This window comes from Streptomyces sp. NPDC004284, assembly GCF_042874035.1.
Taxonomy (GTDB): domain Bacteria; phylum Actinomycetota; class Actinomycetes; order Streptomycetales; family Streptomycetaceae; genus Streptomyces.
On the sequence record NZ_JBIAMJ010000007.1, the window covers coordinates 1 to 224,303 of the forward strand.

Here is a 224,303-nt window from a genome sequence, read left to right on the forward strand (position 1 = left end):
CGCTTCCTTCGTTTCCGACTCTATCAGATCTTTCCGATCCGATTTCCTCGGTGCTTTCCGGTCCCTTTCGCTTTCGCTCCGGGCCCTTCCGGCGTGTTCACTACGTTAGCTGATTTCTTCGGCGACTCATAATCGAGTCAATCGAATTCGAATTCAGGCACGACGAAATAAGCCCCTGCTGGGGATCATCTTCTCGTAGTGGGTGGCCGCTACGGGGTGCTTGAACAAGCAGACCGTTTCCTGCGGCTCGGGCTACGTTACGAGGTCGGGCGGCCCGAGTCAAGGCGGCGCTTCCGGGGGGCGTGGGGGCGGTAGGGGCTGACCGTCGGGTCCTCGGTGATCCAGAAGCGCCAGGGGTGGGGGGCGCCGTCGCCGCCGACGCCCGTGCGGGGACCGTTGCTGATGCGGTCCGGGGTGGGGGGTGTGCCGGCGAGGAGGGCCAGGGGGGCGTCCTGGCCTGCGCAGGTGTCCGTGCCGTTGAGGGGGAGGGCGACGTCGAGGGCGGTGGCCAGGCGGGCCGGGCCCTTGGCCAGCTCGTGGTCGGAGCGGGCCGAGCGGCGGCGGGGGCGGGCCTGGTCGGCGCCCTCGATGAATTCACCCGCGCGGAGCAGGACGCCGCTCGCGTGGCCCTCGGGGCCGCACACCAGGTTGAGGCAGTGCCACATGCCGTAGGTGAAGTAGACGTATGCGTGTCCGGGTGGGCCGAACATGACGGCGTTGCGTGCCGTGCGCCCCCGGAAGGCGTGTGAGCCGGGGTCGATCGCGCCGGCGTACGCCTCCACCTCCGTGAGGCGCAGTTCCATCCGGCCCTCGGCCGTGTTGCGGACGAGCGTGCGGCCCAGGAGATCGGGGGCCACCTCCAGGACGGGGCGGTCGAAGAAGGCCCTCGGGATCGGCGTACGGTCGGGGCTCTCGCTCATGGCGTCCGAGGGTAGCGGGGAGCGGTGGGGAACCGGCTACGGTCGTGGCGCGTATGTAGGGGTCAGGACCAGAAGGAGTGGAAGTCATGGGTTTCAAGAAGCTGCTCGCGAGCCTGGGCGCCGGCGGGGCGACCGTGGAGACGGTGCTCACCGAGGAGAACGTCGTCCCGGGTGGGGTCGTCCAGGGTGAGGTGCGGATCCAGGGCGGTTCGGTCGCGCAGCAGATCGAGGGGCTGTCCGTCGGTCTGCAGGCGCGGGTCGAGGTCGAGGGCGGCGACCAGGAGTACAAGCAGGACGTCGAGTTCGTGAAGGTGCGTCTGGGCGGGGCCTTCGAGGTGCAGGCCGGGGCGGTGCACGTGGTGCCGTTCGGTCTGGAGATCCCGTGGGAGACGCCGGTGACGACCATCGCCGGGCAGCAGCTGCGCGGGATGAACATCGGGGTGACGACCGAGCTGGAGATCGCCCGGGCCGTGGACTCCGGTGACCTGGACCCGATCCACGTGCACCCGCTGCCGGCGCAGCAGGCGATCCTGGACGCCTTCATCCAGCTGGGCTTCCGCTTCAAGAGCGCGGACATGGAGCGCGGGCACATCCGGGGGACGCGGCAGAGGCTGCCCTTCTACCAGGAGATCGAGTTCTTCGCGCCGCAGCAGTACCGGGGCCTGAACCAGGTCGAGGTCAGCTTCGTCGCGGACCACCAGGAGATGGACGTCGTCCTGGAGATGGACAAGAAGCCGGGTCTGTTCACCGAGGGCAGCGACTCGTTCCGCGCGTTCAAGGTGGGGCTGCACGACTTCCACACCACCGACTGGGCGGCTTACCTGAACCAGTGGCTCGCCGAGGTCGGCGGCCGTCGCAACTGGCTCTAGGCTCGGCACCGTCAGTGTTGACGGACGATTCGGAGGTACTCGACGTGTCCCAGGGCAAGAGGCCGCTCCCCCACGACTTCCACCCGCCGGTGGCGGCGTTCACCGTGGTGAGCGACGACGTCGCGCCGGGTGGGGTCCTGAAGGACGCTCAGGTGCACGCGGCGGGGAACACCTCGCCGCAGCTGAGCTGGGAGGGGTTCCCGGCGGAGACGAAGAGCTTCGCCGTCACCTGCTTCGACCCGGACGCCCCGACGGGCAGCGGGTTCTGGCACTGGGTGCTGTTCGACATCCCGGTGTCGGTGACGGAGCTGCCGGCCGGTGCCGGGTCCGGGTCGTTCGCGGGGCTGCCGGCGGGTGCCGTGCACGCGCGGAACGACTACGGGTCGAAGGACTTCGGCGGCGCCGCCCCGCCGAAGGGCGACGGGCCGCACCGGTACGTCTTCACGGTGTACGCGGTGGATCAGGAGAAGCTCGGTCCGGACGCCGACGCCTCGCCGGCCGCGGTCGGGTTCAACCTGCGGTTCCACACGCTGGGGCGTGCCCAGCTCGTGGGTGAGTACGAGAATCCCGCGTAAGGCTGATCGTTCGTCAGTTGTTTGCCCGCTTCTGGTCTTGGAGAGATCAGAAGCGGGCACTTTTTGTTGCGCAGGAAATTGCGTTGTCCGACCCGGCCGGCCCGGCCATCGTTGATCCAAGCCCGAAGACCCCTTCCGGGGCTGGGGCCGGTACACGGGAGGTGGGCAACATGCGGGACACGCTGGTACTGAACGCGAGCTTCGAGCCGCTGTCGACGGTCACACTCAACCGCGCGGTGGTGCTTGTCCTCCAGGACAAGGCCGTCGTCGAGCAGGCCCATCCCGAGCTGAGGGTGCGGGGTGCCGCCGTCGATCTCCCGGTGCCGCGGGTGATCAGGCTCTGCCGGTACGTACGGGTGCCGTTCCGAAGACAGGCTCCGTGGTCGAGGAGGGGGGTGCTGGTCCGGGACCAGCACCGGTGCGCGTACTGCGGAAGACGGGCGACGACGGTCGACCACGTCGTGCCACGGGCCCAGGGCGGTGGGGACAGCTGGCTGAATACGGTCGCTTCCTGCGCCGAGGACAACCACCGCAAGGCCGACCGGACGCCGGAGCAGGCGGGGATGCCGCTGTTGCACCAGCCGTTCGAGCCGACGCCGGCGGACGCGATGCTGCTCGCGATGCGGGCGAGCGACCGGTCCGAGCTGCCGGAGTGGCTGGCCGACTCGGCGGCGTAGGCAGGTGGTCCGCGACGACGCGGAAGGGCCCGTCTCCCCGGTGGGGAGGCGGGCCCCGTCGTTCTCGGGGGCTAGCCGAGGGTCAGCTGGAGGATCGCCACGATGCCGACGGCGATGATCACCCCGCGCAGGACCGTGGGGGGCAGCTTGCGACCGACCTTGGCGCCGAGCTGGCCGCCGAGGGTGGAGCCGACGGCGATGAGGAGGACGGCCGTCCAGTCGAAGTCGGCGACGAAGAGGAAGAAGACGGCGGCGACTCCGTTGACCAGTGCGCCGAGGATGTTCTTGACGGCGTTGATGCGCTGGAGGTCGTCGTGGAGCAGCAGGCCCATGAGGGAGAGGTAGAGGACTCCCTGGGCGGCGCCGAAGTATCCGCCGTACATGCTGGCGAGGAAGAGGCCGGCGAGGAGGACGGGGCCGCCGTCGGGGTGGGCCTCGGTGCCGGTCTGTTCGCGGCGGCGCTTGACGGCGGCGGCGATGCGGGGCTGGAGCAGGACCAGGACGAGCGCGAGGCCGATGAGGACGGGGACGATCGCGTCGAAGGCCTGGGACGGCAGGGCCAGGAGCAGGACGGCGCCGACGAGGCCGCCGAGGAGGGCCACGGTGCCGAGGCGCAGGACGCGGTTCTTCTGGCCCTTGAGTTCGCGGCGGTAGCCGATGGCCCCGCTGATGGAGCCGGGGACGAGGCCGAGGGCGTTGGAGACGTTCGCGGTGATCGGGGGGAGTCCGGTCGCGAGGAGGACCGGGAACGTGATGAGCGTTCCCGATCCGACGATGGTGTTGATGGTGCCGGCGCCGATGCCGGCGGCGAGGACTGCCAGGGCTTCCCAGATGGACAACGCCATCTCCTTACATGGTCAGTGAGTCGCCTCCCCGCCCTGACGTCGTCGGGGTCGAGGGGCTCGCACCGATCATGCACGAGGGTTACGTGTACGCGTCAGTCAACCGTCGGTTCGTCTCGCCGTGCGGACGGTACGTCCTTGATGTTGAATCCGGGGGTGCCGCTGCCGACGTTGCCGAAGGCGCCGGAGAGGCCCTTGAGGGCGTCGCCGATCTCGCTGGGCACGATCCAGAGCTTGTTGGCGTCGCCCTCGGCGATCTTCGGGAGCATCTGGAGGTACTGGTACGAGAGGAGCTTCTGGTCCGGGTCGCCGGCGTGGATGGCCTCGAAGACGGTGCGGACGGCCTGGGCCTCGCCCTCGGCCTTGAGCGCGGCGGCCTTGGCCTCGCCCTCGGCGCGGAGGATCGCGGACTGCTTCTCGCCCTCGGCGGTGAGGATGGCGGACTGGCGGGTTCCCTCGGCGGTGAGGATCGCGGCGCGCTTGTCGCGCTCGGCGCGCATCTGCTTCTCCATCGAGTCCTGGATGGAGGTCGGCGGCTCGATGGCCTTGAGCTCGACGCGGTTGACGCGGATGCCCCACTTGCCGGTGGCCTCGTCGAGGACGCCGCGCAGGGCCGCGTTGATCTCCTCGCGGGAGGTGAGGGTCCGCTCCAGGTCCATGCCGCCGATGATGTTGCGCAGGGTGGTGACGGTGAGCTGCTCGATCGCCTGGATGTAGCTGGCGACCTCGTAGGTCGCGGCGCGGGCGTCGGTGACCTGGTAGTAGATGACCGTGTCGATGTTGACGACCAGGTTGTCCTGGGTGATCACCGGCTGCGGCGGGAACGGGACGACCTGTTCGCGGAGGTCGATCCTGTTGCGGATCGAGTCGATGAACGGGACCACGATGTTCAGTCCGGCGTTGAGCGTGCGGGTGTAGCGGCCGAAGCGCTCCACGATCGCCGCGCTCGCCTGCGGGATGACCTGGATCGTCTTGATCAGGGCGATGAAGACGAGCACCACCAGAATGATCAGGACGATGATGACTGCTGACATCGTGTTCCCCGTGCCCTTCGCTGCCGGTTGTCTGCCGGGTTGCTTTCGATGATCGAGTTTCCCAGACGGCGGAGCGTCATGGGCGAGGTTCGGTCACATGACCACGGCGGTCGCCCCGTCGATGTCGACGACGTCGACCTGTTCGCCCGGTTCGAAGGCCTGTCCGCCGTCGAGCGTGCGGGCGGACCAGACCTCTCCCGCGAGTTTGATGCGGCCTCCGTTGCCGTCGACCCGTTCCAGGACGACGGCCTGACGGCCCTTCAGCGCGTCGACGCCGGTGGCGAGTCCGGGACCGCCCGCGCGGTGGCGGGCGGCGATCGGGCGTACCACCGCGATGAGCGCCACGGAGACGACGACGAAGACGAGCACCTGGGGGACGACGCCGAAGCCGAGGGCGGCGGTCACCGCCCCGGCGACCGCTCCGACGGAGAACATGCCGAACTCCGGCATCGCGGTCAGGACCAGCGGAATGCCGAGCCCCACCGCGCCGATCAGCCACCAGACCCACGCGTCGATGTCCACGTGGTCATGGTAGGGCGGTGGGGTCCTTCCGGGACAGGGCGCGGGCGGCTGTGCGGGACGCCGGTGCCCCGGCCGGTCACTTCAGGGGCAGGCCGTGGGCGGTCCAGCGGTCGCCGACGCGCTCGACGACGAGCGGCAGGCCGAAGCAGTGCGAGAGGTTGCGGGAGGTGAGCTCGGTCTCCACGGGTCCTGCGGCGAGGACCTTGCCCTGGCGGATCATCAGGACGTGGGTGAAGCCGGGGGCGATCTCCTCGACATGGTGGGTGACCATGATCATGGAGGGGGCGTACGGGTCGCGGGCGAGGCGGCCGAGGCGGCGGACCAGGTCCTCGCGGCCACCGAGGTCGAGGCCGGCGGCGGGCTCGTCGAGGAGGAGGAGCTCCGGGTCGGTCATCATCGCGCGGGCGATGAGGGTGCGCTTGCGCTCGCCCTCGGAGAGGGTGCCGAACTTGCGGTCCAGGTAGTCGTTCATCCCGAGCCGGTCGAGGAAGGCCTTGGCGCGCTCCTCGTCGACCGGGTCGTAGTCCTCGTGCCAGGTGGCGGTCATGCCGTACGCGGCGGTGAGGACGGTCTGCAGGACGGTCTGGCGCTTGGGGAGCTTCTCCGCCATCGCGATGCCGGCCATGCCGATGCGGGGGCGGAGCTCGAAGACGTCGGTGCCGACGCCGCCGAGCTGCTCGCCCAGGATGTGGGCGGTGCCCTTGGTGGGGAAGAGGTAGCTGGAGGCGACGTTCAGAAGGGTGGTCTTGCCGGCGCCGTTGGGTCCGAGGATCACCCAGCGCTCGCCCTCCTTGACCGACCAGGAGACCTCGTCCACCAGAGCCCGTCCGTCGCGGACCACGGATACGTCCACCAGCTCCAGTACATCGCTCATGAGCGCGTTGTCTCCCCTTGCGGTCGAGTCTTGTCGTCGCCTTGCGCCGGTGGGCGCGGCGTCCAGGGGAAAACCTACGTTATCGACGGAGCGGACCGGTCCGTAGGGCTTCCTTTGAGTCCTTAGTCTGGGGGGATGCTTTCGGAACCACGCTCAGGACGTCTGGCCGCCTGGGGCAATGCCCTGCTGGCCGGGGCGGTGTCGCCCGACGAGGCGGCGATGGCGATCGTCGGGGAGGACGCGGTGCACCGCGTCGAGGGGCTGCCGGGTGAGGCGGGGCCGGTGGGGCTGACGCTCGCGCTGGGCCGGCTGCGGCGGCTCGGGGTGACCGGGTGGCGGGTCGCGTTGCCCGCGCCGGGTCATCCGCTGGGGCTGTCCGGGCCGCCGGACTTCAACGCGCGCGCGTTGGAGGCGGAGGAGGCGGTGGTGGGCTTCGGCGCGCCGTACGGCCTGGTGCCGGAGGTCTCCGAGGCGGGGCCGGCGGGTGATGTGCACGTGGAGGTGGTCTGGCGCTGTCTGGCGGTACGGGACGCCCCGCCGGCGGACGTGCCGTCCCTCGGCGAGGCCGAGCGCGAGCTGGCGGAGGCGCTGCGCGACGCGACGACGGTGCTGACCCGCCTCGACGTGGCGGCCTCGGGTCCCGCGGCGGACGTGGCCCGCGAGGCGTACCGGGCGCGGTCGGAGGTGGGCCGCGAGGTCCTGGCCCCCGGCTATCCGCCGCGCGCGGTACGGGTCCTGGAGCTGGCCCAGCGGATCGCCCTGCTCGTGAACCTGGCGTACGACCACGGTCACGGGGGTGCGGTGAGCGCTTCGGAGATGGCGGCTCGGGGGGAGGCGCTGCGGCCGGTGGAGCGGGTGGCGCGGCGGGCGCAGGTCGCCGCGTACAACGCGTACGTGGAGGAGAGGGAGCGGGAGCGGGGGTTCTGAGCGCTGCGCCTCGGGCTCCGGGTGCGGGTTCGGGCGCGGAAGCCTCTGGCGTCGGCAGGGGCGCCGTCCGTCGTGCCCACCCTCCCCCGAGCTCTCGGACGAAGTCCGGGGGAGGAACGGGTACCCACAACGAGGTCGGCCCCCGGGGATCGTCCGGGGGCCGGATCCAGAGGCGGTCAGCCGTTGAAGGCGCCGTTGCCGAAGGCCGGGTTGAGCAGGCCGATCACGTTGACCGTGTTGCCGGAGACGTTCACGGGGACGTGGACCGGGACCTGCACCAGGTTGCCGGAGGCGACGCCCGGCGAGTTGAGGGCCTTGCCGGTGGCCTCGGCGCCGGTGTGGGCGGAGGCGACACCCGCGCCGGCGGCGACGATGCCACCGGCGACCATGGTGAGGGCGGCGGCCTTCTTGAGGTTCTTCACTTGTGTACTTCCTCCTGGTGATCGCTGCGGCCGGTCCGCCGCAGCACGCCATGGAGAACGCCGCGGCCCCCGCCGGGTTGCGCCGAACGGGGGATATACACACGACGGTATGACCTATTGAACGGTCGTGCGCCCGGCGCGTACGGGGGGCGCGTCAGTTGGTGAGGCCGTGTCTCACCGCCCAGAGCGCCGCCTGGGTGCGGTCCGCGAGGTCGAGCTTCATCAAGATGTTCGAGACGTGCGTCTTGACCGTCTTCTCGGAGAGGACGAGGGCGCGGGCGATCTCCCGGTTGGACCGGCCGTCCGCGATCAGGCCGAGGACCTCGCGCTCCCGCTCCGTGAGGGACGGGCCCCGCCCCGTGCCCCCGGGGGAGTCGTCCTGGGCGAGGAGCGCGCCGGCGACCTCGGGCTGGAGCAGGACGTGCCCGGCGTGGACGGAGCGGATCGCGCCGGCGAGGGCGTCGGGGGCGATGTCCTTGTAGACGTATCCGAAGGCTCCGGCGCGGAGCGCGGGGACGACCGTCCGCTGCTCGGTGAAGCTGGTGACGATCAGGACCCTGGTCGGGTTGGCGAGCTCGCGGAGCCGCTTGAGCGCCTCGATGCCGTCCGTGCCCGGCATCTTCACGTCCATGAGGACCACGTCGGGGCGGAGCTCCTCGGCCCTGGCGACTCCTTCGGCGCCGTCGGAGGCCTCCCCCACGACCTCGATGTCGTCCTGCACCTCCAGGAAGGTGCGCAGGCCGCGGCGGACGACCTGGTGGTCGTCGACCAGCAGGACACGGATCGGCTTGTCAGCCACCGGGAACCTCCATCTCGATCGTGGTGCCCTCGCCCGGGGCCGAGGTCACGGTGAGCCGCCCGCCGACGCCGCCCGCCCGGTCCCGCATGGAGACCAGGCCGAGGTGGCGTCCGGCGCTGCGGACGGTACGCGGGTCGAAGCCCTTGCCGTCGTCGGTGACGGTGAGCAGCGCGCCCTGGCCGCTGCGGGTGAGGGAGACCGTGACGCGCTTCGCGTCGGCGTGCCGCAGGGCGTTGTGCAGGGCCTCCTGGGCGACCCGGAGGACGGCCTCCTCCTGGGCGGCCGGCAGGGCCCGGGTCCCCTGGCTCTCGAAGGTGACCCGGGCGGAGTGGGCCCGGTCGAGGACCTGGATCTGGGCGCGGAGCGTGTGGACGAGGCCGTCCTCGTCGAGGGCGGCGGGCCGGAGCTCGACGACGGCGGCGCGCAGCTCGTCGGCGGCCTCGGCGGCGAGCGCGGCGACCTGCTGGAGCTCGCCCTTGGCGCGGGCCGGGTCGCGGTCGACGAGGGCGGCGGCGGCCTGGGCGGTCAGCCGGAGCGAGAACAGTTTCTGGCTGACGGCGTCGTGCAGCTCGTGGGCGAGGCGGGAGCGCTCCTCGGCGATGGTGAGCTCACGGCTGCGCTCGTACAGGCGGGCGTTGGTGAGGGCGATCGCCGCGTGCTGGGCGAGGATCGAGAGGAGGGCCTCGTCGTCGGCGGTGAAGCCGCAGCCGCCGTCGGGCTTGGGGCAGCGCTTGTTGGCGAGGAAGAGGGCGGCGAGGATCTCGTCGCCGTCCCTGACGGGCAGGCCGAGGAAGTCGGACATCTCGGGGTGGGCGTCCGGCCAGCCCTCGAAGCGGGGATCCAGGCGGACGTCGGCGAGCCGTTCGGGCTCGGCCTTGTGGAGCATCGAGGCGAGGATGCCGTGCTGGCGGGGCAGCGGGCCGATCGCCTTCCACTGCTCGTCGCTGACGCCGTCGACCACGAACTGCGCGAAACCGCCGTGGTCGTCGGGGACGCCCAGGGCCGCGTACTCGGCGTCGAGCAGTTCGCGGGCGGAGGCCACGATCGTCTTGAGGACGTCGCGGACCTCCAGGTGGCGGCTCATCGCCAGCAGGGCGGTGCTCACGGCGGCCAGGCCGGAGCTCGGTCGATGGCTCATGTGTTCACCGTACCGGCGGGGTGTGACGGTCCGTATCCGCCCGGGGACGAGGGCGGGGCAGGTCCCGGGACCTAGGTCGAAGTGCCCTCGGAGGTCCGGGCCCGGGGACGAGGCGGCGGGCGGGGGTGCGGCCGGAGGCTTGAGCCGTTCACAGGGAGAAGGGGATGGACGTCATGGCTGTCGCGATCATCACGGGGGCGTCGAAGGGGCTGGGGCGGGCGCTGGCGCAGGCGCTGGCGGGGCGGGGCTGGGACCTGGTGCTCGACGCCCGTACGGCGGGAGCACTGGAGGAGAGCGCGGAGGAGGCACGCACGCGTGGCGTACGGGTGGTGGCCGTGGCCGGGGACGTGACGGACGCGGCGCACCGGCGGGAGCTGGTGGCGGCGGCGCGGGAGCTCGGTGGGCTCGATCTGCTGGTGAACAACGCGGGGATCCTGGGTGCCGAGCCGCTCGTACCGCTCGACAGCCACTCGCTCGACGGGTTCCGGGCCGCCCTGGAGGTCAACGTGGTGGCTCCGCTGGGGCTGCTGCAGGAGGTGCTGCCGCTGCTGCGTGCGGCACCCGCCGGTGCGGTGATCAACCTGAGCTCGGACGCGGCGGCGGAGGCGTACCGGACCTGGGGCGCGTACGGGGCGACGAAGGCGGCGCTCGACCAGCTGTCGGCGGTGCTCGCGGTGGAGGAGCCGGGGCTGCGGGTCTGGTGGGTGGACCCGGGCGGGATGCGGACGGACATGCTGGCCGCGGCGGAGCCCGACGAGGACCTGTCGGGGACGCCGGCCCCGGCCGAGGTCGCCCCCGTCTTCCTGCGGCTGCTCGACGAGCGGCCGGCGAGCGGCCGGTACTCCGCGCCGGCCTTCCTGGAGGCGGTCCGGTGACCGTGCTGTCCGACGCGCTGGAGGAGCTGCGGGTGCCGGCGGAGCTGTCGGCACGGGTGCCGGCCGAGCAGCGGGGGCCCGGGCGGGGCCGGGACGACGTGCGGCTGCTCGTGTCCCGGGGCGAGGCCGTGTCGCACCACTCCTTCCGGGAGCTGCCCGCGCTGCTGCGGGCCGGGGACGTGCTCGTCGTCAACACGTCGACGACGCTGGCGGCGGCCGTGGACGGGCTCCTGGCGCCCAACGGGGAGCCGGTGGTGGTGCACTTCTCGACCCGCGGGGACGACGGGCGGTGGGCGGTGGAGCTGCGGACGCCGGACGGATCGGGCAGTACGCGCCCGCGTGGGGGCGGTCCGGCGGGGGCGGTCGTCCGACTGCCGGGAGGGGCCCGGCTCGTGCTCGCGGGGCCGCTGGCGCCCGGGAGCGGACGGCTGTGGTGGGCGAGGGTGGACACGGACGTGCCGGGGCTGCTCGGTCGGTACGGGCGGGCCATCCGCTACGGGTACACGGAGCGGGACCAGCCCCTGTCGGCGTACCGGACCGTCTTCGCGCTCCCCTCCCCCGACGGCGCGGGCTCGGCGGAGATGCCGAGCGCCGGGCGGCCCTTCACGGCCCGGCTGGTGGCGGAGCTGGTCGACCGGGGCGTACGCATCGCTCCCCTCTCCCTTCATACGGGGGTGGCGTCGGCGGAGGCGCACGAGCCGCCGTACCCGGAGCCCTTCGAGGTCCCTGCGGCGACGGCGGCCCTGGTGAACGCGGCCCGCGCCGAGGGCGGGCGGGTGATCGCGGTGGGGACGACGGTGGTGCGGGCGCTGGAATCGGCGGCGGTCGGCGGGGTGGTGCGTGCCCGTGCCGGGTGGACCGATCTGGTGGTGACGCCCGCGCGGGGGGTGCGGGTGGTGGACGGGCTGCTCACCGGGCTGCACGAGCCGGAGGCCTCGCATCTGCTGATGCTGGAGGCGGTCTCCGGGCGGCCCGCGCTGCGGAGCGCGTACGCCGCCGCGGTGCGGGAGCGCTACCTCTGGCACGAGTTCGGCGACGTCCATCTCCTCCTTCCGGAGGAGGAGCCTCACGGTGCGCATTGCTGACGCAACGCGTGGTGAGTTCTTCGTGTGCCTGATGTGAGGCCGCGCATAGGACGCAGGTCACTTACGAAGCCCCCTAGTGGACGTCCGAATGCCCGATATGGGCGGACGAAACGGGCCACAGGGGGCTTTCTGTGGCCCGTGCACGGGCCCCTGATCCACTACCCGCGATCGTACGTCACACCTTTGCCACGCGATTTTGCTGCCGCTAAGAATTGCCCCCGTCGCCGCCGAGCAGGCGCAGCGCCGCCCCGGCCGAGCGACCCCCAGCGATTCGAAGAGGTAGCCCAGCATGTCTGCGAACACCCCTGGCCACAGTCGTGGTCTGAAGAAGACCCACAAGGCCACGATCGCCGGCGTCGCCGCTCTGGGCGCCGCAGCCCTCACGCTCTCCCTCGTCCCCGGCAACCACGGCGGCACCGAGACCGAGCCGCAGGCTCTGGCCGGCACCCAGCAGGTCGCCTGGGCGTACGACGCGAACAGCCCGCAGGCGAAGGCGCTGGCCGCCAGCGTCAACGAGCAGCAGACCACCATCGGCCTGAAGGCGAAGCAGGAGGCCGAGGCGAAGGCCGAGGCCGCCGCGAAGGCCAAGGCCGAGGCGAAGAAGAAGGCCGACGCCCAGGCGAAGGCGAAGGCGAAGGCCGAGGCCGAGGCGAAGGCCAAGGCCGCCGCGAAGAAGCGCGCCGCGGAGAAGGCGGCCGCGAACCGCTCCGTCACCCGCACCCCGGTCTTCGCGAACAACCTCGACGGCTGGATCCGCGAGGCGCTCTACATCATGGACAAGCACGACATCCCGGGCACCTACAACGGTCTGCACCGGAACATCATGCGCGAGTCCAGCGGCAACCCGTACGCCATCAACAACTGGGACATCAACGCCCAGAACGGCATCCCGTCCAAGGGTCTGCTCCAGGTGATCTACCCGACCTTCAAGACCTACCACGTGGCGGGCACCAAGTTCGACCAGTACGACCCGGTCGCCAACATCGTCGCCGCCGCCAACTACGCGGCCGACCGCTACGGCTCGATCGACAACGTCAACAGCGCGTACTGAGTCGCCCGAGACACGCCGAAGGGCGGCACCCCGTGCGGGGTGCCGCCCTTCGGGGCTTGTCTCGCTACTTGCGCATGACCTCGGGCTCGTGGCGGCGCAGCAGCCGCGCCACGAGGACGCAGCAGACGGTCGCCATGAGCAGCTGGATGCCGAGGTCCAGGCTCCACTGGCCGACCGTGTGCTCCCACAGCGGGTCGGTGTTCGTGGGGTCCTTGTGGTCCCACGGCGGCATCAGGTGCGCCAGGTCCAGGGTGGTGCCGGCGCCGGCGATGCCCCAGCGGGAGGGCATGAGCCAGGCGAACTGCTCCAGGCCGGGCGAGCCGTACACCTGGAAGAGGATGCCGGTGAACACGACCTGGATGATCGCGAACATGACGAGCAGCGGCATGGTCTTCTCGGCGGTCTTCACCAGCGCGGAGATGACCAGGCCGACCATCATCGAGGTCAGGCCGAGCGCGATGACCTGGACGCACAGCTCGACGGCCGGCGGCATGAACAGGCCCTCTTCGGGGAGCGCGCGCGTGGAGAAGCCGATGCCGCAGATGATCACGCCCTGGAAGGCCGTGATCACGCCGAGGACGATGACCTTGGACATCAGGTACGCGGAGCGGGACAGGCCGACGGCGCGCTCCCGCTCGTAGATGACCCGTTCCTTGATGAGCTCTCGGACGGAGTTCGCCGCGCCGGAGAAGCACATGCCGACCGCGAGGATCAGCATGATCGTGCCGGCGTCGCCGTTGAAGCGGGACGGCGGTGTGGGCTTGCCGAGGCCGAAGTCGGCGGGGATGACGACGGACACCGCGCCGAGGACGGCCGGCAGGATCACCATCAGGGCCATGAAGCCCTTGTCGGAGGCGATCACCGACACGTAGCGGCGGATCAGGGTCCACAGCTGCGAGCCCCAGCCCTGCGGCTTCGGCGGGCGGGCCATGGCCTGCTGCGGCATCTGGACGGGCTGGGCGGCGACGGCGTCGATGTCCGCGGCGTACATCTGGTAGTGCTGCGAGCCCTTCCAGCGGCCCGCCCAGTCGTAGTCGCGGTAGTTCTCGAAGGCGGAGAAGACGTCGGCCCAGGTGGAGTAGCCGAAGAAGTTCAGCGCCTCCTCCGGCGGACCGAAGTACGCCACGGAGCCGCCGGGCGCCATGACGAGCAGCTTGTCGCAGAGGCCCAGCTCGGCCACCGAGTGGGTGACGACGAGGACCGTGCGGCCGTCGTCCGCGAGGCCGCGGAGCAGCTGCATGACGTCGCGGTCCATGCCCGGGTCGAGGCCGGAGGTCGGCTCGTCCAGGAAGATCAGCGAGGGCTTGGTGAGGAGCTCCAGGGCGACGGAGACGCGCTTGCGCTGGCCACCGGAGAGGGAGGTGACCTTCTTCTCCTTGTGGATGTCGAGCTTGAGCTCGCGCAGCACCTCGTCGATGCGGGCCTCGCGCTCGGCCGCGGCGGTGTCGCCGGGGAAGCGGAGCTTGGCCGCGTAGCGCAGCGCCTTCACGACCGTCAGTTCCTTGTGCAGGATGTCGTCCTGCGGGACCAGACCGATGCGCTGGCGCAGCTCGGCGAACTGCTTGTAGAGGCTGCGGTTGTCGTAGAGGACGTCGCCCTCGTTGGCCGGGCGGTAGCCGGTCAGCGCCTTGAGCAGGGTGGACTTGCCGGAGCCGGACGGGCCGATGACGCCGATCAGCGACTTCTCCGGGACGCCGAAGGTGACGTCCTTGAGGATCTGCTTGCCGCCGTCGACCGTGACCGTGAGGTGGCGGGCCGAGAAGGAGACCGAACCGGTGTCGACGAACTCCTCGAGCTGGCCGCCGACGATGCGGAACGTCGAGTGGCCGACGCCGACGATGTCCTGCGGGCCGAGGAGGGCCGAGCCGCCCTTGGGGATCGGCTGACCGTTGACGTAGGTGCCGTTGTGCGAGCCGAGGTCGCGGATCTCGAAGCGGCCGTCGGGCGTCGCGTGGAACTCGGCGTGGTGCCGCGAGACCTGGAGGTCGGAGACGACCAGTTCGTTCTCGAGGGCACGGCCGATGCGCATCACGCGGCCGAGGTCCAGCTGGTGGAAGGTGGTGGGGCTGCGGTCGGCGTAGGCCGACGACGCCCCCGCGGCGACGCCGGGGTGACCCTGCCCGTGCCCCTGCTGGTGCGGGACCTGCTGGGCGGGCGGCTGCTGGGCCTGCTGCTGCCAGCCCTGCTGCGGCGCCTGCTGCTGCGGGGGCGCCTGGTGCGTGGCCCAGTCGGCCTGGGCGGCGGACGCGGCGGCGGCCTGGTGGGCGGGAGCCTGCTGGGCCGGGGCCTGCTGCTGCGGGACCTGCTGCTGAGGTGCGGCCGCCGCGCCGGACGCGACGAGATTCAGCCGCGGGCCGTCGGTCGCGTTGCCCAGGTGGACGGCCGAACCGGGGCCGATCTCCACCTGGTGGACCCGCTGGCCCTGCACGAAGGTGCCGTTCGTGGAGCCGTGGTCCTCGATGACCCAGCTCCGGCCGCCCCAGCTGACGGTGGCGTGGCGCCACGAGACCCTGGCGTCGTCGATGACCAGGTCGCCCTGGGGGTCCCTGCCCAGGGTGTACGACCGGGACGGATCGAGCGTCCAGGTCCTGCCGTTCAATTCCAGTACGAGTTCTGGCACTCCATGCCCCACTACTTGTCCCCCGATGTACCCCCGTCTACGGGAGTCCAGGGATGGCGAATCATCCTGGGGAACTATTTCAGGCCCGGTCCCGTCTCGGAAAGTCGGGCCGCGTGAAGACCTTCGGGTCGTCCACTGGACCGCTCGGGTGTCCGCAGGGCGGGACGGGGGGTCGGACGGCACACGGTGCCCGATACGGTGGAACCACCATGAGCGCATCGCACACCTCAGACGTTCCCACTCTTCTCGTCAAGATCTTCGGGAAGGACCGTCCCGGGATCACCGCGGGACTCTTCGACACCCTCGCCGCCTACTCCGTCGACGTCGTGGACATCGAACAGGTGGTCTCCCGCGGCCGCCTCGTCCTGTGCGCGCTCGTCACCGAGCCGACCGTCGCCTCGGCGGGCGAACTCAGGGCCACCGTGCACAGCTGGGCCGAGTCGCTGAAGCTCCAGGCCGAGATCATCTCCGGCACGGGCGACAACCGGCCGCGCGGCGAGGGACGCTCGCACGTCACCGTGCTCGGCCACCCGCTCACCGCGGAGCAGACGGCGGCCATAGCGGCCAGGATCGCGGAGACCGGCGGCAACATCGACCGCATCTTCCGCCTCGCGAAGTACCCGGTGACGGCGGTCGAGTTCGCCGTCTCGGGCTGCGGGACCGAGTCGCTGCGGACCGCCCTCGCCACCGAGGCGCACAGCATCGGGGTCGACGTGGCCGTCGTCTCCGCGGGTCTGCACCGGCGGGCCCAGCGGCTCGTGGTCATGGACGTCGACTCGACCCTGATCCAGGACGAGGTGATCGAGCTCTTCGCCGCGCACGCGGGCTGCGAGGACAAGGTCGCCGAGGTGACGGCGGCGGCGATGCGCGGCGAGCTGGACTTCGAGCAGTCGCTCCACGCGCGCGTGGAGCTGCTGGCCGGCCTGGACGCCTCGGTGGTCGACAAGGTCCGCGCCGAGGTGCGGCTGACGCCCGGGGCCCGGACCCTGATCCGTACGCTCAAGCGGCTCGGCTACCAGGTGGGCGTCGTCTCCGGTGGGTTCACGCAGGTCACCGACGACCTGAAGGAGCGGCTCGGCCTCGACTTCGCCTCCGCCAACACGCTGGAGATCGTGGACGGGAAGCTCACCGGCCGGGTCACCGGCGACATCGTCGACCGGGCGGGCAAGGCGCGGCTGCTGCGCCGGTTCGCGGCGGAGGCGGGGGTGCCGCTGGCGCAGACCGTGGCGATCGGCGACGGGGCGAACGACCTGGACATGCTGAACGCGGCCGGGCTCGGGGTGGCGTTCAACGCGAAGCCGGTGGTCCGTCAGGCGGCGCACACGGCGGTGAACGTGCCGTTCCTGGACACCGTGCTGTACCTGCTCGGCATCACGCGCGAGGAGGTCGAGGCCGCGGACTTCGGCGAGGAGGACCTGCCGCACTGAGCGGCGGGGATACGGAGAGGGGCCCGGGCGTCGGACGACGCCCGGGCCCCTCTCCGTACGGGTACGGGGTCAGGAGTGCGGGGCCCAGAACTCGACGAGCTTGCCGACGCCGTGCTCCACGGACTTCCAGGAGCCGTCGAAGGTGACGACGGCGAAGGCGGAGGTCGGGAAGCCGCTGCGGTTCATCCGGGAGAGGGTGTCGCCCTCGGCCCCGCCCGCGAGGGCGTCGGCCAGGGCGTGCATGCCGGGGTTGTGGCCGATGAGCAGGAGGTGGTTCACGGCGTCCGGGGTCTCGTTGACCAGGGCGATGAGCTCGCCGAGGGAGGCCTCGTACATCCGCTCCTCGTACACCGTCTTCGGGCGCTGCGGGAGCTCCTGGACGGCCAGCTTCCAGGTCTCGCGGGTGCGGAGGGCGGTCGAGCAGAGGGCCAGGTCGAAGGCGATGCCGGTCTCGGCGAGCCGTCGGCCGGCCACCGGGGCGTCCGTGCGGCCCCGGTCGGCGAGGGGTCGCTCGTGGTCGGACTCGTCGTTCCAGTCTGCCTTCGCGTGCCGGAGGAGCACGATGCTGCGGGGTGTATCGACGCTCATGGTCCACAGCTTCGCACGAAACGGGCCACCACGACTCAGAGAGACAGCGTTTGCCAGAGGTGCTCGAGAACTCTGCCGAACGCCGGGTCTCCGGTGGCCGCCTGGGCCTCACCCGACCCGGTCATGAGCACCAGGAGGGCGAGGAAGGCGGCGGCCGGGAGGGCGAGGGCCCACCAGGGCAGCCGGGTGTCGACGCCCGTGGTCGTGGTCCGGATGCCGGGGTGCGTGGGGGCCGACATGGCCGCCTCCGTGGGTGAGTTCCGTGCTTTCGCCGTTGTCACCAACGTACGGATCGCACGTCCTCCGGCCCATCGGGCGATCCACCCACTTCACCCTGACACTCACCCCCTAGGGGATACGGGGGTCAGCCCCACCTCCCCGTCACCTCACGGGGAGGCGAACGAGGCGATGACGGCGATGACGACCGTGATGCCGAGCATCGCGCCGAGCACGAGGAGCAGCTTCTTCTGGCCGTTCTGGGGATTGGGTTCGAGGACTGGCATGGGAACAGTCTCGCATCTCAGCATTCGTCCTCGACCGTCCGGTCCCGGCCGGCCAGGGTTCCGACGATCATCTGCGGCACCATCAGTCCGCCCATGAGCGCGATGGGCAGTCCCCAGCCGCCGCTGTGCTGGTAGAGCACGCCGACGAGGAGGGGCCCGGGGATGGAGATGAGGTAGCCGACGCTCTGCGCGAAGGCGGAGAGCCGGACGACGCCCGCGCCGGTGCGCGAGCGCATGCCGATCATCGTGAGGGCGAGCGGGAAGGCGCAGTTGGAGACGCCGAGGAGCACCGCCCAGACCCAGGCTCCGGCGGCGGGGGCGAGGAGGAGGCCGGTGTATCCGGTGAGCCCGCACAGGCCGAGGGCGACGACGATCGGGCCCTGGTTCTTCATGCGGGTCGCGAGGCGGGGGATGACGAAGGCGAGCGGGACGCCCATGACCATGGTGACGGCGAGGAGCACGCCCGCGGTGGCGGCGGGGACGCCGGCGTCGCGGAAGATCTGCGGCATCCAGCCCATGGTGATGTAGGCGCCGGTGGCCTGGAGGCCGAAGAAGACGCCGAGCGCCCAGGCGGTGCGGCTGCGGGTGATGCGCGGTGCGGGGGCCTGCGGTGCCGCTTCGCGGGCGGTGGCCGCCGGGGGCGCCGTGTCCGCGCCCCGGTCGCGCAGGAGCGGGAGCCAGGGCAGGACGGCGACCGCGGCGAGGACCGCCCAGACGCCGAGGCCGAGGCGCCAGTCGCCGCCGAGGGCGTCGGTCATGGGGACGGTCGCGGCCGCGGCGACGGAGGTGCCGAGGGCGAGCGCCATGGAGTAGAGGCCGGTCATGCTGCCGACGCGGTCGGGGAAGTACCGCTTGACGATGACGGGCATCAGGACGTTGCTGACGGCGATGCCCATGAGGGCGAGGGCGCTGGCGGCGAGGAAGGCGGCGGTGCCGGTCGCGAAGGGCCGCAGGACGAGGCCGGTGAAGATCGCGGCCATGCCCGCGCAGACGACGGCGGCGGGGCCGAAGCGGCGGGCGAGGCGGGGGGCGGTGATGCCGAAGACCGCGAAGCAGAGCGGGGGCACGGAGGTGAGGACGCCGGCGACGCTGCCGCTCATGTGGAGGTCCGCGCTGACCTCTTCGAGGAGGGCGCCGAGGCTGGTGATGGCGGGGCGCAGGTTGAGGGCGGCCAGGACGAGTCCGACGGCGACGAGGCCGAGGAGCCCGCGGCGAGGCGGGGCGGCACGGCCCGGTGCGGGAGAATCCCCGGCCGTGGTGGCCGTGGCCGTCCGTGCGGTGGTCTCCGCCGCTGTCACGGCGGGGTCGAGGGTCTTCGGCTCGTCAGACATGAGGCCATCATAGAATCATGGGATGATTGGTTGTCCAATCTCGAACAGTCCAGCCTCGAATGAATGGGAAGGCGTTCCATGGCCCTCGGTCACCCCCGGCGCACCGGTCTCTCCGATCAGGTGATCGCCGAGCTGCGGAACCAGATCACCTCCGGCGAGTGGCCGGTGGGTTCGCGCATCCCGACCGAACCCGAACTGGTCGAGCAGCTGGGCGTCGCCCGCAACACGGTGCGCGAGGCGGTCCGCGCGCTCGCGCACAACGGCCTGCTCGACATCCGCCAGGGCTCGGGGACGTACGTCGTCGCCACCAGCGAGCTGGCGGGCGTCATGCACCGGCGCTTCGCCGGCTCCGACCCCCGGCACGTCGCCGAGCTGCGCTCGACGCTGGAGTCCGCGGCGGCCCGGTTCGCGGCCGAGCGGCGCTCGGAGCGGGACCTGAAGCAGCTGGACGCCCTGCTCGGGCGCCGTGAGGAGGCGTGGGAGTCCGGGGACGCGGAGCGGTTCGTGACGGTCGACGCGGCCTTCCACCACGCGGTGGTCGCCGCCTCGGGCAACGAGGTGCTGACGGAGCTCTACGCGGACCTGGGCGATCTGCTGCGGGACTGGCTGCGCGACGACATCGGGCAGGTGCTGCGGCCGGAGAACCACATGGACCACGCGCGCCTGGTGGACGCGATCCGCGCGGGCGACGCCGAGCGGGCCGGCACGGAGGCGGCCGGCTACCCCTTCATGTGCCTCAGGAGCCCCGTACCGGAAGAGAACCCGGAGCGGGAGCCGGATCCGCGGGCTGGTGCGTGACCCAGGCGGACCGGACCTCCTTCCAGCAGCGGCCGGTGACCTGGGCGTAGTCGGCGGGTCCGACCTCCACGGGGGCGCTGTCGGTGTCGACGTCCCACCAGCGGTCGCACTCGACGTGGAGGCGGACGCGGTCGGTGCGGGGGTACGGATTGCTGCAGTGGGCGGTGACGCGGGAGCCCTCGACGAGGGTCCGGCAGGAGGCTCCGAAGTTCTCCGGCTCCTCGGTCGCCGGGGCGGTGACGGGGAGCTCCTCGGTGGGGGCGGGAACGGCCCGTACCTCGGCGGCCACTCCGGTCCCGGTGATCAGAACGGCGACGGAGGCGATCGCCCCGAAGCCGTGACGTATCGCGCGCATGCCCGTACCTCCTCCCCGTCAGCAGCAGAACATCACGCTCTGCCCCAGTCTGGGGTCGTTCGGGCTACTTTTCGACCCGTGCAGGGGTTGCGGAACGCCGAGGGCCGTGTGTCCGTCCCGGAGGACGGGCACACGGCCCTCGGCTCGCTGTGCGGAGCGGTTACGCGCCCATGGCGTGCACGCCGCCGTCCACGTGGATGATCTCGCCCGTGGTCATCGGGAACCAGTCCGAGAGCAGCGCGACGATGCCGCGGCCGGCCGGCTCCGGGTCCGCGAGGTCCCAGGCCAGCGGGGAGCGGCTGTCCCACACGGAGGCCAGACCGTCGAAGCCCGGGATGGACTTGGCGGCCATGGAGCCGAGCGGGCCCGCCGAGATCAGGTTGCAGCGGATGTTCTGCTTGCCGAGGTCGCGCGCCATGTAGCGGCTGGTGGCCTCCAGGGCGGCCTTGGCCGGGCCCATCCAGTCGTACTGCGGCCAGGCGAACTGCGCGTCGAAGGTCAGGCCGACGACGGAACCGCCCTCGGACATCAGCGGCAGCAGCGCCATCGTCAGCGACTTCAGGGAGAAGGCGGAGACGTGCATGGCGGTGGCCACGGACTCGAACGGCGTGTTCAGGAAGTTGCCGCCGAGCGCGTCCTGCGGCGCGAAGCCGATGGAGTGCACGATGCCGTCGAGGCGGTCGCCCAGCTGCTCGCGGACCTGGCCCTCCAGGCGGGCGAGGTGCTCGTCGTTGGAGACGTCGAGCTCCAGGACCTTGACCTTCTCGGGCTTGGGGAGCTTCTTGGCGATGCGCTCGGTCAGCGTCGGCCGGGGCCAGGCGGTGAGGATGATCTCCGCACCCTGCTCCTGGGCCAGCTTCGCGGCGTGGAAGGCGATGGAGGACTCCATCAGCACACCGGTGATGAGGATGCGCTTGCCCTCGAGAATTCCGCTCATGGTGATCAGTGACCCATGCCCAATCCGCCGTCAACCGGGATGACGGCTCCAGTGATGTACGAGGCGTCGTCGGAGGCGAGGAACTTCACCGCGGCGGCGATCTCCTCCGGCTGCGCGTAGCGGCCCAGCGGCACCTGGGACACGATGCCCGCGCGCTGCTCGTCGGTGAGCACGGCGGTCATGTCGGTGTCGACGAAGCCGGGGGCGACGACGTTGAAGGTGATGTTGCGCGAGCCCAGCTCACGCGCGAGGGAGCGGGCGAAGCCGACCAGGCCGGCCTTGGAGGCGGCGTAGTTGGCCTGGCCCGCGGAACCCAGCAGACCGACGACCGAGGAGATCAGGACGACGCGGCCCTTCTTGGCGCGCAGCATCCCGCGGTTGGCACGCTTGACGACCCGGAACGTGCCGGTGAGGTTGGTGTCGAGGACGGACGTGAAGTCCTCCTCGGTCATGCGCATGAGGAGCTGGTCCTTCGTCACGCCGGCGTTGGCCACGAGGACCTCCACCGGACCGTGCTTCTCCTCGATCTCCTTGTAGGCCGTCTCCACCTGCTCCGCGTCGGTGATGTCGCACTTGACGGGGAGGCAGCCGAGCTCGACCAGGGCGGCCGGGGGCTCGCCGGAGCGGTACGTGATCGCGACCTTGTCGCCGGCCTCGGCGAACGCGCGGGCGATGGCGAGGCCGATGCCCCGGTTTCCTCCGGTGACGAGAACCGAGCGGCTCAACGGATCACCCTTTCGATAGCGGTCTGGTAGCCGAAAACCTATCGGTATCGCTCCCGACATGGGGAATCGACCTCCCACAGTGGCGTAGGGGTGTCACTGTCGGGTCCCTACAGCTCGGGGCCGGTACGAACCGGTCGGCGGGTTCGCCCGGGGCGCACTCCAATGCGCGGACTCGGGCGCCCGTCCCGTGATTGACTTCCGGTTTCAGACCGCTGTCTTCCGATCGCCGAGAGCGAGGCCGCTCGTGGTCCATCAGATCGACCCTTCGTTCGTCGCGCTGCCGTTGCGGGCGCTCGCCGACGCCGCGCTCGCCCGGGCGCGCGCGCTGGGCGCCGAGCACGCGGACTTCCGCCTGGAGCGGGTGCGCAGCGCCTCCTGGCGGCTGCGCGACGCCAAACCGTCCGGGTCCTCGGACACCACGGACCTCGGCTACGCGGTGCGGGTGGTGCACGGCGGGGCCTGGGGCTTCGCCTCCGGCGTGGACCTGACGATGGACGGGGCGGCGCGGGTCGCCTCGCAGGCGGTCGCCATGGCCAAGCTGTCGGCGAAGGTGATCGCGGCGGCGGGCTCCGACGAGCGCGTGGAGCTGGCCGAGGAGCCGGTGCACGCCGAGAAGACGTGGATCTCCTCGTACGAGATCGACCCGTTCTCCGTGCCCGCCGAGGAGAAGAGCGCGCTGCTCGCCGACTGGAGCGCCCGGCTGCTCGGGGCGGAGGGCGTGGCGCACGTGGACGCCTCGCTGCTCACCGTCCACGAGAACAAGTTCTACGCGGACACGGCCGGCACCGTGACCACGCAGCAGCGCGTCCGGCTGCACCCGCAGCTCACGGCGGTCGCCGTGGACGGGACGACCGGCGAGTTCGACTCGATGCGGACGATCGCTCCGCCGGTCGGGCGGGGCTGGGAGTACCTGACCGGGACCGGCTGGGACTGGGACAAGGAGCTCGACGAGATCCCGGGGCTGCTCGCCGAGAAGATGCGCGCGCCGAGCGTGGAGGCCGGGCGGTACGACCTGGTCGTGGACCCGTCGAACCTGTGGCTGACGATCCACGAGTCCATCGGGCACGCCACCGAGCTGGACCGGGCGCTCGGCTACGAGGCGGCGTACGCGGGCACCTCCTTCGCCACCTTCGACCAGCTGGGCAAGCTGGCGTACGGCTCCTCGGTCATGAACGTGACGGGTGACCGGACCGCGGAGCACGGTCTCGCCACCGTCGGCTTCGACGACGAGGGCGTCGAGGCGCAGTCCTGGGACCTGGTGAAGGACGGCACGCTCGTCGGCTACCAGCTGGACCGGCGGATCGCGAAGCTCACGGGCCTCGGCCGGTCGAACGGCTGCGCCTTCGCCGACTCCCCCGCGCACGTCCCGGTGCAGCGGATGGCGAACGTCTCGCTCCAGCCGGACCCGGGCGGTCTGTCGACGGAGGACCTGATCGGGGGCGTGGAGCGCGGCATCTACGTGGTCGGCGACCGGTCCTGGTCGATCGACATGCAGCGCTACAACTTCCAGTTCACCGGCCAGCGCTTCTTCCGCATCGAGAACGGCCGGCTCGCCGGGCAGCTGCGGGACGTGGCGTACCAGGCGACGACCACCGACTTCTGGGGCTCGATGGAGCAGGTCGGCGGCCCGCAGACGTACGTCCTCGGTGGCGCCTTCAACTGCGGCAAGGCCCAGCCGGGCCAGGTCGCCGCCGTCTCGCACGGCTGCCCGTCCGCCCTCTTCCGGGGCGTCAACATCCTCAATACGACGCAGGAGGCCGGTCGATGAACTCCCGCCACGACCTTTGCCGGGGGTCCGGGGGTCGCCCCCCGGGCAAGCACAGTCTGAACACCACGCAGGAGGCCGGTCGATGAGCCGCGTCAGCAAGCCGTACGAGATCGTCGAGCGGGCCCTCGAGCTGTCCCGCGCCGACGGGTGTGTCGTCATCGCCGACGAGGAGTCCTCGGCCAATCTGCGCTGGGCGGGCAACGCGCTCACCACGAACGGCGTGACCCGGGGCCGCACCCTCACCGTGATCGCGACCGTCGACGGCGCGCAGGGCACCGCCTCCGGTGTCGTCTCGCGGTCCGCCGTGACCGCGGACGACCTGGAGCCCCTGGTGCGGGCCGCCGAGGCCGCCGCCCGCGCCGCCGGGCCCGCCGAGGACGCCCAGCCGCTGGTGGAGGGCGTGCCCGCCTCGCCCGACTTCACGGACGCCCCGGCGGAGACCTCCTCCGCCGTCTTCACCGACTTCGCCCCGGCGCTCGGCGAGGCCTTCGCACGCGCGCGTGCGGGCGGCCGCGAGTTGTACGGCTTCGCCAACCACGAGCTGACCTCCACCTACCTGGGCACGTCCACGGGGCTGCGGCTCCGCCACGACCAGCCCAACGGGACCCTGGAGCTCAACGCCAAGTCCCCCGACCGCTCGCGTTCCGCGTGGGCCGGGCGCTCGACCCGGGACTTCAAGGACGTCGACCCGGGCGCGCTCGACGCCGAGCTGGCGACCCGCCTCGGCTGGGCGGAGCGGAGGATCGAGCTGCCCGCCGGCCGGTACGAGACGCTGCTGCCGCCGACCGCCGTGGCCGACCTGATGATCTACCAGCTGTGGTCCTCGGCCGCCCGGGACGCGGTGGAGGGCCGTACGGTCTTCTCCAAGCCCGGCGGCGGCACCCGGCTCGGCGAGCAGCTCTCCCCGCTGCCGCTGACGCTGCGCAGCGACCCGAACGAGCCGGGCCTGGAGTCCTCGCCGTTCGTGATCGCGCACTCCTCCGGCGACGACTCCTCCGTCTTCGACAACGGTCTGCCGGTCGGCCCGGTCGACTGGGTGAAGGCCGGCGCGCTGGCGCATCTGGTCACCACCCGGCACACGGCGGGCCTTACTCGGTTGCCCGTGGCGCCGGGAGCGGGGAACCTGATCCTGGACGGCGGCGGCGTGCGCTCCCTGGAGGAGATGGTGGCCTCGACGGAGCGCGGCCTGCTGCTGACCTGCCTCTGGTACATCCGCGAGGTCGACCCGGCGACGCTGCTGCTGACCGGGCTGACCCGGGACGGCGTCTACCTCGTCGAGAACGGCGAGGTGGTCGGCGAGGTGAACAACTTCCGGTTCAACGAGTCGCCGGTGGACCTGCTGTCGCGGGCCTCGGAGGCGGGTCGTACGGAGAAGACGCTGCCGCGCGAGTGGAGCGACTGGTTCACCCGGGCCGCGATGCCCGCCCTGCGGGTGCCGGACTTCAACATGAGCTCGGTCAGCAAGGGGGTCTGACCCGCCTAGACTGGGCCGACGTACCACTGACGACTTTCTGAGGAGACGGACGATCGTGACGGACATCGTCGACGAGCTGAAGTGGCGTGGGCTCTTCGCCCAGTCCACCGATGAGGACGCACTGCGCAAGGCTCTCGCGGACGGTCCCGTCACGTTCTATTGCGGTTTCGACCCGACCGCGGCCAGTCTCCACGTCGGCCACCTGGTCCAGGTCCTCACCGTCCGCCGGCTCCAGCAGGCCGGGCACCGGCCGCTGGCGCTGGTCGGCGGGGCCACCGGGCAGATCGGTGACCCGCGGCCGACGGCCGAGCGCACCCTGAACGACCCCGAGACGGTCGCGAACTGGGTGAACCGGCTGCGCTCGCAGATCGAGCCCTTCCTCTCCTTCGAGGGGGAGAACGCGGCGGTCATGGTGAACAACCTGGACTGGACCGCCGGGATGTCGGCGATCGAGTTCCTGCGGGACATCGGCAAGCACTTCCGGGTCAACAAGATGCTGACCAAGGACTCCGTCGCCCGGCGCCTGGAGTCCGAGCAGGGCATCAGCTACACCGAGTTCAGCTACCAGCTGCTCCAGGGCATGGACTTCCTGGAGCTGTACCGCCGCTACGGCTGCACGCTCCAGCAGGGCGGCTCGGACCAGTGGGGCAACCTGGTGGCCGGCCTCGACCTGATCCACCGCCTGGAGCCGGGCGCCGAGGCGCACGCGCTCGCGACCCCGCTGATGGTCAAGGCGGACGGCACCAAGTTCGGCAAGACCGAGGGCGGGGCCGTCTGGCTGGACCCGGAGATGACCACGCCGTACGCGTTCTACCAGTTCTGGCTGAACGTGGACGACCGGGACATCTCGACGTACATGCGGATCCTGTCCTTCAAGTCCCGCGAGGAGCTGGAGGAGCTGGAGGCGCAGACCGCCGAGCGGCCGCAGGCGCGCGCCGCGCAGCGGGCGCTCGCCGAGGAGCTCACCACCCTGGTGCACGGCGCCGAGCAGTGCGCGGCCGTCATCGGCGCCTCCAAGGCGCTGTTCGGGCAGGGCGACCTGGCCGAGCTGGACGAGCCGACGCTCGCCGCCGCGCTGTCCGAGCTGCCGCACGCGCGCGTGTCCGAGCTGGGCCAGGTCGTGGACCTGTTCGCCGAGGTCGGTCTCGTGGCGAGCAAGTCGGCGGCGCGCCGCACGGTGAAGGAGGGCGGTGCCTACGTGAACAACGTGAAGGTGACCGCCGAGGACGCCGAGGTGTCGGCGGACGAGCTGCTGCACGGCCGCTGGCTGGTGCTGCGGCGCGGCAAGAAGAACCTCGCGGCGATCGAGTTCGCCGGCGAGTAGGGATCACGGAAGGAGGCCCGGTACGCGCGCGGTGCGCCGTACCGGGCCTCCTTCCGTCTCTCAGGCGTGCCGTCTGCCGCCCTTGACCGAGACCCACAGCATGTCGCCCACGCCGACCACCGCGATGGCGCCGATCAGCTGGAGCAGGTGCCGGGTCCAGTCGATGCCCCGGGTCTCCCCGACTCCGATCCAGCCCGCGACCGCGTTGCCGAGCACGCTGCCGAGGATGCCGAACACGGTCGTCAGCCACAGCGGGATCTGCTGCTTCCCCGGCAGGATCGCCTTCGCGAGCAGACCGAGGACGAATCCCACGATGATCGCCCACAACCAACCCATCGCCGCCTCCTAGTGCGCGTGTGCGCCCAGTCTCGACCCATCGGCCATACGGCGCATGTCGGACAGCGCCGTACGTGCCCCGGTCTCGTGGACCGTGGAGGGCGGGCGTACCGTGGAATCAGGTCCGGACCGGGGAGGGTCCGGCACGACCCGTGGGCGGTGAACAGCGATGCCGAAGCATGGCGGGACCGAGGTCTTCCGGATCACGGGGGCCCGGCAGGGGCTCGCCGAGGACGTGCGGGGGCGGCAGCGGCGCTACGTCATCTCGATGACGGTGCGGACGCTCTCCGTGATCGCCGCGACGGTGCTGTGGAACGTGGAGCGGCACATCGCCTTCGTGGCGCTGGGCCTGGGCCTCCTGCTCCCCTACATCGCCGTGGTGATCGCCAACGCGGGACGCGAGAGGGCTCCGTCCCTTCCCTCCACCTTCGTCCCGACTCCGGTGCGCCCGGAGCTCGACGCCTCGAACCTCAATAAAAGCTCAGATCAATCATGACGATCCCGTGCACCGCACCCCATGTGCCGTGACATACTGCCTACGCGCTCCGCATCCCCCGTCGGAGCGACGGACCGATGCCGGGCAGCTCCCCCCGTGGCTGCCCGGCATCGCTGTTGCTGGACAATGATCGGGTGAGCGAAGAGAAGCCGATCTGTTCCGCCAAGGGGTGCCGCGTCGACGCCGTCTGGGTCCTCGCGTGGAACAACCCCAAGCTGCACACGCCCGAGCGTCGCAAGACCTGGCTCGCGTGCGAGGAGCACCGCGAACACCTCTCCCAGTTCCTGGGTGTGCGGGGCTTCCTGAAGGACGTCGTCCCGCTGGCCGACTGGGACTCAGCCGCCGATGGCTGACATCGGGCGGTCGGGCTGGAGGAAGCTCGGGTCGTCGAGGCCGGAGCCGGCCTTCTTGCCCCACATGGCCTTCCGCCAGATCTCCGCGACCGTGCCGTCCGGGGCGTCCGAGCGCAGCGCGGCCCGCAGGTCCGTCTCCTCGGTGGCGAAGAGGCAGGTGCGCACCTGACCGTCGGCGGTGAGCCGGGTGCGGTCGCAGGCCCGGCAGAACGGGCGGGTGACGGAGGCGATGACGCCGACCGTGTGCGGTCCGTCGTCGACCTTCCAGCGCTCCGCGGGCGCCGATCCGCGCTCCTCGGAGCCCTCCGGCGTCAGGGTGAAGCGGGTGCGCAGCGACTCCAGGATGTCCCCGGCGGTGATCATGCCGTCGCGCTTCCAGCCGTGCTGGGCGTCCAGGGGCATCTGCTCGATGAAGCGGAGCTCGTAGCCCTCCCGTATCGCCCAGGCGAGGAGGTCGGGGGCCTCGTCGGCGTTGAGCCCGGGCATCAGGACGGCGTTGACCTTGACCGGGGCGAGGCCGGCCTCGCGGGCGGCGGCCATGCCGTCGAGGACGTCCTGGTGGCGGTCGCGCCGGGTGAGGGTCTTGAAGACCTCGGGGCGCAGGGTGTCGAGGGAGACGTTGACCCGGTCGAGGCCGGCGGCCTTGAGGGCGGCGGCGGTGCGCTTGAGTCCGATGCCGTTGGTGGTGAGGGACATCCTGGGGCGGGGCTCCAGGGCGGCGCAGCGCTCGACGATCCCGACGAGGCCGGGGCGGAGCAGCGGCTCGCCCCCGGTGAAGCGGACCTCGGTGACGCCGAGGTCGGTGACCGCGATGCGGATGAGCCGGACGATCTCGTCGTCGGTGAGGAGGTCCGGCTTGGCGAGCCACTGGAGGCCCTCTTCCGGCATGCAGTACGTGCAGCGCAGATTGCACCGGTCGGTGAGCGAGACGCGCAGGTCGGTGGCCACACGGCCGTATGTGTCGATGAGCACTGTGGGCCCCCTCCCGGTCTTCCGGATGCGTGTGTTCCGAGCCTACGCGAGCACGCGGACAACGAGCAGGGCAGATTGTCACGAGGACCGACGAGGCCGCGTCGTAGAACTCTACGACGCGGCCGTCCGGCGGTGGCGGAGCGTGTACGTTTCAGTGCGCTCCGACTCCGGTGAGGGACTTGACCTCCAGCTCCGCGTACTTGCCCTTGTCCGGCTCCTCCTTGGAGAGGATCGAGCCGAGCCAGCCGAGCAGGAAGCCGAGCGGGATGGAGACGATGCCGGGGTTCTCCAGCGGGAACCAGTAGAAGTCCGCCGTCTTGAACATCGAGGTGGGCTTGCCGGAGACGACCGGGGAGAACAGGACGAGGACGACCGCCGAGACCAGGCCGCCGTAGATCGACCACAGGGCACCCCGGGTGGTGAACCGCTTCCAGAAGAGCGAGTAGAGGATCGTCGGCAGGTTGGCCGAGGCGGCGACCGCGAAGGCGAGGGCGACGAGACCGGCGACGTTGAGGTCGCGGGCGAGGGCGCCGAGCGCGATGGAGACGATGCCGATGAGGACGGTCGCCCAGCGGGCGGCCTTCACCTCCTCCTGCTCGGTGGCCTTCCCGCGCCGGATGACGTTGGCGTAGATGTCGTGCGCGAAGGACGAGGAGGAGGCCAGGGTCAGGCCGGCGACGACGGCGAGGATGGTCGCGAAGGCGACGGCGGAGATGACGGCGAGGAGGATCGCGCCGCCGGTGGAGCCGGCTCCGCCGCCGATCTCCAGGGCCGCGAGCGGGGCGGCCGTGTTGCCGGCCTTGTTGGAGGCGATGATGTCGGTGTTCTTGAGGAGCGCGGCGGCGCCGAAGCCGAGGACGATCGTCATCAGGTAGAAGGCGCCGATGATGCCGATGGCCCAGTTGACGGACTTACGGGCGGCCTTGGCGCTCGGCACCGTGTAGAAGCGGATCAGGATGTGGGGCAGGCCGGCGGTGCCGAGGACGAGGGCGATGCCGAGCGAGAGGAAGTCCAGCTTGGAGGTGGCGGTGGCGCCGTACTTGAGGCCGGGCTGCAGGAAGGCGTCGCCCTTGCCGCTGTTGGTGGCGGCCGCGCCGAGCAGCTCCGAGATGTTGAAGTGGAACTTGAGGAGGATGAGGAAGGTGATCAGGAGGGTGCCCGCGATGAGCAGGACCGCCTTGACCATCTGCACCCAGGTGGTGCCCTTCATGCCGCCGATCGTCACGTACACGATCATCAGGAGGCCGACCAGGGCGACGATCGCGATCTTGCCGCCGTCGCTGGTGATGCCGAGCAGCAGCGAGACGAGGACGCCCGCGCCCGCCATCTGGGCGAGCAGGTAGAAGATCGAGACGACGATCGTCGAGGTGCCGGCGGCGGTGCGGACGGGCCGCTGGCGCATCCGGTAGGCGAGGACGTCGCCCATGGTGAACCGGCCGGAGTTGCGCAGCGGTTCGGCGACCAGGAGCAGGGCGACGAGCCAGGCGACGAGGAAGCCGATCGAGTAGAGGAAGCCGTCGTAGCCGAAGAGGGCGATGGCTCCGGCGATGCCGAGGAAGGACGCGGCGGACATGTAGTCGCCGGAGATCGCCAGGCCGTTCTGGAAGCCGGTGAACTGGCGTCCACCGGCGTAGAAGTCGGCGGCGCTGCGGGTCTGGCGGCCGGCCCAGACGGTGATGACGAGGGTGGCGAGGACGAAGGCCCCGAACAGGGCGATGATCAGGGGCCGGTGCTCGGTGGTGGCGTTGCCGGCCGCGAGCAGGACGGGGGTGCTCATGCGTCGCCCTCCATACGGGTTCTGATGGCCTCGGCCTTGGGGTCGAGCCGGTTCGCCGCGTGCCGCGAGTAGAGCCAGGCGATGAGGAACGTGGTGAGGAACTGGCCGAGGCCGAGGACGAGGGCCACGTTGATGTTGCCGAAGAGCTTGGTGCCCATGAAGTCGCCCGCGTAGTTGGAGAGCAGCACGTACAGCAGGTACCAGGCGATGAAGGCGAGGGTGAGGGGGAAGGCGAAGGAGCGGTACGTGCGGCGCAGTTCGCCGAACTCCGCGCCTTCCTGGACCTCGACGAACTGTTCCGTGGTGGGCGACGCGGGACCGCGGTCGGTCTCCGTGCCGTTTCTGGGCGGTGGCAGTGCTTCGGTGGCCACGGAATCTCCTCGGGACGCGGGGACGGACGGCTTGGTCAAGGGGGCCTCACCAGGGGTGTGGGAAGCGGGGCTCCCAGCGGAGCTCCTCCCCTGACCAACGGCACGGAGCGGGAAGCGAAGCGGTTCACCCGGAAGATTTCCTTGAACATATCTTCATGAAGTCTTCTCAACTCATTGAAGGTTCGGGAAGATCAGCGATAGCTTCACTCGTCATGCACCTGCCCGCACGCAAACCCGCGCGCGGGCAGTACATACGGATGATGTGGAGAACCCATGGCTCATCTGGGATCGAGGCGCGGCCGAGCTCTCGCTCTGCCGGTTGGTCTCGCGCTCACGGCCTCGCTCGGCTTCCTTGCCCCCGGCGCCGCCTCCGCCGCGGAACTGAGCGACGCTCCGGCCGCCGTGGCCGCTTTCAGCGGCCCGAAGCTCTCGTACGTCGTCAACGTCGAGGGCGGCCGCTGGACCGCCGACTCCGTGCGGAAGTCGATCGCCGCCGCGGGCGGCGAGGTGGTCATCTCGTACGACCAGATAGGCGTGATAGTCGTCCACTCGCAGAACCCCGAGTTCGCGAAGACGATCCGTCAGGCGCGTGGTGTGGTGTCCGCCGGCGCGACCCGCACCGCTCCGCTCTCCGTCCAGTCCGACGACTCCGTCGACGAGGGCGCGCAGACGCTGTCCGCCGCCGAGGCCAAGGCCGCCGCGGCCGCCGCCACGGACGGTCAGGACCCGCTGGAGCCCCTGCAGTGGGACCTCCCGGCGATCAAGGCCGACAAGGCGCACGAGAAGACCCTCGGCAGCAGCCGGGTCACCGTCGGCATCATCGACACCGGTGTCGACGACACCCACCCGGACCTGGCGCCGAACTTCGACGCCTCCGCCTCCGCCAACTGCGTGTCCGGCAAGCCGAACACGACCCCCGGCTCGTGGCGTCCGAACAAGGGCGAGAGCGACCACGGCACGCACGTCGCGGGCACCATCGGCGCCGCCAAGAACGGCATCGGCATCACCGGTGTCGCGCCGGGCGTGAAGCTCGCCGGCATCAAGGTGTCCACCCCGGACGGCTTCTTCTACACCGAGGCCGTGGTCTGCGGCTTCGTGTGGGCGGCCGAGCACGGCATCGACGTCACGAACAACAGCTACTACACCGACCCGTGGATGTTCGCCTGCAAGGACGACGAGGACCAGAAGGCCCTCATCGAGGCGGTCACCCGCGCGACCCGGTACGCGGAGAAGAAGGGCACGGTCAACGTCGCCGCGGCCGGCAACTCCAAGTTCGACCTGGCGGCCGACAAGATCACGGACACGTCCAGCCCGAACGACACCACGGCCGTCCCCCGTGACGTCGACCCGTCGGAGTGCTTCGACTACCCGTCCATGCTGCCGGGTGTCGTGACGGTCTCCGCGACCGGCGCCAAGGGCCTCAAGGCGTCCTACTCCAACTACGGTCTCGGCGTCATCGACATCGCCGCCCCCGGCGGTGACCGCACCGAGTACCAGACCCCGGACGCCCCGGCGGTCAACGGCCGCATCCTGTCGACCACGGTCGACGGCGGCTACAACTACAAGGCCGGCACGTCGATGGCGTCCCCGCACGCCGCCGGTGTGCTCGCGCTGCTGAAGTCGACGCACCCGCACGCCAGCCCGGCGGCGCTGAAGGCGCTGCTGTACGCGCAGGCCGACGAGCAGACGTGCACCAACCCGTACGACATCGACGGAGACGGCAAGATCGACGCCGTCTGCGAGGGCGGCAAGAACAAGAACGGCTTCTACGGAGCCGGTCTGATCGACGCGCTGGCCGCCGTGAAGTAAGCGGCATCCGCGTGAGGGCCCTGGTGTGCTGTGCCACACCAGGGCCCTTTGCATGGCACTGAGTGCCACACTGCGGTCATGGACAACACAGTGCGTACGGGTACGGAGTTGTTGTGGGCGGCCCTGGGCGGCGATCCCGCCCTCGTCAACCGCGTGGAGTACGGCGGGGTCTCGGGGCTGCTGCCCGCACGGCTGCCGGTGATGGACCTGGCGCGGGGCGCGGTCGCGGTCTGCTCGCTCGCCGCGGTGGAGCACGCGGGGCTCCCGGGGCCGGTGCAGGTGGACGACGGGGCCGTCGCCACGGCCTTCGTGAGCGAGCGTCACCTGCGGGTCGACGGGCGCGCGCCGGTGAACTTCGCGCCCCTCTCGCGGTTCTGGCGGGCGGCCGACGGCTGGGTCCGTACGCACGCCAACTACCCGCACCACAGGGCGGCGTTGCTCGCGGCGCTGGGTGCGGCCGACTCCGTGGAGGCCGTCGCGGCGGCGATCGGGGAGCGGAAGGCCGTCGAGGTCGAGACGGCGGTGTACGCGGCCGGGGGCCTGGCCGTCGCCCTGCGCACACCCGAGGAGTGGGCGGCGGGCGAGCAGGGCCGGGAGGTGGCGGCGCGGCCGCTGCTGACCCGGGAGCGGCTCGACGAGGCGGCGCCCCGGGCCGTGGGCGGGCGCCCGCTGCGGGTCCTGGATCTGACCCGGGTGATCGCCGGGCCCGTCGCGACCCGGACCCTCGCGCTGCTCGGCGCGGACGTGCTGCGGATCGACCCGCCGGGCAATCCGGAGCTGCCGGACCAGCACGCGGACACGGGCGTCGGCAAGCGGACGTCCGCGCTGGACCTGGACCGGCCGTCGGACCGGCGGACCTTCGACGAACTCCTCGACGCGGCCGACGTGCTGGTGACCGGCTTCCGGCCGGGCGCGCTCGACCGCTTCGACCTGGACCGGCCGGGTCTGGTGACGGCCCGGCTCTCCGCCTGGGGCGACTACGGGCCGTGGGGCGGGCGGCGCGGCTTCGACTCCCTGGTGCAGGTGGCGACGGGCATCGCGGCGGTGGAGGGTTCGGCGGAGGAGCCGGGCGCGCTGCCGGCCCAGGCGCTGGACCACGGCACGGGCTATCTGCTCGCGGCGGCGGTGCTGCGGTCCCTGACCGAGCAGCGTACGGAGGGCGGCAGTCGGCTCGTCCGCGTGGCCCTCGCCCAGACGGGCCACTGGCTGACCGGCACGCTGCCGCGGTACGAGCCGGAGCGGTACCTCGCGGAGTCGGAGGGGCCGCTGGGGCGGTTGCGGCACGCGCTGTCGCCGGTGGCGTACGAGGGCGGGCCCCGCTCCTGGTCCCGCCCGCCGGGCCTCGCGGGGGCGGACGCGCCGGTGTGGGGCGGGGCCTGAGGGTCCCCGCCCCGGGGCGCGCTACGGCTTGACCAGGACCTTCAGGGCCGTGCGCTCGTCCATGGCCTTGTAGCCGGCCGGGACGCCGGCCAGGTCGACGGTGAGGTCGAAGACCGGGGAGGGGTCGATGGCGCCGGAGAGGACGTCGGGGAGGAGTTCCGGGATGTACGCGCGCACGGGGGCGACGCCGCCGCGCAGCGCGATGTTGCGGTCGAACATGACGGAGAGGTCGAGTCCGGTGCCGCTGCCGTGCGGGACGCCGACGTAGCCGATGGAGCCGCCGTCGCGGGCGATCGCGACGGCGGTGCGCATGGACTGCTCGGTGCCGACGGCCTCGATGACGCCGTGGGCGCCCTGGCCGCCGGTGAGCTCGCGGACGGCGGCCTCGGCGGCCTCGCCGCGCTCGGCGACGACGTCGGTGGCGCCGAAGGCGCGGGCGATGTCGGTGCGGGCGGTGTGCCGGCCGAGCGCGATGATCCGCTCGGCGCCGAGCCGCTTGGCGGCCAGGACGCCGCAGAGGCCGACCGCGCCGTCGCCGACGACGGCGACCGTGGAGCCCTTCGTGACGCCCGCGCCGAGGGCCGCGTGGTGGCCCGTGCCCAGGACGTCGGAGAGGGCGAGCAGCGCGGTGAGGAGGCGGTCGTCCCCGGCCGCCTCGGCGGGGAGCTTCACCAGGGTGCCGTCGGCGAAGGGGACGCGGACGGCCTCGCCCTGGCCGCCGTCGGAGCCGACCGAGCCCCAGAAGCCGCCGCGCGGGCAGGAGGTCTGGAGGCCCTCGGCGCAGTACTCGCAGGTGCCGTCGGACCAGACGAAGGGGGCGACGACGAGGTCGCCGGCGGCGAAGCCGGTGACCTCGGAGCCTGCCGCCTCGACGACGCCCAGGAACTCGTGGCCGATGCGCTGGCCGGGCTGCCGGGCGGACTCGCCGCGGTAGGCCCACAGGTCGCTGCCGCAGATGCAGGCGCGCAGGACCCGCAGGACGACGTCCGTGGGCTCCTGGATCACCGGGTCGGGCACGTCCTCCACGCGCATGTCGAACGGGGCGTGGATGGTGGTGGCGCGCATGGGGGGCGGTCCTTGCTGTCAGACGGTTGTACGACGTTCACCGTACATCGCGCGGAGCGTTCCCGCCGTCAGCAGGTACTGCGCCGCGATGTAGGTCAGCATGACCCAGAAGTCGGGCGCCGGCAGCTGGGGCCAGCCGGCGACGCCGGTGGCGATGAGGGTGTCGGACAGCAGGAAGAGGGCGCCGCCGAGGCCGGCCAGGAGCCCGAAGGCGCTGGAGCGGTAGGCCATGGCCGTGAGCAGCAGCGAGTATCCGGCGACGGGGACGCGCAGGTCGGCGGGGAGGTCGGGCCAGAGGAGCACGACGGTGCCGACGAGGGCGACGGCGTAGAGGGCGCCCAGGAGCGGGGACGTGCGCCGGCGTCCGAAGAGGACCAGGTAGCAGACGTGTCCGGCGGCGAAGGAGCCCATGCCGACGAGGAAGGCCCAGTCGGCGTCGGAGAGCAGGAAGACGTCGCCGCCCCAGCCGAGGAGGAGCGCGGCGGTGAGCAGCCGGGGTGCGCCGCGGGTGGCGGCGTACGCGGCGAGCAGGGGCATCAGGAGCGGCTTGGCGATCTGGTGGCCGAGCTCCGCGCCGGCGAGCAGGGAGATCAGGTCGACGGCGGCCGCGAGCCCGAAGGCGGCGAGCAGGGCACGGGAGGAGGTCTTCACGCGGCGGTCTCCGGGGCGGCGGTGGTGGTCGTCGGGGCCGTGGGCGCCGGCTGCCAGCCGGGGCCGCGGAAGACGCGTCCGGCCCGTTCGCGCCAGCCGTGGGCGGCGCGCAGGTCGCGGGCGATGGCGGCGTACTCGTGGGTGGCGACGCGCAGCGGGTTGTAGGTCTCGATGTTCTTGGTGAGCCCGTAGACGGGCCGCTCGGTCTCGCCGACCCAGGAGCCGAACATCCGGTCCCAGACGATGAGGATGCCGCCGAAGTTCCGGTCCAGGTAGCCGCCCTGGGAGGCGTGGTGGACGCGGTGGTGCGAGGGGGTGTTGAGGACGTACTCGAAGGGCCGCGGCAGCTTGTCGATGCGCTCGGTGTGGATCCAGAACTGGTAGACGAGGTTGACCGAGTAGCAGAGGGCGAGGACCGCCGGGTGGACGCCGAGGGCGATCAGCGGCAGGTAGAACGGCCAGCCCGTCACGTTGGTCCACGGCTGGCGCAGGGCGGTGCTGAGGTTGAACTTCCGGCTGCTGTGGTGGACGACGTGGCAGGCCCACAGGATGCGGACGACGTGGTGGCCGCGGTGCTGCCAGTAGTAGAGGAAGTCCTGCGCGAGCAGCATGAGCGGGACCGTCCACCAGAGGACGGGGACGCGGAGCGGGGTCAGCTCGTAGACGGCCGTGTAGATCCCGACGACCGGGATCTTCCACAGCGCGTCGACGACGAGGCTTCCCAGGCCCATGCCGATGCTGGTGGCGGCGTCCCTGGCCTCGTACCCGGCGGCGTCCTCGTCGGGGTGGATCCGGTGGAGGACCATCTCCAGGACCGTGAGCAGGACGAACGCCGGTATGGACCAGAGCACGACGTCGGGCGGGTTGGGCGGCATGCCGACGACGGTAGAGGCGGAGACGGGGCGCGGCTAGATGTGATTACTTACAAGTAAGTAAGAACACTTGTCAGCAAGCTTTGGAAACTTCCCACAAGGCGTCGCTAGACCCCCGCCGCCCCGAGCAGCGACCCCGCCGCGTAGGTGACCGCCATCGCGAGGGCGCCGCCCACCGTGTTGCGCAGGATCGCGGGGCCCGTGGGGGCGCTGCCGAGGCGGGCGCTCCACCAGCCGGTGAGGGCGAGGGCGGCGAGGACGGAGACGACCGTGACCCACAGGCGGGCGGAGGCCGGCGGGAGGACGATCGCGAGCAGCGGGAGCAGGGCGCCGACGGTGAAGGCGAGGAAGCTGGCGCCGGCCGCGTGCCAGGGGTTGGTGAGGTCGTCGGGGTCGATGCCGAGCTCCACGCGCGCGTGGGCGCGCAGCGCGTCACGGGCGGTGAGCTGTTCGGCGGCCTCGCGGGCCACCGCCGGGGAGAGGCCGCGGGCGGCGAGCAGACCGGTCAGTTCCGCCAGTTCCGCTTCCGGCTCTTCGCGCAGTTCGCGTTTCTCCTGGGCCAGCGCCGCCTTCTCCGAGTCGCGCTGGGTGGAGACGGAGACGTACTCCCCCGCCGCCATCGACATCGAGCCGGCGAGCAGTCCCGCCAGGCCGGCCGTGAGCAGGGCCGCCTGGGACTCGGTGGCGCCGGCGACGCCGACGACGAGGCCGGCGGTGGAGACGACGCCGTCGTTGGCTCCGAGCACGGCGGCCCGGAGCCAGTTGAGACGGGAGCCGAGGCCGCCACCGTGGGCCTCGTCGTGTGCGGGGGCTTCGGTCACCCCTGGAGGGTCGCACCCGGTGGGTCACCAGACCCGGACCGACCCGCCCTTCGCGAAGGCCGGGCTGGTGGCGCCCGCCGGGACCTCTTCCAGGGGTCGGGCGATCTCCTCGACGGTCGGACCGTGTTCGGCGGCGAGGCGGTCGAGGAGGGCGAGGTCGAAGCCGTAGACGCGGGCGGCGTTCCCGCCGACCATGGCGGCGACCTCCTCCCTCGGGAGTCCCGCGTAGGCGATGCGGAGGCCTTCGCGGGAGTACGGGGTGGTGCCCTCGTCGTGCGGGTAGTCGCTGCCCCACATGATCTTGTCGAGGCCGATCCGGTCGCGCAGCGGCACCTCGTGGGGGCGCATGAAGCTCGCGCCGACGAAGCAGTTGTCCCGCCAGACCTCCTTGGGCCCCTTGCCCATGGACTCCGCGAGGCCGGCGCCGAACTTGGACTCGGCGGTGGCGGCCCGCGTCGCGGCCGACACCAGGCGCCCGTGGTAGTAGTCCAGCATGTCGAGGACGCCCGGGATCCAGCCCGAGCCCTGCTCGGTCAGGACCAGCTTGAGCCCCGGGTGGCGCCGGAAGGCGCCGCCGAAGATCAGGTGCCACAGCGCCCGGTGGGAGAACCAGGTGGTCTCCACCATGAACACCGCCCGGGCGGCCGGTTCGTCGCCGAGCGGCGGGGACGCGGAGCCTCCGTGGTGGTTGACCGGGACGTCGAGCTCGGCGCAGACGGCCCAGATCGGGTCGTACGCCTCCGCGTACAGCTCGGGGACGGACGAGCCCGGCGGGACACCGGGCAGCAGGATGCCGCCGGTGAGCCCGGCCTCGCGGGTGCGGCGGATCTCCGCGACCGCCGCGTCCACGTCGTTGAGGAGGATCTGCGCCACACCCGCCCTGCGTCCCGGGGCGTCCGCGCAGAAGTCGGCCAGCCAGCGGTTGTGCGCCTGGAGCCCGGCCCAGCGCTGCTCGTACTCGGCGCGGGTGGGCGGCTGGGCCATCAGGGAGGCCTTGGGGAAGAACGGCGGGATCGTGTTGGGGAAGACGACCTCGGCGACGATCCCGTCCGCCTCCAGCTCGCGCAGCCTGCGCCGCGAGTTCCAGTTGCGGTCGGCGGTGTCGGCGAGGAGGTCCTCGTACGGATTGACGTAGGTCGCCGCCCACGCGTCGAAGTCGTCGTGGTGCTTCTTCTCCAGGTACGGCTTGTAGTCGAGGAGGTCGGCGCCGGCGTGGCAGTCGGCGGAGACGACGGTGTAGCGGTCCGTCACGGGTTCACCCCCAGGACCGGGAACTCGTGGTCGGTGAGCCAGTGCCGGCCGACCTCGCGGGAGCGGGCCCAGGAGGCTTCGACGGCGGCCTGGTCGGCGGGCTGGCCGAGGTCGGCGGGGGTGGGGCCGATCCGACGGGCTATCGGATCCAATATTTGGATATCGAATCCAAAGACCTCGGCGGCGGCGAGACCGAGCATCCGCCGGGTCTCCGCGACCGGGATGTCGTGGAAGGTCTTCCGCAGCCACGCGCGCGTGTCGGGCCAGGTGCCCTCCGGGTGCGGGAAGTCCGAGCCCCACAGGATGTTGTCGACGCCGATCTCGTACCGCTGCGCGAGCTCGCGCCGCTTGGTGTTGGTGGCGCAGACGAAGACCTGCCGGTCGAGGTACTCGCTCGGCGGCCGCTTCAGCTCCGCGAACGGGGACAGCTTCTTGCCGCCGTGCGCGCCCAGGTAGAGCCGGTCCATGAACCAGAGCAGGTTCGGCAGCCACCAGCAGCCGGACTCGGCGACCCCGAACCGCAGGCCCGGGTGGCGCTCGAAGACGCCCGACCAGAGCAGGAACCACAGCGGCCTGGCCGGCCACCAGGTGACCTCGGAGACGTAGATCCCGAGGTGGTCGCCGTACTCCTCGCGCGGCGCCGCCCCGGAGTGGGTGACGACCGGCATCCCGGTCTCGGCCGCCGCCGCCCACACCGGGTCGTAACGCCGGTCGTGGTAGGGGGCCTTGTCCACCCACATGGAGGGGATCATGAGCGCGCCGAGCCCGGACTCCTTGGCCCGGTGGATCTCGGCGACGACCTCGCGGACGTCGGCGGTGACGGGGAGGAGGGCGACCCCGCAGTGCCGGGCCGGGTTCGCGGAGACGAAGTCGGCGAGCCAGCGGTTGTGCGCCCGCGCGCCCGCCATGCCGAGCTCCGGGTCCTGGTCGCCGGAGAGCCCGAGGCCGACGCCGAAGGGCGCGGCGGTCTGGCTGTCGACGGCGTCCGCGTCGGGGAAGACGACCTCGGCGGCCACTCCGTCGCCGTCGAGCTCCTTGATCCGCTGGGCGGGGTCCCAACCGCCCCGCAGGCCTTCCTCGTTGTCGTGGAACCACTTGTCGGCGAAGGCCTCGTTGCGCACCCCGAGCCGGGTCATGGCCTCCCGGCGGGCCTCGCGTCCCGCCAGGAAGTCGTCGAAATCCCGGTGGAAGCGGGGGTCGAGATAGGGCCGGTACTCCTCGGTGGGCAGTCCGGCGTGGCAGTCGGAGGAGATGATCAGGTACGGGTCCTCATGGCGTTCGTTGCTCATGGCGAAAGCCCCTCAGTCGGCGAAGCCCCTCAGTCGAGGATGAAGTTCTCCAGGTACGACGGGTTGGCGCGGTCGAGCATGGACCGCGAGCGCGCCTTGATCTGGCGGTCGCTGTGCTCGCTCTCCGGCAGCATCCAGAAGCGGTCGGCGCGGATGCCGTCGACGACGTGCTCGGCGACCTCCTCCACCGGTGTGAAGGCCACCTCGCGCCCGGCCTCCTTCATCGCCGCCTCGAACTGGTCGAGGCTGCGGTACGGGGTCCTGCGCGGCTTCTCCTTGGCGTACCGCTCGGGCCGGTTGCGGTGCGACTCCCACAGCCCGGTGCGCAGCATGTGCGGGCCGGGGAAGAGGACGGAGGCGCCCACGCGCGCGTGCTCCGCCTTGAGGTGGGCGTAGAGGGACTCGGTCATGGTGACGACGGCCGCCTTGGTGACCGCGTACACGGAGGCGGTGGGCAGCGGGGCGATGCCGCCGTCGCCGGAGGAGGTGTTCACGACGTGGCCGGGTTCGCCGCCCGCGATCATGCGGGGGACGAAGGCCTGGATGCCGTGGAAGACGCCCCAGATGTTGACGGAGAAGGCCCACTTCCAGTCGTTGGGCTCGTGCTCCCACATGCGGCCCTCGGCGCCGGAGCCGACGCCCGCGTTGTTGCAGAGGACGTGGACGGCGCCGAAGGCGTCGTACGCGGCGTCCGCGAGCGCCCGCACCTCGTCGGGGTCGGAGACGTCGACCGTCCGGGCGAGGACCTGCGCCCCGCCGGCCATCAGCTCGTCGGCGGCCGCTTCGAGGGCGCCGCGCTCGACGTCGCCGAGGACGACGGCGAGGCCCTCGGCGGCGAAGCGGCGGGCCATCGCGAGGCCGATGCCGCTCGCCGCGCCCGTGACGACGGCGACCTGTCCCGCGCGCAGCTCCATCAGGCACTTCCTTCCGGGGGTCCGTCGAGGATCTGGAGCGGGTCGTCGTACCGCTGGTGGACGAAGGGCAGCAGGGCCCGGGCGGACACCCGCTCGGCGACCGTGCCCTTCTGGTCGGTGGTCTTCTCGCCGATCGTGATCTCGACGATCCGGCGGACCGGGAGGTCGGCGACCGGGTCGTACATGGACTCGCGCAGGACCACGTCGCCGGTGATCCGCTCCAGCTTCCGCACCTTCTCGTTGCGGACGCAGTGGACGAGGACGGGGTCGGCGTCGAAGCCGGTGCCTTCCACGCCCGGCAGGAACTTGAAGTAGAAGTCGGTCTTCTCGACCGGCTCCGGCAGCGGCAGCGGTTCCGAGACGGCGCCGCGCACCTCCACGAACGCGATGCCGTGCCGGGCGAGGGCGGCGCGCACCACGAGCCCCTCGCGCTCGACCGTGACCTCGCCGAGCTTCTTCGGCTCGCCGAAGACCTCGCGCCCGCCGATCAGGGCCCGCTCGTGGGTCATCGGCATGACCAGCGGGTACCAGCCCTCCCGGTCGCCGTGGGCGGCGGCCACGGCCACCGAGCCGGCGCCGAGCGGATAACCGGGCAGGTCGACCTTGCTGATGTTGGCGCGCACGAGGGCGCGCGCGGTGGGCTTCAGCGGGGGCGGCAGGACCGCCGCCACGACGTCCGGGTCGGTCTCCCAGACGGCGACCACACCGGTGGACCAGATGTCGGGGAGCTTGGCGGACCGCTCGCGGGCCGCCGCCGCCTCCGCGTCGCTGCGTGCCCCGTACCGTACTCGTGCCATGACGTACCACCCTTCGGGATCGTCGGCCTGTAACACAGTTACACCGCGACCACCGAAGGGTAAAGAGGTCTGCACGCAGAGGAGTTGGGGGAATCGATGGCACGCTCCGCGCTGACCCGCGACGAGGTCCTGGACACCGCGGCCGCCCTGGTGAGGGAGCACGGCCCGGACGCGCTCACGATGCGCCGGCTCGCCGCCGAGCTGGGCACCGCGGTCACCTCGATCTACTGGCACGTCGGCAACCGCGAGTCGCTGCTCGACGCGCTCGTCGCCCGCACCGTCTCCGACCTGGGCACGATCCGCCCCCGGGGCGCGACCCCGGCCGAGCGGATCGTCTCGGTCGCCCGCGCGCTGCGCCGCGCCCTGCGCGAGCGCCCGCACCTGGTGGCGATGGTCCACGAGCGGGGTCTCACGGAGCGCATGTTCCTGCCGGCCCAGCGCGCCCTGGTCCACGAGGCGCACGCGGCCGGGCTGCGCGGGGCGCACGCCGCCCGGGCCGTGCGCGCCGTGCAGTTCCAGGTCGTCGGCTACGTCCTGGTGGAGCGCAACCGCGAGCGGGCCCCCGCCCAGTCCCCCGCCGAGGAGGAGCTGTGGCGCGGGGAGGACGCCGAGGCCGACGGGCCCCTCGCGCGCGCCCTGGCCGCGCCGATCGACACCGAGCGGCTCTTCACCGATTCCGTACGGGCCCTGGTGGAGGGCCTGCTCGCGGACGCCTCCGGGGAGACCGGGAAAGAGGCCGGGAAGGAGACCGGGAAAGAGGCCGGAAAGGACACCGGGGACGGGATTGTCGGCCGCGGGCCGTATTCTCAATGACCGTGCTTGACGACCGTACGACAGCAGCGATGTGGCCGGCCGCCTACCCGCAGGGGTACGCGGTCGTCGACGTGGAGACCACCGGACTCGCCCGCGACGACCGGATAGTGTCGGCTGCCGTCTACCGGCTGGACGCCCAGGGGAACGTCGAGGACCACTGGTACACGCTCGTGAACCCCGAGCGCGACCCCGGCCCGGTCTGGATCCACGGGCTGACCAGCGACGTCCTGGAGGGCGCGCCGCTCTTCCCGGAGATCGCGGCGGAGTTCGCGGAGCGGCTCGACGGCCGGGTGCTCGTCGCGCACAACGCGATGTTCGACTGGCAGATGATCGCCCGGGAGTACGCGCGCGCGGAGTCCGTCGCGCCCGTGCGCCAGCGGCTGTGCACGATCGCGCTCGCCAAGGAGCTGTCGCTGCCGCTGCCCAACCACAAGCTGGAGTCGCTCGCCGCGCACTTCGGTGTCGTGCAGCAGCGCGCGCACAACGCGCTCGACGACGCGCGGGTGCTCGCCGAGGCGTTCCGGCCGAGCCTGCACGCGGCGGCCGAGCGGAACGTGCGGCTGCCGCTCCTGGAGTGCCGGCCGCTGACCGAGTGGGCCTCGGCGCCCGCGCAGCCGCGGATCGGCCAGCAGTCCTCCTACCGGGCGGGCAGCTGGCGCCCCTCGCGCAAGCGCCCGCCGTGCCCGTACCCCAACCCCGGACGGTACGAGACGGACAAGCCGCTCAAGCAGGGCATGCGGGTGGCCTTCTCCGGCGACACCTCCATCGACCGCGAGCTCCTGGAGGACCGCACCGTCGAGGCCGGCCTCCACGTCGCCACCAGCGTCTCCCGGCTGACCAGCCTGCTCGTCACCAACGATCCGGACTCCGTCACCTCCAAGACCGCCAAGGCCCGGTCCTTCGGCACCCCGGTCGTCGACGAGGCCGCCTACACCCAGCTGCTGCGGGACGTGACCCCGGCAGACGGGTGACGCCCCCGGCCCTGCGGGCGTGCCGAGCTGCGCGCGCCCGCCGGGCGCTCCACCCTGTGGCGCATGGCACGTTGTGAGGTCTGCGGAAACGATTACGGCATGTCCTTCGAGGTTCATGCACAGGGCGCGATTCATGTCTTCGACTGCTTCGCCTGCGCCATCCACCGCATGGCGCCCATCTGCGAGCACTGCCGGGTCCAGATCATCGGACAGGGCGTCGAGGTCGAGGGCAGCTGGTACTGCGGCGGCCACTGCGCCCGCGCCGAGGGAAAGGTGGGCATCGTCGACAGGGTGTGAGGAAACGATCCCGGTCGGTCGGGCGAACCGACCCGAACCCCCCGTGCGAGCACCCCGCGACCCGCGCTGTACGGTCGTGGGGTGTACCGCTTCCTGTTGTCCCGGCAGTGGGTGATCCTCACCCTCGTCGCCCTCGTCCTCATCCCCACGATGATCGAGCTGGGCTTCTGGCAGTTCCACCGGCACCAGAGCCGGGTCGCCCAGAACGCCCTGATCGCGGACAACCTCCAGGCGAAGCCGCTCCCGGTCGAGGAGCTCACCTCCCCCGGCCACACCGTCCCGCGCGCCGACTACTGGCGGCAGGTCACCGCCACCGGCACCTTCGACACCGCCCACGAGGTGGTCGTCCGCCGCCGCACCTCCTCCGACGACCAGGTCGGCGTGCACGTCCTGACCCCGCTGGTCCTGCGCGACGGCAAGGTCGTCCTGGTCAACCGCGGCTGGGTCCCGGCCGCCGCCGACCAGCACTCCTACCCGCCGGTGCCGCCCGCGCCCAAGGGCGAGGTGACCGTCACCGGCCGGCTCGAGGCGGACGAGACGACGGGCGCCAGCGGCATCAAGGACCTCAAGGGCCTGCCGGACCGGCAGGTCATGCTCATCAGCAGCAAGCAGCAGGCCGAACTCATCGGCCGCGAGGTGCTCGGCGGCTACCTGGAGCTGACCGCGCCCGAGCCGGCCGGCGACAGCCCCGAGATGATCCCCGAGCCCGACCACGACTCGATCGGCCCCCACATGGCGTACGCGGTGCAGTGGTGGCTCTTCGCCGCCGGGGTGCCCGTCGGCTGGGTGATCCTGGTGCGCCGGGAGAAGCGCGACCGGGAGGCCCAGGCCGCCTCCGACGCCTCCGGATCCCCGGAGCCGGACACGACCGGGGCGCAGGCCACCGCGTCCCGCTGATTGACCGTCGCCGCTTCCGGGAACAGCCCAAAGCGTGACGCAACGTATCGACGACTACGCCCTCGTCGGCGATCTCCAGACCGCCGCGCTCATCGGCCGCGACGGGTCGGTCGACTGGCTGTGTCTGCCCCGCTTCGACTCCGCCGCCTGCTTCGCCGCCCTCCTCGGCGACGAGGAGAACGGCCACTGGCGGATCGCCCCCAAGGGCGCCACGACCTGCGCCACCCGCCGCTACGCCGAGGACTCCCTCGTCCTGGAGACCTACTGGGAGACCCGCACGGGCACCGTCAAGGTCGTCGACTTCATGCCGCAGCGGGACAAGGCCCCCGACCTGATGCGGATCGTGGAGGGGATCAGCGGCAGCGTCGAGATGACCTCGGTGCTGCGGCTCCGCTTCGACTACGGCTCGATCGTCCCCTGGGTGCGCAGGGCCGACGGCCACCGGGTCGCGATCGCCGGGCCGGACTCGGTCTGGCTGCGCAGCGAACCGCACGTGAAGACCTGGGGCCAGCAGTTCTCCACCCAGTCGGCCTTCACCGTCGCCGCCGGCGAGAAGGTGGCCTTCGTGCTGACCTGGCACCCCTCGCACGAGCCGCGCCCGGACCTCGTCGACCCCTTCGAGGCCCTGGAGCAGTGCCTCGCGGACTGGCGGGAGTGGGCCGCCCGCTGCACCTACCGGGGTCCGTACCGGGAGCCGGTGCTGCGCTCCCTGATCACCCTCAAGGCGCTCACGTACGCCCCCACCGGCGGGATCGTCGCCGCCCCCACCACCTCCCTGCCGGAGGAGCTCGGCGGCGTGCGGAACTGGGACTACCGCGCCTGCTGGCTGCGCGACTCCTCCCTCACGCTCGGCGCCCTCCTCGCCGCCGGGTACGAGGAGGAGGCGGCCGCCTGGCGGGACTGGCTGCTGCGCGCGGTCGCGGGCGACCCCGCCGACCTCCAGATCATGTACGGCCCCGCCGGGGAACGCCGGCTGCCCGAGACGAGCCTGCCGTGGCTGCGCGGCTACGCCGACTCGGCGCCCGTGCGGACCGGGAACGCGGCGGTGGACCAGTTCCAGCTCGACGTGTACGGCGAGGTCATGGACTCCCTCCACCGCGCACGTGAGGCCGGGATCCCGCCGGAGCGACACGCCTGGAACCTCCAGCTGAGCCTGCTCGGCTTCCTGGAGTCCACCTGGCGGGAGCCCGACGAGGGCCTGTGGGAGGTCCGCGGGCCCCGCCGCCACTTCACCCACTCGAAGGTGATGGCCTGGGCCGCCGCCGACCGCGCGGTCCGCACCCTGGAGTCCGACCCCTCGCTGCCGGGGGACGCGGGGCGCTGGCGGGCGATGCGGGACGAGATCCACGCCCAGGTGTGCGAGCGGGCGTACGACCCCGTGCGGAACACCTTCACCCAGGCGTACGGCTCCTCCGAGCTCGACGCCGCCACCCTCCTCATCCCGCAGGTCGGCTTCCTGCCGCCGGACGACCCCCGGGTGGTGGGGACCGTGGAGGCCGTACGGGCCGAGCTCATGCACGGCGGCTTCCTGCGCCGCTACAGCCCCGACTCCACGGCCCTGGACGGGCTGCCGGGGCAGGAGGGGACCTTCCTGGTCTGCTCGTTCTGGCTGGCGGACGCGCTGCGGCTGACCGGGCGCGCGGAGGAGGCGCGCGAGCTCTTCGAGCGGCTCCTCACGCTCACCAACGACGTGGGGCTCCTCGCGGAGGAGTACGACCCGGTGACGCGGCGTCAGCTGGGGAACTTCCCGCAGGCGTTCAGCCACATCGGCCTGGTCGGGACCGCCTTGGCGCTCGCCGCCGACGAGACGGCAGGATAGGGCCCATGGATCTGGGACTGAAGGACCGTGTGTACGTGGTGACCGGTGCGACGCGGGGGCTCGGCCGGGCCTCGGCCGAGGCGCTGCTCGCGGAGGGCGCGAAGGTGCTGGTCACCGGGCGCGAGGAGAAGACGGTCGCCGACGCGGTGGCCGAGCTGGGCGAGGGCGCGGCCGGGATCGCCGCCGACAACGCCGACCCGGGGACCCCGGCCCGGCTGATCGCCGAGGCGCGGGCCCGGTTCGGCGGCTTCGACGGCATCCTGATCAGCGTCGGCGGCCCGGCGCCGGGCTTCGCGGCGGACAACACCGACGAGGAGTGGGCGGCCGCCTTCGACACCGTCTTCCTGGGGGCCGTACGGCTCGCCCGCGCGGCCGCCGAGACGCTCCCCGAGGGCGGGGTCATCGGCTTCGTCCTGTCCGGCTCCGTCCACGAGCCGATCCCGGGCCTGACCATCTCCAACGGGCTGCGCCCGGGGCTCGCCGGCTTCGCCAAGTCCCTCGCCAACGACCTGGGCCCGCGCGGGATCCGGGTCGTCGGCCTGCTGCCGAGCCGGATCGACACGGACCGGGTCCGCTCCCTGGACGCGCTCTCCGGCGACGCGGACGCGGCCCGCGCGGCGAACGAGCTCACGATCCCGCTGCGCCGCTACGGCACCCCGGAGGAGTTCGGGACCACGGCGGCCTTCCTGCTCTCGCCGGCCGCCTCGTACCTGACGGGCCTGATGCTGCCGGTGGACGGCGGGGCGCGCGTCGGGTTCTGACCGTCGGGCGCTTCCCTCAGGTGACCCTGCGCGCCCGGTGCTTCACCGCGCGCAGGCGCGCCTCGGTGGGCAGCGCGGGCAGGCCCGTCGACGTGCGGGCGTGGGCGAGGGCCTCGGTGCTGAGGGCGGTCAGGGCGTCGCCCGGGGAGGCGTGCGGCTCCAGGAGGAGCGCGATCCTGGTCCGGGGGGCGCCGCGGCGGCCCGTGAGGGAGACCTTGGCGCGGGCCACGCCGTCCTGCGCGGTGGCGTCCGCCTCCAGGACGCCCTCCAGGGCCCGGCCGCGCAGCACCGCCGCCTCGCCGTCGCCGGTGTCGACGAGGACCTCGGCGAGCCGGGCCCGCCGGAACTGGACGAGCAGCCACCACAGGGCGAGCAGGACGACGAGCCCGAGGACGGCGATGACCGTCGGCCACCACCAGCTCTCGTCCCGCCAGCGCTGCCGCTGCGCGGTGGTGAGCAACACGTCGTCGGGGCCCGACCAGGGCCACCAGGACGGTACGGACAGGTCGAGGGCGGCCGCGAGGACGGCTCCGCCGACGAGGACGAGGAGCAGCCCGGCGAGCCCGAGCAGGACGCGGTTGACGCGCCGGAGGACGACGGTCACGTGGCCTTCCCTTCCTTCCGGGGCGGCCGGGCCACCCGTACCGTCAGCGCGGGCGGGCGGGCGAGGCCGAGCTCGTCGACGCCGGCGGCGAGGACCGTCTCCACGTCGGCGCGGACCTCGTCGAGGGGCCGGAAGTGGGACACGGCCCGGACGGCGACCTTGGCGCGTCCCATGCGCACGCGTACGGACTGCACCCCGGAGACCTCCATGACGCGGTCCCGCAGGGTGAGGGCGGCCGCCTCCCGGTCGAGTCCCGCCCGTACGTCGGTGTGCTCGCGGCGCATCGGGAGGACCGCGCGCAGCCCGGGGGTGGCGGCCAGGACGAGGAGCCAGACGCCGAGCAGGACGGCGACGGCGGCGCCGACGACGACCGCCGTGGAGTCGAGCGGCTTGGTCGCGAGGCCGTCGGCGAGCTCGCGCCGCCAGGACATCGCGGAGCGGTCGGCCCGGACGGCGGCGACGTCGTAGAGGAGCAGTCCGGCGCCGCCGAGGACGACGGCCGCGAGCAGGGCGGCGGGGATGCGGCGGACGGCCCAGAAGCGGCGGGCGGGGAGCGCGGGCGCGTCGGGCGCGGCGTCCGGCTCGGGGGTGGCGTCCGGCTCGGGGGTGGTGGTCATGCGAGGCGGCCCCTCGGCGTGGCGTGGCGGGTGTGCGCGGAGTGGAGGTGCTCGACGTGGACGGTCACCTCGTGGACCTCCAGGCCGACGAGGTGCTCCACGCGCGTGCGTACCCGGCTGCGGACGGCGCCGCACTGACGGCCGATGTCGGAGGGATAGTCGAGGTCGAGGCTCACCGAGACGCGGGCCACCTCCCGGTGGACGACCACCGAGGCATGCGGCTTCGAGCCCCCTTCGGGGACGGCGTCGAGGGCCTCTCGGGCCGCTTGGGCGGCGACCTTCGCGACGACCCGGTCGGCGATGGTGGTCGCCCCCCGGCGCCGCACCCCGTCCCCTCGCGCCCGTCCCCGTACCGGATCGTCCTCCGGGTCGTCCACCGAGCCGCCCTCCGAGTCGTCTGCCGGGTCCGTCACCACCCCGGGTCACCGCCGCCGGTCGCCGCGCTCGCGTCCCCGGAACAGATCCCCGGCTTCGAGGTCTCCGTCGAGGAAGCGACCGGCCACGAAACCGATCGCCCCGAGGGCTGCGACCAGCAGAAACGCTCCGAAGCCGCCGAAGTATCCGGCGAAGCCGAGAGCCATGCCGGCCACCAGGCCGACCACCGCCATGCTCATTACGAGCCCCTTTCGTGGCACCTACTGGAGTCGGGGCTCCGGCTCCTCTTCCTCTTCTTCGGGCAGCTTCACGTCGCTGACCGCGATGTTGACCTCGACGACCTCCAGGCCGGTCATCCGCTCCACGGCGGCGATGACGTTCTCCCTGACGTCGCCGGCGACGTCGGCGATGGAGACGCCGTAGTCGACGACGATCTCCAGGTCGAGCGCGGTCTGCACCTCGCCGACCTCGGCCTTCACGCCTCGGGTGACGCTCGCCTTGCCTCCGCCCGCGCCCGGGACCCGGTCGCGGACCGCGCCGAAGGTGCGGGAGAGACCGCTGCCCATGGCGTGGACGCCGACGACGTCGCGCGCGGCGAGGCCGGCGATCTTCTCGACGACACCGTCGGCGATCGTCGTCCGGCCCCGGGAGGCCGCCGCCCCGCCGCCGCGTTTGGTCACGGCGGTACGGCGCGGCTCGTCTGCGGAGACTTCGGAATGAGTGGTGTCCGTCATGAGACCTAGCCCCTTCTGTCATATTTCGGGGTTCTTCGCCCACATTAAGGGCGCTTGCCCGGATTCGCTCCGGGAATGCGGCAGGCTGGGGGAATGACGAGCGCTGAGGGTTGGACGGCCGCGGTACGGGATCGCTCGGCGCCGGGCAGGCTGCTGCCGCTCGGGGCGGCCGGGGACGGCGCCTGGATCACCGAGCGCGCGGCGCGGAGCGTCCTCGGCCCGGCCGCCGCGGCGGTACGGGGAGTGGTGCCGGGCGGGCTGCGGATCGGGCCCGACCCGCTGACCGAGGAGGACGGGGAGGCGTCGGCCGGGTCGCTTCCGGTGCCGCCCAGCGGGCTCGGGCCGGGGGCGCTGCGGATCACCGCGGACTTCGCGGCGGTGGCGGGCCGCCCGCTGCCGGATCTGGCCGAGGAGCTGCGGGCGGTGCTGCTCGGCGCGGCGCGCGAGGGCCTCGGGCTGCGGGTGACCACCGTGGACCTGCGGGTGACGGAACTGCTCGACACGGAGCCGCCGTCGCCGGAGCCGACCGCTCCCCCGCCGGGGCGGCCCGCTCCGGCGACGGACGATCCGGTGGCCCTGGCGGTCCTGCGGGTCGGGGGCGTGGCGGGCGTGACGGACCTGTGGGGGCCGCCGGTGCACCGGGGCCCGGATCAGGTGCGGGTCGAGCTGGCCGTCACGACCGGCCACCGCCCGCTGGACGTGGCCCGCGCCGCCCGGAGCGCCGCGACCGCGGCCGCCGAGGGGGCGACCGCGGTCACGGTACTGGTGTCGGAACTGCGCTGAACGCGCTCGCGCCGGCCCGGACCGGCCGCAGGCGCCGGACCGGCCGCACGCGCGCGTACGTCACGCGCGTGCGTCAGCCGTCAGCACGCGCACGCACGTCGGCGCGCGTGCGTCAGTCGCCGATCCCCGCGAGGTCGCGCAGGCGGCGGGCCTGGGCGGCGCGTTCGGCGGCGCGCTGGTCCTCGTAGGAGCGGCCGGAGGCGCCCTGGAGCAGCGCCTTGGTCTCGGTGACCGCGTCGCGGGGCGCCGCGAGCAGGGCGGCGGCGAGGTCCCGTACGGCCGCGTCGAGCTCGTCGGCGGGGACGGACAGGTTGGCGAGACCGATGCGCTCGGCCTCCTCCGCGTGCACGAAGCGGCCGGTGGCGCAGATCTCCAGCGCGCGGGCGTAGCCGACGAGCGAGACGAGCGGGTGCGTCCCGGTCAGGTCCGGGACGAGACCCAGGCTGGTCTCGCGCATGGCGAACTGCACGTCCTCGGCGACGACCCGCAGGTCGCAGGCGAGGGCGAGCTGGAAGCCCGCACCGATGGCGTGGCCCTGGACGGCCGCGATCGACACGAGGTCGCTGCGGCGCCACCAGGTGAACGCCTCCTGGTACTCGGCGATGAGCGCGTCGAGGTCCTCCTCGGACCCGCGCGCCATCTCCAGGAAGGACGGCTCGCCGTCGAAGCCCTCGGGCGTGAACGCCTGCCGGTCGAGTCCGGCGGAGAAGGACTTGCCCTCGCCGCGCAGAACGACGACCCGCACGCTGCCGGGCAACGACCGGCCGGCTTCCGTCAACGCCCGCCACAGAGCGGGAGACTGGGCGTTGCGCTTCGCCGGGTTGGTCAGGGTCACCGTGGCAACGGCGTCCTCGACGGTGAGCCGTACACCGTCCTTGTCGAATACGAGCTCAGAGTCGTCGAGCGTAGTCATGGGGGCGCCTCCGGTTCCGGTGCAGCACTGCATTCGAGATGCTAAGTGACTGCACAGTAACCACCTGGCCGACCGCAGGGTCGACCGGGTGCCCACCGGGAGGTCCCGGTGGACCGGTCGAGCCGCCCCGGTGTCAGGCCGAGGCCGCCTTCTTGCCCCGTGTCGCCCCGCCGCGTCCACGCAGCGTGACTCCGGACTCGCTCAGCATCCGGTGGACGAATCCGTAGGAGCGGCCGGTTTCCTCGGCCAGCGCCCGGATGCTCGCACCGGAGTCGTACTTCTTCTTCAGGTCTGCCGCGAGCTTGTCGCGCGCGGCGCCGGTCACCCGGCTGCCCTTCTTCAGAGTCTCGGCCACCCGTGCCTCCTCATGGGAAGTGCGCTCTGGACTTCTCATGATCACCCCTCCCGTCCGTCCTGGCCACCCATTCGACAAGGTCCGTGCCGCCGGGTTTGTCGACGAGTACGCCGTCATCACGAACGGAACCCTGGATTCCGGGGAGTCGGGAACACACCTTCGGACCGTCCGGTACGGGAAGCAGCAGGTCAGCACGGTAAGGGGAACACGCGTACGGCGCGGGTCTGCCGGAAGGATTCGGCAGAGCACCGCGCCGGAGGTATGAGACATCCTCACTCAGATGACGGATCACCCATGAGCCGAATGATCCAGCCCGGGATGATCACCCGGGGGCACGAGGCCCCCTCCGGGGTCAGGCGAGGGCCACCAGGTCCGCGTAGTCCGCGCCCCACAGGTCCTCGACGCCGTCCGGGAGCAGGATGATCCGCTCCGGGTCGAGCGCCTCCACGGCGCCCTCGTCGTGGGTGACGAGGACGACGGCGCCCTTGTACGTGCGCAGCGCGCCGAGGATCTCCTCGCGGCTGGCCGGGTCCAGGTTGTTGGTGGGCTCGTCGAGGAGCAGCACGTTCGCCGAGGAGACGACCAGGGTCGCGAGCGCGAGCCGGGTCTTCTCGCCGCCGGAGAGCACGCCCGCCGGCTTGTCGACGTCGTCGCCGGAGAAGAGGAAGGAGCCGAGCGTCTTGCGCACGTCGACGAGGTCGAGGTCGGGCGCGGCCGAGCGCATGTTCTCCAGGACGGTCCGCTCGGGGTCGAGCGTCTCGTGCTCCTGGGCGTAGTAGCCGAGCTTCAGGCCGTGGCCCGGGGTGACCTCGCCGGTGTCGGGCTTCTCGACGCCGCCGAGGAGACGCAGCAGGGTCGTCTTGCCCGCGCCGTTGAGGCCGAGGATGACGACGCGCGAGCCCTTGTCGATGGCGAGGCTGACGTCGGTGAAGATCTCCAGGGAGCCGTAGGACTTGGAGAGCCCCTCGGCCGTCAGCGGGGTCTTGCCGCAGGGCGCCGGCTCGGGGAAGCGGAGCTTGGCGACCTTGTCGGAGGCGCGCACCGCCTCCAGGCCGGAGAGCAGCCGCTCGGCGCGCTTGGCCATGTTCTGCGCGGCGACGGTCTTGGTGGCCTTGGCGCGCATCTTGTCGGCCTGCGAGTTGAGCGCGGCGGCCTTCTTCTCGGCGTTCTGGCGCTCGCGCTTGCGGCGCTTCTCGTCGGCCTCGCGCTGCTGCTGGTAGAGCTTCCAGCCCATGTTGTAGACGTCGATCGTGGAGCGGTTGGCGTCCAGGTAGAAGACCTTGTTCACCACGGTCTCGACGAGGTCGACGTCGTGGGAGATGACGATGAAGCCGCCGCGGTAGGTCTTCAGGTAGTCGCGCAGCCAGACGATGGAGTCGGCGTCGAGGTGGTTCGTGGGCTCGTCGAGGAGCAGGGTGTCGGCGTCGGAGAAGAGGATCCGGGCGAGCTCGACGCGGCGGCGCTGACCACCGGAGAGGGTGTGCAGCGGCTGGCCCATGACCCGGTCGGGCAGGCCGAGGGCGGCGGCGATGGTGGAGGCCTCGGCCTCGGCCGCGTACCCGCCCTTGGTCAGGAACTCGGTCTCCTGGCGCTCGTACTGCCGCATCGCCTTGTCGCGGGTGGCGCCCGTGCCGTTGGCGATGCGCTCCTCGTTCATCCGCATCTTCTTGATGAGCGCGTCGAGGCCGCGGGCGGAGAGGACGCGGTCGCGGGCCAGGACGTCGAGGTCGCCGGTGCGCGGGTCCTGCGGGAGGTAGCCGACCTCGCCGGAGCGGGCGATGGTGCCGCCGGCGGGCTGGCCCTCGCCGGCGAGGCACTTGGTGAGGGTGGTCTTGCCCGCTCCGTTGCGGCCGACGAGGCCGATGCGGTCGCCCTTGGCGACGCGGAAGGAAGCGGATTCGATGAGGACGCGGGCGCCGGCGCGCAGCTCGATGCCGGAAGCGGTGATCACGGACAGACTCCAGGGCGGTGGGAAACGGCGGAAGAGACGACTGGTGGCAGGCTTCGACGCCGCTAATGCACCCAGGGAAGAATGTCCCAGGGGCTCAGATCCCAGGGGAGAATGTCCATACGGCCAGTCTAACGGGCGTCTGCAACTGGTTTTCGGCCACGCGGGCCACGGGGACGCTTTCGAATCTTTCTCACATTCCCGCCGTCGCCTCTCAAAAGGGGCGAAAAGCGCCGTATCGCCTGATACTCGGCGCAGGGCGGCGGCCACCGCCGCGACAGCGACGCGGAGGGTGGTGGACCGTGCAGTTCGACGACGACGCCGACCTGGACACCTCGGAGGTGCGGGATGTCCGCGGCAGCCGCGTCCCGGGCGGCAGGGCGACCGTCGGCGGCGGCATCATCGGCCTCATCGCGCTGGTCCTGGGCGTGCTCTTCGGGGTGGGCCCCGACCAGCTCGGGCTCTCCTCCGGCGGGGACGAACCGGTCGCGTCCTCCTCGTCCGCGGCCCAGGTGGACCAGAGCTGCAAGAAGGGCTCGGACGCCAACGCGCGCCAGGACTGCCGGATCGTCGCCGTCGTCAACAGCGTCCAGGACTACTGGCGGAGCGAGTACCCGCGCCGGGGCGGCACCTACGGGAACGCCGCCACCGTGATGTTCAGCCGGCAGGTCGGCACCGCGTGCGGCTCGGCGACCTCGGCGGTGGGGCCCTTCTACTGCCCCGGCGACCGGCAGGTCTATCTGGACCTGGGCTTCTTCGACGAGCTGCGGACCACGTTCGGGTCGAGCGGCGGGCCCTTCGCCCAGGCGTACGTGGTGGCGCACGAGTACGGCCATCACATCCAGAACCTGATGGGGACCCTGAGCCGCGCCCAGGACGGGCGGACCGGCGCGGACTCCAACGCCGTGCGGGTCGAGCTCCAGGCCGACTGCTACGCCGGGGTCTGGGCGCGGCACGCGACGACCACCCCCGACGAGAAGACGGGCCGGCTGCTGCTGACCAGGTTCACGGACGAGGACATCCGGGACGGCCTGGACGCGGCGGCGGCCGTGGGCGACGACCGGATCCAGGAGAGGTTCCAGGGCCGGGTGACGCCGGAGAGCTGGACGCACGGCTCGGCGGCGCAGCGGCAGCAGTGGTTCCACGAGGGCTACCGGACCGGCGACATGGCCCGGTGCAACACCTTCCGGTGAGTTGTCAGTGGCGGCTGCCAGACTGAGATCCAGGTCACATCGGGGCTCATCGAGAGGGAGTGATCGGGATGGCTGGGACGCCCGACATCTGTCCGGCACTGCGCTACCAGGACGCGAAGGCCGCGATCAAGCAGCTCACGGAGGGCTTCGGCTTCTCCGAGCACGCCGTGTACGAGGGCGAGGACGGCCGCGTGATGCACGCCGAACTCATCTGCGGGAACGGCATGGTGATGCTCGGCAGCAAGGGCAGCGGCACGGCGTTCGACGCGCTCATGGCCGAGGGCGGGCCGACCGCGGTCTACGTGCGCGTGGACGACGTCGACGCGCACCACGACCGGGCGGTGGCGGCCGGCGTCGAGATCGTGATGCCGCCGACGGACCAGGAGTACGGCTCGCGGGACTACACGGCCCGGGACGCCGAGGGCAACGTGTGGAGCTTCGGTACGTACGCCCCCGGCGCCGCCGGGTAGTTCCGGGGCGGACGGGCCCTGGCGCTCAGGCCCCGCCGTTGTGGACCTGGAAGGCGGCCCGGCGGACCGCCTTGGCCAGGGCCGGGTCCGGGTGGGCCGCGGCCAGGGCGACCAGGACCTGGACGGTGCGGGGGTGGCCGATCGCGCGGACCTCGTCGAGCAGCGCCGGGACGGTGCCCTGCACGGCGGAGTCGAGGTGGCGGACGAGCAGCTCGCTCTCGCCGTGGTCGGCGACGGCCGCCGCGGTGTCGACCCAGAGCCAGGTCGACTCCTCGCGGGTCAGCACCTCCTGGGCGTCGTCGGGGTCGGCCCCCTCGTACTCGGCGAGCCAGAGCAGCGCGTACGGGCGCAGCGGGGGCTCGGCGACGGTGGCGCGCACCTCGGCCTCGGCGGGCGCGCCGACGACGCGGAGCGCCTCGAAGGCGAGCCCCCGCAGGAGGGCGTCCTCGCCGCGGGCGACGGCGAGGAGTTCGCCGACGGCGCTGGAGAGCGTGCGGGCCGCGAGCCAGGCGCGGTACTCGTCGCGGGCCGGGCCCGGGGTGAGCCGGGCGCAGCCGCGGAGCATGTCCTCGGCGGACTGCTCGATGTTGCCCGCGGGGCTCTGCGCGGCGACGCAGATCTGCTCCAGCTTGACCCAGACCGCCCAGTTGCCGAGCGGGGTCAGGGTGGCGTGGCGCTCGTCGGTGCCGGGGTCCAGGGTGAGCGCGCCGACGGCGGCCAGGCCCTCCAGGGCCCAGTCGAGGAGGGCGGGCAGGCCGTCGACGGCCGGGGTGTCCGCGGCCTCGGGGGCCTGCTCGGCCGCGGGGACCTCGCAGCGCTCCTCGCGGAGCTCCTCGACGCGCTGGCCGAGGAGGTCGAGGAGGGCGGGGACCAGGACCGGGCCCTGGGAGAGCTGGAGCAGCGAGAGGACCTGCGGGACGGCCTCGACGACCTCGGCGACGGCCGCCGCGGCGACCCTCTCGGGGGCCGGGTGCACCAGGGACCAGGCGTCGAAGAGGGCGACCCAGCCGCGCAGGACGGCGGAGTCGTCGCGGTCCCAGGCGTGCAGCCGCCAGCCGGGGCGGGCGGTGTCGCCGTGCAGTTCGACGAGTCCGGCGAGCCGGGCGCGGTCCCAGCCGGCCCGGACCTGGCCGGGCGTCAGGTCCAGTGCGGCCGCGGCCCGTTCCTGGGCGGGGCCGGTACGGGGTGCCGTGTCGGCGCCGCGCTCGACGGCGGCCCAGCGGGCGATCCGTACGGCGTCGGCGAGGACACGCCGGGCCTGCCGGGCGAGCTCCGCCCGGGGCGGAGTCCCCTCGGGCGGCCGCGGCGCCGGCCGGGTGCGCCGGGTCGTCACGGCCCGTCGGGCGGTGGCCAGCGCCTGCGGGCGGACGAGTCGGAGTCTGGAGTTGCGCGCCAATGGTTCATCGGGCTTTCGAGACGTCACGGGGGCAGTCTTCCCGCTGACGGCCCGAAAGCCCAATCGGAATCGGACGCCCCGTCGGAACGGGCGCCGCGAGGGCCCGGGAGCGGCCTCAGAACAGGGGGGTGAGGAAGCGGCGCAGGGACTCCTCGTAGGGGACCGGGTCGGCGTTCCACATCGAGGCGTGCGGGGCGTGCCGCACGGTCTTGAGGCTGACCTGGCCGGGGCGGCGGGCGGCGAGCTCGACGGAGGGTTCCCAGGGGGCGATGGTGTCGTCGGGGCCGTGGAAGAGGAGGACGGGGACGCGCAGGGCGTCCGGTTCCGAGGCGATCCGGAGGAGGTCCGGGTGCGGGCCGGTCCTGCCCTGGGCGGCGCGGACGGCGAGCGGGAGCAGGGGGGCGGGGACGTGGGAGGCCGCCGCGAGGTTGCGGAGGGTGGCCTCCCAGTCGAGGACCGGGGAGTCGAGGACGAGGCCGCTGATCCGGTCGCGCACGCCCGACTCGGCGGCGGCGCGCAGGGCCATCGAGGCGCCGGTCCCCCAGCCGTGCAGGACGACCTTCCGCGCGCCCCGGCGGACGGCGTAGCGGATGGCGGCGTCGACGTCGCGCCACTCGGAGTCGCCGAGGTGGGCGAGGCCGTCCGGGGAGGCGGGCGCCCCTTCGTCGCCCCGGTAGGCGGGGACGAGGACGGGGATCTTGCGGCGGTTGAAGAAGGGGACGAGGTTCAGCGGGTGCTCGCGGGTGGTGCCGAGGCCGTGCAGGGCGATCACCCAGGTGGTGCGGGGGCCGGCCACGAGCCAGGCGGGCAGCGGGCCGAGCTCGCCGGGGATCTCGACGTCCTCGTGGGCGAGCCCGAGGGCGCTGAGCGGGGTGCCCCGGTGCAGCTGGGGGGTGAGCCGGACGCGGGCCCCCGGTCCGAGGACGCCGAGTTCGACGCGCTCCAGGCGGCGGACGACGGTGTCGGCGGTGTGGGGGACCCGGTCGAGGACGGGGCCGAGGACGGCGTGCAGTCCGGGGGCCTCCATCCCGTACGTGCCGGGGCGCAGCGAGGCGAGGCTGCGGGTGAGGGTGACCCGCTCGGGTTCCGTGGCGTGCACGGTGAGCCTGGGGTCTCCGGGCAGTGGTCGTTCGGACGGTGTCCTGAGGGCGACATCGCTGGCGTACCGGCCGGCCGCCACCACGGCCGCGCCGACACCGATCAGGGTGGTGACGGCCGCTGCCGTCGCTGTAGCCGGGCGCACGCTCCCAGTCTCGGCAGGACGGCCCGGGCCTGCCACCGGACGGACCCGGGCGGGGGGGGAACCGGAGGGTTCGCCCCGGGGAGTGACATGAGTCTCGTCGAGGGGGTCCCCCGGTCGGATGGTCCTGTCCAGGGAGCGGAACCGGGCGGACGGGGAGGAGACGGGGTGGGTCGCACGGGCCCGGCGAGGAGCGGGATTACCCGTGGTTCCGGGGTGACCGCATCGTGGACACCGGTCACGCCGGAGGGCTAAGCGGAATCTCTTGACACCGGTTAGGGACACCACGTCGCCCGCCCCAGTTCATCTTCCGTTCACCCAGGTTGCCTACGTTCGACGAGCCACTGACGTCAAACGATTGCCTGGGTAAATGGAACACATCACGCTGCTGCTCGCCATTGTGGTCGTGACAGCTCTCGTGTTCGATTTCACGAACGGTTTCCACGACACCGCCAACGCGATGGCCACGACCATCTCGACCGGTGCTCTCAAGCCCAAGACGGCGGTGGCCATGTCCGCCGTGCTGAACCTCGTCGGCGCCTTCCTGTCCGTGGAGGTCGCCAAGACGATCTCCGGCGGGATCATCAACGAAGAGGGCATTCGCACAGAAGTGATCTTCGCGGCGCTCGTGGGCGCCATCCTGTGGAACCTGCTGACCTGGCTGCTCGGACTGCCGTCCAGCTCGTCCCACGCCCTCTTCGGCGGCCTCATCGGCGCCGCGGTCATGTCGGCCGGCTGGTCCGCCGTGAACGCCCCGACCATCGTCACCAAGGTCCTCATCCCGGCCGTCGCCGCCCCGATCGTCGCGGGTCTCGCCGCGACGCTCGCCACCCGGCTGACGTACAAGATCGGCGCGAAGACCGACGAGAAGCACACCGCCAAGGGCTACCGGGCCGGCCAGATCGCCTCCGCCGGTCTCGTCTCCCTCGCCCACGGCACCAACGACGCCCAGAAGACGATGGGCATCATCACCCTCGCCCTGGTCACCCAGGGTGTCGTCGCCCCCGGCTCGAACCCGCCCCTGTGGGTCATCGTCTCCGCCGGCATGGCGATCGCGCTCGGCACCTACCTCGGCGGCTGGCGCATCATCCGCACCATGGGCAAGGGCCTCACCGACCTCCGGCCGCAGCAGGGCTTCGCCGCCCAGACCAGTGCCGCCACGGTCATCCTCGCCTCCTCGCACCTCGGCTTCTCCCTCTCCACCACCCAGTCCTGCTCGGGTGCCGTGATGGGCGCCGGTCTCGGCCGCAAGGGCGGTGTCGTCCGCTGGTCGACCGCGACCCGGATGTTCGTCGCCTGGGGCCTGACGCTGCCCGCCGCCGCCGTGGTCGGCGCCGGTGCCGAGTTCCTCACCAAGCAGGGCACCTGGGGCATCGTCGCCGTCGCGGTCCTCCTCGTCGCCGGCTCGGGCGTCATCTGGTCGCTGTCCCGCCGCAAGCCGGTCGACCGGCACAACGTCACGGACGACGACATCGACGGCGACGCCGAGCCCGCGGGTGTCGTGACCACCGCGATCGCGGCCGTCACCCCGCCGCCGGCCGGTTCCGTCGCCGCCGTCGCGGACGAGGACCTGAAGACCACCATCCCCGCGCCGGTCCCCACGGACCCGGCCGCTCCCCCGGCCACCGCCGCGGTCTAAGGAACTGGAACCAAGCATGAAGATCGACTGGGCAGCCCTCGGCTCCGTCTTCGGAGTCAGCCTCGTGACGACCGTCGCCCTCGTGGGCCTCTTCACCCTCGGTGTCGTCGGCCTCTCCAAGCAGGAGCAGGCCGCCGCCCAGGGAGGCTCCGCCGCCCTGGCCCGCACCGGCGCCTACGCCTGCTTCGCCCTGTGCCTGGCGGCCGTGGCGTACGGCATCTACCTGATCGTCGCCTGACGGTCCCCGGTACCCCCGGCCGGGCGGTCCGCACCTCGTGTGCGGGCCGCCCGGCCGTCGTGTTTGTGGTGCTTCGCACAGTGACGCGATGCAGGTCAAGGGTGAGTTGACGGCTGTTCTCGGGCCGTGGTGGACTGCCGGGGCCATACGGCGGCAGGAGAGGAAGTCCGGTGCGATTCCGGCGCGGTCCCGCCACTGTGACCGGATCCCGAGGGGTCCGGGAGTCAGGAACTCTCGCCGCCGGTCACGTCGATCCAGGGCGCGGACCCTGAGTGAGGACACAGCGCCATGCCCGGCCGCAGCCCCACCCCGTCCAGAACCACCGGTGTCTTCGCGTACGGCGCGGCCGCCGGTCTCGCCGTCGATCTGCTCGTCGGCGACCCCCGCCGCGGCCATCCCGTCGCCGCCTTCGGCCGGGCCGCGGGCCGGGTCGAGAAGGCCCTGTGGCACGACCACCGCGGCTGGGGCGCCCTGCACACCGCCGTCTGCGCCGGCGCCACCGTCGCGGCCGGCGCCCTCGCCGCCCGTACGGTACGGGGCAGCCGCGCGGCCTCCGTCGCCCTCACCGCCGCCTCGGTCTGGGCCGTCGTCGGCGGTACGACCCTGGGCCGCGAGGCCCGCGCGATCGGCGGCGCCCTCGCCGCCGGGGACCTGGAGGTGGCCCGGGAACGGCTGCCGCACCTGTGCGGGCGCGACCCGCAGTCCCTCGACGGCCCCGCGATGGCCCGCGCGGTCGTCGAGTCCGTCGCCGAGAACACCTCCGACGCGGTCGTCGGCGCCCTCTTCTGGGGAGCGGTCGCGGGCGTGCCGGGCCTGGTCGGCTTCCGCGCGGTGAACACCCTCGACGCGATGGTCGGCCACAAGTCCCCCCGCCACCGGCGCTACGGCTGGGCCTCGGCCCGCCTCGACGACCTGGCCGGCTGGCCCGGGGCCCGGCTGACCGCCGTCCTCGCCACCGTCGCCGGCGGCGATCCGCGCGGGGCCGCACGGGCCTGGCGCGAGGACGCGGCCAAGCATCCGAGCCCCAACGCGGGACCCGTCGAGGCCTCCTTCGCGGGCGCCCTCGGCGTACGGCTCGGGGGGACCCTCTCGTACGCCGGGCGGGTCGAGCACCGGCCCGTGCTCAACGGGGAGGGGCGGCCCGTCGAGGTCGCCGACATCGACCGCGCGGTCCGGCTCTCCCGCCGGGTCACCGCACTGACCCTGGCCGCCTGCGTGGGCGGCCGCATGATCGCGAGCGCACTGAAGCGGAGGAACGCATGAGGGGTGGGGGGCTGCTCGTCGCCGGGACCACGTCCGACGCGGGCAAGAGCGTCGTCACGGCCGGCATCTGCCGCTGGCTGGTCCGGCAGGGGATCAAGGTCGCGCCGTTCAAGGGACAGAACATGTCCCTGAACTCCTTCGTCACCCGGGAGGGCGCCGAGATCGGCCGCGCGCAGGCCATGCAGGCGCAGGCGGCCCGGGTCGAGCCGACCGCCCTGATGAACCCGGTGCTGCTCAAGCCCGGCAGCGACCGCTCCAGCCAGGTCGTCCTCATGGGCAAGCCGGTCGGCGAGATGAGCGCCCGCGGCTACCACGGAGGGCGGCAGAAGACCCTCTTCGAGCCGGTGATGGCGTGCCTGGAGGAGCTCCGGGGCACGTATGACGCCGTGATCTGCGAGGGGGCGGGCAGTCCGGCCGAGATCAACCTGCGGCGCACGGACATCGTGAACATGGGCATCGCGCGCGCCGCGAAGCTGCCCGTCGTCGTGGTCGGGGACATCGACCGGGGCGGGGTCTTCGCCCAGTTCTTCGGGACGACGGCGCTGCTCGCGCCCGAGGACCAGGCGCTCGTGGCGGGCTACCTGGTCAACAAGTTCCGCGGCGACGTGACGCTGCTGGAGCCCGGACTCGACATGCTGCACGGCCTCACCGGACGCCGGACCTTCGGTGTCCTGCCGTACGCGCACGGGCTCGGCATCGACGAGGAGGACGGCCTGCGGGTCTCCCTGCGGGGCACCGTCCGCGAGTCCGTCGTCGCGCCGCCGGTCGGCGCGGACGTGCTGCGGGTCGCCGTCTGCGCCGTACCGCTGATGTCCAACTTCACCGACGTCGACGCGCTCGCCGCCGAACCGGGCGTCGTCGTCCGGTTCGTCGACCGGCCCGAGGAGCTCGTCGACGCCGACCTCGTCGTCGTGCCGGGCACCCGGGGCACGGTCAGGGCGCTGGCCTGGCTGCGCGAGCGCGGCCTCGCCGACGCCCTCGTCCGGCGCGCGGCCGAGGGCCGGCCGGTCCTCGGCATCTGCGGCGGCTTCCAGGCCCTGGGCGAGCGCATCGAGGACGAGGTCGAGTCGAAGGCCGGGGTCGTCGACGGGCTCGGGCTGCTGCCCGTACGGGTGCGGTTCGGGGTCGAGAAGACCCTCGCCCGGCCGGTCGGCGAGGCGCTCGGCGAGCGGGTCGAGGGGTACGAGATCCACCACGGCGTCGCCTCCGTGGAGGGCGGGGAGCCGTTCCTCGACGGCTGCCGCGCCGGCTCCGTCTGGGGCACCCACTGGCACGGCTCCCTGGAGAGCGACGGCTTCCGCCGGGCCTTCCTGCGGGAGGTCGCCGCGGCGGCGGGCCGGCGGTTCGTGCCCGCGCCCGACACCTCGTTCGGCGCGCTGCGCGAGGAGCAGCTCGACCGGCTCGGCGACCTGATCGAGGAACACGCGGACACGGACGCGCTGCTGCGGCTGATCGAGGGCGGGGCGCCGGAGGGGCTGCCGTTCGTGCCGCCGGGGGCGCCGTGACGCCGGGCCGTCCTTCGGGACATCAGCGAACCGAACTCGATGGAAGGAACACCCGATGAGCACCCGGTATCCGTTCACCGCCGTCGTCGGCATGGCCGATCTGCGGCTCGCGCTGCTGCTCAACGCCGTCAGCCCGGCCGTGGGCGGGGTGCTCGTGCGGGGCGAGAAGGGGACCGCGAAGTCCACCGCCGTGCGCGCGCTCGCCGAGCTGCTGCCGGAGGTCTCGGTGGTCGCGGGGTGCCGGTTCAGCTGTGACCCGGCCTCGCCCGACCCGGGCTGCCCCGACGGGCCGCACGGCGACGCGCCGGGGACCGCACGTGCCGCGCGGATGGTCGAGCTGCCCGTCGGCGCCTCCGAGGACCGGCTCGTCGGCTCGCTCGACATCGAGAAGGCGCTCGCCGAGGGCGTGAAGGCCTTCGAGCCGGGGCTTCTCGCCGCCGCGCACCGGGGGATCCTGTACGTCGACGAGGTCAACCTGCTGAGCGACCACCTCATCGACCATCTGCTCGACGCGGCCGCCATGGGCGCCTCCCACGTCGAGCGCGAAGGCGTCTCCGTACGGCATGCCGCCCGCTTCCTGCTCGTCGGGACCATGAACCCCGAGGAGGGTGAGCTGCGGCCGCAGCTCCTCGACCGGTTCGGGCTCACCGTGGAGGTCGCCGCCTCGCGGGACCCCGAGCAGCGGGTCGAGGTCGTCCGGCGGCGGCTCGCCTTCGAGGACGATCCGGCCGCGTTCGCCGCGCGCTGGGCCGGCGAGGAGGCCGCGCTGCGCGAGCGGATCGTCGCCGCGCGGGAGCTGCTGTCCCGGGTGACCCTCGGCGACGCCGTGCTGCTCCAGATCGCCGCGACCTGTGCCGCGTTCGAGGTGGACGGCATGCGCGCCGACATCGTGATGGCCCGCACCGCGACCGCGCTCGCCGCCTGGGCGGGGCGGACCGGGGTGACCTCGGAGGACGTGCGGCAGGCCGCGCTCCTGGCCCTCCCCCACCGCCGCCGGCGCTCGCCCTTCGACGCGCCCGGCCTCGACGAGGACAAGCTCGACGAGACCCTGGAGCAGTTCAAGGGGGACGAGCCGGACGACGATCCCGAGCCGGACGGGCCGGGTGACGGTGGCCCCGGTGGCGGTGGGGGCGTTCCGCCTCAGGGCGAGGGGCCCGACGGTCCCGCGCCCGAGTCCGCCGAGGCCCCGGAGAGCGCGCCCGCCCCGCAGGAGGCCCCGCAGCAGGCCCCGCAGGGCTCCGGTGCCGGTGAGCGCGCCGCCGTCAAGGCCGGTGAGCCCTTCCGCACGAAGGTGCTCAGCGTGCCCGGTCTCGGCCAGGGCGCGGCCGGGCGCCGCTCCCGGGCCCGCACCGAGCACGGCCGTACCACGGGATCCACCCGGCCCCGGGGCGCGCTGACCAAGCTGCACCTGGCCGCGACCGTGCAGGCCGCCGCCCCGCACCAGCGGGCACGCGGCCGGTCCGGGCCCGGACTCGTCGTCCGGCGGGACGACCTGCGGCAGGCGACCCGGGAGGGGCGCGAGGGGAACCTCGTGCTCTTCGCCGTGGACGCCTCCGGGTCGATGGCCGCCCGGCAGCGGATGAGCGCCGTCAAGGGCGCGGTGCTCTCGCTGCTCCTCGACGCCTACCAGCGGCGCGACAAGGTCGGTCTCGTCACCTTCCGGGGCCGGGACGCCGAGGTCGCGCTGCCGCCGACCTCGTCCGTGGACGCGGCCGCCGCCCGCCTGGAGAAGCTGCCGACCGGAGGCCGTACGCCGCTCTCCGCCGGGCTGCTCAAGGCCCACGACGTACTGCGGGTCGAACGGCTGCGGGACCCCTCGCGCCGCCCGCTGCTCGTCGTCGTGACCGACGGCCGGGCGACCGGCGGCCGGGCCGCCGGCGATCCGGTGGCGCTCGCCGCCCGGGCCGCGCGGCTGCACGCCGCCGACGGCACGGCGAGCGTGGTCGTCGACTGCGAGACCGGGCCGGTGCGGCTCGGGCTCGCGGGGAACCTGGCGCGCGAACTCGGCGGCACCGCCGTGACCTTGGACGAGCTGCGCGCCGACTCGATCGCCGGCCTCGTCAGAGACGTACAGGCAGCAGGACATTCAACGAGGAGGGCCGCTTAATGCCGCAGGGACAGCCGACCGTCGTGCCCGACGACGGTCTCACCACCCGTCAGCGCCGCAACCGGGCACTGGTGATGGTGCACACCGGCGTCGGCAAGGGGAAGTCGACCGCCGCGTTCGGCATGGCGCTGCGCGCCTGGAACCAGGGCTGGCCGATCGGGGTGTTCCAGTTCGTCAAGTCCGCCAAGTGGAAGGTCGGCGAGGAGAACGCCCTGAAGGCGCTCGGCGAGACCGGCAAGGGCGGCACGGTCACCTGGAACAAGATGGGCGAGGGCTGGTCCTGGATCCAGCGCGAGGTCGCCGAGGGCGAGCTCTCGCACGAGGAGAAGGCGCGGCAGGGCTGGGAGCAGGTCAAGCGGGACCTCGCCGCGGAGACGTACAAGTTCTACGTCCTCGACGAGTTCGCCTACCTGCTGCACTGGGGCTGGATCGACGTCAAGGAGGTCGTCGAGGTGCTGCGCGACCGTCCCGGGCAGCAGCACGTCGTCATCACCGGCCGCAACGCGCCGCAGGAGCTGATGGACTTCGCCGATCTCGTCACCGACATGTCCAAGGTCAAGCACCCGATGGACGCCGGTCAGAAGGGCCAGCGGGGCATCGAGTGGTAGCACGTCTCGTCATCGCCGCGCCGTCGTCCGGCGCGGGCAAGACCACGGTCGCGACCGGCCTGATGGCCGCGTTCGCCGGCCGTGGCCTGGCCGTCTCCCCGCACAAGGTCGGCCCCGACTACATCGACCCCGGCTACCACGCGCTCGCGACCGGCCGCCCGGGCCGCAACCTCGACGCGTACATGTGCGGTACGGGGCTGATCGCGCCGCTCTTCCTGCACGGCTCGCGCGGCTGCGACCTGGCCGTGGTCGAGGGCGTCATGGGCCTCTACGACGGGGCCGCCGACCAGGGCGAACTGGCCTCCACCGCGCAGGTGGCGAAGCTCCTCAAGGCGCCGGTGGTGCTCGTCGTCGACGCGTCCTCCCAGTCGCGGTCGGTGGCGGCGCTCGTGCACGGCTTCGCGTCCTGGGACCCGGAGGTGCGGATCGGGGGCGTGATCCTCAACAAGGTCGCGTCGGACCGCCACGAGCATCTGCTGCGGGAGGCGCTCGGGGAGTCGGGGGTGCCGGTGCTCGGCGTCCTGCGTCGGGCCCCTGCCGTCGCCACGCCGTCGCGGCACCTCGGTCTCGTGCCGGTCGCCGAGCGGCAGGCCCAGGCGGTGGAGGCGGTCGCCGCGCAGGCGGAGCAGGTGCTTGCCGGGTGCGACATGGAGGCGCTGCTTGCGCTTGCGCGGTCAGCGCCGACGTTGGACGCCATGCCGTGGGTGGCTGAGGTCGGGGAGCGGCTGCACGCCGGTGGTTCCGTGGTGCCCAGCCGTTCCGCCCTGCGGAACGATTGCCCACCACGGCCGGTCGTCGCCGTCGCCGGCGGGGCCGCGTTCACCTTCTCGTACGCCGAGCACACGGAGCTCCTGCGGGCCGCCGGCGCCGAGGTCGTCACCTTCGACCCGCTCCGGGACGAGCGCCTCCCCGAGGGGACGAGCGGGCTCGTCATCGGTGGCGGCTTCCCCGAGATGTACGGGGAGCAGCTGTCCGCCAACGAGCCGCTCCGGAAGGCGGTCGCGGAGCTCGCGGCATCGGGCGCGCCGGTCGCCGCCGAGTGCGCCGGGCTCCTGTACCTGGCGCGGTCTCTGGACGGGCACCCGATGTGCGGCGTGCTCGACGCCGACGCCCGGATGTCGGAGCGGCTCACGCTCGGCTACCGGGACGCCGTCGCCGTGAGCGACAGCGTCCTCGCGCCGGCCGGGGCCCGGATGCGCGGGCACGAGTTCCACCGCACCGTGATCGAGCCGGGCGCGGGGCCGCTGGCGGCCTGGGGGCTGCGGCAGCCGGAGCGGCGCGTGGAGGGCTTCGTGCAGGGCGGGGTGCACGCCAGTTATGTGCACACCCACTGGGCGGGGTCCCCGGAGGTCGCCGCGCGGTTCGTGGAGCACTGCGCGTGAGTTCAGCCGCCGGAGACGCCCACCACGAGCCAGATGAAGGCCACGCCCGCCACCGTGCACAGCAGGGTGGAGCGGGCCGGGTGCGTGTGGTGGGCCTCCGGCAGGATCTCGGTGGCGGCGAGGTAGAGCAGAGCGCCGCCGAAGAAGCCGAGATAGCAGCCGAGCAGTTCCTCCGGAAGGGTGAAGAAGGTGGCGAGTCCGGCGCCGACGACCGGGGCGACGGCGTCCGCGACGAGCATCGCGAGGGCCCTGTGGCGGGCGTTCCCGTAGAGGCTCGTGATCGTGTACGTGTTGAAGCCGTCGGCGAAGTCGTGGGTGATGACGGCGAGGGCGACGGTGGCGCCCATGCCGCCGCCGACCTGGAAGGCGGCGCCGAGGGCGACGCCGTCCATGAGGCTGTGCAGGACCATCGCGGCGGCAGCCGTCAGACCGACCTGGGGGACCCGCCCGCCCGTCTCCCGACCACCGCCCCTCATCGAAGCGCTCTGCGCTGCCCCCCAGTCCGCACCGACGCCGTGGGCGGCCCTGCGGACGGCGAGGAGCCGTTCGACGACGTGGGCGAAGAGGAAGCCGCCGACGAAGAGCAGCAGGGCCTCGGGGACGCCGAAGACCTTCTTCCCCGCGGCGTCCAGGGCCTCCGGCAGGAGGTCGAGTCCGACGACGCCGAGCATCAGTCCGCCGGCGAGGCCGAGGACGAGGTGGCGGCGGTCGGTGACGCGCCCGGCGACCCAGCCGCCGAAGAGCGTCATGAGGAACGCGCCGAACGCGACGACTACAGCCATGGACCTTTGCTATCCGATGGTCCCGAGTCCGCGCACCTCGGTGTCGGGGCCCGGTCCGGCGCGCCGGCGGACGAGGTCCTCGCGCTCGTCGACGCGGTCCTGCGGGAGGCGGGCCTGACGCGGGCGGACGTCCGCTCGCTCGCCACGCTCGACGCGCGGGCGGCCGAGCCGGGGATCGTGGCGGCCGCCGCGGCGCTCGGGGTGCCGGTGCGCGGGTTCACCTCCGGGGAGCTGGCGGCCGTACCCGTACCGCATCCCTCGGCGCTGCCGCTGGCCGCGACGGGCACGGCGTCCGTGGCGGAGGCGGCGGCGCTGCTGGCGGCGGGTGCGGGCGCGGAGCCGGGAGGGGACCCCGACACGCACGCGGGTGCGGGCGCGGAGCCGGGTACGGACCCCGGCACGCACGCGGGTGCGGGCGCGGAACCAGGTATAGACCCCGGCACGCGCGCGGGTGCCGAGCCGGGCGGAGGCCGTGGCACGCGCGCGGGTGCGGGACGTCGGGCCGGGCCCGTCGTGCGGTTCGCCGGTCGGGGCGGGGCCGTGCTGCTCGTACCGAAGCGGAAAACCCGGTCCGTAACGTGCGCGCTTGCCACTTCTGTCATGTTTCGCCCGAACGAAGTCGCCCCAGGCGCACGGTTGTTGCCCTTGACCCACGGGTACATCGCTGGCGAGCCTGGCTCACCCCCCACCATCCCCACCCCCCACACGACGGCGGCCATGGACACGCACACGCATACCGACACCCACGACCTGCGCCACCACGGTGACGTCGAGGTCAGGGACGAGAAACTGATCGATCTGGCGGTCAACGTCCGGACGGACACCCCGCCGGACTGGCTGCGGGAGCGGATCGCCGACTCGCTGACCGGTCTCGCGGCCTATCCGGACGGCCGGGCCGCGCGGGCGGCGGTCGCCGAGCGGCACGATCTGCCGTCGAACCGGGTGCTGCTCACGGCCGGCGCGGCGGAGGCGTTCGTGCTGCTCGCGCGGGCGCTGCCGGTGCGGCGGCCGGTCGTGGTGCACCCCCAGTTCACCGAGCCGGAGGCGGCGCTGCGGGACGCCGGGCACGAGGTGGGCCGGGTGCTGCTGCGCGAGGAGGACGGTTTCCGGCTCGATCCGGCGGCCGTTCCGGAGGACGCGGACCTGGTGATGATCGGGAACCCCACGAACCCGACCTCCGTGCTGCATCCGGCCGCCTCGATCGCCGCGCTGGCCCGCCCGGGGCGGGTCCTGGTGGTGGACGAGGCGTTCATGGACGCGGTGCCGGGCGAGCGGGAGTCGCTGGCCGGGCGGACCGACGTGCCGGGGCTCGTGGTGCTGCGGAGCCTCACCAAGACCTGGGGGCTCGCCGGGCTGCGGATCGGGTACGTGCTGGCCGAGCCGGAGACGATCGCGGCCCTGGAGCGGACGCAGCCGCTGTGGCCGGTGTCGACGCCGGCCCTGGTGGCGGCGGAAGCGTGCATGTCGCGGGCGGCGCTCGCGGAGGCGGAGCACGTGGCGCACCGGATCGGTGTGGAGCGGGCCCATCTGCTCGCCGGGCTCGCGGAGTTCGACGAGGTGCGGACGGTGGCGGGGTCGGAGGGCCCCTTCGTGCTGCTGCGGATCGACGGGGCGGACGCGGTACGGGAGCGGCTGCGGTCGCTCGGTTTCGCGGCCCGCCGGGGCGACACGTTCCCGGGGCTCGACCGGAACTGGCTGCGGCTCGCGGTGCGGGACCGGGCGACGACGAACCGTTTCCTCCAGGCGCTCGACCAGGCGCTGCTGATCGGCGGCTGAGGGGCTTCCGCCGAGGGGTCCCTCACGTGGAAGGGTCCGGGGAGGGCGGTGTCGTCACCACCGCCCTCCCCGGACCCTCGCTTCCCTCCCGGCGCCCCCCGGCGCTTCCCCCTCGGGCCGTCAGCCGCGGTTGCGGGCGCGCGAGCGGGTCACGGCGAGGGCGCCGCCGCCCGCGACGAGGAGGGCCAGCGCTCCGGCCGCGATGTACGGGGTGGTGGAGCTGGAGCCGGTCTCGGCGAGGTTCTCGGTGGGCGTGGTGCCGCCGTTGTTCGTCTTGATGCCGCCGCCGGCGTCGCTCGGCTCGACCGAGGGCTGCTGGGTGGGCTGCCCGCTGGGCCGGTGGGTGGGCTGACCGGTCGGGTTGTCGGTCGGCCGGTCGGTGGGGTTCTCGGTGGGCTTCTGCGTCGGGGCCGTGCCCTTGGGCGTCTCGCAGGTGGCCTCGGCGAGGGTCACCGTGCCGTCGACCTTGGCGACGCCGAGCTTCAGCGGGTCGACCTCCACCTTGAGTTCGAGGGCCGTGGCGGCGGCGGTGCGGGAGGTCGTGGAGGTCCGGGAGAGGTCCAGGGTGACCTGGCCGATGCCCGGCACGCCGACCTGGGTCCGGCCGGCGGCGGACAGGGTGGTCTTCTTGCCGAACACGGTGACGTGGCCGAGGACGTTGGACTGGGCGACCGGCCGCTTCCCCACCTCGCACAGCGCCTTGGACGTCACCTTCTCGACCTCGATGAGGGAGAGCAGCGGGATGCCGGGCACGTGGACCCGGGCCTTGACGAGGTTGACGTGCCCCTCGGCCTTCTTCTCGTCCACGGTCGCGTCGGCGGTGGCGACGTCGGCCTTGAGGAGGTCGATCGGCTCCCCGCCCTCGGCTCCCTGCACCTTCACGGAGAGCGCGGTCTCGTTCTCGCTCTCCGGCGCCTTGACCTCGTTGAGGGAGGCCCGCACCGGCACGTTCACGGTCTCGCCGAGGAGGGAGACGTCGAGGCCCGCCCTCAGCACGGCGGCGGTGGCGCGCCCTTCGCCGCCCGTGGCGTGCGCCGCCGGGGCCGCGAGGAGCACGGGGCCGACGGCCAGGGCGGCGACGGTCGCGGCGGCGGCGGAGCGGCGTACGGGCATGCGGAAGGTGTTGCTGTTCAAGATGGTGGAACCCCCACAGGAGACATGGCGTCGCCGGCCGCTCACCACGGGGACGGTGGGTCGGCGCGGCCTCGGCGACTTGAGACACCGGAATCTTTACGCACGGAGAGTGAACTGGCAGTCGCCTGAGGTGAGTTCACTCCAAAGGGGGGTTTCCGTGTTCATTTTCGATTTTTCTCGACACAACCGTTCCCGGTTTCCCCGCGTGTTTCGTACGGGGAGGTGTGCGCGGAATCGGTGAGAACGAGTCGCGGCGCCTCCGGGTCACGGATCGTCAACCCGGCGCACCGACCCCCTCCAGGACTCCTGTAGATTAATTTAGGCCAGCCTAACCTAAGAAGCTGGCGCGAACGGGAACGGACGGGATCGGGGTCGGCGTGAGCATCGAGGTCTACCGGGACGCCTGGGGCGTCCCTCATCTGCGCGCCGCCGACCCGGACGAACTCTCCTTCGCCCAGGGCCGGGTCACCGCCCTCGACCGCGCCTGGCAGCTGGAGGTCGAACGGCACCGGGCCCGGGGCACCACGGCCGCCTTCCTCGGTGCCGCCGAGGCCGGCTGGGACGCCTTCGCCCGGCGGGCCCGGCTCGCCGACACCGCCCGCCGCTGCTTCGAGCGGCTCGAAGAGACCGACGCGCCGACGGCCGCGTGGGTGCGCGCGTACGTGGACGGGGTCAACGACGGCCTCGCCGAAGGCGCCGCCCGCGCCCCCGAATTCGCGGAGACCGGCCTCGCGCCCGGCCGGTGGGAGCCGTGGACCCCGCTCGCCGTCTGGCTCTCCGCCCACGTCCTCTTCGCCGGCTTCCCCACCAAGCTGTGGCGGGACGAGGTCGCCCGGCGGCTCGGCGAGCGGTGGACGGAGCTGTTCGCGACCGACGGCCCCGGCACCGCCGGCTCCAACGGCTGGGTCGTGGCCGGCGGACGGACCGCGAGCGGCGCGGCCCTCGTCGCCGGCGACCCGCACCGGTTCATCGAGGCGCCGGGCGTCTACCAGCAGATCCGGCTCGCCTGTCCCGCGTACGACGTGGTGGGCCTCGCCGTCCCCGGCGTCCCCGGCCTCGCCCACTTCGGCCACACCGGCCCCGTGGCCTGGGCCATCACCAACGCCATGGCCGACTACCAGGACCTCTACCGCGAACGGCTGCGACGGCTCCCCGACGGCACCGTCGAGGCCCTCGGCCCGCACGGCTGGGCCCCCGCCGCCGCACACCCGGAGACGATCGAGGTCGCCGGCGCGGAACCGGTGGTGATCGAGGTGATCGAGACGGCCCGGGGGCCGGTGATCATCGACCCGGCCGGGGAGCCCGGGGCGGGCACCCCGGCGATGGGCGACGAACCCCCGGCCGGCACGCCGGTGGACGGCGAGCCCGGGGCAGGTACCTCGACAGGGACCGACGCCTCGACGCCGGACGGCGAGCCCCAGGGCGGCTCCCCCGTGTGGGAGGCCGTCGCCCTGCGGTACCCGCCCCGGGTCACCGGGGAGCTCGGCTTCGGGGTGCTGCCCGCGCTGCTGCGCGCCCGGACCGTCGCCGATGTGGACGCCGCCCTCGACGGCTGGGTCGAGCCGGTGAACGTCGTCCAGGCCGCGGACACCCGGGGCGGCCTCCTGCACCGGGTCGCCGGCCACGTGCCCGTACGGGACCGGGTCAACTCCCTGCGCGTCGTGCCCGCCTGGGACCCCGCGCACGCCTGGGCCGACGCCCCGGCGTCCCTGCCCCGCGCCGAGGTCCGCGGCCACGCCGTCATGGCCAACGCCCGGGGCCTGGCCGCGCCCCTGGGCGTCGAGTTCGCCCCGCCGCACCGGGCGGCCCGGATCGGCGCGCTGCTCGGCGCCTCGGCGTCCTGGACCCCGGAGTCGACCGCCGCGATCCACACGGACACCGACAACCCCTCGGCGGCCCGCCTCCTGGAGGCGGTGCGACGCGCGGGTGACGCCCCCGGGCGGCCCGGGGCGGACGCGCCGCACGAGTCGCACGGGCCCCGTGCGAGCGCGCCCCGCGGCACACCCCGTGGGTCCGACACGGGCGGCGCCGGCGGCGGCCCGGCCCCGCTCCTCTCCCCCGCCGGGGCCCGTGTCCGGGAGCAACTGCTCGGCTGGGACCGGCGGATGGACGCCGACAGCGCCGACGCGGGGCTGTACGCGGCCGTGCGCGGGGCCGTCGTGCGGCGGCTCGCCGGGCACGAGGCCTTCGCGGGGCTGCGTGAACCCGCCCCGTACCCCGAGCTGTTCCGGCCGTGGCTCGCGCTCGGGCCGCGTGTGGCCTTCGCGCTGGAGACCCTGCTCGTGACCGGGCCCGTGCCCGTGGGGGAGGTCGACCGGATCGTGCGGGAGGCGCTCGACGAGGTCGGCGAGGGCGAGCCGCCCGCCGCCTGGGGCGTGACGCACCGGCTCGCGCCCTGGCAGGCGCTGCCCGATCCGGACGACGAGCGGTGGCCGGGGCTCGGCGGGGACCACGACTGTGTGCTCTCCACGTCCAGCGTGCCCGGGTGGACCGACCGCAGCGCCCGCGCTTCCGCCGCCCGGTACGTCTGGGACCTGGCCGACCGGGAGCGGAGCCGCTGGATCGTGCCGTTCGGCGCGTCCGGGGTCCCCGGCGACCCGCACCACCGCGACCAACTCCCCCTGTGGCTGCGGGGCGAGCTCGCCCCGGTCACCACCGACTGGAACCGCCTCACCAAGGAGCAGGGATGACCGGCCCCGAACACGTCCACGTCCAGACCGTCGAGGGCTTCGGGACCGTCACGGTCCGGCCCGTCGACCCCGACGGGGACGCGCCGCTCCTGCACGGCTGGGTCAACGAGGAGCGGGCCCGTTTCTGGGGGATGGTCGGGACGACCGTGGAGCAGGTGCGGGAGGTCTACGCGCACCTCGACTCGCTCGACACCCACCACGGCTTCCTGATCGCCCGGGACGGCGAGCCGGTGGCCCTCTTCCAGACGTACGACCCCGGGGCCGACCGCGTGAGCGAGTGCTACGAGGTGCGGCCCGGGGACATCGGCGTGCATCTGTTCGTCGCGCCCGGTCTCGCCCCGGAGCCCGGGTTCACGGGCCGGCTGCTGACCGCGCTGATCGCCTTCTCCCTGAAGGAGCACGCGCGGATCGTGGTCGAGCCGGACGCCGCCAACGAGAAGGCGATCGCCCGGCTCGTGCGGGCCGGTTTCGTGCTGGGGCCCGAGGTCGTGCTGCCGGAGGTGGACCTGCCGGAGGTGTTCATCCCCGAGAAGCGGGCCCGGCTCGCCTTCCTGAGCCGCTGAACGCCCGAACGCCCGAACGCCCGGACGCCCGAACGCCCCCGGCGTCAGGCCAGGACCCGCCCGTTGACGACGACCCGGCGCGGCGCCGCCAGGACGCGGACGTCCGCGCGCGGGTCCTCGCCGTAGACGACGAGGTCGGCGGGGGCGCCCTCCTCCAGGGAGGGGCGGCCCAGCCAGGCCCTGGCCCCCCAGGCGGTGGCCGCGAGCGCGTCGACCGGCGGGATCCCGGCCTTGGTGAGCTCCTCGACCTCCTCGGCGACCAGGCCGTGGGCGAGGGAGCCGCCCGCGTCGGTGCCGACGAAGACGGGCACGCCCGCGTCGAAGGCGGCGCGGACGGTGTCGTACCGGCGCTCGTGGAGCCGGCGCATATGGGCCGACCAGCGGGGGAACTTCGCCTCGCCGCCGTCGGCGAGGTGCGGGAAGGTCGCGATGTTGACGAGGGTGGGGACGATGGCGACGCCGCGCTCCGCGAAGAGCGGGATCGTCTCCTCGGTGAGCCCGGTGGCGTGCTCGATGCAGTCGATGCCCGCCTCGACGAGGTCCCGGAGCGAGTCCTCGGCGAAGCAGTGCGCGGTGACCCGGGCGCCGAGCCGGTGCGCCTCGGCGATGGCCGCCTCGACCTCGGCGCGCGGCCAGCAGGCCGTGAGGTCGCCCGCCTCGCGGTCGATCCAGTCGCCGACGAGCTTGACCCAGCCGTCGCCGCGGCGGGCCTCCCGGCCGACGTACGCGACGAGGTCGGCGGGCTCGATCTCGTGGGCGTAGTTACGGATGTACCGGCGGGTGCGGGCGATGTGCCGGCCCGCCCGGACGATCTTCGGGAGGTCCTCGCGGTCGTCGATCCAGCGGGTGTCGGAGGGCGAGCCCGCGTCCCGGATGAGCAGGGTGCCGGCGTCCCGGTCGGTGAGGGCCTGCTTCTCGCTGGTGGCCTCGTCGACGGGGCCGTGCCGGTCGAGGCCGACGTGGCAGTGGGCGTCGACGAGTCCGGGGAGCACCCAGCCCTCGACGGTCACGGCCTCGGCGGCGGGCCGCTCGAAGGTGATCCGCCCGTCGACGCACCACAGTTCGTCGCGGACGTCCTCCGGGCCGACGAGCACCCGCCCCTTCACGTGCAGCACCTCGTGATCGCTCATACCGGCACTCTACGAGCCGTGTCGAGGGCGCGGGTCACGGGCGCCAGTCGGCCTCCAGGTCGTGCGAGCCGATCTTGGTGAGCTGGGTCAGTCCGGTGCCGTCGGCCCTGACCCGGAAGAGGTGCTCGGGGTCGGCGTCGTCGGTGCCGCCCCGGGTGAAGACCAGGAGTCTGCCGTCCGTGGACCAGGAGGGGAACTTGTCGTTGGCCTGCCCCGAGGTGAGGGGGGTGATCCCCGAGCCGTCGGGGCGGACGGAGTAGAGGTGGGTGAAGCCGGTGCCGTCCGCCCTGCTGAAGACGATCCGGTCGCCGCGCGACCAGTCGGGCGTCCAGTCCTGGGAGAAGGACAGGGTGATCGGCGTCTGGACCAGGGTGGACAGCTCGATCCGCAGCAGTCGGCTGTGTCCGGCCGCGTCCGCGCGGCTGTACGCCAGGTTCTTGCCGTCCGGGGACCACGTCGGGTGGAACTCGTCCTCCGGGGTGTCGGTGAGCCGGGTGGCGGGGGTGCCGTCGACGTCGGCCACGTAGATCTCGCGCTGGCCGTCGACCGGCTTGGAGTAGGCGATCTTCTTCCCGTCCGGGGACCATGCCGGGTCGGAGGCGTCCGTGGTGCCGGGCACGGCCTTCAGGTCGCCGCCCGTGTTGTTCATCGTCCAGATGCCGTTGATCGCGCCCCCGGAGCCGTACCGCACGAACGCCACCCGCTTGCCGTCCGGGGACCAGCTGGGCATCACGTCGCTGATGTCGGGGGTGTGGGTGAGCTTGACGAGCGCGCCGCCGGTCGGGGACATCGCGTACAGGTCCTCGACGGGTGCCGCCGTGTCGTAGCGGGCGAAGACGATCGGGCGGTACACGGCCGACGGCAGCGCCGTCGCCGTCCCGCTCGAAGCCGCCGCTCCCGCGTCCCCCGCGGCACCGAGGGTCAGCGGTGCGGCGACGGCCAGCGCGGCGGCGGCCACCGCCGCCCGGCGCAGCCGCCCCGTTCCCACGCTTCCGCCGTCCCTGCCGGCTCTTCGCACCATGGTGTCCTTCCCGTTCCTCCCGGCGGCCTCCTGCGGCACCGCTCCGGCCCGCACCATCCCACCGGCGGGGCCCCGGGGGAAGCTCCCGGGACCGGCGGTACGGGCCCTGTGACAGGTTCCGCACACCGTCGTGACGGCGCACGGTCTCCCGTTCGGGAGGCGGTGCCGCGCGGGCGGGGCCCGAGGGGCGCTTAGGCTGGCCCGAGCCTCATTCCGATGTATGCGACACGCATGCGACACCGAAGAAGGAACCCTCCGTGACCGTGACACATCCGCTGCTGGATCTGGCCCCGCTGACCGCCGCGCACTTCGCGTCCATCGAGCGCCGGGTGGCCGCCCTGCTCTCCACGGAGCAGGACGTGGTGATCACCCAGGGCGAGGCGCTGCTGCCCCTGGAGGGATGCATCCGCAGCGGCGCGCGGGCCGGTTCGACGGCGCTGAACGTCGTCACCGGTCCGTACGGGCAGACCTTCGGGAACTGGCTGCGGGACTGCGGGGCGACCGTGGTCGACCTGGAGGTGCCGTTCCACACGGCGGTGACGGCGGAGCAGGTGGAGCGGGCGCTCGCGGAGCACCCGGAGATCGACTTCGTGTCGCTGGTGCACGCGGAGGCGGCGACCGGGAACACCAATCCGGTGGCGGAGATCGGCGAGGTCGTGCGGGCGCACGGCGCGCTGTTCTACCTGGACGCGGTGGCGTCGATCGGCGCCGAGCCGGTGCTGCCGGACGCCTGGGGCGTGGACATGTGCATCATCGGCGCGCAGAAGGCGATGGGCGGTCCCGCGGGCGTGTCGGCGGTGTCGGTGAGCGCACGGGCCTGGGAGCGGTTCGCCGCCAACCCGGCCGCGCCGCGCCGCTCGTACCTCTCCCTCCTGGACTGGAAGGAGCGCTGGATCGACGGCGGCCGCAAGGCCCTGCTGCACGCTCCGGCGCAGCTGGAGATGCTGGCCCTGGAGGCCTGCCTGGAGCGGATCGAGACCGAGGGCCTGGACGCGCTGATGGCCCGGCACGCCTCGGCGGCGGCCGCGACCCGTGCGGGCGCGCTGGCCCTGGGCGGCGGTCTGGAGCCGTACGTGCACGAGGCGAAGGACGCGGCGCCGGTGGCGACGACGCTGCGGGCGCCGACGGGTCTGGACGCCTCTGAGCTGGTGGCGAAGGCCCTCGCGGCCGATCCGTCGCTGCCGCTGGTCGCGGGCGGCGGGGCGCTCGCCAAGGAGATGATCCGGGTCAACCACTACGGGGTGGACGCGACGCCGGGGGCCGTGCAGTCCTCGCTCGCGGCCCTGGGCGCGGCGCTCGGCGAGTCGGGCCGCGCGGTGGACCTGGAGGGCGCGCGCCGGGCGGTCACCGGGGCCTGGGTGTAGTCCCGTACGGCCGAAGGGCGGGGTCCGGTGCCGGATCCCGCCCTTTCGCACGCCCGGGAGGGTGCTACAGCGCGGGGTAGTCGGTGTATCCGCGGTGGTCGCCGCCGAAGAAGGTCGCGCGGTCCGGGGTGTTGTACGGGCCGCCGGCCCGCAGCCGGGCGGGCAGGTCGGGGTTGGCGAGGAACAGCGCGCCGTACGCGATGAGGTCGGCGGTGCCGTCCTCGATCAGGGCCAGGGCGTCGGGGCCGGTCGGTTCCTCGGTGGCCGGGTTGAGGACGAGGGTGCCGGAGAACCGCTTGCGCAGGTCGAGGGTCAGTCCGCGGACCTCGGCCGTGGGCTCCGTGATGTGCAGGTAGGCGATGCCGACCGGCTCGATCGCGTCGACGAGGGCGGTGTAGGTCTCCTCGGTGTCGCTCTCGGAGATGTCGTTGTACACGTTGGCCGGGGAGATGCGCAGGCCTGTGCGCTCGGGGCCGATCTCGGCCGCGACGGCCTTGACGGTCTCGACGGCGAAGCGGATGCGGTTCTCGACCGGGCCGCCCCACTCGTCGGTGCGCCGGTTGGAGCCGGTGGCGAGGAACTGCTGGACGAGGTAGCCGTTGGCGCCGTGGATCTCGACGCCGTCGAAGCCGGCCTCGATGGCGTTGCGGGCGGCGGAGGCGAAGCCGGCGATCGCCTCGCGCACCTGGTCGCCGGTGAGTTCGCGCGGGGTGACGTAGTCCTTGGGGCCCTCGTGGGTGTAGACCTGGCCGGCGGCGGCGATCGGCGAGGGGCCGACGGGGTGGAGGTCGCCGTCGAGGAGGTCGGGGTGGCCGATCCGTCCGGTGTGCATGAGCTGGGCGAAGATCCGCCCGCCGCGCTCGTGGACGGCGGCGGTGACCTCGCGCCAGGCGGCGATCTGCGCGCGGCTGTGCAGTCCGGGGGTGTCGGGATAGCCCTGCCCCTCGGGGACGGGCTGGGTCCCCTCGGTGATGATGAGGCCGGCGGAGGCGCGCTGGGCGTAGTACTCGACGGTGGCCGCGGTGGGGGTGCCGTCCTGACCGTTGGCGCGGCTGCGGGTCATCGGGGCCATCGCGATGCGGTTGGCGAGGCGGGTTCCGGCGAGGTCGACGGGGTCGAAGGCAGTGGTCACGGCAAGTCCCTCACATGAATATGTGGTCGGCCAACTAATCGGGCCGCTGCCACTGTAACCCCCATTCATTGGCCAGCCAAGGTAATCTTGCGGAAGAGCCGTCCCGAGGAGCCCGCATGCCTGGAACCGACCCCGTCTGTACCGCCCCGTCCGGCGGCCCGCAGCCCTCCGCCGCGTGCGCCGGGACCGTCAGCGAGACCCTGGCGCGGGTCGCGCGGCTCCACCGGATCGCCATGGGACGGCGACTGAAGGACCTCGGCCTCTACCCGGGCCAGGAACTGATGATGATGCGCCTGTGGGACTGCGGGGCGGCCCGCCAGTCGGAGCTCATCCAGTCCCTCGGCCTCGACCCCTCCACGGTGACCAAGATGCTCCAGCGCATGGAGCAGTGCGGGTACGTCCGCCGCAGCCCGGACCCGGCCGACCGGCGCGCGGTCCTCGTCGAGGCGACGGAACAGGGCCTGGCCCTGCGCGCCGGGGTCGAGGGCGCCTGGGCCGACCTGGAGGAGAGCACCCTGGCCGGGCTCGCCCCGGCCGACCGGGCGGAGCTCGCCCGCCTGCTCGGCCTCCTGGGCGAGAACCTGAGCGAGGAGGAGGGCGACTGCCCGCCCGGACCGGGTGCCGTCTGCTGACTCACCGAACCGCGGTGCGGGGCCTGGACCGCGGCGCGGCGGGCGCTCAGCCCGCCAGGACCTCCAGGACGCGGTCCACGTCCGCCGCCGTGTTGTACAGGTGGAAGGAGGCCCGCAGATTGCCCGCGCGGGCCGAGAGCAGGACACCGGCCTCGCGCAGGGCGTCCGCCCGGTCGCCGAGGCCCGGGACGGCGACGACCGTCGAGTCGTCCATGACCGGCGCGTGCCCGAGGGCGAGGAGCCCGGAGCGGAAGCGGGCCGCCAGCCCCTTGTCGTGGGCCTCGATGCGCTCGATGCCGATCTCCTCCAGGAGGGCGAGCGAACGGGCCGCCCCGTGGTACGAGAGGAAGGCCGCCGGCTCGTCGAACCGGCGGGCGGAGCGGGCCAGTTCACGGACCGGGCCGTAGCTGTTCACCCACAGCTCCTCGCCCGTGACCCAGCCCGCGTGGATGGCGAGCAGCGAGTCCTGCGCCTCCTCGGTGACGGTGAGGAAGGACGCCCCGCGCGGGCAGAGCAGGTACTTGTAGCCGCCGGCGACCGTGTAGTCCCACTCCCCCGCGCGCAGCGGCAGCCAGCCCGCCGACTGGGTGGCGTCCAGGAGGGTGCGCGCGCCGTGGGCGGCCGCGGCCTCCCGTATCGCCGCGAAGTCGGCCGTACGCCCGTCCGCCGACTGCACGGCCGAGAAGGCGACGAGCGCGGTCCCGGGCCGCACGGACTCGGCGAACCGCTCCAGGGGCGCGAAGCGGACCTTGAGGTCGCCGCGGATCGTGAAGGGGGTGACGACGGAGGAGAACTCGCCCTCGGGGAAGAGGACCTCGGACCCGGCGGGCAGCGACTGGGCGATCATCCCGCAGTGCACCGCGACCGAGCTGCCCACGGCGACGCGCTCGGGGGAGACCCCGGCGATCCGGCCGAAGGCGGCGCGGGCCTCGTCCACGATGTCGAAGCTGCCGGCGCCGCCGGGGCGGCCGTCGGCGGTCTCCTCGGCGAGGAGGGTGATCGCCTCGATGGTCCGGCGGGGCAGCAGCCCGCAGGCGGAGGTGTTCAGATAGGTCTTCTTGGGCGCGAATTCGGCGCCGCCGAGCGGCTGTTCCAGGGAATCCATGCCCCCACCCTGGGTCCCCCCGCGATCACCCGTCAATGGCGATCCGATCGCGGGGAGACCCCAAGCCGCTCTTGTCTCCGCAGGTCGGCAGCGGTGCGGTCAGGCCTGCGGGACCTCGCAGGCGCCGTCCGGGCCGCAGACCTCCGCGTCGGCGCCGACCGGCTGCAGGGCGCGGCCCTGCCAGGCCTGCTCCAGGGCCTGGGTGAAGACCTCGGCGGGCTGGCCGCCGGAGACGCCGTACGTGCGGTCGAGGACGAAGAACGGCACGCCGTTGGCGCCGAGTTCGGCGGCCTCGCGCTCGTCCGCCCGTACGGCGTCGGCGTACGCGGTCTCGTCGGCGAGGACGGCCCGGACCTCGGCCTCGTCGAGACCGGCCTCCACGCCGAGGGTCACCAGGGTCTCGGCGTCGAAGACGGAGCGCTCCTCGGCGAAGTTGGCCCGGTAGGCCAGGTCCAGGAGCTCGCCCTGGCGGCCGCGCTCCTTGGCGAGGTGGAGGAGCCGGTGGATGTCGAAGGTGTTGCCGTGGTCGCGGCCCTCGACGCGGTAGTCGAGACCCTCGGAGCGCGCGTTCGACGCGACGTGCGCCTCCATGGCGCGGGCCTCGGCGAGCGTCCGGCCGTACTTCTTCGCCAGCATCTCCAGGACCGGGCCCCGGTCGCCCTTGGCGCGGTTCGGGTCGAGCTCGAAGGAGCGGTGCACGACCTCGACGTCGTCGCGGTGGGCGAAGGCCGCGAGCCCCTTCTCGAAGCGGGCCTTGCCGATGTAGCACCAGGGGCAGGCGATGTCGCTCCAGATCTCGACGCGCATGTGACTTCTCTCCGATGGATTGCCGGTGGGGTGTACCGCAGGGGGAACGCGCGCGGCGGTCCGGTTCATTCCGTTTCCGGCCCCGGTGTGAGGCGCGGCACCATGCGGTCGAAGGAGGCCCGGTAGGCGCTCGGGGTGAGGCCGGTGCGGCGCAGGAGGTGCTGCCGGAGGGAGTCCGCCGTGCCGAGTCCGCTCGCGCGGGCCAGCCGGTCCATGGGGAGGGAGGTGGTCTCCAGGAGCTCCTTCGCCCGCTCGACGCGCTGGTGGAGCAGCCACTGGAGCGGGCTGACGCCGGTCTCCGCGTGGAAGCGGCGGGAGAGGGTGCGGACGGAGACCCCGGCGTGCCGGGCGAGGTCGCCGAGGCCGAGGGGTTCGTCGAGGTGTTCCATCGCCCACGCGCGCGTGTCGGCGAAGGAGACCCCGCGCTCGGGCGGCAGCGGGGTCTGGGTGAACTGGGTCTGGCCGCCGGGCCGGACGGGCGCGACGAGGGCGAGCCGGGCCACGGCGTTGGCGACGGCTGCGCCGTGGTCGGTGCGGATGACGTGCAGGCAGAGGTCGATGCCCGCCGCGTACCCGGAGGAGGTGAGCACGGGGCCGTCCTGGACGAACAGGACGTCGTCCTGGAGGTCCACGGCCGGATGCCGGGACGCGAGCAGCGGGCGGTACGCCCAGTACGTCGTCGCCGCCCGGCCGTCGAGCAGCCCGGCCTCGGCGAGCGCGAAGGCGCCGGTGCAGATGGAGGCGATCCGCTTGCCCCCGTCGGCGGACGCGCGCAGGACGTCGAGGACGCGCGGGTCGGGGTCCTCGTAGGCGCCGCTGCCCGCGAGGATCACGGTGTCGGCCCCCTCGACGGCTTCGAGTCCGCGCGGGACGACCAGGTCGAGGCCGCCGGTGGTGGTGACGGGCCCGGGGTCGGGGGCGCAGATGACCGTCTCGTACCCGGGCCGGCCGTCGATCTCGACCTTGCCGAAGAGCATCTCCGGGATGGCCAGGTTGAACATCGAGACGGGCGGGGCCGCGATCACGGCGACGCGCCGGACCCGGGAAGCGGGGGACGCGCCGGACCCGGCGGGCCCACCGGACGTGCCGGGCGCGGCGGACCCGCCGGGCGGGGCGGGCGGGGTCGGCATCGGCGGCGGCGTCGGCATGGCCAGAACCTCCGGTCGTATGGCATTCCAGCCACTACTGTACGGGCGCGCGGCTCACGAAGCTGGGCGCATGTCCTCAACAGCCCTCGCCAAGGCCCCCGTTGTCCGCCGTGACGTCCCCGGCTCCTCCCCCGGCCCGGCCCTCGCCGCCGCCATGCTCGGTTTCGCCCTCATCACCCTCGACACCTCCGTCGTGAACGTCGCCCTGCCGGCGATCGGCGCCGACCTGCGGGCCGGGATGACGGGCCTGCAATGGGTGGTCGACGCGTACACGCTGGCCTTCGCCGCGCTGCTGCTCTCCAGCGGGGCGCTCGCCGACCGGGTCGGGGCGAGCAGGGCGTACGGGGCGGGGGTCGTCGTCTTCACCCTCGCCTCGGCCGCCTGCGGACTGGCCCCCGGCCTCCCCGGGCTCCTGGCGGCCCGGACGGTGCAGGGCGCGGCGGCGGCCGTGATGCTGCCGGCCTCGCTCGCCCTCGTACGGGAGGCGTACGGCGATCCCGGGCGGCGGGCCCGCGCGGTGTCGCTGTGGGCGGCGGGCGGCACGGTCGCGGTGGCGCTCGGCCCGGTCGCGGGCGGGGCGCTGACCACGGCCTGGAGCTGGCGCGGGATCTTCTTCATCAACCTGCCCCTCGGGCTCCTCGCGCTCGCCCTGCTGACCCGGGTCGCGCGTTCGGAGCGCCGGGCGGCCCCGCTGGACCTGCCGGGGCAGCTGACCGCGATGGCGGCACTCGGGGCGCTGACCTTCGCCGCGATCGAGGGCGGCACGGAGGCCTGGTGGGCCCTGGGGGTCGCGGTGGTGTCCTTCGCCGCGTTCCTGCTGATCGAGGCGCGGCGGCGGCATCCGATGGTGCCGCTCGGGCTGTTCCGGAACACGACGGTGGCGGTGGCGGTGGCGGCCGGTTCGGCGAACAGCGTGGCCTTCTACGGGATGGTCTTCGTGTTCGGCCTCTTCTTCCAGCAGGTGCTCGGGCTCTCGGCGCTCGGCGCGGGGCTGATGTTCCTGCCGATGACGGGGCTGCTCGCCGGGGTGAACATCCTGTCGGCGAGGGTGGCCGCGCGGTACGGGGCGCGGCTGCCGATCGTCCTGGGCCAGACCGTCGCCGTGGCCGGGCTCCTCGGCCTGCTCACCGTGGACGCGGACTCCTCGCGGGCGGCGCAGGCCCTGCTCCTCGTGCCGCTCGCGCTCGGGGCCGGTTTCTCCCTGCCGCCGCTGATCGCGGCGATGATGGAGGCCGTCCCGGCGGAGCGGGCGGGCACGGCGGCGGGCCTCCTGAACGCGATCCGGCAGACGGCGGGCGCCCTCGCCATCGCGGTCTTCGGCTCCCTCGCCGCCCAGGACATGGCGACGGCCCTGCGCACGAGCCTCCTGATCAGCGCCGGCCTGCTGGCCCTGACGACCCTGGTCTCGCTGCGGCTGCCGCGCCGCCGCAGGGCCCGCTAGGCGCCCTTGCGGTACTGGCCGGGCGCCACCCCGTACTCGCGCTTGAAGGCCTTGGCGAAGGCGAACTCCGAGGAGTAGCCGGAGCGTTCGGCGACCGCGCGGAGGGGGAGGTCGTCGGAGCGCAGGAGGCGGCCCGCCGTGGTCATGCGCCACCAGGTGAGGTACGCGAGGGGCGGACGTCCGACGAGGGCGGTGAAGCGGCGGGCGAAGGCGGCGCGGGAGAGGCCTCCGAGCGCGCCCAGCTCCTCGACGGTCCACGCCCGGGCGGGGTCGCCGTGCAGGGCGCGCAGGGCGCCCGCGACGGCCGGGTCGCTCAGGGCGGCCGACCAGCCGGTGGAGCGGTCGGCGCGTTCGGTGAGCCACCAGGTGCGCAGCAGGTACAGGAGCAGGGTGTCGAGGAGGGCGGGGACGATGGCGTCGGATCCCGGCTGGGGTTCGGCGAGTTCGGCGCCGAGGAGGTCGACGGCGGCGCGCAGCCGGGGGTGGGATCCGGCCCTCGCGGGGACGTGGACGAACGGCGGCAGGTCGGTGAGCAGGGGGTGGGCGCGGGCCCGGCTGAGCCGGTAGGCGCCGCAGAGCATCACGATCTCCTCGGTGCCGACGGGTCCCCGGTCCGGCCGGGTGGGCCAGGAGCCGTCGGGGGCGGGCAGGACGTCGACGAGCGGGGTGTCGGGACGGTCGGCGATGCCGTGGCCGGTGCCGTGGGCGAAGAGGACGACGTCGCCGGGGCCGAGCCGGACGGGGGTGCCGTCGTCCGGGGGCAGCAGCCAGGCCGTGCCCTGGAGGACGGCGTGGAATCCGGCGCTGTCGCTCGACGGGTAGCGGACGCCCCAGGGGGCGAGGCGGACGGTGCGGGAGGAGTGCGGGAGCCCGGTGCGCATGGCGGCGATGGCATCGCTCAGTACGTCCATGCCCCGAACCGTAGCGCGCGAGACGATCGGACATGGCGGGGAGCCGGGGAGACATGGATCGTCTCGCTCGCCGCTCCTAACGTCGAGGTCATGACGACAACAGGCATGACGACGAAGGCGGTTCTGTTCCACGAGCTCGGCGGCCCCGAGGTGCTGCGGGTCGAGGAGGTGCCGCTGCCGGCGCCCGGTCCCGGGGAGGTCCTCGTCCGGGTCGAGGCGATCGGACTCAACCGCGCCGAGGCGCTGTTCCGCGCCGGCACCTACTACTACCCGGCGACGCTGCCGGGTTCGCGGCTCGGCTACGAGGCGGCGGGCGTGGTCGAGGCGGTCGGCGCGAGCGTCACGGCGTACGCCCCGGGCGATCCGGTGATGGCGGCGGCCAACTTCGACTTCGGGAGGTACGGGGTGCACGCGGAGCGGGTGGTGCTCCCGGAGGAGTACGTGGTGGCCCGGCCCGAGGGGCTGGACGCGGTGACGGCGGCGGCGGTGTGGCTGGGCTACTCCACCGCGTACGGCGGGATGGTGGTGACCGGCGGGCTGCGCCCCGGCGACCACGTGGTGATCACGGGCGCGTCGAGCGGGGTGGGGACGGCCGCGCTCCAGACGGCGCTGCGGATCGGGGCCGTACCGATCGCCACCACCCGCGGCGAGGAGAAGCGGAAGCGCCTCCTGGAGCTGGGAGCCGCGCACGTGGTGACCACGGCTACGGAAGACCTGGTCGAGGAGGTGCGGCGGATCACCGGCGGCACGGGCGCCGACCTGGCCTTCGACGCGATCGGCGGGCCCGGCTTCGCCCGGCTCGGCGACGCGCTGCGGACCGGTGGCACCGCCGTCCTCTACGGCTGGATGGACCCGCGGCCGGTCGAGCTGTCGACGAACTGGCCGCTGACCACGCACACGTACGCGAACGGGGCGCTCGCCAGGACGGCGGAGGGCCGCCGGCGCGCGGCCGGGTTCATCGGGTCGGGACTGCGGGACGGCTCCCTGGCGCCGGTGATCGCCGAGACCTTCGACGGTCTGGAGCGGATCGCCGACGCCCATCGGCTGATGGAGTCGAACACGCACCTCGGGAAGATCGTGGTGCGGGTCGAGCACTGACCGTCAGCGCCTCGGGAGTCCCAGCGGGTTGCCGTCGCGGAGTTCCGGCGGGAGGAGGTGGTCGGGCGTCGACTGGTACGTGACCGGGCGCAGCCAGCGCTCGATCGCGGTCGCGCCGACCGAGGTGGAGGTGGAGGTGGTGGCCGGGTAGGGGCCGCCGTGGTGCTGGGCGGGGGCGACGGCGACGCCGGTGGGCCAGCCGTTGACGAGGACGCGGCCGGCCAGGGGCGTGAGTTCGGCGAGCAGCGGGGCGGCGTCGGGATCCCCGGCGGAGTTCTCGGCGATGTGCAGGGTGGCGGTGAGGTTGCCGGGGAGCAGGCCGAGGGCGGCGGTCGCCTCCTCCCGCGTGGCGTAGCGGGCGACGACGGTGACCGGTCCGAAGCACTCCTCCAGGAGGAGGTGGTGGCCGCCTCCGGTGAGCAGGGCCGCGTCGACGGCGAGGATGCCGGCGCTGACGGTGTGGGGGCTGCCGGCGCCGGGGGTGACCGGGGTGTCCACTCCGGCGAGCGCGGCGCGCTCGGCGACCCCGGCGACGAAGGCGTCCCGCATCCGGTGGTCGAGCATGACGGCCGGTTCGGTGTCGCTGACGGCGGCGGTGAGGGCGTCGAGGAAGCGGTCGCCGTCCGCCCCTCGGGGGGCGAGGACGAAGCCGGGCTTGGTGCAGAACTGGCCGGCGCCCTGGGTCATGGAGGCGGCGAGCCCCGCGCCGATCTCCTCGGCGCGCTCCGCTGCGGCGGCCTCGGTGACCACGACCGGGTTGAGGGAGCCGAGTTCGCCGTGGAAGGGGATGGGGACGGGCCGGGTGACGGCCGCGTCGAAGAGGGCCCGGCCGCCGCGGACCGAGCCGGTGAAGCCCGCCGCCGCGACGAGCGGGTGGCGGACGAGCTCCACGCCCGCGTCGAAGCCGTGGACGAGGACGACGACGTCCTCGGGGAGTCCGGCCTTGGCGGCGGCCCGGCGCAGCAGGGAGGCGCAGAGCTCGGAGGTGGCCGGGTGGTCGGGGTGGGCCTTGATCACCACGGGGCAGCCGGCCGCGAGGGCGCTCGCGGTGTCGCCGCCGGGCACGGAGAAGGCGAGCGGGAAGTTGCTGGCCGCGTAGACGGCGACGACGCCGAGCGGGATCTTCCAGCGGCGCAGGTCGCACCGGGGCGGGGTGGTCGTGGGGTCGGGCAGGTCGATCCGGACGTCGAGGAAGGAGCCCTCCTCGACGACCTCGGCGAAGGCCCTCAACTGGGCGGTGGTGCGGGCGAGTTCGCCGGTGAGCCGGACGGGCCCGAGGGCGGTCTCGGCGTCGGCCGCCTCGACGACGTGCTCACCGGAGGCGTCGAGGAGGTCGGCGGCGGTACGGAGGAAGGCGGCCCGCAGCGCCCGGTCGGCGAGGGCCCCGCGGACGGCGTGCGCGGCCCTGACGGCGCGGTCGACCTCCTCGGTGGTGGCCTCCACCGCGACCTCCTCGCGCGGCTTCCCCGTCCGGGGGTCCACACTCCACACTGATTCCGCCGCCACCGTCACGCCCCTGTTCGCTACTCTGAACGCGGTTCCCGTAGATGAACGCGTTCCGGAGGGGACTCTATTGACGGCCCGGCCGTCTCCACAAGGCGCCCCGTCCGGCCGGGGCGCCGGTGGGCTGCCGGACAACGGAAAAGGGGGGCTGGGCGTGGGGACTGCCGACGCGGGCGGGGCACAGGTGAAGTCCGCGGTGCGGACCGTGGAGCTGCTGGAGTTCTTCGCCGGACGCCCCGGGACGCACTCGCTCGCCGCCGTCCAGGAGGCCGTCGGCTATCCCAAGTCCAGCCTGTACATGCTGCTGCGCACCCTGGTCGAGCTGGGCTGGGTGGAGACGGACGCGACGGGCACGCGGTACGGGATCGGGGTGCGGGCGCTGCTCGTCGGCACCTCCTACCTCGACGGCGACGAGGTGGTGGCCGCCGCCCGGCCCACCCTCGACCGGCTCTCCGACGACACCACCGAGACCATCCATCTGGCGCGGCTCGACGGCACCGACGTGGTCTATCTGGCGATCCGCCAGTCCCAGCACTATCTGCGGCCGTTCACCCGGGTGGGGCGCCGGCTGCCCGCGCACGCGACCGCGCTGGGCAAGGCGCTGCTCGCCACCCACAGCGACGAGCAGGTCCGCGGGCTGCTCCCGGAGACGCTCCCGGCGCTGACCGAGCACACCGTCACCGACCGCGAGCGGCTCATCGAGGAGCTGCACGTCGTCCGCGAGCGGGGCTACGCGGTGGACCGCGAGGAGAACACGCTGGGGCTGCGCTGCTTCGGCGTCGCGATCCCCTACCGGACCCCGGCGCGGGACGCGATCAGCTGCTCGGTGCCGGTGGCGCGGCTCACCCCGGACCAGGAGCGGACGATCAGGGACACGCTGTTCGACGCGCGGGACCGGATGACGCTGGCGACCCGCCGCCTCTGACGCACGGGGTCACGCACGGTCGGCGAGGGCCTTCTGCCACACCGGGCTCTCGACGTAGTGGTTGTCGTACTGCTCCGAGGAGGCCTTGATCTCCTCGAAGCCCGCCTCGCCCCGCATGACGCGGCCCAGGAGGCGCAGGTAGTCGAAGCGGGCCATGCCGGGGGTGAAGACGAAGAGGACGTCGGCCTCGGCGCCGGGCGCCGCCGCGAAGGCGTGCGGGGTGTGCGGCGGGACGAGGAGGAAGTCGCCCTGCTCCAGGACGGTCAGCTCCTCGCCGACCAGGACCTGGAGCGAGCCGCCGAGCACGAAGAACATCTCGGAGGCCTTGGTGTGGAAGTGCGCCGGGGCGCCGACCGCGCCCTTCGCGAACGAGGAGCGGTAGCTGGTGAGCCGTCCGCCGGTGGTGTCGGAGTCGGCGAGGAGGGTCATCACGCTGCTCGGGTCGGCGGTGGTCTCGGCGGCGGCGGCGCGGGTGAGGAGCGGGGCGAAGGGCGCGGTCTCGTTCATGAGCACCACCCTAGGGAGCCATTGACCCTTGCCCAGGGTGCAATCAGCCTCTGGATTTCCGGGTCAATCCGGTCCGGTGCGGGTACGGGTCGGAGGCCCCCCTCCCCCGTGCGGCGGAGGCGGTTCACCGCCCGGCAGGAGGTGGCGGGGCGGGCCCGCGCGGGAGCGTGGAGCCATGACACAGACCGCGCACCTCCCCGCCCCGGCGCCCGCCGCCGGCCACCGTCCGAGCGCCGTCCGCAGGGTGCTGCGCGTCCTCGCGATCCTCGCCTGCCTCCCGTACATCTCGCTCAAGGTCGTCTGGGTGGCGGGCGGCAGGCTCGGCATCCCGGACGGCAGCGTGCTCCTGGAGCACCCGCAGATGATGGTGATCGCCAACGCGGTCTCGGTCGTCGCCGACGTCCTCGTCGTCGTCCTGGCCCTGCTGCTCACCCAGGCCTGGGGCCGGCGGTTCCCCGCCTGGCTGCTCGCCCTCCCCATGTGGGCGGCGACCGGACTGCTCGCCCCGATCATGACCGGATATCCGACGCAGCTCGCGGTCGCCCTCGTCACGGGCGACGAGAAGGCCGCCGCGCCCGCCGAACCCTTCCTGGACGAGTGGGTCTTCGGCGTCGTCTACGGCGGGTTCATCCTCCAGGGCCTCGCCCTCGGCACCCTCTTCGCCCTGTACGCCCGGGACCGCTGGGGCCACCTCTGGCAGGGCAGGCTCGGCGAGCTGTCCGCCCGCACCCCCGGGCGCGACTCGCGGGCCCTCGCCGTCGCCGGCGCGGTCGTCGCCCTGGTGCCCGCCGCGCTCCACCTGCTGTGGGCCACCGGCTCGACCACGGGCCTGTCCGCCCGGCTGATCGCCGAACGCGACTCCGACGACTACGTCCTGGAGGCCGACCGGTTCGTCTTCATCGCCGTCGCCGTCGTCCTGACCCTCTTCCTGGTGCTGCGCCGGCCCGCCCGCCTCCGGGTCCGCACCACGCTGGCCCTGGCCTGGACGGCCTCGGGTGCCGTGGGCTGCTGGGGCGCCTACCTGTCGCTCGTCGCCCTCCTGCCGGACCCGGATCCCTCGAAGCACGTCCCCGGGCTCGTACAGCTGTCCTACGCTGGCGACATGATCACCGGGTTCCTGCTCGCCGCGTGCGTGGCGCTCTTCCTGCGGCGCCGGAGCGCCGAGGCGTGAGACCGGCGCGGGCCCTGTTCGGGCAGCGGGCCAGGCTGCGCTGGCTCCATCTGATCCTGGGCGGCGCGCTGTTCATGCCCTTCTGGATGGTCGGCTCGCTGGCCGCGGGGCCGCTGCTCGGAGGCGGCGGCCTGTTCACCGGCGACCTCGGCGTGCAGTTCCTGGCCTACGCCCTGGGGCTGCCGATCGCCGCCGTCACGGCGCTCTTCCCGCTGGCCCGGCCGATGTCGGTGGCGGCGGCGCGGGCGCTGTGCGGGGTGGACGCCGACCGGTTCGCGGACGGCCCGGCGCACGGCCGGGAGGCCAGGGGCCGGACGGCCGGCTGGTTCACCCTGCACCTGGGCGTCGGGGCGCTGATCAGCGGGGCGACGCTCGCCCTGCCGCCGTTCGCGGTCGCGGTCATGGCGCTGCCGTTCTCGCCGGACCTCCGGGAGTCCGAACTCGGCCGGTTCTGGGGGCTCGACGGGCCCTGGTGGGTCTGGGCGGCGCTCCCCGCCGGGCTCCTGATGCTGCTGGCGCTCGCCGCCGTCGCCGCCGCCACCGGCGCCCTGCTCGCCCGGCAGGCGCCCCGGCTGCTCGGGCCCAGCCCGGCGGACCGGCTCGCGGCGGCCGAACGGCGCGCCGCCGAGGCCGAGTCCCGCAACCGGCTCGCCCGCGAGCTGCACGACTCGGTCGGCCACGCCCTGAGCGCGGTCACCCTCCAGGCGGGCGCGGCCCGCCGGGTCCTGGACGGCGACCGGGCCGACCTGGAGTTCGTGCGGGAGGCGTTGACCGCGATCGAGGAGACCACCCGGCGCACGGTCGGCGAACTGGACTGGGTCCTCGGCCTGTTGAGGAACGACGGCGCACCGGAGCAGGGTCCCGGTCCGGGGCTCGACGCCCTGGAGGCCCTGGTGCGGGGCGCCGGGCCGCGGGTGGCGCTGACCGTCGGCGGGGCCCTGGGCTCCGTACCGGAGGCGCTGTCCCGGGAGGCGTACCGGATCGTCCAGGAAGGGCTGACGAACGCGGCCCGGCACGCGGGCGGCGCGCCCGTCACCGTACGGCTCGACGCCCGCACCGAGGAGTTGGAGATCACCATGGAGAACCCCCTGCCCGACCGTCCCCCGGTCACCCGGCCCGACGGCGGGCGCGGCCTGCGCGGGGTCGCCGAGCGGGCCCGGCTGCTCGGCGGCACCGCCGAGGCGGGCCCGGCGGACGGCGTCTGGCGCCTCGCGGTCAGGATCCCCCGGTGACCGCCCCGATCAGGGTCGTCCTCGCCGACGACGAGCGGATGGTCCGGACGGCCCTGCGGGTCATCCTCGACGCGGAGCCCGGCCTGGAGGTCGTCGGCGAGGCGTCCACGGGCGCCGAGGCCGTCTCGGTGGTGCGGGCGGAGCGGCCGGACGTCGTCCTCATGGACGTGCGGATGCCGGAGATCGACGGGATCCGGGCCACCGAGCAGATCCTCGCCTCGATGGCGGAGCCGCCGCGGATCGTGGTGGTCACGACCTTCGAGAACGACTCCTACGTGTACGACGCCCTGCGCGTCGGCGCCGCCGGCTTCCTGCTGAAGCGGGCCGCGGCGGAGGACCTCGTGAGCGCGGTCCGCCTCGTCGCCCGCAGCGACTCCCTCCTCTACCCGGCGGCCGTCCGGGGCCTGGCCGCCGAACACGCCCGCCGCCGCCCATCGGCCGCACCGTCCTGGGCCGCGCGCCTCACCGAACGCGAGGCGGAGGTGCTGCGCCTGATCGCGACGGGCCTCACGAACGCCGAGATCGCCGACCGGATCGGCATCGGCCCCGCCACGGTCAAGACCCACGTGGCCGCGCTCCTGTCGAAGCTGGGCGCCCGCGACCGCACCCAGGCGGTGATCCTGGCGTACGAGTCGGGGTTCGTGGGGACGGGCCAGGGCCTGTCCGGCGGATCAGGGCCGGACAGGCCCTAGGACCGCGTGGCCGTGCCGCAGCGGCCGCCGCCGTCGGTGATCGGTCCCCTGCGGTCGTACGGGTCGACCGCCTCGCCGTCCGGGTCGGCGCCCGTCCCTCCCCCGCCGAACTCCGGACGGAAGGAACCGGTGTCGTTGTCGCAGCCGCCGTTCGTCATGTCGGTCTTGTACGACAGGAGGCTGAAGGTGCCCTTCTCGGTGACCACCTTCGACGGGTCGTCCCAGCTCACCACGGTCTCCCGCCGCACGATCACGCGCACGACCTCGTCGCCGCCGCCGGCCGGCGCGACCGGGTACACGTACGTGACGTCGGCGGTCACCTCCAGGGCCCCGAGCCGCCCCTCCCGGTAGCTCATCCGGCCGCGGGTCTTCACCACGTCCCCGGCCGGGCGCGCCTGCGCCGGGTCGAAGCGGCTGAAGAGCAGCAGCGGGTCGTGGTCCTTGCCCGGGGTGCGCAGCGAGGTCGTCACGAAGGTCCGGACGTCCTTCTGGTGCGGGTTCATCAGGGCGATCGCCCTGTCCGGGCGCCCGCCGCGCAGGACCGCCGGGTCCAGGTTGGACGCGGCGAGGAAGTCGCGGGTCCGCGCGAGCGCGCGCCCGACCTCCGCCTTCGTCATCCAGCCGGTCGCCCCGGCCGGGGGCACGGTGATGCCGGCCGCGCCGTCCGCCCAGCGGACCGCCGGGGAGCCCCGGAAGGGCTCGTCGAGGGTGGGCCGCCCGCCGGGCTCGGCCGGCGGCGCCTCCGAGGGCCGCTCCGACTCCTGCGCGAGGGGCTTCCCGGCCGTGTCCCCGCCGCCGGACCAGCCGACGAGTCCTCCCGGGTCCAGGGCCACGACGAGCAGCGCCAGCGCGGCCACGAACCCCGCCACGTACCGGCCCGTGCGCCGCCGGGCCCGTGCGGGCGGGTGCGCGCGCCACGGCACCGGCTCCGCGGGCCCGGCCCGCAGCCGGCCCGCGGCCTCGCGGTCCCGCGCGGACGGCTCCTTCGGCGCGTCCCCGGCGCCCTCGGCGGAGCTCCGCAGGAACTCCGCCCACACCTCGTCCGGCACGGACGAACCGTCCCGCTCGCCGTTCCTGCTCACGCCTGCTCCCCACCGTGCGCTTCTCCGGCCCCTCCCCAGGGCCTTCGCATGATCGCACGGCCCCCGGACATGAAGGTTCGCTGAGAAACGGGCCACATCCGGAACGTCCCGCACCGGCCCGTTCGTCCCCACCAGTGCGATGAACAAGACGATCAGGCACACGTCGGTCTTCGTCCTCGTCCTGGTGCTCGCCCTCCTCGGGCGGGCCACCTGGGTGCAGGCGTACGAAGGCAAGGCGCTCGCGGACGACTCGAAGAACCGGCGGAAGACCATCGCGCAGTACGCGCAGCCGCTCGGGAACATCGTCGTGGCCGGTTCCCCGGTCACCGGCTCGAAGAGGACGGAGGGATCGGACCTCGCGTACAAGCGCACCTACACGGACGGCGAGCTGTACGCGGCGGTCACGGGCTTCAGCTCGCAGGCGTACGGCGCCACCCAGCTGGAGGGCATCTACTCCAAGGTCCTCGACGGCACCGACGACCGGCTGAAGAACCCCGTGGACGCCGTCACCCGCAAGCAGCAGCAGCCGGGCACCGTCGTCACCACGATCGACCCGGCCGTGCAGAAGGCCGCCTACCGGGCGCTCGGGAGCAAGAAGGGCGCGGCCGTCGCGATCGACCCGGCGACCGGCCGGATCCTGGCCATGGTCTCCACCCCGTCCTACGACCCGTCGAAGATCTCCGGGTCGAACGACGGCGACGCCTGGAAGGAGCTCTCCGCCGACCCGGACAAGCCGCTGGTGAACCGCGCGCTCCGGCAGCCGCTCCCGCCCGGCTCCACCTTCAAGCTGGTCGTCGCGGCCGCCGCCCTGGAGGACGGCCTGTACGGCTCCGTGGACACGGCGACCGAGAGCCCCGACCCGTACACCCTGCCGGGCACCCGGACCGTCCTGAGGAACGAGAACGCCTCCGCGCCCTGCGAGAACGCCACGATCCGCACCGCGCTCCAGTACTCCTGCAACAACGTCTTCGCCAAGATGGCCGTCGACCTGGGGCAGGACAAGGTGAAGGCGATGGCCGAGAAGTTCGGCTTCAACGACACCGAGCTGGACGTCCCGGTCCGCGCCTACGCGAGCGGGTACCCCTCCGGCATGGACAAGGCGCAGACGGCGCTGACCGGCATCGGCCAGTTCGACGTGACCGCCACCCCGCTCCAGATGGCCATGGTGTCGGCCGCGATCGCCAACGACGGCCTGCTCGCCGCCCCGCACATGGTCTCGGAGGTCGTCGACTCCGACGGCGACGCGCTGACCTCGTACAAGGACGGGGACACCGAGCGGGTCGTCTCCTCCTCGACGGCCGAGCAGCTGCGCAGCGCGATGGTGACCGTGGTCGAGAAGGGCACCGGCACCAACGCGGCCGTCGACGGCGCCGAGGTCGGCGGCAAGACCGGCACCGCGCAGCACGGCGAGAACAACAGCAAGACGCCGTACGCCTGGTTCACCTCCTACGCCAAGGACCCCTCGACCGGGAAGCAGGTCGCCGTCGCGGTGATGATCGAGGACTCGGGCGCGGCCCGCTCCGAGGTCAGCGGCAACGGCCTGGCGGCCCCGGTGGCGCAGAAGATGATGGAAGCGGCGCTGAAGTGAAGTGACAGGGGACGGGGGCCGATTGGCCGTGGGCCCCCGTCGCACGATATGCAGGGGCACACCCCATGATCCGCTTGCGCATTCGAATCATGGGGCGTGTCCCTGCTCTCGTCCCACGGAGGACCGCCGTGCGTCTGCCCCGTTCCCTGTCCGGCTGGACCATGGCGGTCTTCGGCGTGCTCGCCGCCGCCCTGGGAGTGGTGGGCCTGATCGCCCCGGACGCCCTGCTCACCGTCATGGGCTTCGAACCGGTGCCCGCGGGCGGACGCGCGGACGGGGACCACACCCTGGTCTTCCTGACGTCCTCCTCGATGGCCGCGCTCAACATGGGCGTCTACTACGTCCTGGCCGCCCTCGCCGACTGGAAGGCCTTCTTCCGCTGGACGGTCCCCTTCCGGCTGCTCACCTGCACCGTCTTCACCCTCGCGGTCGTCACCGGCCGCGCCCCGGCCGGCTTCCTCGGCGTGGGCCTGTGGGAAGGGCTCGGCGCGGTGGTGACGGGGCTCGCGCTGCGGTACGAGAAGCGGGCGGCCGTACGGACGGAGGCGCGGGCGTGAGCGAGCGGCCGCTTCCGCCCGGCGGGGACGAGCGGCCTTCGGGCGGGGGCGACCCGCTCGCCGGGCTCGACGCCGTCGGCTGGGCGTCCCTGCGGCACGCGTACGGGTCCGCGGCCGACGTCCCGGGGCTGATCCGCGCCCTGTACCGGCCGGAGGAGGCCGCCGAAGCGGCCGACACGCTCTTCGCGAACGTGCACCACCAGGGCGGCTGCGTCGAGTCGGCCGCCCCGGCCGCCCTCCCGTTCCTCGTCCGCGCCGCCGTCGCCCCCGCCGTCGGGACGCTGGTACGGAGGGACCTGATCGAGCTGATCGCCTGCGTCGCCGCCGAGGGCAACCGGGTCGAGCCCCGCTGGGTCGCACGGGGCTGGGCCGAGGCCTGGGGCCTGGCGGTCCCCGGTCTGCTGCCTCTGCTCCACGACCCCGAGCCGGTGGTACGGACGGCGGTCGCCGACGCCCTCGGCGAGGCCCGCGGGCGGGCCGACGAGGTCCTCGCCGCCCTGTGGGCGCGGCATGCCCGGGAGGCCGTGCCGGAGGTCCTGGGCACACTCGTGGACGCGGCGGGCGCGCTGGCCGTCCACGCGGACCGGGAGCGGGAACCGGCGCTCGCCCGGCTGCGGGCGCTGACGGCCCCGGACGTGGCCCCCGGGGAGCGGCTGCGGGCCGTGGCCGCCCTGCGGACCGCCGCCCCCGGGACCGGCGACGGGAGCCACGCGCGCGTGGTGGGCGAGGTGCTGGAGGGCGGCGACCTCGGCGGGTACCGGGTCGCCCAGGCGGTGCGGCTGCTCGGCGGGACCCTGGCGGAGCGGGCCGGTCACCTCGTCCGGCTGCTCGGGCACCCGGCCGCGTCGACCCGGCGCGAGGCCCTGGAGGCGGTGGCCGGGGAGCTGAGCCGCCGGCGCTCGGCCGTCCCGCCGCTGCTGCCGGCGGTGGCAGAGCTCCTCGACGACCCCGAGCCCGACGACCGGCTCTTCGCGGCCCGGGTCCTCGGCATGTGCGGGACCGCCGCCCTGCCGTGGGCGGACCGGCTGGCCGCCCTGACCGACGACGAGGGCGAGCCGTACCTGCCCGCCCAGGACCACGCCCTGTGGGCGCTCTCGCGGACCGGGGACCCGCGCTGCGCCGCCCCGCTGGCCCGGCGCCTCGCCGGGGAGCGGCTGGGCTTCGGGTACTTCTCGGTGCACGCCGAGGGCTGGTGGACGCACGAGCTGAGCCTGAGCGAGACCCTCGGCCCGCTGGCCGCCCACGCGGAGGTGCTGCTTCCGCCGCTGCGGGCCCGGCTGCGGGCGGTGCGGTCGGTGGACGAGGCGCGGGCGCTGTGCCAGTCCCTGACGGAGTGGGGTCCGGCGGCCGCGCCCGCCGTCCCCGAGCTGTGCGCCCTCCTGGAGACGGCCGCCGCCGTGTGGGCGGCGGAGGCGCTCGCCGCGATCGGCCCGGCGGCGGCCGCGGCCGTGGACCGGGACCGGCTGCGGGCCCTGATCGACGCCCCGCCCGAGGGGCAGCCCTTCGCGGCGCGGTCCCTGGCCCTGGCGTACGGGCGGCTCACCGGCGACCGCGAGCCCGCGCTCGCCCTGTACCTGCCCCGGCTCGGCGAGCCGTACGGGAACGACAACCCGGCGATCCTGCTCGGCGAACTGGGCCCGGCGGGCGCCCCGCACGCCGACCGGCTGCGCGAACTGCTCACCACGGACACCACGGGCTGGCTGCCGCTGCGGGTCGGCGAGGCGCTGTGGCGGATCACCGGCCGGGCCGAGGAGGTGGTGCCGGCCCTGGTGGCGGCGATCGAGCCGTACACCGGCGGGGGCGTCACCCGCGCGGTGACCGAGACGGTCCGGCTGCTCGGCGAGATCGGTCCGGCGGCCGCGCCCGCCGTGCCCGCGCTCCGCGCGTTCCTGGACGCGGACGAGCGTCCGGTGGAGCACGGCAGCTGGCGGTCCGTACCGGACGACGACGCGCTGTGTACGGCGGTCCTTACGGCGCTGACCAGCGTTTCCGGGGGAACGGACCCGGTCGGTTAGGGCATCTGACCGATCCGCGGGGCCCGCCTCAGACGCCAGCCTTCGGCCATGCGTTGGTATCTGACAGGTGTCGTCGTGTCCGGATTCGGCACGACGGCGATGTGGCTGGTTTCCGGTATCTGGGTCAAGTCCCTCACGGGGTCGGACAGTCTGGCGGCCCTGGCCTCCTTCGCCCTCTGGGCGCCCGTGCTCCTGGGGCCGCTGCTCGGCACGCTCGCCGACCGGGTGCGGCGCAGGCCGCTGCTCGTCGTCCTGAACCTGGCGATGGCGTGCCTGCTGCCGTTCCTGCTGTGGGTGGAGTCGGCGGACCGGGTGTGGCTGCTCTTCGCGGTCCTCGTGCTGTACGGGGCGCAGGGCACCGTCCACGACGCGGCGGAGCAGGCGCTGATCGCGACCGCCTTCGACGAGAAGCGGCTCGGCACCTTCAACGGGCTGCGGATGACCGCGAACGAGTCCGTGAAGCTGATCGCCCCGCTCGTCGCGGCGGGCCTCTTCGCCGCGTACGGGGGCGGGCCCGTCGCCCTGGTCGACGCGGCGAGCTTCGCGGTCGCGGCCGGCGTCTTCGCGCTGATGCCGGTCCGCGAGGCGCCGCCCGTCCGGCCGGATTCCTCAAACTGGTGGCGCGAGACCGCCGAGGGCGTGCGGCTGCTGCGGGAGTCGCGGATGCTGCCGCCGCTCGTGGCGACGGGCGCGTTCACGATGCTGCTCGCCGGGGTGAACGGCGCCGCGATCTACACCGTGGTGGACCGCGGGCTCGGGCACGCGCCCGCGTACGCCGGCGTCCTCTACGCCGTCCAGGGCGTGGGCTCGGTCCTCGCCGGCCTGCTCACGGGCCCCCTCCTCGACCGGATCTCGGAGCGGGCCCTCGCCGTCACCGGCCTCGCGCTGTTCGCGGTGGCCATCGGGGTACGGGGAGCACTGCCGTACGACGCGACGGCCCTGGCCGCGAGCGCGGTCATCGGCCTGGGACTCCCGTGGGTCGTGATCGCCGTGATGACCGCGGTCCAGAAGGAAGCCCCGCCGGAGGCCGTCGGCCGCGTCGCCGCCACGGCGAACACCCTCGTCATGGCCCCCAACGCGCTCGCCATCGCCCTCGGCGCCGGCCTCGTCGCCCTCGCCGACTTCCGCGTCCTGCTCCCGCTGCTCGCGGTCGCGGGGCTCGCCTGGGTGGCGGCGCTCCTGCCCGGCGCGTACCGCCGCGGCCTCCTGGCCCGCAGCGACTGACCTCCGGGACCGCTCCCCGCCCGTCCCCGGGCTCGCGGTGCGGGCCCGGGGACGGGCGGGGAGCATGGAGGGGAGGCGCGGGCGCGGCGGGAGGAGGGCAGCGTGACCGCTGGATCCTTCCCCGGCACGGGGACGACGGGGCGGGTGGGGGTGCCCCTGGACGGCAAGGGGCTCCTCGACGTGCTCGGCGTCGCGGCCGTCGTCGTGGACGCACGCGGCCGGATCGTGCTGTGGAGCCCGCAGGCGGAGGCCCTCTTCGGATTCCGGGCCGACGAGGCGCTCGGCCGCTACGTGGCCCGGCTGATCGTCGGCGAGGAGCACCGCGAGGAGGCGATGCGCCTCTTCGGCGAGGTGCTGCGCGGCGGCACGGCCTGGGCGGGCACCTTTCCCGTACGGCACAAGGACGGCTCCATCCGCCGGGTGGAGTTCCGGAACATGCGGCTCACCGACGACCTGGGCGACCTGTACGCCCTGGGGATCGCCGCCGACGGCACCGCCGTCGAGCGGATCGAGACCGAGCTGGCGCTCTCCGACCGGCTGGTCTCCCAGTCGCCGATCGGCCTCGCCGTCCTCGACACCGAACTGCGCTACGTCCTGGTGAACCAGGCCCTGGAACGGATCAACGGCATCCCCGCCCGGGAGCACCTCGGGCGGCGGATCGGCGACATGCTGCCGATGCTCGACACGGTGGCCCTCGACGCCGCGCTGCACACGGTGCTCACGACGGGGGAGCCGCTGCTGGACCGCCCCATGGTGGGGCGGACGCCCGCGGACCCGGACCACGACCACGCCTGGTCGGTCTCCCTGTTCCGCCTGGAGGGCTCCGAGGGCCGGATCCTGGGCGTCGCGGCCTCGGTGATCGACGTGACCGAGCGGCACCGGGCGGACGCGGACGCCGACCGGTCCCGGCGGCGGCTCGCGCTCATCGCGGACGCCTCGACCCGGGTGGGCACCACCCTGGAGGTGGAGCGGACGGCCGACGAGCTGGCCTCGGTGGTGGTGCCGGTGCTCGCGGACATCGCCGCCGTCGACGTCCTCGACTCCGTCCTCGCGCTGCGCAGGCCGGGGGCGCCCGAGGAGGGTCCGGAGCTGTTCCGCGCGCTCGCGGTGAAGGCCGAGGGCCCCACGGAGGCGCTGCCGGCGGCGGATCCGCCCGGGGAGGTCGCGATGTACGGCGCGGACCGGCTGGTCACCCGGTGCGTGCACACCGGTCTGCCGGTCCTGGTGGAGCACGTCGGCCCGGGCGACCTGGCGCGGATCGCGCGGAGCCCCGAGGCCGCCGAGCTGCTCGCACGGGCCGGGGTCCACTCGTACCTGGCGGTGCCGCTGATCGCGCGCGGCGAGGTGCTGGGCGCGCTGGACCTCAAGCGGGACCGCAACGCGCTGCCGTTCGACGGGGACGACGTGCTCCTCGCGACGGAGCTCGCGGCGCGCGCGGCCGTCAGCATCGACAACGCGCGCTGGTACCAGAGCGTGCGGAACTCGGCGGTGACGCTCCAGCGGAGTCTGCTGCCGGCCGCGCCGCCGGACCGGGCGGGCCTGGAGGTCGCCGCCCGCTATCAGCCGGCGTACGCGTCGAGCGAGGTCGGCGGGGACTGGTACGACGTGATCGCGCTGCCCGACGGCAAGACGGCGCTGGTCGTCGGGGACGTGATGGGCAGCGGGATCGACGCGGCGGCGACGATGGGCCGGCTGCGGACGGCGACCTGCGCGTTCGCGGACCTCGATCTGTCCCCCGCGCAGGTCCTGCGGCATCTGGACCGGATCACGGCGGGTCTGGAGCACTACATCGCGACCTGTCTGTTCGCGGTGCACGATCCGGTGCGGCAGCGGTGCCGGATCGCGAACGCGGGCCATCTGCCGCCCGTCCGGGTCCCGGCGGACGGGCCGGCGGAGCTGGTGCGGCTCTCCACGGGGGTGCCGCTGGGGGTCGGCGGCGGCGTGTTCCGGACGGCCCGGGTGCCGTTCCGGCCGGGTGATCTCCTCGTGCTGTACACGGACGGCCTGATCGAGACCCGTACGGAGGGGATCGACGAACGGCTGGCCCTGCTCGTACGCCTCCTCGACGAGGACCGCGGCCCCCTGGAGGAGACCTGCGACCGGCTCCTGAAGGCGCTGCGCCGGCCGGGCGCGCCGGACGACGTGGCGCTCCTGATCGCCCGGAGCACGGGATGACGGCCGGGGACCGGGGAGCGGGGCGGGGGAAGGGGAAGGGCCGGGGCACGGGACTGCGGAGCGTCGCCGGGCAGGTGTTCGCGCTCGAGGCGCTGATCGCGCTCCTGGTGATCCTGGCGGCGGTGTTCGTGACGCTGCACCAGGCGCGCAGCGACACCGAGCGGGACGCCCGGATCCGTTCGCTCGCGGTCGCGGAGGGCTTCGCGAACGCGCCGGGCATCGACGCGGCGCTGATCTCGCCCGATCCGACGGGGCAGCTCCAGGGCCGGGCGGAGGCGACCCGGAAGGCGACGGGGGTGGACTTCATCGCGGTCCTGAGCCCGACCGGGGTGCGCTACACGGACTCGGACCCTGCGCTGATCGGCCGGAAGGCGACCGGGGACCTCTCGCGGGCGGCGGTGAACGGCGAGGCGTTCACGGAGCTGTTCCACGGCGCGCCGAACGACGCGGTACGGGCCGTGGTGCCGGTGTTCGACGCGCGGGGCCGGGTCGTCGGCATGGTCAGCAGCGGCATCGAGGTGGAGAGCATCTCGCACGCGGCGCGGGGGCGGCTGCCGCTGCTCGTCGGGGCGGCGGGCGGTGCCCTGGCGGTGGCGGTGGGCGGGGCGGCGCTGGTGAGTCGGCGGCTGCGGCGGCAGACGCACGGCCTCGGGCCGGCGGAGATGACCCGGATGAAGGAGCACCACGAGGCGGTGCTGCACGCGGTGCGGGAAGGGGTCCTGATCATGGACGCCGACCACCGGCTGCTGCTCGCCAACGACGAGGCGCGCCGGCTGCTCGGCCTGACGGCGGAGGCGGAGCGGCGGCACGTCTCGGAGCTCGGTCTCGATCCCCGTACGGTCGAGCTCCTGGAGTCGGGGCGGGCGGCGACGGACGAGGTGCACCGGGCGGGCGACCGGCTGCTCGCGGTGAGCGTGCGGCCCACCCTGACGCACGGCTCGGAGTCCGGGTGCGTGATGACGATGCGGGACACCACCGAGCTGGCGGCCGTGACCGGCCGGGCGGCGGTGGCGCGCGGCCGGCTGCAGCTGCTGTACGAGGCGGGGGTGCGGATCGGGACGACGCTGGAGGTCGTACGGACGGCGGAGGAGCTGGCGGAGGTGGCGGTGCCCCGGTTCGCGGACTTCGCGACGGTGGAGCTGCTGGAGCCGGTGCTGCGCGGGGAGGAGCCTCCGGCGACGGCGGCCGCGGCCACGGAGATGCGGCGGACGGCGCTGAGCGGGCTGCGGCCGGACCAGCCTCTGCAGCCGGTCGGGGACACGGTCCACTTCGACGTCCGGAACACCCCGATGGCGAAGGCCCTGGGCGCGGGGCACGCGGTGGTGGAGCCGGAGCTGGCCGCGGCGGAGGGCTGGCGGGCGCAGGATCCGGAGGGGGCGGCGCAGGCCCTCGCGTACGGGATGCACTCGCTGCTGACGGTGCCGCTGCTCGCCCGTGGGGTGGTCCTCGGGATGGCGAACTTCTGGCGGGCGGACACCCCGGAGCCGTTCGGGGAGGAGGACCTGTCGTTCGCGGAGGAGCTGGCGGCGCGGGCGGCGGTCGCGATCGACAACGCGCGCCGGTTCACCCGGGAGCACGCGATGGCGGTGACGCTCCAGCGGAGCCTGCTGCCCCGGGTGCTGCCCGAGCAGAGCGCGGTGGAGGTGGCGTACCGCTACCTCCCGGCGAAGGCGGGGGTGGGCGGCGACTGGTTCGACGTGATCCCGCTGCCGGGGGCGCGGGTGGCGCTCGTGGTGGGGGACGTGGTGGGGCACGGGCTGCACGCGGCGGCGACGATGGGGCGGCTGCGGACGGCGGTGCACAACTTCTCGACCCTGGACGTGCCGCCGGACGAGCTGCTCGGGCACCTCGACGAGCTGACGGGGCGGATCGACGACCGGGAGTCGGAGGGGACGGACGGCGAGGCGCGGCGGCGGGACGGGGGGATCATGGGCGCGACCTGTCTGTACGCGATCTACGATCCGGCGTCCGGGCTCTGTCAGGTGGCGAGCGCGGGGCATCCGGGCCCGGCGCTCGTGGGTCCCGACGGGCGGGTGGAGTTCCCCGAGCTGTCGCCGGGGCTGCCGCTGGGGCTCGGCCTGGGCGATGTGCCGTTCGAGTCGACGGAGCTGTGGCTGCCGGAGGGCAGCAAGCTGGTGCTGTTCACGGACGGGCTCCTGGAGGACCACGGGCGGGACCTGGACACGGGGCTCGGGCTGCTGCGGTCGACGCTCTCGCAGCCGGACCGGAGCCCGGAGCAGACCTGTGCGGACGTGCTCGCGACGCTGCTCTCGCCGGCGCCGCGCGACGACATCGCGCTGCTCGTGGCGCAGACGCGGCTGCTCGACCGGGACCGGATCGCCGAGTGGGAGGTGCCCCGGGATCCGTCGGCGGTGTCGCCGGTACGGAACGCGGCGGCGGCGAAGCTGTCGGAGTGGGGGCTCGACGGGCTCGCGTTCACGGCGGAGCTGATCCTGAGCGAGCTGATCACGAACGCGGTCCGGTACGGGGCCGATCCCGTGCGCGTACGGCTCCTCCACGACCGGACCCTGATCTGCGAGGTCTCGGACGGCAGCAGCACCTCGCCGCACCTGCGGCACGCGGCGGCGACGGACGAGGGCGGGCGCGGGCTGTATCTGGTCGCCCAGTACGCGGAGCGCTGGGGCACGCGCTACGCCCGGCGGGGCAAGACGATCTGGGCGGAGCTGCGGGTGGGCGCGGACGGCTCGGAACCCGCGCCGATGGCGGTGCCGGACCTGGACGCGCTGGAGGACCTGGCGTGGTGAACGTTGTGGGCGATCGTTCCGCGGGGCGGAACGGGTGGGCGCAACGGACCCGCGCCCTGCCGGCACCAGAGGCTTGTGCTCCCCGACCCGCACCCCGCCGCACATGGTATACCAAATGGAGCGTCAGTCGATCTCGCCCCGAGGAGCCCCCGTGACCCGCACCGCCACCCTCTTCCACGACGTACGGCCCTTCGGCGGCCCGGCCCGGGACCTGGTCGCCGTGGACGGCGAACTCGTGGCGGAGGTCCCGGAAGGCGCCGAGGTCGAGCGGGTCGACGGCGGCGGCCGGCTGGCGCTGCCGACGCTGGTCGACGCGCACATCCACCCGGACAAGACCTCCTGGGGCGAGCCCTGGCACAGCCGCCGGCCCGCGCACGGCATCGCCGAGTACGTCGCCGGTGACGTGGGGCTGGCCCGCGCGCTGGAGACGCCGGTGGCCGAGCGGGCGCTGCGCCTCATGTCGCACGCCGCCGCCCAGGGCACCCGGGCGATGCGGGCCCACGCGGACGTGGCCCCGGCGTACGGGCTCTCCGGGATCGAGGGGATCGCCGAGGCGGCCGGGAAGCTCGCCGGGATCGTCGACGTGGAGCTGGTCGCCTTCCCGCAGCACGGGGTGGTCCGGACGCCGGGAGTGGCCGAGCTCCTGGCGGAGGCCGCCGCGAGCGGGCTCGTCACCCACGTCGGCGGCATCGACCCGGCCGGCTTCGACGCGGAGGGCGGCCGGGAGGGCGACCAGCTGGGCACGGTCTTCGGGCTCGCCGAGAAGCACGGCCTCGGGCTCGACATCCACCTCCACGACCGGGGCGAGCAGGGCCTCGCGCCGCTGCGGGACATCGCCGCCCGCACCCGGGCCCTCGGACTCCGGGGCCGGGTGAACGTGGGACACGCCTTCGCGGTGGCCGCCCTGTCCGGCCGGGAGCTCGACGAGACGGCGGACCTGCTCGCGGAGGCGGGAATCTCGCTCACCACGGTCGCGCTGTCCGAGACCACGATCCTGCCGTTCCGGCGGCTCGCCGAGCGCGGGGTGACGGTGGGCCTCGGTTCGGACGGGGTACGGGACAGCTGGAGCCCCTTCGGCGACGGGGACATGCTGCACCGCGCCTGGCTCGCCGCCTGGGCCCTGGACGCCCGGCTCGACGAGGACCTCGAGGGCTGCTTCCGGCTCGCCGCCGACGGGGGCGCGGAGCTGCTCGGCCTTCCGAAGGCGGACCTGCGGCCGGGTTCCCCCGCCGACTTCATGCTCGTCGACGGGGAGTGCCTGCCGCAGGCGGTGGTGGACCTGCCCCGCCGTGACCTCGTGGTCCGCGCGGGCCGGGTGGTGGCGCGGGACGGCCGCCTGGTGTGACGGCCCACGGGGCGGGGGCAGGCCCCCGCCCCCTACCCGCGATCAGTCCCGCTCCACGTCCACCGTGGTGAGCGAGGCGTACCGCTCGGGGTCCGTGCGCCGGATGCGCAGGGCCACGAGCAGGCCGGCGGCCAGGACCACGGGCAGCGGCACCAGGAGGGCCGTGTTCACGGCGCCGGTGCGGCCGGTGAGCAGGTCGAAGTGGACCACGGCGAGCACGGTGAGCAGGGCGAGTCCGGCGCAGGAGAGCAACGGCGCCCAGACGACCCGGGCGGCCGGGAGGCCCCTCCGGTCGCGCCGGAAGTAGGCCCAGACGGCGAGCGCGGCGAGGGCCTGCATGCCCATGATGCCGAGGACGCCGACGCTGTTGGTCCACAGGAAGACCTCGCCGTACGGGTCGGCGGCGAGGAGCGCCCCGGCGCCGACGACGGCCAGGTTGAAGCCGGTCTGGGCGATGACGGCGCCGCCGGGCGAGCCGTGCTTCCCGGAGACCGTGCCGAGGCGGCGGGGCAGCAGGCCCTCGCGCCCGAGGGCGTACAGGTAGCGGGCTCCGGCGTTGTGGAAGGCGAGCGTGGCGGCGAAGGCGCTGACGACGATGAGCCCGTGCATGGCGTCCGCCAGCCACGCGCCCGCGTACAGCTCGGCGGCCTTGAAGGTGAGTTCGGGTCCGTCGGCCGCGCGGGCGAGCTCCACGGACCTGTCGGTGCCGAAGGCGCCCATGATCAGCCAGCAGCCGAGGGAGTAGAAGACGGCGAGGAAGCCGATCGCGATGAAGGTGGCGCGGGGCACGGTCCTGCGGGGGTCGCGCACCTCCTCGGCGAAGATCGCGGTGGCCTCGAAGCCGGTGAAGGCGCCGATGACCAGGACGAACATGCCCGCGACGCCGCCGGCGGCGAGGGTGGAGGGGGCGAAGGAGGCGGTGTCGAGGGCGGCGGTGCCGCGCTCGCCGAGGATGCCGCCGTCCATGACGACGAGCGAGAGGACCTCCAGGACCAGGGCGATGCCGAGGACCTTGGCGCTGAGCGTGACCTTCAGCCAGCCGAGCACGCCGACGGCGAGGACGCAGAGCCCGGAGAGCAGCCACCAGGGCACGTCGGCACCGGTGGCGTCCCGTACGGATCCGGCGGCGAAGTAGCCGAAGGCGGCGGCGACCCCGGGGGTGACGAGGTTGTACGAGACGACGGCGACGTAGGCGGTGCCGACGCCGAGGGTGCGGCCGAGGCCTCGGGCGACGTACGCGTAGAAGGCCCCGGCGTTGCGGACGTGCAGGCTCATCGCGGTGAACCCGGCGGCGAAGAGGGCGAGCAGGACGCCGGAGACGAGGTACGCGAGCGGGGCGCCGGGGCCGCCGATGCCGATGGCGAAGGGGGCGACGCCGGCGAGGACGGTGAGCGGCGCGGCGGCGGCCACGACGAAGAAGACGAGGTCGAAGGTGCCGATCCGGCCGGAGGCGAGCCGGCCCGCCTCCGCCGGGGCCGTGCGGGAGGTGGTGTCCGTGGTGGTCACGCGGCCCCTCCCGAGGACGGGACGAGCTCGGGGTAGGCGTCGTCCGCGAAGGGGCCGACGACCCGTCCGGCGTGCAGCACGAGCAGCCGGCGGGGGTGGGCGGCGACGGCCTCGGGGACGGAACCGGCGGCGACCACGACGAGGTCGGCGCGGGCGCCGGGGGCGGTGCCGTAGTCGTCGAGGCCCAGCGCGGCGGCGGCCTCGCCGGTGACGAGGGAGGCGGCGACGGACAGCTCGGGGTCGGTCATGAGCCCGGTCCTGAGGCCGATGATCGTGGCGCGTTCGAGCATGTCGGCGGTGCCGTAGGGCCACCAGGTGTCGCGGATGTTGTCGGAGCCGGCGAAGACCCGGACGCCGTGCTCGCGCAACCGCAGGACGGGCGGCACGTGGCCGCTCGGGCCGTTGGTCATGATCGCGACCCCGGCGGCGGCGAGGGCGGTGGCGGTGCGGTCGAGTTCGGCGGCGTCGACGCCGCCGAGGGCGTAGGCGTGGCTGACGGCGACCTTGCCGCCGAGGCCGAGGGCGGCGGTGCGGGCCGCGATGTCCCGCAGCTGGGCGGTGCCGGTCTCGCCGCCGTCGTGGAGGTGCAGGTCGATGCCCTTGCCGTGGCGTTCGGCGAGGCCGAAGACGATGTCGAGCTGGCCGTCGGGGTCGCCGTCGAAGCCCACCGGGTCGAGGCCGCCGACGAGGTCGGCGCCGTCGGCGAGGGCGGCGTCGAGGAGGTCGGCGACGCCGGGCGCGGAGACGACCCCGGACTGCGGGAAGGCGACGAGCTGGATGCCGAGCCGGTCGCGGAACCCCTCCCGGACCTCCAGGAGGGCGTGCAGGTGGTCGAGGCCGGTGTCGGGGTCGACGTCGACGTGGGAGCGGACGTGTCCGGTGCCGAGGGAGACCATCCGGCGGGCCAGGGCGGCGGCCCGTTCGGCGACGGGCACCTCCTCGGCGCGGCGGGACTCCCGCTCGGATGCGATCTGCTCCTGGAGGGTGGCGGTGGCCCGGTGCGGGCGCCAGGGGGCGCCGAGGAGGGTCTTGTCCAGGTGGGCGTGGCCGTCGACGAGGGCGGGCAGCAGGAGCGCGCCACCGAGGTCGAGCGCGCCGGGCGGGGTGGGGCGGCCCGGGACGTGCTCCCGCACGGCGCTCACCCGGCCGTCCTCGAGGTGGACGTCGGCGGTGCGGCCGTCGGGGAGGGTGGCCCCGAGGAGGGCGGTGGGACCGGGCGGGGCGGAGGCCTCGCTCATGGTGTCTCCTTCGCGAGATGACGGACGAGGGGCGGGGGCGCGCGTCGGGATCCCCCTGGTGACCGCGGTGCGGCGCAAACGTAGCTGGTATACCGAATACCAGGCAATGGCTTGAGGGCCCTCGGTTCGGAACCCGCGCGAACCGGTCTGCGAAGATCGGGGAACACCGCCGCCCCCTCCCGGCCGAACGACTGGAGCCCTCCCGATGACCACCCCCCGTCCCGCCGCCCGCACCACCGCCGTCGGGGACACCCACATGTCCCTGCGGGAGCGGGTGTACGTGGAGCTGCGCGAGCGGATCATCGAGGGCGACTACCCGGCGGGGCTGCGCCTCGTGGAGCGGGAGATCGCCGACGACCTGCGGGTCTCCCGGGTGCCGGTGCGCGAGGCGATGCAGCGCCTGGAGTCGGAGGGCTTCCTCACGGTGCAGCCGCGCCGGGGATCGGTGGTGGCGGAGTTCGGCCCCGAGGACGCCGCGTACCTCTTCGACGTACGGGAGAACCTGGAGGGCCTGGCCGCGCGGCTCGCCGCCCGGAACGCGACCCCCGCCCCGCTGCGGGACCTGGAGCGGCTCCTGGCCCGGGCGCGGAAGGCGGCGGAGTCCGGGCGGCTCCGCGAGGCCGTCTCGCTCAACGCCGACTTCCACCGCCGGATCGTCGAACTCTCCGGCAACCCGCTCCTGGCGGACCTGATGGCCCCGCTCGACTCCCGGCTGCGCCGCCTCTTCCGGCTCACCTCCGCCCAGTCGGACGGCGAGCCGATGTGCGGGGCGCACGAGCGGCTCTACGAGGCGGTCCGCGACCACGACGAGGAGGGCGCGGAGGCCCTGGCCCGCGCCCACGTCGCCGACACCCGCGCCTCGACCCTGCGCCTGCTCACGGCGCTGCCGGACACCCCGTAGGGGGTACGCAGGACCCGGCCGGACTGATACGGGGGAGCCGGCCGGGACCCGGGCCACGGTGCGCGCCTGCGCACCCGACCCGCCCACCGTAGGCCCGCCCGAAGATCATCGCGATCCGCGGAACGCGACACCTGTCCGGATTGCGCGGCGGGTCGATGCACACCCGGGAGCGCACCATGCGCCCCCCGGTGGTGGGCTCGCGCCCCGTCCCCGATCGGGCGCCCGCTTTCTGCCGTGGGTCAAGCGCTCCGCTCCCGATCGGGCGCCCGCTTTCTGCCGTCGGTCAAGTGCCCCGACCCCGGTCACGCGCTCGCCCGGAGCGTCCGGGACGGTGACTCGCCGAACCTCTCCCGGTAGCGGGCCGCGAACCGGCCCTGGTGGGCGAAGCCCCAGCGCCAGGCCACCTCGCTCACGCTCACCTCGTCCGGCGCGGCCGCCCGCAGCTCCTCGCGGACCCGGTCGAGCCGGACCTCCCGCACGTACGCCATCGGCGACATCCCGACGTACTCCCGGAAGGACTCCTGGAGGCGGCGCACGCTCACCCGCGCCAGGACGGCGAGCTCGGTGCTCGTGAACGGGTGCTCGGGACGCTCCCGCACCGCGTCCATCGCGCGCTTGACCGGGGCCGGGCGCCGCACCTCCCCCGGGTGGGCGAGGACCTCGCGCCAGGGGTGCTCGGCGGCCAGCAGCAGCCCGTTGAGCAGCGCCTCCTGGAGGGGCCGGGCGACCAGCTCGTGCGTGGCGAGCCCCTCCCCGGCGAGCGCCTCGGCGGCGACCTGGCGGGCGAAGCGCACCCAGCTCAGGCCGGGGCCGCGCGTGATGTCCAGGTGGGGCGCGAAGACGAGCGGGCCGCGCGGCGCACGGCCCGTCAGCTGTTCGAGGCGGTCGCGCAGTTCGGCCGCGCCGACCTTCACGGACAGGGCCCGGCAGTCCCCGCTCCAGCGGTCGAGGAAGGTGTCCCCGGCCGGGTCGAGCAGCAGGGCCTCGGCGGGCGTCGCGACGATCGGGGAGCGACCGCCCTGGCGTATCTCCATCGTCCCGCTCATCGGCGCGTTCAGGTGGTACGCGCCGAGCTCGCCGAAGCTCATCCGCACGTCGGCGCCGCAGCTGAGGTCGCCGATGACCAGCGGCCCGAGCGCCACGGTGTCGAAGCGGGCCGCGAAGGGGCGCCGCTCCCCGTCGACGACGGCCATGCGGTTCGCGTAGTAGCGCACGTCGAGCTCCTCGCGCGCCTCGTCCACGTCCCCCGTCCGGAACGAGCTCCGGTCCACAGCCCCCTCGCCGCTCACGGCCCCCACAGCTCCCATGGACCGAAAGAATATTCTTATGACGGATTGCCCGGTAACGGCGGGTTGCGCGGTGGGCCTGAAGGGAACCCCGTGCGTCACCGGACCGGCCGAACCGGAAGGAGGTAAGGGAACGGCAAAGGGGGCCTGATCGTTACCCCTGGCATGACCGCTATGACCCCCGGCTCGAACATTCCTCTCACCGCCGCGCGCGTGGCGGTGGACGTCGCCGCCCCCGTGCGGCTCGACGTCTCGGGCCTGCTGCTCGGCGCCGACGGCAAGGTGCGCTCGGACGACGACTTCATCTTCTACAACCAGCCGGCCGGGCCCGGCGTCACCTACCGCTCCGGCGGCGGGGCCGCGCCCGACGCGATCCTGGTGGACACCGGCGCCCTCCCGGCCGGCATCGAGAGGATCGTCGTCACGGCCAGCCCGGACGCCGCCGGCCAGACCTTCCAGGGCATCGAGCCCACGGCCACGATCCGGAACGCGGACGACGGCACCGTGATCGCCACGTTCACGCCGCCGCGGCTGGCCACCGAGACGGCGCTCGTGGTCGTCGAGATCTATCTGCGCAACGGCGCGTGGAAGGCCCGCGCGGTCGGCCAGGGGTACGCGAACGGGCTCGCCGGCATCGCGACCGACTTCGGCGTCTCGGTGGACGACGAGCCCGCCGCCGCACCGGCTGCGGCGCCCGTCGCCCCCGTGCCGCCCGCCCCGCCGGTGCCGCCCGCGCCGCCCGCCGCCCCGGTGGACCCGCGCATCGCGGCCCCGGTGCCCCCGGCCCCGCCCGCTCCCCCGGCGCCCCCGGCCCCCGCCGCCCCCGTCTCCACCGGCAAGATCAACCTCGACAAGGGCCGGGTCAGCCTCCAGAAGAACCAGACGGTGTCCCTGGTCAAGGGCGGCCGCCCGCTGCTCTCCCAGGTCAAGATGGGCCTCGGCTGGGAGCCCGCCTTCCGGGGCAAGGACATCGACCTGGACGCCTCCGTCATCGCGTACGGTCCGCAGCGCAACCACCTGGACAGCTGCTACTTCGGCAAGCTGTCCATCCTGAACGGCTCGATCAAGCACTCCGGCGACAACCTCACCGGCGAGGGCGCGGGCGACGACGAGGTGATCGTCGTCGACCTCGGCCGCCTCCCGGCCGACGCCACCGGACTGGTCTTCACGGTCAACTCCTTCTCCGGCCAGAAGTTCACCGAGGTCGCCAAGGCCTACTGCCGGCTGATCGACGCGGCGACGGGCGAGGAGCTGGTCCGCTTCGACCTGACCACCGCCGAGCCGCAGACCGGCGTGATGATGGCCAAGCTGATCAAGCAGTTCTCCGGCGAGTGGGAGATGACGGCGATGGGCGAGTTCGTGAAGTCGCGGACCGTCCGGGGCATGGTGAAGCCGGCCGCCCAGGCGCTCTGAGCGGCCGGAACCTCTCAGAACAGGGCGCTGTAGGCGTTGAGGGCGGGCTGGCCGCCGAGGTGGGCGTAGAGCACGGTCGAGTCCCGGCCGATCTCCCCCCGGTCCACCAGGTCGATCAGACCCGCCATCGACTTCCCCTCGTAGACGGGGTCGGTGACCATGCCCTCGGTGCGGGCGGCGAGCCGCATCGCGTCGAGGGTGGCCTCGTCGGGGATGCCGTACACCCCGGCGTGGTAGCGCTCGTCCAGCTCGACGTCGGCCGCCGTCACCGCGCGCTCGACGCCGATGAGGGCGGCGGTGTCCCGGGCGATCCGGGTGATCTGCTCGTGCGTCGGGACGGGCTTCGCGGAGGCGTCGATCCCGATGATCCGGCGGGCCGGGCCGCCCTCCTCGGCGAGCGCGGCGAAGCCCGCGACCATGCCGGCCTGGGTGGAGCCGGTCACCGAGCAGACGACGACCGTGTCGAAGAAGACGCCGAGCTCCCGCTCCTGCTCGGCCACCTCGTACGCCCAGTTCGCGAAGCCGAAGCCGCCGAGCCGGTGGTCGGAGGCGCCGGCGGGGATCGCGTACGGCTTCCCGCCGCCCTCCTCGACCTCCCGCAGGGCCTGCTCCCAGCTCTCCTTGAAGCCGATGCCGAAGCCGGCCTTCACCAGGCGCACATCGGCGCCCGCGAGGCGGCTGATGAGGATGTTGCCGACCTTGTCGTAGACGGAGTCGGGCCAGTCGACCCAGCTCTCCTGGACGAGGACGCAACCGAGGCCGGCGCGGGCGGCGACGGCGGCGACCTGGCGGGTGTGGTTGGACTGGACCCCGCCGATGGAGACGAGGGTGTCGCAGCCCTGGGCGAGGGCGTCGGCGACCAGGTACTCCAGCTTGCGGGTCTTGTTCCCGCCGTACGCGACACCGGAGTTGCAGTCCTCGCGCTTGGCCCAGAGGGTGGCGCCGCCGAGGTGGTGGGTGAGCCGTTCGAGCGGATGGACCGGGGAGGGCCCGAAGAGGAGCGGGTAGCGGTCGAAGTCGGTGATCGGCAAAACGGCTCCCGGTGGGTGGCGGCGACGGGTCGACGGTCCTGGACGCGCTACGGCCGCTCGGGCGGAGCCACGGGCGCGGCGATGCCGGTGACCTCGGCCACCTCGATGGCGTCGTCCGCGAGTTGCTCCAGGGCGGCCCAGATCTCGGTGGTGACCCGTACCGCCTCCTCCGCGTCCCCCGCCGCGCACGCCTCGATGAGCCGGGCGTGCAGTTCGGCCGATCCGCAGCTCCCGGCGTCGCCGAAGAGGCGCCGCTCGACGCGGCGGATCAGGGGGGTGTAGCGCGCGATCGTGGCGGCGGCGGCGTGGTTTCCGCTGGCGACGACGAGGACCTGGTGGAGTTCGTCGTCGGCGGCCAGCGCGGCCTCCACGTCGGAGGCGCGGACGGCCGCCGCGAAGCGTTCGTTGGCCTCGCGCATGGTCCGGATGCCCTCGGGGCCGAGCAGCGGCACGCCGGTCCTGGCGGCGAGCTCGTGCATCACCCGGACCACCGAGGCGGCGTCCCGGACGACCCGGCTGACCGGCCGGGTGACCCGGGTGTAGCTCTGCGGCTTGGACTCGACGAGCCCCTCGTCGCCGAGCCGGGCCAGGGCCTCGCGCACGGGTGCGCGCGAGAGCCCGAGCCGGTCGGCGATGTCGGCGTCCTTCAGCGAGGCGCCGGGGGCGAGTTCGCCGCGCACGATGGCCTCGCGCAGCGCCTCGTAGGCCCGGTCACGCAGCAGGGTCCGGCCCACGGGCCGCAGTGCGTCCATGGACTGACATGTTAGATGTCAGTCCATGGACCTGACCAGAGATCAGTTTCGGCCTCAACGACCTCAGCGGCGGGGCTGGCGGCGCCAGGGGCCGGTGATCGCGACCATGATGCCCGGGTCCTGGATGTTGGCGAACAACGTGTCGCCGTCGGGCGAGAAGGTCACTCCGGTGAACTCGCTGTCGTTGAGGTCGTTGCGGGCGATCGGGTAGGTGCGGCCCGAGTCGGTCGCGCCGAAGAGGTGCTGGACGCCCTCGCCGTCCTCGGCGATGACGAGCCCGCCGTACGGGGAGACGGTGATGTTGTCGGGGCCGTCGAAGGCGCCGTCCTCGTCCGGGGTCGCGTTCACCCCGAGGAGCACCTTGAGGGTGAGGGTGCGGCGCTTCGGGTCGTAGAACCAGACCTGGCCGTCGTGCGCGGCGCCGGGGCTCTCCTCGCGCGCGTAGGAGGAGACGATGTACGCGCCGCCGTCGCCCCACCACATGCCCTCCAGCTTGCGGGCGCGGGTGACCTGACCGTCCGTGAACTGCTTGCGGACGGAGGTGGTGCGGGCGTCGCGGTCGGGGACGTCGATCCAGTCGACGCCGTAGACGGTGCCGATCCGGGTGGCGCGGGAGAGGTCGTCGACGAAGCTGCCCGAGGAGTCGATGCACCGGAAGGCCTGGAGCGCGCCGGCGTCGTCGGCGAGGGTGCGGAGCTGACCGCGGCCGTGCTCGAAGTCCTGCGGCGGCACCCAGCGGAAGAGCAGCCCGTTGGGGCCGGAGGCGTCCTCGGTGAGGTAGGCGTGGCCGCGCTTGGGGTCGAGGACGACGGCCTCGTGGGCGTAGCGGCCGAAGGCCTTGATCGGCTTCGGGGCGAGGTTGGCGCGGACGTCGTGCGGGTCGACCTCGAAGATGTAGCCGTGGTCCTTGGTCATGCCGTTCTTGCCGGCGAGGTCCTCGGTCTCCTCGCCGGTCAGCCAGGTGCCCCAGGCGGTGCGGCCGCCGGCGCAGTTGGTGGAGGTGCCGGCGAGGCCGACCCACTCGGCGACGGTGCCGTCGCGGTGGACCTCGACGACGGTGCAGCCGCCGGCCGCGGCCGGGTCGTAGACGAGGCCCTCGGTGAGCGGGACGGGGTGCGTCCACTTGGAGCGCGGGCCCTTGAGCTCGTGGTTGTTGACGAGGTACGTGGTGCCGCGCGGCCCGGCGAAGGCGGCGGTGCCGTCGTGGTTGGAGGGCGTGAACTCGCCGGACTCCAGACGGGTCACGCCGCTGTGGGTGACGACGCGGTACGAGAAGCCCTCGGGCAGCGCGAGCATGCCGTCGGGGTCGGCGACCAGCGGCCCGTACCCGAGGTCGTGGCCGTGGCCGCGACCCGCCCCGTACGTCTCCGGCTCGTCGGAGGCGAGCGCCTCGGGGGCCGTGGCGAGAGCTCCGACGACGCCGGTGAGGGCGAGGCCCGCACCGGCGACGGCGGACTGCTGGGTGAACTCTCTGCGGTTCAGCGGCATGGTGGTGGGGTCTCCCTGTGATGGCCGGGTCTCGCGGGCCACCCTCCCGCGCCCCCGAGAACACCGCCTGAACGCCACGGGAACACCACCGGGCATCCCGTACGGGGCGTCAGGACCCCGAAGCCCCCTGCCGGGAGCGGGCCTTGAAGGCCGCCTTGCGGGCCTCCTTCGCCGCCGCCTTGTCCCGGTGCAGACGGCCCATCGCCTCCAGGACCTCGGCCGTCGCCGGGTGCTCCACCCGCCAGGCCGCCTCGAAGAAGCCGCTGTGGCGGCCGCTGAGGCCCTCGACCAGCTCCTGGAGTTCCGCCAGGTCGCCGTCCGAGTCGAGCTGGGCCGCGATCGTGTCGATCGCCAGCCAGAAGATCATGGACTCCGGCGGCGCGGGGACGTCCGCCGCGCCGCGCTCGGCGAGCCAGACCCGGGCGAGCCCGCCGAGTTCGGCGTCGTCCAGGACCTCCCGCACGGCGGGCTCCGCCTCGGCGCCGACCAGGGAGAGGGTCTGCTGGCAGTGGAGGCGGCGGAGCGGGGAGCCGGCGTCGGCGCCCCGGGCGGCGTGCAGCAGTTCGCGGGCCGCGTCGAGCGCGTCGCGGCCGGCCAGCCACGCGGCGGTCTCCTCGCGGGCCGCGGCCTGGGGGTAGCCGGCGATCCCGTCGAGGAGGGCGTCGGCGCCCTTGTCCGCCAGGTCGCCGACGGCGGGCGCGTCGACGCCGGCCTCCAGCATCCGGGCGCGGACGCCGTAGAGCCCGAGCGGGGTGAGCCGGACCATGCCGTAGCGGGTGACGTCCTCGTCGTCGAGGGGCGGCGCGGGCTCCTCGCCCTCCTCGGCCATCAGGGCCTCGTCGACGGGCTGGTACTCGACGAGCCCGATCGGTTCGAGCAGCCGGAACTGCTCGTCGAGCCGCATCATCGCGTCGGAGACCTGCTCCAGGACGTCGTCGGTGGGCTCGCCCATGTCGTCGGGGACGACCATCGACGCGGCGAGCGCGGGCAGCGGCACGGGGCCCTCGCCGGCGCCGCCCTCGCTGACGGTCAGCAGGTAGAGGTTGCCGAGGACGCCCTCCAGGAAGTCGGCCTCGACCTCGGGGTCCCAGTCGAGGGCGTCGAAGTCGATCTCTCCGTCCTCGCCGACGACGGCGTCCAGGTCGTCGAGGACGGGGGCGACGGCGTCGGCGAAGACGGCGTCGAAGCCGTCCAGCCAGAGGCCGAGGACGTCCTGCGGCGAACCGCCCGTGACCAGCGCGAGGTTCTCGCCGGGACCGGCCCGCCCGGGGAGGTCGCCCTCCTCGCGCTCCTCCCCGTCCTCGACGGCGACGAGTCCGGTGTCGACGGCGAGCCGCCAGGCGTCGCCGGCCCAGGTCTCGCCGTCCTCGTCGTCGGCGAGGCCGAGGACCTCGGCGGCCTCGGGCAGCTGCTCGTCGACGAGTTCGCCGCCCGCGTCGACGCGGGTGTCGGGCCCGGCCCAGCGGGCGAGCCGCACCGCCTGGGCGAGGAGGGGGGCGGCCAGGGCGTCCCGCGCCAGCTCCGCGTCCGCACGCAGCCGAACGGGGGGAAGGGTGGGGTGCTCCGACATCTGGGGGGTCTCCTCGACGCGTGGGGGTGAAGGTGGAAGGGGCTCGGAGAGCGGTCCTCAGGGTAGACGCATCCGGGGCCCCGTCCGGCGGTTCACGGCCCCGTCAGCCTTCGTACACCCGTCGACTCTTGACAAGTGCACCGCTCTCACAAGAGATTGACGCGCGTAGATTCCTCTACTGATCCTCCAAGCACCTTCGGAGCCTCTGATGTCTTCGTCCATACCGAGATTCGCCGCGGTCTCCGCCGTCGTCGCCTCCGCCCTCGCCGCCGGTCTGCTCGCGGGCCCGGCGAGCGCCTCCGCGGAGGACGCCGCCGCCGGTGTCCGCGTCCACGACATCCAGGGCACGACGCGCGTCTCCCCCCTCGCCGGCAAGCAGGTCACCGGCGTCACGGGCATCGTCACCGGCGTCCGCACCTACGGCTCGCGCGGATTCTGGATCCAGGACCCCGAGGCGGACGAGAACGCGGCCACCAGCGAAGGCATCTTCGTCTTCACCAGCTCCGTCCCGACCGTCTCCGTCGGCGACGCGGTCCGGCTGAACGGCACGGTCACCGAGTACGTCCCCGGCGGCCTGAACTCGGGCAACCAGTCGATGACCCAGATCTCGAAGCCCGTCGTCACCGTGGTCTCGAAGGGCAACCCGGTCCCGGCCCCGGTGACCGTCTCGGCCTCGTCGGTCCCCGAGGAGTACGCCCCCGAGGGCGACCCGGCCGCGGGCGGCTCGATCAACGGCCTGGAGCTGGACCCCGAGACGTACGCCCTGGACTACTACGAGTCCCTGGAGGGCATGAACGTCCGGATCGACTCCTCGCGGGTGGTCGGCGCCACCGACCCGTACGCGGAGCTCTGGGTGACGGTGAAGCCCTGGGAGAACGACAACGAGCGCGGCGGCACGGTCTACGGCTCGTACGAGTCCCAGAACACCGGCCGGCTCCAGATCCAGTCGCTGACCCCGCTGGCCCAGCAGCCCTTCCCCAAGGCGAACGTCGGCGACCGGCTGACCGGCACCACCGAGGGCCCGCTCGACTTCAACCAGTTCGGCGGCTACACGCTGGCCGCGCGCGTCCTCGGCACGCTGGAGGACAACGGCCTGGAGCGCGAGACCACGGACAGGCAGCACAAGAACGAGCTGGCCGTGGCGACGTACAACGTCGAGAACCTCGACCCGACCGACCCGCAGGAGAAGTTCGACGCGCTCGCGAAGGCGGTCGTCGAGAACCTCTCCTCGCCCGACATCGTCGCCCTGGAGGAGATCCAGGACGACAACGGCGCCAAGAACGACGGCACGGTCGCCGCCGACGTGACGGTGAAGAAGTTCACCGACGCGATCGTGGCGGCGGGCGGACCGGCGTACGAGTGGCGCTCGATCGACCCGCAGAACGGCAAGGACGGCGGCGAGCCCGGCGGCAACATCCGTCAGGTCTTCCTCTTCAACCCCGAGCGGGTCTCCTTCACGGACCGCGCGGGCGGCGACGCGACCACCGCCACCGCCGTGACGGGCACCAAGGGCCACGCCGCGCTGACCCTCTCCCCCGGCCGCATCGACCCGGCGAACACCGCCTGGGAGGCCAGCCGCAAGCCGCTCGCGGGCGAGTTCGTCTTCCGCGGCCGCACGGTCTTCGTGATCGCCAACCACCTCACCTCGAAGGGCGGCGACGAGTCGATCGTCTCGCACCACCAGCCGCCGAACCGTTCCTCCGAGGCCAAGCGGCTGCTCCAGGCGCAGGCCGTCAACACCTTCGTCAAGCAGATCGAGGCCGTCGACAAGCAGGCGGACGTGCTCGTGGTCGGCGACATGAACGACTTCGAGTTCTCCGGGACGACGCAGGCGATGACCGACGGCGGCGCGCTGTACCCGGCGATCGAGTCGCTGCCGGAGAGCGAGCGCTACTCGTACGTGTACCAGGGCAACAGCCAGGTCCTCGACCAGATCCTGACCAGCCCCGGCGTGCACCACTTCGAGTACGACTCGGTGCACATCAACGCGGAGTTCGCGGACCAGAACAGCGACCACGACCCGCAGGTGCTGCGCTTCCGCCCGTAGCGGGCAGGACGGTCACACGCCCGCGCTCAGACTGAGCGCGGGCGTGTACCGCCGCACCCGGGCGCCCACGAGCCCCGGGTGGCGGTGCACCCGCCTCCAGGCCTCGCTCAGCCTGGCGTCGTCCGAGAGCCACTCCACATGGGCCTGCTCGCTCTCCCACTCCGCGTAGTTCAGGACCCGGCCGCCGTCGGTGGACAGATGGAAGTGGAAGCCGGTCCAGTCGGTCGGGGGCCGCGTCACCGCGTCCTCGTCCAGCGCGGTGAACACGGTGTCCACCCAGTCCTCCCGGCGCCCCGGGCCGGGCCGGTCGAAGTCGGCTTCGACGACGGCGACGATCCCGGGCAGCCCTCCCGTGCTCGTCCCGTCGCGGACGACGGACCGGTGGATCGGCGCGTAGCGGCGGAGCTCCACCCGCTCGATGCCGGGCACGGCGGCGTCGATCTCGGCGTTCCGGTCGTCGCGGTGGGTGCGGACGAAGTCCTCGTAGGCCTTCTCCTCGGTCCACTGCGAGTAGTGCAGCAGCGTGTCCCCGTCGGTCCCGATGGCGACGCTGTACGAGAGCAGGCCGAGGTCCGGCCACGCGCGGCTCTCCCAGGCCGTCCGGATGGCCTCGACGGCGGCACGCTGACGCTCGGGCGTGCCGACCCTCCAGGTGCTGACGAGGACGGCGCCGACTCCGGCCCGATGGAGATCGGGACGGGCATCGGGGTGTGCGACGGCGTTCATGGAAGGTCTCCTCCTGCTCGGTTCCGATGGCTCGACCCTCCATCCTCAACCACGCTTGAGGTCAAGGCACTTCGCCGTGGGAGACTTCGCGCCATGATCCTTCGCCCCGCCACCCGCGCCGAACTGCCCGCCGTCCTCGCCCTGCTCGCCGACGAGGACGAGGTCGTGGACCCCGCGTCGGTCGCGGTCACCGAGGCGTACGAGCGGGCCTTCGCCGACATCGAGGCCGATCCGCGCAACGAGATGCTGGTCCTGGTGGACGGCGATCTCGTCCTGGGCTGCCTCCAGGCCACGTACATCCCGGGGCTCGGCAAGAACGGCGCCGAGCGGGCCCTGATCGAGGCGGTCCGGATCAGGGCCGACCGGCGGGGCGGCGGACTCGGCCGGGAGCTGATGGAGCGGGCCGTGGCGCGGGCGAAGGAGCGCGGCTGCGCGCTCGTCCAGCTGACCAGCAACAAGCGGCGGACGGACGCCCATCGCTTCTACGCCTCCCTGGGCTTCGCCCGCAGCCACGACGGCTTCAAGCTGGCCCTCTAGCCGAGCAGGTCGTGCCGGACGGCCATCCTTCACGGAAACTGAATCCTCGAACCAAGAAGATCTAAGTGGACCTTCACGGTCATGCGCGCACAGACTTCTCGAATGAACACTGAACGCCCCTTCGGGCGCGCCCTGTGCGCGATGGTCACCCCGTTCACCGCCGACGGCGCCCTCGACCTCGGCGCGGCGGAGGACCTCGCCGCCCGGCTCGTCGCGGAGGGCTGCGACGGCCTGGTCCTCAACGGCACGACGGGCGAGTCCCCGACCACCACCGACGCCGAGAAGGCCGCGCTCGTCCGCGCCGTCCGCGAGGCCGCCGGCCCCGGCCCCTCGGTCCTCGCGGGCGTCGGCACCGCCGACACCCGGCACACGGCGGAGCTCGCCCGGCAGGCCGAGAAGGCGGGGGCGGACGGGCTGCTCGTCGTCACCCCGTACTACAGCCGCCCCCCGCAGGCGGCCGTCGAGGCGCACTTCCTGAAGGTCGCCGACGCGACCGGGCTGCCGGTGATGGTCTACGACATCCCGGGCCGCACCGGCACCCGGGTCGAGCCCGCGACGATGCGACGGCTCGCCCTGCACCCGCGGATCGTGGCGGTGAAGGACTGCGCGAACGACCTGCTCGGCTCGGCCCGGCTGATCGCGGAGACGGGGCTCGCCTACTACTCGGGCAGCGAGGAGCTGAACCTGCCGCTGTACGCGGTGGGCGGCGCCGGCTACGTCAGTACGGTGGCGAACGTGGCGCCGCGTCAGGTGCGCGCGGTCCTCGACGCCTTCGACGCGGGCGACACGGCGGGCGCGGCCCGGCTCAACGCCCGGACCCTGCCGCTGGTCGAGCTGATGATGGCCTCGGGCCTGCCGGGCACGGTGGCCGTGAAGGCGCTCCTCGGCGGCCCGGTGCGCGAACCGCTGCAGCCCGCCGACCGGGAGACGGCCGACGGGCTGCGGGCAGCGCACGAGGCGCTGGTGGACGCCTGATCAGTTGTGGCTGTGCAGGATGTCGTTGAGGCCGCCCCAGACCGCGTTGTTCGGGCGGGCCTCGACGGCGCCGGTGACCGAGTTGCGGCGGAAGAGGATGTTCGAGGCGCCGGAGAGCTCGCGGGCCTTCACGACCTGACCGTCGGGCATGGTGACCCGGGTGCCGGCGGTGACGTACAGACCGGCCTCGACGACGACCTCGTCGCCGAGCGCGATGCCGACGCCCGCCTCGGCGCCGATGAGGCAGCGCTCGCCGATCGAGATGACGACGTTGCCGCCGCCGGAGAGCGTGCCCATGGTGGAGGCGCCGCCGCCGATGTCGGAGCCGTTGCCGACGACGACGCCGGCCGAGATGCGGCCCTCGACCATGGAGGTGCCGAGGGTGCCGGCGTTGAAGTTGACGAAGCCCTCGTGCATGACGGTGGTGCCGGCGGCGAGGTGGGCGCCGAGGCGGACGCGGTCGGCGTCGGCGATGCGGACCCCGGCGGGCACGACGTAGTCGGTCATGCGCGGGAACTTGTCGATCGAGGTCACCTGGAGGTGCAGGCCCTCGGCGCGGGCGTTGAGCCGGACCTTCTCGATGTCGTCGACGGCGACCGGGCCGAGCGAGGTCCAGGCGACGTTGGCGAGCAGGCCGAAGACGCCGTCGAGGCTCTGGCCGTGCGGCTTGACGAGACGGTGGCTCAGCAGGTGGAGGCGCAGGTAGGCGTCGTGCGCGTCGAGCGGCTTGTCGTCCAGCGAGGCGATGACGGTGCGGACGGCGACCACCTCGACGCCCCGGCGGGCGTCCACGCCGAGGGCCTTGGCGGCGCCCTCGCCGAGGGCGTTGACGGCCTCGTCGGGGCTGAGGCGCTCGGTGCCGGCGGGGCCGGCCGCCTCGGTCAGCTCGGGGGCGGGGAACCAGGTGTCGAGAACGGTGCCGTCGCCGGCGATGGTGGCGAGGCCGGCGGCGACGGCGCCGGTGGTGCGAGGAGCAGTGGTCATGACGGAAAACCTAACCGGCGGGCCCCCGCCCGGGCCAACCGGTCTCAGGTGTCGGTCGAGTCCGTCGGCGGTTTCGACGAGGCCGTGAGCGGCGGATTCGGTCCTTCGTTCAGGACCCGCGCGAGGATCACGCGCGCGTACTCCTCGTCGTAGGCACCGTCGGTGAGCAGGACCTGGAGGCAGATGCCGTCCATGACGGCGACCAGGGCGCGGGCGCTGAGCGGGTCGGTGCGGTGGGCCAGGGCGGCGACCACGGACTCGTTCCACTCGGCGGCGACCGGGCGCAGGGCGGGGCGGCGCAGGGCGGCGAGGTAGAGCTCGTACTCCAGCTCCACGCGCGCGCGTTCCCCGCCCAGCCACTCCCCCAGGAGCCGGGCGAGCGCGGCGGCGAGGCCGGTGGCCGGGTCGGTGAGGGCGGGGTGCTCGCGGAGCAGCCGGCCGAAGCCCTCGTTGGCCTTGCGGAGCGCCGCGACGAGGAGTTCGTCGAGGGAGGCGAAGTGGTACGTGGTGGAGCCCAGCGGCACATCGGCCTCGGCGGCCACCGTGCGGTGGCTCAGGCCGCCGATCCCGGCGCGCCCGACGACGGCGAGGGCCGCGTCGACGATCCGCTCGCGCCGCCCCGGGTCGTACCGCCGGGTCCGCGCCATCAGTGCGCGCCGCCGAGGTTGAGGACGGCGACCCCGGCGATGATGAGGACGATTCCGGCGATCTTGGCGGGGCCCAGGCTCTCACCGAGGAAGAGGAAGCCGATGAGGGCGACGGCGGCGGTGCCGACCCCGGACCAGATGGCGTAGGCGGTGCCGACCTGGAGCGTCTTGAGCGCCCGGGCGAGGAGCGCGAAGGCGAGGAGATAGCCCGCCCCGGTGATGAGCGAGGGCCAGAGCTTGCTGAAGCCCTCGCTGTACTTCATCGAGGTGGTGGCGAGTATCTCCGCCGCGATGGCGCCCGCGAGCAGTCCGTAACCCATGCGTACGAGCGTACACAGCGATGCGTACGCCCGTACGCAGCGGGCGGATGTTCTTGGCATGTCCCGTCCCTATACCGTGGTCCGGTCACCAGCCGGGGGCGGGAAAACAGGACACAGGGAGCGGGGAATGACACACAACGCGGGGTGGGGGCCGTACGGCGGCGCAGCAGGAGGTCCGGCCGGCCCCGGGGGTCCCGGCGCGCCGGGCTGGGGAGGCTGGATGCCACCGCCGAAACCCGGGGTGATCCCGCTGAAGCCGCTCGGCCTCGGTGACGTCCTCGGCGGCGCGATGGCGACGATCGGACGGTACAAGGGCCCCGTCATGGGCCTGGCGGCGGCGGTCTTCGGGGCGTACACGCTGCTCGTCGGCATCGCCCTCGTCGCCGCCCTGTCCGGGGTCGCCGACCAGCTCAGCCACCTGATCGACCTGGCCGACCGGCCCGACGCCCAGGAACCGGCGTGGGAGGAGATCCGGCCCCTCGTCATCGCCTTCGTCCTCGTCGTGGCCGTCGCCCTGATCGGGTACGTGCTCGCCGTCGCCACCGTCGAGGCGGCCATGCTCACCGTCCTCCAGGACGCGGTCCTGGGCCGCCCCGCGACCATCGGCTCCGTGTGGCGCAGGGCGCTCCCCCGGGTGCCCGCCCTCATCGGCACGAGCCTGCTCACCGGGCTGATCGCCATGGTCCCGGTGCTGCCGGCGCTGGTCTTCTTCTCGATCGGCATGGCCGGCGCGTCGGCCTCGGCGGCCGGCGACAGCGACGAGGTCGCCGGCGCCTTCGTCGGTCTCGGCATGCTGGGCTTCCTGGTGGCCATCGTCCCGGCGGTCTGGCTCTGGGTGAAGTTCAGCCTGGCCCCCGCGGCGGCGGTCTTCGAGAAGCAGGGCCCGGTCCGGGCGATGCGGCGCTCCTCGCAGCTCGTGCGCGGGCGCTGGTGGCCGGTCCTCGGCATCTCGATGCTGGCCGGCCTGATCTCCGCGGTCACGGCCGGGGTGATCCAGCAGGTGCTCAGCATGATCGGGCTGTTCTCCGCCATGACGGCCGCCGCGGATCTCGGCACCGACCCGGGCCTCTCGGAGATCCTGTCGGTCTTCTCGGTCTACATCGTGGTCATCATGGTGGGCCAGCTGATCGGCTATCTGATCCAGTCCACCTTCCCTCCCCTGGTCAGCGGCCTCATCTACGTCGACCAGCGCATCCGCAAGGAGAACCTCGCCCCGGCCCTGGCCGAGAGCGCGGGCCTGCCCCCGCAGGCGCCGGCCGCCCCCGGCTTCTGACGAGGGGCGCCGAAGGCACCGGGTACGCCGAAGGGCCGTGTCCACCGGGAATCCCGGCGGGCACGGCCCTTCGTACAGGTACCGGCGGACCGATCAGACGTTGAAGCCGAGCGCGCGCAGCTGCTCGCGGCCGTCGTCCGTGATCTTGTCCGGGCCCCACGGGGGCATCCAGACCCAGTTGATCTTCAGCTCGCTGACGATGCCGTCCGTCGCGGACTTCGCCTGGTCCTCGATCACATCGGTCAGCGGGCAGGCCGCCGACGTCAGGGTCATGTCCAGCGTCGCGACGTTCGAGTCGTCGATGTGGATGCCGTAGATCAGGCCCAGGTTGACGACGTCGATGCCCAGCTCGGGGTCGACGACGTCGTACAGCGCCTCACGGACTTCTTCCTCGGAGGCCGGCTTCATCGTGGCCTCGGCGTTCTCGGTCATGCCGACTCCCTCTCCGCGTCACCCAGCGCCTGGGCGGTCGCGTCCTTCCACGCCATCCAGCTGAGCAGCGCGCACTTCACACGGGCCGGGTACTTGGAGACACCGGCGAACGCGACCGCGTCCTCCAGCACCTCCTCCATCGCGTCGTCCGGCTCGATCTGGCCCTTGGACTGCATCAGCTCCAGGAAGGTGCCCTGGATCTTCTGCGCCTCGGCCAGCTCCTTGCCGACGAGCAGCTCGTTGAGGACGGAGGCCGAGGCCTGGCTGATGGAGCAGCCCTGTCCCTCGTACGAGACGTCCTCGATGCGCGAGCCGTCGTACTTCACGCGGAGCGTGATCTCGTCGCCGCACGTCGGGTTGACGTGGTGCACCTCGGCGTCGCCGTCCCGAAGACCGCGCCCGTGCGGGTGCTTGTAGTGGTCCAGGATGACGTCCTGGTACATCGAATCCAGCTTCACGAGCCGTTCCCCTAGCCGAAGAAGTTACGGACGTGCTCCAGCCCCTCGACCAGGGCATCGACCTCGGCCGGAGTGGAGTACAGATAGAACGACGCTCGCGTGGTCGCGGGAATTCCGTACCGCAGGCAGACCGGCCGCGCGCAGTGGTGGCCGACCCGGACCGCGATGCCCTGCTCGTCGAGGACCTGGCCCACGTCGTGCGGGTGGATGTCGCCCAGCGTGAAGGAGATCGCCGCGCCGCGGTCCTCGGCCGTGGTGGGGCCGATGATCCGCAGGTCGGGCACCTCCTGGAGGCGCCGGACGGCGTACTCGGTGATCGCGTGCTCGTGGCGCGCGATGTTCTCCATGCCGATCGCCGACAGGTAGTCCACGGCCGCGCCGAGGCCGACGGCCTGGGCGATCGGGGGCGTACCCGCCTCGAACTTGTGCGGGGCCGGCGCGTACGTCGAGGAGTGCATCGAGACGGTCTCGATCATCTCGCCGCCGCCGAGGAAGGGCGGGAGGTCCTCCAGGAGTCCCGCGCGTCCCCACAGCACGCCGATGCCGGTCGGGCCGCACATCTTGTGGCCGGTGAAGGCCACGAAGTCGGCCTGGAGCGCCTGCACGTCCAGGACCATGTGCGGGGCCGCCTGGGAGGCGTCGATGCAGACGAGCGCACCGACCTCCTGGGCGCGACGGATGATCGTCTCCACCGGGTTGATCGTGCCCAGCAGGTTCGAGACCAGCGTGAACGAGACGATCTTGGTCTTCTCGGTGATGACCTCCTCGATGTTCGAGAGGTCGAGACGGCCGTCGTCGGTGAGGCCGAACCACTTCAGCTTCGCGCCCGTGCGCTGCGCGAGCAGCTGCCACGGCACGATGTTGGAGTGGTGCTCCATCTCGGTGATGGCGATCTCGGTCTCGTGGTCCACGCGGTAGGGCTCGTCGGCCCAGCCCAGCATGTTGGCCACGAGGTTGAGCGACTCGGAGGCGTTCTTGGTGAAGATCACCTCGTCGCGGCTCGGCGCGTTGATGAAGGCCGCGATCTTGTCACGGGCGCCTTCGTAGAGCGCCGTCGCCTCCTCGGCCACCGTGTAGACGCCGCGGTGGACGTTGGCGTTGTGACGCTCGTAGTACGTGTTGAGCGCGTCGAGGACCTGCCGCGGCTTCTGCGAGGTCGCCGCGGAGTCGAGGTACACGATCTTCTTGCCGTCGTGGACCACGCGATCCAGGAGCGGGAAGTCCTTGCGGATCGCCTCGGTGTCGAGGAGGCCTGTCAGCCCCTGATGGGCGGAAGTCACGCGGATGCGCCACCCTTCACGTACTTGTCGTAGCCCTCGTTCTCCAGCACGTCGGCGAGCTCGGCGCCGCCGGACTCGACGATGCGGCCGTTCGCGAACACGTGGACGAAGTCGGGCTTGATGTAGCGCAGGATGCGCGTGTAGTGGGTGATCAGCAGGGTGCCGACCTCACCGGTCTCGCGGACGCGGTTGACGCCCTCGGAGACGATGCGCAGGGCGTCGACGTCGAGGCCGGAGTCGGTCTCGTCGAGGATCGCGATCTTCGGCTTGAGGAGCTCCAGCTGGAGGATCTCGTGGCGCTTCTTCTCACCGCCGGAGAAGCCCTCGTTGACGTTGCGCTCGGCGAAGGCCGGGTCCATCTGGAGCTGCTCCATCGCGGACTTGACCTCCTTCACCCAGGTGCGCAGCTTGGGCGCCTCGCCGCGGACGGCGGTGGCGGAGGTGCGCAGGAAGTTGGAGACCGAGACGCCGGGAACCTCGACCGGGTACTGCATGGCCAGGAAGACGCCGGCGCGGGCGCGCTCGTCGACCGACATCTCCAGGACGTCCTCGCCGTCGAGGGTGACGGTGCCGCCGGTGACCGTGTACTTCGGGTGGCCGGCCAGCGAGTACGCCAGGGTCGACTTGCCGGAGCCGTTGGGGCCCATGACGGCGTGGGTCTCGCCCTGCTTGATGGTCAGGTCGACGCCCTTGAGGATCTCGCGGGGGCCGTTCTCCGCCTCGACGGAGACGTGCAGGTCGTGGATTTCAAGCGTAGCCATGGGTGACTCAGGACTCCTGGGTGACGGAGACGAGCACATCGTCCCCTTCGATCTTTACGGGGTATACGGGGACGGGGCGCGTCGCGGGAAGGCCGGAGGGCTTGCCGGTGCGCAGGTCGAAGCTGGAGCCGTGCAGCCAGCACTCGATCGCGCAGTCCTCGACCTCGCCCTCCGAGAGGGAGACGTTCGCGTGCGAGCAGATGTCGTTGATCGCGAACACCTCGCCCTCGGTGTGCACGACCGACACCGGCGTGCCGTCGACCTCGACCCGCTTCGGGGTGTCGGCCTCCAGCTCGCTCAGCGCGCAGACTCGTACGAAAGCCATCAGACGGAGGCCTCCAGCTCGGCCTCGATCTTGGCGAGGAGTCGCTCCTGGACGTCCGGCAGACCGATCTGCTGGACGAGCTCCGCGAAGAAGCCGCGGACGACGAGGCGGCGGGCCTCGGCCTCCGGGATGCCGCGGGCCATCAGGTAGAAGAGCTGCTCGTCGTCGAAGCGGCCGGTGGCCGAGGCGTGACCGGCGCCGGCGATCTCGCCGGTCTCGATCTCCAGGTTCGGCACGGAGTCGACCCGGGCGCCGTCCGTGAGGACCAGGTTCCGGTTGAGCTCGTACGTGTCGGTGCCCTCGGCGGCGGCCTGGATGAGCACGTCGCCGATCCAGACGGCGTGCGCGTCCTGGCCCTGCAGCGCGCCCTTGTAGGCCACGTTGGACTTGCAGTGCGGGGTGTTGTGGTCGACCAGGAGGCGGTGCTCCTGGTGCTGGCCGGCGTCGGTGAAGTACAGGCCGAAGAGCTCGGCCTCGCCGCCGGGGGCCGCGTACCGCACGCGCGGGTGGATGCGGACGACGTCGCCGCCGAAGGTGACGACGACCGACTTGAAGGAGGCGTCGCGGCCGACCAGCGCGTTGTGCTGGGCGACGTGGACGGCCTTCTCGTCCCAGTCCTGGACGGAGACGACGGTCAGCTTGGCGCCGTCGCCGAGGACGTAGTCCACGTTGGCGGCGAGCACGGCGTCACCGGTGTGGTCGATGACCACGACGGCCTCGGCGAAGGCGCCGAGCTCGATGACCTGGTGGCCGAAGGCGACGCCGCCCTGGCCGTGCACGGAGATGCGGATCGGCTCGGTGAGCACCGCCTCCTTGGCGACGGTGACGACCGAGGCCTTCTCGAAGGAGGAGTACGCCTGGGCGGCGACGCGGTCGACGGGCGTGCCGGCCCTGCCGAGGCGCTCGTCGTCGCGGCCGACGGTCTCCACGGTGACGCCCTCGGGGGCCTCGACCTCGACCTTGACGCCCTCGCCGGAGGCGACGGCGGTGCCGTCGTGGAGGCCGCGCAGTCGCGCCAGCGGGGTGAACCGCCACTCCTCCTCGCGGCCGTGCGGGACGGGGAAGTCCGCGACGTCGAAGGACGGGGGCGCGCTCATGCGCGTGGCGACGGTGGACTCGGCGGCCACCGCGATCGAGCCGGCGGTGGTGGAACCCGCCGGGATGTTCTGAGCCTCAGCCATGGCTGTCGTCTTGCTCTCTTCCTGCCTCGTCTTACGGGCCCGCCCCGTGCGGTGGGCCGGTCCGGCCGGGCGCCTTGCGGCGCCGGCCGGGAACCTGCCGTCGTGCGGCGGACTCGCGGGGCTCAGCGACTGAGCCCGGGTCGTTTGCCTGGTCTGCGGGGCGCTCTAGCCCACCGCGCCTTCCATCTGCAGCTCGATCAGCCGGTTGAGCTCCAGGGCGTACTCCATCGGGAGCTCCTTGGCGATGGGCTCGACGAAGCCGCGGACGATCATCGCCATGGCCTCGAACTCGGTGAGGCCGCGGCTCATCAGGTAGAAGAGCTGGTCCTCGGAGACCTTGGAGACGGTGGCCTCGTGGCCCATGGAGACGTCGTCCTCGCGCACGTCCACGTAGGGGTACGTGTCGGAGCGGGAGATCGTGTCGACGAGCAGCGCGTCGCAGAGGACGTTGGACTTGGCGCCCGGGGCACCCTCGCCGATCTCGATGAGACCGCGGTAGGAGGTGCGGCCGCCGCCTCGCGCCACCGACTTGGAGACGATGTTGGAGGAGGTGTTCGGGGCCATGTGGACCATCTTGGCGCCGGCGTCCTGGTGCTGGCCCTCGCCCGCGAAGGCGATGGAGAGGGTCTCGCCCTTGGCGTGCTCGCCCATGAGGTAGACGGCCGGGTACTTCATGGTGACCTTGGAGCCGATGTTGCCGTCGACCCACTCCATGGTGGCGCCCTCGTAGGCGACGGCGCGCTTGGTCACCAGGTTGTAGACGTTGTTCGACCAGTTCTGGATGGTCGTGTAGCGGCAGCGGCCGCCCTTCTTCACGATGATCTCGACGACCGCGGAGTGCAGCGAGTCGGAGGAGTAGATCGGGGCGGTGCAGCCCTCGACGTAGTGGACGTAGGCGTCCTCGTCGACGATGATCAGCGTCCGCTCGAACTGGCCCATGTTCTCCGTGTTGATGCGGAAGTAGGCCTGGAGCGGGATCTCGACGTGCACGCCCTTCGGCACGTAGATGAACGAGCCGCCGGACCAGACGGCCGTGTTCAGGGAGGCGAACTTGTTGTCGCCGACCGGGATGACGGTGCCGAAGTACTCCTTGAAGAGCTCCTCGTGCTCCTTCAGCGCGGTGTCGGTGTCGACGAAGATGACGCCCTGCTCCTCCAGGTCCTCGCGGATCTGGTGGTAGACGACCTCGGACTCGTACTGGGCGGCGACACCGGCGACGAGGCGCTGCTTCTCCGCCTCCGGGATGCCGAGCTTGTCGTACGTGTTCTTGATGTCCTCCGGCAGGTCCTCCCAGGACTCGGCCTGCTTCTCGGTGGACCGCACGAAGTACTTGATGTTGTCGAAGTCGATGCCCGAGAGGTCGGAGCCCCAGGTCGGCATGGGCTTCTTGTCGAAGAGGCGCAGACCCTTGAGGCGGAGCTTCAGCATCCACTCGGGCTCGTTCTTCTTCGCGGAGATGTCGCGGACGACGTCCTCGTTCAGTCCGCGCTTGGCCGCGGCGCCGGCCGCGTCGGAGTCGGCCCAGCCGTACTCGTACCGACCCAGGCCCTCGAGCTCGGGGTGGCTGATCTCGGTGGTCATGCGGGGTTCCTCCCGGCCGTGCTTGCGGATGCTGATTCGGTGGTCTGTGGGGCGCCGTGCGGGATGAACGTGGTGCAGACGCCGTCACCATGCGCGATGGTGGCCAGACGCTGGACGTGCGTTCCCAAGAGGCGGGAGAAGAATTCCGTCTCCGCCTCGCACAGCTGGGGGTACTGCTCGGCGACGTGGGCGACCGGGCAGTGGTGTTGGCAGAGCTGCTCGCCGACCGGCGCGTTCCGCGCAGTGGCAGCGTACCCGTCCGCCGTGAGGGCCTTGGCCAGGGCCTCGGTCCGCTGGGCGGGCTCCGCCGAGGCGACGGCCTCACGGTACGCCCCTGCCTGGGCCTCGATCCGGTCGCGGGCGAAGGCGGCGACGGCCGCCTCTCCCCCGGCGTTGCGCTCGATCCAGCGGAGCGCCTCGACGGCGAGGGAGTCGTACGACTGGTCGAAGGCGTCCCGGCCGCAGTCGGTGAGCGCGAAGACCTTCGCGGGGCGCCCGCGGGACCGGGTCCCGTAGACGCGCTGCTCGCGGGCTTCGACGACGTTCTCGGCGACCAGCGAGTCGAGGTGGCGACGGACGGCGGCCTGGGTGAGGCGGAGCCGTCCGGCCAGGTCGGCGACGGTCGACGGGCCGTGATCCAGGATCGAGCGCGCGACCCGGTTGCGCGTGGAACGCTCTCGGGTCGCGAGTTCCTCCACCGGAGCCGCGCCAACGTTTTTCACAACGCCATTGTTGCGTAATTAATCGGGGAGTGACAAGCGGCGTCCTGACCGGTGACGATGTCGTGCATCACTCAGGTAAGGCTTACCTGACCTGCGGAAACGATCATTGGCGGGATGCGTCACGACCGCCTCGGCCAGCGGTTTCCCAGCCCTCGACCGGCTCGGCCGGTACGGCCGTCGTCCGGCCCGCCTCGCTCATCAGACGCCGGAAGGAGGCCGCGTCACGGACCGCCTCCACGCCCGGATCGTTGTTGAAATAGACGTACGCGTCGGCCCCCTCCGGCCAGCCCTCCACGATCCGCCCGGCCCACCCCTCCAGCGCCCGGCGGCCGTACGCGGGCCAGGGCCGGGCCCGGCCCTCGTGCAGCCGCAGATAGCACCAGTCCGCCGTCCGCCACAGCGGCGTCACCGGCCTCGACCGCCGGTCCGCCCAGCAGAGCGCGGCACCCCGCCCCACCAGCACCGACTCGGTCCGGTCCGTCCACCACGAGGCGTGCCGGGGCTCGACGGCGACCCGCACCCCCGCCGGGAAGCAGGCGAGGACCGCGTCGAGCAGCCCGGGGTCGGCCCGCAGCGACGGCGGGAACTGGAGCAGGACGGGCCCGAGCCGGTCCCCGAGCCCCTCCGCCCGCTCCATCAGCCGCGCCACCATCCCCTCCGGCTCCCGCAGCCGCTCGACGTGCGTCAGCCGGCGGTTCGCCTTGACCGCCATCACGAAGCCCTCGGGCGTCCGCTTCCGCCAGGTGGCGAAGGTGTCGCGCTCGGGCAGCCCGTAGAAGGCGCTGTTGTTCTCCACGGTGGCGAACCGGCGCGCGTACTCCTCCAGCCAGAGCCGCTGCGGCACGCCCTCGGGATAGAACGTGCCCCGCCAGTCCTTGTACTGCCACCCCGAAGTGCCCACGAAGACCGTCATACGGATCCCCTGCCCCGTCCGCGGCCGTTCATCCGGCGCCGCCCGGCTCCGTCCCGGGCCCCCCGCCGGGGGCGCGGCCCGTCCCGTACCGGCGGGTCCTTAGACTTCCCGGCATGCACGGGAAGCCCTCACCGAGTGAATCCGCCGACACCGCCGTCCGCGTCCGCGGCCTGGTCAAGCGGTACGGCGCCAAGACCGCCGTCGACGGCCTCGACCTCGACGTGCGCGCGGGCACCGTCACCGCCGTCCTCGGCCCCAACGGGGCCGGCAAGACCACCACCATCGAGACCTGCGAGGGATACCGCAGGCCCGACGGGGGCACCGTCCGCGTCCTCGGCCTCGACCCGGTCGCCGACGCCGACGCCCTGCGCCCCAGGATCGGCGTGATGCTCCAGTCCGGCGGCGTCTACTCCGGCGCCCGCGCCGAGGAGATGCTCCGCCACATGGCGAAGCTGCACGCCCACCCCCTCGACGTGGACGCCCTGATCGAGCGGCTCGGCCTCGACTCCTGCGGCCGCACGACCTACCGGCGCCTCTCCGGCGGCCAGCAGCAGCGCCTCGCGCTCGCCATGGCCGTCGTCGGCCGCCCCGAGCTCGTCTTCCTCGACGAGCCCACCGCCGGACTCGACCCGCAGGCCCGCCGCGCCACCTGGGACCTCGTCCGCGAGCTGCGCGCCGACGGCGTCACCGTCGTCCTCACCACCCACTTCATGCACGAGGCGGAGGAGCTCGCCGACGACGTCGCCATCGTCGACGCCGGCCGGGTCGTCGCCCAGGGCAGCCCCGACGAGCTGTGCCGGGGCGGCGCCGAGAACACCCTGCGCTTCACCGGGCGCCCCGGACTCGACCTCGGCTCCCTGCTCAAGGCGCTGCCGGACGGCTCGGCCGCCGCGGAACCGCTGCCCGGCACGTACCGCATCACCGGCACCGTCGACCCGCAGCTGCTCGCCACGGTCACCACCTGGTGCGCCCAGCACGGCGTCATGCCCGACGGCATCTCCGTCGAACGCCACACCCTCGAAGACGTCTTTCTCGAACTGACCGGCAAGGAGCTGCGGTCGTGAGCACCGGTACCTACTCCCCGAAGCCGGGGGCCGCCCCCGTCGGGCGGATGATCGCCGCGCAGACCGCCCTGGAGACCAGGATGCTGCTGCGCAACGGCGAGCAGCTGCTCCTGACGGTGATCATCCCCTCCCTCCTCCTGGTGCTCTTCTCGACGGTCGACGTCGTCGACACCGGTGCCGGGAAGGCCGTCGACTTCCTCGCCCCGGGCGTCCTCGCGCTCGCCGTGATGTCCACCGCCTTCACCGGGCAGGCCATCGCGACCGGCTTCGAGCGGCGGTACGGGGTGCTCAAGCGGCTCGGCGCCTCGCCGCTGCCCCGCTGGGCGCTGATGACCGCGAAGACCCTGTCGGTGCTGGTCACCGAGGTCCTCCAGGTCGTCCTCCTGACGGTGATCGCCCTGGCACTCGGCTGGTCGCCGCAGGGCGACCCCCTGTCCGTCCTGCTGCTCCTGGTCCTCGGCACGGCCGCCTTCTCCGGGCTCGGCCTGCTGATGGCCGGCACCCTCAAGGCCGAGGCCACCCTCGCCGCCGCGAACCTGGTCTTCCTGCTGCTCCTGGTGGGCGGCGGGGTCATCGTCCCGCTGGAGAAGTTCGGCGCCGCGGGCGACGTGCTCGCGCTGCTCCCGATCTCGGCGCTCTCCGACGGCCTGCGCGACGTCCTCAGGGACGGGGCCTCGATGCCGTGGGGCGACGCGGGAATCCTGGCCGTCTGGGCGGTCCTGGGGCTCGGGGCGGCGGCGAGGTTCTTCCGCTGGGAGTAGTCGGTACGTGACGGTTCGCGGCGACTCGCCCCGTACCCACCCCTCGTGAAAGCGTGCACAAGCCCCCGCCTACGATAGGGCCCGTGCAAACGCCCCTCGCCTTCATCGCCCAGCGCTGGACCCCGTCCCCCCGGACGCTCCGGCGCGCCGCGCTCTCCGCCGTCGTGATGAGCGTGCTGATCATCGTGACCGGCGGCGCGGTCCGGCTGACCGGCTCCGGCCTCGGCTGCGACACCTGGCCGAAGTGCACGGACGACAGCCTGATCGTCACCGCCGAGCAGGGCTTCCACGGCTACGTCGAGTTCGGCAACCGGATGCTGACCTACGTCCTGTCGGCCGCCGTCGGCTGGGCGATCATCGCGGCCCGGTCCACCAAGCCGTGGCGCCGCGGTCTGACCCGCTGGGCCTGGGCCCAGTTCTGGATCGTGATGAGCAACGCCGTCATCGGCGGCATCACGGTGTGGATGGGCCTCAACCCGTGGACCGTGGCCGGTCACTTCCTCGCCGCGAACTCCCTCCTCACGGTCGCCGTCATCACCTGGCACCGCACCGGCGAGGGCGACACCGCCCCCCGGCCCCGCGTACCGCGCCCGGTCCGCAAGCTGTCCTGGGCGATCACGATCGTCTCCGCCCTGCTGATCATGCTCGGCACGACGGTGACGGGCGCCGGCAAGCACGCCGGCGACAGCAGCGACGTCCCGCGCATGCCGTGGGACTGGACGAACGCCGCCCACGTCCACGCCATCGCCGCCTGGATCGTCTGCGCCCTCGCCCTCGCCATGTGGCTCGTCCTCCGCGTCGTGGACGCCCCGGACGACACCCGCGCCCGCGCCCGCGACCTGCTGATCGTGCTGCTCGGCCAGGGCGTCATCGGCTACGTCCAGTACTTCACCGGCGTCCCCGAGCTCCTGGTCGCCGCCCACATGCTCGGCTCCTCGCTGATGTGGATCGCGGTCCTGCGCCTGGCCCTGAGCCTGCGCGAGCGCCCGCTCGATATGCCCGGGATCCCGGCCCAGGCGGACCCGGAACTGGCGAAGGCCTGACGGCTTCTGGATCCAAAATCCTGGATTCGGATTTTGGATCCAGGATCCGAATCCAGAATCCCGGATCCAGAATCCCGGATCCCGGATCCCGGATCCCGACGGGTCTACCGACTCCCCGCGAGCCGGTAGACCCGTTTCGCGTTGTCCGCCGCGATCATCGCGGCCACCCGCTGCGCGTCCGTACGGGACCAGGCGCCGTCCATGACCCACTCCCCGAGGACCCGGGCGAGCGCCGAGCGGAAGGTGCCGGCCGCGACCACGTGGAGCTCGGGGAGCCCCTGGGCGCCGCTGGAGAAGAGCAGCTTGCCGAACGGCGCGCGCTCCAGGACCTCGGCGAGGACGGCGGCGGCCCGGGCGCCCGTGTGGGCGAGGACCGGGCCGAGGTCGGCGTACACGTGCGGGTGGAGTCCGGTGAGGTGGGCGGCCGCGCGGTGGTGCGGGTAGCGGTGCAGCAGCACCAGGTCGGCGCCGAGGCCCGTGGTGGCGGCGGCGAAGCCGTCCAGGGCGGCCGGATCCTCCGTGTGCAGCTGGAGGGGGCGCCCGGCGGTCACCGCGATCCACAGCAGATGACGCAGCAGGACGGGGTCGGTGAGCCGGCCGCCGGCCGCGCGGGCGGCGAGCCAGCGCCCGGCGGCCCCGCGCACCTCTCCGGGGCCCGGCGGTGCGGGCAGGGCCGCGGGCCCGCCCCGTACCCCGGAGGCCGAACTGAACGCGACGGCGTCGGCGGCGGCCCCGTGGACGGCCTCGGCGAGGTCGGCGAGGAAGGCCTCGACGGTGCCGGAGGTGTCGGCGACCCGTTCGGCGAGGGGTTCGAGGCGGACGATCTCATGGGCCTCGGCGGCACCCGCGGCGCCGAGCTCGGCGGGGCGGGTGAGGTCGCCCGGGAGCCCGGTGTCGACCAGATAGGTGGAGATCCCGGAGGCGCGGAGGAGCCGGCGACCCGCCTCGGCGGCACCGAGTTCCCGGCGGCGGGCGAGATAGCGGGCGGGCGGGCAGTGCGGTTCCAGGCCGAGGAGCGGCGGGCACCAGCGGCGCACCGCGAAGCCGGTCTGGGTGTCGAAGAAGGTGGTGCCGGCGGCGGGCGGCGCGCCGCCCCCGCCCAGATGGGCGCCGAGCTGGGCCTCGAAGGTGCCGAGGCCCAGCTCCGTACGGAGCACCCCGTGGCAGTACTGGTCCACCAGGTTCGGCGTGTCGATCATCTCGGGGGGGCTCCCTGTGTGGACGTGTCTCCACACGTCCTAACGGGTGAGCCCCGCGCGAGGTTGTTGCCTCAGCCGTCGTCAGCTGTCTTCAGCCGTCGTCAGCTTTCGTCAGCCGTCGTCAGCCGTCCTCAGCTGTCGTCAGCCGTTGGAGGGGCCGCCGACCTGGATGCCGGCCATCCGGGTCCACTCGTACGGACCGGTGGTGACCTTGGCGGCGAACTCGCCGTCGAACTCCTCGTGGAGGGTCAGGCCGGCCTTCTCGGCGGCCTGCTGCGCGATCGCGTACGACTTCGCGACGAGGTCGCCCCAGCCGCCGTCCGTGCCGACCAGGACGATCCGGGTGCCCGCCTGGCCGATGTGCGCGAGGTGTCCCTCGGCGCCGCCGTGCGCCTTGGAGAAGGCCTGGATCTCCTTGGCGAGCCTGGCCGCCCTGCGCTCTTCCTGCTTCGTTTCTGCCATGACACGGATGCTACCGAGCGGTAGAACGAACGGCGACGGCCGGGTCACGTGGCCTATCCCACGTGACCCGGCCGTCGGACCGGTCTGATCATCTGAGCGCTAGCGGAGGAAGGGATCCACCGCGACCGCCACGAAGAGCAGCGAGACATAGGTGATGGACCAGTGGAAGAGGCGCATCTCCTTGAGCTTGGCGCCCGTCACCTCCGCCTTGGCGCGGTTGAGGAGCGCGTGCGCCTCCCAGAGCCACCAGCCGCCGGTGAGCAGCGCCACGGCGGTGTAGAACCAGCCGGTGTAGCCGAGCGGGGTGAGCAGCAGGGAGACGGCGACCATGATCCAGCTGTAGGCCACGATCTGCTTGGCGACGACCTTGTTGGAGGCGAGGACCGGCAGCATGGGCACGCCCGCGCGTGCGTAGTCGTCCTTCACCTTCATCGACAGCGGCCAGTAGTGCGGCGGCGTCCAGAAGAAGATGACGAGGAAGAGGATGACCGCGGCCCACGACATCGAGTTCGTCACGGCCGACCAGCCGATGAGCACCGGCAGACAGCCGGCGATGCCGCCCCAGACGATGTTCTGGGCGGTGCGCCGCTTGAGGATCATCGTGTAGACCACGACGTAGAAGAGGAGCGCGCCGAGCGAGAGGGCCGCGGACAGCCAGTTGACGAGCAGCCCGAACCAGAGCGTGGAGACCACGGCGAGGGTGAGTCCGAAGACCAGGCCCTCGCGCGGGGTGAGCACGCCGGTGACGAGCGGGCGCTGGGACGTGCGGTCCATCAGTGCGTCGATGTCCCGGTCGATGTACATGTTCAGCGCGTTGGCGCCGCCCGCGGAGAGGTAGCCGCCGAAGCAGGTGGCGAGCACCAGCCACAGGTCGGGCACGCCCTGCTCGGCGAGGAACATCACCGGAACGGTCGTGATGAGCAGCAGTTCGATGATCCGCGGCTTGGTCAGCGCCACGAATGCCTTGACGCGGGCCCCGAACGGCCGATGGCCCCCCGGGCTGGGAGTCAAGACGACCCCTGCGGGTCGGGACTCGACGGCCGTCACGCACACCCCTGACAGAGAAATTCCCAGCAAGCTCCCCGAGTGAAGACGGGGTAAAGCTTGCGCGTACCACGCCACTGTAGACGTTGCCCAGACGCCGATCTTCGCGGGGGTGGGGTCGTGTTGGCGCGGTACGTCCCAAGGGGTGGACACGGTTCTCGGGCGGGTCCGGGCGCGCCTCGGGAGGCGAACCCCCCCGACCACCGGCAGTCTTGCTGTGTGCATGCATTTCTCCGCTCATTTGAGGGGCATGGACACGAAAAGAGGGGCGTTCCGCGGGGGTAGGCTCGACAACGCCGGTACACCCTCAGTCACCGGCTCAAGACATGTGGAGAGGAGCCCTGACCCAGGGTGAGCACTAAGCCGACCACCACAGACCTCGAGTGGACCGAGTTGGACCAGCGGGCCGTCGACACCGCCCGCATCCTGGCCGCGGACGCCGTACAGAAGGTCGGCAACGGCCATCCCGGTACGGCGATGAGCCTGGCGCCCGCCGCGTACACCCTCTTCCAGAAGGTGATGCGGCACGACCCCGCCGACCCCGAGTGGGTCGGGCGTGACCGGTTCGTCCTCTCCGCCGGGCACTCGTCCCTGACCCTCTACACCCAGCTGTACCTGGGTGGCTTCGGTCTCGAACTGGACGACCTGAAGTCCTTCCGCACCTGGGGCTCGAAGACCCCCGGCCACCCGGAGTACGGCCACACCGCCGGCGTCGAGACCACCACGGGCCCGCTGGGCCAGGGTGTCGCCAACGCCGTGGGCATGGCGATGGCCGCCCGCTACGAGCGCGGTCTGTTCGACCCGGAGGCCGCCGCCGGCACGTCGCCGTTCGACCACCGGATCTACGTGATCGCCGGTGACGGCTGCCTCCAGGAGGGCATCTCCGCGGAGGCGTCCTCGCTCGCCGGCCACCAGAAGCTCGGCAACCTGATCCTGCTGTGGGACGACAACCACATCTCGATCGAGGGCGACACCGAGACGGCCGTGTCCGAGGACACGATGAAGCGGTACGAGGCGTACGGCTGGCACGTCCAGCGCGTCGAGCCGCAGGCCAACGGCGACCTGGACCCGGCCGCGCTGTACGCGGCGATCAAGGCCGCCGAGGCCGAGACCGAGCGTCCGTCGTTCATCGCGATGCGCTCGATCATCGCCTGGCCCGCGCCGAACGCGCAGAACACCGAGGCCGCGCACGGCTCGGCGCTCGGCGACGAGGAGATCGCGGCCACCAAGCGGGTCCTGGGCTTCGACCCGGAGCAGACCTTCGAGGTCACCGACGAGGTCATCGCGCACACCCGCGCCCTCGGCGACCGCGGCCGCGAGGCCCGCGCCGCGTGGGAGAAGCACCTCGCCGAGTGGCGTACGGCCAACCCGGAGCGCGCCGCCGAGTTCGACCGCATCCAGGCGAACGAGCTGCCCGCCGGCTGGGCCGAGAAGCTCCCGGTCTTCGAGCCGGGCAAGGGCGTCGCCACCCGTGCCGCCTCGGGCCAGGTCCTCAAGGCGCTCGGCTCGGTCATCCCGGAGCTGTGGGGCGGCTCGGCCGACCTCGCCGGCTCGAACAACACGACGATCGACAAGGACTCGTCGTTCCTGCCCGAGGGCAACCCGCTGCCGGAGGCCGACAAGTACGGCCGCACGATCCACTTCGGCATCCGCGAGCACTCCATGGCCGCGGAGATGAACGGCATCGCGCTGCACGGCAACACGCGCATCTACGGCGGCACCTTCCTGGTGTTCTCCGACTACATGCGCAACGCGGTGCGCCTGTCCGCGCTGATGCACCTGCCCGTGACGTACGTCTGGACGCACGACTCGATCGGTCTGGGCGAGGACGGCCCGACGCACCAGCCGGTGGAGCACCTGGCCTCGCTGCGCGCGATCCCGGGTCTGAACGTGGTCCGCCCGGCCGACGCCAACGAGACGGCGATCGCCTGGCGCGAGATCATGCAGCGGCACACCAAGGTCTTCGGCAAGGGCGCCCCGCACGGCCTCGCGCTCACCCGCCAGGGCGTGCCGACGTACGCGCCGAACGAGGACACGGTCAAGGGCGGCTACGTGCTGTTCGACGCCGAAGGCGGCGACGCCCAGGTCGTGCTGATCGGCACGGGCTCCGAGGTGCACCTGGCCGTCGAGGCCCGTGAGCAGCTCCAGGCCGCCGGCGTCCCGACCCGTGTGGTCTCGATGCCGTCCGTGGAGTGGTTCGAGGAGCAGGACCAGGCGTACAAGGACTCGGTCCTGCCGCCGTCGGTCAAGGCCCGGGTCGCGGTCGAGGCCGGCATCGGTCTCACCTGGCACAAGTACGTCGGTGACGCCGGCCGGATCGTCTCCCTGGAGCACTTCGGTGCGTCGGCGGACGCGAAGGTCCTCTTCCGCGAGTTCGGTTTCACGCCGGAGGCGATCGTCGCCGCCGCGCGGGAATCTCTCGACGCCGTCGCGCGCTGACGCGAATACGTACGACTTAATGGAGATGCAATTCTCATGACAGACGCTCTCAAGCGCCTCTCCGACGAAGGCGTCGCGATCTGGCTGGACGACCTCTCGCGCAAGCGGATCACGTCCGGCAACCTGGCCGAGCTCATCGACCAGAGCCACGTGGTCGGTGTGACCACGAACCCGTCGATCTTCCAGAAGGCCATCTCGTCGGGTGACGGTTACGAGCAGCAGCTCGTGGACCTCGCCGCCCGCAAGGTGACCGTCGACGAGGCCATCCGCATGATCACGACGGCGGACGTCCGTGACGCCGCCGACATCCTGCGGCCGGTCTTCGACGCGACCGACGGCCAGGACGGCCGGGTCTCCATCGAGGTCGACCCCCGTCTCGCCCACGAGACGGCCGCCACCATCGCCGAGGCCAAGCAGCTGGCCTGGCTGGTGGACCGCCCCAACACCCTGATCAAGATCCCGGCCACCAAGGCGGGTCTGCCGGCGATCACCGAGGTCATCGGCCTCGGCATCAGCGTCAACGTGACGCTGATCTTCTCGCTGGAGCGCTACCGCGCGGTCATGGACGCCTACCTGGCGGGTCTGGAGAAGGCCCGCGAGCGCGGCCTCGACCTGTCGAAGATCCATTCGGTGGCGTCCTTCTTCGTGTCCCGCGTGGACACGGAGATCGACAAGCGCCTGGACGGCATCGGCACCGACGAGGCCAAGGCGCTCAAGGGCAAGGCCGCCCTGGCCAACGCCCGTCTGGCCTACGAGGCGTACGAGGAGGTCTTCTCCTCGGACCGCTGGGCCGCCCTCGACAAGGCGCAGGCCAACAAGCAGCGTCCGCTGTGGGCCTCGACCGGCGTCAAGGACCCGGCGTACAAGGACACGCTGTACGTCGTGGACCTGGTCGCGCCCGGCACGGTGAACACCATGCCGGAGGCCACCCTGGAGGCCACCGCCGACCACGGCGAGGTCACCGGCGACACCATCCGCGGCACGTACGAGCAGTCGCGGGCCGAGCTGGCGGCCGTCGAGAAGCTGGGCATCAGCTACGACGACGTCGTCCAGCTCCTGGAGGACGAGGGCGTCGAGAAGTTCGAGGCGTCCTGGAACGACCTGCTCAAGTCCACCGAGGCGGAGCTCGCGCGCCGCGGATCTTCGGAGGCGTAAGCACTTTGAGCGCAGTCCACGGAGCCAACCCGCTCCGTGACGCCGCAGACCGACGGCTCCCGCGCATCGCGGGACCGTCGGGTCTGGTGATCTTCGGCGTCACGGGCGATTTGTCCCGTAAGAAGCTGATGCCCGCCGTCTACGACCTGGCCAATCGCGGCCTGCTGCCGCCGGGCTTCTCGCTCATCGGCTTCGCCCGCCGCGAGTGGGCGGACGAGGACTTCGCACAGGAGGTCCACGACGCGGTCAAGCAGCACGCCCGCACCCCGTTCCGCGAGGAGGTGTGGCAGCAGCTCATCCAGGGGATGCGCTTCGTCCAGGGCGACTTCGACGACGACAACGCCTTCGAGCAGCTGAAGAACACCATCGAGGAGCTGGACAAGGCCCAGGGCACCGGAGGCAACTTCGCCTTCTACCTGTCCGTGCCGCCGAAGTTCTTCCCCCTGGTCGTGCAGCAGCTCAAGAAGCACGGCCTGGCGGACCAGAAGAACGGCTCGTGGCGCCGTGCGGTCATCGAGAAGCCCTTCGGCCACGACCTGGTCTCCGCCAAGGAGCTCAACGAGGTCGTCCACGAGGTCTTCCCGCCCGAGGCGGTCTTCCGGATCGACCACTACCTCGGCAAGGAGACCGTCCAGAACATCCTGGCGCTCCGCTTCGCCAACACCCTCTTCGAGCCGATCTGGAACCGGTCGTACGTCGACCACGTGCAGATCACCATGGCCGAGGACATCGGCATCGGCGGCCGTGCCGGCTACTACGACGGCATCGGCGCCGCCCGTGACGTCATCCAGAACCACCTGCTCCAGCTGCTCGCGCTGACCGCGATGGAGGAGCCCGCCTCCTTCGACGCCGACGCGCTGGCCGCCGAGAAGACCAAGGTCCTCGGCGCGGTGAAGCTGCCCAAGGACCTGGGCAAGTCCACGGTCCGCGGCCAGTACGCGGCCGGGTGGCAGGGCGGCGCGAAGGCCGTCGGCTACCTCCAGGAAGACGGCATCGACCCGCAGTCGAAGACCGACACCTACGCGGCCATCAAGGTGGAGATCGACAACCGCCGCTGGGCGGGCGTCCCGTTCTACCTGCGGACCGGCAAGCGCCTGGGCCGCCGCGTCACCGAGATCGCGGTCGTCTTCCAGCGCGCCCCGCACTCCCCCTTCGACCACACCGCGACCGAGGAGCTCGGCCGCAACGCCATCGTGATCCGCGTCCAGCCGGACGAGGGCGTGACGGTGCGGTTCGGCTCCAAGGTGCCCGGCACCCAGATGGAGATCCGGGACGTGTCGATGGACTTCGCCTACGGCGAGTCCTTCACCGAGTCCAGCCCCGAGGCGTACGAGCGGCTCATCCTCGACGTCCTGCTCGGCGACTCCAACCTCTTCCCGCGCGTGGAGGAGGTCGAGCTGTCCTGGAAGATCCTCGACCCGATCGAGCAGTTCTGGGACACGCACGGCAAGCCCGCGCAGTACGAGTCCGGGACCTGGGGTCCGGTCGAGGCGGACGAGATGCTCGCACGAGACGGCAGGAGCTGGCGCCGGCCATGAAGACCGACCTGACGGACACCACGTCCTCCAAGATCAACAAGGCGCTGGTGCTCGGGCGGCGGGCGATCGGCACGCCGGCCGTCGGCATGGTGCTCACCCTCGTCATCGTCACCGACGAGGAGAACGCCTACGACGCGCTCAAGGCGGCCAACGAGGCGTCCCGCGAGCACCCCTCGCGGACCCTCGTCGTCATCAAGCGGGTCTCGCGCACCCCGCGGGACCGCGCCACGGCGCGGCTCGACGCCGAGGTCCGCCTCGGCGCCGACGCCAGCACCGGCGAGACGGTGGTGCTCCGGCTGTACGGCGAGGTCGTCGACCACGCCCAGTCGGTGGTGCTGCCGCTGCTCCTCCCGGACGCCCCCGTCGTCGTCTGGTGGCCGGTGAACGCGCCGTCCGACCCGGCGAACGACCCGCTGGGCGCGCTCGCCCAGCGCCGGGTGACCGACACGTACGCCGCCGAGCAGCCCATCCAGGAGCTGACCGCGCGCGCGGACGCGTACACCCCGGGCGACACGGACCTCTCGTGGACCCGGATCACCCCGTGGCGTTCGATGCTCGCCGCCGCGCTCGACCAGGTCGTGTGCGAGGTCACCTCGGCCGTGGTGGAGGGCGAGGAGTTCAACCCGAGCGTCGAGCTGCTCGCCATGTGGCTGGCCGACCGGCTGAAGGTGCCCGTGCGGCGCTCGAAGTCGGGGGGCCCCGGTCTCACCTCCGTACGGATGGAGACCAACGCCGGCCCGATCGTGCTCGACCGGCCGGACGGCTCGCTCGCCACGCTGTCGATACAGGGCCAGCCGGACCGTGCCGTGGCGCTCAAGCGCCGCGAGACGTCCGAGCTGATCGCGGAGGAGCTGCGCCGGCTCGACCCGGACGACACCTACGCGACGGCGCTCAGGTTCGGTCTGGAGCGGCTGGACGAGGAGGCGGCGACGACCGCGCCCGAGCCGGTCGAGGTCGTGGCCGAGACCGTGGCGGAGACCGTCGTCGTCGAGGAGGCTCCGGCGGTCCCCCAGCCCGCCGCGAAGAAGGCCCCGGCGAAGACCCCGGCCAAGAAGGCGGCGGCCAAGTGAGCGCCCCTCAGCTGGTCGTCCACCGCGACAAGGAGCTGATGGCCGAGGCCGCCGCGGCCCGGCTGATCACCCGGATCGTGGACGCCCAGGCCGCCCGCGGCTCCGCCTCGGTCGTGCTGACCGGCGGACGCAACGGCAACGGCCTGCTCGCGGCGCTCGGTTCGGCGCCCGCGCGGGACGCGATCGACTGGTCGCGGCTCGACCTGTGGTGGGGCGACGAGCGGTTCCTGCCCGAGGGCGACCCCGAGCGGAACGTCACCCAGGCCCGGGAGGCGCTGCTCGACCGGGTGCCGCTCGACCCGGCGCGGGTGCACGCCATGCCGGCCTCGGACGGGCCGTACGGCGGTGACGTCGACGCCGCCGCGGCCGCGTACGCGGCGGAGCTGGCCGCCGCCGCGGGTCCCGGCGACCACGGCGGGGTGCCGACCTTCGACGTGCTGATGCTGGGCGTCGGCCCGGACACCCATGTGGCCTCGCTCTTCCCCGAGTCGCCGGCGGTCCGTGAGACCGAGCGGACGGTGGTCGGGGTGCACGGCGCGCCGAAGCCGCCGCCGGTCCGCGTCTCGCTGACGCTCCCGGCGATCCGGGCGGCGAAGGAGGTCTGGCTGCTCGCGGCCGGCGAGGACAAGGCGAAGGCCGCGGCGATCGCGCTGTCGGGCGCGGGCGAGGTGCAGGCCCCGGCGGCCGGTGCCCACGGCCGCTCGCGGACGCTGTGGCTGCTCGACGCGGCCGCCGCGTCGGAGCTGCCGCGGAGCCTGTATCCGCCGGCTTCGGCCTGATCCGGCTGTACGGAGGCCCGGTTCACCTCTCGGTGGGCCGGGCCTCCGGCGTTTCCAGGAACGGCGCGAGGAGGTCCGGTACGGCTCCGGCGGCGAAGGCCAGGCCCTGGCTCTCGCCCGCGTCGAGGATGTCGTACGCGCCCTCGCCCGCCGCCGTCGTGGCGGTGAGGGTCAGGATGCCGGCGCGCCGCTGGAAGTACGACTGCTTGACGGTCCAGCCGATGACGCCGGAGCGCTGGAGGGCGACCGTGACCCGCCGGACCGTACCCGAACGGGTCACCAGATAGCCGCCGCTGACGCCGTGTCCGAGGGCGCGGTGGGCGTCGCGGGCGAGGAGCAGGGCGATCGGGGTGAGGACGAGGGCGCAGCCGGCCGCCACGTACAGCAGGACCGGGGTGAGCAGCGGGGCGAGGGCGGCGAGGACCGCGGCGGGCCCGAGGGCGCTCCACAGGGCCCAGTGCAGCCGTCGGGTGCGGGCGGCCCGGGGATGGGCGGCGAGGGGCGTCGCGGTGGGCGGTTCCGGCTCGCGCAGGACCTGGGCGGCTACCCGCTCGGCCTGCTTCCGGGGGACGGCCGGCAGCAGGTTCTTCAGGTCGCCGTGCTTGTCGTCGTCGTCCTGGGCGAGGCCGGTGGCGACGGCGTCGACGCGGGCGGCGCCGAGCAGCCGCACCCCGAGCGGCTCGACGAGTTCGATCCCGCGCAGCCGGCGCTCCTCCAGGCTGACCGAGCGGGCGGTGAACAGGCCGCGGCGGACGCGGAGGGTGCCGCCGGGCTCGCGCTCCAGGCGGTAGTTCCACCACATCTCGACCCACAGCCCGAGGGCGCCGACGGTCCCGACGGCGGTGGCGATCAGGAGCAGGTCGAGGACGGCCCGGGCCGGGGAGGTGTCCTGGAAGCGGTCCTCCACCCAGCCGATGACCTTCCCCTGGGCGCCGAACCAGTCGCTGACCTGCATGACGGCGCCGGCCACGGCGCCGCCGAGGGTGGGAGTGAGGAAGGAGACGGGGGCGTAGCGGATCCAGCGCGGGTCGAGGGTGGCCAGGGCGCTGTCCTGGCCGGGCTCCTCGGGGCCGGCGGTGCGGGCGAGGAGTTCCCGCCGGAGCCGCTCGCCCTCGGCTCGGGTGACGAGGTCGAGTTCGAGGGTGGACTCGCCGCCGGTGTGCTCGCCGGTGCCGATGCGGACCTTGACGAGGCCGAGGAGGCGCTGGAGGGGGTTGGCGGTGAGGTCGACGCTGCGGATCCGCTCCCGGGCCAGGGAGCGGTGCTTGAGCAGCAGGAGCCCGGTGTGCAGGTCGACCCGCACGGGGCCGATCCGGTAGCGGGTGCGGCGCAGCCGGACCCAGTCGGCGGCGGTGCCGGCGAGGACGAGCAGGGCGGCGCCGGCGAGGACCCAGGCGACGGCCTGCCACAGGGGCCTGCCGCCCGAGAGGGCGGCCACGGCCGGGAGGGCGGCTCCGCCGGCCACCCCGCAGAGGACGACGGCCCCGGCGAGCAGGGTGCGGGGGTCGAGCCGCCGCCACTGCTCCTCGCTCATGTGGCGTCCCCGGGGGTGGCCCGGGTGAGGAGGGTGAGCCGCTCGGCGAGCTCGGCGGCGAGCTCGTGGTCGAGCCCCTCCATGCGGATCGCGCCCTTGGAGGAGGCGGTGGTGACGGTGACGGTGGCGAGCCGGAAGGCCTGTTCGAGGGGGCCGCGTACGGTGTCGACCGTCTGGATCCGGGACATCGGGGCGATCCGCCACTCCTGCCAGAGGGCCCCGGTGCGCACGTAGACGGCCTCGTCGGTGATCTCCCAGCGGTGCACGCGGAACCACCAGGCGGGGAAGAACGCGGTGCAGGCCAGGCCGAGGGCCGCCACGGTCCCGGCCGCGAGCAGCAGCCAGGAGCGGGCGGGCCCGATCAGCGCGCCGAGCACGGCCAGGACCGCCACCGGGACGGCGGTGGTCGCCAGGAGCCGGCTGCGCCACCAGGCGACGGCCCGCCCGTCGACGGCGTTCCTGGGCGGCCGCAGCCGCACCGCGTTCTCCCCCGTCATCCGGTTACCGTCCGCGCAGCGAGCGGTAGGCCGAGACGAGTCCGGCGGTGGAGCTGTCGAGCTGCTCGGCCCCCTCGCCCTCCGTCAGGACCGGCTCGATCTTCTTGGCGAGGACCTTGCCGAGCTCGACGCCCCACTGGTCGAAGGAGTCGATGTTCCAGACGGCGCCCTGGACGAAGACCTTGTGCTCGTAGAGCGCGATCAGCTGGCCGAGGACGGACGGGGTGAGCGCGTCGGCGAGGATCGTGGTGGTCGGGTGGTTGCCCTGGAAGGTCTTGTGCGGGACGAGCTCCTCGGCGACGCCCTCGGCCCGTACCTCCTCGGGCGTCTTGCCGAAGGCGAGCGCCTGGGTCTGGGCGAAGAAGTTGGCCATGAGCAGGTCGTGCTGGGCGACGAGTCCGGGCAGCAGGTCGTCGACGGGCCGGGCGAAGCCGATGAAGTCGGCCGGGATGACCTTGGTGCCCTGGTGGATCAACTGGTAGTAGGCGTGCTGCCCGTTGGTGCCGGGGGTGCCCCAGACGACGGGTCCGGTCTGCCAGTCGACCCGGTTGCCCTCGCGGTCCACCGACTTGCCGTTGGACTCCATGTCGAGCTGCTGGAGGTAGGCGGTGAACTTGGACAGGTAGTGGGAGTACGGCAGGACGGCGTGCGACTGGGCGTCGAAGAAGGCGCCGTACCAGACGCCGAGGAGGCCGAGGAGCAGCGGCACGTTCTCCTCGGGCGGGGCGGTGCGGAAGTGCTCGTCGACGAGGTGGAAGCCGTCGAGCATCTCGCGGAAGCGCTCCGGGCCGATGGCGATCATCAGGGAGAGGCCGATGGCGGAGTCGTAGGAGTAGCGGCCGCCGACCCAGTCCCAGAACTCGAACATGTTCGTGGTGTCGATGCCGAACTCCTCGACCTTCTCGGCGTTGGTCGAGAGGGCCACGAAGTGCTTGGCCACGGCCTCCTGGCCGGCGCGCAGTTCGGTGAGGAGCCAGTTGCGGGCGGAGGTGGCGTTGGTGATCGTCTCGATGGTGGTGAAGGTCTTCGAGGCGACGATGAAGAGGGTCTCGGCGGGGTCGAGGTCGCGGACGGCCTCGTGGAGGTCGGCGCCGTCGACGTTGGAGACGAAACGGAACGTCAGGTCCCGCCGGGTGTAGGAGCGCAGGACCTCGTAGGCCATGGCGGGGCCGAGGTCGGAGCCGCCGATGCCGATGTTCACGACGTTCTTGATCGGCTTGCCGGTGTGGCCGGTCCACTCGCCCGCGCGGACCTTGTCGGCGAAGGCGCCCATCTTGTCGAGGACGGCGTGCACGCCGGGGACGACGTTCTCCCCGTCGACCTCGATGACGGCCCCGCGGGGGGCGCGCAGCGCGGTGTGGAGGACCGCCCGGTCCTCGGTGGTGTTGATCTTCTCGCCGCGGAACATGGCGTCGCGGAGCTCGGCGACGCCGGTGGCGGCGGCGAGTTCGCGCAGCAGGGTCAGCGTCTCGTCGGTGACGAGGTGCTTGGAGTAGTCCAGATAGAGGTCGCCGACCCGCAGGGTGAGGTCGGTGCCGCGCGCCGGGTCGGCGGCGAACAGTTCGCGCAGATGGGTCTCGCCCAGCTGCTCACGGTGCTTGCCGAGGGCCGCCCACTCGGGCAGCCGGTTGAGCCTGATTCGGCCTTCGCTGGTCATCTCGGACATCGCCCATTCCTTCTCGGTACTGCTTGTCTGCCCCGCTGCACCCCCCAACCTAATTGATCAGGGGAGCGGGTGACGGGAAGGAGGCCGTGAACGCCGAACGGGCCCCGCCCGCGAACCGAGTTCGCGGGCGGGGCCCGTTCGTCACACCGTCACACCAGACTTCAGATCTCGCCCCGCAGCTTGGCGAGCGCCTCGGCGAGGATCGCCTCGCCGTCCGCGTCGCTGCGCCGCTCACGCACATAGGCGAGGTGGGTCTTGTACGGCTCCGTGCGCGGCGGGTCCGGCGGGTTGTCCCGGTCCTGACCTGCCGGGAAGCCGCAGCGCGGGCAGTCCCAGGTGTCCGGGACCGCCGCGTCGCTGGCGAAGCTCGGCTGCGTCTCGTGCCCGTTCGAGCACCAGAACGAGATGCGGGCGCGCGGCGCCGATTCGCCTCGCTCGGCCTCGCCCATCGGCCCCGCTCCGACCCGGCTTCCCCGGATCGCGTTGCCACTTGCCACGGTCGTAACTCCCTGCGTGATGGTGCTCGAAGATGCCCCAGTCTACGTAAGGCCCAACGCGCGTCCAGTGGTTGGAGTTACCCGTCCAACTTCATCAGCAGACCGAGTACCACAATGCACGCGAACCAGCACAGACCGACCACGACGGTGATGCGGTCCAGGTTCCGCTCGGCGACCGAGGAGCCACCGACGGAGGACTGCATGCCGCCTCCGAACATGTCGGAGAGGCCGCCGCCCTTTCCCTTGTGCATCAGCACGAGCAGCATCAGCAGCGCGCTGAAGATGATCAGGGCGATCGAGAACCCCATAACCACGGCTGGACCAACTTCCTCGGACTTATACGGACGGGGGCCGGGCACCTGCCCGACCCCCGCAAGGGTACGACGTAACTCCGCTACCGCATACTCACTGGTCGCGGAAGCGCACGATCTTGACGAACTCGTCGGCGTCCAGCGCCGCGCCGCCCACCAGGGCGCCGTCGACGTCCGGCTGGGCCATGATCGCGGCGACGTTCCCGGCCTTGACGGAGCCGCCGTACTGGATGCGGACCTTGTCGGCCAGCTCCTGCGAGTACAGCTCGGCGAGGCGGCCGCGGATCGCCCCGCAGACCTCCTGGGCGTCGTCGGGGGTGGCGACCTCGCCGGTGCCGATGGCCCACACCGGCTCGTACGCGATCACGATGGTCTCGGCCTGCTCGGCCGGGACGTCCTTCAGACCGCCGTCGATCTGGGCCAGGGTGTACGCGACCTGGTCGCCCGCCTTGCGGATGTCCAGGCCCTCGCCGACGCAGAGGATCGGGGTCACGCCGTGCTTGAAGGCGGCCTTCACCTTGGCGTTGCAGACCTCGTCGTTCTCGGCGTGGTACTGGCGGCGCTCGGAGTGGCCGACGGCGACGTAGGCGCACTTCAGCTTGGACAGCATCAGGCCGGAGATCTCGCCGGTGTAGGCGCCGGAGTCGTGCGCCGAGATGTCCTGGGCGCCGTACTTGATCTTCAGCTTGTCGCCGTCGACGAGGGTCTGGACGGACCGCAGGTCGGTGAAGGGGACGAGGACGGCGACCTCACAGGCGTCGTAGTCCTTGTCGGTCAGGGCGAAGGCGAGCTTCTGGACGTGGGCGATGGCCTCGAGGTGGTTGAGGTTCATCTTCCAGTTGCCCGCCATCAGCGGGGTGCGCGTGGTCATAAGGGGATCAGTCCTCCAGTGCGGCGAGGCCGGGAAGCGTCTTGCCCTCGAGGTATTCGAGGCTGGCACCGCCACCGGTCGAGATGTGTCCGAATGCGTTCTCGTCGAAGCCCAGGGTGCGGACGGCCGCGGCGGAGTCGCCACCGCCGACGACGCTGAAGCCCGAGGACTCGACGAGGGCCTGGGCCACGGCCCGGGTGCCCTCGGCGTAGTCGGGGTGCTCGAAGACGCCCATCGGACCGTTCCAGAAGACGGTGGCCGCGTCGGCGAGCTTCGATGCGTACAGCTTGTCGGTCTCGGGGCCGTTGTCCAGGCCCATGAAACCGGCGGGCATGGCGTCCGCGGGCACCGTGCGGTGCTCGGTCGGGGCCTTGCTCTTGAGGTCCGGGAACTGTGCGGAGACCACGACGTCGACGGGGAGCACGAACTCCACGCCCCGGTCCTCGGCGCGCTTGAGGTATTCGAGGACCGCCGGGATCTGGTCCTCCTGGAGCAGCGAGCTGCCGACCTCGTGGCCCTGGGCCTTGAGGAAGGTGTACGCCATGCCGCCGCCGATCAGGATGCGGTCGGCGCGCTCGAGCAGGTGGTCGATGACCCCGAGCTTGTCGGAGACCTTGGAACCGCCGAGCACCACGGCGTACGGCCGCTGGACGTCCTCCGTGAGCTTCTTGAGGACGCCGACCTCGGTGGCGATGAGGTAGCCGGCGGCGTGCGGGAGGCGCGCCGGGAGGTCGAAGACCGAGGCGTGCTTGCGGTGCACGGCGCCGAAGCCGTCGCCGACGTACAGGTCGGCGAGGGCCGCGAGCTGGTCCGCGAAGGCGCCGCGCTCGGCGTCGTCCTTCGAGGTCTCGCCGGCGTTGAAGCGGAGGTTCTCGATGACGGCCACCTGGCCGTCGCCGAGACCGGCGACCGTGGCGGTGGCCGAGTCGCCGACCGTGTCGGTCGCGAAGGCCACGTCGGCGCCGAGCAGCTCGCCGAGGCGGGCGGCGGCCGGCGCGAGCGAGAAGGCCGGGTCCGGGGCGCCCTTCGGGCGGCCCAGGTGCGAGGCGACCACGACGCGGGCGCCGGCGTCGGCGAGCGCCTTGACCGTGGGGACGACGGCGCGGATGCGGCCGTCGTCGGTGATGGTGGTGCCGGCGAGCGGCACGTTGAGGTCGGCGCGGACGAACACGCGCTTTCCTTCGACGCCCTCGTGGAGAAGCTCGTCGATCGTCTTCATCTGTTAACAGACTCCTTGGTACGCGGTGGAGCACACAAACAGGGCTCGCGCAGCGCGGCGTTGCGCTGCCCGAGCCCTGCTCCCATCGAAAGCCCGCCCTGAAGCTTAGAGCTGGCCGCCGACGAAGACGGTGAGGTCGACGAGACGGTTGGAGTAGCCCCACTCGTTGTCGTACCAACCGAGGATCTTGACCGACTTGCCGTCCTGGACCATTGTCAGGGAGGCGTCGAAGGTGCAGGACGCCGGGTCGCTGACGATGTCCGAGGAGACGATCGGGTCCTCGGTGTAGAAGAGAATGCCCTTGAGGTCGCCGTCCTCGGCGGCCTTCTTGAACGCGGCGTTGACCTCGTCCTTGGTGACCTCGCGGTCGAGGGTGACGACCAGGTCGGTGGCGGAGCCGGTCGGGACCGGGACGCGCATCGCGATGCCGTCGAGCTTGCCCTTGAGCTGCGGGAGGACCAGGGCGGTGGCCTTGGCGGCACCCGTCGTGGTCGGGATGATGTTCTCCGCGGCGGCGCGGGCGCGGCGCAGGTCCCTGTGCGGGAAGTCCAGGATGCGCTGGTCGTTGGTGTAGGCGTGGACCGTGGTCATCAGGCCCTTGACGATGCCGAAGTTCTCGTCGAGGACCTTGGCCATCGGCGCGACGCAGTTGGTCGTGCAGGACGCGTTCGAGATGACGTCGTGCTTCGCCGGCTCGTACTTGTCCTGGTTGACGCCCATGACGATGGTGATGTCCTCGTCGGTGGCCGGAGCCGAGATGAGGACCTTCTTGGCGCCGCCGGCGAGGTGCTTCGCGGCGTCGGCCTTCTTGGTGAAGATGCCCGTCGACTCGATGACGATGTCGACGCCCAGGTCGCCCCAGGGGATGTCGGCCGGGTCGCGCTCGGACAGCACCTTGATGGTGTGACCGTCGACGGTGATGGTGTCGGCGGTGTGGGTCACCTCGGCCTTGAGGCGGCCCAGAATGGTGTCGTACTTCAGCAGGTGTGCGGTGGTCGCGGTGTCACCGAGGTCGTTGACAGCCACGATCTCGATGTCGGCACCCTGCTCAAGGAGCGCTCGGAAGTAGTTCCGGCCGATGCGGCCGAAGCCGTTGATGCCTACGCGGATCGTCACGAACCGATCTCCTCGTCAGCTACGCCGGAGTGCTCGACGCCGGCGAGATTTATGTTTTTTGGGATGTCCCCGACCGCTTACGACCCTACCTCCCCGGCCGCCGGTGAGTGACATCATGCGCAGCCGTACGGGCCCGGAAAGTGGGGGAAAACGGCCGACGGCCCGCACTTGTCAACGGGTACGGGCCGTCTTGGGACCTTTGTCCCCACTACGCTCCGTCAGCGCCGGAGCACCCCGAGGGCGCGGCCGAGGAGCCGTGCGCGCTCCGCCGTTCCGGGCACGTGCTCCAGGCCGAAGCCGAGGAGGACGGTGTCGCGGGTGGTGACGGCGGCCTGGGAGTGGAAGAGGGCCGCGGAGCGCGTCCAGTCGGAGGCGTTGCCGGGGCTGCCGGCCGGGGCGCCGGGTGTGGACCAGGCGCCGAGGGAGGTCTCGAAGCCCTCCGTCTCGGTGGTCGCCCCGGTGACGAGCCGGGTGTCGTCGACGAAGGCGCCCATCTCGCCCGTACCGGGGTCGGAGACGTACGAGATCGCGAGCTCGACCTTCTTGCCGGCCCAGGCGCTCAGGTCGACGGAGGCCTGCCGCCAGCCGTTGGAGGGGCCGGTGAAGGCGTTCCAGGAGCCGGTGGTGCCGGTGGGCGCGCAGCCGTCCTCGCCGACGGTGAGGTAGTGGGCGAGGAAGGGGTGGGCGCGGACGTAGTAGCCCTCGCCGCAGTCGGCCGGGGGCTGGGTGGAGGTGCCGCCGTTGAGGTCGGGCAGGGTGGTCCAGTCGTCCTGGCCGACGGTGTGGGCCTCGACGACGAGGTTGTCGTAGCCGGGCTCGGTGTCGTAGCTGACCTGGAAGTCCAGGCGCGGCCCCGACGCGGCGGCGACCCCGGTGAGGTCGACGGTCCTGGCGAGCCGGGCCCAGTCGTCGTCGGCGTGCTTGACGGCCGCGAAGGACGAGCCCTCGGCGGGCTCGAAGGGGGTCCGGATGCCCGGGTAGTCGCCGGCGGAGGCGCTGCTCGCGAACTGCGGGAACTCCTCAGGCTTCAGGGTGTCCGAGGTGACGGTGTACGCGCCCGCGTTGTCCAGCGGGTTGTCGGCGGCGGAGCCGAGCGTCGCGCCGACCCCGGCGAAGGCGCCCGTGCCGGCGAAGCCGGGCGGGTTCTTGAGGCCCGCGCGGTGGTAGGCCCCCAGGTAGTACTGGGCGAAGTCGTTGGACTCGGCCCGGCCGATCTGGGTGAGCCCGCCGGACTTCTCGCCGGCGTTGATCAGCTTGCCGCCCTCGTTCAGGTAGGCGCGGACGGCGAGCTGGGCGGCCCCGGAGGGGCGTTCGGCGCCGGTGTACCAGACGACCGTGCGGAAGTGGGAGAGCACGCCGAGGGCGTCGGGGGCGCCCTGGGTGGCGACGTCCCAGACGGCGGCCGCGCGCTTGTTGTCGGCGAGCGCCTTCACATAGGCGGCGGTGTGCCGAGCCGCGGTGGTGCCGCCCTCGTCGGCGAGGACGAGCACGTCGCCGCGGGGGCGCTCGGCCACCTTGTACGTGAAGGGGGCGGAGGCGGTGGCCCCGCCCTCACGGGTGCGGGCGGTGAACCAGACCTCGACGGAGTCGCCGGGGCGGGCGCCCTCGACCTCGGCGCGGTACTCGTCGAAGTAGAGGTTGTCCCCGCCCCCGTAGGTCTCGCCGCCCTTCCACGCCTCCAGCTCCTCGCTGTGGGTGCGGCCGCCGTTGATCCGGTACTTGAGGGTCTTGCCGCGCAGCGACGTGCGCGCGGTGACGGCGACCTCCTGCTCCGCGCCGCGGGCGTAGGAGGTGGTGAAGGTCTTCGGGGTGAGGTCGGGGGCGTCGATGCCGACCGGGGAGACGGGCCGGTCCGGGTGGGCGGCGGTCTCGGCGACGGCGAGCGCGAAGGGGATGTTCTTGGCGAACTCGGCCTGGATCAGCTTCTCGTCGTCCGGGAAGGTGAAGACGGAGGCGCAGTCGGCCGGGTTCCAGGCGTCGTTCGGGTCGACGCGGGAGGCGGTGGCGCAGGTCGACATCTCCGGGGTGAACATCTGCATCCCGTTGACGTTGGCGGCGTGTCCGTCCGCCTCGCCGTTGGTGATGTACAGCTCCGAGGAGACCTGCGGGCGGTAGCCGGGCACGGCCGAGTTCTGCGGGGTGCCGGCGAGGGCCTTGAGGGCCACGTCGTCGGGGGTGTCGGTGGCGACCTGCCAGCCCACGCCGTACAGCAGGAGCTGGGCGGCCGAGTGGTAGTTGACGCCGTACGCGAAGCCGATGCGCTTCTCGAAGGCGTCGAGGGCCTTGGTCTCGGGCTCCGACATGGGGCCCTTGCCGCGGAAGGTCTCGTCGGTCGGGTCGGGGGACGAGCCCTCGTTGTCGTAGCCCCACTTGTAGGCGAAGTTGCGGTTGAGGTCGACGCCGTCGCCGGGGCCGATCTTCCCGTCGCCGTCGTTGTCGCGGAGGTTCTTCCGCCACTGCCGGTTGGCGGGGTCGGCGTGCGTGTAGTCGTAGCCGTCCGGGTTGGCGGAGAGCACGAACCACAGCTCGGTGGAGTCGACGATGCGGGTGATCCGCTCGTCCTTGCCGTAGTTGTCGAGGTAATAGTGCATCAGCCGCCGGGTCATCTCCGGGGTGATCCACTCGCGCGCGTGCTGGTTGGACATGTACAGCGTGGCGGGCTTCGAGCCGTCCTTGGCGCGCTGGGCGCCCTTGGTCAGCTTGAGGGCGAGGATGTCCTGCCCCTTGAGGGTCTTGCCGATGGAGACGACCTTGGTGAGCCCCGGGTTGGCCCGTGCGGTGTCCAGGATCTCCTGCTTGAGGCCGTTCGGACCTCCGTACGGGCGGAAGACGCCGTCGCCGGCGGCGGCGACCCGCTTCTCGGCCTGGGCGCTGAGGCGGTGCTCGGTGATCTCGACGCCCTGGCCGCGCAGCTGCCCGGCCTGCCGGCCGGTGAGGAAGAGCTCGACCGTCGCGGAGCCCTTCGCCGGGACCTGCTCGGTGAGTTCGTGGGCGTCGGCGCCGGCGTCGAGGAGCAGCGGGACCTGCGCCTTGGTGACCACGGCGCGCCAGACGGAGAGGGCGTCGCCGCCGTCCCGGTCGTTCGGCTGCGCTCCGGCGACGGGTGCCGCCGCCACTCCGGCGATCAGCAGTGAAGCCGCGGCGAGGATCGATCTCGCTCTGCGTCTCATGAGCCCCCCTTGCTGTAGTCAGTCACGAAGGTGAACAGACGCCAGGCTCTTGGGCGCCCTGGGGACTGTCAAGGGTGCCTCGCGGGGTGCACGAAAAAGCTGCCGGTGCCTCAGAAAGGCACCGGCAGCGCGGAGTTCACCGTTCCGTACGAACGTTCCCGTCAGCCGACGAGGCTGTCGTCCAGCTCCTCCGTCAGGTTGGACTCGGTCCCGGGGATGCCCAGGTCCTGCGCCCGCTTGTCGGCCATCGCGAGGAGCCGGCGGATCCGGCCGGCCACCGCGTCCTTGGTCAGCGGCGGCTCGGCGAGCGCGCCCAGTTCCTCCAGGGAGGCCTGCTTGTGCTCCATGCGGAGCCGGCCGGCGGCGGCGAGGTGCTCGGGCACCTCCTCGCCGAGGATCTCCAGGGCGCGCTGCACCCGGGCCCCGGCGGCGACCGCGGCGCGGGCCGAGCGGCGCAGGTTGGCGTCGTCGAAGTTGGCCAGGCGGTTGGCGGTGGCGCGGACCTCGCGGCGCATCCGCCGCTCCTCCCAGGCCAGCACCGACTCGTGCGCGCCGAGCCGGGTGAGCAGGGCGCCGATCGCGTCGCCGTCGCGGACGACGACCCGGTCCACGCCCCGTACCTCGCGGGCCTTCGCCGCGATGGAGAGCCGGCGGGCCGCGCCGACCAGGGCGAGGGCCGCCTCCGGACCCGGGCAGGTCACTTCGAGGGAGGAGGAGCGGCCGGGCTCGGTCAGCGAGCCGTGCGCGAGGAAGGCGCCGCGCCAGGCGGCCTCGGCATCACAGGTCGCGCCGGAGACCACCTGCGGGGGAAGGCCCCGGATGGGACGGCCGCGGCCGTCCACGAGACCCGTCTGCCGGGCCAGCTGGTCGCCGCCGGCCACCACCCGCACCACGAAGCGCGAGCCGCGCCGCAGCCCGCCGGGGGCCATCACGATCAGCTCCGAGCTGTGCCCGAAGATCTCCAGGATGTCCCGCTTGAGGCGGCGGGCCGCCATCGCGGTGTCGAGCTCCGCCTCGATCACGATGCGGCCGCTCACCAGGTGCAGCCCGCCCGCGAACCGCAGGATCGACGAGACCTCTGCCTTCCTGCAGCAGGTCCGGGTGACGGGAAGCCGGGAGATCTCGTCCTTCACCGCTGCCGTCATCGCCATGGGCCGATCCTTCCATGCATCCGAAAAATACGGTCGTACGCGGCGGCCAGCAGCTCCGGGTCGTGCTTCGCGGAGCCGTCGGGCCCGGCCACCGGCGCCAGCTCGACCGCGGCACCGAGCCGCTTGGCGGCATCGGCGAGGGACTCGCGGTCGGGCACGGCGGCCTCGTCGGCCAGCACCACGTCCAGGGCGAGTTTAGGGGCGTGTCGTCCCAAAACCTCCAAATGACGCTGCGGGGAGAAGCCCTCGGTTTCTCCCGGCTGCGGCGCGAGGTTCAGCGAGAGCACCTTACGGGCCTTCGTCTCGGCCAGGGCGTCGAGGAGTTCGGGGACCAGGAGGTGCGGGATCACCGAGGAGAACCAGGAGCCCGGACCCAGGACCACCCAGTCCGCGTCCAGGACCGCGGCGACGGCCTCGGGCACGGCCGGCGGGTCGTGTGGCACGAGGTGCACGGACTGCACCTCGCCGGGGGTGAGCGCCACGGTCGCCTGGCCGCGCACGGTGTCCACGTCGTCCGGCCGCTCCGGGTCGTGGCCCCTGACCAGGGCCTGGAGCTCCAGGGGCACGGCGGACATGGGCAGCACCCGTCCCTGGGCGCCGAGCAGCCGGCCGACCAGGTCGAGGGCCTGCACGGGGTCGCCGAGCTGCTCCCAGAGGGCGACGATCAGCAGGTTGCCGACGGCGTGGCCGCCCATCTCGCCCTTGGACTGGAAGCGGTGCTGGATGACCCGGGCCCAGGTCTGGCCCCAGTCGTCGTCGCCGCAGAGGGCGGCGAGCGCCTTGCGGAGGTCGCCGGGGGGCAGCACGCCGAGCTCCTCCCGGAGCCGGCCGCTGGAGCCCCCGTCGTCGGCGACGGTGACGACGGCGGTGAGGTCGCCGGTGATCCGGCGGAGCGCGGCGAGGGAGGCCGACAGGCCCATGCCGCCCCCCAGCGCGACCACCTTGGGCTGGGCGCCGCGCCTGCGGAGCGTACGCCGCACCGCGAGGGTGGAGGTACGCCGACGGTACGGCTTCACTCGCGCCCCATGTCCCGGTGCACGACGACGGTCTCGACCCCTTCGGCGGCGAGGCGGGCGGCGAGGCGCTCGGCGGTGGCGACGGAGCGGTGCTTGCCGCCCGTGCAGCCCACGGCGATGGTCACGTACCGCTTGCCCTCGCGGCGGTAGCCCGCGGCGATCAGCTGGAGCAGCTCGGTGTAGCGGTCGAGGAACTCCTTGGCGCCGGGCTGGTTGTAGACGTAGTTCGACACCTCCTCGTTGAGGCCGGTGAAGGGGCGCAGCTCGGGGACCCAGTGCGGGTTCGGCAGGAAGCGCATGTCGACGACGAGGTCGGCGTCGACCGGCAGGCCGTACTTGAAGCCGAAGGACATCACGGTGGCCCGGAGCTCGGGCTCCTCCTCGCCGGCGAACTGGGCGTCCATCTTGGCGCGCAGCTCGTGGACGTTGAGGCTGGAGGTGTCGATCACCAGGTCGGCGTCGCCGCGCAGTTCGCGCAGCAGGTCGCGCTCGGCGGCGATGCCGTCGGTGATGCGGCCGTCGCCCTGGAGCGGGTGCGGCCTGCGGACCGACTCGAAGCGCCGGACGAGGGCCTCGTCGGAGGACTCCAGGAAGACGATCCGGCGGGTGACCTGCTTGGCGTCCAGGTCGGCGAGGGACTCCCTGAGGTTGTCGAAGAACTGCCGGCCGCGGACGTCCACGACGACGGCGATCCGGGCGACGTTGCCCTGGGAGCGGGCGCCGAGCTCCACCATGGTGGGGATCAGCGCGGGCGGCAGGTTGTCGACGACGAACCAGCCGAGGTCCTCCAGACACTTCGCCGCGGTGGACCGGCCGGCTCCGGACATGCCGGAGATGATCACCAGCTCGGGAATGGCCGCCTCGGCGCCGTTGTCGCCGGGGGTCTCCTTCGTGCCCGTACTCACGTGTCCTGCTCCGTCTTCTCGGTCGTGCTCGTCGTGCGTGTGGCGCTCGGTCATGCGGTGGTGCCCCCGTCGTCTTCCATGATCTCTCCTGTGGCCGTGTTCACGGCGGGTGCGGCGGGGGCCGCCTGGGCCAGGGCCACGGCGACCGCCTCCGCGGTCTTCCGGCCGAAACCGGGGACCTCACAGATCTGCTCGATTGTCGCCTGCTTCAGCCGCTTCACCGAGCCGAAATGCTTGATCAAGGCCTGCTTGCGCGATTCTCCGAGGCCGGGGACGGCATCGAGCGGGCTGGTCCGGAGGCGTTTGGTCCGCTTGGAGCGCTGGTAGCGGATCGCGAAGTCGTGAGCCGTGTCACGCACCCGCTGGAGCAGATAGAGGCCTTCGCTGGAGCGGGGCAGCACCACCGGGTCGTCCTCGCCGGGCAGCCAGACCTCCTCCAGGCGCTTGGCGAGCCCGCAGACCGCGACGTCGTCGATGCCGAGCTCGTCGAGGGCGCGGCGGGCCGCGGCCACCTGCGGCTGCCCGCCGTCGACGACGACGAGCTGCGGCGGGTACGCGAAGCGCTTGGGGCGCCCGTCGTCGTCCGGGGCCTCCTCCTGGGGGACCTCTCCGTCGCCCCACTCCCCCGTACGGTCCTTCTCGGCGAGGTAGCGCCTGAAGCGGCGGCCGATGACCTCGTGCATGGACCGGACGTCGTCCTGCCCCTCGAAGGTCTTGATCTGGAAGCGGCGGTACTCGCTCTTGCGGGGCAGCCCGTCCTCGAAGACGACCATCGAGGCGACGACGTCCTCGCCCTGGAGGTGCGAGATGTCGAAGCACTCGATCCGCAGCGGCGCCGAGTCCAGGTCCAGGGCCTCGGCGATCTCCTCCAGGGCCCGGGAGCGGGTGGTGAGGTCGCTGGCGCGCTTGGTCTTGTGCAGCACGAGCGCCTGCTGCGCGTTGCGCGCGACGGTCTCCATCAGGTCCTTCTTGTCGCCGCGCTGCGGGATCCGCAGCGAGACGTGGGACCCGCGGCGGCCGGAGAGCCAGGCGGAGACGGCCTCGGTGTCCTCCGGCAGCGCGGGGACGAGGACCTCCTTGGGGACCGCTTCGCCGCTCTCCTCGCCGTACAGCTGCTGGAGCGCGTGCTCCACGAGCCCCGCCGTGTCGACGGCCTCGACCTTGTCCGTGACCCAGCCGCGCTGGCCCCGGACGCGTCCGCCGCGCACGTGGAAGATCTGGACGGCGGCCTCCAGCTCGTCCTCGGCGAGGGCGATCAGATCGGCGTCGGTGGCGTCGGCGAGGACGACCGCGCTCTTCTCCATGGCCTTGCGCAGGGCCTCGACGTCGTCGCGGAGCCGGGCGGCCTTCTCGTACTCCATGTCCTCGGCCGCGATCATCATCTGCTTCTCGAGGCGGCGGATGTACGTGCCGGTGCGGCCGGCCATGAAGTCGCTGAAGTCCTCCGCGAGTTCGCGGTGCTCCTCGGGCGTGACCCGGCCGACGCAGGGCGCCGAGCACTTGCCGATGTAGCCGAGGAGGCAGGGCCGTCCGGCGGAGGCGGCGTTCCGGAACACCCCCGCGGAGCACGTCCGCACGGGGAACACCCGCAGCATCAGGTCGACGGTCTCGCGGATCGCCCACGCGTGCGTGTACGGCCCGAAGTACCGCACGCCCTTCTTCTTGTGCCCGCGCATGACCTGGACGCGCGGGAACTCCTCGTTCATGGTGACGGCGAGGTACGGATAGCTCTTGTCGTCCCGGTACTTCACGTTGAACCGGGGATCGAACTCCTTGATCCAGGAGTACTCCAGCTGGAGCGCCTCGACCTCCGTCGACACCACGGTCCACTCCACGGAGGCGGCCGTCGTCACCATCGTGGCCGTGCGCGGGTGCAGGCTCGTGAGCGGCTGGAAGTAGTTCGCCAGCCGCTGGCGCAGGGACTTCGCCTTCCCCACGTAGATCACGCGGCGGTGCTCGTCACGGAACTTGTAGACCCCCGGGGAGTCGGGGATCTGACCCGGCTTGGGGCGGTAGCTGGAGGGGTCTGCCATGCTCACCACCCTACTGGCGGACACCGACACTCAGGGCGGGCCCGCTCGTTGCCCTGGCATGGCTCAGGACACTTCAGGACGGCTGGCGGACCGGGTGTGCGTGATCACCGGCGCGGCGAGCGGAATCGGGCGGGCGACGGCGGAGCGCTTCCTCCGCGAGGGGGCGCGCGTGATCGCCGCCGACCTCGACGGAGAGCGGCTCGCGACCCTCGAGGGCGTGATCCCCGTGGTCGGCGACGTCTCCCGGGAGGAGGACGCCCGACGGATGATCGACACGGCGGTGGAGCGCTTCGGACGGCTGGACGTCCTGGTGGCGAACGCGGGCGTCATCCCGCTGCTCTCCGTCACCGAGGCCGAGGCCTCCGACTTCGACCGGGTCATGGCCGTCGACGGCCGCGGCATGTTCCTGACCTGCAAGTACGCCATCGAGGCCATGCTCGTCTCGGGCGGCGGCGCCCTCGTGTGCACCTCGTCCATCTCCGGCGTGGCCGGGCAGGCGAGGCAGGCGGTCTACGGCCCGGCCAAGTTCGTCGCGACCGGCCTCACGAAACACCTCGCGGTCGAGTGGGCCGAGCACGGCATCCGCGTCAACGCCGTCGCCCCGGGCACCATCGAGACCGAACGCGTCGCCGCCGCCCGCGTCGAGCCCGGCGGCCCCGAATACCTCACCGAGGTCGCCCGCGCCCACCCCATGGGCCGCTTCGGCACACCCGAGGAGGTGGCCGCGGCGATCCTCTTCCTCGCCTCGGACGAAGCCTCCTTCGTCACCGGCGCGATCCTCCCGGTCGACGGCGGCTACCTGGCCCGCTGACCCCGCCGTCGTGGGCGATCGTTCCGCGAGGCGAGAGGGGTCTCCCCTGCTCGGACGGGACGATCGCCCACACGGGGGCGGGGCGCGGGATCAGGGCTCGCGAAGGGCGCGGCGGCGGCGTGACAGCGCCGTGCCCGTCAGTGCCGCGGCCAGCAGTGCGCCCGCCCCCGCAGCGGCGGCGGACCCCGCCGTGACGGCCGGTCCGCCGGGCGTCCGGGCCTGGGGGGCGTAACCGCCGGCCGCGCCCCTGCGGGCGTACGAGGAGCCCGGCAGTTTGTCGCCGTAGGCGCGCGCGACCCGCTCCCGGTAGGCGGAGAGGCTCGTCCCGTCGCGGCCCACGGCCCGTACCGCGTCCTCGTCCAGCGGCAGCACCTTCGCCCCCTTCTGGACGTACCACGCGTCGATCTGCGGCTCGCGGAAGACGAGGCCGCCGTGGCCCATCTCCGCGTAGCGGATCTCGTCGTCGCCGGTGGCGATGTTCACCACCTGCCAGCCGCCGGGCCGCTCGACCGTCCACAGCGAGGCCTTCTGCCCGTCCGGGGCCACGGCACGGCTGGCGCGGAACTCGACGCGGGCGACGGGCGCCCCGGGCTTCCCGGCGACGAAGTCCGGGGAGAGGAAGCGGACGGGGACGGAGGCGCCGTCGACGCGCGGCGCGGCCGCCGTGCGGGCGAGGGCCCCGTCGCGGGCGAAGAACCGGGACAGGGTGTCCAGGGTCCCCGGCGCGGAGGCCGCCTGTTCGGGGGTGGGTGCGGGCGGCAGGCCCTCGGCGGCGGCCGAGGGGAGCGCCCCGAGGGCGACGAGCGCGGCGGCGAGGAGGCCGACGGTCGTGGCACGTGCGTTCATCGTCGTCACGCCCCGATCCGGTAGAGCGAGTGGGTCCAGGAGAAGGAGCCGTTGTCGACGTACCAGGCGTGCGAGGCCCAGTTGTAGCGGTCGCTGGAGGGCCAGGGGTCGCCCCAGTAGACCCAGCTGTTCGCGTCGTCGTAGCCGTAGATCACGTGCATGTGGCCGCCGCCGGCGGCCCACTGGATGCGGGTCTCGACGGGCCGGTCGGCGTCGATCTCGGTCTGGACGGTCGAGTAGCGCAGCCAGCCGGTCACGTACGAGCCGGGGCTGATGCCCGCCCAGCTGAGCCCGTTCTGGACGTTGCCCAGGTCGGCCTGCCAGTTGGGGCAGTCGTAGCCCTGCCGGCGGTTGAAGGCGGCGTTGCAGAACTGGTTCTGGCTGTAGTTCCGGCCGTACCAGGTGGCGATGGTGTTGCCGCCGGCCGCCCAGCACCAGTTGGTCTTCTGCTGGGCCTGCATGGTGATGTCCAGCTGTTTGCGGGCGAGGGCGGAGACGCCCTCGCCCGCGGGCGAGGCGGAGGCCGGGGTCGAGGTCGTGGGGACGAGGAAGAGGGCGGCCGCGGCGAGTGCCGCCAGGTCGATCAGTCTTCTGCGCATCGCGTTCCTCCCGTGTGCGGGGGATGTGGGGAGCGGAGGAGCGCGTCCGGACGCTGGTCAGGAGCATCTGCCGTTGTCCGGTCCGGGTCAACACGCTTCAATGCGGGGTGACATCGGACTGTGAACGGCGTGGCCCGGGTGTGAACGGACGCCCGTGGCCCACCTGCCCGCCCACCCCTCGCGGCGCGACGGTCCGTGCCCCTGTCGTGAACGTTCACGGAGGAGTCCTCGTGAGCCACACCGAGGCCGATCTGGTGCAGCTGCTGCACACCGGCCCCTTCCATCTGGCGCTGCGCACCGCCTTCGCCGTGCGCGGACTGCCGCTCCAGCGGGTCCAGCACCATCTCGCGCACCGGGGCGTGAAGGTCGGGGTGACGAGTCTGAGCTACTGGCAGCAGGGCGCCCGCCGCCCGCAGCGGCCGGAGTCGCTGAAGGCCGTCCGGGCCCTGGAGGAGGTGCTCCGGCTGCCCGGGAACTCGCTGCTGCGCCTCCTGGCGGAGGACACGGCGGCCCGCACCGAGGTGGAGCGCCCGGCGGCCCGCTCGTACCGCTCACTGGTGGAGGCCTCGGGCTCGGTCGAGGAGCTGCTCGCGGAGCTGGAGTCCCCGGCGGACGGCGGGCTGCACACGGTGGGGCACCACGAGCGGGTGCGGATCGGGGCGGGGCGGGAGCTGCTGGGGCGCGAGTCGCAGCAGGTGGTGCGGGCGCACCGGGACGGCGTGGACCGCTATCTCGCCATCCACCACGGGGACCCCGGCTGCGACCCGTCCCGGGTGGTGGTGCGGGCGGTGGAGAACTGCAGGACCGGGCGGGTGCGGTGGCACGCCGCGACGGGCGTGCTGGTCGTGGAGCTGCTCTTCGACACGCGGCTGCGGGCCGGGGACACGTACCTGTTCTCGTACGGCTTCGAGGACGGTACGGCGGGTCCGAGCGGGGAGTACGTGCGCGGGTTCAGCTTCGCGGGCGGGCAGTACGTGCTCCAGGTCCGCTTCGACGAGGCGGCGCTCCCGGTGCGGTGCCGGAGGTTCGCGCAGGCCTCCGCGGGGGCGCCGCGCGGCGGCCGTGCGGAGCTGACCCTGAGCGGCCGGCACCGCACGGTGCACCTCGTGGAGCAGGGGGTGCGCCCCGGGATCCTGGGGATCGACTGGGACTGGTCCTGAGGCCTCAGGCCTTGGGGGCGGCCTCGGGTCCGGCGACCAGCTTGCCGTCCTCGACGCGGATGGGGACCTCGGGGAGCGGGACGGTGGCGGGTCCCTGGATCGCCTTGCCGGTCGTCACGTCGAAGCGGCTGCCGTGGCAGGGGCAGTTGCCCTCGTTGTCCTCGACCTTGTCGAGGACGCAGCCGGCGTGGGTGCACTGGGCGCTGAAGGCCTTGTACTGGCCCTTGGCGGGGCAGCTCACCACGAGCCGCTGCTCGCGGTAGAGCTTGGAGCCGCCGACCGGGACCTCGTCCGGGGCGCCGAGCGGGACGGGCGCGGTCGGGGTCGGGGTCTCGGCGTGGCCGAGCTTGGATTCGGTGGAGCAGGCGGCGACGCCCAGCCCGGCGGCTCCGGCGAGGGCCGCGCCTTTCAGTACGGTGCGGCGGCTGGACTGGCCGGACATGAGCGCTCCACGGTCGATATCGGGGACAAGACCCCCCAGGGCTGACGGAACCGACGATACCGGCGGGCTCTCCGAGCCCCTCCCCCGGGCCCGGTGGTACGGGCAGAACCCCGAAGAAGCGGGGCCCTGCCCGTACCGTCACGCCTCGGCGGCCGTCGTACCTCAGCGGCCGGCGAGGCCTTGCCGGCCGTCACGCCTCGGCGGCCGTCAGGACTTGCCGGTCGCCCGGGCCGTCGTCTTCTTCGCGGCGGTCTTCTTCGCCGCGGCCTTCTTCGCGGGGGCCGCGACCTTGGCGGCGGCCTTCTTGGCGGGGGCCTTCTTCGCCGCCGTCTTCTTCGTCCCGCGGGCCGCCGGGATCGCCCCGGCGGCGTCGCTGATCCGGTCGGCGCCGAGGATCTCCCGGAGGAACTTGCCGGTGTGGCTCTCCGGGACGGAGGCGACCGCCTCCGGCGTGCCCTCGGCGATCACCAGACCGCCGCCGCTGCCGCCCTCGGGGCCCATGTCGATGACCCAGTCCGCGGTCTTGATGACATCGAGGTTGTGCTCGATGACGATCACCGAGTTGCCCTTGTCGACCAGGTTGGACAGGACCTTGATCAGCTTCGAGATGTCCTCGAAGTGGAGACCGGTGGTCGGCTCGTCGAGGACGTAGACCGTGCGGCCCGTCGAGCGCTTCTGGAGCTCGGAGGCGAGCTTGACGCGCTGCGCCTCGCCGCCGGAGAGCGTCGGCGCGGACTGGCCGAGGCGGACGTAGCCGAGTCCGACCTCGTTGAGCGTGCGCAGGTGCCGGGCGATGGTCGGGACGGCCTCGAAGAAGTCGAGGGCCTCCTCGATCGGCATGTTCAGGACCTCGGCGATGGACTTGCCCTTGTAGTGGACCTCCAGGGTCTCCCGGTTGTACCGGTCGCCGTGGCAGACCTCGCACGGGACGTAGACGTCCGGGAGGAAGTTCATCTCGATCTTGATCGTGCCGTCGCCGGAGCAGTTCTCGCAGCGGCCGCCCTTGACGTTGAAGGAGAAGCGGCCGGGCAGGTAGCCCCGGACCTTGGCCTCCATCGTCTCGGCGAAGAGCTTGCGGACGTGGTCGAAGACGCCGGTGTACGTCGCCGGGTTCGACCGCGGGGTGCGGCCGATCGGGGACTGGTCGACGTGCACGACCTTGTCGACGAGCTCGTCGCCGTCCACGCGCGTGTGCCGTCCGGGCACCGACTTGGCGCCGTTCAGCTCGCGCGCCAGGTGGGTGTAGAGGATGTCGTTGACCAGGGTCGACTTTCCGGAGCCGGAGACACCGGTGACGGCGGTGAGGACGCCCAGCGGGAAGGAGACGTCGATGTCCCGCAGGTTGTTCTCGCGGGCACCGTGCACGGTGAGCGCCCGTCCGGGGTCCGCCGGGCGGCGGGCGTCCGGGGTGGCGATCGACCGGCGGCCGGACAGGTACTGCCCGGTCATCGACTCCTCGTTGGCGAGGAGCTCCTTCAGGGAGCCGGAGTGGACGACCTTGCCGCCGTGCTCGCCGGCGCCGGGGCCGATGTCGACGACCCAGTCGGCGACCTTGATGGTGTCCTCGTCGTGCTCGACGACGATGAGCGTGTTGCCCATGTCCCGGAGCCGGACCAGGGTCTCGATGAGCCGGTGGTTGTCGCGCTGGTGGAGGCCGATGGACGGCTCGTCGAGCACGTACAGCACGCCGACCAGGCCGGAGCCGATCTGGGTGGCGAGCCGGATGCGCTGGGCCTCGCCGCCGGAGAGCGTGCCCGCCGCCCGGTTGAGCGAGAGGTAGTCGAGGCCGACGTCGACGAGGAAGCGCAGCCGCTCGTTGACCTCCTTGAGGACCCGCTCGGCGATCTTCTTGTCGCGGGCGTTGAGCGTGAGGCGGGAGAGGAACTCGGCGCAGTCGCTGATCGACATCGCGGAGACCTCGGCGATGGACTTCTCCATGACCGTGACCGCGAGGACGATCGGCTTGAGGCGCGTGCCCTCGCAGGTGGGGCAGGGCACCTCGCGCATGTAGCCCTCGAAGCGCTCGCGGCTGGAGTCGCTCTCGGCCTCGGTGTGGCGCCGCTTGACGAAGGAGACGGCGCCCTCGAAGGCGGGGGTGGTGTACGCCCGCTCGCGTCCGTACCGGTTCCGGTAGCGGACCTCGACCTGGGTCTTGTGGCCGTGCATCAGGGCCTTCTTGGCGCGCTGCGGCAGCCCGGCGTACGGGATGTCCGTGCGGAAGCCGAGGGCCTGGGAGAGTCCGCCGATGAGCCGGCCGAAGTACTCCTTGGTGTGGCCGTGCGACCAGGGGTGGATGGCGCCCTCGTCGAGGGACTTCTCCTCGTCCGGGACGATCAGCTCCGGGTCGACCTCCATGCGGGTGCCGATGCCGGTGCAGTCGGGGCAGGCGCCGAAGGGCGAGTTGAAGGAGAAGGAGCGCGGCTCCAGCTCCTCGAAGGACAGGTCGTCGTACGGGCAGTAGAGGTGCTCCGAGTACATCTTCTCGCGCTCGGGGTCGTCCTCGGCGAGGTCGACGAAGTCGAGCACGACCATGCCGCCGGAGAGCCCGAGCGCGGTCTCGACGGAGTCGGTGAGCCGGCGCTTGGCGCTGTCCTTCACCGTGAGGCGGTCGACGACCACCTCGATCGTGTGCTTCTCCTGCTTCTTCAGCGTCGGCGGCTCGCTGAGCTGGATGGTCACGCCGTCGACGCGGGCGCGGCTGTAGCCCTTGGTCTGGAGGTCGGCGAAGAGGTCGACGAACTCGCCCTTCCGCTCGCGCACCAGCGGGGAGAGCACCTGGAAGCGGCTGCCCTCGGGGAGCTCCAGGACCTTGTCGACGATGGCCTGCGGCGACTGGCGGGAGATGGGGCGGCGGCACTCGGGACAGTGCGGCTTGCCGATGCGGGCGAAGAGCAGGCGGAGGTAGTCGTAGACCTCCGTGATGGTGCCGACCGTCGAGCGCGGGTTGCGCGAGGTCGACTTCTGGTCGATGGAGACGGCGGGCGAGAGCCCCTCGATGAAGTCGACGTCCGGCTTGTCCATCTGGCCGAGGAACTGCCGGGCGTACGAGGAGAGCGACTCGACGTACCGGCGCTGCCCCTCGGCGAAGATCGTGTCGAACGCGAGGGAGGACTTGCCCGACCCCGAGAGCCCGGTGAAGACGATGAGGGAGTCACGCGGGAGGTCGAGCGAGACGTTCTTGAGGTTGTGCTCGCGAGCGCCACGGACGATGAGACGGTCGGCCACGCCGGTCCGCACCTTTCTTGAGAGAGCGGATGTGCCTGGGATGTGCCTGAGTACCCGACAACCAAGGATGCCTGATGCTTCTGTCGAGCCTATAGCACGCACATTCGATTTTCGGCCGTCCCGAGACTGCTTCACCCGAACGAGTGGCGGCGCTAGGGTCGGCGCCATGATCGACCACGAACTCGACCTTGCTTCCGTGCGCGAGGCGACCGACCGTCTCCTCGCCGCCGCCTCTTCCCTGGACAACGCGGCGACGGCCGAGCCGTCACGGCTCCCGGGCTGGACCCGCGGCCACGTCCTCGCCCACGTGGCCCGCAACGCCGACGCCCTGGTGAACGTCCTCCAGGGCCGTCCCATGTACGCGGACGCCGCGACCCGGGACGCCGACATCGAGCGCGACTCCGCCCGCCCGCTCGACGTCCACCTCTCCGACCTGCGCGAGAGCGCCGACCGCTTCCAGGCCGTGGGCGCGGAGCCCGCCGACTGGAGCCGCACGGTCGAGCTCCGCAACGGGGTCACCGACAGCGCCTCCCGGATCCCCTTCCGGCGCTGGGTGGAGGTGGCCCTGCACCATGTCGACCTGGGCGTCGGCCACGAGCTGGAGGACCTGCCGGAGGAGTTCGTCCAGCGCGAGATCGACTTCCTCACGGAGCGGTTCACGGGCCACGCGGACGTGCCGCCGACCCGGGTCCGGGCCACGGACGGTCCGGGCAGCTGGACCACCGGCTCCGCGGAGGGCTCCGGGGTGACCGTGAGCGGCCCCGCCCCCGAGCTCCTCGGCTGGCTCGCCGGCCGCCGCGACGGCTCCGCCCTGAAGACCGAGGGCGGCCCGCTGCCGGAGCTCCCGCCGCTGTAGCCCCGCTGTCACTCCCCGGGTCTAGGCTGAGGCCATGACGTACAGCGGAGTGGTGAAGGTCGGCGGCCCGGCGGACGTGCACGAGCTGACGGACCTGATGATCTCGAAGGTCGCGGTCGGCCCGATGGACAACAACGCGTATCTGCTGCGCTGCCGGGCGACCGGCGAGCAGCTGCTGATCGACGCGGCCAACGAGGCCGGGACGCTCCTCACGCTGATCGGTGACGACGGCATCGCCGCCGTCGTCACCACCCATCGGCACGGCGACCACTGGCAGGCCCTGGGGGAGGTCGTCGCCGCGACCGGCGCCCGGACCTACGCGGGCGCGTACGACGCGGAGGGCATCCCGGTCGGGACCGACGAGCTGGTGGAGGACGGCGACACGATCCGGGTGGGCCGGGTCGAGCTGACCGCGCGCCGCCTCGTCGGGCACACGCCGGGCTCGATCGCCCTGATCTACGACGACCCGCACGGCCACCCCCACGTCTTCACCGGCGACTGCCTCTTCCCCGGCGGCGTGGGCAACACCTGGAAGGACCCGGAGGCCTTCGCGAGCCTCCTCCACGACGTGGAGACCAAGCTCTTCGCGGTCCTGCCCGACGAGTCCTGGATCTACCCCGGCCACGGCAAGGACACCACGCTCGGTGACGAGCGCCCGCACCTCGCGGAGTGGCGCGAGCGCGGCTGGTGACGCCGGGCGCGCGGCCCTCGAGCTGCGCACCTCCGTACGCCCCCGTAACCCGGACGGCGGCGGGGTAGTTGGCGCGACATGCGCCAAAGTCACCCTCCGTCGCCGTCCCCGACTCCCCCGGCCCCGTCGATGGGGCGGCTCGCCGCCGCCTCGCTCGTCGGCACCGCCATCGAGTTCTTCGACTTCTTCGTCTACGGGACCGCCGCCGCCCTCGTCCTGGGGCCGCTCTTCTTCCCCACCTTCTCGCCGCTGGCCGGGACCCTGGCCGCCTTCGGCACCTTCGCCGTCGGATTCCTCGCCCGCCCCCTCGGCTCGGTCCTCTTCGGGCACGTCGGCGACCGGTACGGGCGGCGGCCGGTCCTCTTCGCCTCGCTGCTCCTGACGGGCTGCGCCACGGTCGCGGTCGGCTGCGTCCCCACGTACGCGACGCTCGGCATCGCCGCCCCCGTCCTACTGCTCGCCCTCCGCTTCCTCCAGGGCCTCGGCCTGGGCGGCGAGTGGGGCGGGGCGGTCCTGCTCACCGCCGAGCACGCCCCCGAGCGCCGGCGCGCGCTGTGGGCGAGCTTCCCGCAGATCGGCCCGCCGGTCGGCTTCCTCCTGGCGAACGGGGTGATGCTGGCGCTCACCACCGGGCTGAGCGAGGCGGAGTTCCGCGCCTGGGGCTGGCGGGTGCCGTTCTGGGCGGCGGGACTGCTCGCGCTGATCGGGCTGCTGCTGCGCTCCTCGCTCGCGGAGACCCCGCAGTTCGAGGAGCTGTCCTCGTCCGGGCGGCGCGCGGGCGCCCCGCTGGCCGAGATCCTCCGCGGCCACTGGCGTCTCGTGCTGCTGACGGCCGGGGCCCTCGCGGTCGGGTACGCCGTCTTCTACACGGTCTCCACCTGGGCGCTGGCCTACGGCACCGAGCGGCTCGGGGTGAGCAGCACGGTGATGCTGACCTGCGTCATGGCGGCGGTGGCGGTCCAGGGCGCGGTCACCCCGCTCGTGGCGCTCCTCGCCGACCGCTGGGGCCGCCGGCCGCTCTGCCTGGCGGGATGCGCGGCCTCCGCGCTCTGGATGTTCCCGATGGTGGCCCTGCTGCACACGGCGCGGCCGCTGCTGATGTTCCTCGGCTTCCTGGGCGCGATGCTGGCCTTCATCACCATGTTCGCGGTGGTCTCCGCGTACCTCCCGGAGCTGTACGAGCCCCGCGTCCGCTGCACGGGCGCCGCCGTCGGCTACAACCTCGCGGGCGTCCTGGGCGGCGCGCTGACCCCCCTCGTCGCCACCACCCTCTCCGACGGCGGCTCGGGCCCGCCCTGGGGCGTCGCCGCCTACCTCACCCTGATCGCCCTCCTGAGCCTCGGCTGCTTCGCCCTGCTCCCGGAGACCTTGCCGGGCCGCAGCGGACGGCCGGCGCCCGAGCCTGCGGCCGCCTGAGCGGGAGCGGCGTACGGCACGGCGACGGCCGACCGGGGTGGACCCGGTCGGCCGTCGCCTCGCGCGGGGGCGTCAGGCCTCGACGCTGTCCTTCTCGTCCGCGACGGTCGCCTCGGCCGCCTCGCGCCGCTCCTGCTTCCTGGAGGCGATCAGGCTGGTGACGGTCGTGACGGCCAGGACGCCGCCGATGACCGCGAGCGAGAACGGGATGGAGATCTCGGGGACGTGCACCCCGGACTCGTGCAGTGCGTGCAGCACGAGCTTCACGCCGATGAAGCCGAGGATCACCGACAGGCCGTAGCTGAGGTGGACCAGCTTCTTGAGCAGGCCGCCGATCAGGAAGTACAGCTGCCGCAGACCCATGAGGGCGAAGGCGTTGGCGGTGAAGACGATGTACGGGTCCTGGGTGAGGCCGAAGATCGCCGGGATGGAGTCGAGGGCGAAGAGGATGTCCGTGGTGCCGATGGCGAGCATCACGATCATCAGCGGGGTCAGCACCCGCTTGCCGTTGTCACGGATGAAGAGCTTGGTGCCGTGGTACCGGTCGGCGACGCCGAACTTCTTCTCGACGGTCTTGAGGAGACGGTTCTCCTCCCAGTCGTCCTCCTCCTCGTCGGAGCGCGCCTCCTGGATGAGCTTCCAGGCGGTGTAGATCAGGAACGCGCCGAAGAGGTAGAAGACCCACGAGAAGCTCGCGATGATCGCGGCGCCGGCGGCGATGAAGATCGCGCGGAGCACCAGGGCGATCAGCACGCCGACGAGCAGCACCCGCTGCTGGAGGTGGGAGGGGACCGAGAACTTCGCCATGATCAGGACGAAGACGAAGAGGTTGTCGACGCTGAGCGACTTCTCGGTGATGTAGCCCGCGAAGAACTCGCCGGACGCCTGGCTGCCGCCGAAGACCAGCAGGCCGAGGCCGAAGAGCCCGGCGAGCACGATCCAGACGACCGTCCAGATCCCGGCTTCCTTCACCGACACGTCATGGGGCTTGCGCCCGATGAAGAAGTCGGCACCGATCAGGGCACCCAGACCGAGGATGGTCAGGATCCACAGGGTCATCGAAACGTCCATTGCGCCTCCGGCGTCGTACGGCAACTGATCAGCGTCGTCGCTGCCGGAGGTCTCTTCCACCCGGGCGGCGGACGGGCCGCCGGGCCGACGCCCCGGGATCGGATCGATGATGATCCGTCCGTACTGACGGGTACGCCGCGCATGGGGAGTACTCCCCTCCGCGCCAAGAAGACTACCCGAAAAACCAAGAGAAGGTAAAGAGGAAGGTAAAGGATCACCAAAAGCCCAGGTCAGGACTGCTTTCCATGGCGAGCGGCCGCCACCTGCGTCAGGACCTGGCGGAGGATCGCGCTGCCCGGCGGAAGGAGCGGCGGCTCGTACGACCAGGCGTGACCGACCCAGGGATCGGCCAGGTGGTCGTCGGGCACCGGGGTGAGCCGCAGCAGCGAGCGCCACAGGGGGTCGAGCAGCGGCCCGTACGCGGCCGCGTCCTCCCGGGCCGCGACCATCAGCAGATGGACGCCGACCGAGGGCCCCTCGTCGGCGAGATAGCGCAGCCGGGTGACCGCCCGCTCGTCGAAACCGTGCGGGAAGTCGTGCACGATCAGCAGCTGCCGTGCCGTGTCCAGACCGGGCGGCAGCGCGTCGGCCGCCCCGCCCCGCAGGGCCATCTGCAGCAGGTCGACCCGCTCCGTGAGCTGCTCCAGGACCGCCGAGACCCCGGCCGCGCCCCGGGCCGGCGGAGCGGCCGCCCCCGTCTCCACGAGGGGGGCCAGGGCCGCGGCGCCCGCGCCCGCCGGGTCGACGAGGTGCACGGTGAACCCGCCCGCCGGATGCGCCGCGAGCAGCCGCGCCGCGTGCGCCACCGCGCAGTCCAGGGCGAGCCGCCGCAGCTCGGCCTCGTCCAGGAGCCCGGCCGCCTCGGAGTGGCCGCGGCCCGAGTCCACCCACAGCCCGCGCTCCAGCGGCAGCCGGACGAGCATGGGGATCCGCAGGTCGGTGCGCTCGGGGAGGTGGAGGTCGCCGAGGCGGACGGCCATCGGCTCCTCGGCCGGGACGCGGTAGGCGTGCCAGACGGGGTTGTCCCAGCGGGCGTAGGCGACGGGCAGCGCCGGCTCGACGACCTCGGACTCGGCGGCGAGCTGGGCGAGGTCCCGGTCCAGGGCCTCCCGGGCGCGCTCCACGAGCTCGTCGTGCCGGGCGCGGGCGGCGGCCCGCGCGGCGTCATTCGCGCCGCCGGCCCGGGCGCGGTAGTCGGTGAGCGTCTCGTCGAGCTCCCGGTCGAGCCGGGACTCCGCGAAGTCGCAGGCGCTGCGGTAGGCGGCGGCGGTACGGGCCAGGTCCTCGAACATGCCCCACACCTGGTTGTAGAGCCGCTCGTCCATCGACCAGCCCGAGGCGTCCCCGGCGACCGGGACGGGCGGCGCCTGCCGGGGCTCGGGGGCGGGAGCCGGGGTCTGCCGGCGCCGGGGGTGGGAGTAGTCGATGGGCCCCCCGGCGGCGGTGCCCGCCACCGGGGTGGGCGGGGGCGTCATCGGTGCCGGGTCCGGGGCGGGCGGGGGCGTCGCCGGTGCCGGGTCCGGGGCGGTCTGCGGTGCCGTGTGGCGTACGCGCTCCGGCTCGGGGACGCGCGAGGGAACGACCTCCGGGGCCTCCGGAGCCGCCGTCGCCAGGATCGCGGCGGCGAGGTCCGCCGGGTGCTCCATGCCCTGGTCGCCGAGCAGGGCCGCGAGCCCGCCCTCGTACCCCTGGCCCATGGCGCGGACCTTCCAGGCGCCCTGGCGGCGGTACAGCTCCAGGGCGACGAGGGCGGATTCCCGGTCGAGGCCGGTGATGGTGTAGCTGGCGATCTCGGTGCCGTCGGGGCCCGTGACGGCGACGAACGGGGCGGCGAGGGCCCCGAAGCGGGCGGCCGTGCCGGTCAGCGCGAGGAGGACCGAGACGCGGTGGACGGCGGCGGGGACCGCGTCCAGGTCGACGGCGAGGCGGTGGTCGGCGGCGGGCCGTCCGGGCACGTCGACACCGGGCAGGGAGGGCGCGCCGGGGTGCGCGACCCACTCCGCGCCCGCGACCCGGCCCTGTTCGTCGCCGAGGACGGCTCCGGCGAGGACGGGGTGACCGGCCGACACCCGGATCTCCAGTCGGGTCTCGGGCAGGGGGTGGTTCTGCCCCCGGACCAGCTCGGCCGTCATCTGTCTCTGTCCCCTCGGTGCTTCCGGTGTTCCCAGGTCATGCGGACAGCTCCCAGTGGCCTGGTGCCTCCGGGAGCTGTGGATGTGCCCTGCCGGGCCCCTCTACAGGTGCGGCAGGATCGCGGGCATCAGGTCCTGGAAGGTGCGGCCGTTGGCCGGGTTGCCCAGGGCCGTCATCTGCCAGCCGGAGCCGGTCCGGTGCACCTTCGCCATGATCTGCGCGGTGTAGTTGCCGCCGCCGTCGAGGGTGTAGCGCGCGAGCTCCTGCCCGTTCGTCTCGTCGACGATCCGGCAGAAGGCGTTCTGCACCTCCTGGAAGGTCTGGCCGGTGAAGGAGTTCACCGTGAAGACGATCTGGTCGATGTGGACCGGCACCCGCTCCAGGTCCACGAGGATCGCCTCGTCGTCGCCGCCCTGGCCCACGCCGCCCACCAGGTTGTCGCCGGTGTGCCGGACCGAGCCGTCGTCGCTGACCAGGTGCCGGAAGAAGACCACGTCGACCGGCTGCTTCTCGGCGAAGAGGACGGCCGAGGCGTCCAGGTCGATCTCCCGGGTGCGCGAGCCGAAGAGACCGCGGCGCGGCGCGGCCTGCCAGCCGAGGCCCATCCGCACCTGGGTGAGGCTGCCCCCGCCCCTCTTCTCCAGGCTGATGGCCTGGCCCTTGGTCATGTTGACCGACACGCTTGCCCCTCTCGTTGGCGTTCCCCGCGACCGCTGTTCCGGTGCGTGCGGTTGTCGAGCACCCTACGCAGCGGCACCGACAGCGCGGAGGCACGGTCCGGTTTTGTGTCGGTCTTGCAACACACCGGACCGCCCCTCCGCCCCCGCCCGGTCAGGCGAGTCCCGCCTCCTTCATCTGGCGCAACTCCTTCTTCAGCTCCCCCACTTCGTCACGGAGCCGGGCCGCCACCTCGAACTGCAGCTCGGCCGCCGCGGCGCGCATGCGGTCGGTCATCTCCTCGATGATCGCGGCCAGTTCGGTGGCGGGCCGGTCGCCGAGCTGGACCGTCGAACCCGCCGCACCGGCCTTGCCGCCCTTGCCCCTGGCCGTGGGGCCGTGCGCGGCGAGCGAGGGCACGGGGGCCTTCGCGCCCTTGCCCTCCTTCGTCTGCCGGTAGCCGGTGCCGAGGAGTTCCTCGGTGTCGAGCTCCTCGCGCGCGATGGTCGCGACGATGTCGTTGATCTTCTTGCGGAGCGGCTGCGGGTCGATGCCGCGCTCCGTGTTGTACGCGATCTGCTTCTCGCGGCGCCGGTTGGTCTCGTCGATGGCCTGCTCCATGGCCGGGGTGATCCGGTCCGCGTACATGTGGACCTGTCCCGACACGTTGCGCGCGGCGCGGCCGATCGTCTGGATGAGGGAGGTCCCGGAGCGCAGGAAGCCCTGCTTGTCGGCGTCGAGGATGGCGACGAGGGACACCTCGGGCAGGTCGAGGCCCTCCCGGAGGAGGTTGATGCCGACGAGGACGTCGTACTCGCCGGCGCGCAGCTCGCGGAGCAGCTCGATGCGGCGCAGGGTGTCGACGTCGCTGTGCAGGTAGCGCACCTGGATGCCGAGCTCCAGGAAGTAGTCGGTGAGGTCCTCGGCCATCTTCTTGGTGAGGGTGGTGACGAGGACCCGCTCGTCGCGCTCGGCGCGCAGCCGGATCTCGTGGACCAGGTCGTCGATCTGGCCCTCGGTGGGCTTGACGACGACCTCGGGGTCGACGAGCCCGGTGGGGCGGATGATCTGCTCGACGAAGCCGTCGCCGCGCGAGAGTTCGTACGTCCCGGGGGTCGCCGAGAGGTAGACGGTCTGGCCGATCCGCTCCTGGAACTCCTCCCACTTGAGCGGGCGGTTGTCGAGGGCGGACGGCAGCCGGAAGCCGTGGTCGACCAGGGTCCGCTTGCGGGAGGCGTCGCCCTCGTACATGGCGCCGATCTGCGGCACGGTGACGTGCGACTCGTCGATGACGAGGAGGAAGTCCTCGGGGAAGTAGTCGAGGAGGGTGTTGGGCGCGGAGCCGGGCTCGCGGCCGTCGAAGTGCATCGAGTAGTTCTCGATGCCGGAGCAGGAGCCGATCTGCCGCATCATCTCGATGTCGTACGTGGTGCGCATGCGCAGCCGCTGGGACTCCAGGTGCTTGCCCTGCTTGTCGAGCTCGGCGAGGCGGCCCTCCAGCTCCCGCTCGATGTCGTTGACGGCCCGCTCCATGCGCTCGGGGCCCGCGACGTAGTGGCTGGCGGGGAAGACGTACAGCTCGCGGTCCTCGCTGATGACCTCGCCGGTGAGCGGGTGGAGGGTGGAGAGGGCCTCGATCTCGTCGCCGAACATCTCGATGCGGACGGCGAGCTCCTCGTACACCGGGAAGATCTCGATGGTGTCGCCGCGCACCCGGAAGGTGCCGCGGGTGAACGCGAGGTCGTTGCGCGTGTACTGGATGTCGACGAAGCGGCGGAGCAGCTGGTCGCGGTCGATCTCCTCGCCGACCTTGAGCGGGACCATCCGGTCCACGTACTCCTGGGGCGTGCCGAGGCCGTAGATGCAGGAGACGGAGGCGACCACGACGACGTCCCGGCGGGTGAGCAGGGAGTTCGTCGCGGAGTGGCGGAGCCGCTCCACCTCCTCGTTGATGGAGGAGTCCTTCTCGATGTAGGTGTCCGACTGCGGGACGTACGCCTCGGGCTGGTAGTAGTCGTAGTACGAGACGAAGTACTCGACGGCGTTGTTCGGCAGGAGCTCGCGGAACTCGTTCGCCAGCTGGGCGGCCAGCGTCTTGTTCGGCGCCATCACCAGGGTGGGGCGCTGGAGCTTCTCGATCATCCACGCGGTGGTCGCCGACTTGCCGGTGCCGGTGGCGCCGAGGAGCACGACGTCCTTCTCGCCCGCGCGGATGCGCCGCTCCAGGTCGGCGATGGCGGTCGGCTGGTCGCCGCTGGGCTTGTACTCGCTGACGACCTCGAAGGGCGCCACCGTACGTTCGATCTTGGAAACTGGCCGCATGCAACCACCGTACGACCCGGCACTGACACTCGGGCGGTGATCGGCTCACCGCCCGCTCGCCCGCTGTCCCGTCACCAGTCCTGGGAGCGGTGAGCGCCGCGCGGGACGCTCCTGCGGGCGGTCCGGCCGGCGGGGCGGGCGGACCAGTTGGCGGGCTCGCCGTAGGACGGGACGTGGCGCGGGGCGGGCACGCCGGGGCGGTGCGGGATCCGGGCGGCGGGCCGCTGCCAGTCCGGGTCGCCCATCACGAGCAGCGGGTCGAACATGACGACGACGGCGGCCAGGATCAGGAAGACCGCGGGGCCGATCAGCATGGGCAGGAGCAGCGAGGTGGCGTTGTCGCCCGTTCCGCCCTGTGCCTCGGTGCCGTGCAGGTGGACGCTGACGGCGGCCATGGCGGTGTAGTGCATACCACTCACGGCTCCGCCCATCACCAGGCTCGCGCCGAGGCTGGCCAGAAATCCATGCACGGAGACGGCCGCCCAGAGGGCCGCGGTGGCGGCCACGACGGCGATGACCACGGAGAGGGCGACGGTGAGGGTGTCGTACTCGATCCGGCCCTGGAGGCGCATGCCGGCCATGCCGAGGTAGTGCATGGTGGCGACGCCGAGGCCGGTGATCGTGCCGCCGGTGACCAGGGCGAGGGGGGTCGCCCCGCGGTAGCCGACGATGAAGATGCCGATGCCGACCATGAGGACGGCGACGCCCAGGCTGGCGAAGGTGATGGGCCGGTCGTAGGTGAGGGGCGCCCGCTCGACGGAGAAGCCCATCATGGCGATGAAGTGCATCGTCCAGATGCCGGTGCCGATCGAGGTGGCGCCGAGGGCGAGCCAGCCCGCCTTGAAGGTGTCGTGGTGACGCAGCGATCTGGTGGTGCACCTCAGCCCGAGGGCGCCACCGAGGCAGGCCATGAGAAAGGCGGCCACCGGCGTGACGAGCCCGTAGCTGAATCCGTTGACCGTGCCCTGCATGAGCGTGCGTCCTCCACCCCTGGTGCGACGTCGTCCGAAAACAGTCGGTACCGCTGGGTAGTACTACCGGGGCGAGATTATGGCGCGCCGGGGGCCCGGCGACCATGTGACCGGGGAATTTCCGGTCGCTAGACCGGAGCGAGACCGGTCCGTGATCTCCGTGACGGCCATGGACCCGATCGTGACCGGATTGTCGGTGGCGGGCCGTACCGTGGGCGCATGGACATCGATGCGGGGGCGGGTGCGGGGCCGGCCGGCGGGGAGCGGGCCGTCCCGGTGGAGTGGACGGTCGTGGAGAGCGCCATCGGGCCGCTCTTCCTCGCCGCGACCGGGCGGGGGCTGGTGCGGGTCGAGTTCCACGCCGACGCGGCGCGGCGGGAGCGGATGCTCGACCGGCTGGCGGGGCAGCTCGGCGCCGAGCCGGTGGAGTGCGCCTCGGGCCGGCTCGCGGAGCCGGTACGGCGGCTCGACCGGTACTTCGCGGGCGAGGTCCGAGACTTCGGCCTGCCGCTGGACTGGAGCCTGACGACCGGCTTCAACCGGCAGGTGCTGCGCGAGCTGGCGGCGAGCGTTCCGTACGGCACGGTCGTCGGGTACGGGGAGCTGGCGAGGCGCGTGGGGCAGCCGGGCGCGGCGCAGGCGGTCGGCGCGGCGATGGGCACCAATCCGCTGCCGGTGGTGGTGCCGTGCCACCGGGTGGTGGAGAGCGACGGCGGGCTCGGCGGCTTCGGGGGCGGTCTGGAGACGAAGCGACAGCTGCTGGCCCTGGAGGGCGTGCTGCCGACACCGCTGTTCTGAGCACCGGCGGGCGCCGTGGGAGGAGGCGGCGGGCAGAGAGGAGCCGGCGGGCGCCGTGGGAGGAGGAGGCGGGCAGAAGAGGAGCCGGCGGGCGCCGTGGATGGAGGGGGCGTTCCCATCAGTTGGGACGGCTGGCACACTCACGTAAGTGACTCAGACCCCTCGCGCCCCTGACGACGTCAAGCCCGAAGACATATCCCTCCCCGTCTCCCCCGCCGAGCTGCCGGCGCTCCGCCGGCGCGTCCAGGCCGTGCTGATCGCCACCCAGATCCTGGGAGGCCTCGGCATCGCCATCGGCGTCGCCCTCGCCGCCGTCCTGGCCAGGGACGTGAGCGGCACCGAGGCGCTGTCCGGTCTGGCGTCGACGGCGACGGTGGCCGGCCCGGCCCTGCTCGCCATGCCGCTGGCCGCGCTGATGGCCTCGCGGGGGCGCAGGGCGGGGCTCGTCCTCGCGTATCTGCTCGGGGCGCTCGGCGCCGGCGTGGTGGTGCTCGGGGCGGTCGTCGACAGCTTCCCGCTGCTGCTCGTCGGGCTCGTCGGCTTCGGCGCCGGGTCCTCGGCGAACCTGACGGCCCGCTTCGCCGCCGCCGACCTCGCCGAGCCGGACCGCAGGGCCCGGGCCATCTCCACGGTGGTGTGGGCGACCACGATCGGCGCGGTGCTCGGCCCGAACGTCGCCGCGCCCGCCGGAAGGAGCGTCTCGGGCCTGGGGATTCCGGCCACGGCCGGCCCCTTCGTCTGGGCCGCCGGTGTCTTCGTGCTCTCGGCCGCCGTCGTGGCCGTGCTGCTGCGCCCGGATCCGCTGCTCACCGCACGTGCGCTGGCGGACGCCGGGCCGGGCGAGGCGGCGGAGGGCCGCTCGCTGCGGGCCGGGATGGACGCGGTGCGGAAGTCCCCGCGGGCCCGGCTCGCCCTGGTCACCGTCGCCGGTTCGCACACCGCCATGGTGTCGATCATGTCGATGACGCCGGTGGCGCTGACCCATCACGGCGCGGACATCCAGCTGATCGGGCTGGTGATCAGTGGTCACATCGCGGGGATGTACGCCTTCTCGCCGCTGATGGGCTGGCTGTCCGACCGGCTGGGCAGGCTGTCGGTGATCGGGCTCGCGGTCGGGCTGATCGGTGCGGCGGCGCTCGTCGCGGGCACCGCGGGACCGTCCCACGGCCGGACCGCCCTGGGGCTCGTCCTGCTCGGTCTGGGCTGGTCGGCGGGGCTCGTGTCCGGTTCGGCGCTGCTCACCGACTCGGTGCCGCAGGCCGCGCGGGCCGCCGTGCAGGGGCTCTCCGACTTCGTCATGAACACCGCCGCCGGGCTCGGCGGCCTCATGGCGGGCCTGATCGTCTCGCAGGCGGGCTACGGACCGCTGAACGCGATCGCCGCCTGCCTGCTGCTGCCGATGGCCGCGCTCGCCCTGCGGAGCGCCCTCCGGAAGGCCTGACCGGGAGGTCGCCCGCCCGTGTCCGCACCACGCGGCACGGGCGGGCCCGGAGGCGCTCGGAGTCAGAGGCTGATGTGGTACGCCTTGCGCAGGGTCTCGTGGACGGTCCAGGTCGTCCGGTCGCCCTCCCGCAGCACACAGGCGTCGCCGGGGCCGATCTCCAGGGTGTCGCCGCCCTCGACGGCGACGGTCGCGCGCCCGGAGACCACCACGAAGAGCTCGTTGGCCTCGGTGTCGGTGACGACGCCGGGCGTGATCTGCCAGATGCCGCGCAGCTGCTTGCCGTCGGCCGACTCCCACAGCACCTTGCCCGTCACCTCGGGCGTGCCGGAGACGATCTGGCTGGGGTCGAGGGGCTCGACTTCGAGCTCCGCGTCGGGGATGTGCACGGCGAAGGAGGGCACGTCATGAGTGGTCATGGGCGGTGACTGTAGCGGGGGTCCGGGGGCACTCCGAGGCCGGGACCTGCTGGAAGAACAGCCTCCGTTTCGGCTCCTACCAGGCGTGCTACCGAGAACCCCCTTCGGCGACGAAATCCGCACCGGCCCTCCGGCACGGCGCCCCAAGGGTGCCCCGGCCGTCTTCGCCGTCTCCGCCGGTCGGCCCGTCGCGGATTCCGCAGGCGGCCCCCGGCGCGTGGCAGGAGCTCGCCAACGAGGTTTGCGGGGCCGGTGAGCGCGCCAAGGAATGGGACATGTCCACACAGGTGTCCGAAGAGGTACGGGAGGCGCTCCACGAGGGCCGGCCCGTCGTCGCGCTGGAATCGACGCTCATCGCCCACGGCCTGCCGCGCCCGCGCAACCTCGCCGTGGCGGCGGAGCTGGAGGAGTCGGTACGGGCCGGGGGTGCCGTCCCCGCCACGATCGCGGTCGTCGACGGCACGGCCAGGATCGGCCTCGACCGAGCGGCGCTGACCCGGATCGCGGAGGACCCGTCGGTGCGGAAGCTGGGCCACCGCGACCTCGCCCCGGCGCTGGCGACCGGGGCCACCGGCGCGACGACGGTCTCGGCGACGGCCTGGCTCGCTGACGCGGCCGGCATACGGGTGTTCGCGACGGGCGGGCTCGGCGGCGTGCACCGGGAGTGGAGCGAGACGCAGGACGAGTCCGCCGACCTGCGGCTGCTCGCCCGGGTCGGGATCACCGTGGTGTGCGCCGGGGTCAAGTCGATCCTGGACGTGCCCGCGACGCTCCAGCGCCTGGAGACCCTCGGGGTGACGGTCGTCGGTTACGGCACGGAGCACTTCCCCGGCTTCTACCTCTCCTCCTCGGGCGAGCCCGTCGACTGGACCCTGCGGACGCCGGAGGAGGTGGCGGGGGTGATACGGGCGCAGGACGGTCTCGACGGCCCCCGGTCCGCGCTCGTCGTGGCCAACCCGGTGCCGGTGGCCGAGCAGCTGGATCCCGCACTGCACGACCGGGTGCTCGCGCGGGGCCTCGCGGCGGCGAAGGAGAAGGGGATCACCGGGCAGGCGGTGACGCCGTTCCTCCTCGAATACCTGATGGTGCACACGGAAGGGGCGTCCCTGGAGGCCAACCTCGCGGCGGTACGGGGCAACGTGCGGCTCGCGGCGAGCGTCGCGGGAGCGTACGCGTCGGGGACGGGGCCCGGCGGCGCGGCGGCTCCGGGCATACCCGGCGCCGACGGCCGGTGACCCGGGCCGGGGGCGCGCTGCTGGTCGTCGGGGACGTGGTCACGGACGTCGTCGCCCGGCACCGGACCCCGCTGGCCCCCGCCACGGACACGGCGGCGGAGATCCGGACCCTGCCGGGCGGCGCCGGGGCCAACGCGGCCTGCTGGGCGGCGCGTTCGGGCCTCGGCGAGGTGCGGCTGCTCGGCCGGGTGGGGACGGACGCGGCCGGCTGGCACGAGCGGGCGCTGCGGCGGGCGGGCGTGCGCCCCCTGCTCGTGCCGGACCCGGACGCGCCGACGGCCACGGTGATCGCGCTCGTGGACGGCTCGGCGGAGCGCACCTTCCTGACCGACAGCGGCGCCGCGCTGCGCCTCTCCCCCGCCGACTGGTCCGCGGGTCTCCTCGACGGCGTGGCCCGGCTGCACCTCTCGGGGTACCTGTTCTTCGCCGCGACGAGCCGCGAGACGGCCCGCCGGGCGCTGCGGGACGCGCGGGAGGCGGGCGTCCCCGTGAGTGTGGACCCGGCCTCGGCGGGGTTCCTGGCAGAACTGGGGGCGGACCGCTTCCTCGCGGCGGCGGAGGGCGCCGAGACGCTGCTGCCCAACGCCGACGAGGCCCGCTCACTCACCGGCCGCGTCGAACCGGAGTCGGCTGCCGCGGAGTTGAGCCGGCGCTTCCCCCTGGTCGTGGTCACGCTCGGAGCCGCGGGCGCGCTGGTCGCCGAGGGCGGCGCGATCACCGCCCGGGTGGCGGCGCCCCCGGCGCGGCCGGTGGACTCCACGGGCGCGGGCGACGCCTTCACCGGGGCGTTCCTGGCCGCACGGCTCGCCGGCGCGGACGCGGTGCGAGCCGCCGAGGCGGGCTGCCGCGCGGGCGCGGAGGCGGTCACCACCGTGGGCGGCAGACCTCCGGAGGCCCCGGTCTGACCGACAGGCCCCAGAAGGCCCGTCCCGACCTGGCAGACCTCCGGAAGGACCCCGCCCGACCTGGCAGACCTCCGGAAGGACCCCGCCCGACCTGGCAGACCTCCGGAAGGACCCCGCCTGACCGGCAGGCTCCCGAAGGCCCCGGTCTGACCGGCAGCGCGCACCTCCTACGGCCGGAGTCCCGTCCAGGCCGGGTGGCGTGGGTCGTCGGCGCGGACGACGGCGTCCGCCGCGTCGGTGGGGCCGACCTCCATCTCGTACCGGGCGAAGGCGGGCAGGGTCCAGGACTCCTCCGTGCGCCGGGCGAGGGCGCCGGGCGAGAGGCGCAGGTGCACGGTGAGGTCGAAGGGGAACCAGTGGCCGAGCAGGAAGGTCCCGTGCAGCACGAGCACCCCGCGCGGCGGCAGCGTGACGTAGGGGCTGCGGGTCGCGCGGTCCGTGACCGGGTCCCACAGGTCGGGCAGCACACGCCCGGTGCCGCCGGGGTCCAGCGGCCCGAAGACCTCCCGCCACAGGGCCCCGGTGTCGGTCCACCCGCTGTAGTACGCGTCGGGGTCCTGCTTCCCGTACTCGTACCGGAGGGAAGCGGGCCGCAGGAAGCCGCCGGTGCTCACGACCTGGACGGCCCGCCCGCGCGTGCGCAGCGCCTCGGCGAGGAGCCCGGCGAACTCGCCCCCGGGTGCGGCGGGCGGGCCGTCGATGCCCACCTTGAGCCAGTCGTCGCCCGCCGCGGCGGGCGACGTGTCGAGGTGGCCGGCGAGCGTCTCCGCCAGCCGGTCCCAGGTGATCGCCTCGTATCGCATGACGCCCATCCTGCCTGCCGCACCCACCCCTGACGTGTACCGGCCGACATCTTGGGCCGTACGGTGACCTGGCCGCGCGACCGCACGGCACCCACGGAGGAGAGGACTGGTTCCCCATGAGCCGGCGTCAGGAAGCCCTGCCCTACGAGACCACGGAGGCGACGACGCCCTTCGGCCTCGGGCTGCACCACGTGCAGCTCTCCCTGCCGCCGGGCGAGGAGGAGGTGTGCCGCGGCTTCTACGTGGACGTCCTCGGCATGACCGAGATCCAGAAGCCCCCGGTGCTCGCGGCGCGCGGCGGCCTGTGGGTGCGCTCGGACGCGCTGGAGATCCATCTGGGCGTCGAGGAGGACTTCCGGCCGTCCCGGAAGGGCCACCCGGGCATCCTGGTCACCGACCTCGACGGCCTGGCGAAGCGGCTGACCGGCCTGGGCACCGAGGTGACGTGGGACGACGACTTCCCGGGCCACCGGCGCTTCTACGCCGCGGACTGCCACGGGAACCGGCTGGAGTTCCTCTCCCCCGAGCACTGAGCCGGGCTTGACCCTGTCACTGGCGTCAGGGTTCGACCATCGGGTCATGGACACCACCACACCCACCAGTGTCGTCGTCGTCACGGGCGCGGGCACCGGCATCGGCCGGGCCACCGCCCGCTCCTTCGCCGGGCAGGGGGCGACGGTCGTCGCCGTCGGCCGCCGGGCGGAGCCGCTGCGGGAGACCGCCGAAGGGCGTCCGGGCATCCACCCGTTCGCCGCGGACATCACGGCGGAGGGCGCGGCCGAGGAGATCGTCCGGGCCGCCCTTGCGGCCCACGGCCGGCTCGACGTCCTCGTCAACAACGCCGGGATCTCGGCCGGCGGTCCGCTCGGCACCCTCGACCGTTCCGTGATGACCCCGCTCCTGGAGACGAACCTCGTCGCCCCCGTCCTGCTCACCCAGGCGGCCGTCCCCGCGCTCCGGGAGTCCCGGGGCGTCGTGGTGAACGTGACGACGACGATCGGCCAGCGCGGCTGGCCCGCCAACTCCTTCTACCCGGCGACCAAGAGCGCCCTGGAGACCCTGACCCGCTGCTGGGCGGTGGAGCTCGCCCCGGCCGGCGTCCGGGTCGTGGCGGTCGCGCCCGGCGCGATCGAGACCCCGATCGTGGACCACATGGGCCTCTCCCCGGAGCAGCGGAAGGCGGTGCGGGCGTGGCAGCTCGCGCACACCCCGCTGGGCCGGGTCGGCAGGCCCGAGGAGGTCGCCTGGGCGATCACCTCGCTCGCCGCTCCGGACGCCGCCTTCCTGACCGGCACGGTCCTGCCCGTCGACGGGGGCGCGCTGGTCTCGTGATACGACTGCGCGAGGAGGTGGCGTCCTTGCGCATCGGCGAACTGGCCCGGCGGACCGGGGTGTCGGCCCGCGCGCTGCGGCACTACGAGCAGGCGGGGCTGATCACATCGGTCCGCGCGGCCAACGGGTACCGGGTGTACGAGGAGATCGCCGTCGCGCGGGTGTCGAACATCCGGTACCTGCTGGACGCGGGGTTCACCCTGGACGACGTGTCGGCGTTCCGTACGTGCCTGGACGGGGACATCTCGGCGGTCCCGCCGTCCGCCCGCGCCCTGGAGATCGCCCGCGAGCGCCTCGCCGTGATCGACGCGCGCATCGCGGCGCAGACGGCGGCCCGCGACCGCCTGGCGAAGGCGCTGGCCGCACAGTCCTGAACGCGGTCCCGCACCGCGCAGTCCTGAACGCAGGCCCGCACCGCACAGTCCCGCACCGCGCAGTCCCGAGCGCGGGCCGTCGGACTCAGGCCGGTGCGACGACCGGCGCGGGCCGCTCCAGCACGGCGCGGCCCGACTCGACCGCCTCGCCCAGCGTCAGCTCCCCCGCGGCGAGGGCCCGGCAGGTCGCCGCGTCGGTCCGCAGCCGGGCGTCGGGGGCGTCCACCGCCCCGTCCCCGTAGGCCACGGCCCCGTCCGCCCCGATCCGTACGTGGAACTCGCCCTCGTCGAGGGTCACTTGGACGACCCCCGCGCCGAGCTCCGCCAGTGCCCCGAGGAGCGGGATCGCGTACCAGTGGGCGCGGACGGCGTCGGTGGGCCGCGGTTCTCCGAGGTCGGGCGCGCCCCAGGCGGCGAGGGTGCGCAGGACGGGCAGCAGGTCGCGTCCGCGCGGGGTGAGCTCGTACACGGACGCCGAGGCGGGCGGGGGCAGTCGGCGCCGGGTGACGAGCTCGGCGCCCTCCATGTCCTTGAGGCGGCCGGCGAGCATGTCGGTGCTGACGCCGGGGAGGTCGGCGTGGAGATCGGTGTAGCGGCGCGGCCCGGCGAGGAGTTCGCGGACGACGAGCAGGGTCCAGCGGTCGCCGACGAGGTCGAGGGCGCGCGCGGCGGCGCAGTGCTGGTCGTAGCTGCGGCGGCGTGGCTGACGTGGCATGCGACGCAGTCTAGACATGTTGTTGGACTTTCCAAGCTCGAACTTGGTAAAACCAAGCAACACTGATTCCGGGGACCTGGGAGGTCGGACATGGAGTTCCGGCAGTCGAGCAAGCTGAACGAGGTCTGTTACGAGATCCGCGGCCCGGTCATCGAGCACGCCAACGCGCTCGAGGAGGCGGGCCACAGCGTCCTGCGCCTCAACACCGGCAACCCGGCGCTCTTCGGCTTCGAGGCGCCCGAGGAGATCGTCCAGGACATGATCCGGATGCTCCCCAAGGCCCACGGCTACACCGACTCGCGCGGCATCCTCTCCGCCCGGCGCGCGGTCGCCCAGCGCTACCAGTCCATGGGCCTGCCGGAGGTGGACGTCGACGACGTCTTCCTCGGCAACGGCGTGTCCGAACTGATCTCGATGGCCGTCCAGGCCCTCCTGGAGGACGGCGACGAGGTCCTCGTCCCCGCCCCGGACTACCCGCTGTGGACGGCGGTGGTCACGCTCGCGGGCGGCAGGCCCGTGCACTACCTGTGCGACGAGTCCGCCGACTGGTACCCGGACCTCGACGACATGGCCTCGAAGATCACCGACCGCACCAAGGCCATCGTCGTCATCAACCCGAACAACCCCACGGGCGCCGTCTACCCGAAGGAGGTCCTGGAGGGCATCTTCGAACTCGCCCGCCGCCACGGCCTGATGGTCTTCGCCGACGAGATCTACGACCAGATCGTCTACGACGAGGTCGTCCACCACCCGGCCGCCTCCCTCGCCCCCGACCTGGTCGTCCTCACCTTCGGCGGGCTCTCCAAGACCTACCGGGTCGCGGGCTTCCGCTCCGGCTGGCTGGTCGTCACCGGCCCCAAGCAGCACGCGAAGAACTACCTGGAGGGCCTCACCATGCTGGCCTCCATGCGGCTCTGCCCCAACGCCCCCGCCCAGTACGCCATCCAGGCCGCGCTCGGCGGCCGGCAGTCGATCCACGAGCTCACCGCCCCGGGCGGCAGGCTGCGCGAACAGCGCGACCGGGCCTGGGAGAAGCTCAACGAGATCCCGGGCGTCTCCTGCGTGAAGCCGAAGGGCGCCCTGTACGCCTTCCCGCGCCTCGACCCCGCCGTGCACAGGATCCACGACGACGAGAAGTTCGTCCTCGACCTGCTCCTGCGGGAGAAGATCCAGGTCGTCCAGGGCACCGGCTTCAACTGGCCGCGCCCGGACCACTTCCGCATCCTGACCCTGCCGTACGCCGACGACCTCGACGCCGCCATCAGCCGCATCGGCCGTTTCCTGAGCGGCTACCGGCAGTGACGTCCGGCCCCTCAGCTGTCATGATCTGGAGGTCTGAAGGCCGAGGGGAACGGGAGGGCGGCCGGTCATGGATGCGGCGCTGATAGCCGTGGCGGGAACCCTGTTGGGCGTCGTCTTCACCCACTGGTTCCAGGGGCGGGCCACCGAACGCACGGCCGCGCTCGCCCGCACCGAACAGCTCCGGCAGGAACGGATCGCGACCTACAGCGCCTTCGCCGGCGCCGTCGTCGACTACCGGCACAGCCAGAACGACCGCTGGTTCCGGGCGCGCCAACAGCCCGGATCCGAGGAGGCGGAGGAGTCCCGGCACGCCTCCTACCGGCAGCGCACCGCCGCCCGGCAGGCCCTCTTCCGCGTCCAGTTGGTCTGCGACGACCCGGAGGTCCGACGGCTCGCCGAGGCGGCCTTCGTGGATTCCCACTGCATGCACGAGGCGGTCGACGAGGCGGACCGCGCCCACCGCTCCGAGCAGGCCAAGCAGGCGCTCGCCGTGTTCATCGCCGCCGCCGCTCCCGGCGTCCGCTGACCGGGGGGCCTCCGTGGACCTCGTCGCGCCCGTCGTCGTCGAACCGCTCAAGCGCCGCCGCTGCTCGGAATGCCACCGGGGGCCGCTGGAGCGGATGATCGTCGAGTTCAACGCGCCGGTCTGCCTGGACTGCGCCGACCTCGGCCATCTGGTCTTCCTGAGCCGGGGCGACACCGCCCTCACCCGCCGCGCCCGGGAGGCCAGCACGCTCTGGGCCGTGGTCGTACGGCACAACCGGCGCCGCACCCGCTACGAGCGGCAGGGCCTGCTCGTCGAGGAGGCCGCCCTCGCCGCGGCGGAACGGGCCTGCCTGGCGGACGCCGAGGCGCGGGCCGCGCGGCGGGCCCGGGACGCGGTGCGGCGCGCGGCCCGCGACGCCGATATCACCGAAGGCCTCCGGACGGAGATCCTGCGGCTCTTCCCGTCCATCCCGGCGGACCGGGCCACGGAGATCGCCGTCCACGCCTCGGCGAAGGGCAGCGGACGGGTGGGGCGCACGGCCGCGGGCCGCTCGCTCGACCGCGGCGCGGTCACCGCCGCGGTACGAGCCTCCGTACGGCATGTCGACACGCCGTACGACTCCCTGCTGATGCAGGGGGTCCCCCGGCACCAGGCCCGGACGAGGATCGCGCCCGCCGTCGAGGCGGTGCTCCGGACCTGGCGCCAGGACGGCGGGGCCGTGAGCGGCCTGGGACACGGCTGACGGCTCGGGCGTCAGCCCGCGTCGGCCGGGCCGCGAGGGGCGGACCGTCAGGCCTGGTCGCCGGTGCGGCGGCCACGGCGGTACAGCAGGGCGCCGCCGAGGAGCAGCGCGGCGCTCGCGGAACCGGCGTAGCCCATGGTGTCCGAGCCCGTGGAGGCCAGCGAGACCCTGCTCGTCTCGGCCTGCGGGGCGGGGGTCACGGTCTCGGCCTGCGGCACCGGCACGTTCCGCACGGGGGTCTGCGGGCGGGGCGTCGGCGTCTCGATCGGCTGCTGGGGCTTGGCCGGGCCGTTCACCGCGGTGTTGCCGATGGCCGGGTTGAGCAGGCCGACGACGTTGACCGAGTTCCCGCTGATGTTCACGGGGAGGTCGACGGGCAGCTGGATGCCGTTCCCGGAGAGCACGCCGGGGGATCCCTGGGCGTGGCTCTCGGCGGTGGACCCGCCGCCGTTGGAGGCGCCGCCCCCGTGGGAGCCGCCGCTGTGGGAGCCGCCGGCCTGCTCCCCGCCGCGCGGGGTGCCGGGCTGGTCCTTGTGGATGCCGCCGCCGCTCTCGTCCCCGTAGCCTCCGGTCTCGCGCTCGGCGGAGCGGTTGGCACAGCTGTTGCCCGCGGCCGGGTTGAGCAGCCCGACGACGTTGACCGTGTTGCCGCAGACGTTGACCGGCACGTGCACCGGCAGTTGCAGCGTGTTGCCGGAACCGACTCCCGGCGAACCGACCGCGGCGCCCTGGGCGCCGGCGTCTGCGTGCGCGGCGCCCGCCGAGAGGGCGAGCGCTCCACCCGTGACCAACAGTGTGGCCAGACCACTTCGGCGAATCTGCCTCATGGCTTCCTGCCTTCCGGAGGTGTGCACGGGCAAGTGCCCGTACCCGAATCAACGCGACAAACGTGCGTGCCGGATCCGGCCGTTGACGGGTTTCACTCCATCGAGTGGGACTCGTGCGGATGTCCGGTCATCGCCCCAGGAGGTCGGTGAGGGCGCCGACCGGGTCCGGGTCGGGGGCGCCGCGCGGCCACCAGTCCTCACGGCCGGCGTCCGACTCGTACCCGTACCAGAGGCCGTCCCGGCCGAGCCGGAGCTGGAGGGACTCCCCGGAGAGCCGGTTGCGCCAGGGGCGGAACGCCGGGAAGTCGGCGGCGAGCAGCGCGGGTCTGGCCCGGTCGAACGGCCCGGCCGGCGGGTCCCAGGGCTCTTCGAGGACGGCGAGGCCCGCCTCGCCGCCCTGGCGCCAGGCGGCGACGGCGCGGGCGAGGTCCGTGGGCGTGCGGTCGAGGGCGTGCGCCAGGTCGCGGTAGAGGGCCCGGGAGGAGGCGGTGAGTCCGGAACCGGGGTGCGCGGCGGCCAGCCGGACCGCGTCCTGCCAGGGGGTGAGGGCGGCGACCGGGTCGCGGCCGGTGGCGAGGAAGGCGTGGGCGCGGGCGGCGGCCTCGGTGGCGAGGAGGTCGAGGGCGAGCGGATCGGGTGCGTCCGGGTCCGGCGGGAAGACGGCCGGGCGACCGGGCCGGTCCGGGACCGGCAGCTCGGGCGGCAGCGGCGGGAGCCCGGGCCCGGTGGCCGCGTCGAGCGCGATCCGGGCGGGGACCGTGGGCATCGGCGGGGCGGCCGCGCCCGTCTCGGCGGCGGCCCGGGCGGCATTGCGCCGGGTGAGTTCGGCGAGGAGTTCCTGCTCGCCGCGGCCGCGCATCAGGAAGAGGACGAACGGGTCCTCGTCGAGGAGCCGGGCGGCCTGGTAGCAGAGGGCGGCGGCGTGCTTGCAGGGGTAGCCGTCGTCCGGGCAGGAGCAGTCGGGGACGAGGTCGCCCGGCGCGGGCAGCAGTCCGGTGACCGCCTCCAGGGCGTGCGGCACGTCCTTGTCGAGGAGGGCGGCGATGTGGTCGGGGCGGGCGGCGGCCTCGTCGAGGAACCTCTCCCAGCCGTCGTCGCCGAGGGTCCGCATCCTGATCTCGGTGCGGTACGGGCGGGGCCGGCTGCCGTGGACGTAGGCGACGACCCGGCCGGGGGTGACCGTGATCGCGTCGACGTGGCCGCGCCCCGCGTACGCCTTGCCGCGCGCGAGCCGGGCCGCGTCGAGGGCGGTGTCCTCCAGGGCCGCCACCCAGGCGTTCCCCCACCAGGTGGCGGCGAACCGGCCGTCGGGGGCCGAGCGCGGCGCGACCTGCGGGAAGCTGCGGCGGCGGTCGTCGTGGCGGGGGGCGGCGCCCCGCGCGGCCCGCGTGCCCCGGGCGTGGTTCACGAGGGCCTCCTCAGGGACACCAGGTCGGCGAGCTCCCGGTCGGTGAGCTCGGTGAAGGCGGCCTCGCCGGAGCCGAGGACGGCGTCCGCCAGGGCCCGTTTGGCGCGGAGCATCTCGGCGATGCGGTCCTCGACGGTCCCCTCGGCGACGAGCCGGTGGACCTGCACCGGCTGGGTCTGCCCGATGCGGTAGGCCCGGTCGGTGGCCTGCTCCTCGACGGCCGGGTTCCACCAGCGGTCGTAGTGCACGACGTGGCCGGCCCGGGTGAGGTTGAGGCCGGTGCCCGCGGCCTTCAGGGAGAGCAGGAAGACGGGGACCTCGCCGGCCTGGAAGCGGTCGACCATCCGCTCCCGCTCGGCCACCGGGGTGCCGCCGTGCAGGAGTTGGGCCGGGATGCCGCGCGCGGCCAGGTGGTCGGCGAGGAGCCGCGCCATCGACACGTACTGGGTGAAGACGAGCACGGACCCGTCCTCGGCGAGGATCGTGTCGAGGAGCTCGTCGAGCAGGGCGAGCTTTCCGGAGCGGCCGGCGAGCCGCCCGGTGCCGCTGCCGCGCGGGGCCTGCTCCTTGAGGTACTGCGCGGGGTGGTTGCAGATCTGCTTGAGAGAGGTCAGCAGGCTCATGACGAGGCCCCGGCGGGCCATGCCCTCGGCCTCCTCGATGCGGGCCATGGTCTCGCGGACGACCGCCTCGTAGAGCGAGGCCTGTTCCCGGGTGAGGGCGACGGGGTGGTCGGACTCCGTCTTCGGCGGCAGTTCGGGGACGATGCCGGGGTCGGACTTGCGGCGGCGCAGCAGGAAGGGCCGCACGAGCCGGGCGAGCCGCTCGACGGCCTCCGCGTGCTCGATCTCCTCGTTGTTCTCCACGGCCCGGGCGTGACGGGAGCGGAAGGCCTTGAGCGGGCCGAGGAGACCGGGGGTGGTCCAGTCGAGGAGCGCCCAGAGTTCGGAGAGGTTGTTCTCCACCGGGGTGCCGGTGAGGGCGACCCTGGCGGGCGCCGGGATCTCGCGCAGCGCCTTGGCGGTCGCCGAGAACGGGTTCTTGACGTGCTGCGCCTCGTCGGCGACGACCATCCCCCACTCCCGCTCGGCCAGCCGGGCGGCGCTGGTGCGGAGGGTGCCGTAGGTGGTGAGGACGAAGCCGCCCTCGGTGCCGCCGAGGTCCCGGTCGGCGCCGTGGAAGCGCCGGACGGGCACGTCGGGGGCGAACTTCGCCACCTCCCGCTGCCAGTTGCCGAGGAGGGAGGCCGGGCAGACGACGAGGGTGGGGGCGCGGCGGGCGCGGCGCAGGTGGAGGGCGATGAGGGTGACGGTCTTGCCCAGGCCCATGTCGTCGGCGAGGCAGCCGCCGAGGCCGAGCGAGGTCATCAGGTCCAGCCAGGCGAGGCCGCGCAGCTGGTAGTCGCGCAGGGTGGCGGTGAGTCCGGCCGGGGCCTGCACGTCCTCGGGGCCGGCCAGGAGCCGGTCGCGGAGCGCGGCGAGCGCCCCGACGGGGACGGCGGGGACGGACTCGCCGTCCACCTCGGCGGTGCCGGTGAGCGCGGCGGCGAGGGCGTCGACCGGTTCGAGCAGGCCGAGTTCGCGCTTGCGCGCCTTGCGGACGAGGGCGGGGTCGACGACGACCCACTGGTCGCGGAGGCGCACGATGGGCCGGTGGGCCTCGGCGAGGAGGTCCATCTCGCGCTCGGTGAGCGGATCGCCGTCGAGGGCCAGCTGCCAGTTGAACCGCAGCAGTTCCTGGCTGTCGAAGAAGGAGGTGCCGTCGGTGGCGGAGCCGGGCGCGGCATGGGCGGGGCGGACGACGGCCGAGGCGCTGAGCGAGCGGGCGAGTTCGCGCGGCCAGTGGAGGGCGACCCCCGCGTCGGCGAGCCGGGCGGCGGCCGGGCCGAGCAGTTCGTACAGCTCGTCCTCGGTGACGGCGAGGACGTCGGGCACGTCCCGCTCCAGGAGCCGGGCGAGCGGGGACCAGACGCGGGCGGCCCGGCGCAGGGCGAGGACCGCGTCGATCCGGGCGCGGGGCCCGAAGTGGTCGCCCTCGCCCGCCCACAGGTCCGTGGCGTCGATGACGAGGGTCGGGTCGGCGAGGCTGTGGATCTGGAGCAGCGCGGCGGCGGCGTGACGGTCCCCGCCTTCGCCCGTGCCCGCGCTCTCCGTGGTGTCGAAGAGTTCGTACGGCGACAGGTCGAGGCGCAGCGAGACCCGCACCCCCGCGTCCATCCCGGCCGCCGCCTCGGCGGCCCAGGCACGCGCGCGGGGCAGGTGCTGCGGGGCACGCGCCGCGAACGGCGCGCCGACCGCGTGCGCGGCGGCCGGGGTGCGGGGCAGCGTGTCGGCGACCGCGTCGAGGAACGCCCGCACGAGGGCCTCGGGCTCGGGCAGCCGCAGCGGACCGCGCCCCGGCACCGGCACCGCGTACCCCTCGTACGGCAGGGCGGCGGCGACGGCCCGCAGATGCGCGATGTCCTCGGCGTCCAGGGGGCCGGCCCGCCATGCGTCCAGGTCGTCGGCGGTCAGTCCTGGCAGCAGCCGCCCGCGCGCGGCCAGGTGCAGGGCGTGCAGGGCGGCGGCGCCCCAGCCGGCGGTGGCGGGGTGCGCGGCCGGATGGTGACGGGCCGCGACGAGATGCGGCAGGGCGGCCTCGACGGGCAGGATCACGGCGGGCACGGACCGCCCCCGCGCTCCGCTGCCGTGCCGCCGGGCCACGGTCAGCTCCGCCTGCTCCGCCCCGCCCGCCTCCGGCAGCTCACCGCCGTCGGGGGCCCAGAAGGCGACCCGGCCGTCCCGGGGAAGGGCGGCCGGCAGGAAGACGGCGGCGCAGGTCGTCCAGGTGTGTGCCACGGCTCCGCTCTCCTCCCCCTCGGTGTCGTGTCCCGACCCCGTGTCGTGTCCCGACCGGACCTCCGACCTTACGGGTGGGGTCTGACAACGGGTGTCGGGCGGTTCCCCCGAGCGGCCCAACAGCGGATGACAGCGGCCCCCACGGGCGCGCATGGTGGCCTCAGACGACACGACAGAAGAGGATTCCGCCATGTCCGTTCGCCGGCGTCTCACGACCGCCACCGGGGCCGTGCTCCTCACCCTCGCCGTCGCCGGCTGCTCGGGCCTCGGCCGCAGCGCCGTGGGCACGATCACGTACGAGACGCAGCGTGACCTCCTGGTGACCGTGACCAGCCCCTCCGTGAAGGGCTGCCACCGCCTGGCGCCCTCGGGCGTCACCAAGGTCGAGAACAACTCCCTGAACGACATCGTGATGTACCGGACCCGCGACTGTACGGGCGGGAACTCGATCTACGTGCCCTCCGCCACCGGGGACAAGATCGCCCCGGACACCCTGCCCTGGCGCAGCTACAGCGTCGTCCACTAGTCGGGGCGTGCCGCGAGGCGCGTGTTCCGTTTCCCCCACCCCGGGTACATGCTGGAAGGGACCTCGGGGATCCGAGGGGAGATGCGACCGTCATGCGTACCGGGAACGAGCCGGTGAACGCGCGCAGCGCCCTGCGCCTGCGGTTCTGGCTGAGCATGTGGGGGCTGCTCTGGGCGGTCTTCGGCACGACCGTCTTCTCCCTGCTGGGGAGCCCCGGCTGGGCGACGGCCTGCGGAGTGCTGTTCCTGATCGTCATGGTCGACCTGACGGTGGTGCTGCACCACATCCACCAGGGCCCGCACTGGCAGCCGGGCCGGAGCATCCCCCCGTACGAACCCGATCACGGCGGCAGGCGCCGCTGACGCCCCGCCCGCGCCCGCTCAGTTCCGGGTGTCGAACCCCGCCGCCTGCAGGTACTCCGGCTTCGGGTCGAGCGCGGCCGCGAGGCGGAAGTGCCGCATGGCCTGGGCCGTCAGCCCGGAGCGCTCGAAGGTGCGGCCCAGCGCGAAATGCGCGAAGGCGTTGTCCGGCTCGCGCTCCAGGACCAGCTCGAACTCCAGCTGCGCCGGACGGAGCTGCGCGGCGGCGAAGAACGCCCGGGCGCGCAGCAGGCGTGCCGCCGTGTTCTCGGGATGGGCGGCGATCACCGAGTCCAGCAGCTTCACGGCCCCACGAGGGTCCCGCGCGGCCAGCAGGTGCTCGGCGGCGCGGAAGTCGATGACGTGCGTTTCCGGGTTCCTGTCGGCCACGATGGAATCCTTCCCCTCGATCCGGTGGTTGAACACCGGACCCGGCGGCCGCATTCCGCCGCTAGGACCTGTCCGCGGGAGCCTCGGCGCGGCGCTCCAACTCGTCCCAGACCTTCCGCACCTGGGGTTCGAGCGCGTCGAGCGGTCCGTCGTTGTCGATCACGAGGTCGGCGACGGCCAGCCGCTGCGCGCGCGTGGCCTGGGCCGCCATCCGGGCCTCGGCCTCGGACGCGACCATGCCGCGGAGCCGTACCAGACGGTCGAGCTGGGTCTCCGGGGACGCGTCGACGACCACGACCAGGTCGTACAGCGGCGCGAGCCCGTTCTCGGTGAGCAGGGGCACGTCGTGGACGACGACGTCCCCGGCGCCCGCGCGGCTCTCCAGCTCCGCCGACCGGGCCCCGACCAGCGGGTGGACGATGGCGTTGAGGGTGGCCAGGCGGTCGGCGTCGGCGAACACGATGGAGCCGAGCTTCGGCCGGTCGAGCGTCCCCTCCGCGGTGAGGACGTCGTCCCCGAAGGCCGCCACGACGGCCGCGAGCCCCGGGGTCCCGGGCTCGACGACCTCGCGCGCGATCCGGTCCGCGTCGATCAGTACGGCTCCGTACGAGACGAGCAGCCGTGACACTTCGCTCTTGCCGGCGCCGATCCCGCCGGTCAGGCCCACCTTCAGCATGAGCGGCAGCTTAGGGCCTGCCCCGGCGGGGCTAGGCGTCGCCCTCCCTCTCCGCGAGGAAGCGCTCGAACTCGCGGCCCAGCTCGTCGGCCGACGGCAGGTCGACCGGCTCGGCGACCAGGCTGCCGCGCGTCTCGGCGCCGGCGGCCGCGTCGTACTGGTGCTCGAGGCCCTGCACGAGCGCGACCAGCTCCTCGTCGCCCTCGCCGATCTGGCGGTCGATCTCGGTCTGGGTGCGGCGGGCCTCGGTCCGCAGGGCGTGGGCGACGCCCGGGAGGACGAGGCCGGTGGCGGCGGTGACGGCCTCCAGGGCGGTCAGGGCCGCGTCCGGGTACGGGGAGCGGGCCACGTAGTGCGGGACGTGGGCGGCGACGCCGAGGGTGTCGTGGCCGGCCTCGGTGAGCCGGTACTCGATGAGGGACTCGGCGCTGCCGGGGACCTGGGCCTCGTCGAAGGGGCTGCGGTGGCCGGGCATGAGGTCGGTGCGGCTGCCGTGCGGGGTGAGGCCGACCGGGCGGGTGTGCGGCACGCCCATGGGGATGCCGTGGAAGTTGACGGAGAGGCGCACGCCGAGACGCTCGACGATCTGCCGGACGGCGACGGCGAACCGCTCCCACTCCACGTCCGGCTCGGGGCCGGAGAGGACGAGGAAGGGCGCGCCGGTGGCGTCCTGCACGAGGCGGACCTCGATGGACGGCGTCTCGTACGCGGTCCAGCGGTCGCGCCGGAAGGTCAGCAGCGGGCGGCGGGCGCGGTAGTCCACGAGCCGGTCGTGGTCGAAGCGGGCCACCAGCTGGTGCGGAAGGGTGTCGAGCAGCCCGTCGATGATCTGCTCACCGGTCTCGCCCGCGTCGATGTAGCCCTCGAAGTGGTACAGCATGACCAGCCCGGCCGACTCCTGCGCCAGGGCCAGGTCGACGACGGCCACGCCCTTCGGGTCCCATTCGTACAAATCCTGGGGATCAAGCACGATTACCGCTCCTCCTCGTGTTCTCTCTGGAAACGCCGGGCGCGGCACGGCCATTCCCAGGTCGCGTGATCTTCTGGGGAAGGAGCGGGGAAACGACCGAGGCCCGCTCCCCCGAAGGGGAACGGGCCTCGATGCGCTAGCGGCTAGCGCTCAGCGGAGAGCCTGTTCAGCTCTGGCCGCCGGCGAGCTTCTCGCGGAGGGCGGCGAGCGCCTCGTCCGACGCCAGGGCGCCGGCGTTGTCGTCCGACTCCGAGGAGTACGAACCGCCCGAGATGCCCGCACCGGCGTTGCCGGCGGCCGGGGCGGCAGCACCCTCGGCAGCGGCGGCCTCGTCGGCCTCGCGGGACTTGATGACCTGAGCCTGGTGCTGCTCGAAGCGAGCCTGCGCCTCGGCGTACTGGGTCTCCCAGGCCTCGCGCTGAGCCTCGTAGCCCTCGAGCCAGTCGTTGGTCTCGGGGTCGAAGCCCTCGGGGTAGATGTAGTTGCCCTGGTCGTCGTAGGACGCGGCCATGCCGTACAGGGTCGGGTCGAACTCGACCGAGGCCGGGTCGGCACCGAAGGACTCGTTGGCCTGCTTCAGCGAGAGGCTGATGCGACGACGCTCGAGGTCGATGTCGATGACCTTGACGAAGATCTCGTCGTTGACCTGGACGACCTGCTCCGGGATCTCCACGTGGCGCTCGGCCAGCTCGGAGATGTGGACCAGACCCTCGATGCCCTCGTCCACGCGGACGAACGCACCGAACGGAACCAGCTTGGTGACCTTACCCGGGACGACCTGGCCGATCTGGTGGGTCCGGGCGAACTGCTGCCACGGGTCCTCCTGCGTCGCCTTCAGCGACAGGGAGACACGCTCGCGGTCCATGTCGACGTCGAGAACCTCGACGGTGACCTCCTGGCCGACCTCGACAACCTCGGACGGGTGGTCGATGTGCTTCCAGGACAGCTCGGAGACGTGGACGAGACCGTCGACGCCACCCAGGTCCACGAAGGCACCGAAGTTGACGATCGAGGAGACGACGCCGGAGCGGACCTGACCCTTCTGGAGGGTCGTGAGGAAGGTCTGGCGAACCTCGGACTGGGTCTGCTCCAGCCAGGCGCGGCGGGACAGGACCACGTTGTTGCGGTTCTTGTCCAGCTCGATGATCTTCGCCTCGAGCTCCTTGCCCACGTAGGGCTGGAGGTCGCGGACGCGACGCATCTCGACCAGGGAGGCCGGGAGGAAGCCGCGGAGGCCGATGTCGAGGATGAGACCACCCTTGACGACCTCGATGACGGTACCGGTGACGATGCCGTCCTCTTCCTTGATCTTCTCGATGGTGCCCCAGGCACGCTCGTACTGGGCGCGCTTCTTCGAGAGGATCAGGCGGCCTTCCTTGTCCTCCTTCTGAAGGACGAGGGCCTCGATCTCGTCGCCGACCTTGACGACCTCGTTCGGGTCGACGTCGTGCTTGATCGAGAGCTCGCGGCTCGGGATGACACCTTCGGTCTTGTAACCGATGTCGAGCAGGACCTCGTCCCGGTCGACCTTCACGATGACGCCGTCGACGATGTCGCCGTCGTTGAAGTACTTGATCGTCTCGTCGATCGCGGCGAGGAAGGCTTCCTCGTTACCGATGTCGTTGACCGCAACCTGCGGGGTGGTGGCGGTGGTCTCGGTGCTGCTCGTCATGTGGGAAAGGGCTCCGGTTACGGACAGAAAGTCGTAGGTACTGCTACGCCGAGAGCCCGTATCGCACCAGGAAGCCGGACAGCCAATGAAGCACCCTTCCGCGAACGGGAGGGAGCCTCGAAAACCGAGGGGACATACAACAGGTACGAGCGCGGCCTGCTCCGTCTGAGGCGCGCAGGCCCGCAGCGCAACCTTTAGCATACGGGGGCGGCCGGACAGGGTCAATGCGCGAAGCGCACACCCAGGGCAGATCTGCTCAATTCCGGCGTGACTCATGGCCCTTGCGCCATCACGGCGGGGGTCCGCCGCACGGCGGCACTGAGCGCAAACTACATCGGCGGGCGAGATGAACCAAGAGTACGGACACGAAGACGCGGTCGACGGGGAGGACGACGGGGCCGAGGCGACCCGGCGTGACGCGGGGGACGCGGAGAGCAGCCGGGCCAGCCGGGGCTGGTGGGACCGGAACGCGGACGAGTACCAGAGCGAGCACGGATCCTTCCTGGGCGACGACCGGTTCGTGTGGGGCCCCGAGGGGCTCGACGAGGCCGAGGCCGGGCTCCTCGGCCCGGCCGCGTCGCTGAAGGGCCTCGACGTCCTGGAGATCGGCGCGGGCGCGGCGCAGTGCTCGCGCTGGCTGGCGGCGCAAGGGGCGCGGCCGGTGGCCCTCGACCTCTCGCACCGGCAGCTCCAGCACGCGCTGCGGATCGGCGGGGAGGTGCCGCTGGTGGAGGCGGACGCGGGGGCGCTGCCCTTCCGCGACGGATCCTTCGACCTGGTGTGCTCGGCGTACGGCGCGGTGCCGTTCGTCGCGGACCCGGTGCGGGTCTTCCGCGAGGTGCGGCGGGTGCTGCGGCCGGGCGGCCGCTGGGTGTTCTCGGTGACGCACCCGATCCGCTGGGCGTTCCCGGACGAGCCGGGGCCGGAGGGCCTCTCGGTCGCCGCCTCGTACTTCGACCGCACCCCGTACGTCGAGCAGGACGAGCAGGGGCGGGCCGTGTACGTGGAGCACCACCGGACCATCGGGGACCGGGTGCGGGACGTGGTGGCCGGCGGCTTCCGGCTCGTGGACCTGGTCGAGCCGGAGTGGCCGGCCTGGAACAACCAGGAGTGGGGCGGCTGGTCCCCACTGCGGGGGAACCTGATCCCGGGGACGGCGATCTTCGTCTGCGAGCGGGACGGCTAGTCGCCTGGCGAAACGGTTGATCGTATTAATGGAGGGCCCTGTGGATAACGGGGCCCTCCTTTTTCTCGGCGCGTACGAGACTGAGTGCGTGATCCGAAACGACGTGCTCGACCGTCTCCCCGTCCGCCATGCCGTCCCCGAGCTGCTCGCCGCGCTCGCGGAGCGCGGCACGGCGGTGCTGTCCGCTCCGCCCGGCACCGGCAAGACGACACTGGTGCCGCTGGCGCTCGCGGGGCTGATAGGGGACGGACCGGTGCGCCGGGTGCTCGTGGCCGAGCCGCGGAGGATGGCGGTGCGGGCGGCGGCCCGGCGGATGGCCTGGCTGCTGGGCGAGGAGGTCGGCGGCGCGGTCGGCTTCTCGGTCCGCGGTGAGCGGCGGACCGGTCCCGGGACCCGGGTCGAGGTGGTGACCACGGGCATCCTGCTCCAGCGGCTCCAGCGCGATCCGGAGCTGGCGGGCGTGGACGTGGTGCTGCTCGACGAGTGCCACGAGCGGCATCTCGACGCGGACACGGCCATGGCCTTTCTGGTGGACGTCCGGGCGACGCTGCGGCCGGAGCTGAAGCTGATCGCGGCCTCCGCGACGAGCGACTCCGGGGCCTGGGCGGAGCTGCTCACGGTCCTGGACGGCAGCGGGCCCGCGCCGATCGTGTGGAGCAAGGGCGAGGGCCACGGGTACGCGGTGAAGTTCGCCGCGCCGCCGTCGGGGATCAGGCCCGCGCACGGCACCTGGGTGGATCCGGCCCTGCTGCGCCACGTGGCGGCGACGGTCCGGCTGGCGCTGGAGCGGCACGAGGGCGACGTCCTGTGCTTCCTCCCGGGGACGGGGGAGATCGCGCGGACGGCGGGGCTGCTCGACGGGGTGGACGCGGAGGTGCTCCAGCTGCACGGGCGGGCTCCCGCCGCCGTGCAGGACGCGGTGCTGAGGGGTGCCGGGCCGGGCGGGCGGCGGCGGGTGGTGCTCTCGACGTCGGTGGCGGAGTCGAGCCTGACGGTTCCGGGGGTGCGGATCGTCGTGGACTCGGGGCTCGCGCGGGAGCCCCGGACGGACCACGCCCGGGGTCTCGGGTCCCTCGCGACGGTGCCGGTGTCGACCGCGGCGGCGACCCAGCGGGCCGGGCGTTCGGGGCGCGAGACGTCCGGGGTGGTCTACCGCTGCTGGGCCGAGGCGGAGGACGGCAACCGGGCCCGGTTCCCCTCGCCCGAGATCAGGATCGCCGACCTGGCGGACTTCGCCCTGCGGGCCGCCTGCTGGGGCGACCCGACGGCGGAGGGGCTCGCGCTGCTCGACCCACCGCCGGCCGGGGCGATGGCGGCGGCCCGTGCGGTGCTCGGGTCGATCGGGGCGGTGGACGGGGACGGCCGGGCCACGGAGCGGGGGGTACGGATGTCCCGGCTCGGGCTGCACCCCCGGCTGGGGCGCGCGCTGCTCGACGGGGCGCCCGAGGTCGGGGTCCGGCGGGCGGCGGAGGTGGTGGCGCTGCTCAGCGAGGAGCCGCCGCGCGAGTACGGGGACGATCTGGCGGCGGCCTGGCGGACGGCCCGTCAGGGCTCCGACGGGTACGGCGCGCGGTGGAGGGCGGAGGCCCGGCGGCTGGAGCGGTCGGCCGGCGAGGTGGTGGGCGGGGGCGCCGCCGCTGCCGAGCGGGAGGGCGAGGACGCCGTGGCCGGTCTGGTGACGGCGCTGGCGTTCCCGGAGCGGGTGGCCAGGGCCCGGGAGCAGGGTGGCTATCTGATGGCGTCGGGGAGCGGGGCGCGGCTGGCCGAGGGTTCCCGGCTGCGGTCCAGCCGGTGGCTGGCCGTGGCGGTGGCGGACCGCACGGTGCGGGACGCCACGGCGCGGGTGCGGCTCGCGGCCGTGGTGGACGAGGCCATGGCGTGCCGGGCTGCGGGGCATCTGCGGAGCACCGGCGAGGAGGTCCGCTGGGAGGACGGGGATGTGGTGGCGCGGTCGGTGGACCGGCTCGGCGCGGTCGAGCTGACGGTCCGTCCCCTGGGTGCCGGGGCCGAGCCCGCTCTCGTGCGGGAGGCGCTGCTCGACGGTCTGCGGCGCGAGGGGCTCGGGCTGCTGCGGTGGCGCCGGGAGGCCGGGGAGCTGCGCGAGCGGCTGGCCTTTCTCCACCGGGAGCTGGGCGGGCCGTGGCCGGACGTGTCGGACGGGGCGCTGGTCGACCGGGCCGGGGAGTGGCTGGAGCCGGAGCTGTCGCGGGCGTCGCGGCGGGCCGACCTGGGGCGGATCGACGCCGGGGAGGCGCTGCGGCGGCTGCTGCCGTGGGCGTCGGGCGAGGCGGTGCGGCTCGACGAGCTGGCTCCTGAGCGGATCGAGGTGCCGAGCGGTTCGCGGATACGGGTGGAGTACGGGGGTGAGCGGCCGGTGCTCGCGGTGAAGCTCCAGGAGATGTTCGGTCTGGCCGAGACGCCCCGGGTGGCCGGGGTCCCGGTGCTCGTCCATCTCCTCTCCCCCGCCGGCCGGCCCGCGGCGGTCACGGCCGACCTGGCGTCCTTCTGGCGGGACGGCTACCGCGCGGTGCGGGCGGAGCTGCGGGGGCGGTATCCGAAGCATCCGTGGCCCGAGGATCCGTCTGCGGCGGTGCCGACCCGGCACACCAGCGCGCGGCTCAGAGGGGAGCGCTGACCGGGGCCGGGGCGGGGGCGGCGGGCGGTTCCGGCTCGGGGCGGCGCGAGCGGGCCTCCAGCCAGAGGGCGAGGGCCAGGAGGGCGAGGGCGAGGAAGGTGAGGCTCCAGGGGACGTAGGAGACGAGCATGAGGACCATGAGGCGGTTGGAGGAGACCATCGCGCCGACGCTTTCGAGGTAGTCCTCGCGCATCTTCACGTGTCCCGCGAAGACGGTGAGGGTGTCCTGTCCCATCAGCTTCCGGGCGTTGCGGAGCTCTTCCTTGTGGATCTCCTCGCCGTTGACGGGGGCTCCCGTGACCGGCTCGATCCAGAACATGCGCTTGGTCGTGTACCAGCGGGTGAGGCCCGAGTCGGCGAGGATCTTGGGGGTGATGCCCTTGACCGGCATGGTCTTGGGCATGGGGACCTCGGTCCAGGGGATGGTCTGCTCGAAGTAGTAGACCTCCATGCCGCGGAAGGTGCGGGTGCCCTTGTAGTGGATGGGGGCCGCGGTGCGGGTCTGGGCGTCGTAGTACTGGTAGTCGCGCTTCTCGGTGAGGAAGGGGAACTTGAACTCGATGCCCTCGCGCCGGACCGGGTCGCCGTCGACGGATTCGCCGGTGGCGTGGACGGGGTCCTGGGTGTGGGCGTCGAAGATGTACCGCTCCGGGACCTTGGAGACCATCTTGCCGTCGGGTCCGGTGACGTAGGCGAGGGCGTCCCAGACGACGACGTCGCGTCCGGCGTCGCGTTCGATGCGCCGCGACTCCTCCACGTTGCCCTTGAGGGTCTGGATGATCGTGATCTTGTCGACCTTCTGGGCCTTGAGGGTGGAGTAGTTGAGGAGGGTCGCGGGTCGCGCCTCCAGAACGGTCTCCTGGTACTGGTTCGCCGGGATCTTCGCGAGGCGCGGGAAGGCGTACCAGCGCAGGGTCGGGGCCAGCGCGGCGCAGAAGACGGCGAGGGCGAGGAGGACGAGGCTGGCTCGGCGGCGCACGGTCGCCCCCCTACTTCTTGGGGCCGGGGTCGGCGGTCAGCAGGGGCTTGGGCGAGGTGGGGCCGTCGGGCGGCAGATCGACCACGGAGAGGAGCAGGACGAAGAGGAGGACTGGGGCGAGTCCGATGGCGGCGGCGACGAGGGCGCGCATGGTCGGCCTCCCGGGATGCGATCTGATAGGGCGTCAGGGCGGGGGCACCGTAGCAACGCGGCCGCGAGATGAGAACACGTTGCACCCGGGCAACGCGAAGCGCCGCCCCTTCGCCCGGTACGGACGGAGGGACGGCGCGGGGGAACGCGGGTGGTGACGCGAGGGGTCAGGCCGAAGGGGAGGTGCTGGGCGAGGGGGTGGCCTCGGGCGTGCCGCTGCCGGAGGGCGTCGGGTCCGGGGTCGGCTCCGGGGTCGACGTCGCGGGTGCGGTGACCGTGAGGTCGATGAAGGTGGTGCCGCCGCCCGGTGCGGTCAGCTGGAGGTAGAAGGTGCCCGCCTCGTCGCCCGCGAGGAGGTCGCCCGACGCGAAGGTGAGCAGTCCGTTCGTACCGGTCTTGAGCGTGACGGTACGGACCGGGGTACCGGCCGCGCTCTTGAAGGACGGGCCTTCGGTGCTCTCCTTGGGGTCCGTCTTCGAGGTGACGATCACCGCGGTGACGAGCACGCCGGGGGCGAGGGCGCCCTTGTCGGTGGCCTTCACCTGGAGCTGCTGGCTGAAGGAGGTTCCGGTCGCGGCCGACAGGGGGTCGCCGGCGACCCGGGTGAGGGTGTCCGCCTGGCGCTCCGTGACGGTCGCGGTGAAGTCGGCCGGGGCGAGGGTCCGGCGCACGACGGTGGCCCGGACGGTGAAGGAGCCCGTCTTCTCGCCGGCCCGGAGGCCGGGAGCGGTGGCGAGGCCGGTCGAGCCGGTGGTGACGGTGGCGGTGGTGCCGCCGCCGGCGAAGCGGGTGTCGGTGGTCCCGGTGATCTCGAAGCGGATGCTCACGCCGGCGACCGGCTTGCCCGCGGCGTCGAGCGCCGCGACCCGGGGGGCTCCCGTGAAGGCGCTGCCGGTGGTCGTGGTCAGCTTCTCGTTGGCCACGATCGCGAGCCGGGAGACCTTGGCGGCCGCCGGGAGGGCGGGCGGCGTCACCGGGGGCTTGGTCGGGACGGTCGGCGGCTTGACCGTCCCGGGGCGGGTCTCCGAGGGCTTCGGCGTCGGGGTGCCCGGCTTCGGCGCCGGAGCGGTCGAGGGCGGCGTGGTGGGGTGGGAGCCGTTGCCCCGGTTGCCGCTGCCCTGGTTGCCCTTGCTCCTGCCGCCGTTGTCGCTGCGGTGGACCGGCAGCACGCCCGTGCCGTCCGGGACCTGGTGGGTGCCGCGCTCGTAGAACGTGACCCAGGACATGACCAGGTTCAGGTACTCCGTCGAGTGGTTGTAGCTGAGGATCGCCCGGTCGAGGTCGGACTTGAGCGCGAGGTCGCGGTCGTTGGCGCAGAGGTAGAGGCCGGCGGCCTGTGCCGCGTCGTAGATGTTGTTCGGGTCCTTCTTCCCGTCGCTGTTGGCGTCCTGGCCCCAGGTGGCCCAGGTGGACGGGATGAACTGCATCGGGCCGACGGCCCGGTCGAGCTTCGTGTCGCCGTCGTAGGCGCCGCCGTCGGTGTCGGTGATCAGGGCGAAGCCCTTGCCGTCGAGGGCGGGGCCGAGGATCCGCGGCGACGCCGTGCCGTTGGCGTCGACCCGGCCGCCGTTCGCCTGGCCGGACTCGACCTTGCCGATGCCGGCGAGCATCTGCCACGACAGGTTGCAGTGGGGGTCGGTCGAGCGTATGGACAGCTCGGCCCGCTTGTAGGCGGAGTAGACGGACGCGGGTATGCCGGCCTCGGCGGGGCCGGGGGTCACCGGCAGATGGGGGCTCGCGCCGGGCTTGTTCGGCGTGTTCAGCGGCGGCAGTTCCGTGTAGTACGGGGAGTTGCCCGTCGCGGAGCCGCCTCCGGGTCCCTTGGACGACGATGCCGTGTCACCGGCGCCGATGGTGCGGTCGCCGCCGGCGTTGTCCGCGGGCGGCTGAAGCATCTCCGGTGCCTGCGAGGCGGCGAGCGCGGCGACCGCCGCGGCCATCACCACACCGGTGGTGGCTCCCTTGCGCAGCCGGTGGCCCATGTGCGCTGCCATGTCCGTCGCCCCTCCCCATCGACGCCGTCCCACGCTCCCCGCGCGAAACCTCTGGCGACCCTATGCCAACTCCGGACCACCGGATACCGGGCCCTGACCGTGTTTCACGGTTTCGTCACCTCTTGGCCGCCTGCCGACCAGGTGAGTCCGGGAACCGACCGGAGCGTCCGTGCCTCTTGCACTCCGGCCGATCACACACGCCGGCCGTCGTCACCGCCCGAACCCTGGGGGAACTCCCGTTGCCGTTCACGCTGAGCCACGCCGCCGCGGTGCTGCCCGCGCTGCGACGGAACGGGACCGCGCGCGGACCGCTGGTCGCGTCCGCGCTCGTCGCCGGGTCCTTCTCGCCCGACATGACCTACTTCGCCGCGACCGCGTTCCCCGGGGCGATGACCTTCGGGGACGTCACCCACTCCGCCCTCGGGATCGTCACGGCGGACGTGCTGATCACCGCCGCGCTCGTGGCCCTGTGGCTGACCGTGCGCGAGCCGCTCGTCGTGCTGCTGCCCGCCCGGTGGCGCGGCCGGGTGTACGGGCTCGTGCGCGGCCGCCCCTGGCGGGAGCGGCACCCGGCCGCGCTCGCCGGATGGTTCTGCCTCTCGGCGGTGTTCGGCGCCACGACCCACGTGGTGTGGGACTCCTTCACCCACCACGACCGCTGGGGCACCCTCGCGGTCCCCTTCCTCAGTGAGATCGTGGCCGGGCTGCCGGGCTATCTCTACGCGCAGTACGGAAGTTCGGCGCTGGCCCTCGGGCTCCTCGGCTGGTGCACGGCACGGTCGCTGCGCACCCCCGTCCCGGGGGTGGAGCTGCCGGCCCGGGTCCGGGTCCCGGGCCGGCGCGGACGGCTCCTCGCCGCCGGGCTGATCGGCGGCTGCGTCCTCGCCGGTGTCGCCCACCGGGTGCTGCGCTGGGCGGCGTACTGGGGCTGGGACCGGATCGAGACGCCCCTCGACGTCATCCCGACGGCCTGCTTCGGCGCCGGCGCGGGGCTCGCCGTCGGGCTCGTGCTGTACGGGACGGGGGCGCGGCTCCTCTGGTCACGGCGGGCGCGGACGGCCCCGGCGACGCCGCTCCCCCGGGATCTCCGCGACCCGGCGCCTCGGCCGGAGCGCTCCCGTCAGGGATCTCGCTGATCCGCTCCGGCGGGGTGAACTCGCGGGCCGCCGCGCCGCCGGAGAGCCTGCGGTGCACGGCGAGGGCGATGCTCTCCAGGGTGCGGACGCCGTAGCGCATGGTGGGGTTGTCGTGGCTCAGGAGGACGATCCGGTAGTCGACGGGGGGACCTTCTGCCGGGGTGGTGCCCTTGTTCGTGTTCGTGTTCGTGTTCGTGTTCGTGTTCGGGTCGGCGCCGGTGTCCCTTTCGGGGTTCGTGCCCGTGCCCGTGTCCGTCGTCGTCGCCGGGCGCACGATGCCGATGCTGTGGACGCGCCAGGCATGGGTCGCCCGGGGCAGCCAGCCGTTCTTGAGATGGACCTTGACCGTGCGGGGTGCCCCCGCCGTGACGCCCCAGGCCTGGGCACGGACGACCTGCCCCATCAGGGACAGGGCCTCGGTGCGGCGCGACACCGCGGCGAGAAGGGCGAGTTGGTCGCGTGCGGTGGTACGGGTGAGGCCCCAGTAGCTGCCGTGCCCGAGGACGGTGTCCTGGGCCCCCGCCTCCCTCAGCACCCTGTTCAGCCGGGCCTTGGACAGCCCGTCCCACAGCGCGGTGGCGGCCTTGTTGTCGGAGCGGGTGATCATCGCCTTCAGTCGCTGCGCCTCCAGCCGGGTGGGCGCGCGGCCGAGTTCCTCCGCCCGTCCGAGGACGGCCTGCATGATCAGGACCTTGGCGATGCTGGCGGAGTCGTACGCGAGGGTGTCGGTGAGCCGGCAGCGCAGCCCCCGCCCGGGGTCGTGCACCGCGAGGGAGACGGTGCTCTCGCGGCCCTTGAGCGCCGCCGCGATGTCCTGGGACAGCCGGGTGGCGAGGTCCGGGTCACGGGACGAGGTGCAGAGTGCGGGCGCCGCGTGTGCGTCGGCGGGGTGGGGCCAGGCGGTGGCCGACGCGCCCAGGAGGGCGCCGAGGAGGGCCCAGGCGCGGAGGCGGGAGCGGCGGATCATGCCCCCAGTCTCCGGAGCCGGGGAGCCTGGGCGCCCCCTTACTGGTCCACCTGGCGCACATCGCCGCGCCCCGTGTGGGCAATCGTCCCGCAGGGCAAGGGGGTCCCCCCTGCTCGAGCGGCACGATTGCCCACAACGGGGGGTCAGTGGGCTGCCGAGTCCCAGTTCGGGCCTACGCCCACCGAGACGTCCAGGGGGGCGCGGAGGTCGGCGGCGGCGGACATCTGCTCGCGGACGAGGGCTTCGACCTGCTCGCGCTCGCCGGGGGCGAGTTCGAGGACGATTTCGTCGTGGACCTGGAGGAGCATCCGGGAGGAGAGGCCCGCCCCGGTGAGCGCCCGGTCGACGTTCAGCATGGCGACCTTGACGATGTCCGCGGCCGTGCCCTGGATGGGGGCGTTGAGCGCCATGCGTTCGGCGGCCTCGCGGCGCTGGCGGTTGTCGCTGTTGAGGTCCGGGAGGTAGCGGCGGCGGCCCAGCATCGTCTCGGTGTACCCCGTGGCGCGGGCCTCGTCGACGATGCGCCGCAGGTAGTCCCGCACCCCGCCGAAGCGCTCGAAGTAGGTGTCCATCAGGCCGCGGGCCTCGCCCGGGTCGATGCTGAGCTGCTGCGCGAGGCCGAACGCCGACAGGCCGTAGGCCAGGCCGTACGACATGGCCTTGATCTTGCGGCGCATCTCCGCGTCGACGGCGGACCGCTCGACGCCGAAGACCTGGGAGGCGACGGTGGTGTGCAGGTCCTCGCCGGAGGCGAAGGCCTCGATGAGGCCCTCGTCCTCGGAGAGGTGGGCCATGACGCGCAGCTCGATCTGGCTGTAGTCGGCGGTCATGAGGGCCTCGAAGCCCTCGCCGACGACGAAGCCGTGCCGGATGGCGCGGCCCTCGTCCGTCCGCACCGGCACGTTCTGCAGGTTCGGGTCGGTCGAGGAGAGGCGGCCGGTCGCGGCCACCGTCTGGCTGAAGGTGGTGTGGATGCGGCCGTCCGCCGCGACCGTCTTGATCAGGCCCTCGACCGTGGAGCGCAGGCGGGCCTGCTCGCGGTGGCGGAGCATGATCACCGGGAGTTCGTGCTCGGTCTGGCCGGCCAGCCACTGGAGCGCGTCGGCGTCCGTCGTGTATCCGGTCTTGGTCTTCTTGGTCTTCGGCAGGTTCAGCTCGCCGAAGAAGACCTCCTGGAGCTGCTTGGGCGAGCCGAGGTTGAACTCGTGGCCGACGGAGGCGTGGGCCTCCTTCACGGCCTGCTGCACGGCACCGGCGAACTGCTGCTCCATGGCCTCCAGGTGGTCGCGGTCGGCGGCGATGCCGTGCCGCTCCAGGCGGGCGAGGAGGACGGAGGTGGGGAGCTCGACCTCGTGGAGGAGCTCGCGGGCGCCGACCTCGGCGAGCCGCTCCTCGAAGGCCTCGCCGAGGTCGAGGACGGCCCGCGCCTGGCTCATGAGGGCCTCGGCCTCGGCGGTGTCGTCGGCGCCGAAGGCGAGCTGGCCGTCGGCGGCGGCCGCCGGGGCGAGCTCGCGGCCGAGGTACTCGACGGTGAGGGCGTCGAGGGCGAAGGAGCGCCGGCCGGGCTTGACCAGGTAGGCGGCGAGGGCGGTGTCCATGGTGACGCCCGCGATGGACCAGCCGTGCTCGGGGAAGACCCGCATGGCGCCCTTGGCGTTGTGCATGGTCTTCGGCCGGTCGGGGTCGGAGATCCACGCGGCCCAGGCCTGCTCGTCGGCCTCGTCGAGGGTGCTGGGGTCGAACCAGGCGGCGGCTCCCCCGGCGGCGGCGAGGGCGATCTCGGCGACGTTCCCGGTGCCGAGGGACCAGCTGTCGACGGTGGCGATGCCGAGGGGTTCGGTGCCGTGCTCGGCGAGCCAGGGCGCGAGCTCGCCGGCGCCGAGGACGGTGAAGTCGAGCTCGACGCCCGCGGCGGGGGCCGGGGCGGCCTCCTCGGCGGAGCCCGGGTCGACGGCGAGGAGCCGCTCGCGCAGCGAGGGGTTGCGGATCTCCAGGGTGTCGAGGACGAGGGCGACGGCCGCGCGGTCGTACGGCTCGCGGGCGAGCTCCGTGACGGTCTTCGGCAGCTCGACGTCCCGGACCATCTCGGTCAGGCGGCGGTTGAGCTTGACCGACTCCAGGTGGTCGCGGAAGTTCTGCCCGGCCTTGCCCTTGACCTCCTCGGCGCGCTCGACGAGCTCGGCGAAGGAGCCGAACTGGGTGATCCACTTGGCCGCGGTCTTCTCGCCGACGCCGGGGATGCCCGGCAGGTTGTCGGACGGGTCGCCGCGCAGGGCCGCGAAGTCGGGGTACTGCGAGGGGCTCAGGCCGTACTTCTCCTGGACCTTCTCCGGGGTGAAGCGGGTGAGCTCGGAGACGCCCTTGGTGGGGTAGAGCACGGTGGTGTGGTCGGTGACGAGCTGGAAGGAGTCCCGGTCGCCGGTGACGATGAGGACCTCGAAGCCCTCGGCCTCGGCCTGGGTGGCGAGGGTGGCGATGACGTCGTCGGCCTCGAAGCCGTCGACGGCGAAGCGCGGCGCGTGCATCGCGTCGAGGAGCTCGCCGATCAGCTCGACCTGCCCCTTGAACTCGTCGGGGGTCTTCGAGCGGTTCGCCTTGTACTCCGGGAACTCCTCGGAGCGCCAGGTCTTGCGGGACACGTCGAACGCGACCGCGAAGTGGGTGGGCGCCTCGTCGCGGAGCGTGTTCGCCAGCATCGAGGCGAATCCGTAGATCGCGTTCGTCGGCTGTCCGGTCGCGGTGGTGAAGTTCTCCGCGGGCAGCGCGAAGAACGCCCGGTACGCGAGCGAGTGCCCGTCCATGAGGAGCAGGCGGGGGCGGGTGTCTGCGGGGTTCTTCGATGCTGTCTCTGCCACGGGACGATCCTGCCACGGCCCACTGACAATCCCGTCCACACCGGTCGGGGTGCCGGGCTGTCGGTGCCGCGTGACAGGATCGAAGGCGTACGCCACAGGATTACCGCTCAAGGGAGAGCGCGATGGTCAGCAAGCCGCCGGCCGGTGACCCGGTCCAGGACGCACCGCAGGTCACGCCGCCGCAGCATGCCGCAGCCGGCCTGCCCGCCATCGGGCACACCCTGCGGATCGCGCAGGAGCAGATGGGTCTGGCGCGCACCGCGCGGACCCTGCTCAAGGTCAATCAGAAGGACGGCTTCGACTGTCCCGGCTGCGCCTGGCCGGAGGGTGACAAGCGGCATGTGGCCGAGTTCTGCGAGAACGGCGCGAAGGCGGTCGCCGAGGAGGCGACGCTGCGCCGGGTGACCCCGGAGTTCTTCGCCGCGCACCCGGTGGCGGACCTGGCGACCCGCAGCGGGTACTGGCTGGGCCAGCAGGGCCGGATCACGCAGCCGATGCTCCTGCCGGAGGGCGGCGAGCGGTACGAGCCGGTGAGCTGGGAGCGGGCCTTCGCGATCATCGCGGAGGAGCTGCGGGCCCTGGGCTCGCCCGACGAGGCTCTCTTCTACACCTCGGGGCGGACGAGCAACGAGGCGGCGTTCCTGCTCCAGCTCTTCGCCCGCGAGTTCGGCACGAACAACCTGCCGGACTGTTCCAACATGTGCCACGAGTCCTCGGGCTCGGCGCTGACGGAGACCATAGGCATAGGCAAGGGCAGTGTCTCCCTGGAGGACCTGCACCGGGCGGACCTGATCATCGTGGCCGGGCAGAACCCGGGCACGAACCACCCGCGCATGCTCTCGGCCCTGGAGAAGGCGAAGGCGGCCGGCGCGCGGATCATCTCGGTGAACCCGCTGCCGGAGGCGGGCCTGGAGCGCTTCAAGAACCCGCAGACCCCGCAGGGCATGCTCAGGGGCGCGGCGCTCACGGACCTCTTCCTGCAGATCCGGATCGGCGGCGACCAGGCCCTCTTCCGGCTCCTCAACAAGCTGGTCCTGGAGACGGCCGGGGCGGTCGACGAGGAGTTCGTACGCGAACACACCCACGGGTACGAGGAGTTCGCTGCGGCGGCGCGGACGGCCGACTGGGACGAGACGCTCGCCGCGACCGGTCTGAAGCGGTCCGAGATCGAGCGGGCCCTGGAGATGGTGCTCGCCTCGGAGCGGACGATCGTCTGCTGGGCGATGGGCCTCACCCAGCACAAGCACTCGGTGCCGACCATCCGCGAAGTGGTCAACTTCCTGCTGCTGCGGGGGAACATCGGCCGTCCGGGCGCCGGCGTGTGCCCGGTGCGCGGCCATTCGAACGTGCAGGGCGACCGCACGATGGGCATCTTCGAGCGCCCCGCGCCCGCCTTCCTCGACGCCCTGGACAAGGAGTTCGGGATCGTCTCGCCGCGCCACCACGGCTTCGACGTGGTGCGCTCGATCCAGGCGCTGCGCGACGGCGAGGCGAAGGTGTTCTTCGCGATGGGCGGCAACTTCGTGGGGGCGACGCCCGACACGGAGGTGACGGAGGCGGCGATGCGGAACGCGCGGCTGACCGTGCACGTGTCGACGAAGCTGAACCGCTCGCACGCGGTGACGGGCACGCGCGCGCTGATCCTGCCGACGCTCGGCCGCACCGACAAGGACGTGCAGAAGAGCGGCCGGCAGTTCGTGACGGTCGAGGACTCGATGAGCCTGGTGCACGCCTCCCGGGGCAACCTGCCGCCGGCGAGCCCGCACCTGCTGTCCGAGCCGGCGATCGTGGCGCGGATGGCCCGGGCCGTCCTCGGCGACGCGTCGGCCACGCCCTGGGAGGAGTTCGAGGCGGACTACGCCCGGATCCGCGACCGCATCGCGCGCGTGGTGCCCGGTTTCCAGGACTTCAACGCCCGCCTCGCGGCGAACCCGGGCGGCTTCGCCCTGCCGCACGGCCCGCGCGACGAGCGCCGCTTCCCCACGAAGACCGGCAAGGCCAACTTCACGGCCGCCCCCGTCGAGTACCCGAGGGTGCCCGAGGGCCGCCTGCTGCTGCAGACACTGCGCTCGCACGACCAGTACAACACCACGATCTACGGCCTCGACGACCGCTACCGGGGGATCAAGGGCGGCCGCCGGGTCGTGCTCGTGCACCCCGAGGACGCGGCGGCCTTCGGCCTCGCGGACGGGGCGTACGCGGATCTGGTCAGCGAGTGGACGGACGGCACCGAGCGGCGGGCGCCCGGCTTCCGGGTGGTGCACTACCCGACGTCCCGGGGGTGCGCGGCGGCCTACTACCCGGAGACGAACGTGCTGGTGCCGCTGGAGTCGACGGCGGACATCAGCAACACCCCCGCCAGCAAGTCCGTGATCGTGCGTCTGGAACAATCGCAGTCCGCCTAAGCGTTTGCTCAGGCGACGAGAGAGCGACGGACGGAGCCGGGCCCATGGGTGAGCAGCAGCACGTGAAGTTCCCGCAGGAGGTCATCGACGAGTACGCGACGCTCGGCGTCGACCTCCCGGCGCTCTTCTCGGCCGGGCACCTCGGGAACCGGATGGGCGTGCAGATCGTGGAGGCCTCGGCCGAGCGGGTCGTCGGCACCATGCCGGTGGAGGGCAACACCCAGCCGTACGGGCTGCTGCACGGCGGCGCGTCGGCGGTGCTCGCCGAGACGCTGGGCTCCGTCGGCTCGATGCTGCACGGCGGGGTCTCGAAGATCGCCGTCGGCGTCGACCTGAACTGCACCCACCACCGCGGGGTGCGCAGCGGTCTGGTGACCGGTGTGGCGACCCCGGTGCACCGCGGGCGGTCCACCGCCACGTACGAGATCGTGATCAGCGACGAGCAGGGCAAGCGGGTGTGCTCGGCGCGGCTGACCTGTCTGCTCCGGGACATCAACCCCAGCGACTCGGGCAACCTGCCGGAGGCGGGCCGAGCCGAGGCCTGAGCCTCAAGGGCCGAAGCCTGAACCCCACGGACCAGGACCCGAGCCCCACGGGCCGAGGTCAGGGCCCGGAGCCCGGGCCGTGCGGCCCATGAGCCGTCGGTGTCAACGGCGCGGCGCGGGACGATTCGATCGTCCCGCGCCGCGCCGTTTGCGTATCAACTCCCGTATATCCGGACCCTCTTGCCCCGCGCGGCTCCAGCCGCTTCACTGGCGAACCTCCCCCACAGGAGAACACCCGATCCACTCACACACCGAGGGGTTCTTCGTGACCGCCGTTCGCACCACCGCGCTGACCACCGTCACCGCCGCCGCCTGTGCCGCCGTTCTCGCCACCGCGATTCCGGCCACGGCGATCAACTCGTACAACGCGACCCCGGCCCCCGAGCGCACCGAGGTCGGTGCGCTCGTCGCGACCTGGGACAACGACGACGACCCGGCGACTCCCGACCGCGTCGACTGGGTCTGCTCCGGCACCATGGTCGACGCGGACACGTTCCTGACCGCGGCGCACTGCACCACCGACTGGCCGGCGAACGTCCGCTTCTACGTGTCGCTCGACCAGGACGTCCAGGCCGGCCTGGACCGGGCGGCGGCCGCACACCCGGGCGACCCGGCCGCCCAGGCCCGGAGCGTGGCCGTCGAGGGCACCGCCCACACCCACCCCGCGTACCCCGGCCCGGCCTCCGACCGGCACGACATCTCGGTGATCGAGCTGCCCGCCTCCGCCGTGAAGGCCCGCTGGTCCTTCACCCCGGCGACGCTCCCCGAGGCGGGCGCCCTCGACGCGCTCGGCCCGCAGGGGCTGAACGACACCTCGTTCCTCGTCGCCGGTTTCGGCACCGAGGAGGCGGAGCGCGGTCCGGGCGGGCAGACGCACCCGGGCGGCGGCGTCCGCATGAAGGCCCCGGTGTCGTTCAACGCGCTCAACAACGCCTGGATCCGGCTCGGCATGACCGCGCCCCAGGGGAACGGCGGCGCCTGCTACGGCGACTCGGGCGGCCCCAACTTCGCCACGCTGAAGGGGAAGCTCACCCTGGTGTCGACCACGATCACCGGCGATACGCCGTGCTACGCGACCAATGTGACCTATCGGCTGGACACTCCCGGCGCGCGTGACTTCCTGAAGCCGTTCGTCCAGCTCCCCTGACGCCACCGCTCCGACCTCTGTCACTCTCCGTGATCTTCGTACGCGGGAGAACCGGGCCGAGCGGACGATCGGTTTCGTCCGCTCAGCTTTCTGCCAGTGTCCGATATCCGGAGAGTGGCGCGAGGGGCGCGACAGGACCAAGAAACGCTCAAGCCCCTTAGCGGAACTGCGCGTTCTCACTATGTGAACACTGCATTACGGGCCCTAATGCCCCGGTTTTCCCACCCGGCGCGCACACTCTTTCCCCGTCGGCATAACAAGACAGTCACATCCTTCCCTCGCCGCTCCCCGACCCTCCCCACCTGCGCTTAGAGTCACGGCCAGTCACCGCGCCGCCGGGCGCGTCCTACTGCACGGCCCTGTACCAACCCCAGTACGGCCCGGCGTACCAAAACGGCACCCCTCGCTCCGCAGCTTCACGGCACCGCCTCTGTCCGAGGGGGCCGCGCCAGGGAAAGGACCCTTCGTGCGAAACCGTTCGTTGCTCATACTCACCACCGCGGTCACCGCTGGAGCGCTCACGCTCACCGCCTGTGGATCGCGTGACGACAAGGGCGGCGCCGAGAACGGCGACAACGGCAACGTCACCGTGACCATCGGTCTCGACGCGCCCCTCACGGGTGAGCTGTCCGCCCTCGGCCTCGGCATCAAGAACTCCGCCGACCTCGCGGTCAAGACGGCCAACAAGAAGAACTACGTCAAGGGCGTGACCTTCAAGCTGGACTCCCTGGACGACCAGGCGCAGCCCTCCTCCGGCCAGCAGAACGCGACGAAGTTCGTCGCCGACAAGACCGTCCTCGGCGTCGTCGGCCCGCTGAACTCCGGTGTCGCCGAGTCCATGCAGAAGGTCTTCGACGACGCGAAGCTGGTGCAGGTCTCCCCGGCCAACACCAACCCGTCGCTGTCCCAGGGCCCGAACTGGGCCTCCGGCGACAAGAAGCGCGGCTACAAGTCGTACTTCCGCACCGCCACCACCGACGCCATCCAGGGCCCGTTCGCGGCCCAGTACGTCTTCAAGGACGCCAAGAAGACCAAGGCGTTCATCATCGACGACAAGAAGACCTACGGCGCCGGCCTCGCGGGCACCTTCAAGGGCGAGTTCGAGAAGCTCGGCGGCAAGGTCGTCGGCACCCAGCACATCAACCCGGACACCAAGGACTTCTCCGCGGTCGCCACCCAGGTGAAGAGCTCCGGTGCCGAGGTCGTCTACTACGGTGGCGAGTACCCCGCCGCCGGCCCGCTGGCCAAGCAGATCAAGGCGGCCGGCGCGAAGGTCACCGTCGTCGGCGGCGACGCGATCTTCAGCCCCGAGTACGTGAAGCTCGCCAGCCCGGCCTCGGCCGAGGGCGACATCGCCACCTCGGTCGGCGCGCCGATCGAGGAGCTCGCCTCCGCCAAGGAGTTCCTGGCCAACTACAAGGCCGAGAACTACAAGGAGGCCTACGAGGCCTACGGCGGCTACGCCTACGACTCCACCTGGGCGATCATCGAGGCCGTCAAGAAGGCCGTCGAGGGCAACGGCGGCAAGCTCCCCGAGCGCGCCAAGGTCGTCGAGGCCATGCAGGGCGTCTCCTTCGAGGGCGTGACCGGTTCGGTCGCCTTCGACGAGTTCGGTGACACCACCAACAAGCAGCTGACCGTCTACAAGGTCACCGGCGGCGCCTACAAGCCCGTCAAGTCCGGCACCTTCGGCGGCTGATCCTCAAGCCCCACCCACTCAGCACCACCTTCACCGCGCGGGGGCGCCACACAGGCTCCCCGCGCGGTGTCACATCCGTCGAAAGTCTCGGAGGACAATGCGGTGAACGAACTGCCGCAGCAGCTGGTCAACGGCCTGCTACTGGGATCCATGTACGGGCTGGTCGCCGTCGGCTACACGATGGTCTACGGCATCGTCCAGCTCATCAACTTCGCCCATGGCGAGATCTTCATGACCGGCGGCTTCGGGGCGCTCACGGTCTGGCTCATCCTGCCCGGCGGCACCACGATGTGGATCGCGCTGCCCCTCATGCTCATCGGAGCCATACTCGTCGCGACGACGATAGCCGTCGGCGCCGAACGCCTGGCCTACCGCCCGCTGCGCGGTGGCCCCCGCCTCGCCCCGCTCATCACCGCCATCGGTCTCTCGCTCGCCCTGCAGCAGGCCGTCTGGTCCCTGTACCCGGAGGCGAAGTCCGCCAGGACCTTCCCGCAGATCCCCGGCGGCCCGATCGAGCTCGGACCGGTCACCATCCAGACCGGTGACGTCTTCCTTCTGATCGCCGCCCCGATCTGCATGGCCTTCCTCGCCTTCTTCGTCATGCGCACCCGTGTCGGCCGCGGCATGCAGGCCACCGCGCAGGACCCGGACACCGCGAAGCTCATGGGCGTCAACACGGACCGGATCATCGTGATCGCGTTCGCCCTCGGCGCCGCGTTCGCCGCGGTCGGCGCCGTCGCCTACGGCCTCAAGTACGGCGTCGTCGACTACAAGATGGGCTTCCTCCTCGGACTCAAGGCCTTCACGGCCGCGGTCCTCGGCGGCATCGGCAACATCTACGGCGCCATGATCGGCGGACTCGTCCTCGGCATCGCCGAGACCATGGCGACGGCGTACATCGCCCACATCCCCGGCATGCAGCAGCTCGGCGGCCAGTCCTGGGCCGACGTCTGGGCCTTCGTACTCCTCATCGTCGTACTCCTCGCCCGGCCGCAAGGCCTGCTCGGCGAGCGCGTCGCGGACAGGGCGTGAGCAACATGACCACCATCTCCGAGAACCCCGAGGCACCCGCCGCCTCCGCGGCCGCTCCGGCCGAGGCGACCGGCCTCATCGGCTTCATCCCGGCCGGGATCGCCCGGCCGCTCGCCCTGGGCGGCGGCGTCCTCACCCTCGCCAGCTGCTTCCTCTCCTGGACCTGGACCACCCGCTTCCCGGGTGACCTCACGGTCTACGGCTACCCGGGCGGCCTCCAGCTCCAGGTCCTGGTCACCGGCCTGCTCACCACGCTCTTCGCGCTCTCCGCGTACGGCGTCAAGGGCACCCGCTGGCTGACCCCGGCCGACGGCTACGGCGCCCTCAAGCTCGCCGCGCTCGCCAACTTCGCGATCGCCTGGTTCACCGTCGGCGCGATCAGCATCGAGCTCGGCGGACCGGTCAACCTGGAGCCGGGCGGCGCCGTCGTCGCGCTCGCCACCCTGCTCGCCCTCCTCGGCGCCTTCGCCCTCCCCTTCGAGCGGCCGCAGCTGCTGCCCGTGGACCCGGAGGACACCGGCTGGGACCAGTTCAAGCACCGGTGCAGCAACGGCTGGGCCACCTTCAAGGCCTCCTTCGCCGGCGGTCCCGTGCGCAAGCTGCCCGCCATGAACTCGGCCGTCGAGATCCTGATCATCGCGGGCGTCCTCGCGGTGGCGCTCGGCGTCTTCACCTACGGTGTCGGCACCGAGTACGACGAGCAGTTCCTCGGCTTCCTGATCACGACCGGCCTCGGCTTCGCGGCGGTCAACAAGTCGGGCCTCATGGCGCAGGCCACGCAGCTCACCGGCAAGCACCAGAACCTGTCCATCGCGGGCGCGTTCATCGCCGCGGCGCTCTTCCCCTTCACCCAGACCGACGACCAGTACGCGACGCTCGGCGTCTACATCCTGATCTTCGCCACGGTCGCCCTGGGCCTGAACATCGTCGTCGGCCTCGCGGGTCTCCTCGACCTCGGTTACGTCGCCTTCCTCGGCGTCGGCGCCTACGCGGCCGCCCTCGTCTCCGGCGCCCCGACCTCCCCGGTCGGCCTGCACCTCCCCTTCTGGGCGGCGATCCTGGTCGGCGCGGCCGCGTCCCTGGTCTTCGGTGTCCTCATCGGCGCCCCGACCCTGCGACTGCGCGGCGACTACCTCGCCATCGTCACCCTCGGTTTCGGTGAGATCTTCCGCATCGCGGTGAACAACGCCGACGGCACCTCCGGCCCCGACATCACCAACGGCGCCAACGGCATCGCGTCCATCCCGAACCTCGACATCCTCGGGTTCGACTTCGGCGCGGAGCACAGCATCGCCGGCTTCACCATCGGCCGCTTCGCCAACTACTTCTTCCTGATGCTGCTGATCATGGCGGTCGTCGTGCTGGTCTTCCGGCGCAGCGGCGACTCCCGCATCGGCCGCGCCTGGGTCGCCATCCGCGAGGACGAGACCGCCGCGCTCGCCATGGGCATCAACGGCTTCCGGGTCAAGCTCATCGCCTTCGCGCTCGGCGCCTCGCTCGCCGGTCTCGCCGGCACCGTGCAGGCCCACGTCACCTACACGGTGACCCCGGAGCAGTACCTCTTCGCCGGTCCCATCCCGCCCAACTCCGCCTTCCTGCTCGCGGCCGTCGTCCTCGGCGGCATGGGCACCATGAGCGGTCCGCTGGTCGGCGCGTCCCTGCTCTTCCTCATCCCCAACAAGCTCCAGTTCATGGGCGAGTACCAGCTCCTCGCCTTCGGCGTCGCGCTGATCCTGCTCATGCGCTTCCGCCCGGAGGGCATGATCGCCAACCGGCGCAACCAGCTGGAGTTCCACGAGAACGACGAGACGCCCGCCACGCCCGTCAAGGCAGGTGCCTGAACCATGACGACCACCACCAACAAGGCCGAGGCCACCACCGAGCCGGCCGCCCGCGAGACCGTCCTCGACGCCCGCGGGGTCACCATGCGGTTCGGCGGCCTCACCGCCGTACGCGATGTGAACCTCACCGTGAACAGCGGCGAGATCGTCGGTCTCATCGGCCCCAACGGCGCCGGCAAGACCACCTTCTTCAACTGCCTCACCGGTCTCTACGTCCCCACCGAGGGCGAAGTCCGGTACAAGGGCACGGTCCTGCCGCCCACGTCCTTCAAGGTCACCGACGCGGGCATCGCCCGGACGTTCCAGAACATCCGGCTCTTCCACAACATGACCGTCCTGGAGAACGTCCTCGTCGGACGCCACACCCGGATGAAGCAGGGCCTCTGGTCCGCGCTGCTCCGCCTGCCGGGCTTCAAGAAGGCCGAGGCCGAGGCCGCCGAGCGGGCCATGGAGCTCCTGGAGTTCATCGGCCTCCAGGACAAGGCGCAGCACCTCGCCAAGAACCTCCCGTACGGAGAGCAGCGCAAGCTGGAGATCGCCCGCGCCCTCGCGAGCGACCCCGGTCTGATCCTGCTCGACGAGCCCACCGCCGGCATGAACCCGCAGGAGACGCGGGCGGCGGAGGAACTCATCTTCAAGATCCGGGACATGGGCATCGCCGTGCTCGTCATCGAGCACGACATGCGGTTCATCTTCAACCTCTGCGACCGGGTCGCCGTGCTCGTCCAGGGCCAGAAGCTGATCGAGGGCGACAGCGCGACCGTCCAGGGCGACGAGCGGGTCATCGCCGCGTACCTGGGCGAGCCGGTCGAGGCGGCCGCGACTGCGGCTGTCGCCGCCGAGGAGGTCTCGGAGGAGGGCCCGGAGACCCCCGCGGCCTCGGCCGACGAGGCCCCTGAGGCCCCGGAGGCCGAGGAGGACACCGAGCCCTCCGAGGACGACGAGGCCCCTGAGGCTCCAGAAGCCGACGAGGCCGAAGAAGCCGAGGAGACCCCTGAGGCTCCGGCCGACGAGGCCCCGGCCGACGAGGCTCCGGCCGACGGCGAGACCCCCGAGGCTCCCGCCGACGAGGCTCCCGCCGACGAGGCTCCCGCCGACGAAGACACCGACGAGGAGCCCTCGGAGGAGACCCCGCACGACCCTGCTTCGGGCAAGGAGAACGACGCATGACCGCACTGCTCGAAGTCGAGGACCTGCGCGTCGCCTACGGAAAGATCGAGGCCGTCAAGGGCATCTCCTTCTCCGTCGACGCCGGTGAGGTCGTCACCCTCATCGGCACCAACGGCGCCGGCAAGACCACCACCCTGCGGACCCTCTCCGGGCTCCTCAAGCCGGTCGGCGGCCAGATCAAGTTCGAGGGCAAGTCCCTCCGCAAGATCCCCGCGCACAAGATCGTCTCGCTGGGTCTGGCCCACTCCCCCGAGGGCCGGCACATCTTCCCCCGGATGACGATCGAGGAGAACCTCCTCCTCGGCGCCTTCCTCCGGAAGGACTCCGCCGGCATCGCCAAGGACGTCCAGCGCGCCTACGACCTCTTCCCGATCCTGGGCGAGCGTCGCAAGCAGGCCGCCGGCACGCTCTCCGGCGGTGAGCAGCAGATGCTCGCGATGGGGCGGGCGCTGATGTCCCAGCCGAAGCTGCTCATGCTCGACGAGCCCTCCATGGGTCTCTCGCCGATCATGATGCAGAAGATCATGGCGACGATCGCCGAGCTGAAGGCCCAGGGCACCACGATCCTGCTCGTCGAGCAGAACGCCCAGGCCGCGCTCGCCCTGGCGGACCACGGTCACGTCATGGAGATCGGCAAGATCGTGCTCTCCGGTACGGGGCAGAACCTGCTCCACGACGAGTCCGTCCGCAAGGCGTACCTCGGCGAGGACTGAGCACCACGAACGGAAGGCCCGCCCCACAAGGTCGTGGGGCGGGCCTTCTCGTGCGGGGAAACGCGGGCCGTGTACGGAAAAGCGGGCCTTCTCGTGCGTACGGAAACGGGGGCGGTTACTGCCCCTTGGCCGCCTTCTTCTCCTCGGCGTCCTCGATGACGGCCTCGGCGACCTGCTGCATCGACATGCGGCGGTCCATCGAGGTCTTCTGGATCCAGCGGAAGGCCGCCGGCTCCGTCAGCCCGTACTGGGTCTGCAGGATCGACTTGGCGCGGTCGACGAGCTTGCGGGTCTCCAGGCGCTGGGAGAGGTCGGCGACCTCCTTCTCCAGGGCGCGGAGCTCGGCGAAGCGGGAGACGGCCATCTCGATGGCCGGCACCACGTCGCTCTTGCTGAACGGCTTCACCAGGTACGCCATGGCGCCGGCGTCCCGGGCCCGCTCGACGAGCTCGCGCTGCGAGAAGGCGGTCAGCATGAGGACCGGGGCGATGGACTCGCCGGCGATCTTCTCGGCGGCGGAGATGCCGTCGAGGACGGGCATCTTCACATCGAGGATGACGAGGTCGGGGCGGTGCTCGCGGGCGAGCTCGACGGCCGTGGCGCCGTCTCCGGCCTCGCCGACGACCGTGTAGCCCTCTTCCTCCAGCATCTCTTTGAGGTCGAGGCGGATCAGGGCCTCGTCCTCGGCGATGACGACACGGGTCGTCAGCGGCGGAACGTGCGACGCCTCGGCGTCGTCGGCGGGCTGGGGCGACTCGGGGGCGGTCACGCGGGCTCCTCGTTCGATGGCCTCGTTCCGAGGCGGATACAGCTCCCCATGAGCCTACCTACCTCCTGTAAGGTAGGGGCACGGCGGGTGATCACCGACCTTCGTTTCGAAGGATGCCCCGGTAGCCCAGCGGAAGAGGCAGTGGTCTCAAACACCATACAGCGTGGGTTCGAATCCCACCCGGGGCACTTTACCTTCGATTCCAAGCTTTAAGACCGTGGCCTCTAGGCGAGTGGATCGCCGATGTGATGGACACGGACCAGGTTCGTCGAGCCCGCGACGCCCGGCGGGGAGCCCGCCGTGATGACCACGATGTCTCCCGGCTCGCAGCGGCCGATCCTGAGCAGTTCCTCGTCCACCTGGGCCACCATCGCGTCCGTGGAGTCGACGTGCGGGCCGAGGAAGGTCTCGACGCCCCAGGTGAGGTTGAGCTGGGAGCGGGTCGCCGGGTCCGGGGTGAAGGCGAGCAGCGGGATCGGTGAGCGGTAGCGGGAGAGCCGCTTGACCGTGTCGCCGGACTGGGTGAAGGCCACGAGGAACTTGGCGCCCAGGAAGTCGCCCATCTCGGCGGCCGCGCGGGCCACGGCACCGCCCTGGGTGCGGGGCTTGTTCCGCTCGGTCAGCGGCGGGAGGCCCTTGGCGAGGATGTCCTCCTCCGCGGCCTCGACGATCCGGCTCATGGTGCGGACCGTCTCGATCGGGAAGCGGCCGACGCTGGTCTCGCCGGAGAGCATCACGGCGTCGGTGCCGTCGATGACCGCGTTCGCCACGTCGCTCGCCTCGGCGCGCGTGGGGCGGGAGTTGTCGATCATCGAGTCGAGCATCTGGGTGGCGACGATGACCGGCTTGGCGTTGCGCTTGGCCAGTTTCACCGCGCGCTTCTGGACGATCGGCACCTGCTCCAGGGGCATCTCGACGCCCAGGTCGCCACGGGCGACCATGATGCCGTCGAAGGCGGCGACGATCTCCTCGATGTTCTCGACGGCCTGCGGCTTCTCGATCTTGGCGATGACGGGGAGCCGGCGGCCCTCCTCGTCCATGACGCGGTGGACGTCGTCGATGTCCCGGGCGCTGCGGACGAAGGAGAGGGCGATGACGTCGGCGCCGATGTTCAGCGCCCAGCGCAGGTCCTCGATGTCCTTCTCGGAGAGGGCCGGGACGGAGACGGCGACCCCGGGCAGGTTGAGGCCCTTGTGGTCGGAGACCATGCCGCCCTCGATCACGCGGGTGCGCACGCGCGGGCCGTCGACGGAGGTGACCTCCAGGGTGACGCGGCCGTCGTCGACGAGGATGCGCTCGCCCGGGGTCACGTCCCCGGCGAGTCCGGAGTAGGTCGTGCCGCAGCCGTGGCGGTCGCCCTCCATCGGCTCGACGGTGATGGTGAACTCGTCGCCGCGTTCAAGGAGTACGGGTCCCTCACGGAAGCGTCCGAGGCGGATCTTCGGGCCTTGAAGGTCGGCGAGGACACCGACGCTGCGGCCGGTCTCGTCGGCGGCCTCGCGGACGTGCTGATAACGCTTCTCGTGGTCGGCATAGCTGCCGTGGCTGAGATTGAAGCGGGCCACGTCCATTCCGGCCTCGACCAACGCCTTGATCTGGTCGTATGTTTCGGTGGCGGGCCCAAGGGTACAAACGATTTTCGCTCGGCGCATGAGGCGAGCCTAGGCCTTACCCACCAGTAGGAAGTTGGCTCGGCATGACCGTCCAACAACCTTTACGTGAAAGGCTGTTGACAAGTCTTGAATCTGTGCGCCGGCTCGCTCCGATGAGCGATTTTCGCGCCCCCCGGGCGACCGTCTCAGAGTGCGGGCGGGCGCATCGTGAACCGCGCCACGACCTCGGCCGTCACCGTCTGCCGCTGCGGTTCGAGGTCCAGTGGCGGCGCCTCCCCGACCGCCTCCGCCGCGTAGGCCACCGCCCTGGCGCCGAAGCCGCCGCGCCTCGGTCTCGGGGGCTCGGCGAGACCCGCGTCCGACAGTTCGAGGAGTGAGGCGAGCGAGGTGCCGAGCGCCTCGGCGTAGGCGCGCGCCCGCTGCACCGCCTCCTCGATCGCGAGCCGGCGCGCCTCCGCGTACGCCGGAGAGGCCGGCCGCAGGTCCCACCACGGGCCGTCGACGCTCGTCATCTCCAGGTCCGCGAGCCGGGTCACCAGCTCGCCGAGCGCGGTGAAGTCGGTCAGCTCGGCCGTCACCCGCACCCGTCCCGTATAGGCGTGCACCCGCTCCCCGCGCCCCTTCCGGGTCAGCTCCGGGGAGAGGGAGAGACTGCCCGTCTCCAGCTTCTGGACCGCGTCGCCGTGCGCCTTGACCAGGTCGAGCACCCGCGCGTTGCGGCGGGTGAGGTCCGCGAGCGTCTCGGCGCGGTCCGTGCCCCGCGCCGAGACGGTCACCCAGATCCGGGCGAACTCCGGCTCGACCTCCAGGCGTCCTTCGCCACGGACCGTCACCTGCGGCGCGTCGGGGGTGGGGTGGGGATGTGTCATACCGAACACTTTCCCACTCCGTAACCCGAAAGGTCTGTTGCGACAGTGCCTTCTGAGCCAGAATCTACGCGCGTTGTGCGCCATGGCAGGCGCCGAATCAATGGGGAGAACCACATGCCGCTGAACCGCCGGGCCTTCTTGGGCAACTCCGCCGCCGTCGGAGCCGGAGTCGCTCTCACCGCCGGGGTCGCCGCCCCGGCCGAGGCCCACGAAGCCCGCCCCCGGCCGGCCAAGCGGTACTCGTTCACCGTGATGGGCACCACCGACCTGCACGGCAACGTCTTCAACTGGGACTACTTCACGGACAAGGAGTTCGACGACAAGGCCCACAACGACGTCGGTCTCGCCAAGATCTCCACCCTGGTCAACCAGGTCCGCGCGGAGAAGGGCGAGGAGAACACCCTCCTCATCGACGCCGGCGACACCATCCAGGGCACCCAGCTGTCCTACTACTACGCCAAGGTCGACCCGATCACCCAGACCGGCGGCCCGGTCCACCCGATGGCCCAGGCCATGAACGCCATCGGCTACGACGCCGCCGCGCTCGGCAACCACGAGTTCAACTACGGCATCCCGGTGCTCCGCAAGTTCGAGGAGCAGTGCGACTTCCCGCTGCTCGGCGCCAACGCGCTCGACGCCAAGACCCTGCGCCCGGCCTTCGCCCCGTACAGCATCCACTGCCTGCGCACCCCGCACGGCAAGGACGTCAAGGTCGCGGTCCTCGGCCTGACCAACCCGGGCATCGCCATCTGGGACAAGGCCAACGTCACCGGCAAGATGGTCTTCCCCGGCCTGGAGGAGCAGGCCGCGAAGTGGGTGCCGAAGCTGCGCTCCATGGGCGCGGACGTCGTGATCGTCTCGGCGCACTCCGGCTCCTCCGGCACCTCCTCGTACGGTGACCAGCTCCCGTACGTCGAGAACGCGGCCGGTCTCGTCGCCGAGCAGGTGCCCGGCATCGACGCGATCCTCGTCGGCCACGCGCACACCGAGATCCCCGAGTACCGGATCGCCAACAAGGAGACCGGCAAGGAGGTCGTGCTCTCCGAGCCGCTGAAGTGGGGCCAGCGCCTCACCCTCTTCTCCTTCGACCTGGTGTGGGAGAAGGGCCGCTGGGTGGTCGAGAAGTCCGGCGCGCAGGTCCTCAACTCCAACACGGTCGCCGAGGACCCGGAGATCACCGGCCTGCTCGCGGACGAGCACAAGAAGGTCGTCGCGTACGTCAACCAGGTCATCGGCACCTCCACGGCGGCCATGACCACGGCCGACGCGCCGTGGAAGGACGAGCCGATCATCGACCTGATCAACGTCGTCCAGGCCGAGACGGTGAAGGCGGCCCTCGCGGGCGGCGCGTACGCCGGTCTGCCGGTGCTCTCGCAGGCCTCCTGCTTCTCCCGCACGGCCCGGATCCCGGCCGGCGAGATCAGCATCAAGGACGCCGCCGGCCTGTACCCCTTCGAGAACACCCTGGAGGCCCGCCTGATGACGGGCGCCCAGCTGAAGGACTACCTGGAGTACTCGGCGAAGTACTACGTCCAGACGCCGGCGGGCGCGCCCGTCGACACCGCGAAGCTCACCAACGCGGACGCCACCCCGGACTACAACTACGACGCCGTGTCCGGTCTGACGTACGGCATCGACATCGCCAAGCCGGTCGGGCAGCGGATCACCGGCCTGTCCTTCCAGGGCGAGCCGCTCGACCCGGCCGCGCAGTTCGTCCTCGCGGTGAACAACTACCGGGCCAGCGGCGGCGGCGCGTTCCCGCACGTGGCCAAGGCCCAGCAGCTGTGGGCGAACTCGGACGAGATCCGCAACACCATCATCCAGTGGGTGAAGGCCAAGGGGACCGTCGACCCGGGCACCTTCGCGTCGGTGGACTGGAAGCTGACCCGGGACGGCGTGCCGGTCTTCTAGCCCGTACGTTCCTACTGCTGCACGAGAGGCGTCAGCTTCTGGCTCTGGGCCGGGATGCTCGGCGCCTCTCGCTTCTCCAGGCCGAAGCTGGTGAAGGCGGTGCGGCGCGGCAGCGGGTACGGCTCCTTGCCGGTGACCGCGTTGAGGATGACCGCGCTGCGCCAGGCCGCGAGGCCCAGGTCGGGGGCGCCGACGCCGTGGGTGTGGCGCTCGGCGTTCTGGACGTACACGGAGCCGGTGACGGAGGGGTCGAGGACCAGGCGGTAGCGCTCGTCGACGCGGGGGCGCCCGGCGGAGTCGTGCCGCAGGTACGGGTCGAGTCCGG

The 224,303-nt window shown here is 72.7% G+C and carries 206 protein-coding genes, 1 tRNA gene, 1 pseudogene and 1 riboswitch (1 of these 209 running past the window's edge); of the genes and pseudogenes, 94 read left to right on the forward strand and 114 right to left on the reverse strand.

The genetic code is table 11. The features are described 5' to 3' along the window. Positions 1–257: 257 nt before the first annotated feature. Positions 258–920 (reverse strand): DNA-3-methyladenine glycosylase, encoded by a 663-nt coding sequence (locus ACFYUS_RS19270; protein ID WP_388853032.1) that lies wholly within the window; start codon positions 918–920, stop codon positions 258–260. 86 nt (positions 921–1,006) lie between these two features. Between ACFYUS_RS19270 and ACFYUS_RS19275 the strand changes: the two genes are divergently transcribed. The 3 genes from ACFYUS_RS19275 (at position 1,007) to ACFYUS_RS19285 (ending at position 3,041) form a co-directional block, all read left to right on the forward strand. Beyond that, the gene (locus ACFYUS_RS19275; RefSeq protein ID WP_388853035.1) at positions 1,007–1,789 is read left to right on the forward strand and encodes a sporulation protein; all 783 of its coding nucleotides are present in this window, start codon (positions 1,007–1,009) and stop codon (positions 1,787–1,789) included. Positions 1,790–1,833: 44 nt separating this feature from the next. Then, entirely contained in the window at positions 1,834–2,364 is a 531-nt protein-coding gene (locus ACFYUS_RS19280; protein ID WP_388853038.1) for a YbhB/YbcL family Raf kinase inhibitor-like protein, read from the forward strand. Positions 2,365–2,534: 170 nt separating this feature from the next. Beyond that, complete coding sequence (locus ACFYUS_RS19285; protein ID WP_388853041.1) at positions 2,535–3,041, forward strand: HNH endonuclease; 507 nt, start codon at positions 2,535–2,537, stop codon at positions 3,039–3,041. A gap of 71 nt (positions 3,042–3,112) precedes the next feature. Here the strand turns inward: ACFYUS_RS19285 and ACFYUS_RS19290 are convergent, their stop codons facing one another. From ACFYUS_RS19290 to ACFYUS_RS19305, 4 genes are all read right to left on the reverse strand, one after another. Further along, complete coding sequence (locus tag ACFYUS_RS19290) at positions 3,113–3,886, reverse strand: sulfite exporter TauE/SafE family protein (protein ID WP_388853044.1); 774 nt, start codon at positions 3,884–3,886, stop codon at positions 3,113–3,115. 92 nt (positions 3,887–3,978) lie between these two features. Continuing rightward, positions 3,979–4,917 (reverse strand): SPFH domain-containing protein, encoded by a 939-nt coding sequence (locus ACFYUS_RS19295; RefSeq protein ID WP_388853047.1) that lies wholly within the window; start codon positions 4,915–4,917, stop codon positions 3,979–3,981. Positions 4,918–5,010: 93 nt separating this feature from the next. Next, positions 5,011–5,439 carry an NfeD family protein gene (locus tag ACFYUS_RS19300; protein WP_388853050.1) on the reverse strand — a complete coding sequence of 143 codons (429 nt, stop codon included), beginning with the start codon at positions 5,437–5,439 and terminating at the stop codon, positions 5,011–5,013. A gap of 76 nt (positions 5,440–5,515) precedes the next feature. Then, a complete protein-coding gene (locus ACFYUS_RS19305) occupies positions 5,516–6,313 on the reverse strand; it encodes an ABC transporter ATP-binding protein (RefSeq protein WP_388853053.1) in 798 nt (265 codons plus the stop codon). A gap of 135 nt (positions 6,314–6,448) precedes the next feature. Between ACFYUS_RS19305 and ACFYUS_RS19310 the strand changes: the two genes are divergently transcribed. Continuing rightward, entirely contained in the window at positions 6,449–7,240 is a 792-nt protein-coding gene (locus ACFYUS_RS19310) for a hypothetical protein (protein ID WP_388853056.1), read from the forward strand. Positions 7,241–7,416: 176 nt separating this feature from the next. Here ACFYUS_RS19310 and ACFYUS_RS19315 read toward each other — a convergent pair whose 3' ends face one another. The 3 genes from ACFYUS_RS19315 to ACFYUS_RS19325 all read right to left on the reverse strand — a co-directional run bounded on the left by ACFYUS_RS19315 (position 7,417) and on the right by ACFYUS_RS19325 (position 9,599). After that, complete coding sequence (locus ACFYUS_RS19315) at positions 7,417–7,662, reverse strand: chaplin (RefSeq protein ID WP_388853058.1); 246 nt, start codon at positions 7,660–7,662, stop codon at positions 7,417–7,419. Positions 7,663–7,816: 154 nt separating this feature from the next. After that, complete coding sequence (locus tag ACFYUS_RS19320) at positions 7,817–8,461, reverse strand: response regulator (protein WP_388853061.1); 645 nt, start codon at positions 8,459–8,461, stop codon at positions 7,817–7,819. Further along, a complete protein-coding gene (locus ACFYUS_RS19325; RefSeq protein ID WP_388853064.1) occupies positions 8,454–9,599 on the reverse strand; it encodes a GAF domain-containing sensor histidine kinase in 1,146 nt (381 codons plus the stop codon). Before ACFYUS_RS19325 ends, ACFYUS_RS19320 begins: the two co-directional genes overlap by 8 nt. Before the next feature lie 173 nt (positions 9,600–9,772). Here ACFYUS_RS19325 and ACFYUS_RS19330 point away from each other — a divergent pair, with 173 nt between their 5' ends. The 3 genes from ACFYUS_RS19330 (at position 9,773) to ACFYUS_RS19340 (ending at position 12,610) form a co-directional block, all read left to right on the forward strand. Beyond that, positions 9,773–10,474 carry an SDR family NAD(P)-dependent oxidoreductase gene (locus ACFYUS_RS19330; RefSeq protein WP_388854112.1) on the forward strand — a complete coding sequence of 234 codons (702 nt, stop codon included), beginning with the start codon at positions 9,773–9,775 and terminating at the stop codon, positions 10,472–10,474. Continuing rightward, complete coding sequence (locus ACFYUS_RS19335; RefSeq protein WP_388853066.1) at positions 10,471–11,559, forward strand: S-adenosylmethionine:tRNA ribosyltransferase-isomerase; 1,089 nt, start codon at positions 10,471–10,473, stop codon at positions 11,557–11,559. The genes ACFYUS_RS19330 and ACFYUS_RS19335 overlap by 4 nt, the downstream gene beginning before the upstream one ends. A gap of 289 nt (positions 11,560–11,848) precedes the next feature. Next, positions 11,849–12,610, forward strand: coding sequence for a transglycosylase SLT domain-containing protein (locus tag ACFYUS_RS19340; protein ID WP_388853069.1), 762 nt, complete (start codon positions 11,849–11,851; stop codon positions 12,608–12,610). Positions 12,611–12,674: 64 nt separating this feature from the next. Here ACFYUS_RS19340 and ACFYUS_RS19345 read toward each other — a convergent pair whose 3' ends face one another. After that, positions 12,675–15,242: an FHA domain-containing protein gene (locus ACFYUS_RS19345; protein ID WP_388853072.1), complete on the reverse strand. Its 2,568-nt coding sequence runs from the start codon at positions 15,240–15,242 to the stop codon at positions 12,675–12,677. Between the two features lie 197 nt (positions 15,243–15,439). On the opposite strand from ACFYUS_RS19345, the gene serB reads away from it, so the two are divergent. Then, on the forward strand, positions 15,440–16,657 hold the full coding sequence (serB, locus tag ACFYUS_RS19350; protein ID WP_388853075.1) for a phosphoserine phosphatase SerB: 1,218 nt from the start codon (positions 15,440–15,442) through the stop codon (positions 16,655–16,657). 69 nt (positions 16,658–16,726) lie between these two features. Here the strand turns inward: serB and ACFYUS_RS19355 are convergent, their stop codons facing one another. The 4 genes from ACFYUS_RS19355 to ACFYUS_RS19370 all read right to left on the reverse strand — a co-directional run bounded on the left by ACFYUS_RS19355 (position 16,727) and on the right by ACFYUS_RS19370 (position 19,079). Then, positions 16,727–17,245 carry a SixA phosphatase family protein gene (locus ACFYUS_RS19355; protein WP_388853078.1) on the reverse strand — a complete coding sequence of 173 codons (519 nt, stop codon included), beginning with the start codon at positions 17,243–17,245 and terminating at the stop codon, positions 16,727–16,729. Positions 17,246–17,280: 35 nt separating this feature from the next. Further along, complete coding sequence (locus ACFYUS_RS19360; protein ID WP_388853081.1) at positions 17,281–17,484, reverse strand: hypothetical protein; 204 nt, start codon at positions 17,482–17,484, stop codon at positions 17,281–17,283. 147 nt (positions 17,485–17,631) lie between these two features. Beyond that, a complete protein-coding gene (locus tag ACFYUS_RS19365; RefSeq protein ID WP_256341457.1) occupies positions 17,632–17,748 on the reverse strand; it encodes an SGM_5486 family transporter-associated protein in 117 nt (38 codons plus the stop codon). A gap of 17 nt (positions 17,749–17,765) precedes the next feature. Next, on the reverse strand, positions 17,766–19,079 hold the full coding sequence (locus ACFYUS_RS19370; RefSeq protein WP_388853084.1) for a CynX/NimT family MFS transporter: 1,314 nt from the start codon (positions 19,077–19,079) through the stop codon (positions 17,766–17,768). A gap of 78 nt (positions 19,080–19,157) precedes the next feature. Between ACFYUS_RS19370 and ACFYUS_RS19375 the strand changes: the two genes are divergently transcribed. Further along, the gene (locus ACFYUS_RS19375) at positions 19,158–19,877 is read left to right on the forward strand and encodes a FadR/GntR family transcriptional regulator (protein ID WP_388854116.1); all 720 of its coding nucleotides are present in this window, start codon (positions 19,158–19,160) and stop codon (positions 19,875–19,877) included. Here ACFYUS_RS19375 and ACFYUS_RS19380 read toward each other — a convergent pair. The 3 genes from ACFYUS_RS19380 to fabG form a co-directional block, all read right to left on the reverse strand. Continuing rightward, entirely contained in the window at positions 19,816–20,232 is a 417-nt protein-coding gene (locus ACFYUS_RS19380; protein WP_388853087.1) for a hypothetical protein, read from the reverse strand. The two genes, ACFYUS_RS19375 and ACFYUS_RS19380, sit on opposite strands and share 62 nt — an antisense overlap. Before the next feature lie 160 nt (positions 20,233–20,392). Continuing rightward, the gene (gene fabI / locus ACFYUS_RS19385) at positions 20,393–21,169 is read right to left on the reverse strand and encodes an enoyl-ACP reductase FabI (RefSeq protein ID WP_388853090.1); all 777 of its coding nucleotides are present in this window, start codon (positions 21,167–21,169) and stop codon (positions 20,393–20,395) included. 5 nt (positions 21,170–21,174) lie between these two features. Then, positions 21,175–21,894 carry a 3-oxoacyl-[acyl-carrier-protein] reductase gene (gene fabG, locus ACFYUS_RS19390; RefSeq protein WP_030691676.1) on the reverse strand — a complete coding sequence of 240 codons (720 nt, stop codon included), beginning with the start codon at positions 21,892–21,894 and terminating at the stop codon, positions 21,175–21,177. 244 nt (positions 21,895–22,138) lie between these two features. Here fabG and ACFYUS_RS19395 point away from each other — a divergent pair, with 244 nt between their 5' ends. From ACFYUS_RS19395 to tyrS, 3 genes are all read left to right on the forward strand, one after another. Continuing rightward, complete coding sequence (locus ACFYUS_RS19395; RefSeq protein WP_388853093.1) at positions 22,139–23,662, forward strand: TldD/PmbA family protein; 1,524 nt, start codon at positions 22,139–22,141, stop codon at positions 23,660–23,662. 82 nt (positions 23,663–23,744) lie between these two features. Further along, the gene (locus ACFYUS_RS19400; protein WP_388853096.1) at positions 23,745–25,136 is read left to right on the forward strand and encodes a metallopeptidase TldD-related protein; all 1,392 of its coding nucleotides are present in this window, start codon (positions 23,745–23,747) and stop codon (positions 25,134–25,136) included. A 55-nt stretch (positions 25,137–25,191) separates the two neighbouring features. After that, positions 25,192–26,460 carry a tyrosine--tRNA ligase gene (tyrS, locus tag ACFYUS_RS19405; RefSeq protein ID WP_388853099.1) on the forward strand — a complete coding sequence of 423 codons (1,269 nt, stop codon included), beginning with the start codon at positions 25,192–25,194 and terminating at the stop codon, positions 26,458–26,460. 60 nt (positions 26,461–26,520) lie between these two features. Here tyrS and ACFYUS_RS19410 read toward each other — a convergent pair whose 3' ends face one another. Further along, the gene (locus tag ACFYUS_RS19410) at positions 26,521–26,796 is read right to left on the reverse strand and encodes a GlsB/YeaQ/YmgE family stress response membrane protein (RefSeq protein WP_388853102.1); all 276 of its coding nucleotides are present in this window, start codon (positions 26,794–26,796) and stop codon (positions 26,521–26,523) included. 169 nt (positions 26,797–26,965) lie between these two features. Between ACFYUS_RS19410 and ACFYUS_RS19415 the strand changes: the two genes are divergently transcribed. Both ACFYUS_RS19415 and ACFYUS_RS19420 read left to right on the forward strand, forming a co-directional pair. Further along, the gene (locus ACFYUS_RS19415; RefSeq protein ID WP_388853104.1) at positions 26,966–27,292 is read left to right on the forward strand and encodes a DUF3099 domain-containing protein; all 327 of its coding nucleotides are present in this window, start codon (positions 26,966–26,968) and stop codon (positions 27,290–27,292) included. A gap of 134 nt (positions 27,293–27,426) precedes the next feature. Continuing rightward, positions 27,427–27,645, forward strand: a complete 219-nt coding sequence (locus ACFYUS_RS19420) for a hypothetical protein (RefSeq protein ID WP_388853107.1) — start codon at positions 27,427–27,429, stop codon at positions 27,643–27,645. Here ACFYUS_RS19420 and moaA read toward each other — a convergent pair. From moaA to ACFYUS_RS19435, 3 genes are all read right to left on the reverse strand, one after another. After that, positions 27,628–28,617 carry a GTP 3',8-cyclase MoaA gene (gene moaA / locus ACFYUS_RS19425; protein WP_388853110.1) on the reverse strand — a complete coding sequence of 330 codons (990 nt, stop codon included), beginning with the start codon at positions 28,615–28,617 and terminating at the stop codon, positions 27,628–27,630. The genes ACFYUS_RS19420 and moaA overlap by 18 nt on opposite strands. Positions 28,618–28,768: 151 nt before the next feature. Beyond that, entirely contained in the window at positions 28,769–30,394 is a 1,626-nt protein-coding gene (locus tag ACFYUS_RS19430; RefSeq protein ID WP_388853113.1) for a cation acetate symporter, read from the reverse strand. Beyond that, positions 30,391–30,765 (reverse strand): DUF485 domain-containing protein, encoded by a 375-nt coding sequence (locus tag ACFYUS_RS19435; protein WP_388853116.1) that lies wholly within the window; start codon positions 30,763–30,765, stop codon positions 30,391–30,393. Before ACFYUS_RS19435 ends, ACFYUS_RS19430 begins: the two co-directional genes overlap by 4 nt. A 273-nt stretch (positions 30,766–31,038) precedes the next feature. On the opposite strand from ACFYUS_RS19435, the gene ACFYUS_RS19440 reads away from it, so the two are divergent. Together ACFYUS_RS19440 and ACFYUS_RS19445 are read left to right on the forward strand one after the other, a co-directional pair. Further along, entirely contained in the window at positions 31,039–32,574 is a 1,536-nt protein-coding gene (locus ACFYUS_RS19440) for a S8 family serine peptidase (protein ID WP_388853119.1), read from the forward strand. 78 nt (positions 32,575–32,652) lie between these two features. After that, the gene (locus ACFYUS_RS19445) at positions 32,653–33,954 is read left to right on the forward strand and encodes a CoA transferase (protein ID WP_388853122.1); all 1,302 of its coding nucleotides are present in this window, start codon (positions 32,653–32,655) and stop codon (positions 33,952–33,954) included. Between the two features lie 21 nt (positions 33,955–33,975). On the opposite strand, the gene ACFYUS_RS19450 is transcribed toward ACFYUS_RS19445, so the two are convergent. From ACFYUS_RS19450 to ACFYUS_RS19485, 8 genes are all read right to left on the reverse strand, one after another. Continuing rightward, positions 33,976–35,019, reverse strand: a complete 1,044-nt coding sequence (locus tag ACFYUS_RS19450; protein ID WP_388853125.1) for a zinc-dependent alcohol dehydrogenase family protein — start codon at positions 35,017–35,019, stop codon at positions 33,976–33,978. Between the two features lie 18 nt (positions 35,020–35,037). Then, positions 35,038–35,670 carry a lysoplasmalogenase gene (locus ACFYUS_RS19455; protein WP_388853128.1) on the reverse strand — a complete coding sequence of 211 codons (633 nt, stop codon included), beginning with the start codon at positions 35,668–35,670 and terminating at the stop codon, positions 35,038–35,040. Next, the gene (locus ACFYUS_RS19460; protein ID WP_388853131.1) at positions 35,667–36,545 is read right to left on the reverse strand and encodes a sterol desaturase family protein; all 879 of its coding nucleotides are present in this window, start codon (positions 36,543–36,545) and stop codon (positions 35,667–35,669) included. Before ACFYUS_RS19460 ends, ACFYUS_RS19455 begins: the two co-directional genes overlap by 4 nt. 104 nt (positions 36,546–36,649) lie before the next feature. Continuing rightward, positions 36,650–37,363: a VIT family protein gene (locus ACFYUS_RS19465; protein ID WP_388853134.1), complete on the reverse strand. Its 714-nt coding sequence runs from the start codon at positions 37,361–37,363 to the stop codon at positions 36,650–36,652. Between the two features lie 24 nt (positions 37,364–37,387). After that, positions 37,388–38,614, reverse strand: coding sequence for an amidohydrolase family protein (locus tag ACFYUS_RS19470; protein ID WP_388853137.1), 1,227 nt, complete (start codon positions 38,612–38,614; stop codon positions 37,388–37,390). Next, a complete protein-coding gene (locus ACFYUS_RS19475; RefSeq protein ID WP_388853140.1) occupies positions 38,611–39,903 on the reverse strand; it encodes an amidohydrolase family protein in 1,293 nt (430 codons plus the stop codon). The genes ACFYUS_RS19470 and ACFYUS_RS19475 overlap by 4 nt, the downstream gene beginning before the upstream one ends. Positions 39,904–39,932: 29 nt before the next feature. Next, a complete protein-coding gene (locus tag ACFYUS_RS19480) occupies positions 39,933–40,817 on the reverse strand; it encodes an SDR family NAD(P)-dependent oxidoreductase (RefSeq protein ID WP_388853143.1) in 885 nt (294 codons plus the stop codon). Further along, positions 40,817–41,614, reverse strand: coding sequence for an acetoacetate decarboxylase family protein (locus ACFYUS_RS19485; RefSeq protein ID WP_388853145.1), 798 nt, complete (start codon positions 41,612–41,614; stop codon positions 40,817–40,819). The genes ACFYUS_RS19480 and ACFYUS_RS19485 overlap by 1 nt, the downstream gene beginning before the upstream one ends. A gap of 96 nt (positions 41,615–41,710) precedes the next feature. Between ACFYUS_RS19485 and ACFYUS_RS19490 the strand changes: the two genes are divergently transcribed. From ACFYUS_RS19490 to ACFYUS_RS19515, 6 genes are all read left to right on the forward strand, one after another. After that, positions 41,711–42,427, forward strand: a complete 717-nt coding sequence (locus tag ACFYUS_RS19490; protein WP_388853148.1) for a TetR/AcrR family transcriptional regulator — start codon at positions 41,711–41,713, stop codon at positions 42,425–42,427. Next, positions 42,424–43,398 carry a DEDDh family exonuclease gene (locus tag ACFYUS_RS19495; RefSeq protein ID WP_388853151.1) on the forward strand — a complete coding sequence of 325 codons (975 nt, stop codon included), beginning with the start codon at positions 42,424–42,426 and terminating at the stop codon, positions 43,396–43,398. Before ACFYUS_RS19490 ends, ACFYUS_RS19495 begins: the two co-directional genes overlap by 4 nt. Before the next feature lie 63 nt (positions 43,399–43,461). Further along, positions 43,462–43,695: a hypothetical protein gene (locus tag ACFYUS_RS19500; protein WP_041128576.1), complete on the forward strand. Its 234-nt coding sequence runs from the start codon at positions 43,462–43,464 to the stop codon at positions 43,693–43,695. A gap of 81 nt (positions 43,696–43,776) precedes the next feature. Next, on the forward strand, positions 43,777–44,592 hold the full coding sequence (locus tag ACFYUS_RS19505) for an SURF1 family protein (RefSeq protein ID WP_388853154.1): 816 nt from the start codon (positions 43,777–43,779) through the stop codon (positions 44,590–44,592). Positions 44,593–44,626: 34 nt separating this feature from the next. Continuing rightward, entirely contained in the window at positions 44,627–46,411 is a 1,785-nt protein-coding gene (locus ACFYUS_RS19510; protein WP_388853157.1) for a glycoside hydrolase family 15 protein, read from the forward strand. 5 nt (positions 46,412–46,416) lie between these two features. Then, positions 46,417–47,172, forward strand: coding sequence for an SDR family oxidoreductase (locus ACFYUS_RS19515; protein WP_388853160.1), 756 nt, complete (start codon positions 46,417–46,419; stop codon positions 47,170–47,172). 16 nt (positions 47,173–47,188) lie between these two features. On the opposite strand, the gene amaP is transcribed toward ACFYUS_RS19515, so the two are convergent. Genes amaP through ACFYUS_RS19540 form a run of 5 tightly spaced genes read right to left on the reverse strand, consistent with a single transcriptional unit; the run spans position 47,189 to position 49,502 of the window. After that, the gene (gene amaP, locus ACFYUS_RS19520) at positions 47,189–47,776 is read right to left on the reverse strand and encodes an alkaline shock response membrane anchor protein AmaP (protein WP_388853163.1); all 588 of its coding nucleotides are present in this window, start codon (positions 47,774–47,776) and stop codon (positions 47,189–47,191) included. Then, positions 47,773–48,393 carry a DUF6286 domain-containing protein gene (locus tag ACFYUS_RS19525; RefSeq protein WP_388853166.1) on the reverse strand — a complete coding sequence of 207 codons (621 nt, stop codon included), beginning with the start codon at positions 48,391–48,393 and terminating at the stop codon, positions 47,773–47,775. Before ACFYUS_RS19525 ends, amaP begins: the two co-directional genes overlap by 4 nt. Continuing rightward, positions 48,390–48,770, reverse strand: coding sequence for a hypothetical protein (locus ACFYUS_RS19530; RefSeq protein ID WP_388854119.1), 381 nt, complete (start codon positions 48,768–48,770; stop codon positions 48,390–48,392). Before ACFYUS_RS19530 ends, ACFYUS_RS19525 begins: the two co-directional genes overlap by 4 nt. Before the next feature lie 45 nt (positions 48,771–48,815). Then, a complete protein-coding gene (locus ACFYUS_RS19535; RefSeq protein WP_116161682.1) occupies positions 48,816–49,007 on the reverse strand; it encodes a hypothetical protein in 192 nt (63 codons plus the stop codon). A 21-nt stretch (positions 49,008–49,028) separates the two neighbouring features. Next, positions 49,029–49,502, reverse strand: coding sequence for an Asp23/Gls24 family envelope stress response protein (locus ACFYUS_RS19540; protein WP_388853169.1), 474 nt, complete (start codon positions 49,500–49,502; stop codon positions 49,029–49,031). Positions 49,503–49,595: 93 nt separating this feature from the next. On the opposite strand from ACFYUS_RS19540, the gene ACFYUS_RS19545 reads away from it, so the two are divergent. Further along, a complete protein-coding gene (locus ACFYUS_RS19545; RefSeq protein WP_388853171.1) occupies positions 49,596–50,285 on the forward strand; it encodes a hypothetical protein in 690 nt (229 codons plus the stop codon). A 112-nt stretch (positions 50,286–50,397) separates the two neighbouring features. Here the strand turns inward: ACFYUS_RS19545 and ACFYUS_RS19550 are convergent, their stop codons facing one another. The 3 genes from ACFYUS_RS19550 to ACFYUS_RS19560 all read right to left on the reverse strand — a co-directional run bounded on the left by ACFYUS_RS19550 (position 50,398) and on the right by ACFYUS_RS19560 (position 53,504). Next, positions 50,398–51,198, reverse strand: a complete 801-nt coding sequence (locus ACFYUS_RS19550; RefSeq protein ID WP_388853174.1) for an enoyl-CoA hydratase/isomerase family protein — start codon at positions 51,196–51,198, stop codon at positions 50,398–50,400. A gap of 133 nt (positions 51,199–51,331) precedes the next feature. Further along, positions 51,332–51,553 (reverse strand): helix-turn-helix domain-containing protein, encoded by a 222-nt coding sequence (locus tag ACFYUS_RS19555; protein ID WP_006123601.1) that lies wholly within the window; start codon positions 51,551–51,553, stop codon positions 51,332–51,334. Between the two features lie 352 nt (positions 51,554–51,905). Then, positions 51,906–53,504 carry an ABC-F family ATP-binding cassette domain-containing protein gene (locus tag ACFYUS_RS19560; protein ID WP_388853177.1) on the reverse strand — a complete coding sequence of 533 codons (1,599 nt, stop codon included), beginning with the start codon at positions 53,502–53,504 and terminating at the stop codon, positions 51,906–51,908. 299 nt (positions 53,505–53,803) lie between these two features. Here ACFYUS_RS19560 and ACFYUS_RS19565 point away from each other — a divergent pair, with 299 nt between their 5' ends. Both ACFYUS_RS19565 and ACFYUS_RS19570 read left to right on the forward strand, forming a co-directional pair. Then, positions 53,804–54,694 (forward strand): neutral zinc metallopeptidase, encoded by an 891-nt coding sequence (locus ACFYUS_RS19565; protein ID WP_388853180.1) that lies wholly within the window; start codon positions 53,804–53,806, stop codon positions 54,692–54,694. Between the two features lie 68 nt (positions 54,695–54,762). Beyond that, positions 54,763–55,164, forward strand: a complete 402-nt coding sequence (locus ACFYUS_RS19570) for a VOC family protein (protein ID WP_388853183.1) — start codon at positions 54,763–54,765, stop codon at positions 55,162–55,164. A 25-nt stretch (positions 55,165–55,189) separates the two neighbouring features. On the opposite strand, the gene ACFYUS_RS19575 is transcribed toward ACFYUS_RS19570, so the two are convergent. Continuing rightward, complete coding sequence (locus tag ACFYUS_RS19575) at positions 55,190–56,587, reverse strand: hypothetical protein (RefSeq protein ID WP_388853186.1); 1,398 nt, start codon at positions 56,585–56,587, stop codon at positions 55,190–55,192. Positions 56,588–56,675: 88 nt separating this feature from the next. Beyond that, positions 56,676–57,803, reverse strand: coding sequence for an alpha/beta hydrolase (locus tag ACFYUS_RS19580; protein WP_388853189.1), 1,128 nt, complete (start codon positions 57,801–57,803; stop codon positions 56,676–56,678). 367 nt (positions 57,804–58,170) lie between these two features. Here ACFYUS_RS19580 and ACFYUS_RS19585 point away from each other — a divergent pair, with 367 nt between their 5' ends. The 7 genes from ACFYUS_RS19585 (at position 58,171) to ACFYUS_RS19615 (ending at position 66,542) form a co-directional block, all read left to right on the forward strand. Further along, entirely contained in the window at positions 58,171–59,439 is a 1,269-nt protein-coding gene (locus tag ACFYUS_RS19585) for an anion permease (RefSeq protein ID WP_388853192.1), read from the forward strand. 16 nt (positions 59,440–59,455) lie between these two features. Continuing rightward, the gene (locus ACFYUS_RS19590) at positions 59,456–59,677 is read left to right on the forward strand and encodes a hypothetical protein (protein WP_388853194.1); all 222 of its coding nucleotides are present in this window, start codon (positions 59,456–59,458) and stop codon (positions 59,675–59,677) included. 113 nt (positions 59,678–59,790) lie between these two features. Further along, positions 59,791–59,934, forward strand: a riboswitch (cobalamin riboswitch). A 31-nt stretch (positions 59,935–59,965) separates the two neighbouring features. Further along, the gene (locus ACFYUS_RS19595; RefSeq protein ID WP_388853197.1) at positions 59,966–60,940 is read left to right on the forward strand and encodes a cobalamin biosynthesis protein; all 975 of its coding nucleotides are present in this window, start codon (positions 59,966–59,968) and stop codon (positions 60,938–60,940) included. Then, the gene (locus tag ACFYUS_RS19600; RefSeq protein WP_388853200.1) at positions 60,937–62,445 is read left to right on the forward strand and encodes a cobyric acid synthase; all 1,509 of its coding nucleotides are present in this window, start codon (positions 60,937–60,939) and stop codon (positions 62,443–62,445) included. Before ACFYUS_RS19595 ends, ACFYUS_RS19600 begins: the two co-directional genes overlap by 4 nt. A 55-nt stretch (positions 62,446–62,500) precedes the next feature. Beyond that, on the forward strand, positions 62,501–64,552 hold the full coding sequence (locus ACFYUS_RS19605) for a putative cobaltochelatase (RefSeq protein ID WP_388853202.1): 2,052 nt from the start codon (positions 62,501–62,503) through the stop codon (positions 64,550–64,552). Next, complete coding sequence (gene cobO / locus ACFYUS_RS19610; protein WP_388853205.1) at positions 64,552–65,160, forward strand: cob(I)yrinic acid a,c-diamide adenosyltransferase; 609 nt, start codon at positions 64,552–64,554, stop codon at positions 65,158–65,160. The genes ACFYUS_RS19605 and cobO overlap by 1 nt, the downstream gene beginning before the upstream one ends. Beyond that, the gene (locus ACFYUS_RS19615) at positions 65,154–66,542 is read left to right on the forward strand and encodes a cobyrinate a,c-diamide synthase (protein WP_388853208.1); all 1,389 of its coding nucleotides are present in this window, start codon (positions 65,154–65,156) and stop codon (positions 66,540–66,542) included. Before cobO ends, ACFYUS_RS19615 begins: the two co-directional genes overlap by 7 nt. A 2-nt stretch (positions 66,543–66,544) precedes the next feature. On the opposite strand, the gene ACFYUS_RS19620 is transcribed toward ACFYUS_RS19615, so the two are convergent. Continuing rightward, positions 66,545–67,324, reverse strand: a complete 780-nt coding sequence (locus ACFYUS_RS19620) for a ZIP family metal transporter (protein ID WP_388853211.1) — start codon at positions 67,322–67,324, stop codon at positions 66,545–66,547. 6 nt (positions 67,325–67,330) lie between these two features. On the opposite strand from ACFYUS_RS19620, the gene cobC reads away from it, so the two are divergent. After that, on the forward strand, positions 67,331–69,100 hold the full coding sequence (gene cobC, locus ACFYUS_RS19625) for an Rv2231c family pyridoxal phosphate-dependent protein CobC (protein ID WP_388853214.1): 1,770 nt from the start codon (positions 67,331–67,333) through the stop codon (positions 69,098–69,100). A gap of 120 nt (positions 69,101–69,220) precedes the next feature. Here cobC and ACFYUS_RS19630 read toward each other — a convergent pair whose 3' ends face one another. Further along, on the reverse strand, positions 69,221–70,234 hold the full coding sequence (locus ACFYUS_RS19630) for an SCO1860 family LAETG-anchored protein (protein WP_388853217.1): 1,014 nt from the start codon (positions 70,232–70,234) through the stop codon (positions 69,221–69,223). A gap of 377 nt (positions 70,235–70,611) precedes the next feature. Between ACFYUS_RS19630 and ACFYUS_RS19635 the strand changes: the two genes are divergently transcribed. Together ACFYUS_RS19635 and ACFYUS_RS19640 are read left to right on the forward strand one after the other, a co-directional pair. After that, on the forward strand, positions 70,612–72,924 hold the full coding sequence (locus ACFYUS_RS19635; RefSeq protein WP_388853220.1) for a penicillin acylase family protein: 2,313 nt from the start codon (positions 70,612–70,614) through the stop codon (positions 72,922–72,924). Next, the gene (locus ACFYUS_RS19640; protein ID WP_388853223.1) at positions 72,921–73,487 is read left to right on the forward strand and encodes a GNAT family N-acetyltransferase; all 567 of its coding nucleotides are present in this window, start codon (positions 72,921–72,923) and stop codon (positions 73,485–73,487) included. The genes ACFYUS_RS19635 and ACFYUS_RS19640 overlap by 4 nt, the downstream gene beginning before the upstream one ends. Before the next feature lie 44 nt (positions 73,488–73,531). On the opposite strand, the gene ACFYUS_RS19645 is transcribed toward ACFYUS_RS19640, so the two are convergent. After that, a complete protein-coding gene (locus ACFYUS_RS19645) occupies positions 73,532–74,617 on the reverse strand; it encodes an amidohydrolase family protein (protein WP_388853226.1) in 1,086 nt (361 codons plus the stop codon). Positions 74,618–74,651: 34 nt separating this feature from the next. After that, positions 74,652–75,638 (reverse strand): hypothetical protein, encoded by a 987-nt coding sequence (locus ACFYUS_RS19650; protein ID WP_388853229.1) that lies wholly within the window; start codon positions 75,636–75,638, stop codon positions 74,652–74,654. 263 nt (positions 75,639–75,901) lie between these two features. Between ACFYUS_RS19650 and ACFYUS_RS19655 the strand changes: the two genes are divergently transcribed. Beyond that, positions 75,902–77,002, forward strand: coding sequence for a pyridoxal-phosphate-dependent aminotransferase family protein (locus ACFYUS_RS19655; protein WP_388854122.1), 1,101 nt, complete (start codon positions 75,902–75,904; stop codon positions 77,000–77,002). A gap of 64 nt (positions 77,003–77,066) precedes the next feature. Here ACFYUS_RS19655 and ACFYUS_RS19660 read toward each other — a convergent pair whose 3' ends face one another. Then, entirely contained in the window at positions 77,067–78,134 is a 1,068-nt protein-coding gene (locus tag ACFYUS_RS19660; protein ID WP_388853232.1) for an alkene reductase, read from the reverse strand. 116 nt (positions 78,135–78,250) lie between these two features. Between ACFYUS_RS19660 and ACFYUS_RS19665 the strand changes: the two genes are divergently transcribed. Then, on the forward strand, positions 78,251–78,766 hold the full coding sequence (locus ACFYUS_RS19665) for a MarR family winged helix-turn-helix transcriptional regulator (protein ID WP_388853235.1): 516 nt from the start codon (positions 78,251–78,253) through the stop codon (positions 78,764–78,766). Positions 78,767–78,812: 46 nt separating this feature from the next. On the opposite strand, the gene ACFYUS_RS19670 is transcribed toward ACFYUS_RS19665, so the two are convergent. The 3 genes from ACFYUS_RS19670 to ACFYUS_RS19680 all read right to left on the reverse strand — a co-directional run bounded on the left by ACFYUS_RS19670 (position 78,813) and on the right by ACFYUS_RS19680 (position 81,679). Further along, the gene (locus ACFYUS_RS19670; RefSeq protein ID WP_388853238.1) at positions 78,813–79,871 is read right to left on the reverse strand and encodes an aminotransferase class V-fold PLP-dependent enzyme; all 1,059 of its coding nucleotides are present in this window, start codon (positions 79,869–79,871) and stop codon (positions 78,813–78,815) included. 99 nt (positions 79,872–79,970) lie between these two features. Further along, positions 79,971–80,678 (reverse strand): DsbA family oxidoreductase, encoded by a 708-nt coding sequence (locus tag ACFYUS_RS19675; RefSeq protein ID WP_388853241.1) that lies wholly within the window; start codon positions 80,676–80,678, stop codon positions 79,971–79,973. A 65-nt stretch (positions 80,679–80,743) separates the two neighbouring features. Continuing rightward, positions 80,744–81,679, reverse strand: coding sequence for a GlxA family transcriptional regulator (locus ACFYUS_RS19680; RefSeq protein WP_388854125.1), 936 nt, complete (start codon positions 81,677–81,679; stop codon positions 80,744–80,746). Between the two features lie 217 nt (positions 81,680–81,896). Between ACFYUS_RS19680 and ACFYUS_RS19685 the strand changes: the two genes are divergently transcribed. Further along, on the forward strand, positions 81,897–83,267 hold the full coding sequence (locus ACFYUS_RS19685; protein ID WP_388853244.1) for an MFS transporter: 1,371 nt from the start codon (positions 81,897–81,899) through the stop codon (positions 83,265–83,267). Here ACFYUS_RS19685 and ACFYUS_RS19690 read toward each other — a convergent pair. Then, positions 83,264–84,178, reverse strand: coding sequence for an AraC family transcriptional regulator (locus ACFYUS_RS19690; RefSeq protein WP_388853247.1), 915 nt, complete (start codon positions 84,176–84,178; stop codon positions 83,264–83,266). The genes ACFYUS_RS19685 and ACFYUS_RS19690 overlap by 4 nt on opposite strands. Positions 84,179–84,268: 90 nt before the next feature. On the opposite strand from ACFYUS_RS19690, the gene ACFYUS_RS19695 reads away from it, so the two are divergent. Beyond that, the gene (locus tag ACFYUS_RS19695) at positions 84,269–85,276 is read left to right on the forward strand and encodes a zinc-dependent alcohol dehydrogenase family protein (protein ID WP_388853250.1); all 1,008 of its coding nucleotides are present in this window, start codon (positions 84,269–84,271) and stop codon (positions 85,274–85,276) included. Positions 85,277–85,279: 3 nt separating this feature from the next. On the opposite strand, the gene ACFYUS_RS19700 is transcribed toward ACFYUS_RS19695, so the two are convergent. Beyond that, a complete protein-coding gene (locus tag ACFYUS_RS19700) occupies positions 85,280–86,782 on the reverse strand; it encodes an aldehyde dehydrogenase (NADP(+)) (RefSeq protein WP_388853253.1) in 1,503 nt (500 codons plus the stop codon). Positions 86,783–86,933: 151 nt separating this feature from the next. On the opposite strand from ACFYUS_RS19700, the gene ACFYUS_RS19705 reads away from it, so the two are divergent. Further along, complete coding sequence (locus ACFYUS_RS19705; RefSeq protein WP_388853256.1) at positions 86,934–87,704, forward strand: IclR family transcriptional regulator; 771 nt, start codon at positions 86,934–86,936, stop codon at positions 87,702–87,704. Positions 87,705–87,713: 9 nt separating this feature from the next. Here ACFYUS_RS19705 and ACFYUS_RS19710 read toward each other — a convergent pair whose 3' ends face one another. Then, on the reverse strand, positions 87,714–88,211 hold the full coding sequence (locus tag ACFYUS_RS19710; protein ID WP_388853259.1) for a cupin domain-containing protein: 498 nt from the start codon (positions 88,209–88,211) through the stop codon (positions 87,714–87,716). A gap of 175 nt (positions 88,212–88,386) precedes the next feature. Between ACFYUS_RS19710 and ACFYUS_RS19715 the strand changes: the two genes are divergently transcribed. From ACFYUS_RS19715 to ACFYUS_RS19725, 3 genes are read left to right on the forward strand one after another with little or no spacing between them, the layout of a single operon-like run. Then, positions 88,387–89,382 (forward strand): hypothetical protein, encoded by a 996-nt coding sequence (locus tag ACFYUS_RS19715; RefSeq protein WP_388853263.1) that lies wholly within the window; start codon positions 88,387–88,389, stop codon positions 89,380–89,382. Beyond that, entirely contained in the window at positions 89,379–90,614 is a 1,236-nt protein-coding gene (locus ACFYUS_RS19720; RefSeq protein ID WP_388853266.1) for a sensor histidine kinase, read from the forward strand. The genes ACFYUS_RS19715 and ACFYUS_RS19720 overlap by 4 nt, the downstream gene beginning before the upstream one ends. After that, the gene (locus ACFYUS_RS19725; RefSeq protein WP_388853269.1) at positions 90,611–91,306 is read left to right on the forward strand and encodes a response regulator; all 696 of its coding nucleotides are present in this window, start codon (positions 90,611–90,613) and stop codon (positions 91,304–91,306) included. Before ACFYUS_RS19720 ends, ACFYUS_RS19725 begins: the two co-directional genes overlap by 4 nt. On the opposite strand, the gene ACFYUS_RS19730 is transcribed toward ACFYUS_RS19725, so the two are convergent. Next, entirely contained in the window at positions 91,303–92,388 is a 1,086-nt protein-coding gene (locus ACFYUS_RS19730) for a hypothetical protein (RefSeq protein ID WP_388853272.1), read from the reverse strand. The genes ACFYUS_RS19725 and ACFYUS_RS19730 overlap by 4 nt on opposite strands. A gap of 139 nt (positions 92,389–92,527) precedes the next feature. Between ACFYUS_RS19730 and ACFYUS_RS19735 the strand changes: the two genes are divergently transcribed. The 7 genes from ACFYUS_RS19735 (at position 92,528) to ACFYUS_RS19765 (ending at position 104,057) form a co-directional block, all read left to right on the forward strand. Continuing rightward, a complete protein-coding gene (locus ACFYUS_RS19735) occupies positions 92,528–93,976 on the forward strand; it encodes a peptidoglycan D,D-transpeptidase FtsI family protein (RefSeq protein WP_388853274.1) in 1,449 nt (482 codons plus the stop codon). Between the two features lie 161 nt (positions 93,977–94,137). After that, positions 94,138–94,533, forward strand: coding sequence for a hypothetical protein (locus ACFYUS_RS19740; RefSeq protein WP_388854128.1), 396 nt, complete (start codon positions 94,138–94,140; stop codon positions 94,531–94,533). Then, complete coding sequence (locus ACFYUS_RS19745) at positions 94,530–96,548, forward strand: hypothetical protein (protein ID WP_388853277.1); 2,019 nt, start codon at positions 94,530–94,532, stop codon at positions 96,546–96,548. The genes ACFYUS_RS19740 and ACFYUS_RS19745 overlap by 4 nt, the downstream gene beginning before the upstream one ends. 48 nt (positions 96,549–96,596) lie before the next feature. After that, positions 96,597–97,772: an MFS transporter gene (locus ACFYUS_RS19750; RefSeq protein ID WP_388853280.1), complete on the forward strand. Its 1,176-nt coding sequence runs from the start codon at positions 96,597–96,599 to the stop codon at positions 97,770–97,772. A gap of 102 nt (positions 97,773–97,874) precedes the next feature. Further along, on the forward strand, positions 97,875–99,947 hold the full coding sequence (locus ACFYUS_RS19755) for a SpoIIE family protein phosphatase (RefSeq protein WP_388853283.1): 2,073 nt from the start codon (positions 97,875–97,877) through the stop codon (positions 99,945–99,947). Next, positions 99,944–102,712 carry a SpoIIE family protein phosphatase gene (locus ACFYUS_RS19760; protein WP_388853286.1) on the forward strand — a complete coding sequence of 923 codons (2,769 nt, stop codon included), beginning with the start codon at positions 99,944–99,946 and terminating at the stop codon, positions 102,710–102,712. Before ACFYUS_RS19755 ends, ACFYUS_RS19760 begins: the two co-directional genes overlap by 4 nt. A 115-nt stretch (positions 102,713–102,827) precedes the next feature. After that, complete coding sequence (locus ACFYUS_RS19765; protein ID WP_388853288.1) at positions 102,828–104,057, forward strand: amidohydrolase; 1,230 nt, start codon at positions 102,828–102,830, stop codon at positions 104,055–104,057. A gap of 42 nt (positions 104,058–104,099) precedes the next feature. Here ACFYUS_RS19765 and ACFYUS_RS19770 read toward each other — a convergent pair whose 3' ends face one another. Together ACFYUS_RS19770 and ACFYUS_RS19775 are read right to left on the reverse strand one after the other, a co-directional pair. Continuing rightward, positions 104,100–105,563: an APC family permease gene (locus tag ACFYUS_RS19770; RefSeq protein ID WP_388853291.1), complete on the reverse strand. Its 1,464-nt coding sequence runs from the start codon at positions 105,561–105,563 to the stop codon at positions 104,100–104,102. Next, a complete protein-coding gene (locus ACFYUS_RS19775) occupies positions 105,560–106,801 on the reverse strand; it encodes an amidohydrolase (protein WP_388853294.1) in 1,242 nt (413 codons plus the stop codon). Before ACFYUS_RS19775 ends, ACFYUS_RS19770 begins: the two co-directional genes overlap by 4 nt. A gap of 205 nt (positions 106,802–107,006) precedes the next feature. Here ACFYUS_RS19775 and ACFYUS_RS19780 point away from each other — a divergent pair, with 205 nt between their 5' ends. Continuing rightward, positions 107,007–107,702 (forward strand): GntR family transcriptional regulator, encoded by a 696-nt coding sequence (locus tag ACFYUS_RS19780; RefSeq protein ID WP_388853297.1) that lies wholly within the window; start codon positions 107,007–107,009, stop codon positions 107,700–107,702. A 302-nt stretch (positions 107,703–108,004) separates the two neighbouring features. Here ACFYUS_RS19780 and ACFYUS_RS19785 read toward each other — a convergent pair whose 3' ends face one another. Next, complete coding sequence (locus tag ACFYUS_RS19785) at positions 108,005–109,009, reverse strand: AraC family transcriptional regulator (protein WP_388853300.1); 1,005 nt, start codon at positions 109,007–109,009, stop codon at positions 108,005–108,007. Positions 109,010–109,153: 144 nt separating this feature from the next. Between ACFYUS_RS19785 and ACFYUS_RS19790 the strand changes: the two genes are divergently transcribed. Beyond that, positions 109,154–110,401: a TerD family protein gene (locus tag ACFYUS_RS19790; protein WP_388853303.1), complete on the forward strand. Its 1,248-nt coding sequence runs from the start codon at positions 109,154–109,156 to the stop codon at positions 110,399–110,401. A 14-nt stretch (positions 110,402–110,415) separates the two neighbouring features. On the opposite strand, the gene ACFYUS_RS19795 is transcribed toward ACFYUS_RS19790, so the two are convergent. From ACFYUS_RS19795 to ACFYUS_RS19810, 4 genes are all read right to left on the reverse strand, one after another. Further along, on the reverse strand, positions 110,416–111,432 hold the full coding sequence (locus ACFYUS_RS19795) for a 1-aminocyclopropane-1-carboxylate deaminase (RefSeq protein WP_388853306.1): 1,017 nt from the start codon (positions 111,430–111,432) through the stop codon (positions 110,416–110,418). Positions 111,433–111,479: 47 nt separating this feature from the next. Next, a complete protein-coding gene (locus tag ACFYUS_RS19800; RefSeq protein ID WP_388853309.1) occupies positions 111,480–112,184 on the reverse strand; it encodes a GntR family transcriptional regulator in 705 nt (234 codons plus the stop codon). A 63-nt stretch (positions 112,185–112,247) separates the two neighbouring features. Beyond that, entirely contained in the window at positions 112,248–113,672 is a 1,425-nt protein-coding gene (locus tag ACFYUS_RS19805) for an alkaline phosphatase PhoX (protein ID WP_388853312.1), read from the reverse strand. A 109-nt stretch (positions 113,673–113,781) separates the two neighbouring features. Next, positions 113,782–115,242 (reverse strand): hypothetical protein, encoded by a 1,461-nt coding sequence (locus ACFYUS_RS19810; RefSeq protein WP_388853315.1) that lies wholly within the window; start codon positions 115,240–115,242, stop codon positions 113,782–113,784. Positions 115,243–115,450: 208 nt separating this feature from the next. Between ACFYUS_RS19810 and ACFYUS_RS19815 the strand changes: the two genes are divergently transcribed. Next, positions 115,451–117,289, forward strand: coding sequence for an endonuclease/exonuclease/phosphatase family protein (locus tag ACFYUS_RS19815; protein ID WP_388853318.1), 1,839 nt, complete (start codon positions 115,451–115,453; stop codon positions 117,287–117,289). A gap of 12 nt (positions 117,290–117,301) precedes the next feature. On the opposite strand, the gene ACFYUS_RS19820 is transcribed toward ACFYUS_RS19815, so the two are convergent. Next, positions 117,302–118,015 (reverse strand): antibiotic biosynthesis monooxygenase, encoded by a 714-nt coding sequence (locus ACFYUS_RS19820; RefSeq protein WP_388853320.1) that lies wholly within the window; start codon positions 118,013–118,015, stop codon positions 117,302–117,304. Positions 118,016–118,108: 93 nt separating this feature from the next. Between ACFYUS_RS19820 and ACFYUS_RS19825 the strand changes: the two genes are divergently transcribed. Continuing rightward, positions 118,109–118,552: a GNAT family N-acetyltransferase gene (locus tag ACFYUS_RS19825; protein WP_388853322.1), complete on the forward strand. Its 444-nt coding sequence runs from the start codon at positions 118,109–118,111 to the stop codon at positions 118,550–118,552. 102 nt (positions 118,553–118,654) lie between these two features. Continuing rightward, on the forward strand, positions 118,655–119,527 hold the full coding sequence (gene dapA, locus ACFYUS_RS19830) for a 4-hydroxy-tetrahydrodipicolinate synthase (protein WP_388853325.1): 873 nt from the start codon (positions 118,655–118,657) through the stop codon (positions 119,525–119,527). On the opposite strand, the gene dapD is transcribed toward dapA, so the two are convergent. From dapD to ACFYUS_RS19845, 3 genes are read right to left on the reverse strand one after another with little or no spacing between them, the layout of a single operon-like run. Next, a complete protein-coding gene (gene dapD / locus ACFYUS_RS19835) occupies positions 119,528–120,511 on the reverse strand; it encodes a 2,3,4,5-tetrahydropyridine-2,6-dicarboxylate N-succinyltransferase (RefSeq protein ID WP_388853328.1) in 984 nt (327 codons plus the stop codon). Positions 120,512–120,555: 44 nt separating this feature from the next. Next, on the reverse strand, positions 120,556–121,158 hold the full coding sequence (locus ACFYUS_RS19840) for a TetR/AcrR family transcriptional regulator (RefSeq protein WP_388853331.1): 603 nt from the start codon (positions 121,156–121,158) through the stop codon (positions 120,556–120,558). Next, positions 121,158–121,478 carry a DMT family transporter gene (locus ACFYUS_RS19845; RefSeq protein WP_388853334.1) on the reverse strand — a complete coding sequence of 107 codons (321 nt, stop codon included), beginning with the start codon at positions 121,476–121,478 and terminating at the stop codon, positions 121,158–121,160. The genes ACFYUS_RS19840 and ACFYUS_RS19845 overlap by 1 nt, the downstream gene beginning before the upstream one ends. Before the next feature lie 220 nt (positions 121,479–121,698). Here ACFYUS_RS19845 and ACFYUS_RS19850 point away from each other — a divergent pair, with 220 nt between their 5' ends. Then, positions 121,699–122,751 (forward strand): hypothetical protein, encoded by a 1,053-nt coding sequence (locus ACFYUS_RS19850; protein ID WP_388853337.1) that lies wholly within the window; start codon positions 121,699–121,701, stop codon positions 122,749–122,751. Between the two features lie 93 nt (positions 122,752–122,844). Here ACFYUS_RS19850 and ACFYUS_RS19855 read toward each other — a convergent pair whose 3' ends face one another. From ACFYUS_RS19855 to ACFYUS_RS19895, 9 genes are all read right to left on the reverse strand, one after another. Further along, positions 122,845–123,183 (reverse strand): metal-sulfur cluster assembly factor, encoded by a 339-nt coding sequence (locus ACFYUS_RS19855; protein ID WP_030205917.1) that lies wholly within the window; start codon positions 123,181–123,183, stop codon positions 122,845–122,847. Continuing rightward, on the reverse strand, positions 123,180–123,641 hold the full coding sequence (gene sufU, locus ACFYUS_RS19860; RefSeq protein WP_388853340.1) for a Fe-S cluster assembly sulfur transfer protein SufU: 462 nt from the start codon (positions 123,639–123,641) through the stop codon (positions 123,180–123,182). Before sufU ends, ACFYUS_RS19855 begins: the two co-directional genes overlap by 4 nt. Positions 123,642–123,652: 11 nt before the next feature. After that, on the reverse strand, positions 123,653–124,921 hold the full coding sequence (locus ACFYUS_RS19865; RefSeq protein ID WP_388853343.1) for a cysteine desulfurase: 1,269 nt from the start codon (positions 124,919–124,921) through the stop codon (positions 123,653–123,655). After that, positions 124,918–125,682, reverse strand: coding sequence for a Fe-S cluster assembly ATPase SufC (sufC, locus tag ACFYUS_RS19870; RefSeq protein WP_388853346.1), 765 nt, complete (start codon positions 125,680–125,682; stop codon positions 124,918–124,920). The genes ACFYUS_RS19865 and sufC overlap by 4 nt, the downstream gene beginning before the upstream one ends. Positions 125,683–125,689: 7 nt before the next feature. Continuing rightward, entirely contained in the window at positions 125,690–126,007 is a 318-nt protein-coding gene (locus tag ACFYUS_RS19875; RefSeq protein WP_030322524.1) for a bifunctional 3-phenylpropionate/cinnamic acid dioxygenase ferredoxin subunit, read from the reverse strand. Beyond that, positions 126,007–127,188, reverse strand: a complete 1,182-nt coding sequence (gene sufD, locus ACFYUS_RS19880) for a Fe-S cluster assembly protein SufD (RefSeq protein WP_388853349.1) — start codon at positions 127,186–127,188, stop codon at positions 126,007–126,009. The genes ACFYUS_RS19875 and sufD overlap by 1 nt, the downstream gene beginning before the upstream one ends. Positions 127,189–127,353: 165 nt before the next feature. Further along, entirely contained in the window at positions 127,354–128,769 is a 1,416-nt protein-coding gene (gene sufB, locus ACFYUS_RS19885; RefSeq protein ID WP_041128639.1) for a Fe-S cluster assembly protein SufB, read from the reverse strand. Then, positions 128,766–129,491: a helix-turn-helix transcriptional regulator gene (locus tag ACFYUS_RS19890; protein WP_388853353.1), complete on the reverse strand. Its 726-nt coding sequence runs from the start codon at positions 129,489–129,491 to the stop codon at positions 128,766–128,768. Before ACFYUS_RS19890 ends, sufB begins: the two co-directional genes overlap by 4 nt. Positions 129,492–129,594: 103 nt before the next feature. Further along, a complete protein-coding gene (locus ACFYUS_RS19895; RefSeq protein WP_388853356.1) occupies positions 129,595–130,404 on the reverse strand; it encodes a DUF72 domain-containing protein in 810 nt (269 codons plus the stop codon). Positions 130,405–130,517: 113 nt separating this feature from the next. Here ACFYUS_RS19895 and ACFYUS_RS19900 point away from each other — a divergent pair, with 113 nt between their 5' ends. Genes ACFYUS_RS19900 through ACFYUS_RS19910 form a run of 3 tightly spaced genes read left to right on the forward strand, consistent with a single transcriptional unit; the run spans position 130,518 to position 133,272 of the window. Then, positions 130,518–131,468 carry an ABC transporter ATP-binding protein gene (locus tag ACFYUS_RS19900; protein ID WP_388853360.1) on the forward strand — a complete coding sequence of 317 codons (951 nt, stop codon included), beginning with the start codon at positions 130,518–130,520 and terminating at the stop codon, positions 131,466–131,468. Next, positions 131,465–132,229 carry an ABC transporter permease gene (locus tag ACFYUS_RS19905; RefSeq protein WP_388853363.1) on the forward strand — a complete coding sequence of 255 codons (765 nt, stop codon included), beginning with the start codon at positions 131,465–131,467 and terminating at the stop codon, positions 132,227–132,229. Before ACFYUS_RS19900 ends, ACFYUS_RS19905 begins: the two co-directional genes overlap by 4 nt. A gap of 53 nt (positions 132,230–132,282) precedes the next feature. After that, the gene (locus tag ACFYUS_RS19910; protein ID WP_388853366.1) at positions 132,283–133,272 is read left to right on the forward strand and encodes a heme A synthase; all 990 of its coding nucleotides are present in this window, start codon (positions 132,283–132,285) and stop codon (positions 133,270–133,272) included. A gap of 104 nt (positions 133,273–133,376) precedes the next feature. Here ACFYUS_RS19910 and ACFYUS_RS19915 read toward each other — a convergent pair whose 3' ends face one another. The 3 genes from ACFYUS_RS19915 to ACFYUS_RS19925 all read right to left on the reverse strand — a co-directional run bounded on the left by ACFYUS_RS19915 (position 133,377) and on the right by ACFYUS_RS19925 (position 135,980). Further along, positions 133,377–134,471, reverse strand: a complete 1,095-nt coding sequence (locus tag ACFYUS_RS19915) for an amidohydrolase (protein ID WP_388853369.1) — start codon at positions 134,469–134,471, stop codon at positions 133,377–133,379. A gap of 141 nt (positions 134,472–134,612) precedes the next feature. Next, positions 134,613–134,933: a hypothetical protein gene (locus ACFYUS_RS19920; protein WP_388853372.1), complete on the reverse strand. Its 321-nt coding sequence runs from the start codon at positions 134,931–134,933 to the stop codon at positions 134,613–134,615. Between the two features lie 99 nt (positions 134,934–135,032). Next, positions 135,033–135,980, reverse strand: coding sequence for a heme o synthase (locus tag ACFYUS_RS19925; RefSeq protein WP_388853375.1), 948 nt, complete (start codon positions 135,978–135,980; stop codon positions 135,033–135,035). A 348-nt stretch (positions 135,981–136,328) separates the two neighbouring features. Here ACFYUS_RS19925 and tkt point away from each other — a divergent pair, with 348 nt between their 5' ends. Genes tkt through pgl form a run of 5 tightly spaced genes read left to right on the forward strand, consistent with a single transcriptional unit; the run spans position 136,329 to position 142,958 of the window. After that, on the forward strand, positions 136,329–138,416 hold the full coding sequence (gene tkt / locus ACFYUS_RS19930; protein ID WP_388853378.1) for a transketolase: 2,088 nt from the start codon (positions 136,329–136,331) through the stop codon (positions 138,414–138,416). 36 nt (positions 138,417–138,452) lie between these two features. Continuing rightward, positions 138,453–139,571, forward strand: a complete 1,119-nt coding sequence (tal, locus tag ACFYUS_RS19935) for a transaldolase (RefSeq protein ID WP_388853381.1) — start codon at positions 138,453–138,455, stop codon at positions 139,569–139,571. A 5-nt stretch (positions 139,572–139,576) separates the two neighbouring features. After that, positions 139,577–141,109, forward strand: coding sequence for a glucose-6-phosphate dehydrogenase (gene zwf, locus ACFYUS_RS19940; RefSeq protein WP_388853384.1), 1,533 nt, complete (start codon positions 139,577–139,579; stop codon positions 141,107–141,109). Further along, positions 141,106–142,179: a glucose-6-phosphate dehydrogenase assembly protein OpcA gene (gene opcA / locus ACFYUS_RS19945; RefSeq protein WP_388853387.1), complete on the forward strand. Its 1,074-nt coding sequence runs from the start codon at positions 141,106–141,108 to the stop codon at positions 142,177–142,179. The genes zwf and opcA overlap by 4 nt, the downstream gene beginning before the upstream one ends. Next, entirely contained in the window at positions 142,176–142,958 is a 783-nt protein-coding gene (pgl, locus tag ACFYUS_RS19950) for a 6-phosphogluconolactonase (RefSeq protein ID WP_388853389.1), read from the forward strand. The genes opcA and pgl overlap by 4 nt, the downstream gene beginning before the upstream one ends. Positions 142,959–142,980: 22 nt before the next feature. Here pgl and ACFYUS_RS19955 read toward each other — a convergent pair whose 3' ends face one another. The 13 genes from ACFYUS_RS19955 to uvrC form a co-directional block, all read right to left on the reverse strand. Then, entirely contained in the window at positions 142,981–144,492 is a 1,512-nt protein-coding gene (locus ACFYUS_RS19955) for a PH domain-containing protein (RefSeq protein ID WP_388853392.1), read from the reverse strand. Then, positions 144,489–144,989: a PH domain-containing protein gene (locus ACFYUS_RS19960; protein ID WP_388853395.1), complete on the reverse strand. Its 501-nt coding sequence runs from the start codon at positions 144,987–144,989 to the stop codon at positions 144,489–144,491. The genes ACFYUS_RS19955 and ACFYUS_RS19960 overlap by 4 nt, the downstream gene beginning before the upstream one ends. A gap of 4 nt (positions 144,990–144,993) precedes the next feature. Next, entirely contained in the window at positions 144,994–146,655 is a 1,662-nt protein-coding gene (gene pgi / locus ACFYUS_RS19965) for a glucose-6-phosphate isomerase (RefSeq protein ID WP_388853398.1), read from the reverse strand. 161 nt (positions 146,656–146,816) lie between these two features. Then, on the reverse strand, positions 146,817–147,152 hold the full coding sequence (locus ACFYUS_RS19970; RefSeq protein WP_388853401.1) for an RNA polymerase-binding protein RbpA: 336 nt from the start codon (positions 147,150–147,152) through the stop codon (positions 146,817–146,819). A gap of 77 nt (positions 147,153–147,229) precedes the next feature. Beyond that, positions 147,230–147,460: a preprotein translocase subunit SecG gene (gene secG, locus ACFYUS_RS19975; protein WP_388853404.1), complete on the reverse strand. Its 231-nt coding sequence runs from the start codon at positions 147,458–147,460 to the stop codon at positions 147,230–147,232. 97 nt (positions 147,461–147,557) lie between these two features. After that, complete coding sequence (gene tpiA / locus ACFYUS_RS19980; protein WP_388853407.1) at positions 147,558–148,334, reverse strand: triose-phosphate isomerase; 777 nt, start codon at positions 148,332–148,334, stop codon at positions 147,558–147,560. 7 nt (positions 148,335–148,341) lie between these two features. Further along, entirely contained in the window at positions 148,342–149,553 is a 1,212-nt protein-coding gene (locus ACFYUS_RS19985; RefSeq protein ID WP_388853410.1) for a phosphoglycerate kinase, read from the reverse strand. Positions 149,554–149,658: 105 nt separating this feature from the next. Beyond that, a complete protein-coding gene (gene gap / locus ACFYUS_RS19990; protein WP_388853413.1) occupies positions 149,659–150,669 on the reverse strand; it encodes a type I glyceraldehyde-3-phosphate dehydrogenase in 1,011 nt (336 codons plus the stop codon). Between the two features lie 218 nt (positions 150,670–150,887). Beyond that, a complete protein-coding gene (locus ACFYUS_RS19995) occupies positions 150,888–153,839 on the reverse strand; it encodes a M14 family zinc carboxypeptidase (protein ID WP_388853416.1) in 2,952 nt (983 codons plus the stop codon). Between the two features lie 161 nt (positions 153,840–154,000). Continuing rightward, on the reverse strand, positions 154,001–154,990 hold the full coding sequence (gene whiA, locus ACFYUS_RS20000; RefSeq protein WP_260228643.1) for a DNA-binding protein WhiA: 990 nt from the start codon (positions 154,988–154,990) through the stop codon (positions 154,001–154,003). After that, positions 154,981–156,006: a uridine diphosphate-N-acetylglucosamine-binding protein YvcK gene (gene yvcK, locus ACFYUS_RS20005; protein WP_388853420.1), complete on the reverse strand. Its 1,026-nt coding sequence runs from the start codon at positions 156,004–156,006 to the stop codon at positions 154,981–154,983. Before yvcK ends, whiA begins: the two co-directional genes overlap by 10 nt. After that, positions 156,003–156,965, reverse strand: coding sequence for an RNase adapter RapZ (gene rapZ / locus ACFYUS_RS20010; RefSeq protein WP_388853423.1), 963 nt, complete (start codon positions 156,963–156,965; stop codon positions 156,003–156,005). The genes yvcK and rapZ overlap by 4 nt, the downstream gene beginning before the upstream one ends. Next, positions 156,962–158,944 (reverse strand): excinuclease ABC subunit UvrC, encoded by a 1,983-nt coding sequence (gene uvrC / locus ACFYUS_RS20015; protein ID WP_388853425.1) that lies wholly within the window; start codon positions 158,942–158,944, stop codon positions 156,962–156,964. Before uvrC ends, rapZ begins: the two co-directional genes overlap by 4 nt. Before the next feature lie 58 nt (positions 158,945–159,002). On the opposite strand from uvrC, the gene ACFYUS_RS20020 reads away from it, so the two are divergent. Next, on the forward strand, positions 159,003–159,755 hold the full coding sequence (locus ACFYUS_RS20020; protein ID WP_388853428.1) for an SDR family NAD(P)-dependent oxidoreductase: 753 nt from the start codon (positions 159,003–159,005) through the stop codon (positions 159,753–159,755). Between the two features lie 90 nt (positions 159,756–159,845). On the opposite strand, the gene ACFYUS_RS20025 is transcribed toward ACFYUS_RS20020, so the two are convergent. Together ACFYUS_RS20025 and ACFYUS_RS20030 are read right to left on the reverse strand one after the other, a co-directional pair. Continuing rightward, positions 159,846–160,601 carry a hypothetical protein gene (locus ACFYUS_RS20025; protein WP_388853431.1) on the reverse strand — a complete coding sequence of 252 codons (756 nt, stop codon included), beginning with the start codon at positions 160,599–160,601 and terminating at the stop codon, positions 159,846–159,848. A gap of 5 nt (positions 160,602–160,606) precedes the next feature. After that, a complete protein-coding gene (locus tag ACFYUS_RS20030; protein ID WP_388853434.1) occupies positions 160,607–161,200 on the reverse strand; it encodes a papain-like cysteine protease family protein in 594 nt (197 codons plus the stop codon). Positions 161,201–161,430: 230 nt separating this feature from the next. Between ACFYUS_RS20030 and ACFYUS_RS20035 the strand changes: the two genes are divergently transcribed. Beyond that, positions 161,431–162,360: a hypothetical protein gene (locus tag ACFYUS_RS20035; RefSeq protein WP_388853437.1), complete on the forward strand. Its 930-nt coding sequence runs from the start codon at positions 161,431–161,433 to the stop codon at positions 162,358–162,360. A 4-nt stretch (positions 162,361–162,364) separates the two neighbouring features. Here the strand turns inward: ACFYUS_RS20035 and ACFYUS_RS20040 are convergent, their stop codons facing one another. Beyond that, positions 162,365–162,802, reverse strand: coding sequence for a Rieske (2Fe-2S) protein (locus tag ACFYUS_RS20040; protein WP_388853440.1), 438 nt, complete (start codon positions 162,800–162,802; stop codon positions 162,365–162,367). Positions 162,803–163,009: 207 nt separating this feature from the next. Continuing rightward, on the reverse strand, positions 163,010–166,027 hold the full coding sequence (gene uvrA / locus ACFYUS_RS20045) for an excinuclease ABC subunit UvrA (RefSeq protein ID WP_388853443.1): 3,018 nt from the start codon (positions 166,025–166,027) through the stop codon (positions 163,010–163,012). A 166-nt stretch (positions 166,028–166,193) separates the two neighbouring features. Here uvrA and ACFYUS_RS20050 point away from each other — a divergent pair, with 166 nt between their 5' ends. From ACFYUS_RS20050 to ACFYUS_RS20060, 3 genes are all read left to right on the forward strand, one after another. Then, positions 166,194–166,883: a maleylpyruvate isomerase family mycothiol-dependent enzyme gene (locus ACFYUS_RS20050; RefSeq protein ID WP_388853447.1), complete on the forward strand. Its 690-nt coding sequence runs from the start codon at positions 166,194–166,196 to the stop codon at positions 166,881–166,883. Positions 166,884–166,917: 34 nt separating this feature from the next. Beyond that, complete coding sequence (locus ACFYUS_RS20055; RefSeq protein WP_388853450.1) at positions 166,918–167,574, forward strand: MBL fold metallo-hydrolase; 657 nt, start codon at positions 166,918–166,920, stop codon at positions 167,572–167,574. A gap of 129 nt (positions 167,575–167,703) precedes the next feature. After that, positions 167,704–168,990 carry an MFS transporter gene (locus ACFYUS_RS20060; RefSeq protein ID WP_388853453.1) on the forward strand — a complete coding sequence of 429 codons (1,287 nt, stop codon included), beginning with the start codon at positions 167,704–167,706 and terminating at the stop codon, positions 168,988–168,990. A gap of 72 nt (positions 168,991–169,062) precedes the next feature. Here the strand turns inward: ACFYUS_RS20060 and ACFYUS_RS20065 are convergent, their stop codons facing one another. The 5 genes from ACFYUS_RS20065 to ACFYUS_RS20085 all read right to left on the reverse strand — a co-directional run bounded on the left by ACFYUS_RS20065 (position 169,063) and on the right by ACFYUS_RS20085 (position 176,144). Continuing rightward, entirely contained in the window at positions 169,063–170,061 is a 999-nt protein-coding gene (locus ACFYUS_RS20065; protein ID WP_388853456.1) for a TerC/Alx family metal homeostasis membrane protein, read from the reverse strand. Positions 170,062–170,291: 230 nt separating this feature from the next. Continuing rightward, complete coding sequence (locus tag ACFYUS_RS20070) at positions 170,292–172,193, reverse strand: TerD family protein (RefSeq protein ID WP_388853459.1); 1,902 nt, start codon at positions 172,191–172,193, stop codon at positions 170,292–170,294. 102 nt (positions 172,194–172,295) lie between these two features. Then, positions 172,296–172,874, reverse strand: coding sequence for a TerD family protein (locus tag ACFYUS_RS20075; RefSeq protein ID WP_388853462.1), 579 nt, complete (start codon positions 172,872–172,874; stop codon positions 172,296–172,298). 151 nt (positions 172,875–173,025) lie between these two features. Next, positions 173,026–175,173, reverse strand: coding sequence for an excinuclease ABC subunit UvrB (uvrB, locus tag ACFYUS_RS20080; protein ID WP_388853465.1), 2,148 nt, complete (start codon positions 175,171–175,173; stop codon positions 173,026–173,028). Positions 175,174–175,244: 71 nt separating this feature from the next. Next, positions 175,245–176,144: an MHYT domain-containing protein gene (locus tag ACFYUS_RS20085; protein ID WP_388853468.1), complete on the reverse strand. Its 900-nt coding sequence runs from the start codon at positions 176,142–176,144 to the stop codon at positions 175,245–175,247. A gap of 219 nt (positions 176,145–176,363) precedes the next feature. Between ACFYUS_RS20085 and ACFYUS_RS20090 the strand changes: the two genes are divergently transcribed. Further along, entirely contained in the window at positions 176,364–176,942 is a 579-nt protein-coding gene (locus ACFYUS_RS20090) for a methylated-DNA--[protein]-cysteine S-methyltransferase (protein WP_388853471.1), read from the forward strand. A gap of 148 nt (positions 176,943–177,090) precedes the next feature. Further along, positions 177,091–178,383, forward strand: coding sequence for an MFS transporter (locus ACFYUS_RS20095; RefSeq protein ID WP_388853474.1), 1,293 nt, complete (start codon positions 177,091–177,093; stop codon positions 178,381–178,383). Positions 178,384–178,445: 62 nt separating this feature from the next. Here ACFYUS_RS20095 and ACFYUS_RS20100 read toward each other — a convergent pair whose 3' ends face one another. Further along, positions 178,446–178,802, reverse strand: coding sequence for a cupin domain-containing protein (locus ACFYUS_RS20100; RefSeq protein WP_388853477.1), 357 nt, complete (start codon positions 178,800–178,802; stop codon positions 178,446–178,448). A gap of 275 nt (positions 178,803–179,077) precedes the next feature. Here ACFYUS_RS20100 and ACFYUS_RS20105 point away from each other — a divergent pair, with 275 nt between their 5' ends. Continuing rightward, positions 179,078–180,037 (forward strand): pseudouridine-5'-phosphate glycosidase, encoded by a 960-nt coding sequence (locus ACFYUS_RS20105; RefSeq protein WP_388853480.1) that lies wholly within the window; start codon positions 179,078–179,080, stop codon positions 180,035–180,037. Continuing rightward, on the forward strand, positions 180,034–180,942 hold the full coding sequence (locus ACFYUS_RS20110; protein WP_388853483.1) for a carbohydrate kinase family protein: 909 nt from the start codon (positions 180,034–180,036) through the stop codon (positions 180,940–180,942). Before ACFYUS_RS20105 ends, ACFYUS_RS20110 begins: the two co-directional genes overlap by 4 nt. Positions 180,943–181,109: 167 nt before the next feature. Here the strand turns inward: ACFYUS_RS20110 and ACFYUS_RS20115 are convergent, their stop codons facing one another. Continuing rightward, entirely contained in the window at positions 181,110–181,745 is a 636-nt protein-coding gene (locus ACFYUS_RS20115) for a uridine kinase (RefSeq protein WP_388853486.1), read from the reverse strand. 116 nt (positions 181,746–181,861) lie between these two features. Between ACFYUS_RS20115 and ACFYUS_RS20120 the strand changes: the two genes are divergently transcribed. Genes ACFYUS_RS20120 through ACFYUS_RS20130 form a run of 3 tightly spaced genes read left to right on the forward strand, consistent with a single transcriptional unit; the run spans position 181,862 to position 183,451 of the window. Next, positions 181,862–182,278 carry a glyoxalase gene (locus ACFYUS_RS20120; RefSeq protein WP_388853489.1) on the forward strand — a complete coding sequence of 139 codons (417 nt, stop codon included), beginning with the start codon at positions 181,862–181,864 and terminating at the stop codon, positions 182,276–182,278. A gap of 46 nt (positions 182,279–182,324) precedes the next feature. Next, the gene (locus ACFYUS_RS20125) at positions 182,325–183,077 is read left to right on the forward strand and encodes an SDR family NAD(P)-dependent oxidoreductase (protein ID WP_388853492.1); all 753 of its coding nucleotides are present in this window, start codon (positions 182,325–182,327) and stop codon (positions 183,075–183,077) included. A gap of 26 nt (positions 183,078–183,103) precedes the next feature. Then, positions 183,104–183,451 carry a MerR family transcriptional regulator gene (locus tag ACFYUS_RS20130; protein ID WP_388854131.1) on the forward strand — a complete coding sequence of 116 codons (348 nt, stop codon included), beginning with the start codon at positions 183,104–183,106 and terminating at the stop codon, positions 183,449–183,451. A gap of 85 nt (positions 183,452–183,536) precedes the next feature. On the opposite strand, the gene ACFYUS_RS20135 is transcribed toward ACFYUS_RS20130, so the two are convergent. Further along, positions 183,537–184,166: a winged helix-turn-helix transcriptional regulator gene (locus ACFYUS_RS20135; RefSeq protein ID WP_388853495.1), complete on the reverse strand. Its 630-nt coding sequence runs from the start codon at positions 184,164–184,166 to the stop codon at positions 183,537–183,539. A 90-nt stretch (positions 184,167–184,256) separates the two neighbouring features. Here ACFYUS_RS20135 and ACFYUS_RS20140 point away from each other — a divergent pair, with 90 nt between their 5' ends. The 3 genes from ACFYUS_RS20140 (at position 184,257) to ACFYUS_RS20150 (ending at position 186,697) form a co-directional block, all read left to right on the forward strand. Beyond that, entirely contained in the window at positions 184,257–185,468 is a 1,212-nt protein-coding gene (locus tag ACFYUS_RS20140; protein ID WP_388853498.1) for a pyridoxal phosphate-dependent aminotransferase, read from the forward strand. Positions 185,469–185,535: 67 nt separating this feature from the next. Then, positions 185,536–185,994 carry a hypothetical protein gene (locus ACFYUS_RS20145; RefSeq protein WP_388853501.1) on the forward strand — a complete coding sequence of 153 codons (459 nt, stop codon included), beginning with the start codon at positions 185,536–185,538 and terminating at the stop codon, positions 185,992–185,994. Positions 185,995–186,007: 13 nt separating this feature from the next. Then, positions 186,008–186,697, forward strand: coding sequence for a DUF2293 domain-containing protein (locus ACFYUS_RS20150; RefSeq protein WP_388853503.1), 690 nt, complete (start codon positions 186,008–186,010; stop codon positions 186,695–186,697). A 47-nt stretch (positions 186,698–186,744) separates the two neighbouring features. On the opposite strand, the gene ACFYUS_RS20155 is transcribed toward ACFYUS_RS20150, so the two are convergent. The 3 genes from ACFYUS_RS20155 to ACFYUS_RS20165 all read right to left on the reverse strand — a co-directional run bounded on the left by ACFYUS_RS20155 (position 186,745) and on the right by ACFYUS_RS20165 (position 191,769). Next, entirely contained in the window at positions 186,745–187,524 is a 780-nt protein-coding gene (locus ACFYUS_RS20155) for a chaplin (RefSeq protein ID WP_388853506.1), read from the reverse strand. A 127-nt stretch (positions 187,525–187,651) separates the two neighbouring features. After that, positions 187,652–188,932: an SWIM zinc finger family protein gene (locus tag ACFYUS_RS20160; protein ID WP_388853509.1), complete on the reverse strand. Its 1,281-nt coding sequence runs from the start codon at positions 188,930–188,932 to the stop codon at positions 187,652–187,654. Further along, positions 188,929–191,769 carry a DEAD/DEAH box helicase gene (locus tag ACFYUS_RS20165; protein ID WP_388853511.1) on the reverse strand — a complete coding sequence of 947 codons (2,841 nt, stop codon included), beginning with the start codon at positions 191,767–191,769 and terminating at the stop codon, positions 188,929–188,931. Before ACFYUS_RS20165 ends, ACFYUS_RS20160 begins: the two co-directional genes overlap by 4 nt. A gap of 190 nt (positions 191,770–191,959) precedes the next feature. Between ACFYUS_RS20165 and ACFYUS_RS20170 the strand changes: the two genes are divergently transcribed. Next, positions 191,960–192,295 (forward strand): hypothetical protein, encoded by a 336-nt coding sequence (locus tag ACFYUS_RS20170; protein WP_388853514.1) that lies wholly within the window; start codon positions 191,960–191,962, stop codon positions 192,293–192,295. 92 nt (positions 192,296–192,387) lie between these two features. After that, the gene (locus tag ACFYUS_RS20175) at positions 192,388–192,657 is read left to right on the forward strand and encodes a DUF6343 family protein (protein WP_388853517.1); all 270 of its coding nucleotides are present in this window, start codon (positions 192,388–192,390) and stop codon (positions 192,655–192,657) included. Positions 192,658–192,675: 18 nt separating this feature from the next. On the opposite strand, the gene ACFYUS_RS20180 is transcribed toward ACFYUS_RS20175, so the two are convergent. From ACFYUS_RS20180 to rpsA, 4 genes are all read right to left on the reverse strand, one after another. Continuing rightward, positions 192,676–193,044, reverse strand: coding sequence for a tetratricopeptide repeat protein (locus ACFYUS_RS20180; RefSeq protein ID WP_388853520.1), 369 nt, complete (start codon positions 193,042–193,044; stop codon positions 192,676–192,678). A 61-nt stretch (positions 193,045–193,105) separates the two neighbouring features. Then, positions 193,106–193,720: a dephospho-CoA kinase gene (gene coaE, locus ACFYUS_RS20185; protein WP_388853523.1), complete on the reverse strand. Its 615-nt coding sequence runs from the start codon at positions 193,718–193,720 to the stop codon at positions 193,106–193,108. A 31-nt stretch (positions 193,721–193,751) separates the two neighbouring features. Further along, positions 193,752–194,690 carry a PAC2 family protein gene (locus ACFYUS_RS20190; protein WP_388853525.1) on the reverse strand — a complete coding sequence of 313 codons (939 nt, stop codon included), beginning with the start codon at positions 194,688–194,690 and terminating at the stop codon, positions 193,752–193,754. A 166-nt stretch (positions 194,691–194,856) separates the two neighbouring features. After that, positions 194,857–196,362 (reverse strand): 30S ribosomal protein S1, encoded by a 1,506-nt coding sequence (rpsA, locus tag ACFYUS_RS20195; protein WP_388853528.1) that lies wholly within the window; start codon positions 196,360–196,362, stop codon positions 194,857–194,859. Between the two features lie 346 nt (positions 196,363–196,708). Between rpsA and ACFYUS_RS20200 the strand changes: the two genes are divergently transcribed. Then, entirely contained in the window at positions 196,709–197,548 is an 840-nt protein-coding gene (locus ACFYUS_RS20200) for a class I SAM-dependent methyltransferase (protein WP_388853531.1), read from the forward strand. An 88-nt stretch (positions 197,549–197,636) separates the two neighbouring features. Beyond that, positions 197,637–200,183 (forward strand): ATP-dependent helicase HrpB, encoded by a 2,547-nt coding sequence (gene hrpB / locus ACFYUS_RS20205; RefSeq protein WP_388853534.1) that lies wholly within the window; start codon positions 197,637–197,639, stop codon positions 200,181–200,183. Here hrpB and ACFYUS_RS20210 read toward each other — a convergent pair. The 3 genes from ACFYUS_RS20210 to ACFYUS_RS20220 form a co-directional block, all read right to left on the reverse strand. Continuing rightward, positions 200,167–201,162: a DUF3068 domain-containing protein gene (locus ACFYUS_RS20210; RefSeq protein WP_388853537.1), complete on the reverse strand. Its 996-nt coding sequence runs from the start codon at positions 201,160–201,162 to the stop codon at positions 200,167–200,169. The two genes, hrpB and ACFYUS_RS20210, sit on opposite strands and share 17 nt — an antisense overlap. A 10-nt stretch (positions 201,163–201,172) precedes the next feature. After that, positions 201,173–201,313, reverse strand: a complete 141-nt coding sequence (locus tag ACFYUS_RS20215) for an SPW_0924 family protein (protein WP_107072740.1) — start codon at positions 201,311–201,313, stop codon at positions 201,173–201,175. 166 nt (positions 201,314–201,479) lie between these two features. Then, entirely contained in the window at positions 201,480–203,306 is a 1,827-nt protein-coding gene (locus ACFYUS_RS20220) for a lytic transglycosylase domain-containing protein (RefSeq protein ID WP_388853540.1), read from the reverse strand. Positions 203,307–203,545: 239 nt separating this feature from the next. Here ACFYUS_RS20220 and ACFYUS_RS20225 point away from each other — a divergent pair, with 239 nt between their 5' ends. Next, entirely contained in the window at positions 203,546–204,442 is an 897-nt protein-coding gene (locus ACFYUS_RS20225; RefSeq protein ID WP_388853543.1) for a DUF4184 family protein, read from the forward strand. 277 nt (positions 204,443–204,719) lie between these two features. On the opposite strand, the pseudogene ACFYUS_RS20230 reads toward ACFYUS_RS20225, so the two are convergent. Continuing rightward, positions 204,720–205,409: pseudogene (locus tag ACFYUS_RS20230) on the reverse strand (serine hydrolase); the annotation flags it as partial. A 143-nt stretch (positions 205,410–205,552) separates the two neighbouring features. Beyond that, on the reverse strand, positions 205,553–208,264 hold the full coding sequence (polA, locus tag ACFYUS_RS20235; protein WP_388853546.1) for a DNA polymerase I: 2,712 nt from the start codon (positions 208,262–208,264) through the stop codon (positions 205,553–205,555). Between the two features lie 122 nt (positions 208,265–208,386). Here polA and ACFYUS_RS20240 point away from each other — a divergent pair, with 122 nt between their 5' ends. The 8 genes from ACFYUS_RS20240 to ACFYUS_RS20275 all read left to right on the forward strand — a co-directional run bounded on the left by ACFYUS_RS20240 (position 208,387) and on the right by ACFYUS_RS20275 (position 218,816). Continuing rightward, a complete protein-coding gene (locus ACFYUS_RS20240; RefSeq protein WP_388853549.1) occupies positions 208,387–210,669 on the forward strand; it encodes an FdhF/YdeP family oxidoreductase in 2,283 nt (760 codons plus the stop codon). Positions 210,670–210,713: 44 nt separating this feature from the next. Then, on the forward strand, positions 210,714–211,214 hold the full coding sequence (locus ACFYUS_RS20245) for a PaaI family thioesterase (RefSeq protein ID WP_388853552.1): 501 nt from the start codon (positions 210,714–210,716) through the stop codon (positions 211,212–211,214). Positions 211,215–211,479: 265 nt separating this feature from the next. Further along, positions 211,480–212,361 carry a trypsin-like serine protease gene (locus ACFYUS_RS20250; protein WP_388853555.1) on the forward strand — a complete coding sequence of 294 codons (882 nt, stop codon included), beginning with the start codon at positions 211,480–211,482 and terminating at the stop codon, positions 212,359–212,361. 466 nt (positions 212,362–212,827) lie between these two features. Then, entirely contained in the window at positions 212,828–214,060 is a 1,233-nt protein-coding gene (locus ACFYUS_RS20255; RefSeq protein ID WP_388853558.1) for a branched-chain amino acid ABC transporter substrate-binding protein, read from the forward strand. 102 nt (positions 214,061–214,162) lie between these two features. Then, positions 214,163–215,092 (forward strand): branched-chain amino acid ABC transporter permease, encoded by a 930-nt coding sequence (locus ACFYUS_RS20260; protein ID WP_388853561.1) that lies wholly within the window; start codon positions 214,163–214,165, stop codon positions 215,090–215,092. A 5-nt stretch (positions 215,093–215,097) separates the two neighbouring features. Beyond that, positions 215,098–216,933: a branched-chain amino acid ABC transporter permease gene (locus tag ACFYUS_RS20265; RefSeq protein ID WP_388853564.1), complete on the forward strand. Its 1,836-nt coding sequence runs from the start codon at positions 215,098–215,100 to the stop codon at positions 216,931–216,933. Positions 216,934–216,936: 3 nt separating this feature from the next. Continuing rightward, the gene (locus ACFYUS_RS20270) at positions 216,937–218,103 is read left to right on the forward strand and encodes an ABC transporter ATP-binding protein (protein ID WP_388853567.1); all 1,167 of its coding nucleotides are present in this window, start codon (positions 216,937–216,939) and stop codon (positions 218,101–218,103) included. Beyond that, on the forward strand, positions 218,100–218,816 hold the full coding sequence (locus tag ACFYUS_RS20275) for an ABC transporter ATP-binding protein (RefSeq protein ID WP_041128704.1): 717 nt from the start codon (positions 218,100–218,102) through the stop codon (positions 218,814–218,816). Before ACFYUS_RS20270 ends, ACFYUS_RS20275 begins: the two co-directional genes overlap by 4 nt. Before the next feature lie 115 nt (positions 218,817–218,931). Here the strand turns inward: ACFYUS_RS20275 and ACFYUS_RS20280 are convergent, their stop codons facing one another. After that, a complete protein-coding gene (locus ACFYUS_RS20280) occupies positions 218,932–219,585 on the reverse strand; it encodes a response regulator (RefSeq protein WP_309052391.1) in 654 nt (217 codons plus the stop codon). A 115-nt stretch (positions 219,586–219,700) separates the two neighbouring features. Between ACFYUS_RS20280 and ACFYUS_RS20285 the strand changes: the two genes are divergently transcribed. Continuing rightward, a tRNA-Leu gene (locus ACFYUS_RS20285) sits at positions 219,701–219,773 on the forward strand. A 36-nt stretch (positions 219,774–219,809) separates the two neighbouring features. On the opposite strand, the gene pyk is transcribed toward ACFYUS_RS20285, so the two are convergent. Both pyk and ACFYUS_RS20295 read right to left on the reverse strand, forming a co-directional pair. Beyond that, positions 219,810–221,237: a pyruvate kinase gene (gene pyk / locus ACFYUS_RS20290; RefSeq protein ID WP_388853573.1), complete on the reverse strand. Its 1,428-nt coding sequence runs from the start codon at positions 221,235–221,237 to the stop codon at positions 219,810–219,812. Positions 221,238–221,383: 146 nt separating this feature from the next. Next, positions 221,384–222,067, reverse strand: coding sequence for an SIMPL domain-containing protein (locus ACFYUS_RS20295; RefSeq protein ID WP_388853575.1), 684 nt, complete (start codon positions 222,065–222,067; stop codon positions 221,384–221,386). Between the two features lie 114 nt (positions 222,068–222,181). Between ACFYUS_RS20295 and ACFYUS_RS20300 the strand changes: the two genes are divergently transcribed. Then, positions 222,182–223,978 (forward strand): bifunctional metallophosphatase/5'-nucleotidase, encoded by a 1,797-nt coding sequence (locus ACFYUS_RS20300; protein WP_388853577.1) that lies wholly within the window; start codon positions 222,182–222,184, stop codon positions 223,976–223,978. Positions 223,979–223,989: 11 nt separating this feature from the next. On the opposite strand, the gene ACFYUS_RS20305 is transcribed toward ACFYUS_RS20300, so the two are convergent. Further along, positions 223,990–224,303 carry the 3' portion of a lysine N(6)-hydroxylase/L-ornithine N(5)-oxygenase family protein gene (locus tag ACFYUS_RS20305; RefSeq protein WP_388853579.1) on the reverse strand. The gene runs 1,099 nt beyond the window's last position, so 314 of the gene's 1,413 nt are visible here — the last part of the coding sequence; the start codon falls outside the window, past its right edge; it ends in the stop codon at positions 223,990–223,992.

Coding starts and splice junctions, on each gene's coding strand:
- ACFYUS_RS19270 (WP_388853032.1), bottom strand. CDS start 920: ATGAGCGAGAGCCCCGACCGTACGCCGATCCCGAGGGCCTTCTTCGAC.
- ACFYUS_RS19275 (WP_388853035.1), top strand. CDS start 1,007: ATGGGTTTCAAGAAGCTGCTCGCGAGCCTGGGCGCCGGCGGGGCGACC.
- ACFYUS_RS19285 (WP_388853041.1), top strand. CDS start 2,535: ATGCGGGACACGCTGGTACTGAACGCGAGCTTCGAGCCGCTGTCGACG.
- ACFYUS_RS19290 (WP_388853044.1), bottom strand. CDS start 3,886: ATGGCGTTGTCCATCTGGGAAGCCCTGGCAGTCCTCGCCGCCGGCATC.
- ACFYUS_RS19295 (WP_388853047.1), bottom strand. CDS start 4,917: ATGTCAGCAGTCATCATCGTCCTGATCATTCTGGTGGTGCTCGTCTTC.
- ACFYUS_RS19305 (WP_388853053.1), bottom strand. CDS start 6,313: ATGAGCGATGTACTGGAGCTGGTGGACGTATCCGTGGTCCGCGACGGA.
- ACFYUS_RS19310 (WP_388853056.1), top strand. CDS start 6,449: ATGCTTTCGGAACCACGCTCAGGACGTCTGGCCGCCTGGGGCAATGCC.
- ACFYUS_RS19325 (WP_388853064.1), bottom strand. CDS start 9,599: ATGAGCCATCGACCGAGCTCCGGCCTGGCCGCCGTGAGCACCGCCCTG.
- ACFYUS_RS19330 (WP_388854112.1), top strand. CDS start 9,773: ATGGCTGTCGCGATCATCACGGGGGCGTCGAAGGGGCTGGGGCGGGCG.
- ACFYUS_RS19340 (WP_388853069.1), top strand. CDS start 11,849: ATGTCTGCGAACACCCCTGGCCACAGTCGTGGTCTGAAGAAGACCCAC.
- serB (WP_388853075.1), top strand. CDS start 15,440: ATGAGCGCATCGCACACCTCAGACGTTCCCACTCTTCTCGTCAAGATC.
- ACFYUS_RS19355 (WP_388853078.1), bottom strand. CDS start 17,245: ATGAGCGTCGATACACCCCGCAGCATCGTGCTCCTCCGGCACGCGAAG.
- ACFYUS_RS19360 (WP_388853081.1), bottom strand. CDS start 17,484: ATGTCGGCCCCCACGCACCCCGGCATCCGGACCACGACCACGGGCGTC.
- ACFYUS_RS19365 (WP_256341457.1), bottom strand. CDS start 17,748: ATGCCAGTCCTCGAACCCAATCCCCAGAACGGCCAGAAGAAGCTGCTC.
- ACFYUS_RS19370 (WP_388853084.1), bottom strand. CDS start 19,079: ATGTCTGACGAGCCGAAGACCCTCGACCCCGCCGTGACAGCGGCGGAG.
- ACFYUS_RS19375 (WP_388854116.1), top strand. CDS start 19,158: ATGGCCCTCGGTCACCCCCGGCGCACCGGTCTCTCCGATCAGGTGATC.
- ACFYUS_RS19380 (WP_388853087.1), bottom strand. CDS start 20,232: ATGCGCGCGATACGTCACGGCTTCGGGGCGATCGCCTCCGTCGCCGTT.
- fabI (WP_388853090.1), bottom strand. CDS start 21,169: ATGAGCGGAATTCTCGAGGGCAAGCGCATCCTCATCACCGGTGTGCTG.
- ACFYUS_RS19400 (WP_388853096.1), top strand. CDS start 23,745: ATGAGCCGCGTCAGCAAGCCGTACGAGATCGTCGAGCGGGCCCTCGAG.
- ACFYUS_RS19410 (WP_388853102.1), bottom strand. CDS start 26,796: ATGGGTTGGTTGTGGGCGATCATCGTGGGATTCGTCCTCGGTCTGCTC.
- ACFYUS_RS19415 (WP_388853104.1), top strand. CDS start 26,966: ATGCCGAAGCATGGCGGGACCGAGGTCTTCCGGATCACGGGGGCCCGG.
- ACFYUS_RS19430 (WP_388853113.1), bottom strand. CDS start 30,394: ATGAGCACCCCCGTCCTGCTCGCGGCCGGCAACGCCACCACCGAGCAC.
- ACFYUS_RS19440 (WP_388853119.1), top strand. CDS start 31,039: ATGGCTCATCTGGGATCGAGGCGCGGCCGAGCTCTCGCTCTGCCGGTT.
- ACFYUS_RS19445 (WP_388853122.1), top strand. CDS start 32,653: ATGGACAACACAGTGCGTACGGGTACGGAGTTGTTGTGGGCGGCCCTG.
- ACFYUS_RS19450 (WP_388853125.1), bottom strand. CDS start 35,019: ATGCGCGCCACCACCATCCACGCCCCGTTCGACATGCGCGTGGAGGAC.
- ACFYUS_RS19460 (WP_388853131.1), bottom strand. CDS start 36,545: ATGCCGCCCAACCCGCCCGACGTCGTGCTCTGGTCCATACCGGCGTTC.
- ACFYUS_RS19475 (WP_388853140.1), bottom strand. CDS start 39,903: ATGAGCAACGAACGCCATGAGGACCCGTACCTGATCATCTCCTCCGAC.
- ACFYUS_RS19480 (WP_388853143.1), bottom strand. CDS start 40,817: ATGGAGCTGCGCGCGGGACAGGTCGCCGTCGTCACGGGCGCGGCGAGC.
- ACFYUS_RS19485 (WP_388853145.1), bottom strand. CDS start 41,614: ATGGCACGAGTACGGTACGGGGCACGCAGCGACGCGGAGGCGGCGGCG.
- ACFYUS_RS19490 (WP_388853148.1), top strand. CDS start 41,711: ATGGCACGCTCCGCGCTGACCCGCGACGAGGTCCTGGACACCGCGGCC.
- ACFYUS_RS19495 (WP_388853151.1), top strand. CDS start 42,424: ATGACCGTGCTTGACGACCGTACGACAGCAGCGATGTGGCCGGCCGCC.
- ACFYUS_RS19500 (WP_041128576.1), top strand. CDS start 43,462: ATGGCACGTTGTGAGGTCTGCGGAAACGATTACGGCATGTCCTTCGAG.
- ACFYUS_RS19515 (WP_388853160.1), top strand. CDS start 46,417: ATGGATCTGGGACTGAAGGACCGTGTGTACGTGGTGACCGGTGCGACG.
- ACFYUS_RS19525 (WP_388853166.1), bottom strand. CDS start 48,393: ATGACCACCACCCCCGAGCCGGACGCCACCCCCGAGCCGGACGCCGCG.
- ACFYUS_RS19535 (WP_116161682.1), bottom strand. CDS start 49,007: ATGAGCATGGCGGTGGTCGGCCTGGTGGCCGGCATGGCTCTCGGCTTC.
- ACFYUS_RS19540 (WP_388853169.1), bottom strand. CDS start 49,502: ATGACGGACACCACTCATTCCGAAGTCTCCGCAGACGAGCCGCGCCGT.
- ACFYUS_RS19545 (WP_388853171.1), top strand. CDS start 49,596: ATGACGAGCGCTGAGGGTTGGACGGCCGCGGTACGGGATCGCTCGGCG.
- ACFYUS_RS19550 (WP_388853174.1), bottom strand. CDS start 51,198: ATGACTACGCTCGACGACTCTGAGCTCGTATTCGACAAGGACGGTGTA.
- ACFYUS_RS19570 (WP_388853183.1), top strand. CDS start 54,763: ATGGCTGGGACGCCCGACATCTGTCCGGCACTGCGCTACCAGGACGCG.
- ACFYUS_RS19585 (WP_388853192.1), top strand. CDS start 58,171: ATGGAACACATCACGCTGCTGCTCGCCATTGTGGTCGTGACAGCTCTC.
- ACFYUS_RS19590 (WP_388853194.1), top strand. CDS start 59,456: ATGAAGATCGACTGGGCAGCCCTCGGCTCCGTCTTCGGAGTCAGCCTC.
- ACFYUS_RS19595 (WP_388853197.1), top strand. CDS start 59,966: ATGCCCGGCCGCAGCCCCACCCCGTCCAGAACCACCGGTGTCTTCGCG.
- ACFYUS_RS19600 (WP_388853200.1), top strand. CDS start 60,937: ATGAGGGGTGGGGGGCTGCTCGTCGCCGGGACCACGTCCGACGCGGGC.
- ACFYUS_RS19605 (WP_388853202.1), top strand. CDS start 62,501: ATGAGCACCCGGTATCCGTTCACCGCCGTCGTCGGCATGGCCGATCTG.
- cobO (WP_388853205.1), top strand. CDS start 64,552: ATGCCGCAGGGACAGCCGACCGTCGTGCCCGACGACGGTCTCACCACC.
- ACFYUS_RS19620 (WP_388853211.1), bottom strand. CDS start 67,324: ATGGCTGTAGTCGTCGCGTTCGGCGCGTTCCTCATGACGCTCTTCGGC.
- ACFYUS_RS19640 (WP_388853223.1), top strand. CDS start 72,921: ATGACCGGCCCCGAACACGTCCACGTCCAGACCGTCGAGGGCTTCGGG.
- ACFYUS_RS19645 (WP_388853226.1), bottom strand. CDS start 74,617: ATGAGCGATCACGAGGTGCTGCACGTGAAGGGGCGGGTGCTCGTCGGC.
- ACFYUS_RS19650 (WP_388853229.1), bottom strand. CDS start 75,638: ATGGTGCGAAGAGCCGGCAGGGACGGCGGAAGCGTGGGAACGGGGCGG.
- ACFYUS_RS19665 (WP_388853235.1), top strand. CDS start 78,251: ATGCCTGGAACCGACCCCGTCTGTACCGCCCCGTCCGGCGGCCCGCAG.
- ACFYUS_RS19670 (WP_388853238.1), bottom strand. CDS start 79,871: ATGGATTCCCTGGAACAGCCGCTCGGCGGCGCCGAATTCGCGCCCAAG.
- ACFYUS_RS19675 (WP_388853241.1), bottom strand. CDS start 80,678: ATGCGCGTCGAGATCTGGAGCGACATCGCCTGCCCCTGGTGCTACATC.
- ACFYUS_RS19680 (WP_388854125.1), bottom strand. CDS start 81,679: ATGTTCAACCTGGCCATCCCGGAGATGCTCTTCGGCAAGGTCGAGATC.
- ACFYUS_RS19685 (WP_388853244.1), top strand. CDS start 81,897: ATGTCCTCAACAGCCCTCGCCAAGGCCCCCGTTGTCCGCCGTGACGTC.
- ACFYUS_RS19690 (WP_388853247.1), bottom strand. CDS start 84,178: ATGGACGTACTGAGCGATGCCATCGCCGCCATGCGCACCGGGCTCCCG.
- ACFYUS_RS19695 (WP_388853250.1), top strand. CDS start 84,269: ATGACGACAACAGGCATGACGACGAAGGCGGTTCTGTTCCACGAGCTC.
- ACFYUS_RS19710 (WP_388853259.1), bottom strand. CDS start 88,211: ATGAACGAGACCGCGCCCTTCGCCCCGCTCCTCACCCGCGCCGCCGCC.
- ACFYUS_RS19715 (WP_388853263.1), top strand. CDS start 88,387: ATGACACAGACCGCGCACCTCCCCGCCCCGGCGCCCGCCGCCGGCCAC.
- ACFYUS_RS19735 (WP_388853274.1), top strand. CDS start 92,528: ATGAACAAGACGATCAGGCACACGTCGGTCTTCGTCCTCGTCCTGGTG.
- ACFYUS_RS19740 (WP_388854128.1), top strand. CDS start 94,138: ATGGCGGTCTTCGGCGTGCTCGCCGCCGCCCTGGGAGTGGTGGGCCTG.
- ACFYUS_RS19750 (WP_388853280.1), top strand. CDS start 96,597: ATGCGTTGGTATCTGACAGGTGTCGTCGTGTCCGGATTCGGCACGACG.
- ACFYUS_RS19760 (WP_388853286.1), top strand. CDS start 99,944: ATGACGGCCGGGGACCGGGGAGCGGGGCGGGGGAAGGGGAAGGGCCGG.
- ACFYUS_RS19765 (WP_388853288.1), top strand. CDS start 102,828: ATGGAGCGTCAGTCGATCTCGCCCCGAGGAGCCCCCGTGACCCGCACC.
- ACFYUS_RS19775 (WP_388853294.1), bottom strand. CDS start 106,801: ATGAGCGAGGCCTCCGCCCCGCCCGGTCCCACCGCCCTCCTCGGGGCC.
- ACFYUS_RS19780 (WP_388853297.1), top strand. CDS start 107,007: ATGACCACCCCCCGTCCCGCCGCCCGCACCACCGCCGTCGGGGACACC.
- ACFYUS_RS19785 (WP_388853300.1), bottom strand. CDS start 109,009: ATGGGAGCTGTGGGGGCCGTGAGCGGCGAGGGGGCTGTGGACCGGAGC.
- ACFYUS_RS19790 (WP_388853303.1), top strand. CDS start 109,154: ATGACCGCTATGACCCCCGGCTCGAACATTCCTCTCACCGCCGCGCGC.
- ACFYUS_RS19800 (WP_388853309.1), bottom strand. CDS start 112,184: ATGGACGCACTGCGGCCCGTGGGCCGGACCCTGCTGCGTGACCGGGCC.
- ACFYUS_RS19805 (WP_388853312.1), bottom strand. CDS start 113,672: ATGCCGCTGAACCGCAGAGAGTTCACCCAGCAGTCCGCCGTCGCCGGT.
- ACFYUS_RS19810 (WP_388853315.1), bottom strand. CDS start 115,242: ATGTCGGAGCACCCCACCCTTCCCCCCGTTCGGCTGCGTGCGGACGCG.
- ACFYUS_RS19815 (WP_388853318.1), top strand. CDS start 115,451: ATGTCTTCGTCCATACCGAGATTCGCCGCGGTCTCCGCCGTCGTCGCC.
- ACFYUS_RS19820 (WP_388853320.1), bottom strand. CDS start 118,015: ATGAACGCCGTCGCACACCCCGATGCCCGTCCCGATCTCCATCGGGCC.
- ACFYUS_RS19825 (WP_388853322.1), top strand. CDS start 118,109: ATGATCCTTCGCCCCGCCACCCGCGCCGAACTGCCCGCCGTCCTCGCC.
- dapA (WP_388853325.1), top strand. CDS start 118,655: ATGAACACTGAACGCCCCTTCGGGCGCGCCCTGTGCGCGATGGTCACC.
- dapD (WP_388853328.1), bottom strand. CDS start 120,511: ATGACCACTGCTCCTCGCACCACCGGCGCCGTCGCCGCCGGCCTCGCC.
- ACFYUS_RS19840 (WP_388853331.1), bottom strand. CDS start 121,158: ATGGCGCGGACCCGGCGGTACGACCCGGGGCGGCGCGAGCGGATCGTC.
- ACFYUS_RS19845 (WP_388853334.1), bottom strand. CDS start 121,478: ATGGGTTACGGACTGCTCGCGGGCGCCATCGCGGCGGAGATACTCGCC.
- ACFYUS_RS19850 (WP_388853337.1), top strand. CDS start 121,699: ATGCCACCGCCGAAACCCGGGGTGATCCCGCTGAAGCCGCTCGGCCTC.
- ACFYUS_RS19855 (WP_030205917.1), bottom strand. CDS start 123,183: ATGACCGAGAACGCCGAGGCCACGATGAAGCCGGCCTCCGAGGAAGAA.
- sufC (WP_388853346.1), bottom strand. CDS start 125,682: ATGGCTACGCTTGAAATCCACGACCTGCACGTCTCCGTCGAGGCGGAG.
- ACFYUS_RS19875 (WP_030322524.1), bottom strand. CDS start 126,007: ATGGCTTTCGTACGAGTCTGCGCGCTGAGCGAGCTGGAGGCCGACACC.
- sufD (WP_388853349.1), bottom strand. CDS start 127,188: ATGGCTGAGGCTCAGAACATCCCGGCGGGTTCCACCACCGCCGGCTCG.
- sufB (WP_041128639.1), bottom strand. CDS start 128,769: ATGACCACCGAGATCAGCCACCCCGAGCTCGAGGGCCTGGGTCGGTAC.
- ACFYUS_RS19895 (WP_388853356.1), bottom strand. CDS start 130,404: ATGACGGTCTTCGTGGGCACTTCGGGGTGGCAGTACAAGGACTGGCGG.
- ACFYUS_RS19900 (WP_388853360.1), top strand. CDS start 130,518: ATGCACGGGAAGCCCTCACCGAGTGAATCCGCCGACACCGCCGTCCGC.
- ACFYUS_RS19915 (WP_388853369.1), bottom strand. CDS start 134,471: ATGATCGACACGCCGAACCTGGTGGACCAGTACTGCCACGGGGTGCTC.
- ACFYUS_RS19920 (WP_388853372.1), bottom strand. CDS start 134,933: ATGGCAGAAACGAAGCAGGAAGAGCGCAGGGCGGCCAGGCTCGCCAAG.
- tal (WP_388853381.1), top strand. CDS start 138,453: ATGACAGACGCTCTCAAGCGCCTCTCCGACGAAGGCGTCGCGATCTGG.
- opcA (WP_388853387.1), top strand. CDS start 141,106: ATGAAGACCGACCTGACGGACACCACGTCCTCCAAGATCAACAAGGCG.
- ACFYUS_RS19955 (WP_388853392.1), bottom strand. CDS start 144,492: ATGAGCGAGGAGCAGTGGCGGCGGCTCGACCCCCGCACCCTGCTCGCC.
- ACFYUS_RS19960 (WP_388853395.1), bottom strand. CDS start 144,989: ATGACGGGGGAGAACGCGGTGCGGCTGCGGCCGCCCAGGAACGCCGTC.
- pgi (WP_388853398.1), bottom strand. CDS start 146,655: ATGTCCGAGATGACCAGCGAAGGCCGAATCAGGCTCAACCGGCTGCCC.
- secG (WP_388853404.1), bottom strand. CDS start 147,460: ATGGGGTTCTCGATCGCCCTGATCATCTTCAGCGCGCTGCTGATGCTG.
- tpiA (WP_388853407.1), bottom strand. CDS start 148,334: ATGACCACGCGCACCCCGCTGATGGCGGGCAACTGGAAGATGAACCTC.
- ACFYUS_RS19985 (WP_388853410.1), bottom strand. CDS start 149,553: ATGAAGACGATCGACGAGCTTCTCCACGAGGGCGTCGAAGGAAAGCGC.
- ACFYUS_RS19995 (WP_388853416.1), bottom strand. CDS start 153,839: ATGAGACGCAGAGCGAGATCGATCCTCGCCGCGGCTTCACTGCTGATC.
- whiA (WP_260228643.1), bottom strand. CDS start 154,990: ATGGCGATGACGGCAGCGGTGAAGGACGAGATCTCCCGGCTTCCCGTC.
- rapZ (WP_388853423.1), bottom strand. CDS start 156,965: ATGACCGAGCGCCACACGCACGACGAGCACGACCGAGAAGACGGAGCA.
- uvrC (WP_388853425.1), bottom strand. CDS start 158,944: ATGGCAGACCCCTCCAGCTACCGCCCCAAGCCGGGTCAGATCCCCGAC.
- ACFYUS_RS20020 (WP_388853428.1), top strand. CDS start 159,003: ATGGCTCAGGACACTTCAGGACGGCTGGCGGACCGGGTGTGCGTGATC.
- ACFYUS_RS20025 (WP_388853431.1), bottom strand. CDS start 160,601: ATGAACGCACGTGCCACGACCGTCGGCCTCCTCGCCGCCGCGCTCGTC.
- ACFYUS_RS20030 (WP_388853434.1), bottom strand. CDS start 161,200: ATGCGCAGAAGACTGATCGACCTGGCGGCACTCGCCGCGGCCGCCCTC.
- ACFYUS_RS20040 (WP_388853440.1), bottom strand. CDS start 162,802: ATGTCCGGCCAGTCCAGCCGCCGCACCGTACTGAAAGGCGCGGCCCTC.
- ACFYUS_RS20050 (WP_388853447.1), top strand. CDS start 166,194: ATGATCGACCACGAACTCGACCTTGCTTCCGTGCGCGAGGCGACCGAC.
- ACFYUS_RS20055 (WP_388853450.1), top strand. CDS start 166,918: ATGACGTACAGCGGAGTGGTGAAGGTCGGCGGCCCGGCGGACGTGCAC.
- ACFYUS_RS20060 (WP_388853453.1), top strand. CDS start 167,704: ATGGGGCGGCTCGCCGCCGCCTCGCTCGTCGGCACCGCCATCGAGTTC.
- ACFYUS_RS20065 (WP_388853456.1), bottom strand. CDS start 170,061: ATGGACGTTTCGATGACCCTGTGGATCCTGACCATCCTCGGTCTGGGT.
- ACFYUS_RS20070 (WP_388853459.1), bottom strand. CDS start 172,193: ATGACGGCCGAGCTGGTCCGGGGGCAGAACCACCCCCTGCCCGAGACC.
- uvrB (WP_388853465.1), bottom strand. CDS start 175,173: ATGCGGCCAGTTTCCAAGATCGAACGTACGGTGGCGCCCTTCGAGGTC.
- ACFYUS_RS20085 (WP_388853468.1), bottom strand. CDS start 176,144: ATGCAGGGCACGGTCAACGGATTCAGCTACGGGCTCGTCACGCCGGTG.
- ACFYUS_RS20090 (WP_388853471.1), top strand. CDS start 176,364: ATGGACATCGATGCGGGGGCGGGTGCGGGGCCGGCCGGCGGGGAGCGG.
- ACFYUS_RS20100 (WP_388853477.1), bottom strand. CDS start 178,802: ATGACCACTCATGACGTGCCCTCCTTCGCCGTGCACATCCCCGACGCG.
- ACFYUS_RS20105 (WP_388853480.1), top strand. CDS start 179,078: ATGTCCACACAGGTGTCCGAAGAGGTACGGGAGGCGCTCCACGAGGGC.
- ACFYUS_RS20115 (WP_388853486.1), bottom strand. CDS start 181,745: ATGCGATACGAGGCGATCACCTGGGACCGGCTGGCGGAGACGCTCGCC.
- ACFYUS_RS20120 (WP_388853489.1), top strand. CDS start 181,862: ATGAGCCGGCGTCAGGAAGCCCTGCCCTACGAGACCACGGAGGCGACG.
- ACFYUS_RS20125 (WP_388853492.1), top strand. CDS start 182,325: ATGGACACCACCACACCCACCAGTGTCGTCGTCGTCACGGGCGCGGGC.
- ACFYUS_RS20135 (WP_388853495.1), bottom strand. CDS start 184,166: ATGCCACGTCAGCCACGCCGCCGCAGCTACGACCAGCACTGCGCCGCC.
- ACFYUS_RS20140 (WP_388853498.1), top strand. CDS start 184,257: ATGGAGTTCCGGCAGTCGAGCAAGCTGAACGAGGTCTGTTACGAGATC.
- ACFYUS_RS20145 (WP_388853501.1), top strand. CDS start 185,536: ATGGATGCGGCGCTGATAGCCGTGGCGGGAACCCTGTTGGGCGTCGTC.
- ACFYUS_RS20155 (WP_388853506.1), bottom strand. CDS start 187,524: ATGAGGCAGATTCGCCGAAGTGGTCTGGCCACACTGTTGGTCACGGGT.
- ACFYUS_RS20170 (WP_388853514.1), top strand. CDS start 191,960: ATGTCCGTTCGCCGGCGTCTCACGACCGCCACCGGGGCCGTGCTCCTC.
- ACFYUS_RS20175 (WP_388853517.1), top strand. CDS start 192,388: ATGCGTACCGGGAACGAGCCGGTGAACGCGCGCAGCGCCCTGCGCCTG.
- coaE (WP_388853523.1), bottom strand. CDS start 193,720: ATGCTGAAGGTGGGCCTGACCGGCGGGATCGGCGCCGGCAAGAGCGAA.
- rpsA (WP_388853528.1), bottom strand. CDS start 196,362: ATGACGAGCAGCACCGAGACCACCGCCACCACCCCGCAGGTTGCGGTC.
- ACFYUS_RS20200 (WP_388853531.1), top strand. CDS start 196,709: ATGAACCAAGAGTACGGACACGAAGACGCGGTCGACGGGGAGGACGAC.
- ACFYUS_RS20215 (WP_107072740.1), bottom strand. CDS start 201,313: ATGCGCGCCCTCGTCGCCGCCGCCATCGGACTCGCCCCAGTCCTCCTC.
- ACFYUS_RS20220 (WP_388853540.1), bottom strand. CDS start 203,306: ATGGCAGCGCACATGGGCCACCGGCTGCGCAAGGGAGCCACCACCGGT.
- ACFYUS_RS20240 (WP_388853549.1), top strand. CDS start 208,387: ATGGTCAGCAAGCCGCCGGCCGGTGACCCGGTCCAGGACGCACCGCAG.
- ACFYUS_RS20245 (WP_388853552.1), top strand. CDS start 210,714: ATGGGTGAGCAGCAGCACGTGAAGTTCCCGCAGGAGGTCATCGACGAG.
- ACFYUS_RS20265 (WP_388853564.1), top strand. CDS start 215,098: ATGACCACCATCTCCGAGAACCCCGAGGCACCCGCCGCCTCCGCGGCC.
- ACFYUS_RS20270 (WP_388853567.1), top strand. CDS start 216,937: ATGACGACCACCACCAACAAGGCCGAGGCCACCACCGAGCCGGCCGCC.
- ACFYUS_RS20275 (WP_041128704.1), top strand. CDS start 218,100: ATGACCGCACTGCTCGAAGTCGAGGACCTGCGCGTCGCCTACGGAAAG.
- pyk (WP_388853573.1), bottom strand. CDS start 221,237: ATGCGCCGAGCGAAAATCGTTTGTACCCTTGGGCCCGCCACCGAAACA.
- ACFYUS_RS20295 (WP_388853575.1), bottom strand. CDS start 222,067: ATGACACATCCCCACCCCACCCCCGACGCGCCGCAGGTGACGGTCCGT.
- ACFYUS_RS20300 (WP_388853577.1), top strand. CDS start 222,182: ATGCCGCTGAACCGCCGGGCCTTCTTGGGCAACTCCGCCGCCGTCGGA.